Source organism: Dyadobacter sp. CY323 (assembly GCF_021390245.1).
Lineage (GTDB): Bacteria > Bacteroidota > Bacteroidia > Cytophagales > Spirosomataceae > Dyadobacter.
This window is the reverse complement of the sequence record NZ_JAJUXH010000002.1, coordinates 288,358-519,043: the sequence shown is the minus strand read 5'-3', so window position 1 is coordinate 519,043 and position 230,686 is coordinate 288,358. Positions and strand designations below refer to the sequence as shown.

The 230,686-nt window shown below is 44.7% G+C and carries 208 protein-coding genes and 1 pseudogene (2 of these 209 running past the window's edge); 120 read left to right on the top strand and 89 right to left on the bottom strand.

Annotated features, from left to right (window positions below):
- From LZG72_RS05570 to LZG72_RS05550, 5 genes are all read left to right on the top strand, one after another.
- Nucleotides 1-2, top strand: a 2-nt sliver of a protein-coding gene (locus tag LZG72_RS05570) for an RNA polymerase sigma factor (RefSeq protein ID WP_233868899.1). It extends 589 nt beyond the left edge of the window; only 2 of the gene's 591 nt are visible here; its start codon lies off the left edge, out of view; its stop codon straddles the left edge of the window (only 2 of its three bases are visible, at nt 1-2).
- 92 nt (nt 3-94) lie between these two features.
- A complete protein-coding gene (locus LZG72_RS05565) occupies nt 95-1,195 on the top strand; it encodes a FecR family protein (RefSeq protein WP_233868597.1) in 1,101 nt (366 codons plus the stop codon).
- Between the two features lie 195 nt (nt 1,196-1,390).
- Nucleotides 1,391-4,963, top strand: a complete 3,573-nt coding sequence (locus LZG72_RS05560) for a TonB-dependent receptor (protein ID WP_233868594.1) — start codon at nt 1,391-1,393, stop codon at nt 4,961-4,963.
- A 25-nt stretch (nt 4,964-4,988) separates the two neighbouring features.
- On the top strand, nt 4,989-6,767 hold the full coding sequence (locus LZG72_RS05555; RefSeq protein ID WP_233868591.1) for a RagB/SusD family nutrient uptake outer membrane protein: 1,779 nt from the start codon (nt 4,989-4,991) through the stop codon (nt 6,765-6,767).
- Nucleotides 6,768-6,838: 71 nt separating this feature from the next.
- Nucleotides 6,839-8,371: a VCBS repeat-containing protein gene (locus LZG72_RS05550; protein ID WP_233868589.1), complete on the top strand. Its 1,533-nt coding sequence runs from the start codon at nt 6,839-6,841 to the stop codon at nt 8,369-8,371.
- A 144-nt stretch (nt 8,372-8,515) separates the two neighbouring features.
- Here the strand turns inward: LZG72_RS05550 and LZG72_RS05545 are convergent, their stop codons facing one another.
- Nucleotides 8,516-9,565 (bottom strand): SGNH/GDSL hydrolase family protein, encoded by a 1,050-nt coding sequence (locus tag LZG72_RS05545; protein WP_233868587.1) that lies wholly within the window; start codon nt 9,563-9,565, stop codon nt 8,516-8,518.
- A gap of 145 nt (nt 9,566-9,710) precedes the next feature.
- Between LZG72_RS05545 and LZG72_RS05540 the strand changes: the two genes are divergently transcribed.
- Complete coding sequence (locus tag LZG72_RS05540) at nt 9,711-10,850, top strand: amidohydrolase family protein (protein ID WP_233868586.1); 1,140 nt, start codon at nt 9,711-9,713, stop codon at nt 10,848-10,850.
- Between the two features lie 28 nt (nt 10,851-10,878).
- Here the strand turns inward: LZG72_RS05540 and LZG72_RS05535 are convergent, their stop codons facing one another.
- Complete coding sequence (locus tag LZG72_RS05535) at nt 10,879-11,397, bottom strand: hypothetical protein (protein ID WP_233868584.1); 519 nt, start codon at nt 11,395-11,397, stop codon at nt 10,879-10,881.
- A gap of 138 nt (nt 11,398-11,535) precedes the next feature.
- On the opposite strand from LZG72_RS05535, the gene LZG72_RS05530 reads away from it, so the two are divergent.
- Entirely contained in the window at nt 11,536-11,733 is a 198-nt protein-coding gene (locus tag LZG72_RS05530) for a hypothetical protein (protein ID WP_233868582.1), read from the top strand.
- Here the strand turns inward: LZG72_RS05530 and LZG72_RS05525 are convergent, their stop codons facing one another.
- From LZG72_RS05525 to LZG72_RS05495, 7 genes are all read right to left on the bottom strand, one after another.
- Nucleotides 11,734-12,681 carry a D-2-hydroxyacid dehydrogenase gene (locus LZG72_RS05525; protein WP_233868580.1) on the bottom strand — a complete coding sequence of 316 codons (948 nt, stop codon included), beginning with the start codon at nt 12,679-12,681 and terminating at the stop codon, nt 11,734-11,736.
- 16 nt (nt 12,682-12,697) lie between these two features.
- Entirely contained in the window at nt 12,698-13,852 is a 1,155-nt protein-coding gene (locus LZG72_RS05520) for an ATP-binding protein (RefSeq protein WP_233868578.1), read from the bottom strand.
- Between the two features lie 190 nt (nt 13,853-14,042).
- Nucleotides 14,043-16,424 carry a M1 family metallopeptidase gene (locus LZG72_RS05515; RefSeq protein WP_233868576.1) on the bottom strand — a complete coding sequence of 794 codons (2,382 nt, stop codon included), beginning with the start codon at nt 16,422-16,424 and terminating at the stop codon, nt 14,043-14,045.
- Nucleotides 16,425-16,456: 32 nt separating this feature from the next.
- Nucleotides 16,457-17,086, bottom strand: coding sequence for a HupE/UreJ family protein (locus LZG72_RS05510; protein WP_233868574.1), 630 nt, complete (start codon nt 17,084-17,086; stop codon nt 16,457-16,459).
- A gap of 165 nt (nt 17,087-17,251) precedes the next feature.
- Nucleotides 17,252-18,610, bottom strand: a complete 1,359-nt coding sequence (locus tag LZG72_RS05505; protein WP_233868571.1) for a T9SS C-terminal target domain-containing protein — start codon at nt 18,608-18,610, stop codon at nt 17,252-17,254.
- Between the two features lie 72 nt (nt 18,611-18,682).
- Entirely contained in the window at nt 18,683-21,499 is a 2,817-nt protein-coding gene (locus LZG72_RS05500) for a TonB-dependent receptor (protein ID WP_233868569.1), read from the bottom strand.
- Between the two features lie 138 nt (nt 21,500-21,637).
- Nucleotides 21,638-23,128: a M14 family zinc carboxypeptidase gene (locus tag LZG72_RS05495; RefSeq protein ID WP_233868567.1), complete on the bottom strand. Its 1,491-nt coding sequence runs from the start codon at nt 23,126-23,128 to the stop codon at nt 21,638-21,640.
- 283 nt (nt 23,129-23,411) lie between these two features.
- Here LZG72_RS05495 and hisH point away from each other — a divergent pair, with 283 nt between their 5' ends.
- The 13 genes from hisH (at nt 23,412) to LZG72_RS05430 (ending at nt 35,197) form a co-directional block, all read left to right on the top strand.
- Nucleotides 23,412-23,999, top strand: a complete 588-nt coding sequence (gene hisH, locus LZG72_RS05490; protein ID WP_233868564.1) for an imidazole glycerol phosphate synthase subunit HisH — start codon at nt 23,412-23,414, stop codon at nt 23,997-23,999.
- A gap of 19 nt (nt 24,000-24,018) precedes the next feature.
- A complete protein-coding gene (hisA, locus tag LZG72_RS05485) occupies nt 24,019-24,741 on the top strand; it encodes a 1-(5-phosphoribosyl)-5-[(5-phosphoribosylamino)methylideneamino]imidazole-4-carboxamide isomerase (protein ID WP_233868562.1) in 723 nt (240 codons plus the stop codon).
- 5 nt (nt 24,742-24,746) lie between these two features.
- Entirely contained in the window at nt 24,747-25,520 is a 774-nt protein-coding gene (hisF, locus tag LZG72_RS05480; RefSeq protein ID WP_233868559.1) for an imidazole glycerol phosphate synthase subunit HisF, read from the top strand.
- Between the two features lie 13 nt (nt 25,521-25,533).
- Nucleotides 25,534-26,163 carry a bifunctional phosphoribosyl-AMP cyclohydrolase/phosphoribosyl-ATP diphosphatase HisIE gene (gene hisIE / locus LZG72_RS05475; RefSeq protein WP_233868557.1) on the top strand — a complete coding sequence of 210 codons (630 nt, stop codon included), beginning with the start codon at nt 25,534-25,536 and terminating at the stop codon, nt 26,161-26,163.
- A 12-nt stretch (nt 26,164-26,175) separates the two neighbouring features.
- The gene (locus tag LZG72_RS05470) at nt 26,176-26,511 is read left to right on the top strand and encodes a phage holin family protein (RefSeq protein ID WP_233868554.1); all 336 of its coding nucleotides are present in this window, start codon (nt 26,176-26,178) and stop codon (nt 26,509-26,511) included.
- Between the two features lie 61 nt (nt 26,512-26,572).
- Nucleotides 26,573-26,911, top strand: coding sequence for a phage holin family protein (locus LZG72_RS05465; RefSeq protein WP_233868551.1), 339 nt, complete (start codon nt 26,573-26,575; stop codon nt 26,909-26,911).
- 98 nt (nt 26,912-27,009) lie between these two features.
- On the top strand, nt 27,010-27,432 hold the full coding sequence (locus tag LZG72_RS05460) for a hypothetical protein (protein ID WP_233868548.1): 423 nt from the start codon (nt 27,010-27,012) through the stop codon (nt 27,430-27,432).
- Nucleotides 27,429-28,202, top strand: a complete 774-nt coding sequence (locus LZG72_RS05455) for a geranylgeranylglyceryl/heptaprenylglyceryl phosphate synthase (RefSeq protein ID WP_233868545.1) — start codon at nt 27,429-27,431, stop codon at nt 28,200-28,202. Before LZG72_RS05460 ends, LZG72_RS05455 begins: the two co-directional genes overlap by 4 nt.
- Nucleotides 28,203-28,270: 68 nt before the next feature.
- Complete coding sequence (locus tag LZG72_RS05450) at nt 28,271-28,531, top strand: hypothetical protein (RefSeq protein ID WP_233868542.1); 261 nt, start codon at nt 28,271-28,273, stop codon at nt 28,529-28,531.
- 68 nt (nt 28,532-28,599) lie between these two features.
- The gene (locus LZG72_RS05445) at nt 28,600-29,214 is read left to right on the top strand and encodes a hypothetical protein (protein WP_233868539.1); all 615 of its coding nucleotides are present in this window, start codon (nt 28,600-28,602) and stop codon (nt 29,212-29,214) included.
- Between the two features lie 82 nt (nt 29,215-29,296).
- Entirely contained in the window at nt 29,297-32,581 is a 3,285-nt protein-coding gene (gene porU / locus LZG72_RS05440) for a type IX secretion system sortase PorU (RefSeq protein ID WP_233868535.1), read from the top strand.
- A gap of 104 nt (nt 32,582-32,685) precedes the next feature.
- The gene (gene porV / locus LZG72_RS05435) at nt 32,686-33,837 is read left to right on the top strand and encodes a type IX secretion system outer membrane channel protein PorV (RefSeq protein WP_233868532.1); all 1,152 of its coding nucleotides are present in this window, start codon (nt 32,686-32,688) and stop codon (nt 33,835-33,837) included.
- A gap of 79 nt (nt 33,838-33,916) precedes the next feature.
- A complete protein-coding gene (locus LZG72_RS05430) occupies nt 33,917-35,197 on the top strand; it encodes a pitrilysin family protein (RefSeq protein ID WP_233868529.1) in 1,281 nt (426 codons plus the stop codon).
- Between the two features lies 1 nt (nt 35,198).
- Here LZG72_RS05430 and LZG72_RS05425 read toward each other — a convergent pair whose 3' ends face one another.
- Nucleotides 35,199-36,524 (bottom strand): deoxyribodipyrimidine photo-lyase, encoded by a 1,326-nt coding sequence (locus LZG72_RS05425; RefSeq protein ID WP_233868526.1) that lies wholly within the window; start codon nt 36,522-36,524, stop codon nt 35,199-35,201.
- Nucleotides 36,525-36,633: 109 nt separating this feature from the next.
- Between LZG72_RS05425 and LZG72_RS05420 the strand changes: the two genes are divergently transcribed.
- Nucleotides 36,634-37,488 (top strand): DUF1080 domain-containing protein, encoded by an 855-nt coding sequence (locus LZG72_RS05420; protein ID WP_233868523.1) that lies wholly within the window; start codon nt 36,634-36,636, stop codon nt 37,486-37,488.
- Between the two features lie 65 nt (nt 37,489-37,553).
- On the opposite strand, the gene murA is transcribed toward LZG72_RS05420, so the two are convergent.
- From murA to LZG72_RS05400, 4 genes are read right to left on the bottom strand one after another with little or no spacing between them, the layout of a single operon-like run.
- Nucleotides 37,554-38,861, bottom strand: coding sequence for a UDP-N-acetylglucosamine 1-carboxyvinyltransferase (gene murA, locus LZG72_RS05415; protein ID WP_233868520.1), 1,308 nt, complete (start codon nt 38,859-38,861; stop codon nt 37,554-37,556).
- Nucleotides 38,862-38,901: 40 nt separating this feature from the next.
- A complete protein-coding gene (locus tag LZG72_RS05410; RefSeq protein ID WP_233868517.1) occupies nt 38,902-39,633 on the bottom strand; it encodes a DUF4290 domain-containing protein in 732 nt (243 codons plus the stop codon).
- A gap of 57 nt (nt 39,634-39,690) precedes the next feature.
- A complete protein-coding gene (locus tag LZG72_RS05405) occupies nt 39,691-42,651 on the bottom strand; it encodes a C25 family cysteine peptidase (RefSeq protein ID WP_233868514.1) in 2,961 nt (986 codons plus the stop codon).
- A 31-nt stretch (nt 42,652-42,682) separates the two neighbouring features.
- Nucleotides 42,683-43,192, bottom strand: coding sequence for a dihydrofolate reductase (locus LZG72_RS05400; RefSeq protein ID WP_233868511.1), 510 nt, complete (start codon nt 43,190-43,192; stop codon nt 42,683-42,685).
- 236 nt (nt 43,193-43,428) lie between these two features.
- Between LZG72_RS05400 and LZG72_RS05395 the strand changes: the two genes are divergently transcribed.
- The 9 genes from LZG72_RS05395 (at nt 43,429) to LZG72_RS05355 (ending at nt 52,037) form a co-directional block, all read left to right on the top strand.
- Entirely contained in the window at nt 43,429-43,803 is a 375-nt protein-coding gene (locus tag LZG72_RS05395; RefSeq protein ID WP_233868508.1) for a PadR family transcriptional regulator, read from the top strand.
- A 28-nt stretch (nt 43,804-43,831) separates the two neighbouring features.
- Nucleotides 43,832-46,366 (top strand): PspC domain-containing protein, encoded by a 2,535-nt coding sequence (locus tag LZG72_RS05390; RefSeq protein ID WP_233868505.1) that lies wholly within the window; start codon nt 43,832-43,834, stop codon nt 46,364-46,366.
- A gap of 65 nt (nt 46,367-46,431) precedes the next feature.
- Nucleotides 46,432-47,130 (top strand): GIN domain-containing protein, encoded by a 699-nt coding sequence (locus LZG72_RS05385; RefSeq protein ID WP_233868502.1) that lies wholly within the window; start codon nt 46,432-46,434, stop codon nt 47,128-47,130.
- Nucleotides 47,131-47,297: 167 nt separating this feature from the next.
- On the top strand, nt 47,298-48,140 hold the full coding sequence (locus LZG72_RS05380; protein WP_233868499.1) for an outer membrane beta-barrel protein: 843 nt from the start codon (nt 47,298-47,300) through the stop codon (nt 48,138-48,140).
- A gap of 17 nt (nt 48,141-48,157) precedes the next feature.
- Nucleotides 48,158-48,676 carry an acyl-CoA thioesterase gene (locus tag LZG72_RS05375; RefSeq protein WP_233868496.1) on the top strand — a complete coding sequence of 173 codons (519 nt, stop codon included), beginning with the start codon at nt 48,158-48,160 and terminating at the stop codon, nt 48,674-48,676.
- A gap of 53 nt (nt 48,677-48,729) precedes the next feature.
- On the top strand, nt 48,730-49,098 hold the full coding sequence (locus LZG72_RS05370; RefSeq protein WP_233868493.1) for a Rid family detoxifying hydrolase: 369 nt from the start codon (nt 48,730-48,732) through the stop codon (nt 49,096-49,098).
- A gap of 191 nt (nt 49,099-49,289) precedes the next feature.
- Nucleotides 49,290-50,840: a glutamate--tRNA ligase gene (gene gltX / locus LZG72_RS05365; RefSeq protein WP_233868490.1), complete on the top strand. Its 1,551-nt coding sequence runs from the start codon at nt 49,290-49,292 to the stop codon at nt 50,838-50,840.
- A gap of 100 nt (nt 50,841-50,940) precedes the next feature.
- Nucleotides 50,941-51,207: a hypothetical protein gene (locus LZG72_RS05360; RefSeq protein ID WP_233868897.1), complete on the top strand. Its 267-nt coding sequence runs from the start codon at nt 50,941-50,943 to the stop codon at nt 51,205-51,207.
- A gap of 50 nt (nt 51,208-51,257) precedes the next feature.
- Complete coding sequence (locus LZG72_RS05355; protein WP_233868488.1) at nt 51,258-52,037, top strand: TIGR00266 family protein; 780 nt, start codon at nt 51,258-51,260, stop codon at nt 52,035-52,037.
- Nucleotides 52,038-52,175: 138 nt separating this feature from the next.
- Here LZG72_RS05355 and LZG72_RS05350 read toward each other — a convergent pair whose 3' ends face one another.
- The 5 genes from LZG72_RS05350 to LZG72_RS05330 form a co-directional block, all read right to left on the bottom strand.
- Nucleotides 52,176-53,189 (bottom strand): two-component regulator propeller domain-containing protein, encoded by a 1,014-nt coding sequence (locus tag LZG72_RS05350; protein WP_233868486.1) that lies wholly within the window; start codon nt 53,187-53,189, stop codon nt 52,176-52,178.
- Between the two features lie 93 nt (nt 53,190-53,282).
- Complete coding sequence (locus tag LZG72_RS05345) at nt 53,283-55,286, bottom strand: sialate O-acetylesterase (RefSeq protein WP_233868483.1); 2,004 nt, start codon at nt 55,284-55,286, stop codon at nt 53,283-53,285.
- A gap of 149 nt (nt 55,287-55,435) precedes the next feature.
- Complete coding sequence (locus LZG72_RS05340) at nt 55,436-57,016, bottom strand: RagB/SusD family nutrient uptake outer membrane protein (RefSeq protein ID WP_233868481.1); 1,581 nt, start codon at nt 57,014-57,016, stop codon at nt 55,436-55,438.
- Between the two features lie 38 nt (nt 57,017-57,054).
- The gene (locus LZG72_RS05335) at nt 57,055-60,294 is read right to left on the bottom strand and encodes a TonB-dependent receptor (protein ID WP_233868478.1); all 3,240 of its coding nucleotides are present in this window, start codon (nt 60,292-60,294) and stop codon (nt 57,055-57,057) included.
- A 541-nt stretch (nt 60,295-60,835) separates the two neighbouring features.
- The gene (locus tag LZG72_RS05330) at nt 60,836-61,927 is read right to left on the bottom strand and encodes a Gfo/Idh/MocA family protein (protein ID WP_233868475.1); all 1,092 of its coding nucleotides are present in this window, start codon (nt 61,925-61,927) and stop codon (nt 60,836-60,838) included.
- 362 nt (nt 61,928-62,289) lie between these two features.
- Between LZG72_RS05330 and LZG72_RS05325 the strand changes: the two genes are divergently transcribed.
- From LZG72_RS05325 to LZG72_RS05290, 8 genes are all read left to right on the top strand, one after another.
- A complete protein-coding gene (locus LZG72_RS05325) occupies nt 62,290-64,176 on the top strand; it encodes a DUF3857 domain-containing protein (RefSeq protein ID WP_233868473.1) in 1,887 nt (628 codons plus the stop codon).
- A gap of 10 nt (nt 64,177-64,186) precedes the next feature.
- A complete protein-coding gene (locus tag LZG72_RS05320) occupies nt 64,187-66,115 on the top strand; it encodes a DUF3857 domain-containing transglutaminase family protein (RefSeq protein WP_233868451.1) in 1,929 nt (642 codons plus the stop codon).
- Nucleotides 66,116-66,236: 121 nt separating this feature from the next.
- Nucleotides 66,237-67,172 carry a dihydrodipicolinate synthase family protein gene (locus LZG72_RS05315; RefSeq protein ID WP_233868449.1) on the top strand — a complete coding sequence of 312 codons (936 nt, stop codon included), beginning with the start codon at nt 66,237-66,239 and terminating at the stop codon, nt 67,170-67,172.
- A gap of 193 nt (nt 67,173-67,365) precedes the next feature.
- Complete coding sequence (locus LZG72_RS05310) at nt 67,366-68,847, top strand: aldehyde dehydrogenase (NADP(+)) (RefSeq protein ID WP_233868446.1); 1,482 nt, start codon at nt 67,366-67,368, stop codon at nt 68,845-68,847.
- A gap of 130 nt (nt 68,848-68,977) precedes the next feature.
- The gene (locus tag LZG72_RS05305) at nt 68,978-69,979 is read left to right on the top strand and encodes a 4-hydroxyproline epimerase (RefSeq protein WP_233868443.1); all 1,002 of its coding nucleotides are present in this window, start codon (nt 68,978-68,980) and stop codon (nt 69,977-69,979) included.
- A 131-nt stretch (nt 69,980-70,110) separates the two neighbouring features.
- Nucleotides 70,111-71,373, top strand: coding sequence for an FAD-binding oxidoreductase (locus LZG72_RS05300; protein WP_233868439.1), 1,263 nt, complete (start codon nt 70,111-70,113; stop codon nt 71,371-71,373).
- 202 nt (nt 71,374-71,575) lie between these two features.
- Entirely contained in the window at nt 71,576-73,018 is a 1,443-nt protein-coding gene (locus LZG72_RS05295; protein ID WP_233868437.1) for an APC family permease, read from the top strand.
- Nucleotides 73,019-73,038: 20 nt separating this feature from the next.
- Entirely contained in the window at nt 73,039-74,592 is a 1,554-nt protein-coding gene (locus LZG72_RS05290) for a M20/M25/M40 family metallo-hydrolase (protein ID WP_233868435.1), read from the top strand.
- Nucleotides 74,593-74,608: 16 nt separating this feature from the next.
- Here the strand turns inward: LZG72_RS05290 and LZG72_RS05285 are convergent, their stop codons facing one another.
- From LZG72_RS05285 to LZG72_RS05265, 5 genes are all read right to left on the bottom strand, one after another.
- Complete coding sequence (locus LZG72_RS05285; RefSeq protein WP_233868433.1) at nt 74,609-74,926, bottom strand: nucleotidyltransferase family protein; 318 nt, start codon at nt 74,924-74,926, stop codon at nt 74,609-74,611.
- Nucleotides 74,919-75,317 carry a nucleotidyltransferase substrate binding protein gene (locus tag LZG72_RS05280; protein ID WP_233868431.1) on the bottom strand — a complete coding sequence of 133 codons (399 nt, stop codon included), beginning with the start codon at nt 75,315-75,317 and terminating at the stop codon, nt 74,919-74,921. Before LZG72_RS05280 ends, LZG72_RS05285 begins: the two co-directional genes overlap by 8 nt.
- Nucleotides 75,318-75,469: 152 nt before the next feature.
- Nucleotides 75,470-76,852 (bottom strand): aminopeptidase P family protein, encoded by a 1,383-nt coding sequence (locus tag LZG72_RS05275; protein ID WP_233868429.1) that lies wholly within the window; start codon nt 76,850-76,852, stop codon nt 75,470-75,472.
- 101 nt (nt 76,853-76,953) lie between these two features.
- Entirely contained in the window at nt 76,954-77,112 is a 159-nt protein-coding gene (locus LZG72_RS05270; RefSeq protein ID WP_233868427.1) for a hypothetical protein, read from the bottom strand.
- Nucleotides 77,113-77,123: 11 nt separating this feature from the next.
- A complete protein-coding gene (locus LZG72_RS05265; RefSeq protein ID WP_233868425.1) occupies nt 77,124-77,567 on the bottom strand; it encodes a DUF6934 family protein in 444 nt (147 codons plus the stop codon).
- A 336-nt stretch (nt 77,568-77,903) separates the two neighbouring features.
- Here LZG72_RS05265 and LZG72_RS05260 point away from each other — a divergent pair, with 336 nt between their 5' ends.
- Nucleotides 77,904-78,146, top strand: coding sequence for a hypothetical protein (locus tag LZG72_RS05260; RefSeq protein WP_233868422.1), 243 nt, complete (start codon nt 77,904-77,906; stop codon nt 78,144-78,146).
- A 73-nt stretch (nt 78,147-78,219) separates the two neighbouring features.
- On the opposite strand, the gene LZG72_RS05255 is transcribed toward LZG72_RS05260, so the two are convergent.
- From LZG72_RS05255 to LZG72_RS05235, 5 genes are all read right to left on the bottom strand, one after another.
- Entirely contained in the window at nt 78,220-79,002 is a 783-nt protein-coding gene (locus LZG72_RS05255; RefSeq protein ID WP_233868419.1) for a DUF1828 domain-containing protein, read from the bottom strand.
- A complete protein-coding gene (locus tag LZG72_RS05250) occupies nt 78,999-79,499 on the bottom strand; it encodes a DUF6978 family protein (RefSeq protein ID WP_233868416.1) in 501 nt (166 codons plus the stop codon). The genes LZG72_RS05255 and LZG72_RS05250 overlap by 4 nt, the downstream gene beginning before the upstream one ends.
- Before the next feature lie 108 nt (nt 79,500-79,607).
- Nucleotides 79,608-81,179 carry a glycoside hydrolase gene (locus LZG72_RS05245; protein ID WP_233868413.1) on the bottom strand — a complete coding sequence of 524 codons (1,572 nt, stop codon included), beginning with the start codon at nt 81,177-81,179 and terminating at the stop codon, nt 79,608-79,610.
- A 14-nt stretch (nt 81,180-81,193) separates the two neighbouring features.
- On the bottom strand, nt 81,194-82,420 hold the full coding sequence (locus LZG72_RS05240) for a divalent metal cation transporter (protein WP_310590545.1): 1,227 nt from the start codon (nt 82,418-82,420) through the stop codon (nt 81,194-81,196).
- Between the two features lie 17 nt (nt 82,421-82,437).
- Complete coding sequence (locus tag LZG72_RS05235; RefSeq protein WP_233868410.1) at nt 82,438-86,193, bottom strand: hydantoinase B/oxoprolinase family protein; 3,756 nt, start codon at nt 86,191-86,193, stop codon at nt 82,438-82,440.
- 176 nt (nt 86,194-86,369) lie between these two features.
- On the opposite strand from LZG72_RS05235, the gene LZG72_RS05230 reads away from it, so the two are divergent.
- Together LZG72_RS05230 and LZG72_RS29405 are read left to right on the top strand one after the other, a co-directional pair.
- Nucleotides 86,370-86,594, top strand: coding sequence for a hypothetical protein (locus LZG72_RS05230; protein ID WP_233868407.1), 225 nt, complete (start codon nt 86,370-86,372; stop codon nt 86,592-86,594).
- Complete coding sequence (locus LZG72_RS29405; protein ID WP_409017659.1) at nt 86,576-86,878, top strand: type II toxin-antitoxin system RelE/ParE family toxin; 303 nt, start codon at nt 86,576-86,578, stop codon at nt 86,876-86,878. The genes LZG72_RS05230 and LZG72_RS29405 overlap by 19 nt, the downstream gene beginning before the upstream one ends.
- A gap of 3 nt (nt 86,879-86,881) precedes the next feature.
- Here LZG72_RS29405 and LZG72_RS05225 read toward each other — a convergent pair whose 3' ends face one another.
- From LZG72_RS05225 to LZG72_RS05215, 3 genes are all read right to left on the bottom strand, one after another.
- Nucleotides 86,882-87,757, bottom strand: coding sequence for an AraC family transcriptional regulator (locus tag LZG72_RS05225; RefSeq protein ID WP_233868405.1), 876 nt, complete (start codon nt 87,755-87,757; stop codon nt 86,882-86,884).
- 67 nt (nt 87,758-87,824) lie between these two features.
- A complete protein-coding gene (locus tag LZG72_RS05220) occupies nt 87,825-91,577 on the bottom strand; it encodes a PVC-type heme-binding CxxCH protein (RefSeq protein ID WP_233868404.1) in 3,753 nt (1,250 codons plus the stop codon).
- Between the two features lie 140 nt (nt 91,578-91,717).
- On the bottom strand, nt 91,718-92,842 hold the full coding sequence (locus LZG72_RS05215) for a Gfo/Idh/MocA family protein (RefSeq protein WP_233868403.1): 1,125 nt from the start codon (nt 92,840-92,842) through the stop codon (nt 91,718-91,720).
- Nucleotides 92,843-93,065: 223 nt separating this feature from the next.
- Between LZG72_RS05215 and LZG72_RS05210 the strand changes: the two genes are divergently transcribed.
- Together LZG72_RS05210 and LZG72_RS05205 are read left to right on the top strand one after the other, a co-directional pair.
- Nucleotides 93,066-93,617, top strand: a complete 552-nt coding sequence (locus LZG72_RS05210) for a GNAT family N-acetyltransferase (RefSeq protein ID WP_233868402.1) — start codon at nt 93,066-93,068, stop codon at nt 93,615-93,617.
- A gap of 136 nt (nt 93,618-93,753) precedes the next feature.
- Nucleotides 93,754-95,184: a glycoside hydrolase family 125 protein gene (locus LZG72_RS05205; protein WP_233868401.1), complete on the top strand. Its 1,431-nt coding sequence runs from the start codon at nt 93,754-93,756 to the stop codon at nt 95,182-95,184.
- Between the two features lie 93 nt (nt 95,185-95,277).
- Here LZG72_RS05205 and LZG72_RS05200 read toward each other — a convergent pair whose 3' ends face one another.
- From LZG72_RS05200 to LZG72_RS05170, 7 genes are all read right to left on the bottom strand, one after another.
- On the bottom strand, nt 95,278-95,541 hold the full coding sequence (locus LZG72_RS05200) for a hypothetical protein (RefSeq protein ID WP_233868400.1): 264 nt from the start codon (nt 95,539-95,541) through the stop codon (nt 95,278-95,280).
- 125 nt (nt 95,542-95,666) lie between these two features.
- Nucleotides 95,667-95,879: a hypothetical protein gene (locus tag LZG72_RS05195; RefSeq protein ID WP_233868399.1), complete on the bottom strand. Its 213-nt coding sequence runs from the start codon at nt 95,877-95,879 to the stop codon at nt 95,667-95,669.
- A 63-nt stretch (nt 95,880-95,942) separates the two neighbouring features.
- Nucleotides 95,943-96,158, bottom strand: coding sequence for a hypothetical protein (locus LZG72_RS05190; protein ID WP_233868398.1), 216 nt, complete (start codon nt 96,156-96,158; stop codon nt 95,943-95,945).
- Nucleotides 96,155-96,367, bottom strand: a complete 213-nt coding sequence (locus LZG72_RS05185) for a hypothetical protein (RefSeq protein WP_233868396.1) — start codon at nt 96,365-96,367, stop codon at nt 96,155-96,157. Before LZG72_RS05185 ends, LZG72_RS05190 begins: the two co-directional genes overlap by 4 nt.
- Nucleotides 96,345-96,602 (bottom strand): hypothetical protein, encoded by a 258-nt coding sequence (locus LZG72_RS05180; protein WP_233868394.1) that lies wholly within the window; start codon nt 96,600-96,602, stop codon nt 96,345-96,347. Before LZG72_RS05180 ends, LZG72_RS05185 begins: the two co-directional genes overlap by 23 nt.
- Nucleotides 96,603-96,825: 223 nt before the next feature.
- The gene (locus tag LZG72_RS05175; RefSeq protein ID WP_233868892.1) at nt 96,826-97,650 is read right to left on the bottom strand and encodes a sugar phosphate isomerase/epimerase; all 825 of its coding nucleotides are present in this window, start codon (nt 97,648-97,650) and stop codon (nt 96,826-96,828) included.
- 163 nt (nt 97,651-97,813) lie between these two features.
- Nucleotides 97,814-98,245 (bottom strand): META domain-containing protein, encoded by a 432-nt coding sequence (locus tag LZG72_RS05170; protein ID WP_233868391.1) that lies wholly within the window; start codon nt 98,243-98,245, stop codon nt 97,814-97,816.
- Between the two features lie 260 nt (nt 98,246-98,505).
- Between LZG72_RS05170 and LZG72_RS05165 the strand changes: the two genes are divergently transcribed.
- Nucleotides 98,506-99,366: an AraC family transcriptional regulator gene (locus LZG72_RS05165; protein ID WP_233868890.1), complete on the top strand. Its 861-nt coding sequence runs from the start codon at nt 98,506-98,508 to the stop codon at nt 99,364-99,366.
- A gap of 90 nt (nt 99,367-99,456) precedes the next feature.
- Here LZG72_RS05165 and LZG72_RS05160 read toward each other — a convergent pair whose 3' ends face one another.
- From LZG72_RS05160 to LZG72_RS05100, 13 genes are all read right to left on the bottom strand, one after another.
- A complete protein-coding gene (locus LZG72_RS05160; protein ID WP_233868388.1) occupies nt 99,457-100,899 on the bottom strand; it encodes a Gfo/Idh/MocA family protein in 1,443 nt (480 codons plus the stop codon).
- A gap of 36 nt (nt 100,900-100,935) precedes the next feature.
- Nucleotides 100,936-101,745, bottom strand: a complete 810-nt coding sequence (locus tag LZG72_RS05155; RefSeq protein WP_233868385.1) for a ThuA domain-containing protein — start codon at nt 101,743-101,745, stop codon at nt 100,936-100,938.
- A gap of 63 nt (nt 101,746-101,808) precedes the next feature.
- Nucleotides 101,809-102,645, bottom strand: coding sequence for a Bro-N domain-containing protein (locus LZG72_RS05150; protein ID WP_233868382.1), 837 nt, complete (start codon nt 102,643-102,645; stop codon nt 101,809-101,811).
- A 50-nt stretch (nt 102,646-102,695) separates the two neighbouring features.
- Nucleotides 102,696-103,490 (bottom strand): SDR family NAD(P)-dependent oxidoreductase, encoded by a 795-nt coding sequence (locus LZG72_RS05145; RefSeq protein ID WP_233868380.1) that lies wholly within the window; start codon nt 103,488-103,490, stop codon nt 102,696-102,698.
- 24 nt (nt 103,491-103,514) lie between these two features.
- Complete coding sequence (gene uxuA / locus LZG72_RS05140) at nt 103,515-104,732, bottom strand: mannonate dehydratase (RefSeq protein WP_233868378.1); 1,218 nt, start codon at nt 104,730-104,732, stop codon at nt 103,515-103,517.
- Nucleotides 104,733-104,848: 116 nt separating this feature from the next.
- Nucleotides 104,849-105,109, bottom strand: coding sequence for a Txe/YoeB family addiction module toxin (locus LZG72_RS05135; protein WP_233868376.1), 261 nt, complete (start codon nt 105,107-105,109; stop codon nt 104,849-104,851).
- Nucleotides 105,100-105,306 (bottom strand): DUF2683 family protein, encoded by a 207-nt coding sequence (locus tag LZG72_RS05130; protein ID WP_233868374.1) that lies wholly within the window; start codon nt 105,304-105,306, stop codon nt 105,100-105,102. Before LZG72_RS05130 ends, LZG72_RS05135 begins: the two co-directional genes overlap by 10 nt.
- Before the next feature lie 85 nt (nt 105,307-105,391).
- The gene (locus LZG72_RS05125; RefSeq protein WP_233868372.1) at nt 105,392-106,702 is read right to left on the bottom strand and encodes a DUF3748 domain-containing protein; all 1,311 of its coding nucleotides are present in this window, start codon (nt 106,700-106,702) and stop codon (nt 105,392-105,394) included.
- Between the two features lie 50 nt (nt 106,703-106,752).
- Entirely contained in the window at nt 106,753-108,978 is a 2,226-nt protein-coding gene (locus LZG72_RS05120) for a hypothetical protein (RefSeq protein WP_233868370.1), read from the bottom strand.
- 12 nt (nt 108,979-108,990) lie between these two features.
- Nucleotides 108,991-110,178: an exo-alpha-sialidase gene (locus LZG72_RS05115; RefSeq protein ID WP_233868367.1), complete on the bottom strand. Its 1,188-nt coding sequence runs from the start codon at nt 110,176-110,178 to the stop codon at nt 108,991-108,993.
- Between the two features lies 1 nt (nt 110,179).
- On the bottom strand, nt 110,180-111,241 hold the full coding sequence (locus LZG72_RS05110; RefSeq protein ID WP_233868364.1) for a polysaccharide deacetylase family protein: 1,062 nt from the start codon (nt 111,239-111,241) through the stop codon (nt 110,180-110,182).
- A gap of 24 nt (nt 111,242-111,265) precedes the next feature.
- Nucleotides 111,266-113,521: a two-component regulator propeller domain-containing protein gene (locus tag LZG72_RS05105; protein WP_233868361.1), complete on the bottom strand. Its 2,256-nt coding sequence runs from the start codon at nt 113,519-113,521 to the stop codon at nt 111,266-111,268.
- Nucleotides 113,518-115,443, bottom strand: coding sequence for a PfkB family carbohydrate kinase (locus LZG72_RS05100; RefSeq protein WP_233868358.1), 1,926 nt, complete (start codon nt 115,441-115,443; stop codon nt 113,518-113,520). Before LZG72_RS05100 ends, LZG72_RS05105 begins: the two co-directional genes overlap by 4 nt.
- 412 nt (nt 115,444-115,855) lie before the next feature.
- Between LZG72_RS05100 and LZG72_RS05095 the strand changes: the two genes are divergently transcribed.
- The gene (locus LZG72_RS05095) at nt 115,856-116,395 is read left to right on the top strand and encodes an RNA polymerase sigma factor (protein WP_233868355.1); all 540 of its coding nucleotides are present in this window, start codon (nt 115,856-115,858) and stop codon (nt 116,393-116,395) included.
- An 83-nt stretch (nt 116,396-116,478) separates the two neighbouring features.
- Here LZG72_RS05095 and LZG72_RS05090 read toward each other — a convergent pair whose 3' ends face one another.
- Together LZG72_RS05090 and lgt are read right to left on the bottom strand one after the other, a co-directional pair.
- A complete protein-coding gene (locus tag LZG72_RS05090) occupies nt 116,479-117,096 on the bottom strand; it encodes a hypothetical protein (RefSeq protein WP_233868352.1) in 618 nt (205 codons plus the stop codon).
- A 90-nt stretch (nt 117,097-117,186) separates the two neighbouring features.
- Complete coding sequence (gene lgt / locus LZG72_RS05085) at nt 117,187-118,017, bottom strand: prolipoprotein diacylglyceryl transferase (protein ID WP_233868349.1); 831 nt, start codon at nt 118,015-118,017, stop codon at nt 117,187-117,189.
- A 48-nt stretch (nt 118,018-118,065) separates the two neighbouring features.
- Between lgt and yidD the strand changes: the two genes are divergently transcribed.
- Entirely contained in the window at nt 118,066-118,275 is a 210-nt protein-coding gene (gene yidD / locus LZG72_RS05080) for a membrane protein insertion efficiency factor YidD (RefSeq protein ID WP_233868346.1), read from the top strand.
- Between the two features lies 1 nt (nt 118,276).
- Here the strand turns inward: yidD and LZG72_RS05075 are convergent, their stop codons facing one another.
- The gene (locus LZG72_RS05075; RefSeq protein WP_233868343.1) at nt 118,277-119,230 is read right to left on the bottom strand and encodes a MoxR family ATPase; all 954 of its coding nucleotides are present in this window, start codon (nt 119,228-119,230) and stop codon (nt 118,277-118,279) included.
- Between the two features lie 168 nt (nt 119,231-119,398).
- The gene (gene prmC, locus LZG72_RS05070) at nt 119,399-120,259 is read right to left on the bottom strand and encodes a peptide chain release factor N(5)-glutamine methyltransferase (RefSeq protein ID WP_233868341.1); all 861 of its coding nucleotides are present in this window, start codon (nt 120,257-120,259) and stop codon (nt 119,399-119,401) included.
- A 91-nt stretch (nt 120,260-120,350) separates the two neighbouring features.
- On the opposite strand from prmC, the gene ribD reads away from it, so the two are divergent.
- Nucleotides 120,351-121,418, top strand: coding sequence for a bifunctional diaminohydroxyphosphoribosylaminopyrimidine deaminase/5-amino-6-(5-phosphoribosylamino)uracil reductase RibD (gene ribD / locus LZG72_RS05065; RefSeq protein ID WP_233868338.1), 1,068 nt, complete (start codon nt 120,351-120,353; stop codon nt 121,416-121,418).
- On the opposite strand, the gene LZG72_RS05060 is transcribed toward ribD, so the two are convergent.
- Nucleotides 121,415-122,188: a shikimate dehydrogenase gene (locus LZG72_RS05060; RefSeq protein ID WP_233868887.1), complete on the bottom strand. Its 774-nt coding sequence runs from the start codon at nt 122,186-122,188 to the stop codon at nt 121,415-121,417. The two genes, ribD and LZG72_RS05060, sit on opposite strands and share 4 nt — an antisense overlap.
- Nucleotides 122,189-122,544: 356 nt before the next feature.
- Here LZG72_RS05060 and LZG72_RS05055 point away from each other — a divergent pair, with 356 nt between their 5' ends.
- Nucleotides 122,545-127,839, top strand: a complete 5,295-nt coding sequence (locus tag LZG72_RS05055; RefSeq protein WP_233868335.1) for a S8 family serine peptidase — start codon at nt 122,545-122,547, stop codon at nt 127,837-127,839.
- Between the two features lie 20 nt (nt 127,840-127,859).
- Here the strand turns inward: LZG72_RS05055 and LZG72_RS05050 are convergent, their stop codons facing one another.
- From LZG72_RS05050 to LZG72_RS05035, 4 genes are read right to left on the bottom strand one after another with little or no spacing between them, the layout of a single operon-like run.
- Nucleotides 127,860-128,675, bottom strand: a complete 816-nt coding sequence (locus LZG72_RS05050; RefSeq protein WP_233868332.1) for an HpcH/HpaI aldolase/citrate lyase family protein — start codon at nt 128,673-128,675, stop codon at nt 127,860-127,862.
- A 17-nt stretch (nt 128,676-128,692) separates the two neighbouring features.
- Nucleotides 128,693-129,961, bottom strand: a complete 1,269-nt coding sequence (locus tag LZG72_RS05045; protein ID WP_233868329.1) for a hypothetical protein — start codon at nt 129,959-129,961, stop codon at nt 128,693-128,695.
- Between the two features lie 15 nt (nt 129,962-129,976).
- On the bottom strand, nt 129,977-131,116 hold the full coding sequence (locus LZG72_RS05040) for a glycoside hydrolase family 20 zincin-like fold domain-containing protein (protein ID WP_233868326.1): 1,140 nt from the start codon (nt 131,114-131,116) through the stop codon (nt 129,977-129,979).
- Nucleotides 131,117-131,130: 14 nt separating this feature from the next.
- Complete coding sequence (locus LZG72_RS05035) at nt 131,131-132,237, bottom strand: heparan-alpha-glucosaminide N-acetyltransferase domain-containing protein (protein ID WP_310590544.1); 1,107 nt, start codon at nt 132,235-132,237, stop codon at nt 131,131-131,133.
- Nucleotides 132,238-132,434: 197 nt separating this feature from the next.
- Here LZG72_RS05035 and LZG72_RS05030 point away from each other — a divergent pair, with 197 nt between their 5' ends.
- The 4 genes from LZG72_RS05030 to LZG72_RS05015 all read left to right on the top strand — a co-directional run bounded on the left by LZG72_RS05030 (nt 132,435) and on the right by LZG72_RS05015 (nt 138,451).
- The gene (locus LZG72_RS05030; RefSeq protein WP_233868323.1) at nt 132,435-135,038 is read left to right on the top strand and encodes a family 20 glycosylhydrolase; all 2,604 of its coding nucleotides are present in this window, start codon (nt 132,435-132,437) and stop codon (nt 135,036-135,038) included.
- A gap of 33 nt (nt 135,039-135,071) precedes the next feature.
- A complete protein-coding gene (locus tag LZG72_RS05025) occupies nt 135,072-135,902 on the top strand; it encodes an ROK family protein (protein WP_233868320.1) in 831 nt (276 codons plus the stop codon).
- Between the two features lie 49 nt (nt 135,903-135,951).
- Nucleotides 135,952-137,202 (top strand): MFS transporter, encoded by a 1,251-nt coding sequence (locus LZG72_RS05020; RefSeq protein ID WP_233868317.1) that lies wholly within the window; start codon nt 135,952-135,954, stop codon nt 137,200-137,202.
- Between the two features lie 88 nt (nt 137,203-137,290).
- Nucleotides 137,291-138,451 (top strand): DNA-binding transcriptional regulator, encoded by a 1,161-nt coding sequence (locus tag LZG72_RS05015; RefSeq protein ID WP_233868314.1) that lies wholly within the window; start codon nt 137,291-137,293, stop codon nt 138,449-138,451.
- On the opposite strand, the gene LZG72_RS05010 is transcribed toward LZG72_RS05015, so the two are convergent.
- The 8 genes from LZG72_RS05010 to LZG72_RS04975 all read right to left on the bottom strand — a co-directional run bounded on the left by LZG72_RS05010 (nt 138,452) and on the right by LZG72_RS04975 (nt 148,547).
- Entirely contained in the window at nt 138,452-140,494 is a 2,043-nt protein-coding gene (locus LZG72_RS05010) for a M13 family metallopeptidase (protein WP_233868311.1), read from the bottom strand.
- Nucleotides 140,495-140,533: 39 nt separating this feature from the next.
- Nucleotides 140,534-142,024, bottom strand: a complete 1,491-nt coding sequence (locus tag LZG72_RS05005; RefSeq protein ID WP_233868308.1) for a peptide MFS transporter — start codon at nt 142,022-142,024, stop codon at nt 140,534-140,536.
- 153 nt (nt 142,025-142,177) lie between these two features.
- Nucleotides 142,178-143,086 carry a hypothetical protein gene (locus LZG72_RS05000; RefSeq protein ID WP_233868305.1) on the bottom strand — a complete coding sequence of 303 codons (909 nt, stop codon included), beginning with the start codon at nt 143,084-143,086 and terminating at the stop codon, nt 142,178-142,180.
- A 175-nt stretch (nt 143,087-143,261) separates the two neighbouring features.
- On the bottom strand, nt 143,262-144,053 hold the full coding sequence (locus LZG72_RS04995) for a YgcG family protein (RefSeq protein WP_233868302.1): 792 nt from the start codon (nt 144,051-144,053) through the stop codon (nt 143,262-143,264).
- A gap of 5 nt (nt 144,054-144,058) precedes the next feature.
- The gene (locus LZG72_RS04990) at nt 144,059-144,502 is read right to left on the bottom strand and encodes a TPM domain-containing protein (protein WP_233868299.1); all 444 of its coding nucleotides are present in this window, start codon (nt 144,500-144,502) and stop codon (nt 144,059-144,061) included.
- Between the two features lie 73 nt (nt 144,503-144,575).
- Nucleotides 144,576-145,157 carry a LemA family protein gene (locus LZG72_RS04985; RefSeq protein ID WP_233868296.1) on the bottom strand — a complete coding sequence of 194 codons (582 nt, stop codon included), beginning with the start codon at nt 145,155-145,157 and terminating at the stop codon, nt 144,576-144,578.
- Between the two features lie 142 nt (nt 145,158-145,299).
- Nucleotides 145,300-146,481 carry a deoxyribodipyrimidine photo-lyase gene (locus LZG72_RS04980; RefSeq protein WP_233868293.1) on the bottom strand — a complete coding sequence of 394 codons (1,182 nt, stop codon included), beginning with the start codon at nt 146,479-146,481 and terminating at the stop codon, nt 145,300-145,302.
- 122 nt (nt 146,482-146,603) lie between these two features.
- A complete protein-coding gene (locus tag LZG72_RS04975) occupies nt 146,604-148,547 on the bottom strand; it encodes an OmpA family protein (protein WP_233868883.1) in 1,944 nt (647 codons plus the stop codon).
- Nucleotides 148,548-149,002: 455 nt separating this feature from the next.
- On the opposite strand from LZG72_RS04975, the gene rpsL reads away from it, so the two are divergent.
- The 34 genes from rpsL to carA all read left to right on the top strand — a co-directional run bounded on the left by rpsL (nt 149,003) and on the right by carA (nt 169,437).
- Nucleotides 149,003-149,416: a 30S ribosomal protein S12 gene (gene rpsL / locus LZG72_RS04970; RefSeq protein ID WP_026631225.1), complete on the top strand. Its 414-nt coding sequence runs from the start codon at nt 149,003-149,005 to the stop codon at nt 149,414-149,416.
- 117 nt (nt 149,417-149,533) lie between these two features.
- Nucleotides 149,534-150,001, top strand: coding sequence for a 30S ribosomal protein S7 (gene rpsG, locus LZG72_RS04965; RefSeq protein ID WP_131961012.1), 468 nt, complete (start codon nt 149,534-149,536; stop codon nt 149,999-150,001).
- 226 nt (nt 150,002-150,227) lie between these two features.
- Complete coding sequence (fusA, locus tag LZG72_RS04960) at nt 150,228-152,348, top strand: elongation factor G (RefSeq protein ID WP_233868290.1); 2,121 nt, start codon at nt 150,228-150,230, stop codon at nt 152,346-152,348.
- 139 nt (nt 152,349-152,487) lie between these two features.
- Entirely contained in the window at nt 152,488-152,793 is a 306-nt protein-coding gene (gene rpsJ / locus LZG72_RS04955; RefSeq protein WP_026631228.1) for a 30S ribosomal protein S10, read from the top strand.
- 280 nt (nt 152,794-153,073) lie between these two features.
- Nucleotides 153,074-153,694 (top strand): 50S ribosomal protein L3, encoded by a 621-nt coding sequence (gene rplC / locus LZG72_RS04950; RefSeq protein WP_233854311.1) that lies wholly within the window; start codon nt 153,074-153,076, stop codon nt 153,692-153,694.
- 4 nt (nt 153,695-153,698) lie between these two features.
- The gene (gene rplD, locus LZG72_RS04945; RefSeq protein WP_233868287.1) at nt 153,699-154,328 is read left to right on the top strand and encodes a 50S ribosomal protein L4; all 630 of its coding nucleotides are present in this window, start codon (nt 153,699-153,701) and stop codon (nt 154,326-154,328) included.
- Between the two features lie 2 nt (nt 154,329-154,330).
- Nucleotides 154,331-154,618 (top strand): 50S ribosomal protein L23, encoded by a 288-nt coding sequence (gene rplW, locus LZG72_RS04940; protein WP_233868284.1) that lies wholly within the window; start codon nt 154,331-154,333, stop codon nt 154,616-154,618.
- Nucleotides 154,619-154,658: 40 nt separating this feature from the next.
- Nucleotides 154,659-155,483 carry a 50S ribosomal protein L2 gene (rplB, locus tag LZG72_RS04935; protein ID WP_233868281.1) on the top strand — a complete coding sequence of 275 codons (825 nt, stop codon included), beginning with the start codon at nt 154,659-154,661 and terminating at the stop codon, nt 155,481-155,483.
- Nucleotides 155,484-155,491: 8 nt separating this feature from the next.
- Nucleotides 155,492-155,770: a 30S ribosomal protein S19 gene (rpsS, locus tag LZG72_RS04930; RefSeq protein ID WP_026631233.1), complete on the top strand. Its 279-nt coding sequence runs from the start codon at nt 155,492-155,494 to the stop codon at nt 155,768-155,770.
- A gap of 51 nt (nt 155,771-155,821) precedes the next feature.
- On the top strand, nt 155,822-156,211 hold the full coding sequence (gene rplV / locus LZG72_RS04925) for a 50S ribosomal protein L22 (protein ID WP_233868278.1): 390 nt from the start codon (nt 155,822-155,824) through the stop codon (nt 156,209-156,211).
- Nucleotides 156,212-156,229: 18 nt separating this feature from the next.
- Nucleotides 156,230-157,063 (top strand): 30S ribosomal protein S3, encoded by an 834-nt coding sequence (gene rpsC / locus LZG72_RS04920; protein ID WP_233868275.1) that lies wholly within the window; start codon nt 156,230-156,232, stop codon nt 157,061-157,063.
- A gap of 43 nt (nt 157,064-157,106) precedes the next feature.
- The gene (gene rplP, locus LZG72_RS04915) at nt 157,107-157,532 is read left to right on the top strand and encodes a 50S ribosomal protein L16 (RefSeq protein WP_138480884.1); all 426 of its coding nucleotides are present in this window, start codon (nt 157,107-157,109) and stop codon (nt 157,530-157,532) included.
- A 42-nt stretch (nt 157,533-157,574) separates the two neighbouring features.
- Nucleotides 157,575-157,769: a 50S ribosomal protein L29 gene (gene rpmC / locus LZG72_RS04910; RefSeq protein ID WP_233868272.1), complete on the top strand. Its 195-nt coding sequence runs from the start codon at nt 157,575-157,577 to the stop codon at nt 157,767-157,769.
- A gap of 14 nt (nt 157,770-157,783) precedes the next feature.
- A complete protein-coding gene (gene rpsQ, locus LZG72_RS04905; RefSeq protein WP_233868269.1) occupies nt 157,784-158,047 on the top strand; it encodes a 30S ribosomal protein S17 in 264 nt (87 codons plus the stop codon).
- Nucleotides 158,048-158,049: 2 nt separating this feature from the next.
- Nucleotides 158,050-158,418 carry a 50S ribosomal protein L14 gene (gene rplN / locus LZG72_RS04900; RefSeq protein WP_138365934.1) on the top strand — a complete coding sequence of 123 codons (369 nt, stop codon included), beginning with the start codon at nt 158,050-158,052 and terminating at the stop codon, nt 158,416-158,418.
- Between the two features lie 46 nt (nt 158,419-158,464).
- On the top strand, nt 158,465-158,806 hold the full coding sequence (rplX, locus tag LZG72_RS04895) for a 50S ribosomal protein L24 (protein WP_233868267.1): 342 nt from the start codon (nt 158,465-158,467) through the stop codon (nt 158,804-158,806).
- Nucleotides 158,807-158,863: 57 nt separating this feature from the next.
- A complete protein-coding gene (gene rplE / locus LZG72_RS04890) occupies nt 158,864-159,418 on the top strand; it encodes a 50S ribosomal protein L5 (RefSeq protein WP_233868265.1) in 555 nt (184 codons plus the stop codon).
- A 28-nt stretch (nt 159,419-159,446) separates the two neighbouring features.
- Nucleotides 159,447-159,716 (top strand): 30S ribosomal protein S14, encoded by a 270-nt coding sequence (gene rpsN, locus LZG72_RS04885; RefSeq protein WP_233868263.1) that lies wholly within the window; start codon nt 159,447-159,449, stop codon nt 159,714-159,716.
- 76 nt (nt 159,717-159,792) lie between these two features.
- On the top strand, nt 159,793-160,191 hold the full coding sequence (gene rpsH / locus LZG72_RS04880; RefSeq protein ID WP_138480894.1) for a 30S ribosomal protein S8: 399 nt from the start codon (nt 159,793-159,795) through the stop codon (nt 160,189-160,191).
- Between the two features lie 21 nt (nt 160,192-160,212).
- On the top strand, nt 160,213-160,770 hold the full coding sequence (gene rplF, locus LZG72_RS04875; RefSeq protein ID WP_233868260.1) for a 50S ribosomal protein L6: 558 nt from the start codon (nt 160,213-160,215) through the stop codon (nt 160,768-160,770).
- Between the two features lie 50 nt (nt 160,771-160,820).
- Nucleotides 160,821-161,174: a 50S ribosomal protein L18 gene (gene rplR, locus LZG72_RS04870; RefSeq protein WP_233868257.1), complete on the top strand. Its 354-nt coding sequence runs from the start codon at nt 160,821-160,823 to the stop codon at nt 161,172-161,174.
- Nucleotides 161,175-161,188: 14 nt separating this feature from the next.
- Nucleotides 161,189-161,704 (top strand): 30S ribosomal protein S5, encoded by a 516-nt coding sequence (gene rpsE / locus LZG72_RS04865; RefSeq protein WP_233868254.1) that lies wholly within the window; start codon nt 161,189-161,191, stop codon nt 161,702-161,704.
- Nucleotides 161,705-161,736: 32 nt separating this feature from the next.
- Nucleotides 161,737-161,916: a 50S ribosomal protein L30 gene (rpmD, locus tag LZG72_RS04860; protein WP_233868250.1), complete on the top strand. Its 180-nt coding sequence runs from the start codon at nt 161,737-161,739 to the stop codon at nt 161,914-161,916.
- A 13-nt stretch (nt 161,917-161,929) separates the two neighbouring features.
- Nucleotides 161,930-162,376: a 50S ribosomal protein L15 gene (gene rplO / locus LZG72_RS04855; RefSeq protein ID WP_233868246.1), complete on the top strand. Its 447-nt coding sequence runs from the start codon at nt 161,930-161,932 to the stop codon at nt 162,374-162,376.
- 46 nt (nt 162,377-162,422) lie between these two features.
- Nucleotides 162,423-163,736: a preprotein translocase subunit SecY gene (gene secY, locus LZG72_RS04850; RefSeq protein WP_233868243.1), complete on the top strand. Its 1,314-nt coding sequence runs from the start codon at nt 162,423-162,425 to the stop codon at nt 163,734-163,736.
- A 6-nt stretch (nt 163,737-163,742) separates the two neighbouring features.
- Nucleotides 163,743-164,540, top strand: coding sequence for a type I methionyl aminopeptidase (gene map, locus LZG72_RS04845; RefSeq protein WP_233868240.1), 798 nt, complete (start codon nt 163,743-163,745; stop codon nt 164,538-164,540).
- 13 nt (nt 164,541-164,553) lie between these two features.
- A complete protein-coding gene (gene infA / locus LZG72_RS04840; protein ID WP_015813810.1) occupies nt 164,554-164,772 on the top strand; it encodes a translation initiation factor IF-1 in 219 nt (72 codons plus the stop codon).
- A gap of 39 nt (nt 164,773-164,811) precedes the next feature.
- Nucleotides 164,812-164,928: a type B 50S ribosomal protein L36 gene (gene ykgO, locus LZG72_RS04835; RefSeq protein WP_015813811.1), complete on the top strand. Its 117-nt coding sequence runs from the start codon at nt 164,812-164,814 to the stop codon at nt 164,926-164,928.
- A gap of 5 nt (nt 164,929-164,933) precedes the next feature.
- A complete protein-coding gene (gene rpsM / locus LZG72_RS04830) occupies nt 164,934-165,311 on the top strand; it encodes a 30S ribosomal protein S13 (RefSeq protein WP_233868237.1) in 378 nt (125 codons plus the stop codon).
- A 42-nt stretch (nt 165,312-165,353) separates the two neighbouring features.
- On the top strand, nt 165,354-165,749 hold the full coding sequence (gene rpsK / locus LZG72_RS04825) for a 30S ribosomal protein S11 (protein ID WP_031528731.1): 396 nt from the start codon (nt 165,354-165,356) through the stop codon (nt 165,747-165,749).
- A gap of 78 nt (nt 165,750-165,827) precedes the next feature.
- Nucleotides 165,828-166,433 (top strand): 30S ribosomal protein S4, encoded by a 606-nt coding sequence (gene rpsD, locus LZG72_RS04820; RefSeq protein WP_233868235.1) that lies wholly within the window; start codon nt 165,828-165,830, stop codon nt 166,431-166,433.
- A 131-nt stretch (nt 166,434-166,564) separates the two neighbouring features.
- A complete protein-coding gene (locus LZG72_RS04815) occupies nt 166,565-167,554 on the top strand; it encodes a DNA-directed RNA polymerase subunit alpha (protein WP_233868232.1) in 990 nt (329 codons plus the stop codon).
- 68 nt (nt 167,555-167,622) lie between these two features.
- A complete protein-coding gene (rplQ, locus tag LZG72_RS04810; protein WP_233868229.1) occupies nt 167,623-168,186 on the top strand; it encodes a 50S ribosomal protein L17 in 564 nt (187 codons plus the stop codon).
- A gap of 147 nt (nt 168,187-168,333) precedes the next feature.
- Nucleotides 168,334-169,437 (top strand): glutamine-hydrolyzing carbamoyl-phosphate synthase small subunit, encoded by a 1,104-nt coding sequence (gene carA / locus LZG72_RS04805; protein ID WP_233868226.1) that lies wholly within the window; start codon nt 168,334-168,336, stop codon nt 169,435-169,437.
- A gap of 74 nt (nt 169,438-169,511) precedes the next feature.
- On the opposite strand, the pseudogene LZG72_RS04795 reads toward carA, so the two are convergent.
- Nucleotides 169,512-171,005 (bottom strand): annotated as a pseudogene (locus LZG72_RS04795) (IS1182 family transposase).
- 381 nt (nt 171,006-171,386) lie between these two features.
- Between LZG72_RS04795 and eno the strand changes: the two are divergent.
- From eno to LZG72_RS04770, 5 genes are all read left to right on the top strand, one after another.
- Nucleotides 171,387-172,658 carry a phosphopyruvate hydratase gene (gene eno, locus LZG72_RS04790; protein ID WP_233868217.1) on the top strand — a complete coding sequence of 424 codons (1,272 nt, stop codon included), beginning with the start codon at nt 171,387-171,389 and terminating at the stop codon, nt 172,656-172,658.
- Nucleotides 172,659-172,713: 55 nt separating this feature from the next.
- Nucleotides 172,714-173,046, top strand: a complete 333-nt coding sequence (locus LZG72_RS04785; RefSeq protein ID WP_233868214.1) for a septum formation initiator family protein — start codon at nt 172,714-172,716, stop codon at nt 173,044-173,046.
- A 45-nt stretch (nt 173,047-173,091) separates the two neighbouring features.
- Nucleotides 173,092-174,624: a 2,3-bisphosphoglycerate-independent phosphoglycerate mutase gene (gpmI, locus tag LZG72_RS04780; RefSeq protein ID WP_233868211.1), complete on the top strand. Its 1,533-nt coding sequence runs from the start codon at nt 173,092-173,094 to the stop codon at nt 174,622-174,624.
- Nucleotides 174,625-174,720: 96 nt separating this feature from the next.
- Nucleotides 174,721-175,332, top strand: coding sequence for a hypothetical protein (locus LZG72_RS04775; RefSeq protein WP_233868208.1), 612 nt, complete (start codon nt 174,721-174,723; stop codon nt 175,330-175,332).
- A 327-nt stretch (nt 175,333-175,659) separates the two neighbouring features.
- Nucleotides 175,660-176,610, top strand: a complete 951-nt coding sequence (locus tag LZG72_RS04770) for a hypothetical protein (RefSeq protein WP_233868205.1) — start codon at nt 175,660-175,662, stop codon at nt 176,608-176,610.
- A gap of 80 nt (nt 176,611-176,690) precedes the next feature.
- Here the strand turns inward: LZG72_RS04770 and LZG72_RS04765 are convergent, their stop codons facing one another.
- The 4 genes from LZG72_RS04765 to LZG72_RS04750 form a co-directional block, all read right to left on the bottom strand.
- Nucleotides 176,691-177,584: a polyphosphate kinase 2 family protein gene (locus LZG72_RS04765; RefSeq protein WP_233868202.1), complete on the bottom strand. Its 894-nt coding sequence runs from the start codon at nt 177,582-177,584 to the stop codon at nt 176,691-176,693.
- Nucleotides 177,585-177,602: 18 nt separating this feature from the next.
- The gene (gene rdgB, locus LZG72_RS04760; protein WP_233868199.1) at nt 177,603-178,184 is read right to left on the bottom strand and encodes an RdgB/HAM1 family non-canonical purine NTP pyrophosphatase; all 582 of its coding nucleotides are present in this window, start codon (nt 178,182-178,184) and stop codon (nt 177,603-177,605) included.
- An 87-nt stretch (nt 178,185-178,271) separates the two neighbouring features.
- Nucleotides 178,272-179,177, bottom strand: coding sequence for an FKBP-type peptidyl-prolyl cis-trans isomerase (locus LZG72_RS04755; protein ID WP_233868196.1), 906 nt, complete (start codon nt 179,175-179,177; stop codon nt 178,272-178,274).
- 53 nt (nt 179,178-179,230) lie between these two features.
- Nucleotides 179,231-180,265: a bifunctional oligoribonuclease/PAP phosphatase NrnA gene (locus tag LZG72_RS04750; RefSeq protein ID WP_233868193.1), complete on the bottom strand. Its 1,035-nt coding sequence runs from the start codon at nt 180,263-180,265 to the stop codon at nt 179,231-179,233.
- Between the two features lie 201 nt (nt 180,266-180,466).
- On the opposite strand from LZG72_RS04750, the gene LZG72_RS04745 reads away from it, so the two are divergent.
- Entirely contained in the window at nt 180,467-180,886 is a 420-nt protein-coding gene (locus LZG72_RS04745; protein ID WP_233868190.1) for a nucleoside-diphosphate kinase, read from the top strand.
- Nucleotides 180,887-180,959: 73 nt separating this feature from the next.
- On the opposite strand, the gene LZG72_RS04740 is transcribed toward LZG72_RS04745, so the two are convergent.
- On the bottom strand, nt 180,960-181,466 hold the full coding sequence (locus LZG72_RS04740) for a fasciclin domain-containing protein (protein ID WP_233868187.1): 507 nt from the start codon (nt 181,464-181,466) through the stop codon (nt 180,960-180,962).
- A 95-nt stretch (nt 181,467-181,561) separates the two neighbouring features.
- Here LZG72_RS04740 and LZG72_RS04735 point away from each other — a divergent pair, with 95 nt between their 5' ends.
- From LZG72_RS04735 to LZG72_RS04695, 9 genes are all read left to right on the top strand, one after another.
- Entirely contained in the window at nt 181,562-182,191 is a 630-nt protein-coding gene (locus tag LZG72_RS04735; protein ID WP_233868184.1) for a DUF1080 domain-containing protein, read from the top strand.
- Between the two features lie 200 nt (nt 182,192-182,391).
- Entirely contained in the window at nt 182,392-183,048 is a 657-nt protein-coding gene (locus tag LZG72_RS04730; RefSeq protein WP_233868181.1) for a hypothetical protein, read from the top strand.
- 20 nt (nt 183,049-183,068) lie between these two features.
- Nucleotides 183,069-184,517, top strand: coding sequence for a histidine kinase (locus LZG72_RS04725; RefSeq protein WP_233868177.1), 1,449 nt, complete (start codon nt 183,069-183,071; stop codon nt 184,515-184,517).
- On the top strand, nt 184,501-185,283 hold the full coding sequence (locus LZG72_RS04720) for a LytTR family DNA-binding domain-containing protein (protein WP_233868175.1): 783 nt from the start codon (nt 184,501-184,503) through the stop codon (nt 185,281-185,283). The genes LZG72_RS04725 and LZG72_RS04720 overlap by 17 nt, the downstream gene beginning before the upstream one ends.
- Nucleotides 185,284-185,581: 298 nt before the next feature.
- On the top strand, nt 185,582-186,334 hold the full coding sequence (locus LZG72_RS04715; RefSeq protein WP_233868172.1) for an isoprenyl transferase: 753 nt from the start codon (nt 185,582-185,584) through the stop codon (nt 186,332-186,334).
- 6 nt (nt 186,335-186,340) lie between these two features.
- On the top strand, nt 186,341-188,944 hold the full coding sequence (bamA, locus tag LZG72_RS04710) for an outer membrane protein assembly factor BamA (RefSeq protein ID WP_233868169.1): 2,604 nt from the start codon (nt 186,341-186,343) through the stop codon (nt 188,942-188,944).
- 52 nt (nt 188,945-188,996) lie between these two features.
- Nucleotides 188,997-189,611 carry an OmpH family outer membrane protein gene (locus tag LZG72_RS04705; protein ID WP_233868166.1) on the top strand — a complete coding sequence of 205 codons (615 nt, stop codon included), beginning with the start codon at nt 188,997-188,999 and terminating at the stop codon, nt 189,609-189,611.
- Between the two features lie 11 nt (nt 189,612-189,622).
- A complete protein-coding gene (locus LZG72_RS04700) occupies nt 189,623-190,252 on the top strand; it encodes an OmpH family outer membrane protein (RefSeq protein ID WP_233868163.1) in 630 nt (209 codons plus the stop codon).
- Nucleotides 190,253-190,526: 274 nt separating this feature from the next.
- The gene (locus tag LZG72_RS04695) at nt 190,527-192,125 is read left to right on the top strand and encodes a hypothetical protein (RefSeq protein WP_233868161.1); all 1,599 of its coding nucleotides are present in this window, start codon (nt 190,527-190,529) and stop codon (nt 192,123-192,125) included.
- On the opposite strand, the gene LZG72_RS04690 is transcribed toward LZG72_RS04695, so the two are convergent.
- Nucleotides 192,122-192,874, bottom strand: a complete 753-nt coding sequence (locus LZG72_RS04690; RefSeq protein WP_233868159.1) for a lipoprotein signal peptidase — start codon at nt 192,872-192,874, stop codon at nt 192,122-192,124. The two genes, LZG72_RS04695 and LZG72_RS04690, sit on opposite strands and share 4 nt — an antisense overlap.
- A gap of 51 nt (nt 192,875-192,925) precedes the next feature.
- On the bottom strand, nt 192,926-194,128 hold the full coding sequence (locus tag LZG72_RS04685; RefSeq protein ID WP_233868157.1) for a proline dehydrogenase family protein: 1,203 nt from the start codon (nt 194,126-194,128) through the stop codon (nt 192,926-192,928).
- Between the two features lie 182 nt (nt 194,129-194,310).
- On the opposite strand from LZG72_RS04685, the gene LZG72_RS04680 reads away from it, so the two are divergent.
- The 3 genes from LZG72_RS04680 to LZG72_RS04670 all read left to right on the top strand — a co-directional run bounded on the left by LZG72_RS04680 (nt 194,311) and on the right by LZG72_RS04670 (nt 199,087).
- On the top strand, nt 194,311-195,405 hold the full coding sequence (locus LZG72_RS04680) for a chorismate mutase (protein WP_233868155.1): 1,095 nt from the start codon (nt 194,311-194,313) through the stop codon (nt 195,403-195,405).
- A 224-nt stretch (nt 195,406-195,629) separates the two neighbouring features.
- Complete coding sequence (locus tag LZG72_RS04675) at nt 195,630-197,987, top strand: hypothetical protein (protein ID WP_233868153.1); 2,358 nt, start codon at nt 195,630-195,632, stop codon at nt 197,985-197,987.
- A 20-nt stretch (nt 197,988-198,007) separates the two neighbouring features.
- Nucleotides 198,008-199,087, top strand: a complete 1,080-nt coding sequence (locus LZG72_RS04670) for a T9SS type A sorting domain-containing protein (protein ID WP_233868151.1) — start codon at nt 198,008-198,010, stop codon at nt 199,085-199,087.
- 61 nt (nt 199,088-199,148) lie between these two features.
- Here the strand turns inward: LZG72_RS04670 and LZG72_RS04665 are convergent, their stop codons facing one another.
- Nucleotides 199,149-199,790 carry a GDSL-type esterase/lipase family protein gene (locus LZG72_RS04665; RefSeq protein ID WP_233868149.1) on the bottom strand — a complete coding sequence of 214 codons (642 nt, stop codon included), beginning with the start codon at nt 199,788-199,790 and terminating at the stop codon, nt 199,149-199,151.
- A gap of 12 nt (nt 199,791-199,802) precedes the next feature.
- Nucleotides 199,803-200,390, bottom strand: a complete 588-nt coding sequence (locus LZG72_RS04660; RefSeq protein ID WP_233868146.1) for a thymidine kinase — start codon at nt 200,388-200,390, stop codon at nt 199,803-199,805.
- A gap of 101 nt (nt 200,391-200,491) precedes the next feature.
- On the opposite strand from LZG72_RS04660, the gene LZG72_RS04655 reads away from it, so the two are divergent.
- The gene (locus LZG72_RS04655; RefSeq protein WP_233868142.1) at nt 200,492-201,610 is read left to right on the top strand and encodes a hypothetical protein; all 1,119 of its coding nucleotides are present in this window, start codon (nt 200,492-200,494) and stop codon (nt 201,608-201,610) included.
- 59 nt (nt 201,611-201,669) lie between these two features.
- Here the strand turns inward: LZG72_RS04655 and LZG72_RS04650 are convergent, their stop codons facing one another.
- Both LZG72_RS04650 and LZG72_RS04645 read right to left on the bottom strand, forming a co-directional pair.
- Nucleotides 201,670-202,518 (bottom strand): hydroxymethylglutaryl-CoA lyase, encoded by an 849-nt coding sequence (locus tag LZG72_RS04650; protein WP_233868139.1) that lies wholly within the window; start codon nt 202,516-202,518, stop codon nt 201,670-201,672.
- Nucleotides 202,519-202,642: 124 nt separating this feature from the next.
- A complete protein-coding gene (locus tag LZG72_RS04645) occupies nt 202,643-203,704 on the bottom strand; it encodes an NAD-dependent epimerase/dehydratase family protein (RefSeq protein ID WP_233868135.1) in 1,062 nt (353 codons plus the stop codon).
- Between the two features lie 245 nt (nt 203,705-203,949).
- Between LZG72_RS04645 and LZG72_RS04640 the strand changes: the two genes are divergently transcribed.
- Genes LZG72_RS04640 through LZG72_RS04620 form a run of 5 tightly spaced genes read left to right on the top strand, consistent with a single transcriptional unit; the run spans nt 203,950 to nt 212,205 of the window.
- On the top strand, nt 203,950-204,678 hold the full coding sequence (locus LZG72_RS04640) for a hypothetical protein (protein WP_233868132.1): 729 nt from the start codon (nt 203,950-203,952) through the stop codon (nt 204,676-204,678).
- A complete protein-coding gene (locus LZG72_RS04635) occupies nt 204,675-207,446 on the top strand; it encodes a TonB-dependent receptor (RefSeq protein WP_233868130.1) in 2,772 nt (923 codons plus the stop codon). Before LZG72_RS04640 ends, LZG72_RS04635 begins: the two co-directional genes overlap by 4 nt.
- Before the next feature lie 15 nt (nt 207,447-207,461).
- On the top strand, nt 207,462-208,589 hold the full coding sequence (locus LZG72_RS04630) for a DUF4249 domain-containing protein (RefSeq protein WP_233868127.1): 1,128 nt from the start codon (nt 207,462-207,464) through the stop codon (nt 208,587-208,589).
- 24 nt (nt 208,590-208,613) lie between these two features.
- Nucleotides 208,614-209,741, top strand: coding sequence for a DUF4249 domain-containing protein (locus LZG72_RS04625; protein WP_233868124.1), 1,128 nt, complete (start codon nt 208,614-208,616; stop codon nt 209,739-209,741).
- A gap of 52 nt (nt 209,742-209,793) precedes the next feature.
- A complete protein-coding gene (locus LZG72_RS04620) occupies nt 209,794-212,205 on the top strand; it encodes a hypothetical protein (RefSeq protein ID WP_233868121.1) in 2,412 nt (803 codons plus the stop codon).
- A gap of 19 nt (nt 212,206-212,224) precedes the next feature.
- On the opposite strand, the gene LZG72_RS04615 is transcribed toward LZG72_RS04620, so the two are convergent.
- On the bottom strand, nt 212,225-212,686 hold the full coding sequence (locus tag LZG72_RS04615) for an Lrp/AsnC family transcriptional regulator (protein ID WP_233868118.1): 462 nt from the start codon (nt 212,684-212,686) through the stop codon (nt 212,225-212,227).
- 170 nt (nt 212,687-212,856) lie between these two features.
- Between LZG72_RS04615 and LZG72_RS04610 the strand changes: the two genes are divergently transcribed.
- Entirely contained in the window at nt 212,857-213,807 is a 951-nt protein-coding gene (locus LZG72_RS04610; protein ID WP_233868114.1) for an NAD-dependent epimerase/dehydratase family protein, read from the top strand.
- A 53-nt stretch (nt 213,808-213,860) separates the two neighbouring features.
- Nucleotides 213,861-215,048: a glycine C-acetyltransferase gene (gene kbl / locus LZG72_RS04605; RefSeq protein WP_233868111.1), complete on the top strand. Its 1,188-nt coding sequence runs from the start codon at nt 213,861-213,863 to the stop codon at nt 215,046-215,048.
- Between the two features lie 76 nt (nt 215,049-215,124).
- Here kbl and LZG72_RS04600 read toward each other — a convergent pair whose 3' ends face one another.
- Nucleotides 215,125-215,925: a transglutaminase family protein gene (locus LZG72_RS04600; protein ID WP_233868109.1), complete on the bottom strand. Its 801-nt coding sequence runs from the start codon at nt 215,923-215,925 to the stop codon at nt 215,125-215,127.
- A 183-nt stretch (nt 215,926-216,108) separates the two neighbouring features.
- Here LZG72_RS04600 and LZG72_RS04595 point away from each other — a divergent pair, with 183 nt between their 5' ends.
- From LZG72_RS04595 to LZG72_RS04575, 5 genes are all read left to right on the top strand, one after another.
- Nucleotides 216,109-216,642 (top strand): YceI family protein, encoded by a 534-nt coding sequence (locus LZG72_RS04595; RefSeq protein ID WP_233868107.1) that lies wholly within the window; start codon nt 216,109-216,111, stop codon nt 216,640-216,642.
- A 133-nt stretch (nt 216,643-216,775) separates the two neighbouring features.
- On the top strand, nt 216,776-218,128 hold the full coding sequence (locus LZG72_RS04590) for a neutral/alkaline non-lysosomal ceramidase N-terminal domain-containing protein (RefSeq protein ID WP_233868105.1): 1,353 nt from the start codon (nt 216,776-216,778) through the stop codon (nt 218,126-218,128).
- Between the two features lie 12 nt (nt 218,129-218,140).
- On the top strand, nt 218,141-219,226 hold the full coding sequence (locus LZG72_RS04585) for a Gfo/Idh/MocA family protein (RefSeq protein ID WP_233868103.1): 1,086 nt from the start codon (nt 218,141-218,143) through the stop codon (nt 219,224-219,226).
- 15 nt (nt 219,227-219,241) lie between these two features.
- Nucleotides 219,242-219,814, top strand: coding sequence for an acyl-CoA thioesterase (locus LZG72_RS04580; protein WP_233868101.1), 573 nt, complete (start codon nt 219,242-219,244; stop codon nt 219,812-219,814).
- A 63-nt stretch (nt 219,815-219,877) separates the two neighbouring features.
- Nucleotides 219,878-220,018, top strand: coding sequence for a hypothetical protein (locus tag LZG72_RS04575; protein WP_233868099.1), 141 nt, complete (start codon nt 219,878-219,880; stop codon nt 220,016-220,018).
- Nucleotides 220,019-220,183: 165 nt separating this feature from the next.
- Here the strand turns inward: LZG72_RS04575 and LZG72_RS04570 are convergent, their stop codons facing one another.
- Nucleotides 220,184-221,740, bottom strand: a complete 1,557-nt coding sequence (locus LZG72_RS04570; RefSeq protein WP_233868096.1) for a helicase HerA-like domain-containing protein — start codon at nt 221,738-221,740, stop codon at nt 220,184-220,186.
- A gap of 218 nt (nt 221,741-221,958) precedes the next feature.
- Between LZG72_RS04570 and LZG72_RS04565 the strand changes: the two genes are divergently transcribed.
- From LZG72_RS04565 to LZG72_RS04555, 3 genes are all read left to right on the top strand, one after another.
- Nucleotides 221,959-222,975 carry an alpha-E domain-containing protein gene (locus LZG72_RS04565; RefSeq protein ID WP_233868093.1) on the top strand — a complete coding sequence of 339 codons (1,017 nt, stop codon included), beginning with the start codon at nt 221,959-221,961 and terminating at the stop codon, nt 222,973-222,975.
- Between the two features lie 241 nt (nt 222,976-223,216).
- Nucleotides 223,217-224,620, top strand: a complete 1,404-nt coding sequence (gene glmM / locus LZG72_RS04560; RefSeq protein WP_233868091.1) for a phosphoglucosamine mutase — start codon at nt 223,217-223,219, stop codon at nt 224,618-224,620.
- A 9-nt stretch (nt 224,621-224,629) separates the two neighbouring features.
- A complete protein-coding gene (locus LZG72_RS04555) occupies nt 224,630-225,778 on the top strand; it encodes a cysteine desulfurase family protein (protein WP_233868088.1) in 1,149 nt (382 codons plus the stop codon).
- A gap of 19 nt (nt 225,779-225,797) precedes the next feature.
- Here LZG72_RS04555 and hemH read toward each other — a convergent pair whose 3' ends face one another.
- From hemH to LZG72_RS04530, 5 genes are all read right to left on the bottom strand, one after another.
- Complete coding sequence (hemH, locus tag LZG72_RS04550) at nt 225,798-226,877, bottom strand: ferrochelatase (protein WP_233868085.1); 1,080 nt, start codon at nt 226,875-226,877, stop codon at nt 225,798-225,800.
- A 17-nt stretch (nt 226,878-226,894) separates the two neighbouring features.
- On the bottom strand, nt 226,895-227,842 hold the full coding sequence (locus LZG72_RS04545) for an N-acetylornithine carbamoyltransferase (protein ID WP_233868083.1): 948 nt from the start codon (nt 227,840-227,842) through the stop codon (nt 226,895-226,897).
- Nucleotides 227,843-227,913: 71 nt separating this feature from the next.
- Complete coding sequence (locus tag LZG72_RS04540; RefSeq protein ID WP_233868081.1) at nt 227,914-229,050, bottom strand: aspartate aminotransferase family protein; 1,137 nt, start codon at nt 229,048-229,050, stop codon at nt 227,914-227,916.
- A gap of 34 nt (nt 229,051-229,084) precedes the next feature.
- Entirely contained in the window at nt 229,085-230,068 is a 984-nt protein-coding gene (gene argC, locus LZG72_RS04535) for an N-acetyl-gamma-glutamyl-phosphate reductase (protein ID WP_233868079.1), read from the bottom strand.
- A gap of 4 nt (nt 230,069-230,072) precedes the next feature.
- On the bottom strand, nt 230,073-230,686 hold the 3' portion of the coding sequence (locus tag LZG72_RS04530; RefSeq protein ID WP_233868077.1) for an argininosuccinate synthase. It continues 586 nt past the right edge of the window; 614 of the gene's 1,200 nt are visible here — the last part of the coding sequence; its start codon lies beyond the right edge, outside the window; its stop codon occupies nt 230,073-230,075.

Below are 230,686 nucleotides of genomic sequence, written 5' to 3'. Positions count from 1 at the left end.
AAAATTCTTTTCATGAAGTGAGTTAAAACAGAAAGAATCCTGCTCTTTCTTATGTAACCTATGTATAACTTTTACATAGAATTATACCATTCGTATGAGTTACGATAACTACGACACTGCTGATTTCCTGGAAGACCCAAAATTCCGAGCCTGGGTTTATGACAATTCACCTGAGGTAGAGACCTTCTGGTTGAAATTTCTCATTGATTATCCTGAGAAATCAGACATGATCAATAGCGCGCGGTCTGTCTTGCTCGTACTATTTAAACATGAGGAACAAGGATTTCCCGAGGAGTACCAGGTTGATACCATGTGGGAAAACATCGTTCATGCAAAAGAACGGAGACCATTTCTGTTCAAATCCGTCTGGCTGCGCCTGTCGGTGCTCACTACCTCAGCGGCTATATTTATTCTGGTAGCTACCTGGCTGCTCAAAGCACCTGCGCCTAATACTGCGGCAACCTATCGTGCGTTGGTCCAGTCGGATAAACGGGAAATGGCTGAAAAGGAAAACCGGACTGAAATGCCCATTCGGGTCACACTTCCGGATGGCAGCCGGATTACTCTCAAGCCCCGAAGCAGCGTGAGTTACCCAAAAGAGTTCGATGCGCGAAAGGAACGGGAAGTTTATCTGTCCGGAGAAGCCTTTTTTGATGTTAAGAGAAATCCTGACCGTCCTTTTTTTGTTTACGCCAATGAATTGGTCACCAGGGTATTAGGAACGAGTTTTTCTGTGAAAGCATATGACGATTCGCACCAGCTTGAAGTAGAAGTGAAAACCGGGAAAGTATCTGTCTTCACCAGGAAATCTCATTCAAAAGAGTCGGAAGATTGCAGTTCTGAGGCCGAGCAGACGATTTTGACACCCAACCAGAAGGTGCTGTACTCGAGAAGCGAAGAGCGGATGAAAAAGATGCTTGTTGACTTCCCCGAGGTGATTGCATCCTCCGATCCGGCGGTAATTCCGATCCCGCACTTCCAGGATGCGCCGGTTTCGAAAATATTTGCAAATCTAGAAGCAGCTTATGGCATTGATATTGTATATGACGAAAACCTGATGGGAAATTGTCTGTTAACCGCTTCATTTTCAGACGAGTCGCTTTACGATAAGATTGACCTGATATGTAAAGGTGTGGAGGCGGAGTTTAAAGTAATGGACAGCAAAATATTGATATCCGGGAGAGGTTGTCATTAGAATTTACCAAATATAACCTAATCAATTATTCATCTAAACCACCATGTATGCGCTGATAGATTACTGAAAAAAGGCTGATGATGTTTGCACCATCACCAGCCTGTACACTTTTCCTCTCTGACGAATTTTATCCGCTCCCACGGATTGAGGAACTGTTTTGTCCCATTTCTCATGTTAACAAAACTTTGTAAAGTTATGCAAAAATTGTATTGTAGCTATGCTCATTGGCAGACCATTATGAGATTTAGTTGTACCCAATTCTTACTGGCAGCAGTGTTGTCAAGCCTCGCGATGGCCCGCGTGAGTGAGGCCCAGGAGGTCTTGAATAACCGCGTAACAGTAAAATCGCAAAATCAGAATGTCCGCAAGATTTTGTCCACTATTGAAAGTCAGGTTAAAGTCAAATTCCTTTACAGCTCCAGCCTGATCAAATCCGAGAGAAAGATAACTGTCGACATCCGCCAGGAAAAACTGGGTGAAGCACTTAAAACGATACTGACTCCTTTAAATGTAGGTTTTGAAGTTTCGGGTGATCAGATTGTCCTCAAACGGATTAAAGAAGAAACGGGCGCATTGACACCGGCTACTTTCCGCGAAACAGGATTTGTGGACAGAACGGTCAGCGGCGTGGTAACCGATAATTCGGGCTCGCCTCTTCCGGGGGTATCTGTGATTGTAAAAGGAACCCAGCGGGGCACGAATACGGACGCAGAAGGAAATTATAAAATAGACGGTCCCGATGGACCATTCACACTTACATTCAGCTTTGTCGGCTACGGTCCAAAGGATGTAGAAATATCAAATACACAAACAGCTGTAAACGTAAGTCTTTCGCAGGATGAAAAATTACTGAGCGAAGTAGTCGTGGTAGGTTATGGAACGGCGAAAAGAAAAGACCTGACAGGTGCGGTATCGGTGGTGAAAGTGGGCGAGCTTACCGAGCAGCCCAATGCCAACCTGAGCAACCAGCTGCAGGGACGCGCCTCGGGTGTGACGGTACTTACTTCGGGCCAGCCGGGCCAGGCTCCGCAGGTGCGGATCCGCGGTATTAACTCATTTGGGAACAATGCGCCGCTTTTTGTAGTGGATGGCGTACCCACACAGGATATCAACAACCTGAACCCGAATGACGTTGCTACCATGCAGGTTTTGAAAGACGCAGGTTCCGCATCGATTTACGGTTCACGTGCTTCCAATGGTGTTGTAATTATCACTACCAAACGCGGAAACGGCAAAGTGAGAGTGAATTACGATATGTATTACGGTGTTCAAACTGTTCCAAAAGGAAATGTTTACGACATTTTGTCTCCGCAGGGAATGGCTGATCTTAAATGGGAAGCGCTCAAAAATTCCGGTGTGGCGCTCAATGATCCCCAGTATGGTTCAGGCGACAGGCCGATATTGCCGGACTACATCGTCCCGACCGGGGCAAAGGAAGGTCAGGTGGATTTGAATAGCTATTACGTGAACCCGAACTATACGAGCCAGGGAGATCTTGATTCATTTACCAGGATCGTAAAAGCAAACAAGCAAGGTACGGACTGGTTTCATGAGGTATTTAAAAACGCTCCAATCCAAAGCCACAACGTTTCTGTGAGCGGTGGCGGAACGCAGGGTAACTATATGTTTTCCTTCAACTACTTCAATCAGCAGGGAAATTTGCTTAATACTTATTTGAAACGGTATACCATCCGGGCAAACAGCCAGTATAATGTAAGCAAAAACCTGCGGATCGGTGAGAACATCGCATTGTCACTGGTTGACAACCCAAGATCCGGGATCCTGGAAGAAGGCGGCGGTATTGGTATGGCGTACCGGATGCAGCCTATTATTCCGGTATACGACGTACAAGGAAATTACGCAGGTTCATTCGGAAGCGGTTTGGGGAATGCTAAAAACCCGGTAGCGATCCGCGAACGTTCCCGAAACAACAGAGGAATGGGAAATGGAATACTGGGTAACATGTATGCGGAGTTTGATTTCCTTAAAAACTTTACGTTGAGATCCAGTTTCGGAGGGGCCATTTATTCGTCATCCAGCAATTCATTCGGTTATCCGGAATGGGAAAATTCCGAAAACACGACAACCAATTCATATTCGGAATCGGCAAACAGCGGATATAACTGGACGTGGACCAATACACTTTCGTACGAACGTAATTTCAACGATGTCCATAATGTGAAAGTGTTGCTGGGAACTGAGGCATACAGTGCAGCCGGCCGCGAAGTAGGTGGTTCGACGCAAGGTTACTTCTCATTTGACCCAAATTTCACAAACCTTTCTACCGGCTCCGGAACACCGACCAACTTCAGCAGCCGATATGCAGAAAGCCTTTTCTCCTACATCGGACGGATTGATTACAGCCTGAAAGACCGTTACCTGCTGAGCTTAACCGTGCGTCGCGACGGCTCATCCAAATTTGTTTCCCAGTATGGGGTGTTCCCGGCAGTGAGTGCAGGCTGGCGCATTTCCGAAGAAGCGTTCATGAAAGAACTAACCTGGCTTACCGATCTGAAAATCCGCGGGGGATATGGAATTATGGGTAACCAGTTCAACATCGACAATGCCAACGCATTCACGACTTACGGACAAAACAGAAGCTTCTCCTTTTACGACATCAAGGGTACAGGAAACAGCACGGTACTTGGTTTTCAACGGACCCGCGTAGGTAACCCTGACGCAAAATGGGAAGGTAATATCAACTCCAACATTGGTATTGATGCCCAGTTGTTTAACGGCGCGATCGACTTCACGATTGACTATTATCAGAAAAACATCGACGACCTCTTGTTCTCACCTGAACTTGCCGGTGTAGTCGGACAAGGAACGGCACCCGCGGTGAACATTGGTCAAATGAAGAACAAGGGTATTGACATGTCGATTTATGCAGAGAAAAATGTGACGAAAGATCTGAAACTGAATGCGACACTGACATTGACCACTTACAACAATAAGATCGTCAAAATCACCGATGGTGTTGATTATTTCGATCAGGAAGGACGTCGTTTCAATGGAAGTACGATCGTGAGAAACGGAGTAGGGCATTCAATCGGCCAATTCTTTGGATATAAAATCGATGGTTTTTGGAATTCGCAGCAGGAAATCGATGCAGCTGACGCATCGATCAGAGAGAAAACAGGAAATGCGGATGCCGTATATCAAAGCGAAACCAAGGTTGGACGTTTCCGTTATGCAGACGTTAACGGAGATGGTATCATCACTGCCGACGACCGCACGTACCTGGGTAACCCAAGTCCAAAAATGAGTTATGGTCTGAATATCGGGGCTACTTATAAAAACTTCGATTTTGGAATATTCTTCTATGGTGTTCAGGGCAACCAGATCTGGAACAACCTGAAATGGTGGCACGACTTCTACACGAATTTCCAGGGCGCAAAAAGCAATACCGCTCTTTACGATTCGTGGCGTCCGGATCACATGAATGCAACTGCTCCGATCCAGGAAAACACAGGTTCGTTCAGTACCACCAATGTTCCAAACTCTTACTATGTAGAAAACGGAGATTACCTCAGAGCTAAGAACGCGCAGCTGGGTTACACACTTCCAAAGGACCTGCTGTCGAAGTTCAAAATTGAGAAAGTGCGCGTGTATGTTCAGTCTGCCAACCTGTTTACCATCACCAAATATTCCGGACCGGATCCGGAGGTTGGACAAAGCCAGGTGGCCGGTTCTACTGCTTTCGGGCTTGACGAAGGTGTTTATCCAAACACCCGCCAGTTCCTGATCGGTTTAAATCTGACATTCTAATTACTGCATTCTAAAACAGAAAAAGATGAAAGTATTACGTTTTTCTAAAATAGCGATCATTGCCGCCTTCGGGCTGATATCGTACGCTTGCCAGGACGATTTTCTGGATAAACCTGCTCTGGGATCATTGAGCGATGCGCAGCTCAGTACAAAAGCGGGGGTACAAAACCTGCTCGTAGGAGCTTATGCGGCGTTGGATGGTAACGGTGTGGGTGCTGCGAGTGCCTGGGATGCCGCTGCCGACAACTGGATCTACGGAAGTATAGCAGGCGGAGATGCAAAGAAAGGCAGCGATGGTGCTGATCAGCCGGGTATCAATTCCATTATGATATACAGTGCAGGCCCAAGCAATGGATTTTTTAACAGCAAATGGCGGGCCGTGTATGAAGGTGTAAACCGGGCAAACACAGTCCTGAAATTTGTTCCGCTTGTTACTGAGAACATTACAGATGCGGAGAAACTGGCGTTTCAGGCAGAAGCCCGTTTTCTTCGCGGACATTACTATTTTGAGCTGAAAAAAATGTTCAACATGGTGCCCTGGATCGACGAAACAACGGAGAATCCGGCCTCGGTAGCAAACGATACGGATATCTGGCCGAACATTGAGGCTGATTTCAAGTTTGCAATGGACAATCTGCCCGCAACGCAGAGTGAGGTAGGCCGTGCCAACAAATGGGCTGCGGCAGCATATCTTGGTAAAACCTATTTGTATGAGAAAAAATACAATGAGGCAAAAACGGTTTTTGACCAGGTAATTACGCAGGGTGTAACCAGCAACGGACTGAAATACGGATTAATGCCCAAGTTTCAGGACAATTTTGATGCAGCCAAGAAAAACCAGGCGGAGTCCGTATTCGCGGTGCAAATGGCGGCCAACGACGGTACCAACAACATTGATAATGCGAATACCGGCGGAATGTTGAACTTTCCTTACAATTCACCGTTCCGTTGCTGCGGGTTTTTCCAGCCTAGTATTGACCTCGCCAACTCATTTCAGACGGATGCAAGTGGTCTTCCATTGATAGATACTTACAACTCGAAGATCCTGAAAAATGACATGGGTGTTCAATCGGAAGGGGCTTATACCCCGGATGCGACCACGCCGCTGGATCCACGTATCGACTGGACAGTAGGCCGACGTGGCATTCCTTTCCTTGACTGGGGAAATCACCCTGGAAGAGCCTGGATCCGCGATCAGAGCTACGCGGGACCTTATTCTCCAAAGAAAAACATGTACTACCAGGCTACGCAGGATATCTATTCGGACCAGCATTCCTGGGCACCCGGAACGGCGATCAACATACAGATCATTCGTTTTGCGGATCTTCTGTTGATGGCAGCGGAGGTGGAAGCTCAGCTCAACAACCTGGCCAAAGCGCAGGAATATACAAACCTGGTTCGCGCACGTGCGGCCAAGCCTGAAAGCTTTGTGTACCAGTATGCGGACAACACACGTCCAATGGCAGGTTACAAAACCACTCCGGCAGCTAACTACAAAGTTGCGGTATATCCGGCCGGGGCTTTTGCTGCAAAAGGCAAAGATGGTGCATTGAAGGCCATTTATTTCGAGCGGAAACTGGAACTTGCCATGGAAGGTCACCGCTTTTTCGACCTGGTGCGCTGGGGCATTGCGGACCAAACTCTGAATTCTTATGTAGCCTTTGAAAGCGCGGTGACACCGGATGTGAGCGGCGGACGTTTCCTGAAGGGTACCAACGAATACTTCCCGATCCCACAGCGTCAGATTGACCTGAGTACCAGAAATGGCGTTTCTACATTGAAACAAAATCCTGGTTATCAATAAAAAGCGATTTTTTGAGTAAAAGAGGCAGTTTCAGGACTGCCTCTTTTGTGTTTTAAAGCAACAGCATTTTTATGCAAAAGTACCGCTCCTCTCTACCGTTTGCCGCTTTTCTGGTCATCGTTATTTGTGTAAGCCTGTTTTCATGTGCAAAAAAGCAAGATCGGGCCGAGAGGCTGGCTGAGAAATTTGAGCGCCGGGATAAGCTCTCGAAGCAGTATTGCGGCACTTGTCACCTGCCGGTGGACCCGGGCCTACTGGATAAAGAAACCTGGCGAAACCGCGTGCTTCCGGCAATGGCCCGGCAGCTTGGTCTTGAAGTATGGCAAGGCAAAACCTATTATCAGAATGAAAGGTCCGCCATATCCCATGCCGACTGGACGGAAATTGTGGCCTACTACGATTCGCTTGCGCCAAATCAGCTCCCGGAGCCTGCAAAGACGATATCTCCTGCAAACGACTGGTTTACATTTTCTCTGCAAAAGCCGGTTGACAATTCCTCTGAATTTGCTACAACCACTTTTGTGGGCGCTGAGAATGCGGGTGGCTTCATTTATTCCGGTGATGCCGAACGATCGGGCTTATCACAATGGAACCGCGGTTTAAACAGCTTTGTCCGGACACAATTGCCTTCGCCGGCAATCCATATGCTTTTTAATAATGATAAAAATCCGATGGTTACCTGCATTGGAGAAATGAAAGCCGTGGATGCAGCACTGGGTAATGTAATTCAGCTTGGAAAAGGAGGAAATCCTGCGATGCCGATCGGACCGAATTTCAACAGGCCCATTCATACCAGCCAGGGAGATTTGAATAAAGACAATCTCACCGATTTTGTGGTTTCAGCATTCGGGCATAACCGGGGAGGGCTTTATATATTGATGCAGAAAAAAGACGGCAAGTTCAGCAGCATGCCAATTCGCGAAGTAGCGGGAGCAACTCAAAGCATTATCGAAGATTTGAACCTGGACGGCTGGCCGGATATTGTGGCCTTGTTCGCACATGGTGACGAGGGTATCTGGGTTTTTCTGAACGATCAGAAAGGCGGGTTCGCCGCCAGGAATGTTCTGCGTTTCCCGCCTGTGTACGGATCGAGCAGTTTTCAGTTACAGGATATGAATGGGGACGGAAGAAAAGACATTATCTATACAGCAGGCGACAACAGCGACTATTCCCGCATTTTAAAACCGTATCACGGTCTTTACATTTTCACCGCAGAAAGTGACCTGCATTTCAGGCAAACGTATTTTTATCCGATCAATGGCTGTACCAGAGCAATGGCGGCGGATTTTGACCAGGATGGCGATTTGGATATTGCCACCATCGCATTTTTTGCAGACCTTAAAAATAAGCCTTTTGAAAAATTTCTGCTTTTTGAACAAACGGAAACAAACAGTCCGCCAAAACTTGTTCCTCATGCCATTCCCGTCCAAAACCTGGGAAGGTGGATTTGCATGGATGTAAGTGATTACGACGGCGACGGTGACGAAGATATCCTGCTCGGAAACTATTCAAAAGGTTTCCTAAATCAAGAAAATATTAAACCGGACTGGAATGAAAAGCTTCCTTTTATTGTGTTGGAAAACGGTGAGATGTGTAAAAAGTAAGATGTGAGATGTGAGATGTGTAAAAAGTAAAATGTGAGATGTGAGATGTGTAAAAAGTAAAATGTGAGATGGTCTTTTTACCTCTCACATTTTACTTTTCACATTTTACATTTTACTTTTTACCTCTCACATCTCACAAAAAAACTAATACCTCAACGCCTTAATCTTCGCCGCAACCCGGTTCGCGATGATCTGATATCCTTTGTCATTGATGTGGATTTTATCGGTCTGATCATCTGGCCGCATTCCGGTTGGGAAGTTGCCTTTTTCGAGGTCTTTCAAATCCTGGGACGTAGGGGTGTAGTTGATCGCGGCCATTTCTTCCTCCGTCGGGGGCGTCATCGGAACGAATGAATCACCATACTTGGATGCGAGCTTATTATTGATCCGGGTAACCTGATCGTAATTTTCGGTCCCTTTATTTTCCGGAACTGCAAGTAATACCCCCAGTACCAAATACCTTGCAGGCTCCGAAATGTAGGCAATGGAGCTGTCCAAAGCAGATATAATGTCGTCTTCCGCGGTGACGCGACCGATGTTGTTACGTCCGTACCAAAGGATTTGCGTTGCGCTTTTCAGGCGGGCAGAATCTTCCAGTATAAATTCTGAATCTGCCGGGATGGCCGCAGCGCTGGTCGATTCGGGCGTAATGGTGTAATTTTCTCCGCCATCTCCATTCACTTTTCTTGTAATCGTACATTTTACGCCGGCCAGTGTGCCAGTCCTGCTATACGTGTTGTTGTTAATAGGTGTGGATAAAAACTCATTGCTTAATTTGGTCACACGCAGTGGTTTTGTCCCATCGAATTTGTCTCCCTCGACGGATAGTTTTAGTGGCGTGCCCCCCTGCCTGATCGCGATGGATAATGCGATCTGACCTACGATCCCATCATTGACTACCGGCCGCCCCGCTAATGCAGTTCCGACCATTTGTCCATACGGTGTGCTACCACCGGCGCCGATGGTAAGGCTATCGCCAAAAAATGCCAGTGTCTGATCCCTTTTGGGGCCTGCGGCCTGTGGTTCTTCTCCCGGCTGGTTCTTTTTGGGAAGTATGTCATTCAAAATTCCCTCGCAGGAAGTAAGAAAACCGGTCGCAATCAGGGCCGCCCCAGATTGGCGAAAAAATCGACGACGACTGAAAAAATAGTCCGGGCCACCGGCCTCAGATTTAGTGTGATGATTTTGATTCATTCTGTTAGAAGAAACGTGAGTTGATAATGGTCGTACTGATATTTATTTTTTCAGTATTACTAAACAATAATCATTCCAACATTTCAACCGGGGTTCGCGGGATAATGCAAAAAAGAGTTACATTTAGTATTCATCCTGCTCCCATATGAAGACTCTATCAAATCAGCTTGCTTTCACAATCGTACTTCTGGCATTTCTGAATGGCTGCAATCAGGAAAAGAAGAATGATACCGGTCAGGAACAAACGGCCCCTGTTTCGGATACTGCAAAGTATACCATGGAGGATTTTGGGTCGGTAGCGAAAATCAATACGCACATTCATTTTAAGACTTTTGATACGACATTCATTGTCCAGGCGAGGAAGGATAACTTTAAGCTGGTGACGGTCAATGTCAATTCAAGCTATTCTCCGTCCATTGAAGAGCAGCAGGAGCTTGCAGTGAACCTGGTGAAGTTGTATCCCAAAGACCTTGCATATGCAACAACAATATCGGTGGAGGATTTTGATGAGCCGGAATGGGAGCAGAAAACAATAGCCTACCTCAAAAAATCATTCGAAAACGGTGCAATCGCGGTTAAGATCTGGAAGAACGTCGGGATGGAGTTGAAGGACAAGAATGGAAAGTATGTGATGATCGACGACCCGAAATTTGATTCCGTGCTGGATTTTATGGAACAAAACAACGTCACATTCCTGGGGCATATCGGGGAGCCGAAAAATGCGTGGTTACCTGTTGATAAAATGACCGTTTCCGGGGATAAAAGTTACTTTTCGGAACATCCGCAATACCACATGTACCTGCACCCCGACTATCCAACGCATGAGCAAATCATAGCTGCGAGGGACCATATGCTGGAAAAACATCCAAAACTCCGATTTGTGGGCGCACATTTGGGAAGTCTGGAATGGGACACGGACGAGCTGGCAAAACGATTGGAAAAATATCCGAATATGGCTGTGGATATGGCCGAGCGCATTTCGCATTTTCAATATCAGGCAGTTACAGACTGGCAAAAAGTCTATGATTTTTTTATCAAATATCAGGACAGGCTGATTTATGCTACCGATGAAACGGTGAGTGAAAAAACGCCGGTCGACGGGATTGGTCAGCGGGCGCATGAGAACTGGCTCGAACACTGGCAGTATTTTACTTCTTCCGGAAAAATGAAGGTCCCGGACGTGGAAAAGGAATTCAATGGACTTGGTTTGCCCCGGACTGTGGTTGATAAAATTTACAGGGAGAATGCCAGGAAATGGTTTGCCGGGCTGGCTACATTAGAGTAAAAGATAATGGTAATGCGGCCAGAAAGGGTTACCGGTTAAGAAAGTACTCTCTGAATCCTGCCATTTCAGCAATTTCTGTTTTAATATATTTCGAGAAAATTTTGTCCCCTACCTGGTCCCGCAATGCGGAAATACCTACATCGATCAGTCTTAATCCTGTTTCCGTAAGCAGAATATTATCGTAATAAAGCCCCCCGATTCCGGACGGACGTCTCAAATCGCGGTGCACAAAACCTGCCTGATGAAGCTGGTTTAATTCGTCTTCAAACACATCAAACCACAACTCGCGCGTCCCGACTTCGTAAGCACGAAAATCAATGGGTTTCAATCGCTCCATGACCAGCATTTCGGCCTGCATATCTTCCTGGAAATCGAGTCTTATGAACTTAACAACCAGTCCATTCACTGCATTGGCAAACTTCATTTTCTCTGCTTCCGAGCCGATGTCCGAGCGGGTGTCTTCGAGAAACAATTTTGCTGCCTCCGTGGTTGAGATCGCAATTACTGCATTGTTTGTGCCAACCGATAGACGATTTGAATATTTCATTTACACAAGTTATTGAAAGAACCCAAGAATGTATGCAATCACGCTTTTAGTCCGGTTAAAGTCAAATCAAGGGGTTTGGAAGGTGATTGTCCAGAGCCGGGGCACAGAAATTGAAGTTGCCATATAAACTTCATCAGAATGGCGAAAGCAAAAAAGCACGGCAGAAAAAAGAACAAGTTAGGCGTAAAAAATTCGCTGGTAAATAATATCAACGCCCGCAAAAAGAAAGGTACTTCGCGACCAAAAAGTAAGAAGACCGTGAGTAAAAAGTCTTATTCCAAAATGAAGAAGAATTGGGGCAGGAAAAAGAAAACGGGGAAGAAAAAGAAGTCTTAGCTACGAGACTACATTCGTCGGTTTTCCTTTTTGGAAACTGTCCAGATTATCGGCAACCATTTGCAATAATCGTTTCCTCGCCTCAAATGTGGCCCAGGCAACGTGTGGCGTAATCACACAATTGGGTACGGAAAGTAACGGATTATCCGGTTTTGGCGGTTCGGTCGACAATACATCCAGCCCGGCACCGGCGATCACACCTTTTCGTAAAGCTTCGGCAAGATCCGTTTCCTGAATCAACGGGCCGCGGCCGGTATTGAGCACAATGGCATTAGGTTTCATTTTTGCCAGACTCTCCTTGTTGATAATTTCCTTTGTTTCGTCTGTTAATGGGCAATGCAGACTGATTACGTCACTTTTTTCAAAGATTTCCTCCAAAGTCACCATTTCAACTCCCTCTGTTTCAGTCGGATGTTTTCGATAGACGATTACATGCATTCCGAAGGCTGCGGCAATTTTGGCAACTTGTGATCCAATGTCCCCGAATCCGATCAGTCCCATCGTTTTTCCGGCCAGCTCTGTTAATGGCGTTTTCCAATAGCAGAAGTCGGGAGATGCAACCCATTCTCCGTTAAATACACTTTGGCTATGCGTTTCGGCCCGGTTCATGATCGCGAGAAGCAATGCGAAAGTCTGCTGGGCGACCGAAGCCGGGCCATATGCTTTAACATTAGTAACGGTAATATTGTGTTTACGGGCGGCTGCGATGTCAATATTGTTGAAACCTGTCGCCATTACACCAATGTACTTTACTTTCGGGAGCTGATCCAGGGTAACTTCTGACAATACTACTTTGTTGACGAGCAGAACATCGGCATTTGCGGCCCGTTCCACGATTTCTTCCGGCGCTGACCGGTCGTATACTTTAACATCTCCCAGGGTCAGAATAGGAGCCCAGTCCAGGTCTCCGGGGTTTAAGGTATAGCCGTCTAGGATTGTGATTTTCATTTTTTTGACTTTTGAATTAGATGTCGCGCCAGGTAATGACGGAATATTTACTCCTTTCCTGATTTTCAGTTCCGCCGTAAATGAGCGTTTTAGTGCCCGTTTTATTTTGAGCAATATCATTAAAAAAATCCAGCCCTTTGAAATGTTCAGTCCGGATAGTTTGAGTAGATTTTATTTCAAATATGTCGAAAACGTTGCCATTTTGAGTCAGTAGGTCTATTTCATGACCATTTGAATCCCGCCAGAAAGAGTAGTCGCGATGAAGATAGTTATGTTCACTTTTTTTATACAATTCAGAAATAATCAGATTTTCGAAAATGTTTCCCTTCAATGGACTATGGATAAATATGTCGGTATCTCGGATACCTAGGATGTTACATAGTAATCCGGTGTCGTAAAAATAGAGTTTTGGAGTTTTGACAATGCGTTTATTGAAGTTTTGATAAAAAGGTTGAAGCTGGAAAATGATGTAGCTGCTTTCAAGAATCGACAGCCAGGCTTTTGCAGTCGGCTGGGAGATTCCGCATTCGTTTGCCAGGGAGTTCAGGTTTAGCAACTGACCAACCCTTGCGGCGCACAGACCTAAAAATATTCGAAACTGTCGAGTATCCCGAATGTTCATAAGTTCGGTAACGTCGCGTTCTACATAGGTTTGAACGTAGTTGGTGTAAAACACTGTCGGATCAATGTCTCTGTCATAGATCGCAGGGTAAAATCCATTGATACAAGCTTTCGCATAGTCATCGGAAAGCAGTTTCGCGGATTTCATTTCCTCAAAATCCAGGGGAAGCAACTTAAACAATGCAACCCTGCCAGCCAGACTCTGAGTAATGTTATTTAGAAGCTGAAAGTTTTGAGATCCTGAAAGAATGAATTGCCCCATTTTTTTAGACTTGTCGACAATGGTCTGTATATAGGAAAATAAGGTAGGGGCTTGCTGGGCTTCATCTAGGATGATACGATCATTGTATTTTCTCAAAAATCCTACCGGGTCATCAATAGCGAATGCGCGATTGTCGGGGTCTTCGAGAGAAATGTATTCGTAATTTTTAAATATGTTTTGTAACAGAGTTGTTTTGCCTGACTGTCTTGGACCTGTCACGGCAATGACAGGATATTTGCTTGCCTGAGCTTGGATAGCATTTTCAAGATGTCTTTTTATGAAGCTCATAATCTTTAAGTTAGCCTGCAAATATACGCAAACTTTGAAATTACATAACTTTTACTTTGAAATTACATAGCTTAAATTTTGAAATTACATAATCTCCACTTTGAAATTACATAGCTTCAACTTTGAAATTGCATAAAAAATCCTTTCCGAAAAGCATTCGGAAAGGATCTCAAACTAAATAACGTGTACTCTAGTTTTTAGGATCAGTGCTGATCTTCCCGGCTCCCTCACCTTGCATTTGCATTGGATTTGGTACTTTTTTCAACTGTTGTTGTTTGAATATCTGAAAACGTGTCGGCTGGGCAACTCTCGGGAATGAATTGTTTTCGGTATCAATGTCAGCGATCTGCTGGTACGGATCGAGTGTCCATTGAACTACTTTCTTTTTGGTAGTGATCACCTTATTAATCTGGGCATCATTGAAACGCCAGATCTCAGCAGGAAAAACCGCCACCGAATCGGTACCGTCTTCAAAACCCATTTTCACGATCACCGGCATTGGGACACCTCCTTTGTTTTTGATTGAAACAGTGTAAAAATTGGTGTTATCCTGAATCAATTGACGTTCGTTTTCCGAAAGCGACGCGAGGTATTGCTCGTATTTCTGCTTGTCGGCCTCGGTTACTTTAAATGGATCGTAGCGGTTGTAGAAATCAGCCATGGTCGAATCCTGGGCAACGACCGTTTCGCCTTTTGTTTTGGCATCCTGGATTTTACTCATGGTATTCGATTTCGCCGCCGCTGCTTTACGCGCGATTTCTTTTTCAATCTGCGGGTTTTGGGTATCAATGCTAAACCAGTCTACACTCACAAGATCCTGGTCCACAGGCTCAGTACCATAAAACCAGCCTTTCCAGAACCAGTCGAGATCTACGCCGGAAGCATCTTCCATAGTACGGAAAAAGTCGGCTGGCGTGGGGCTTTTGAAACGCCAGCGGGTGGCATATTCTTTAAATGCATGATCGAAAAGTTCGCGGCCCATAACGGTTTCGCGCAGGATATTCAATGCAGTGGCAGGTTTTCCATACGCATTTGGTCCTAAACCAATTACATTCTCGGCGGAAGCCATAATGGGGGATAGAACAGACTTGTCGGAAGACATGTATTCGGTAATCTGATTCGGCTCACCGCGGCGGGTCGGGAAGTTGTAATCCCATTCTTTTTCAGCAAGATATTGGCAGAAGGTGTTCAATCCTTCATCCATCCAGGCCCATTGACGCTCGTCTGAATTTACGATCATCGGGAAAAAGTTGTGACCAACTTCGTGAATGATCACCCCGATCATGCCATATTTCACAGCTTCGCTATATGTACCATCTTCCTCCGGGCGACCGCCATTGAAGCTGATCATCGGATATTCCATTCCCCCGCCAGCCACTGAATGGCAGGAAATTGCAACCGGGTAAGGATACTCAAAGGTGCGGTCTCCGTAGGATTTCAATGTGTGTGCCACGGCGCGTGTCGAGTATTGTTCCCAAAGCGGGTTTCCTTCTTTTGGGTAAATGGACATGCACCAGATTTTGCGGCCACTTTTGTAAACGTCGGTTTGCATCGCATCCCAGATGAATTTCCGGCTGCTGGCAAATGCGAAGTCGCGCACATTGTCCGCTTTATAGATCCAGGTTTTCTTGCCCGGGTTTTTGTTCTCGCGTTTTTCTGCCTTTTCAGCTTCTGCCTGGGTAACGATCAAAACGGGTGTTTTGGACGTTTCTGCTTTTTTCAGACGTTGTTTCTGGGTTGCGGTCAAAACCTGGGCGTAGTTCTGGCATTCACCGCTGGCAGCCACCACATGGTCGGCAGGTACGGTGATCGCCACTTTATAATTTCCGAAGATCAATGCGAATTCACCTTGTCCCAGGAATTGCTTGTGGTTCCAGCCATTGACATCGTCATACGGTGCGAGGCGGGGAAACCAGTGTGCGATAAAATAATTGGCATTCCCGTCTTTTGGAAAAAATTCATAACCGCTGCGACCGTAATATTCCGTAATGTAATAACTCCATTCAACGCCGAAAACAACGTTCGTGCCTGGTTTCAGGGTTGTCGGCAGGTCGATGCGCATCATGGTGCCGTTGATCGTGTATGGCAATGCTTTTCCGGCTTTGTCTTTTACGGCTGAAATCTGGTAACCATATTCTGTTTTCGGGTCGAGGCTGGCACCCCGGCCGGTATTCAATGCAGCCAGCTGTGCGACGCTCATGCCTTTTTCATTTACACTCCCCGTTTTCGACATCGCGCCGATACCGTCCTTTTTAAACAGGTTCTGGTCTAGCTGCATCCAGATGTATTTAAGATCGTCGGGGGAATTGTTAAAAAAAGTAATGGTTTCGGAACCGATAATGCGGCGGTTTTCGTCGTCCAACTCCGCTTTAATGTCATAATCCGCACGTTGTTGCCAGTACTCACGTCCCGGCGCACCTGATGCGGCGCGGGTTGAATTTGGAGTAGGAAGTACTGTGCCGAGTTGTTCAAAACGGTCGTTTGCTTTGTAATTAGGTGATGGGGCTAATTGCTGGGCAATGGATGCCACGGAAACCAGCAATAGCAGTAACGGGAGCAGCGCTTTTTTCATATTAGTTAGTTATTGATGTATTAATTCTGGGGTTATTCGACGGAGGCAGGCGAACCTGTCAGTGTTTTGAAGAGATCGTTGTTAAGTATCAGTGAGAAGGCCATTCCTACGATGATGCCGGAAACGATATGGATCCAGCTCATTCTTTGTACTCTCAAAATTTCGATCAGGACGAAAGCGATGGACAAAATGACAAAGACAATGATCAGCTGTCCGAGTTCCAATCCGATATTAAAGCCTAGTAATGGATTTATAATGGTAGCTTCTTTTCCTAAAAGTGCCCGCAGGTAATTGGAAAAGCCCAAACCATGGATCAAACCGAAAAACAGCGCCATCGGGTACCGGACTGCGTAAGTTTGTTCTTTCTGTGAAAAAGAGCTTTTAGGTATTTTGTAAAAAAAATTGAGACAAGCTGTAATAACGATGGTAACCGGGATCAGGAATTCGATCCAGTCGGGTTTGATATTGACAAAGCCGAGGGTAGACAGAGCCAGCGTGATCGAATGTCCGATGGTGAATGCAGTCACCAGGATAATCACTTTTTTCCAATCAATTAAGGTATATACTGTACAAAGCGCCATGATAAAGAGAATATGGTCATAGCCATTGGAATCCGTAATATGATTAAAACCTAATTGTAGGTAAGCCTGAAACTCGGACATTAACTTTGATTTGAAAATAAAAAATCCTGACAAAAATAATTGTCAAGACAAAAAACCTGAACCCGAAGTTATTCTATTCGGAGGAGTAAAACAATACAAAAGAAAAAAGACCGGAAGCATGTGCTCCCGGCCTTTCGAAATTCTGACACCAATTATATAAGACTATTATTTCTTGATTTCGTAGTTGGCATTCTGTGGATCCCAGTTAGCCCATTTGTCGGTCCAGTCGGTTGCTCCGAATGCGCCAACCACTGTATTTGCTTCAAATCCTGCTGGCAATGTTGCGCCGCCGGTCAACAATGACGAACCGGCTTGTGGAAGAAGACCTGGTTTTGCAGTGATGGAGTTGTAACCAGTAGCCAGTTTCAGATCAGCCACGGCAGCAACTGTATTTTTGCTTGCAGCAGGGATGAAAAGTGCTTGTGTGATGCCTTCAAATACGCCTTGTGCAGGTGTACCGGTGATCGCAACTGCATTTCCGTCCATTTTAAGTCTGCCGGCCGCGAAGTTTGCAATGGTAAGATCGTTTTCGATCCTTACGCCTGAACGTGGCCATGCACCTGTAATCAAAGTATTGTAAACCGAGATCGCTGAATTTCTTCTGATACGCAATGCAGAGTTGAATTTCGCATTCACTGTTCCTTGTGGCGCTACATCTGCCATGGCAATGGTAACATTAGCAAATTTAGCAGATGTCTGAGGCGTAGCCGCCGTACCCGTTCCATCATTGTCAGACTCAAAACCATTTGAATCACCAGCTAAGTCAGCTACTGCCGGGTCGCGCAAAATGAAACCGTATTGTACATTTCCTGAGAAACCATTGTCGGTATCGAAATCGTCGTCCAGACCACGGTATGCGATCAAGTGTTTTGCATTTACTGCTCCACCAAACCATTCGAACGAATCGTCACCGGAGTACGAAACCTGAACATAATCAATCTCAGTTCCTGAGCCAACGCCACCGAATGTAAGACCGTTGATTTCTTTATCAGTTTCGTAGGCAATACCAGCGAACTCGATACGAACATATTTAAGTTGTCCTGAGTTATCCGCTGCTTCGGTTCCACCAAATGTTGATTGATTTTCTCCCTCAATAACTGCATTAGGCTTGTTTACAGGAGCCTTTCCAAGCAGGATCAAACCACCCCAGTCACCTGCTTTACGTTGGCCGGCAGCCTTGCTTGATGTAAATATGATGGGCTTATCAGCAGTTCCGACAGCTATGATCTTTGCACCTGGCTTAATGATCAGTGAGCCTTTCAGGGTTCCATCTCCTTTAATGATCGTTCCCGGCTCGATCGTCAATGTAGCGCCTGCCTCAACGTATACAAATCCTGAAAGTAGATATTGGTTGGAAGCTGTCCAGGTCGTGTTTGTGGTAATTTTGCCTGTAATGGTTTTCATTTCACCTACCGGCGTTACGATTATATCGTCATCATCGTCATCATCATTTGTACAAGAAATAGATCCGAACATTGTAAGGCCCAACATCAGCAAGCTCAAAAGTTTACCTGTGTTTTTCATAAAATTCAATTGTTTGTTTTTCTGTTTTAAAGTTCTTGGTGATAAAAGAGCCGGTTTACGACTTGTTGTTTTTTAAAATTTGTAAGTCACGCCAATCGTTGAGTAGCTGCCGCGTCTGTAGCTTTGATAGGATTCATCCACACTGCTGATCTTCTGATCAAGATTGCTGTCCTGGATCAGGCGGAAACGCTGGTTTAGCAGATCCTGGACACCCACTTTGATTTCAATGTGTTCTCCCAAAGCCTTCACAATGTTGAGGTCAATGACATTTCTTGCCATTTCGTATACTGTAGGCTGTACTTCGTTGTCACCCACCAGGAAGATCCTGCGACCAACCACATTGTAGAGTGCATTCACCTGCCAGCCACGGTTTAAGTCATTGTAATAAAGTCCTGCATTGATCAGGTAAGGTGATTGTCCCTGTAACTGACGGTCGTTTTCCTGCCCTGCAAAACCCGTTAACACATTACTGTGGATCACCGATGCGTTCAGCATCACGCTCAGGTTATCCATGAATGGGGATACAGTCAGATTTTTAAGTGATTTGCGCAGTTCAATTTCCCCGCCGGCAGTGTAAGCAGACTTTGCATTATCCACATAGAATGACACGCCTGAGCCAGCATAGCGGATACGTGTTTCGATCGGATTGGTGAAGTGTTTGTAAAATGCTGCAACCGAGATCATTTCGCCTTCTTTTGGATAGAATTCGTAACGCAGGTCTACGTTCTGGATCGAAGGCGTTTTCAGGTTCGGATTACCAACACGCGATACATCGAAGTTAAAGTCATAGTAAGTAAATGGCGCCAGCTCGCGGAACTCAGGACGGTTCACGGAGACAGAGTAGGCTAGTCTTACCAGCGATTTTTCGGTGAAATTGTAAGCAAAGTTTGCGGAAGGCAGGAAGCGAAAGATCGGGTTGTTTATGCGGATACGGTCGCCGTTTCCGCGCTGTCTGCTTTGCAGTTTCTGAATGTTGTTCTCAACTCGCAGACCTACCGAAGCATTGAATTTTTTGCTGAACGGAATGTAAGCGCCCAGATATCCGGCCATTAGGGTGTTTTGAGCATTATACTTGTCGTCCGTGTTGGTTCTTTCGGCATAATAAAGCTTGTCACCGGCAATGTTTTGCGAATCAAAAAGCTGTGCCGGGGCTTGATCAAGCAATTCTTGAGAAGCGTTGCCCGAATTGCTCAGATTAAACCATCGTGCTTTGAATGCCCGGTCTTTCATTTCACCATAGGCACCGGCACGAAGCTTGATCTGCATGCTTTCATCGTCTTCGTAGCCGTTGCGTTCAATACGATGTTCGATATCCGCACGGAAGGAGCTTGTATATTCAGTTAATTCAGAGTAAAATCTCGCACCCCTCGTCAAGCTGGCGTTGCTTCCCGGAACCAATTCTACTTTAAACGGACCAGTGCTGCCTATTGCGCGGCTGGTAATGAAGCGGCGGTAATCCGGTTCATTACGAATGGTGGTTCCCAATGCGCCCAGCCATTTCACGGTTGTATGTGCGCCCAGTTCGTGTGTTCCGCCGAGCTGACCTGAGTAAATGCTTTTGGATTCGTAGCGGAATGCGTAGTTCTGTACTTCGGTATCATTATCCGTATTGAATCCCTGGCGGAAGTTGGTTTCCTTGTTTGAAAGCTGGTTGAACAGGTTTCTGAATTCAATTTTATGATTTGGATTGATGATGAAAGCCCAGTTGGACATTACGCCGAGGCGGACATTGTTTTGGTATAATTCATCCTGGTACGAGCTCTGAATGTCAGATTTCTGTTTCTCTGTACTAAAGCTCAGGTAACGGAATTGTGTCGTTGGTAAAAACTGGTGTGTAGCGGAGTAGTTGATGTTATTGAATGTCGTCAACTTCATATTTCCCAACTCAAACTTATGGTTGTAACCCAATGAAGCGCGAAGGTCCGGTGTTACCGATTTTGATTTGAGATCATAAAACTCGGGAAGGTTGCGGAATGCGTTCAATGTTGCGTCCGATGGCGAATTTTCTAACTGAAGTCTTCTGGTCGAGGGGAACCCGGAAGGTAACGCTCTGTCTGCTGATCCGAAACCCGTCCAATCCAGGGAAGAACCTGCGTAATCACGGACGTTCTTGAATGTAGTGTTTCCGCGATAGCCGCCCGTCAGGTTGAATGTAAATCCGTTTTCGTCCGGGATTGTTTTAGTATAAATTTTGATGATACCACCTGCAAATTCACCCGGAAGTTCAGGTGCGCCGGATTTGTAGATCATCATGCGGTCAATGGCCGTACTTGGGATCAGATCAAAGGAAAAAGATTTAACATCCACTTCGGTAGAAGGCGTGATCGCGTCATTCAGCATGACCGTGTTGTAGCGCTCGTTCAACCCGCGGATGATTACGAAACGATCGTCCTGAATGGAAACACCCGGCACGCGGCGAACAACCTGTGAAGCATCGCGATCTTGTGATTTCTGGATTTGCTGTGCAGAAATACCGACTGCGATTTGCTCAGCTTGTTTGATTTCGGTAATAACGGAAACGTCGGTGAAGGATTGACGTTGCCCTACGATCTTCACTTCTTCCAGGTTTGCAACATCTTCCTCAATGGTCGTATTGATGAGAATAGCCTGGTTTGGGTAAACTTCGATCGCAATTTCTTTCGACTTGTAAGAAACGTAGCTTACGATAACCGTTTGTTTTCCGGTTGGGACATTCTGAATGTCGAAATTTCCTTCCACATCCGTTGCTGTTCCTACTGGCGGAGTGGAGCCTTTTAAAACGACGCTGGCTCCGATAACTGCTTCTTTGGTTTTGTAATCGACAATATTTCCCTTAATGGAGCCTGTTTGGGCGTAAACCAGCGAAGTGCTGAGCAGGAAAAATAGAAAGGAGGTAATTTTTAAGTTCATCTTCTGTGTCAGAATTATTTTCGACACAAAAGTAGACCGGCAACATTACCTCAATGTTAACGCTATATTATGGCTCGGTTATTTCGGGAGACCAAAATCCGCAACGGAGTTTTTAATAAAATATTTAAAATCAATAACTTATTCGACGATCCCCTGGCCTTTTTCGGCGCTGAATTTATCCAGATCATGTACAAAGCCATTGATCACCGCATATTTGACCTTACCCTCTTTTTTGAGAATAAATGTGGCTGTATTGCCCAGGCCAGGCGTTCCCGACGGAGCGGCTTGTCCGCTGCGGAGTATATGTAATGGAGTTGTGGTAAAATAAAGACCGAGTGCCCGCGTGTTGGAATCCGATGCAAGTCGCACGTAGGTATATCCTTGTTTCAGCAGGTCTAATGCATTCAGTTTGCTTACTTCGGTTACATTTTTATAAGTGGTTGGATACACTTTGCCTTTTTCAACGGTCAGGCCGGTTGCGTCTATTTCCTGGCTTCCATACTGTGGGTGCAGATCGCCGAAGTCTTCGATTTTACTATAATAAAAAAACTTGGTTGCATTAGAGTAACTTACTTCATTCCTGTTGATGCCAAAATCGACGGTGAATGACTTTCCGGCTTGCTTTACAGTGGCATTCCGGACAACCAGATCATAAACCCACCTGCCATTTTCCGGGATATCGTAATATTTTTCCCGGTTTTCTTTGGTGAGTGAATTGTCCGAAATCGTGCCTAGTGCCGATAGAATGGCCATAAAGTTGAGTTTCCGGATGTACTGCTTTTCCGGGTCACCCACATATCCTCCCGACTCGATCAAAACAAGAGTCGTACCCCATTTCTGGACATTATCCCCAAATCCGCGGGGTTCGTGGTCGTCGGCGTATCGTGCTACCTGGCCGGGAATGTAATTCTGCAAAACCTTATTCATTCCCACGATCAGCTGCATGGAACGTTCACGGACTTTATTCACCGAAAGTTCGTAATCGTAGGAAGTCGCGAGAAAAGAAATGGTCGCTACTTTGGGGCTACGCCCTGCTGAATAACGTGGACTCTGGTCGTGCAGGTTAAATCCGTAATCGGGTTTTAGTTTATCCACAAGTCCTTTTAATATAACTCCCTCGGGTGTTTGTCTCGCTGCTGCATCACGGTTCATGTCAATACCTTGCACCGTTCTGCGCTGGTAACGTTCGGCGCCGTCGGGGTTGAGCATCGGAACGAAGTATAAGGTCGTGTTGGCAAGAAGTTCTTTGCGGAAGCTGTCGAAACCGTCATTTTTACCTTCTAAAAAATTGAAGATATCGAAACTGGCCATCGTGGCCGTCGGCTCGTCGCCATGCATTTGCGTCCACAAAAGCACCTTTTTTTTGCCGGTACCAACTTTCAGCATCTGGATCGTGCGGCCTTCAAAGGACTCACCCACCTTTTCGATCTGGTATAATGCATTACCCTGTCTTTTGGCGATCAGCGGCAGAATATCTTTTTGTTTAAATCGTCGCTGGGTGAGGGAAGTCTCGCGGTAAGTCGGGTGAGCATCAAAAAGCCGGCGGGCAAGATCGTCGGATTGCGCCAGGGATTGAACAGTTGTCAAGGTAAGCAGCAAAAGAAATAGTTCTGAAAATAATAGTGTCATGGGTGGTCTAACGCCATTTTATGACGCAATGTAACAAATATTTTTCTAAGCAAATTTTAATGTAAAATTTGCCCGGCGCGCTCGGAGATTAGCATTATTTACTTACATTTGTGCCATGTTAAGAGCTGAAACATATCATCATTTTCATCACTGCCATTTGGCTCTCGGACGTCTCGGATGATGTGTTTTTGCAAGTAGTGTTGTAATAAGGTTGAATACATAGTATCCCAGAAGCCCGATTTTCAAAATCGGGCTTTTTTATTGTCTTTTTATAGCATATTGAATGAAAACTGTAATTGTTAAATACAACGCAGGTAATGTGCAGTCGGTCATGTACGCCATGGACCGCATTGGTGCCAGCTATCTTTATACCGACGACGAGGCGGAAATCCGGTCCGCCGACAAGGTTATTTTCCCAGGCGTAGGGGAGGCGAGCACTACCATGAATTATCTTCGCAAGGTGGGGCTGGACAAAGTGATCCCGTCGTTAAAACAACCGGTTTTTGGTACTTGTATAGGTATGCAGCTGATGTGCCGCTTTTCGGAGGAGAATAATACGACCTGCATGGGCATTTTCGACGTGGATGTAAAGCGTTTTCCGGCGACTCCTGAAATGAAAGTGCCTCATATGGGCTGGAACAATATATTTGATTACAAATCAGCACTTACCGCGGAAGTTGCCGATAGCGCATATATGTATTTCGTACACAGTTATGCGGCCCCGGTTTGCGAATACACGGTCGCAACCTGCGATTATGTGTTACCTTTCAGTGCCATGCTTCAGAAAGACAACTTTTACGCGGCTCAATTTCACTGCGAGATCAGCGGCGACTCAGGTCAGAAGATTATCGAGAATTTTTTAAAAATCTGAATTACGAATTGCATTACAAATGATTCAAATTATACCTGCTATTGATCTGATCGAGGGGAAATGCGTAAGGCTTACCCAAGGAGATTATGGCCAAAAAACGATCTATAATGAAAATCCGCTGGAAGTGGCGATGCAATTTGAAGATGCGGGACTGAAACGTCTGCATTTGGTGGATCTCGACGGAGCCAAGGCTAAAAAGGTCGTCAACTGGAAAGTCCTGGAACGCATCGCTGCAAAAACGAAACTTCACATTGATTTCGGCGGCGGCGTGCAGTCGGATGATGATCTGAAAATTGTATTTGAATCGGGCGCAAAGCAGGTAACCGGCGGAAGCATCGCCGTAAAACAGCCTGAGGTTTTTCAAAACTGGCTGGAAGTATACGGAGGTGAGAAAATAATCCTCGGTGCCGACGCGAAGAAAGAAAAAGTGGCGGTAAGTGGCTGGGAGGAAGGGACACAGATCTGGGTGTATGATTTTGTGGAGGAATATGTCGCAAAAGGCGTGAAGTTTACCATCAGTACGGATGTGGCAAAAGACGGTTTGTTACAGGGACCTTCTTTTGATCTATATAAAAATCTCCAGGATAAATGTCCCGACCTGAACATCATTGCCAGCGGCGGGATCAGTGGTTTGGAAGATGTAGAAAAGCTGGCCGAAATGAACATTTACGGCGTGATCATCGGGAAGGCTATCTATGAAAACCGGATCAGCCTCGCCGATTTACAGCGTTTTTCAGTTTAAAAACTATGTTAACAAAAAGAATAATCCCTTGTCTTGATGTAAAAGACGGCCGGACTGTAAAAGGTGTAAACTTCGTAAACCTCCGTGATGCCGGTGATGCGGTCGAACTGGGCGCATTATATGCGGAACAAGGAGCCGACGAGCTGGTTTATCTGGATATCACGGCTACGATTGACGGGCGATCAACGTTTATCGATCTGGTAAGAAGGGTAGCACAGACGATCAACATCCCTTTTACCGTGGGCGGGGGCATTTCATCCATTGCGGATGTTTCCGCGTTGCTACATGCCGGTGCTGACAAGGTTTCCATTAACTCAGCGGCTGTACGGAACCCCGATTTGATTAATGAGCTTTCTCTCGAGTTTGGAAGTCAATGCATCGTGGTCGCCATTGATACGCGTTATATTGAAACGGAGGATGGAAATGAGCATATTGTACATACGCACGGTGGCCGAAAGCCAACCGAAATACGTTCGATTCCCTGGGCGAAAGAAGTAGAAGATCGCGGTGCAGGCGAGATACTGCTCACATCGATGGATACGGACGGTACAAAAAATGGTTTCGCATTAGAACTGACGGCGACGATTTCAGGGAATGCAAATATCCCGGTAATCGCTTCGGGCGGAGCCGGAAATATGGATCATTTTTATGACGTCTTTACAACGGGAAAGGCAGATGCGGGACTTGCAGCCAGTATTTTCCATTTCCGGGAAATCGGTATACCTGATTTGAAAGAATATCTGAATGGCAAAAATCTGCCAATGAGAATGACTAAGTAAAACAACAGAACGCATGAGCGAAACCTTTTCAACGATTCATTTTGATAAGTCGGCAGACGGGCTGATTCCCGCTGTCATTCAAGACATTCACACGGATAAAGTGCTAATGCTGGGTTACATGAACCCGGAAGCATTGGAAAAAACGAAGATGGAAGGTACCGTTACTTTTTTCAGCCGGAGCAAACAGCGTCTCTGGACAAAAGGTGAAACCTCGGGTAACTTTCTCTTTGTGAATGAAATTATCGCCGATTGCGATGGAGATACGTTACTGATTAAAGCCACCCCGGCAGGTCCTACATGCCACACCGGCTCTGATACCTGTTTTGGGGAAAAAAATAGTCAGGATGAGCGGATGGGGGAGGCGTTTTTTCTCAATTACCTTCAGAAGAAAGTGATCCGGGAAAGAAAATTGAACCCAAGCGAAGAGTCTTACACAAGCAGCCTTTTTCAGAAAGGGATCAACAAAATTGCGCAGAAGGTTGGCGAGGAAGCGGTGGAGGTGGTGATCGAGGCCAAGGATAATGATACCGAGCTTTTCAAGAATGAAGTGTCTGATTTGCTGTTTCACCTTTTGGTACTTCTGGAGCAGAAAAACATTGACTTAGATGAGGTAATTGACGTACTTCGTAGCCGTCACCAATAACGATTGTAAGGTATGAAATTACTCCTACGACTTGTAATCAGTACTTTGGCGGTACTGCTAGCAGCGAATTTAATTCCGGGTGTTGTAGTTTCCAGCATCGGAACGGCCGTCATAGTGGCAATCGTACTGGGTATCCTGAACACGTTTCTGAAGCCGGTACTTCAGATTTTGGCACTTCCCATTACCATTCTCACCCTCGGGTTGTTCTATTTCGTAGTGAATGTTTTTATTATTTACATCGCTACTTTTTTGGTAAACGGGTTTGCAATCGACAATTTCATTTCCGCTTTGCTATTTGGTCTGGTCGTTTCTGTCGTTTCGTCTATTCTTGGTATGTTTTTGGATTAGTGTATTGAAAGCCTGTGAACCAGGCGGTAATAAGATGCACATGATTTGACAAATACCGCTTATGCTAAGTCAATTAGAGGAAATTAAGGAAACACTTTTTAAGTATTTCGAGACCCGCATCGATCTGTTTAAAATTGAGACGAGAGACAAGATCGAGCGTGCAGTGGTAATGGCGGTTTATGCCGCTCTGGTGCTCTGCATTGCACTTACCATACTGATCCTGATTGTTATTTTAATAGGTACTTTCCTAAATAAATGGCTTGATAGCGATTATCTGGGATACCTCATCTTGCTGGGAGTTTTTGTTTTAAAACTGGCAGCCTGGATCATCTGGAGAGAAAATCTGATCAGGTTTATTCGAGGGTTGATCGTTCGCTTTTTAAAGGAGAAAGAGGAATAATGCATTTGATAGTTTAAATTGGGGGATTAATTTACCCTGAATTACTATTTTTGGATCTCTTTCCGAAATTTCACAGACCACTATTAAACAGGGATGAAATGAGTTCTTCGATAGATTCTTCAGTAAAGGTCACTAAGCCTTTTTCTTCCGATACGGATAAAGAGAAGCAAGAATTGTTGCAGGATGCTGATCTTTACAAGGAAAGGCTTGAAGGACAGTGGACTAACCTCAAGAGCGATGCAACAGAGTATGGCAAGAAGGCACTTGTCATTGGCGGGGTCGTAGTTACTACGTTTGTGGTAATGAATGCGATTCTTCCAAAAACAAAAAAAGACAAGGAACGAGAGAAAGAAAAGCAGCGGCTGGACGAACTTGTACTTGTTAAAAAAAGCCGGATCACCAATAAGAAAACACAGGCGACGGTTATGCAGGCTGTGCAGGGTTTGGCTTGGACATTTGCAATTGGTTGGGCGCGCCAAAAGCTGAAGCATTTAATTGAAGACGAACGAAAAACTGAATGAAAGCAGCGAATCAAAAAATCGCAAACCTCCTTTCCACAAGACGAGAAGAAAAAAGGAAATCGTTTGCCGTTCTCTTAGATCCTGATAAAGTAAACTTTTCTACCTTTCCGAAATTCCTTGAATATGCGGTTGCGCATGGCGTTGACTTCTTTTTCGTGGGAGGAAGCCTCATAACCAATTACGCGATAGATAAACTGATCGCCGCCATTCACGAACATACAACCATACCTGCTATCCTTTTTCCGGGTAGCAGCCTTCATATTGATCCTTCCGCAGACGCAATTCTGTTACTTTCTCTTATTTCCGGACGTAATGCGGAGTTGCTTATCGGGCAGCATGTAATTGCCGCACCTTTACTGAAAAGAAGCGGAATTGAAGTGTTGCCGACCGGTTATCTGCTAATAGAAAGCGGCAGACTTACTACGGTTTCCTATATCAGCAATACAATACCATTACCTCGCGATAAACCTGGCATCGTAGCTTGTACCGCGCTCGCCGGGGAATATTTAGGATTAAAAAACATTTTTCTCGATGCAGGCAGCGGAGCTCAGTTTCCGGTTACTGCGGAGACGATCGCGGCAGTACGTGACACGGTGGATGTTCCGATTATCGTCGGCGGCGGCATCGATTCGTATGAAAAGGCCGACAACGCTCTGAATGCGGGTGCTGATGTAATTGTGGTCGGTAATGGAATAGAACAAAATCCGGATCTCCTTCCGGAGGTAGCAGCCTGCGTAAAAGCTTACAATCGTAAGCTGGAAAGCGTGTAGGAATAAATGGGTGAAATAATTGCATATAACAGAGGGTCGAGAAAATTTTCTAAGGAATTTTTAAGTTCTTGGAAAAATACAAACTCAAAATTAGGATTATTGAAACTAATCCTGTTACCTTTGCATCGAACCTTAATTACACCCAAGAAATGAAAAAAATCTTTGCTTTAGCGTTTGTTGCCGGGATGGTAACTTTCGCTGCTTGTACTAGCAAACCAGCTGACGAATCTGCTGACACAACTGCTGTAACTGTTGAAACTCCTCTAGTTGATACTACTGCTGTTGACACTGCTGCTTCTGACACTGCTGCTGCTGATTCAATCAAGTAATCAGACGTACGAGTCGAAAATCTTGAAAAGCCCTATGAAAATAGGGCTTTTCTTTTTTTATTTAAAGGATGAAAAATGGATCCTTTGGCTTGCATGTTCCGTCACGTGCAATTGCTTATTGCGAAGAATTATATCAACTACATAAATTCGATTTCTTCCTGTCACGGCCACGCCGCACCCGACTTGGAGATTTCACCGTCAGGCCAGGTTTCATCCCCAGAATAACGGTCAACGTCAATCTCAATCCATATAATTTCCTGATCACGTATCTGCATGAGGTTGCTCACTGCGTGGTACATTACAAATACAAAGGAAGGTCCAGAAGGCAGATTGCGCCACATGGAGCCGAATGGAAACATGAATTTCGGGTTCTTTTGTTACCCGTCATGAATGAAAGTATTTTTCCGGAAGACGTTCTTGTCCCACTGCTTCGTTATTCACAAAACCCTGCGGCATCTACCGGCGGAGATCAGATTCTTTTTAATGCGCTCAGAAAGTATGACGATCAACATGCGGATACAGGAAGAATAGCCCTTTTTCAATTGAATGAAGGTTCCAGCTTCGTTTTTCAGAACAGAACATTTACCCGGGGAACGCTGAGAAGGACCCGGGTGCTTTGTACGGACAAAGCTTCACAGCGTCTTTATACAATCCCGGCCCATGCATTGGTTGAAGCGTGTTGATGTGTTTATGATATTAAAACATGCAGCGTTCTGTTGCATAGGGATTTTAATTCACTTTTCGGTAGAGGCTCAAAAATCCGTTTTGGCGACAGGTGATTGGTACAAGCTGACCATCACCCAGACGGGTGTTCACAAAATTGGTCCTGCCCAGCTACGGAAGATAGGCATGGATCCCTCAAAAATTACCCCTAAGAAAATCCGCATTTTCGGAAATGGCGGTGCAATGTTGCCGCAATCAAATGCTTCCGGTTATCGAAATGCCTTAACGGAAAACGCCATTTGGGTGGCGGGCGAAGAAGACGGAAAGTTTGACAATAACGACGCCATTTTTTTTTATGCCGAAGGTCCGCACGTAATCGTGTATGACTCAGTTAAAGCGGAGTTGCAGCATAAGGTCAATTGCTACTCCGACACGAGCTACTATTTTCTCACCGTTGGGCCAGATGACGGACTGCGTGTCAAAAATATGGGTCTCGTTTCGGCCGGATCCGCAAAAGTGGTCACTCAGTTTGATGATTACTGGTATCACGAAGCGGAATCGACCAACTTACTGAAATCCGGTCGTGAATGGTGGGGCGAATATCTCGGAGGATCAGCGCCCCTAACCATGTCAATTGACCTTCCTGGTGTTATTCCTGATTCCGAAATTAAGGTAAGAACGTCCGCGATAGGTTCGGCGCAGATTCCAACCAGCTTTACCTGGGCATTGAACGGCCAGGCTGTCGGCGAGGGGCGGATCGGAACCGTAACCAGCGGCACGTATGATGTGCGGGCCTTACATTCCGAGGCAACATATCTGACAACTGCTCCTGCGGCTTCTCCTCCATCATTCTCTTTGACAGTAACTTATAATAAGAATGGCCAGGGTTCTGCTCAGGCCTATCTCGACTATGTAGGAATGCAGGTCCGGCGGGAGTTGCGGACTTATGAAAAGCAGCAGGTTTATCATTTTTTGCCACAAAACCGTGATACCATCACGTATCAGTTTCAGAGCTTTGCCAATGGCGGATATCTATGGAACGTTACAAATGGAGCGTTACCAGCACTGGTAAACGGGCAGAATGCGGCTGGATCATTTTCTTTTAGCGCGAAAGGAGCAAAGACATTAAGTAAGTATATCGTTTTTAAACCGGAACAGGCATTTGATCTGTCTGGCTGGCAACGCATTGGTAATCAGGATCTGACGTCACAAGAAACCCCGGATCTGATCATCGTGACAGCACCTGTCTGGGAGGCGCAGGCTCAACGACTTGCGGCATTCCGGAGAGGTAGCGATGGGCTGGATGTACTGGTCGTAACTACCAGTCAGGTATATAACGAATTCGCCTCCGGAAGACCGGATCTTACCGCGATACGCGATTTGAGCAGGTTTTTCTATAATAAAGAACCAGGTAAACTTAAATATCTGTTGCTCTTTGGAGACGCTACCTATGATCATCGAAACCGTTATAAAAACCAGACACAGTTCCAGCGGACAAATTGGGTACCAGTTTATGAAAGCCGCGAATCGCTGAGTCCGGTTTACACCTATTCGTCGGATGATTACTTTGGGTTTATGGCCGCTAATGAAGGTGAATGGGTGGAATCAACTTTGGGCGATCACACTCTGGACATCGGTGTCGGCCGGTTGCCGGTCAAAACGGTTTCAGAGGCTAAAATAATGGTGGACAAGCTAATTCGCTACGAGTCGTCGCGGGCTGCGGGGAACTGGAAAAATGCAGTAAAATTTGTAGCAGATGATGGTGACGGAAATATTCACCAAAGCCATGCGGATCAGCTTGCCAGGCTCATAGAGGGGAAATTTATGTCTTCCCGGATGTTCATTGATGAATTTTCCCAGATCAAAACAGCCACCGGGGAGAAAGCTCCGGCGGTAAACACCGAGATCCGGAAAAGTATCAGTAACGGTACATTAATCCTGAATTACACGGGACACGGCGGAACCAGCGGATGGGCGCAAGAACAGGTTCTGGATTTGAATGATATGCAAAATGCGCGCGGAATTGACAATCTGCCACTTCTTTTTACGGCAACCTGCGACTTCGGCCGTTATGATGATCAGGGGACCGTATCGGGTGCGGAACTCATGGTATTAAGTCCCAGAGGCGCGGCAATCGGTGCCATTAGTACCACGCGCCCGGTTTATTCCAGTACTAATTTTACACTTAGCAAAGCTTTTTACGAATCACTGATCGTTCCGGTTAATGGCAGGCGAATGGGAGATTTGGTAAAAGAAACAAAAAATAAGGCGTTGGTGGGAAGTCTTAACCGCAACTTTACACTTTTGGGAGATCCGTCCATGAGATTGGGCCGGGCACAACAAAGCGTCCGGTGGAGCCAAAAGCCTGATACATTGCGGGCTATGCAAAAGGTTACGTTGAAAGGAGAAATTTATGACGAGACGACCGGTATGACAGACAGTCTTTTCGAAGGAAATGCCAGAGTTGCTATCTACGACAAGCGGACAGATTTTCAAACGTTGGGAAGTGAAGGTGAGAAAGAAAGGTACGCGGAATTCCGGAGCAAATTGTTTGATGGGAATGTTTCCGTAACGGCTGGAGAGTTTACCTGCGAATTCATGATGCCGAAAGCAATGGATGAGGCATTTGGGTTGGGCAGGGCAAATGTATATGCAATAGAGTCAGACAGTTTAATTGATGCCTCTGCGCAGCTTGATGTGATCGTTGGCGGAAAAGGAAATCCAGCAGCGGACAATACACCTCCCAAGATAACCGCCTACCTAAACGATGAATCATTTAAAGATGGAGATGTAGTTGGTCCGTCACCTTTGCTGATTGCCCGATTGAGTGATGAAAATGGCATAAATATTTCCAGGAATGGAAGTGACCATAATATCACCCTGACTTTAAACGACACAATGTCGATCGTGCTGAACGATTATTACATTGCCAGCACGAACGATTACAGATCAGGTGTCGTGCAATTTCCATTTGATAATCTGCCAACCGGTAAATATGTGGCTCGGCTAAAAGTGTGGGATACTTATACTAACTTTTCCGAAATTGCGTTCGGATTTCTAGTGGAAGCCGAAAGTAAGATCAGGCTTAATGCACTAAACGTTTATCCAAACCCTTTTGAAAAGGATCTCACGATTGACCTGGATCATAGCAGAGGGAATGAAGATGTAGAAATTGTTTTTGACATCTTCTTGGGCAACGGGCAACGTTTGGGGAATTTCCGCTGGCTACATTACAACAGTGAACCATCCATTCAGGAAACTGTAAGTATTGAACAACTGGCAAATGGCGTAGCGACACAAACTTTGCTCCCATACCGGCTCACAATCCGGTCGCTAAAAGACAATAGTAGTGACCAAAGATCGGGGAAGCTGGTGCGCTCCCATTAATGTAATAAAACTTAGCATTTTTTTAGTATTAACTATCTTTCATCGTATTTTTGACCCTTTAAAGAAGCTGATTCAAAGCACTTCCTATCGCAAATCCAATTTCTATGAGACTTTTTTTTGGTACATTATCCTCACTATTTATTCTATCTTCTGGGGTTCTTTTCGCTCAGCAGGACACACTAAGAATCCCCGCATCACCACTGTCATTTTTAACATTTGCACCTGACGCCAGAAGCGCTGCAATGGGAGAAGCCGGAGTAGCATTAAGCCCCGACGCAAACTCTACTTACTGGAATGCAGCCAAATTACCTTACAATACCAAGGATTTTGGGATCTCCGCATCCTACACGCCGTGGCTGAGAAATCTGGTTGACGACATGTGGTTGGGATACCTTACCGGCTACAAAAAACTAGGTGACAAACAGGCGGTGGCGTTTTCGGTTAATTACTTTAATAATGGTGAACTGGATTTGCGTGATGCCGTCGGAACTCAAATGGGTTATTTTAATTCAAGAGAACTTGCATTGAGCGGAACATATTCGAGGCAGCTGGCGAAGAATTTCTCGATGGGTCTTACCCTGAAATACATTTCCTCGAACTTAGCGGGGACGTCGGTCATTAATGGTGTTTCCATTGCCCCTGCGCGTACAGCTGCTGGTGACATCAGCGCATTCTACCGTAACGTGACGAAAAACGATGAGACCGGAGGCGAGTTTATCTGGTCTTTGGGAGCAGTACTTTCAAATCTGGGGGGAAAGATCAATTACGGTGCAGGTACCAATACTGAAAACTTTATTCCTACGAACCTTAAAGTTGGCGCCGGGTTATCATTTACGGGTGATGGCAGAAACCGCTTCAATTTTATTGTTGACGTGAATAAGCTGATGGTTCCAACACCAGATGGTACAGCCTATAACCAGAGACCATTGTTAAATGGTGTATTCGGATCATTCTCTGACGCGCCGGATGGTTTTAGCGAAGAAATCCAGGAAGTTGCGGTTGCGGCCGGAGTAGAGTACTGGTATAACAGTATTTTCGCATTAAGAGCCGGGTATTTTGGAGAAAGTAAAAACAAAGGTGACCGCAGGTTCTTCACTGCTGGCGCCGGAGCAAAATTCATGGATAAATATTCGGTTGATTTTGCTTACATGTTCCCAACCACGCAGGGAAGCCCGCTGGCACAAACGCTCCGCATTACACTTTCTCTCGGTTTGAACAAAGCCGAAAAGCTGGATGTGAGCGATACTGAAAACTAAGAACTAGCTGAAATTAATTTTTTTCGAAACGAATGGCGTTATTGTAACGTCATTCGTTTTTTTATACTCATCATTGCCCATGTCACTGGATCGTACCATTGCCCCTGATTTTAAGATTATCAATACGGTTAGTTTACCAGAACCTCAAACTTATTCGCTCGATAACGGCATTGCATTGCACGTCATCAATATTGGAGAGCAGCCAGTGATCCGGTTGGAATGTATTTTTGAAGCAGGAAATTGGTACGAAAGCCATATTGGAGCATCATACTTTGCAATCAAAATGTTGCCGGAAGGTACTTCCAGTCTTACTTCGCAGGAAATCAGCGAGGCTTTCGACAGGCTTGGCGCATTCACAGAAATGACCCACACATCGGATCGTATAGGAATCGTCGTTTACTGCCTTTCCCGTTTTTTACCGGATGTTTTGCCATTAGTCAGTGAATTGATTCAGGAAGCAACTTTTCCAGAGAAGGAACTCGAAGAATTGAGGAATATAACACTTCAGAATCTTAAGGTAAATAAGGAAAAGACCGCGTATCTGGCGACTACGGCATTTAGAGCAAAGCTTTTTGGTACAGATCATCCATACGGGCAGAGTCAGGAAGAAACAAACCTGGTGAATTTATCCGAAGATGCGATTCTTGAACATTATAACAAGTTCATTAAGAACGCGAAATTCACCGTGGTACTTGCAGGTCAGGTGGAAGAAGCCGATGTGAAAACGGTGAATGAGACGCTCGGAAAAAGCAAAATAAGTTCTGGCGGCGTTAACATCGGGTTCAAATCCTCCACCTCGTATGAGCAGGTAGAGACGGTGGTAGAGCGTCCGGATAGTGTGCAGTCCTCCATTCGAATGGGCCGGATTCTATTTAATCGTCAGCATCCGGATTATTTCAAAATGCTTGTTACCAATGAAATCCTGGGCGGATATTTCGGGTCACGGCTAATGAAAAATATCCGGGAGGAAAAGGGCCTCACTTACGGGATTTCCTCCCATTTGGTCACATTAAAAAATGCGGGATATTTCATGATTGGAACCGATGTGAAAAAGGAATTTACACAGCAGACCATCGATGAAATCAAAAAAGAAATCCATCGCCTGCAAACTGAAATGGTAGGCGAAGAAGAATTGACAACCGTTAAGAATTTCATGGCCGGAGAATTCGCAGGCTCGCTCAACACCGCGTTCGAGGTGGCGGATCGCCAAAAAGTTCTTCTGCTCGATGGGTTGCCGGCAGATTTTTACTCCGGTTACATCGAGCGCATTCATGCTACAACGCAAGCAGATGTAATGGAAATGGCAAATACCTATTTAAATCCCGAAGTGATGCTTACCGTGATCGCTGGTGGGAAATAGGCTATTTCCCTTTGTCTAATGCTTCTTTATAAGCTTTGAGGCAACGTTCCCGGGCCATTTTGTGATCGACCATGGGTTCCGGATATTCATTTGTCCCATATTCGGGTACCCATTTCCGGATGTATTCTTTTTTCGGGTCAAATCTTTCTGCTTGCGCGGTGGGATTGAAAATGCGGAAGTAAGGTGCGGCGTCGGTACCCGAACCAGCCGCCCATTGCCAGCCGCCATTATTGGCTGCTAAATCGTAATCCAGAAGTTTTTTTGCAAAATAAGCTTCTCCCATACGCCAGTCGATCAGTAAATGTTTAGATAAAAAGCTTGCGGTAACCATTCTCACCCGGTTATGCATGAAGCCGATGGCATTCAACTGGCGCATTCCCGCGTCTACCATGGGATAACCCGTTTTTCCATCACACCATTTCCTGAAATCTTCTTCATCGTATCTCCATTTGATGTGGTCATACGCAGGGCGAAATGCATGGCCTTTGCCAACATGCGGAAAGTTTGCGAGAATCTGCTGATAGAAGTCCCGCCAGATCAATTCGTTGAGAAACGTATCGCTATTTTCCCTGGCTTTCCGGGCAAGTTCGCGAATGCTCACTGTCCCAAACCGAAGATGAATGCCAATCCGGCTGGTGGCTTCTTCGGCGGGGAAATCACGCTTCTTCGAATAGTCTTTTAATAATTCAGCTGGCACGTCTTCGGAAGGAAATTGGTAGTCAGAAGTTTCAAACCCCATTTCTTTCAAGGTAGGGATTGTTCCACCTTCCCATGTAAGAAAGTTCCCGAAATACTTTTCAGTTGGGTATGAGGAGAGATAAAACGTGTCGCATTTTTCTTTCCAGGCGCGGCTGTATGGAGTGAAAACGGTAAATGGCGTTTTCTGCAAAGAGAGAATTTCCTTCTTTTCGAAGATTACCTGGTCTTTGCAGGTTTTGAACGCAGTTTTCTTTTCTTTGACAATTTTATAAACTTCCTGATCCCGTTCCGTCGCATATACTTCATAATCAGTATTGGTATAAACTTCCGCCAGATCATATTCATCACTTAACTTCTTCCAAATTTCTAACGGAGTACCATATCGGACTAAAATATCCGCACCTATTGCCTTTAACTCTTTCCGAATGGACTCAATGGCGTTGTAGATGAAGGTGATCCTGTCGTCCTGCTTATTTTCAAGATCATCCAGTATATTTTTGTCAAAAATAAAAAGGGGGACAACGGGGTAGCCGGAACGCAACGCATAGTATAGTCCGGCATTATCATGAAGTCGGAGATCTCTCCGAAACCAGAAAACGGCAATCTTTTCTTTTGTACTTATACTCATAAACAGCGTATCAAATTTGCCCCGACTTTTGGAATAGGTACGAAGTAAGTCGTTATTTGGATGTTAAAATAATCCGGCCAAAATTTACAATTCAAAATAACCTTTATTCATGAAAGTACAGATCGCAACCATCCTTTGCCTGATATCCATGGCGGTGATGGGACAAAAAAAGGCGGATAAGCAAGAATGGAAGCAGCTTTTTAATGGAAAGAACCTGGATGGCTGGGACGTGAAGATCCGGGGCTACGAACTCAACGACAACTATAAAAATACCTTCCGTGTAGAAGACGGAAAAATGGTTGTCCGCTACGATGGTTATGATGATTTTAAACAGAAATATGGCCATATTTTTTACAAAGGCGACTATTCCTATTACCGGATCTCGGTTGAATACCGTTTTGTAGGCGAGCAAGCTCCCAAAGGTGAAGGATGGGCATGGCGTAACAGTGGCATTATGGTGCACGGACAGCCTGCTGCAACAATGGGAAAAGATCAGGATTTTCCTGCCTCCATTGAAGTACAGCTGCTTGGTGGAAATGATAAAGTGCGCACCACCTGCAACCTCTGTACGCCCGGAACAAATGTGGTGATCGATGGCAAACTGGTTACCCAGCATTGCATTACTTCAAAATCAAAAACTTATAATGGCGATCAGTGGGTAAAAGCGGAGGTACTGGTATTGGGCGATTCGCTCATTCAGCATTTTGCGAATGGAGAAATGGTGCTGGAATACAACAAGCCGCAGTTAGGCGGGGGTAATGTGAGCGGGCACGATCCGTCTATCATGATTGCCGGAAAACTCTTGGATCACGGTTCCATTTCACTTCAAAGTGAGAGTCATCCGGTAGAATTCAGGAAAGTAGAAATTCTGGACTTAAAAGGCTGCATGGACCCAAAAGCAACCAATTATAAATCCTATTATGTGAAGGCGGATAATGGTAAATGTACGTTTGGGAAGAAGTGATAAGCTTTTAGCTGTTAGCGATTAGTTTTTTAGCTAATGGCTAACGGCTAAAAGCTAACAGCTGTTCACAACCTAACAATCTCAGCTCCAATCGCATTCAAGCGAGTATCGATATTCTGATAACCTCTGTCGATCTGCTCGATATTATCAATGATACTTACTCCTTTGGCGGACATTGCTGCGATCAGCAATGCAACTCCCGCACGGATATCCGGCGAGGTCATGCGTATTCCGCGAAGCTGTGTTTCGCGGTTATGTCCTATCACGGTGGCTCTGTGGGGGTCGCAAAGTATAATTTGAGCGCCCATTTCAATGAGTTTATCCACAAAGAATAAACGACTCTCGAACATCTTTTGGTGGATCAAAACCGTTCCTTGTGCTTGTGTCGCCGTTACCAAAATAATACTCAGCAAGTCAGGCGTAAAGCCTGGCCAGGGAGCGTCGGCTACGGAAAGTGTAGAGCCGTCGAGGTAATTTTCAATGCGGTAATGTTCCTGCGATGGGATAAAAATATCGTCTCCACGGAATTCCATTTGAATGCCCAGACGTTGAAAAACGTCCGGTATAATGCCTAACTGGGGAATCTGGCAATCCTTAATGGTAATTTCAGACTTGGTCATGGCAGCGAGCCCGATAAAACTTCCGATCTCAATCATATCCGGAAGCATGGTGTGGTCGGTCCCATGTAGTTCAGTAACACCTTCTACAACAAGCAGGTTGGAGGCGATTCCTGAAATCTTAGCGCCCATGCGGTTCAGCATCTTGCAAAGTTGCTGCAAATAAGGTTCGCACGCGGCATTGTAGATAGTCGTAGTTCCTTCCGCCATTACCGCGGCCATCAGTACATTGGCTGTTCCGGTTACTGATGCTTCATCCAAAAGCATATAAGTGCCTTTGAGGTTTGCGGCGTCTACTCTGTAAAATCCGCCGTCTTCGCCATCATAACTGAATGTGGCACCGAGTTTTTCAAAGCCCAAAAAATGCGTATCCAACCTTCTGCGACCTATTTTGTCGCCGCCTGGCCTGGGGATCCTGCCTTTGCGGAAACGTGCGAGCATTGGGCCAAGCAGCATTACCGAGCCACGTAAAGCTGCGGCCTTTTGACGAAATGAATCTGATTCCAGGTAATCCAGATTAATGTCATTTGCCTCGAACCGTATCGAAGTTTCACTTAACCTTGTGCGGCGTACGCCCAGATCACCCAAAAGATTGATGAGCTGATTGACGTCGCGGATATTCGGGATATTATTTATTGTGACCGGATCTTTGGTCAAGAGTACCGCACATATAATTTGCAGCGCCTCGTTTTTTGCGCCTTGGGGTACAATTTCACCCTTGAGACGTTTGTCCCCGGTAATTTTAAATGAAGCCATAGATGGTTTGGGCAATTGACTGGACTAGTTGCCCCGGGTGCTATATTCCCCCGGGTTTCTTACGGTTGTTGCGATTGTTACCGTTGTTATTGCGACCTGAAAACTTGTTGTTTGGCCGGTTCCGACTGGGATTTCCCTGATTGTTGTTTCCTTGCCTTTCAGTATTGTGGCTGGATTGTGCCTTAAATCCTCCGCCTGCATGATTTCCACGATTACGTTCCTGACCGCCGCTGTTATTGTTGCGATCTTTCGGCGCCGCGTCTACCGGGCCGTTTTGACGTATGTAATCGATTTCTTCTTCCAATGCACCTTTGCTTAATTGCGCCAATTGGCCCAGCAAAACACTGTCTTCGGGATTGTCTTTGTTCCAGGCATTGAAAAAGGAACGCATCAAACGAAAAATGTAAGAAACAAAAGCAAGCCTGTCTTCTTTATTTTCAGTTTGAATAGCCTTTTCCAGAAGCAGGTCAATGTTCTTTCCGTAGTGACGGTACATCAGGTTCGACTGGTTGTAACCCACTTTCAAAGGTTTTTTCCCCAAAGCTTCCGGGGATGGAGGTGGAAATGGGCTGTCAACATCCAGGTGAAAACCGGAAATGATGTACAGATCGTCCCACAATTTGTTTGTGTAGTCCTGATTGTCCCTCATGTTCGGATGTATTTGCCGCATGAGTTCAACCAGAATGTGTGCGTAGAGGTTACGTTTTGTCCTGTCCTCCATCTTTACGATGTGTTCAGCGAGCTTTTGTACGTTGCTTCCGTATTCTTTCAAGGGATTGAATCATTTATATTACAAACAAAAGTAAGAAGTTTTAACGAAAGAAAAGCTCTAATCCACCCAGATCAGTCGTCCTTCAAAGGTCTTTTCGGACTCGTCGGAAACGCTTATATCTTTTCCTGAAATCGTCAGACGATAAACATAAACCCCTGTCGGCAATTCACCAGGATGCCAGAACCATTCATTGATCCCAATACGTGGCTTAAATGTGTTTGTATGCACGGCCGTTCCTGATACATTAAAAATTTTGAGCTGTACTTCACACGTTTCGGAGGTGTCTTCAAGTTCGAACTTAATCTTGAACCATTTCGAAGACGGATTCGGTGAAATTCCCACTTTAAATATTTGCTTCTCACCTGAAACACGGAAATTGATCTGATATACGGGTGCTACATTCCGGTTGGAATCACTGGCCTGAACCGTAAGTCGGTACGTTCCGGGCATAAAAGGTTTCGGAACATCAACATCCATGGTTATGTGACCTGATGAAGTTTTTTTCCAAACCGCCCGATTTAAGTAAATCCTTTTTTCAGGACATCCATTGCATTTTTGTTTTACCCAAATCAAAAGGGCGGTGGTGTCACTTAATGAGATATTGAAATCCCTGAGCTCAATTGAAATCGTTGGTTTTGGTTGAATAAACTCATTATCTGCCAGTTGCCTTCCGTTTAATCGAACGGAAATGGTTAATGGAAGGTCATTGGGCTTTTCAGGGGCACTGTCATTCGGTGTAAGTTTTCCGGGGAAGATCCGGATTGCGGGATCGCCATGCAGGTTCATTTGCCGCACGGTAATGCGATCGTAAATGGTTGGATTTCGGCTCAGATTCCGTTTGATTGCTTCCTGCTGGATCAGTCCGAAAGGTTGATGCGTAAAATTGCTGTCACTCAATACTTCATAGAAAATATCCGTGTATCGGTTCAATGCGAGCGAATTTCCGTTGAAAGTGTGAGCGAGAAAAAGTACTGCGCCATTGTTAGGTGAAAATATCCAGTCGCTGCTCAGGGTGTTGGTTGAATGAAAAATGCTTCCTGATGCGCAGCCATTTACAATTACCGCCGGGTACCTGGGATGATTTCGATACCGGTTCGCGGGATTACTCGCATAACCCATATCAATATCGGTCACATCCAGACTGGAATGCCCAAATAAGGTGATGAGCGACACGCCTTTATTCAGTTCATTGTGAATAGGAACCTGCTCAACCGGGTCGTCGGATATCTTGGAAATTGTTTTAACCAATGCCGGAAAAGACAAATCAATCAGTTTTTTTTCGAATGCATGCACATATCCTTTAAATGCGGCCAGCTCGTCGCGTGACCTGCCGCCACTCAGATGCAGTACGTTTTTTCTCCACGGTGCAGAAGCCGGTTCTGCCTCCACAGCCTGCACTTTATGCAAATAGTCCAGCACATTTTCAGACGTTAATGCATTGATTCGACCAACGGAAACAATCGGGTAAGAGTCACCTGATTCACCCGGCGTCATCGCTAATGCGATATCGGATCCCGGCCAGCCCGCATTAGGGATCATATCGGTAAGGCTGGGTTGGGGTAGTTTCCGTGCTTTTTGCGGATCAATGGATCTTCCGATAAGCAATGCCATTTTCAGTTTCCCTTCTTTTTGGAGGAATGAAATGATATTTCTGATCGCGGACGGACCCGGATCTCCGTAATTGAATTGATCATACACCTCCGTAATATCTTCGACCAGCACATTATAATTCCCACCCGTTTCGGAGTGTCGGTAATTTGCATATTCGGTCACAGGATCTCGTCCGGCAACCGGAATGTGCATAAGTGGGTGGGAAATGATGAGGTAATCGGTTTGCAGGTTTTCAAAGGTCCCAAGTTTTGTTACCTGCATTTTGCCGATTTTCAGCTTTTGATTTACCCCAATCACTTTTGAGGAATTGCCAATTAAGATCTCTGAATTTTCCTGAGCTAATTTCCGAACATTAAATGGATCGGAGCAATCGTAAAAACGAACGTCTTTACCCGCCGAAATCGACCAGCGAGCATTCTGTGAAGAATCGAAATAATAGCGTTTTTGACCAATGCCGGTTTCAAAACTGGATTTCTGAGGATAGCGAAGCCTGGCAAACGAAACGGAAATGTGACCACCTTTGTCAACCGGAAGTAGTGTCAGGTTTACTTTTCCATCGGGGTTCAGATCTGTTTTTTGTAAAAGTGCATGTACTCTCGACGTTTCGTAATCGGAAAAATCAACCGTAGCAATTTTCCTTTTCAGGTTCGCTTTATCTCCGTTCCAAACTTCATAGATATGCTTTCCCGAAGTCCAGCCAGTGAGAACGAGCTCTATTTCGGCCTTTGTAAACTGTTCTGACATTGCATTAACGGTATTAAATACCATTTCAAAGCTTTGATTTTCGGGGATTTCGGGGCCAGTCCAGCCCTCACCCGCATCATAATCCGTGAGGACGGAACCCGTGTCGAAGTTGCTGCCGGCCGGATAGAATTTTCCAGGCAGGTAATGCGAATTGAAAAGCTGGATGTTTTCCTCGAAATGATATTCAATGCGGTTTTTGGTATCTTGAAAATGGTGCTCAAAAACTCTTTTGGCAGGTAATCCATCCACCCGCCAACTTAGAAAATACGCAGCTGTATCTGAATAGAGGCTATAATGCGAATGAGGCATAGACTTCGGTGACACATACAAAAGTGAATCCGCAGCTCCGTCATTCTTTTCGCCATAAAACTGAATATTCCCATTCTCCCCAAGTTTGCCCGATTTATCCAATGTTACTTCAATCGCCAGCTCGCTGCCCCGGCGGAATAATTGAATGGAAGACGCGAGAATGCTGTCAGCAGGAAAACCCGCATTTATCAGTTCTCCAACCGTGACCTGGTATAACCCAGTCTCACTTATCGGTATTTTGAAATAAGTCTGATGGGGATTGATCCATTCATTCCCAAACTGCTTTTGAGCGGAAACGTGGTTAAAGACCAGAATGAAGTAACAAGTGATCGTGTGTATAAATGCGTGTTTCATCGTTGTAAATGGTGCACAAATTCAGCTCCGCCTAGCCAGTTCCCTTCCTTACATACAAGTTCATCGAAAACGAGTATATATGTTCAGGATCGGTTCCGTGAAATTCGGAACTAACGAGCTCCCAGTCATTTTGATCTATAACCGGAAAAAAAGCATCACCTTCTACTTGTGCGTGGACAATGGTTAAAAAAAGTTTTTGTACAAGGGGCAGCATCTGATCAAAAATTGACGCGCCCCCTAATACAAATACTTCCGTTTCGTCAGAAAGTAACGCAAGAGCAGCAGGAATATCTTTTGCGTATTCCGTTAATGGATCATTTTGTGCGGGTGGTTTGGATGTGACAATTACATTTCGATAGGAAGAATGTAATGCGTCGGGCGCCTCGAAACTCTTTCTTCCCATTATAAATGGTTTTCCTGCAGTCACTTTTTTGAAATGTTTCCATTCGTCGGGAAGGTGCCAGGGAAGGTGGTCACCCGATCCGATTACCCGGTTTTCGCTCGTTGCGGCGATGATATAAAGCTGTGTTTGTGATCGCAAAATGACTTGCTGTTAGTTGGTTTGTCAATCAAAATTTCAATTTATCGGTCATTAAAAAAGGCCATCCGGTTATTCCGCCGGTCAACCATAAAATTAACCATTCTTCATAACCGACGAATCTTTTTAACATGGTACCTTGCATCGCAAAGTACCTGTGTATACCTTTGTTATGTTAGAAGGTCAAATCCTATCTATTAGCCATGAACTTATTCATTTAAATTAACACATGAAACCACATGAATATTGAAAATGCCCAAGTGCAGATGCGGAAGGGAATTTTGGAATTCTGCATTCTGCACATCATTTCGAGGGGCGAAGTATATGCTTCAGATATGTTGGATGAACTAACGTCCGCTCGCATTATGGTGGTTGAGGGAACATTGTACCCGCTTCTTACCAGGTTAAAAAACTCGGGCTGGCTGGATTACAAATGGGTGGAGTCGTCTTCCGGACCTCCGAGGAAATATTATGTTTTGACGGATGAGGGGAAAATATTTCTGGATGCAATGCAGGCCACATGGTTTGAGCTGGCGGAATCTGTACAAACTGTGATACAACGTACAGAGGATTTGAGCAAAACGGCAGCAAGCAATCTTCCTGACCCCAACTGATCATTTAGAGACATTCGATATTTCAATCATGAAAAAGACAATCAGCATTAATATAGGTGGTATCATCTTTCACATTGAGGAAGACGGGTACGAGAAATTGAAAGGCTACCTTAATTCGATACAAAAATACTTTTCATCCTTTGCGGACAGTAAAGAAATCGTATCCGACATTGAAGGTAGGATTGCGGAACGATTTATAAATAAGCAAAAAGCTGAAAGCAAGCAGGTTATATCGCTTTCAGATGTAGATGAGCTCATTTTGGCAATGGGTACCGTTGCAGATTTTGAGGCGATCGAACAAGCTGAGGATATATTGGCGGATCCATTGACGTCGGCATCTCCGCACACTTCTGCATCAAAAGAAGAGCCTTCATTCTCTTCATCTTACATTCCACCCGTTACCGAGCCTGTAACACCGGCAACGCCAAGAAAGCTTTACCGCGACTTACGAAGAAAATTACTCGGTGGTGTTGCGGCTGGTTTAGCGCATTACTTTACCGTGGACCCGATTTGGGTAAGACTTGCGTTCCTTTTTGCAGTGGTAGGCTTGCCTGCTGGTTCGGGAATGATGGGTTTGAATATGGAAGATGAATTCGGGCCGCTTTCCGGTTTCATGGTATTGGTTTACATCGCCATGTGGGTTGCATTTCCGGGTTCGACTGTCCTCGAAGAAGATACTAAAATCAAGAAGTTCTATCGCAATCCCGATCGTAAAGTTGTAGGTGGGGTCGCCGCAGGGGTATCATCCTATTTTGGGGTTGATTTGGGCGTTGTGCGTTTCCTTTGGGTGCTTTCCATTTTGCTTTTCGGTACCGGCATTCTCATTTACATTGTTTTGTGGGTAATCGCGCCGTCGGCGAATACATTGACTGAAAAAATGGAAATGCAGGGAGAGCCAATTACGCTTTCCAATATCGAATCGAATATCAAGCAAAGTTTGAACCTGGATGAAAAAACCGGCGAGGAGCATGTGCTTACCAAGGTGTTGCTTTTCCCTTTCCGCGCCATTGCATTGATCATTACAGCTGTGGGGAAGTTATTGAAAGGCCTCGGACCTATTCTTAGGATACTGATCGGGGCATTTCTGATTGCGATGTCCGCCATTTCATTGATTGCATTGGTAATCGCAGGTGGCGTAGCTACCGGGCTGACTAATGCATCGCAATTTGACAACCTGCCCGCGCCATTTTTGATATTGCAGGAATTACCCGGCATCCTCATATTTTCGGGTATACTCGTTGCCGCAGTTCCTCTTGCCACGTTCCTTTTGCTCGGGCTCACATTGCTTTCCAATAAAAGGATCGTAGGTGGCACGGTCTGGCTGACCATGCTCGGATTGTGGATAGTGGGCATCATCGGAAGTACGATCGGGGGCGTTTCCTATCAAAGGAATTTCGCAAAACGCGGCGAAGTGGAGCAAACCGAGTTTTATAAAGTTCCGGCAGGAACGTTAACCCTGGATTTTGAACGTACCTACGACGATGAGAATGTAGATATCGATCTTCGAATCGCAGGTTATAACGCATCAGACAGCATTAAGCTTGAAAAAACACTTTTTGCAAGAGGCCGCAGCCGCGAAGATGCGGAAAGGAATGCCGCCATGTTACAGTATGATCTGACGTTAAAGGATTCAACCTTATCTTTCACAGAAGGCCCGATTTTGGCTGGCAAAGGTCCATTTCGTGATCAGCGGATCGATCTGGTTTTAAACATTCCTTATAACAAGCCGTTTATCATGACCCGAGACTTTTACTTCTCTCTGAGTCACTGGGATGGAAGCTATCCGAACATGAACAAATATCACCTTGATAACAATGAAGTTCAGTGGAACAGCTTGTCCTGGGTAATCCGTCGCGATTCCGGCCTGGTTTGTACGAACATACCTGCAAGGTTCTTAGCGAGCGAAAATGAGGATGAGAACAATGATAATGCGGAATATTCATTTGATATTGACGATGACAGCGATCTTAATTTAGGTCAGAAAGGGAGTTACAGCAAACAATTCACAGCGACCGATTTCAGAAAAATTGAAATTGGAGGAGCCTATTCGATCGTAGTTCGCCAGGGAAATGAATACAACGTGACTGCGGATTCGGATGATGAGAATGCAATTGACGACATTAAAGTGTATGTGGAAGAAGGGACTTTGAAAGTTAAAAGGTCCAGTGAGTTCAATCTATTTGAAAATAAGAGAGTTGGACTTGTCATTACCATGCCTACCATTGAGGGGATTTCTTTGTCAGGTGCCAATAAAACACTTGTAAGTGGTTTCGGGGCTTTGCCAAAGTTAAATGTAGACATTACCGGCGCTTCGAAATCGGAGATCAATGTAAATACCGAGCAACTGACGGTGGGTATATCCGGAGCATCGAAAGCGACATTAAAAGGCTCGGCCAAATCCGCGAACATTGATGTACATGGTGCCTGTAAATTGCAGGCAACCGAAATGAACATTGAGAAAGCAGACGTAGAAGCTTCGGGAGCATCCAAGATCGAATTGGGAAGAATCCCGAACCTGGACCGTCACGCAAGCGGAATAAGTAAAATTAATGTGCAGGAATAAATAAGTGACGTGCAACTTTCGTAAATTTTACGTCATCTTTGAGGCAAGACCAAATCAAGAATATCATGAAAAAAAAATTTATTTTTAGTGCCATTACGATCATTCTGGCGGCTTTTTCTTTCAATATTAACGCGCAGGATACAAGGAATTTCTCCGCATCGGGTTTCAACAAATTGTCAATGGGCAGCGCTTTTAAAATAGACGTGAAACAAGGCAGCGGTTACAGCGTGACCACCTCCGGCCGCGAAGAAGACCTGAAAGATATCGAAGCATCCGTAAAAGGCGGCACTTTACATCTCGGCTACAAAAGCAATGGCTGGAATAAAAACCGCAAAATGGTAACTGTCAACATTACAATGCCATCGCTGGAAGCCGTAGATTTTTCGGGAGCGAGCAAAGCTACCGTCGCGAATTTTCCTGCAACCAAAAACCTGGATGTGGAAGTATCCGGAGCATCTTCCGTAATGATTTCCAGCAATGCGCCTAAAATCACATTTGACTTATCCGGAGCGTCTTCACTCACACTTGTGGGCAGGGGCGATGTTTTAACCGGTGAAGTGAGCGGAGCATCGTCATTCAAAGGAAAAGAATTTTCTGCAAAAGTGGCCAACATCGATGCTTCCGGGGCAAGCAGCGCGGCGGTCGTCGCGAGCGCAACTGTCAATGCGGAAGCCAGTGGTGCCAGCAGCATTCGCTACTCAGGTGGCGCCAAAGATATTCATTCAAGTACCTCAGGTGCGAGTTCTGTGAAGAGAGCAGATTGAGGTTCAGCCGATTTTGTAGCATTAAAAACCGTCTCAGATCTTCCGAGGCGGTTTTTTTATGTTGATGTTGTTAATAGGGCAGTACCATCGGAATATGCAGACAATTTGGGATAAATCAGTTTCTTTTACAACTTGCGACATTCAACGGACTAAGGTGGAGGGAAGTTATGAAATGGAAATTTACAGTGCTGATCGTGTTGGTGCTCGGGCTATCCGAAAACAGTTTTGGGCAGGGGAAATCCAAATTTGGTAACAGATACATCAATCCTTTTGGCGTCGTAAGTGTTACCGCCGGCCTGGGAGTAGCCTATTATATGGGAGATCTGGCCGACGGCGTGAATATGAAACATCTGGGTCTCGGTCCATCCATTTCACTTGGCGGACTTTACAGGCTGACGGAACATGTGAGCGCCCGGGGAGAACTCCGGTTTTACCAGGTTTCTGCTGACCAGAGATACTCGAAGAATTTTCAAAACAATCTTTCATTCAAGACATTCAATCCAGATCTTAACCTGGGCATTCAGGCCGATTTGTTCTCATTTAATCGCCAGGCACCCATTAATCCCTACCTATTTGGGGGCATCGGTTTTACATTACTTAATCCAAAAGCGAAAATGGACGATCAATGGTACAGCCTGGCCCCGTTGACAACCGAAGGCATTAAGTACAGCCGGTTGCCACTTGTATTAACCGGGGGAATCGGTGTTTCATTCAAAACAACAAATCGATTGAGCCTCGGTGTTGAGCTGTGTAACAATTTTGTCAATTCCGACTACCTGGATGATGTCAGTACGGTTTATCCCAATCCGGACCAGTTGCCCGGCGATCTGGCAAGGAGACTTTCCGATCGTTCCCCTGAAATCGGAGAACAACCCCGCCAGCCCGGATGGAACCGGGGAAGCGCGCAAAGCAAAGACAGCTATCTGTTTTTACAGGCAAGAGTTACTTACCACATCGGAAACCGAACGCAGGCTCTGGAAAGAAAAAAGACACGCTGCCCTAAATTTTGAGATCTCAAACCACAAATATGTTAAAACCAAAGCAGCCACATCAATCCGAAGTGACCATGACCGAAATGGTGCTTCCCAACGATACCAATACTCTCAACAATCTAATGGGCGGGAGGCTTTTGCATTGGATGGATATTTGTGCAGCCATTTCTGCTCAAAAGCATTCAAACCGCATTGTAGTCACGGCTTCCGTAGATAATGTCTCCTTCACAGAACCTATCCGCCTGGGCAATATTGTAACAATGCGCGCGAAGGTGACCCGGGCATTTAACTCGTCGATGGAGGTTTTTCTCGAAGTATGGGCGGAAGATATACCTGCCGGGCAGCGCGTGAGTACGAATCGCGCATTTTATACATTCGTAGCCGTCGATCAAAACGGTCGGCCCATTGAAGTTCCTGCTTTGCAACCCGAGACGGATGAGGAGAAGGAACTGCATTTGAGCGCACTCCGACGCCGCCAGTTGCGGCTCGTACTGGCTGGCCGCATGAGTCCTGCCGATGCAACGGAGTTAAAAGCGCTTTTTCAGGTAGCATAAGTCATTGTGCATACCATTATTTGGTAATTTTACCGCCTCAATCCTTTATTACTATGCCAAAAGAAATTATATTTTCAGATAAAGCGCCTGCCGCAATCGGGCCTTACAGTCAGGCTGTTAAAATAAATGGAACCGTTTATGTCTCGGGACAAATTGCAGCCGAAGCTTCCAAGTCGGGAGACATAAAAGCCGAAACCGGGCTCGTTATGCAAAACATCGGACATATTCTCGGAGCCGCAAAGCTAGGTTTTACTAATGTCGTAAAAGCCAGTATTTTCCTGAAAGACATGAATGATTTCGCTGCGGTGAATGAAGTTTACGGAAGTTTTTTTCCAAAAGATCCTCCCGCCCGTGAAACCGTTCAGGTTGCAAGGTTGCCAAAAGATGTGAATGTGGAGATATCGGTTATTGCGGTGGAGTGATGCTTTAATTATGGTCATTGATGGTCATTTATAGTCAAGAGTAGTCATTTGCTGTTCGAGATGGTTCGGATTTGTTTGATGGGATGAATTGAAACGATAAAACAACTTTTGACAAAAAATGACTATTAATGACAACAAATGACCACCAATGACTAAAACATGACAAATTCAATATTCAAGTACCCATAATAATGTCCAAAACACCCGTTCGAGTAAGATTTGCCCCCAGTCCCACCGGCCCGCTGCATGCTGGCGGTGTACGTACTGCTTTGTATAACTATCTGTTTGCACGTCAGCAGGGAGGCCAGATGTTACTTCGCATTGAAGATACAGATCAAAATCGCTTCGTTCCCGGAGCGGAAGCGTACATTCTTGAAGCACTGGAATGGCTGGGAATTGAAATCGACGAAGGCCCGCAACAAGGCGGCCCGCACGCACCCTACCGCCAGTCGGACCGGAAAGAAATGTACCGCGGGTATGCCGAAAAGCTGATTGAAGACGGCAAGGCTTACTATGCATTTGACACGACCGAGCAGCTGGACGAAATGCGCAAGCGAATGGAAGCTGCCAAAGTTGCGGCTGTGCAGTATAATGCCATTACACGCATGGAAATGACAAATTCGCTGACTTTATCAAAAGAAGAAACAAAGGCGCGGCTCGAAAGTGGCGAACCTTACGTGATCCGGATGAAGATTATGCCGAAAGAAGAGGTCCGTTTCAATGACCTGATCCGTGGCTGGGTGGTGGTGCATTCTTCCCAGATCGACGACAAGGTCCTTTTGAAATCCGATGGAATGCCGACTTACCATTTGGCCAATATCGTGGATGATCATTTGATGGGAATTACCCATGTGATCCGCGGAGAAGAATGGCTTCCATCGGCTCCATTGCACGTTTTGCTTTATCGTTACCTGGGCTGGGAAAGTACCATGCCGCAGTTTGCGCATTTACCTTTACTACTTAAGCCAGACGGAAACGGTAAGTTGTCAAAACGCGATGCGGACCTCGGCGGGTTTCCGATTTTCCCATTGGAATGGACGGATCCTGTTTCAGGAGACAAAGCCAGAGGATTCCGTGAAGAAGGTTATCTGCCTGCTGCAACGGCCAATTTCCTTGCATTATTAGGTTGGAACTCAGGTACTGAGCAGGAGTTGTTTACTATGGATGAACTGATCAGTAATTTCAGTTTGGAGCGCGTTCATAAGGCGGGTGCAAGGTTCGATATTCAAAAAGCAAACTGGTTCAATCAGCAATATTTGAAACAACTTGATGATGCGGCTGTTATTGCGGAATTGAAACCATTTTATGCTGAAAAAGGCATTGACGTGACGGACGAGCAGCTTTCGCAGATTGTCCATTTGCTGAAAGACCGTGTTCATTTTACTAAGGAAATTATCAGTGAATCGCTCTTTTTGTTTAGCGCACCTGAAAATTATGATCCGGAGGTTGCATTGAAAAAGTGGAATGAAGAAGCGGTCAATGCGGTTTCGCATTTAAAAGATGCATTCGCGGCTTTTTCAGGTGATTTCAATGCACATGATGTGAAGGAATTGATCTCCGCAACCATGGAATCGCACGGCATTAAAATGAGTAAGATCATGCAGGCACTGAGGCTGGCAGTAACCGGCGCCGGCGCCGGGCCCGATCTGATGATCATCATGGAAATTCTCGGAAAAGACAAAGTAATACAGAGGCTTGAAAATGCATTAAACCGCTTGTCAGCGCAAATCCGACTGGCATAATTGTATTATCACCGCGTGATCAATTTGTTTTGAGAAAAGAGAGATCATTTACATATTTTCGTAAACATTGAAAAAAGCGGCTCGGGTCGCTATCAATAAAATGGCTAAAAAGAAACCAACCGACGCTTCAAAACCTGCTCCTGAGAAACCGCGTGTCCACAAAGACCTGGACGGTTTCGATATTCAGATCAACTCATTCGGTGAGATCACCACCAGCTTTGATATGGACCGTATCAATGAGTTTTTGAATAAAAATGTGGATGACAAAAAGCTTCGCGACCGGGAGGATATTCCGGGAAGGAAGACGAAGAAATCCAAAAAGAAAACATCCGAAGAAGAAGAGGAGGAGGAGGGAGAAGAGGAGTAGCCGGAATGAATGAAATTTCATAAAACAAATCCATTTAACCTTTACGAAAAATGATCTCACACGAAATTGATTACAAGATTATTGGAGACGATATCCAGGTCGTCGAGATTGAGCTTGATCCGAATGAAACTGTAATCGCAGAAGCCGGCGCCATGTTGTTTATGGAGGATGGCATTCAGTTTGAAACCAAAATGGGCGACGGTTCCGAGGCGAACCAAAGCATTATGGGCAAGATCTTCCAGGCCGGAACCCGTCTGATCACGGGAGAATCGCTGTTTATGACCCATTTTACAAACCGCGGAGTGGGAAAGAAAAAAGTGGCTTTTGCAGCACCTTATCCGGGAACCGTAATGCCTATTGACCTTTCTAAAATTTATGGAAATGAGCTGATCGTGCAGAAAGATGGTTTTTTGTGCGCGGCCATGGGCACAAGCATGAAGATCCACTTTAACCAGCGTTTCGGATCGGGATTATTTGGGGGCGAAGGTTTTATCCTGCAAAAAATAAAAGGCGACGGAATGGCGTTCGTTCATGCCGGAGGTGTGGTAATGGAAAAGCAGCTGAACAATGATACTTTGCGCGTGGATACAGGTTGCGTCGTAGCATTCGAGCAATCGCTGAGCTTTGACATTCAACGTTCAGGAGGCTTGAAATCGATGGTGTTCGGAGGCGAAGGAATGTTCCTCGCTACGTTGCGCGGAACCGGCCGCTGCTGGGTTCAGTCGATGCCGATCTCCAAACTAATCCAACGGTTAGCTGTCGGCGGACCAAATTCCAGAAAAGAAAGCGGTTCCGTCATCGGCGGACTGGGCCGGATGTTTGAAGATTAAAAATAGTCAACATGAACAACTTGTCATGTTGAGATAACATTGTCATGTTGAGCGCAGTCGAAACAAGGTGCAGCATGCCGCATTTCGACTGCGCTCAATGTGACAAAATGCTAAATGTGACAATTAAAAGTTCAATGTTTATTTCAAAATGTAAAGCCCTTCGCCTGTTCCCAGCCAGATTTCACCATTGGGGTTTTCTGCGAATACAAAAATTCCGCTTGTACCTAACTTAGGGAATGTCCAATCTTTGCCATTAAAAATCCCGCATTCTTTATCAACTCCGGAAAACGACGCCCAGAGATTACCGTTTTTATCTGAAAAGATGCAATGCGTGCTGTATATGAGCGTGTTGTCGTCGGGTAGGTTCACAATCTGTGCCTTACTCCCATTGAACTTAAAGATCTGTGGCCTTCCGGGTGCTATTGTGCTGGATAGGCCATAACTGATCGATGCAAGTAATTCATTGTCTTTGTTCACAACAATATTGCTGAAATAGTAAGGAGTAAAACCGAGCTCCTTCGAGCCGACAACCGAAATGGTGTTATCCGGGCCGATCCTGGCTAGCGAGACATCTGCAACGCCGTCGTTCATCGCCACCCAAACGTAATTGGACTTGTCGACAACGATACTTTCCACCATATTTCCCGGCAGTTTTGAATTTGCCACATTGAAGGTTTTAAATGTGGACCCATCATATTTTACCAATCCGCCTGATCGATAACTGCTGCAAGAGAACCAGATGTTTTCGTTCGCATCGATTGCAATGGAACGAACAGCGTTTTTGGGGAAGCCAAATTGCTTGGCCTCATATCTTGAGAATTTTGTTCCATCATATTTGAGTAGATCATCGCTGCCGATCCAGACATTATCAGCCTTATCGACCTCAATATCCCGAATAGCTGCGCCTGTAATGACAGAATTGGAAGAATCGAAGATTTTAGCAGTTTTACCATCGTATTTGATCAATCCCTGTTCAAGTGTTCCCAGCCAGGCATTGCCTTTTTTATCAAAAGCAATGCTTGTTATGAAATAGTCCCTTAATATGATATTGGAAAGCTCACGGCCTTCCGGTATGACTTCCGCTGAATCATTTTTTTTACAGGAAACCAGCACGAGCGTGAAGAGCCAGAGGAGTAGTACTTTTTTTATCATGTTAAAGACAGAGTTTAGAGTGGCAGTGTATTACAGACACGGTTAGTTTCCAGCCCGTTGTAATATTTTTGTAAAATTTTGAATGTAATAGAATTATTTGAAAAGTACCCTTTGCGTACTGGCTCCCGTCTCCGTAACGATTTTTAAAATGTAAATACCAGATGGCAAATAGTGCACCGGTCGCACGGTGATCAGTCCAATCGCTTCGCGATCAGAAACATAGATAGGATGCTCATTTCCTCTCATATCAAAAAGCATACATTGGATTGCATTACCGGTTTCCGCCTTTAGATAAAACTGTTGATTAATCACCGGGTTCGGAAACACGAGCAGGTCCTGCGGGGCCCCATTCAAAAAAATCGTTACAATGGTCGAATAGCTCGTGTTACCATTTAAATGCTCCATTTGTAGCCGGTAAAAAATGGTTCCTTCCCCGGGGTTAAGATCCTTGTAACCATTTACCCGTGAAACTATTCCGACGCCTTCAAAACTCTTCAGATCAGTATGGTTGATTCCGTCGGTTGTCTTTTGAAGCGTCATTTTTTTCAATTCCGGATCAGCAGAAAGCAACCACGACACATATATGTTTTGATCTTCGATCCTGGCTGCTATGGTATTGACATGTTCCATGTTTTTGTAGTTGCCATTTACATAAAATTCGCCCGATACACTTCCGGGAAGTACCGGGTTAGCAGCGGTGAGACGGATCCTGTAATCGCCATTTGGAATGTTAAGGGGTATGGTAATGGACAGAGGGCTATGCGTTCCCGAACCCGCGTTTGCTACAAAGTCGCCTGACTTATCAAGCAGTTCTGCATGCATTGTAACGGTGCCGGGGATCTTACCTGTGATCTCAAAGGGAAGTGAAAATGACGCGCCCGGGTAAAGTCTGGCCGGCGTAACACCTGTGTGAATGAAATATTCCGGCTGAATGGGGGAAATTTTGTTTACAACAGAATCGGCCAGGCTCCGGCTCCATGCGCTGGCGGCCAATGTCAATCCCTGCATTCCTCCGGTCACATTTTCAAAATGCCCCGATACCGGTCGCGGAATTTGAATGGTGTCGAGATCCGGTCCTTTAAATGTATTAAAATTCTGAATGGCCAAAAGCCGGTTTTGCGCATTGATTACAGGCAAATAAGGGTCTTTAAGCGTATTGCTGGCTGAATTCCTGGCAATGACCCAGGGGATGTTATAACCCGAATCTCTCCGGCTATTCTCGATCAGGGTGCGAATGTGGTTGAAATAATCTTCCTCTTTAAAACTGAGCTGCGCATCATTTTCGCCATGCGACCAAAGTACCGCGCGACTTCCCGTCCAGGAAGTGAGGTAGCGCATGGTATTTACGATGTTGCTGTAAGGTTGCCGGTTTGGCCAGAATTTTCCGACATACAGGTTGTAGGCGTCTTTGCCGGTAGCAGCATCCCGGTAATTCTCGGAGTTGGCCGCCGCCCAGGCTGCATTGAAAAACAAAACAGGCGCATTCCACCGTTTTGAAAGCATATCGCCGAGCTCGCCCCAGTACCAGGAAGTTTCACCATTTGGGAAAATGTAATTGTCTTTCTGAAGAATTGTGAATCTGGGTGCAGGCATCGGAGCGTCCGGCGCGACTGTGATATTTTCGTTGTTCAGGGTTTTATTAATTGCATTAAAAGAAACGACATTCCTCGAAGCGTCTTTGGATCCCAATCCGGGCAAGCCCATTGCATTGGAATTGCCGGTAACTATGAATACCTCGCCCACACCCACACGCGGTACTACAACCGAATCTGTAATACCTTCGTCCGAATATCCAATCAGTTTTAATTGGTACCAACCTGTTTCCGCCCGCATGGCGGTACTAAGAAATCCTTGCAGAACCTGATCCTGATCAAATGACCATTGTTTTGGTGAATGACTATTTCCTTCGATGGGAGTAAGGAAAGCGGTGACGCGGGCATAGGGAAAGTATGCATATCCGGTAACCGGAATGATGGCAGTACCAACCAGATTACGTTGCATGACCTGGTTGTTAACCGGTGATGTTATGTTCAACTGGGCATAAAGGCCGGCGGGGCCGGTGATCAGAAAGAACAGAATTTGCAACCATTTCACCATGTTCACGATTTCTTTGTCAGAATCTCTTTAACGATTGAATTTAAACGAAAATTGATTCGAATAGGGAAGAGCAGCAACTTAAAACAAAAAGAGAGCCGGCCCGACGCTTGATTTGCGCCCGGGCCGGCTCTCTCCATTAATTCAAATGCTTAATAACCAGGGTTCTGATTTTTTAGGCCTGGGTTGTTAAGCAGTTCCTGTACACCTATCGGGAATAGCAAATGCTTCTCCTGCAAGGTTGCACCTGTACTGATGTTCAGGTTAACGTGACCTACGAAGTTGTCAAACCCTTTGGTTTTTTCGTTGAACACCTTACGCAGGCGAACCATGTCGAACCAGGTGATACCTTCATAAGCGAATTCATACCAGCGTTCTCTCCATACAGCCTCACGGAAGGTCGCCGCAGAGAAAGTTCCCAGTGCAGGTGTCGTAAGTTTGGCGCGGTCACGAATCTTTTTGTAAGCGTCATAAGCTTCCTGATTGGGGCCACCAACTTCATTCTGCGCTTCCGCATAGATCAGCAGTACTTCCGCATAACGGATCAGGTTCACATTCAGGTTGTTGAGCTTGGTAGGGGTGTTGCCAGGCCCGCCCAATGCAGCGATGTTGAAGTATTTGAAGACATAAGGAGCATCTAAGCTGAATTCTGCTCCGGTACCATTGATATAATACGAGGTGTAGAACCAGCCCTCCTGGTTTTTCGTACGCAAATCTCCCTGCTCATAGGAATTGTAAAACGAAAGCGTCGGAACAGTACTACCCGTTCCACCAGCACCTGCATAAGTTACAGCCTTGAAGTTTGGAAAGTAATCGTTCAAAGGAAAGCCGCCAACACCTGTCGCAGCAGCATTATACTGAATCTGGAATAAATGCTCAACTCTATTTTTAAGGTTTTCCTGATGCAATTCCTTATAAGTAGGGAAAAGATTTACGACAGCTGGATTCGCTTTCGCATAGGTAATGACTTCAAGAGATTTATCGGCAGCAAGCTTGTAATAGGCGGCGCCTTTACTCAGCGGAAATCCTGCCATCGTCAGATATACTTTTGAAAGCAGTGCCTTCACCGCCATTTGGCTCGCGCGACCGGTCACATCCGTCAGCGGCAGTCCAGCTGCTTCTGCTTTTTGCAAATCCTCCACGATCAATTGGTATACCTGTTCCTGAGGAGCCCGCGTTGCGTAGAAGTCCTCGGATGTAGCAGTTTGAGGCTTGGTCACCAGGGGAACGTCTCCCCAAAGTCTTACCAAATTAAAGTAACCCCAGGCGCGCAGAAAGGCGGCTTCTCCAAGGAGTTTTGTTCTCTGAGCCTCGGTTGCCGGTGCCTTGTATTCAATGGTCGGGATCTTATCCAGGGCCAGGTTTGCATTCGCTATCAGACGGTAGAGACCATTCCACCAGTTAACGATATGTCCAGTGTTGCCGTCGTAAGTCAACGAATAAAGGTTGTTCAAATCCGAATTCTGTCCCGTTTGTGTCGACGCGGTTCCTGTTACCGCTTCCAGCATCTGCCAGTTAGCGGAGAAGATACCTGCGCCGTCACCGTAAAAACGCAACCCTTGATACGTGGCTGCAATAGCCGCCTCTGCGTGGTCGGGAATGGTGTAAAAACTCTCAGGTGTAAGGTTCACTGGATCTTGTTCGTCCAGAAAGTCGGAGCAACTCGTTGGGCCAAGCACAATAGCACCGCAAAGCATAGCCTTTACTAAATTTTTCAAATGATATAACTTCATAGTAAATGTCTGTTTATGTAACGATGTCAACCTGTTCATTAAAACGCGATCTGCAGACCAGCCAGGTAAGTGGTTGGTTTAGGATAGCCATGCCAGATCATACCTTGTGAAAATACGTTGTCTCCGTCTCCACCGCGAAGGGGTGTCATTTCCGGATCCCCATGAGGATACTTGGTTAGCAAAAAGAAGTTCTGTGCTGAAACATATAGTCTCAGTTTGCTTAGCTTGATTTTGTTCACCATTTCTGATGGGAAATTGTATCCCAGCAACAGGTTTCTGCCACGAATGAACGAACCGTCGAAAATCCAGTGCGTATCCACGTTGGTTACATAACCTGCTTTAGTATCACGCAGCGCTGCAATAGGTGTATTCTGGTTCGAAGGAGTCCACGCGTTTAACACGGTCGTGTAGCTGTTGGCAAGTGAAACACGGTCCTCACTTGCGTGCAGGTTCATGTCCATTACGTCATTTCCATAAGTGAACTGCAGGTCAAGGGTAAGGTCAAAATTGCCGTAACGTACTGTGTTGGCAAGTGTTCCCCAGCCTTTCGGGCTGCCATTTCCGATGATGCTGCGATCTTTATCGGTAATTGCGCCATCGTTGTTAACGTCTTTGTATTTGATATCACCAGGCAACATTTTAAATGCACCGCGATAGGTTGTGAACTTGGCAGCTTGGTCTCTTTCAGATTCACTCCATGTTCCCAGGCGCGTAAGTCCCCAGAAAGCCCCGGCGGGTTGTCCGATACGGATCACGCTGGTTGGGTTGGTAATACCTGGTCCACCTACATTGAAGATGTCCGAAGGTGTTGCAAGGGACAATACTTTACTTTGGTTGAAGGAAATGTTGAAGGTGGTGTTCCAGCTGAAATTTCCTCTTTCGATGTTGGTTGTGTTCAGGGCTAGCTCCACACCCTTGTTCTCCATCGACCCAATGTTTTTACGGATTACAGCATAACCGCTGGAACGTGGAACCGGTGCATCCAGAAGCATATCCGTGGTTTTTCTGTAATAATAATCCGCTTCAACCGAAATCCTGCCTTTCAGGAAGCTGATCTCGAGACCAGCATCAGTCTGTGCTGTTTTTTCCCATCTCAAGTCCGGGTTAGCAAGCCTGTTGATACCTGTTCCACCAACCCTCGTATCGCCGTAAACGGTCGCGTAGCCAGAGCTCAAAAGTGAGAGCGATGAGTAGGATGGGATTTCAGAGTTACCTGTCAAACCGTAACTCGTCCTGATTTTCAGGTTGGAAATGAATGAGTTGGCTTTCAGGAATTCTTCGTCAGAAACTTTCCAGGCAAGTGCCGCAGAAGGGAAGAATGCAAACTTGTGGTTATCTCCGAATTTAGACGATCCATCAGCACGTCCCGTTACAGTGAAAAGATATTTATCCATCAGTGTATAGTTCACACGACCAAAATAAGAGTTGAACGCGAAACGTGATGCGCCTGAACCGACTCCCGGAAGCGTGGCACCTGCGCCAAGGTTATTGAAAGTGAAGTAATCCGTTGAGAAGTTACGGACGCTTGCACTGCTTGACGTGATATTCGTTTCCTGCCATGAAATACCCAATAATGCGTTAATGGCATGGATCCCTCCGAAGGTTTTGTTGTAAGTCAGGTAGTTTTCAAACGACCAGAACGTCTCTTTACGGTTGTCCTTGCTGGCCGTGCCGCCTTCCCCAATCCGGAGTGTTCTTGTTTCCGACTGGTTTACTTCCTGCTGCACAACATTGATACCAAGCACTGAACGCATTTCAAGACCGGGGGCGAGGGTAATGTTAGAATACAAACTTCCAAGTGTAGTCTGAGTATTCAGGTTGAATTTGCGACCCATTAAACGGTGAACGGAACTGAAAGCACCTTCAGCACCAGGATAATCCCGGTTATTGGCGTAAGTACCATCCGGGTATTTTACAGGAAGGAACGGAAAATCTTCCACCATCTGGCGCGGTACGGCATCACTGATATCGACAAGGTTTTCTGCCTGGTTGTTGTAGCTTAATGTAGCACCGATTCTAAGCCATTTTTTCACCTGATCATCAATGCTGAAACGGGTTGCATAGCGTTTCAGGTAAGAAGTTTTTAATAACCCCTGATCATCGCGGTAATTGAGCGAGAGCGCGTAGGTTGTTTTGTTGTTTCCGCCGCTTATCCCGAGCTGGTGATTTTGTGAAAGCTTGTTCTGAGTGGCTTCCCTGAACCAATCCGTATCGTAGTTCGGTGTATATTTCTTTGTACCGTCAGGATTGGTTGATACCGTAAAGATATCCGGGTGTGCCGCCTGCAACGCTGCACGGCGTACCTGAGGATTGTGAGAGGCATAGCTCCCGGCAGCCCATCCGGTCGGGTCATAAATAGCCATGTTTGCATAGGAAAGGTCCTCTACGTCCAGATATTGCTGCGCATTGAGCACCTTGGCTCTTTTCGGGCCGGCAGTAGGAACGCTCAGATCCACATTGTACGTGATCACACCTTCTCCTGCTTTTCCTTTTTTGGTTGTAACAAGGATTACACCGTTGGCACCTCTGGCACCATAGATTGCTGTCGAAGACGCGTCCTTCAACACTTCCACGGATACGATATCGTTCGGGTTAATGTAATCGATCGCCTGGCTTTGCTGGTTTTGGTTTCCTTGCGGAAGCATTACACCATCCACCACATACAACGGGTTGTTTGATGCGTTGATCGAGCTGAAACCACGGATACGAACGTTACCGCGTCCGCCCGGGCGGCCAGAGTTTACGTTTACCTGCACCCCGGAGACTTTACCCTGAAGAGCCTGGTTTAAGGAAGGAGCTGGCCGCTCTCTTAGCTGGTCTTCCTTGACGGAACCAACAGATCCTGTTAAATCTGATTTCTTGGCTGTACCGTATCCGATTACGACTACTTCACTAAGTGCTTTCGAATCGGAAGATAGCGCCAGGTCCAAAACTGTGCGGTTTCCCACCTCAACCTCCTGACCCAGGTAACCCACAAAACTGAAAACCAATGTGGCGCCATTTTCGGGCACCGAAAGCGTATAATTACCGGTTCCGTCCGTGGTGGTACCTACGCTGGTACCTTTTACAACTACGTTTACACCCGGCAATCCTTCGTTATTATCCTTGTCTGTAACTTTTCCTTTCACTGTTTTATCTACCCGCAGGACGGTAGCCTCAGAGTCAATCTTATTACTCGCAACTGCCGCATAAGAGTAGGTTAGCACGGGCAGGAGTAAAAGGGAATTTCGGATGCCCCGCATGCGAAGCAACCATTGATTGGTATCGGTATTTTTCATTTAAGGTCGGTTAGTAGTAAAATTTTTCTCATGCATAGTAAACTTTTTGAAAATTCGATTGAGTCATCTTCTTGTCATATGATGTAGTTTAAGGTTTGAAATAAAGTAAAATAATGATATTTAATATTTATTTAATTACATTGATTTTGACCCACACTGAGGCCTGACTTAGGTTGGCATTAAGATGTTTTTTCAGTTGGTTACTTTAACAAGCTGTGAGCTGTGTTACTTTTTTTTAGGGATATGAAAGCTTTTCGGATCCGTAATTAACACGATAATTGGTATAAGAATATACGAGTGTCAGAGAAGTTGTTTTTATAAAGCCTTAAAAAGGCCTTGCAATATTATAATTTTTAACAATAATCCGCCTAAAAATAGCTCCAAAAAAATATAATTATCTGTGCAAACGTTTGCATTCATTTTGCTTAACATTTGCTTAATCTCCTTTAAACTGCCTGACCATCAGCAGTCTGGCATAAAAAAGCCCCTGGCGATCGTTCGCTAGGGGCTTTACTACAAACCAATGGGGTTTAAAAACAGCTTACGCCAGGTCGACAGTCCGTCCGGTGCGGACAGATTCATCGCAGGCAAATGCAATGGAAAGGCTCATGACAGCATCCTGCAAATGATCGGTAAGGTCTACGTTTTCCTTGATCGCATTGAGGAAATAACGTTGCTCGCGGTTGCACAATTCCTGGTGGTCAGGCTCGTCTTCAAGATTGATCCAGGTATCCTCATGTACGAATTCATCCTTGTCATTCAGCTCTGCATGATGTATACGAATTGACTCAGTCTTGGTATGAGCCTCGACGGATGACGACTTTCCGCTACCACCCGCATCTTTTGCCACGATGGAAGCAGAACCTTTCGGCCCGATCACATCTTTTACAAAAAATGCAGTTTCACTGATCATCGGTCCCCAGCCAGCTTCATACCAGCCTACCGAACCATCCTCGAACCAAATCTGCAATTGACCATAATTGTAGTTTCCTGCGGGAATGTCTTCCGTCATTCTCGCTCCGATCGCATTCACGCGAAGTGGTTTTGAACGCGTCATCTGACACATTACGTCAATGTAATGCACGCCGCAATCCACGATCGGGCTGAGGCTTTTCATGAGGTTGCGATGCACGCCCCACATATATCCGTGGCTCTGCTGGTTCAGGTTCATGCGCATAACGAGTGGTTTGCCCAGATTTTGAGCTTCTGCGACGAAACGCTCCCAGGACGGATGAACGCGCAGAATGTAGCCGACAACCACTTTTTTACCCGCTTTCACTGCGGCTTCCACCACACGTTTTGCACCGTCTACGGTATCGGCCAGTGGTTTTTCTATGAATACATGTGCGCCACTTTCCAATGCTTTTACAGCAAATTCTTCATGGGTATCCGGATAGGTAGAGATACAAACGGCATCAGGCTTGGTTTCGGCCAGCGCAACGTCGTAATCGCTGAAAAGGCTGTAGCCGCCTCCCAGTTTTTCATTCAAAACTTCTTTGCTTTTTCCGGTAGAAACGATTCCGCAGATCTCAAAACCGTCCAGAAGCTGATACGCGAATGCGTGTGATGCGCCCATGTTGCCGCAGCCGACCACCAATACCCGAATCGGGCTCTCATTTTCAAAAGATGACATAGTACTTGTTAATGTTAAAGATTCCAGGTTAGCAGGAATAGATGATTACGGAACAAATAAAAATCTTGCTTTGTGTCAAAAATAGGGATTTTAATCTGTTTTGGCAGATATCCGTTTCTGAGTGAAAAAAAATATTCGAAGGTTGATAAAAACTTTTTGAAAATAGGAATATCGGTGCGATAATGCATGACTTCTTACCCCTCACCTATTTTTGTTGTATGTTTTCATTTTTTCCTCATCGCGGGCGACTGCGTATTGTGCTTGGGCAAGCTCTTGCCTTTATTTTCCTTTTTTCATTAAAAATCACAGCTCAGGACGATTTCAAACCCAAACTCGGAACAATAGACCGACCGTCTCTTGACATGACTGCTTACGTTGGTGACAGTACGGCCGACGCAGTTTATCTCTACGATTCCGGGGATGTGTCATTTTTGTATGATGATTTAAAAGGCTTCGTTATGAAGAGCAAAATGTGGGTCAGGATCAAAATCCTAAAAGAGTCTGCACTGGACAGGGCCTCGGTGGGGCTGACGTACTACTACGGCAATAATTTTAAGGAGCAGGAATGGATTGAAGATTTGAAAGGGTATACGTATAACCTGGAAAACGGACAGATCGTTACGACGGAACTTGACAAAAAATCGATCAAAAGAGAAAAATCGTCTGAGTACTCCTACACGACAAAATTCAATTTGCCGAATGTTAAAAAGGGAGCGGTGATCGAGTATTCCTATACGTTGGTCTCGCCTATGTCCGTACGTCCCAAACCGGATACTTGGCATTTCCAGGGTTCGGTTCCCTTCAAATGGAGCGAATACAAAATCACAATTCCCTATTTTCTCGACTATAAAATGACCATGGGAGGTTACCTGTCCCTGCACCACAATAAACACGAGCCGGTAAATGTCGATGTTGGACATAGTAGATACAATGGGCAGGGAATGTCTTACCGGTTTGTGGTTAAAGATTCCCCCGCATTTGTAAACGAACCTTATATGACCACGGAAAAGGATTATTTGTCCAAACTCAACTTTGAGCTGGCGAGCATCACATTCCCGGGGGAGATGAGCAAGAATTTTTCGCAGACCTGGGACGATGTAGAGAAGACTTTGGAGGAAGCGTCATGGTTTGGAGGCGAGCTCCGGAAGAGTGCTTTTCTGAAAGATAAAAAGGAAGAAATCAGCAAAGGGTCTTACGATCCGCTGGAAAGAATGAATAGGGCCTACGGTTTTATCCAAAAATACATGAAGTGGGATGGCTACACGGGACTCAGGTCAGGTGACGGCGGGAAAAAGGCATTTGATAATAAAAAGGGAAATGCCTGCGACATCAACCTGATGCTGACGAGCCTGCTTCGGGAGCTCGGCCTTGAAGCGAATCCGGTGTTGATAAGTACCCGTGCACATGGGCATGTCTATCAGGAAATTCCGATGATTGAAAGTTTCAATTACATTGTCAGCCACGTGAAGATCGGAGAGCAAGAGTACCTCCTTGATGCCACACAACCCTATGCGAAACCAGGTTTACTGCCTGAGCATGCATTGAATGGCGTTGGCAGGCTGATCCCTAAAAAAGGAGCTGGTCGGTTTATTATAATCTCACCGCTGGATTTACAAAGCAAATTGGAGATGATCAGTGCGAAAATCGTCCCGGAGGATGGGATTATCAAAGGGAATTACGCCATTTCATACGGAGGATATGAGGCCTTGCGCTGGCGGGACAAATACAGCACCGAGCCGGAAAATGTGTTTCAGGATGATCTCAAGAAGCTCGTTCCTGAATGGCAGCTTCAGAACATCGCGGTAAAGAACAAATCCGATGATCTCAAGGGTACCGTAAGTGTAAGCTGCGATTTTGAAGTAGAAGATGAAAATGCCTCTCCGGGTGTATTTTATTTCAATCCGATGCTGGCCGGCAGGTGGGCAAGCAACCCATTGAAAGCAAAAGAAAGAATTTATCCACTGGACCTGACGACCGGTATCTCAAATTCTTATATCGGGAATTTTACGTTGCCGGAAGGGTATATGCTGGACGAAATGCCGAAAACTGAAATACTGATGTTGCCGGACAAGGCTGGAAAATTTAGCTATCAGGTGCGGCAGGTCGGGAGTGTAATCCAGGTTAACAGCAGTGTTCAGGTAAATAAAGTCCGTTTCCTGCCAGACGAATACGACTATCTGAAAGAATTCTTTGAGCGGGTTGTTCAGAAGCATTCACAGCCTTTGGTCATCAAAAAACAATCTAACTGACCCTCTCTCCATGCGCAACTTATCAGGAATCGTACTCGTATTCCTTCTTGTCTCTGCGAAGGTTTGGGGGCAACCGGATTTTAATGTAAATAAAATAAGCCCTTCACTTTTGGAAAAAGCAAATGCAGTTGTTCGGCTGGACGAAACTAGCTGGGAAATTCTTTCCAAAAGTGAAGGTCGTTTCAAGAGCCGTTCTGTGGTTACTATACTCGATGAAAAAGGGGAAGAGGAGCATGGCGGCCTACAGGTCGGCTATGATAAGTTTACCAAAATTGTCGATATAAGCGGCAACCTGTACGACGCCCAGGGCAAGGTTGTGAAGAAGCTGAAAAACGCTGAAATAGAGGATTACGGATATGGGACTTCCGGCGATAACATTTCGGACGCGAGGGTAAAGCTCGCAAGCTTCGGAAAAAAGAGCTATGCATACCCCTATACCGTTGAATACATTTACGAGACGAGGGAAAAGAACATGATGTTTTATCCAAAGTGGCTTCCGGTGATCAGCTCCAATTCGGCAGTTGAAAAGGCAGTGTACAGGATCAAATCTCCTGCGGGATTCAAATTCAGGTATAAAGAATACAACGGGATACCAGGTGTGGTGAAGTCAACGGATACTGATGGCTCCGATATTTATCAGTGGAAAATCGAGAATCACAAAGTACCTGAAAAGGTAGACTTTTTTCCATTACCCATTCTCGATCGCACGCCTATGGTGATGGTAGCGCCAGCGGAATTCGAGATCCAGGAATACCAGGGTAATTTCAATAGCTGGGAAGATTTGAGCAAATTCTATTACACATTGAATGCCGGACGGGATGTATTGCCCCCGACAACAATTTCCGAGATTAAAACCGTCGTTAAAGGCGCGGACACGGATCGTGCTAAAATCGATGCGATTTATAAATGGATGCAGGCACGTTCACGCTATGTGAGCATTCAGCTGGGGATTGGAGGCTGGCAGACAATCGACGCACTGACCGTTGCAGGTAAAGGTTATGGCGATTGCAAGGCACTCACCAATTTCACATTAGCAGCATTGCGATCGGCAGGAATTACGTGTTATGCAGCGTTAATCAGGGCTGGCGAGGAGGAAAAAATCAAGACGGATTTTCCCAGTAGCCAGTTCAACCACGTGATTGCCTGTGCAATAGTAGCCAAAGATACGGTCTGGCTGGAATGCACAAGCCAAACTTCCACCCCCAATTTTATGGGGACTTTTACAGGTGGGCGCGTCGCGTTGCTGGTAATGCCCAATGGCGGAAAACTGGTTCAGACGCCTGATTACAAAACACAACATAATATGCGCGTCAGCAAAGGAAATGTAAATCTGGATGAAAGTGGCGACGGCACAATCGATGTGCAGGTCCGTTATGCAGGTTTGCAACAAGAATCGAGGCGGAGTGTGATGTATAACACAAACAAGGAAGAACAAAAGAAATGGCTGACGAACCATATCAATTTGCCGAGCCTCGACCTGCAGCGATTCGAACTTCTGGAAGAGAAAGGCCTGGAGCCGGGGATCACCGAAAGCCTTACCATGAACGTCCGGAATTGTGCTACTAAAACAGGTACTCGGCTGTTTGTAAAGCCAACCCTTTTAAGCCGCCCATTCGAACTTCCCGCGATGTCGGAGCGTACCGCGGACTTTTACCTGCCCGTTTCCGAGTACAATTTTACGGATTTGGACACGATGTCTTATCAGATCCCGCCCAATTACAAACTCGAAACAACGCTCCCTGCGTTTCAGTTAAATTCGACATTTGGCAGCTATGAATTGAAGACCAGTCTGGATAATAATCGGTTGATTTGTTCAAGACGAGTAATTATTAACGGCGGACGTTACGAGTCGAAGGACTTTGCGGTCTGGGTGGACTTCTTGAAAAAGATCAGAAAAGCAGACCGTGCGCAAATCGTATTTGTTGAAAATAAACAGTAATGCCATTATAACTCCATGTTAAAATCGGTAAAGTATTGATCAAAACGGGAGAATGTATGCCGGGATCATTGTTTTACCTTTGATTACAAAGTCTAGATCGATTTTAAAACGGATAATGAATATGAACAAAGAATCCTGGTATGGCATTTTTCCTGCGCTGGTAACTCCATTTAAAGCAGATGACACAATTGATTTTGAACTGTTTCGTAAAAATCTCCAGGCTCAGGTTGAAGCAGGCATTACCGGGGCGATCGTAGCAGGTTCGCTTGGCGAAGCTAGTACGCTAACCCGCGCCGAAAAGGTGGAATTGGTGAAATATGCCAGGAAAACACTTCCTGAAAATATGCCTGTTGTTTTGTGTATCGCAGAACAATCTACGGATGAGGCGGTTAGCATTGCCAAAGAAGCAGAAGGTATCGGTGCGAATGGGTTGATGGTTTTGCCGCCCATGCGTTACAAAGCCGACGATTATGAGACGGTGGTTTATTTCAAAACCATTGCAGAAAATACTGCACTACCCCTGATGATCTACAACAATCCGGTGGACTATAAGATTGAAGTCACTCTGGAAATGTTCGAAGAACTGGCCAAAGTGCCCAACATTCATGCGATCAAGGAATCCACACGCGATGTAAGTAATGTAACCCGACTTTTCAATCGTTTCGGGGATCGTTTCCGGATTTTCTGCGGGGTTGATACGCTGATCATGGAAGAGGTTATGCTGGGTGCGGATGGTGTTGTGGGAGGTTTGGTAGATGCTTTTCCAAAAGAGACCGTTGCCATTTTTAATCTGGTTAAAGCCGGAATGTATAAAGAAGCTTTGGCGATCTATCGCTGGTACCTGCCGTTGCTCGAACTGGATATTCATCCGAAACTGGTTCAAAATATCAAACTCGCTGCCGCCAAAATGGGCATCGGGTCGGAGTATGTGCGCGCGCCGCGCCTGGTACTGGAAGGTGCGGAAAGAGAACGCGTTTTGACCATTATTGACAAAGCGATCGAAACGCAGCCAGCATTACCGGACTATTTGAATTTGACAGCCGGTTCATTGGCGTAGAATTGTTGATCCGGTGTTGCCGGGTCATTGTCTACAGGAGCAAAATGATGGTTTGATAGACCGGAATAACATTTCGGAGTGAAAAAACGACCTTAGAGAGGTCTCCTGTTTCTAGGGAAAGACAGATTAATGTAAATTCGGACTCCGTAGGAGTCACCTGGTGCGTAATTTCAAGCATCGTTAACATGAAAATATGAGCATTTTTCAGGAGAATTTAGAAAGTACATTGCAAAAAGCCCAGGAGGCTTTTGTTACTATAAATACCTTTTCAATCGCGAAACGCGTTGCATTCATGCGGGCGGTTGCGGATGAAATTGAAGCATTAGGCCCCGAACTGATCGACACTGCACGCAGGGAATCAAATCTTCCGGAAGCAAGACTTACCGGCGAAAAAGGCAGGACCATTTTTCAATGGAGAAGCTATGCGGAAGCGGTGGAAAAAGGATATTCGCTCGATGCGAGCATTGATACTGCCAATCCTACACGCACGCCGCCTAAGCCGGACATTCGCAAAACGAATGTTGCATTAGGCCCGGCTGCAGTTTTTGGCGCAAGTAACTTTCCTTTTGCATTTTCAACGGCTGGCGGAGATACGGCCAGCGCCATTGCTGCCGGTTGTCCGGTGATCGTGAAAGCACACCCTGGACATCCCGAAACTTCTCAGTTAATGGCCGATGCAATCACTCGCGGGGTTGAAAAAAGTGGTTTTCCGAAAGGTACTTTTTCGCACATTTTTTGCGAGACAAATGAAGAGGCCCAGGCGCTCGTCAGTCATCCTGTTATAAAAGCAGTAGGCTTCACAGGTTCAAACCGGGGCGGACTTGCTTTGGTTGAAATTGCCAGCAAACGCCACGAGCCGATACCTGTTTTCGCTGAAATGGGCAGCATTAACCCTGTTTTTCTTTTGCCGGAAAAATTAAATGCGGCCGCGTCTGAGCTGGCAAAACAGTACGCCGGGTCGCTGACTCTCGGCGTTGGTCAGTTTTGTACAAACCCGGGGTTGGTGATCAGCGAGGAGGGAGCTGCGCTGGATCAGTTTATCGATACTCTTGAAGAGGAAATTGTGAAAGCATTACCCGCCCCAATGTTAAATTCGGGCATTGCGAAAGGATATAAGTTAAGTCGTGAGAAAGTGGTTGGTCAGGCTGGTGTGAATGTACTGGCTACGGCAGCTACACAAGCGGAGGATGGGTTCGGGGATGCTACGGTTGCGACGGTTTCAGCAGTTGATTTCTTGATTAATGATACTCTTCAGGCAGAAGTTTTCGGGCCGTTTGCATTGATCATCAAATGCAGAAATGCGGATGAGGTTTTGCAGGCAGCTTCGAAAGTACACGGACAACTCACCGCGACGCTCCTGGCGACAACCGGTGATATTGCTCAGTGTCAGGAGCTTGTTGCGGTTATTCAAAATAAATGCGGAAGAATCATTTTCAATAATTTTCCTACCGGTGTCGAGGTATGCAAATCCATGCACCACGGCGGGCCGTTTCCTTCGTCAAGTAATAGTCAGTACACCTCCGTCGGCGCCGACGCGATCAAACGCTTCACCCGCCCATTAAGCTTCCAAAACTGGCCCGACGAATTTTTACCTGAGGAACTGAAGAATGCGAACCCGCTGGGGATTTGGAGGAATGTGGATAATGAATTGAGTAAAGAAGCTGTTAGCGTTTAGCTACTAGCTACCTCCGGGAGACCGCCAGACTTGCCAAGTCTTCAAGACTTGGCAAGTCTAATCTAAAAACGATAGCCAAGGTTAAAAAAGGCTAAAAGCTAACCGCTAAAAGCTCACAGCTAAAAAAACAATGCGTAAAACTTTTTTTTGCATCGATGCGCATACTTGCGGCAATCCGGTCCGTGTGGTAGCGGGGGGCGGGCCATTGCTGAATGGGAATAGTATGATGGAGCGCAGGCTTCATTTTTTAAAGGAGTTCGACTGGATCCGTAAAGGCCTGATGTTCGAACCACGCGGCCACGACATGATGAGCGGGAGCATTCTGTATCCGCCAGTCGACCCTGCTAATGATATTGGCGTGCTGTATATCGAAACCAGTGGCTGTCTGCCGATGTGCGGACACGGTACCATCGGTACTGTGACCATTGCGATCCAGGAAGGATTGGTTACCCCGAAAATTCCCGGAAAACTTCGTCTTGAAACACCCGCGGGATTGGTTTTGGTTGAATATAAGCAAGTTGGAAAAAGGGTAAAATCCGTCAAGCTGGTAAATATCAAATCTTTTTTAGCTGCTGAAAACCTGACCGTCGAATGCCCGGACCTGGGCACATTGACTGTGGACGTTGCTTACGGAGGTAACTTTTACGCGATCGTTGATCCGCAGGAAAATTTCAAGGGACTGGAACATTACACCGCCGATCATCTTATTAGCTGGAGTCGCATTTGCCGGAAACGGATGAATGAACAATATACATTCATCCATCCTGAAAACGAGCATATCAATGGTCTGAGCCACTTTTTGTGGGCAGGTGCCGTTTTAGATCCCACCTCAACGGCGCGTAATGCAGTTTTCTACGGAGAAAAGGCGATCGACCGATCACCTTGCGGCACAGGAACTTCTGCTCGCATGGCACAATGGCACGCGAAAGGAAAATTGAAAAAAGGCGACCAGTTCATTCACGAAAGCATTATCGGCTCCAAATTCACCGGAACGGTTGAAGACGAAGTCACAATCGGCGACAAACCCGCCATTATCCCGGGAATCGAAGGTTGGGCGGTAGTAACAGGCTATAATAACATTTTTATCGACGACGAGGAAGATCCGTATGCGTATGGGTTTCAGGTGTGGTAGAAGCTGTTGGCTATTAGCTGTTAGCGTTTAGCCAAATTTTCTTAATACTACTGGTTTCCAGGGAGTAATACGAATTTTTAAAATATAAGAAATAAAGAGCTATAGCTAAAGGCTAACCGCTAAAAGCCAAAATGAACACTACAAAACACAGCCACGCTCTCATCATCGGCGGTGGAATTATCGGACTCGCTTCTGCTTACTACCTGCTTAAAAGTGGCTGGAAAGTGACGCTTTTGGATAAAGGGGATTTGTCCGATAATTGCTCGCAGGGTAATGCGGGGATGATCGTGCCCAGCCATTTCATTCCTCTGGCAGCTCCCGGAATGGTTTCAAAAGGAATCAAATGGATGTTTAACAGCCGCAGTCCATTTTACGTGAAGCCATCTCTCGATTTCTCCCTCATTTCGTGGGGGTTGAAATTTATGAAAAGTGCGACACCGGCTAATGTGGAACGTGCAGCGCCTCATTTGCGTGATTATCATTTGTTGAGTAAACAGCTTTATGAAGATCTTTCCAAAGAAGAAGGTTTCGATTTTGGCCTGGAAGAGAAAGGCATTTTAATGCTTTATAAAACCGAAAAAGCAGGCGAGGAGGAGATACATGTTGGAAAGGACGCGCAAAAACTCGGTTTGGATGTTGAAATGCTTTCGAAAGAGCAGGTTCAGGCGATCGAGCCAAACATTAAGCTGGATGTAGCGGGCGCCGTGCATTATCATTGCGACGCGCATCTTTATCCGACAGCTCTTTTTAACCAGCTTTTAAAATACATTAAACAAAAAGGCGCCGTAGTAATCACCAATGCAGAAGTAACCGGCTATGAGATCAGCCATTCCGAAATCAAATCAGTCGAAACCTCGATAGGGAAAATAGAGGGAGACCTGGTCGTTATGACAGGAGGCTCGTGGTTGCCGCAACTTGCGAAGCTGGCTGGACTCACGATTCCGGTTATGCCGGGAAAAGGATATTCATTTATGGAACCCAATTCAGCCCATCCGATTGTGCATCCGGCATTGCTGATAGAAGCTCGCGTAGCCGTGACGCCTATGAATGGGCAGGTCCGTTTTGGCGGAACAATGGAACTGGCGGCGGTGAATGATAAGATCAATATGAACCGGGTCGAGGGAATTGTGAATGCAATCCCGCAATATTATCCGGAGCTGAATGTGGCGGTTCCGGCCAAAGATCGCATCTGGTATGGTTTCAGGCCTTGTTCTCCGGATGGGCTGCCGTATTTGGGTTATAGTAAAAAACTAAAAAACCTGATCATCGCCGGCGGGCATGGAATGATGGGTATCAGTCTCGGGCCAGCGACAGGAAAGGTGGTAGCTGAGCTGGCGAACCGGACTTCGACAGCATTAGACATTAAGCTTTACGATCCGGAGCGGTATAGTTAATGTTGGTGATAACACCAACATTTCGCCTATGTTGGTGTTATCACCAACATAGGCGATCATAATACGCCCATTGAAATGGTCAGAGCGAAGCTCATTAACCAGTCTTTAAAGGCCGATTTCAAAACCCGGTGGAAGTTTTATTGTTTCAAATAATATTGTAGCTTTCATTTTTAAACAAACAAACCGACAACCTAACCCTTTTATGTCATTAGAAAGTACTGTGAATACAGCTGAGGAAAAAACATCATTCAAACCTTCGCTGGGACTAATGGACGCCACCATGCTGGTTGCCGGCAGCATGATCGGTTCAGGGATTTTCATTGTGAGCGCAGATATTACCCGAAATACGGGAAGCGTTGGCTGGCTCATGTTCGTGTGGCTGATCACCGGTTTCATGACGCTGACTGCCGCATTGAGTTATGGTGAATTAAGTGCGATGTTCCCAAAGGCGGGCGGACAATATGTATATCTCAAAGAAGCCTACAATCCATTGATCAGCTTTCTGTACGGGTGGAGCTTTTTTACAGTCATTCAAACGGCAACAATTGCGGCAGTAGCCGTCGCATTTGCGAAATTTACAGCTTACCTGTTGCCGATGTTTAGCGAGGATCTGGTCGCGATCAACCTGGGTTTTCTCAAAATATCGCCGGCCCAGCTGCTTTCGCTGGTACTCATCATACTTTTGACGTTTATCAATACACGTGGCGTAAATAGTGGCAAAATCATCCAGACGACATTTACCATGACCAAGTTGCTCAGTCTTCTTGGTCTTATTGTTTTTGGACTATTGTTCATGAAACCGGAAATCTGGGCTGCTAACTGGGATTCCGCAACGATGTGGGACCTGCATAAGCTGGGCATCGACGGCAACATCGAGTCTTATACAACCATTGCCGCGTTCGGTGCGATTGCTGCGTCGATGGTAGGATCTATTTTTAGCAGTGATTCCTGGAATAATGTAACTTTCATTGCGGGAGAAATTAAAAATCCGCAGCGAAATATCGGGTTAAGTCTGGCACTGGGGACGATCATTGTTACGGTCATTTATTTGTTGACCAATGTGATGTATACCGGCGTCTTGTCTCTGCAAGAAATTGCATCGTCCGATAAAGACCGGGTGGCGGTGACCGCATCGCAGGTGATTTTCGGAAATTCCGGGACGATCATTATCGCCGTTATGATCATGATTTCGACATTTGGCTGTAATAATGGACTGATTATGTCCGGAGCGCGGGTATATTATTCCATGGCGAAAGACGGTTTGTTTTTCAAAAAGGTAGGTATTTTAAATAAAAACTCGGTACCAGAGTTTGGACTTTGGATTCAATGCGTGATCGCCTGTTTATGGAGTTTGAGTGGAAAATATGGAAACCTTCTGGATATGATATCCTTTGTGGTAGTGGTGTTCTACATGCTTACGATTGTCGGAATATTTATATTAAGAAAGAAAATGCCGGATGCGCCTCGTCCGTACAAAGCGTTTGGTTACCCATTCCTGCCCATCATTTACATCATTATGGGTGTTGCCTTTTGTGTTCTATTAATTATATATAAACCTGAATACACCTGGCCGGGGCTGATAATCGTGCTTTTAGGAATTCCGGTTTATTATATGATCGCCAAAAAAGATATTGTTACAAGTTGATGACGCTATTTGATACTCCTATGAAATCAACCATTTACACCTTACTTCTGCTTTGTCCCGGCTTCACGTTTGCGCAGCAGATTGATACTGTGGCGATTGCCAAAATCCGGAAAGAGGGATTGGACAATTCGAAAGTCAAAGAAATCGCACATCATCTCACGGACATTTCAGGTCCGAGGCTGACCAATTCTCCCGGATTTCAGAGAGCGGCGGAATGGTCGGTTGGGGAGCTCAAAAAGTGGGGATTGAAAGATGCCAGGATAGAAGATTGGGGTGAATTTGGAAAAGGATGGCAGGTCGAAAAAAGCTACATCGCGATGAAAAAGCCTTATTACATGCCTTTGCTGGGCATTCCGAAGGCCTGGACTTCGGGAACTTCGGGGCCGATCACGGGCGAAGTAGCCATCGTGGAAATCCAGAATGAAGAAGATCTGAAAAAATATGCAGATGGAAAATTAACCGGGAAAATCGTTTTAACAAAAAGTTATGCAGACACCACGCCGAATTTCAAGGCGGATGCAACACGTTATACCACCGAGGATCTGGATAAAATGACCAATTCGGCGCCATTCGGTCAGTCGAGTTTTACGGCAGAGCAAATGGAGCGGATCCGTGCCCAGCGATCATTCAGGTCACGTGTCGACAGTACTCTAAAAGCACAGAAAGTGGCGCTGGAATTGTCTGGGCGTACCGGAAAACATGGTACGTTTTTCACGAGTAACGGTGCATCTTACAAAGGCGATGCGCCATTGGCAGGCCCTGCTTTTGAAATAGCCCCCGAACACGCGGGCCTTATTTCACGACTGATCGAAAGCGGCATTCCCGTAACATTGGAAGCAGAGTTAGCGACTACCTTTTATGATAAAAAACTCACAGCAGGCAATGTAATCGCCGAAATTCCGGGAACGGATCCGAAGTTGAAAGATGAAATTGTGATGTTAGGCGGACACCTGGATTCTTGGCACAGTGCTACCGGCGCTACGGATAATGCAGCGGGTTGCACGGTGATGCTCGAAGCCATACGAATTCTGCAGAGCGCGGGCCTAAAACCCCGAAGAACGATCCGGATTGCACTTTGGTCCGGCGAGGAGCAAGGGCTTCATGGATCATTTAATTATGTAAAAAAGACTTTTGCCGATCGTGAAACCATGAAATTGTTGCCTGCGCATGAAAAATTGTCGGCTTACTACAACATAGATAATGGGACCGGACGGATTCGCGGGATTTATTTGCAGGGAAACGAAGGTCCACGCCCAATTTTCGAAAAATGGCTGAGTGCGTTTTCTGATATCATCGACCATCCAACCGTCACTTCCAGAAATACGGGCGGCACAGACCATCAGAGCTTCGATATGGTCGGTTTGCCCGGTTTCCAGTTTATCCAGGATGGTATCGAGTACGGCACGCGCACGCACCATACCAATATGGATACTTACGAGCGATTGGTAATGGATGATTTGAAACAAATGGCGACGGTTGTAGCTGCATTTGTATATAATACAGCTCAAATGGACCAAAAAATCCCGAGAAAGGAACTGCCAAAAGCGCGCCCGATCGTGAGAGTGGGGCAGTAGGGATTAGAAAAATAACTCACTGATCGTCTCCGAAAATAGGGATGCCGACCCGATTGATATGATCCAGAAGGTCGGCATTATTAATTGTATCGATGTTATGAACATCGAATTTGTAAGGAAGCATGAGGTCATCATTGAGAACTCCGCCAACTTGATTGGTCACATCTGTACCATCGATTTTTAACGCAAGGTCGATGTCGCTCCCTGGTTTATAGTTGCCTTTTGCCCGGCTGCCAAAAAGAGTCGCTTTTTTGATTTGCGGAAAGCTTTTTAAAGCATCATGGATTGTTGTCATGTCGCTTTCCCTCAAACCAATTACCGCAGCATCAACCATTCGGCATTTGTTTTTTTAAATGGACGTAAACCTGTTTGATCGCACTGAAATAGCTTTGCTGAATGATCTTCACCGCTCGCTCCGCAACTTCCTCGTTATATGTATGTGACAATTCATTGCGTTTTTCCAGCATTTCTATCCAGGTATGCCCATCTTCTATGATTTGAGCTGCGAAAGCTTCTTTGATGGCTTCTCTCGGAAACCGAGCTTCTACTCCCTGTTCGTACAAATAATCCTTGATTGTTTTCCATCCAAGTTCGAATGTAAATTCAAAGGCTTGGACCAATCCGCCGATTTCTATTGGATTGTATTCATCCTTATTTACAGCAGTTTGTAAAAACAAAAAGGCTTTTTCGAAATTTTGAAACCTTTGTTGCCAGCGAATATCCATATATAATTTCTATTATGAACTCATGCAAGCTAATGCTGTGCATTTACTTCTGCAACTTATGCCTATATCCTAAATAATTATCTAACTGCTTGCTGCTCTCCCATTCCTGTCTTCGAAATGATGGATTTTCACAAAAACAAGATGGATCATTTTCATCGCATTGCCTCCACTTCGGCCACTTCTTTCGGCAAATGCTTGCCAAGGATGCGGTTTCCATCTTCGGTAATTACAATATCATCTTCAATACGGATACCCGTAAAATCGCGAAGCATTTCCAGTTTGTTGTAATTCACAAATTGCGAAAGTTTGTTCTCTGCTTTCCAGCGATCGATCAAGGTTGGGATCAGGTATAATCCTGGTTCTATTGTTACTACAAAACCTGGCTCTAATGCGCGACCCAATCTTAGCGATTTCCAGCCGAACGTGGTGCCTTTTTTCAAATCATCGGTATAACCCACATACTGCTCGCCCAGGTTTTCCATGTCGTGCACGTCCATTCCCATCATGTGACCGAGGCCGCATTGGAAGAATAACGTATGCACGTCGTTTGCAACTGCTTCGGCAGGATCGCCTGTTACGACGCCTAACGATTTTAGACCTTCCAGCAATTTAATTGCCGCGAGTGTATGGACATCTTTATATAAAATACCAGGTTTACAAGCCTCGATGGCCGATTTCTGTGCATTGAGCACGATCTCGTACATTTCTCTTTGCAATGTCGAGAATTTTTTGCCGGTTGGAATGGTACGAGTCAGGTCGCCGCAGTAGCGCATGGCTGTTTCGGCACCGGCGTCGCAGAGGCTCATTTGTCCGTCTCGCATGGCGAGGTCTCGTGCGTGGGTGTGCAGGATTTCTCCATTCACCGTCATGATCACCGGATAGGAAATGTCCCCACCCTGACTGATCGCAATGCTTTGCAGTTTCCCTGCCAGACCTTTTTCAGTCATTCCCGGCCGGGTAATGCGCATGAATTCCAAATGCATATCCACGGAGGTATTCACGGCTTTTTCGATCTCCGCGACTTCTTCCTCCGATTTGTAAGAACGCATGGAAACGATTGCTTTGATCAAGCCTACCGACGCTTTCTGCTCCGCTTCTGCCGGAGCTATTTGCAGCCATTCTTGCAATTGTAAATAATGCTCACCCCGGTAAGGTGGCAGGTAATGTATGGTTTGTTTTTTTGACAAAATATCTTTGAGATAACCATCAATCGCCGATAACGGCTGCACTTTCGTAACGCCAACTTTCGCAGCTTTGTCAACCAATGCTTCTTTCGGGCCCGTCCAGACAATATCATCGATCGTCAGCTCATTCCCAAAAATAATTTCCTGGTCGTTATCAATGTCAATAACGGCGTGAATCGAGGCGACGTCCAAACCAAAATAATACAGAAAAGTACTATCCTGGCGGAATGGATAAACATTATCGCGGTAGTTCATCCCCGATTCCTCGTTACCGAGCAGGAGGATGAGGCCGCTGCCGATTTTTCGTTTTAAGAGTTGTCTTCGCTGTATGTAGGTTTCTTTTGAAAACATGTCTGATTGTCTTTCGTTAAAGTGCTCAAATTAAGAGCTAAAAAATGACCCGCAAACATTCAATGCTTGCGGGCGGGATTATGTCTATAATGTATGGAAGGCTAGTCGAACTTTGGAAGGTTGCCTTTTCTTAATATAGCGTTTGCGCGATCAAGCTTTTCCTTGAAAAGAGGCTGATCCGCATACTTATCTATAAGAGTAGGATCCACTCTGAAACCCTTTGGAAGACTTTTGATTTTATTGATCTCTTTCGCTTTCATAGTAAACAAATTTACAATTTTCTTCTAACTAAAAATGCCTCGTAAGGAATACCTAGTGCAAATGGCTCCCAGTCTTCTTTGAAATAACCTTTGATTGTAAAATCCTTTTCAATCGCCTCCAAATTGTTGCTTATGCCCATTCTATAAAGTCTGGTTCGGACATTTGTACTTCCAGTGGCAAACACGATAGCCTCAGGATACTGGTCAGTAAATATGTAAAGGGTTGAGGCGACTGTCTGCAAAATCTTCTTCGCATCTCCATTGTTTGTCGCAATCAAATCGTCGATTGAGCGGGTGATGGGATCCAAGTCGCCAAAGCCCAAGTTGTAAAATCCCGGTAGTTCGGTCTCCACATAACGGATTATTTTCAGAACAGCGCCTTTTGGGCCTATACTTCTGAATTCAAATGTGCGGAAGTCTGGTGTAATGACTACTTCGTAAACGTTATCAAGCATTATAGATTGTATGATAGTGTGTGAGTAAAAGTTGAGGTAAAGCTAATAAATTTCACTTCACATTGGCAGTAGTGTTAACCCCTCAATTTCGGAATGTTTCAATTTCTTCTTTTGCATTCTTCTTCAAAGCCAGTAAGTTTACGGCGTCCAAATTCTGAGTAAGGTAGTGCGTGTCGTCAATCATTGTCGGCGCAGTTATGCCTATAAATTGCTACCAACACCGATAAACGGTGTCGTAACTACCGTAATGGTTTGAAAACCATTGCCTTACTCAGGTTGGACAACGGAAAGTGCGGCACCGTTCTTTGCTGCGCAAAACGTCCAATAAGAGAAAAAATGCAAACAGTACAAAACCCAATCGACCGCCAATCCGCTGCGGAAGCACTCGTTGCCAAATACGTCAATCGCGACGTCAACCTCATTGAAGTTGAGCGAATGTACCATGACATGGTTCTGCGCTATTTCCGCCCGGCTGACGGATGGAACCCGAGTTATGAACACCGGTTAGAGGTACTTTACACTGCCGAGATTATTAATGGGATACTGAGGGATCTTTGGGAGTTTGGGAAGCAGGAGTAGGGAATGTAGTCGTCGCTGGTTTTGAACTGGCGACGACTGTTCACAGAACATTAAACTGAGAAACGTTATCAAACTAAGCGACTAACTTAAAAATATTATCATTCTTATGCCTATCACTCCAAATAATAAAATCAGCATGCTTTGACCTGAGGGCTTCGAGAAATTCGGCTTTTACTGGTTTATCTTCGTCATTGATGAATGCAATCGCAGTCACATTCTTCTTACTTACCTTTTCTCTGATTGGCTTTATGTCGTCCCAGCTGAAAAGGAAGCTACTCAAAGTCTGCTTATTAATTGTGTTGAAGGATTTAATGACTATTTCACTGTTTTTACCAGCTATTTGGAAATCAAACATGAACTCCAATCCAGTAGAACCCTTGGAGATGAAATCAGGAGTGTAAATGATATTTTGTTCATCCAGATATATCCTCACATCATCTTTGAAAATAGAGGCGACGTTTGGTTTAGAAAGAACGTACAAATCATTCAACTCCATAATAGCAGATAGAAAGTTATGTTTCTTTTGCGCAAAATTCTGTTCAGTAGTTTCAGTAACTAGCTCATCATTATTTAATTGAATCCCATAGTTGAGCAAAATTCTTTCTGCGATATTCCTTCTTTCGCCAACTCTGTTAATAGAGGCTCCTACCAGTTCAAGATTGTGAAATGTATCCCCATTGTCTGATAGCAATATTTTTTTACCTTTTTTCTGGGCATACATTTCAATAGTGTCATTGAAAAGACCAATGAAAGGCGTCTGAATCGAAACCCATTCTGTTCGTTCATCAGGAATTACAACGGTTTTGCTTTTTAGCCAACCGTAATAATCATTTATAAGTGTGTTTGCCCAGGTCATAATAGTAAAGAATTTTGAATGCTAATTGGAGTTATGATATTGATTTCTTGTGAGAAAGCATGAATTGCAGCCGCAAAATTAGCGCCATCGTTAATTTCAAGAACAGGAAAGTGATATGCAGTTAACGGAATTGCCCACGCCAAATCCTTAAATCCTTCCACATAAACATGGATATGAGGCTCACTGACAAAGAAATAACCGACAAAAGGCTTAATCAATTCCGGAACAAGCTCTGTGATAGTTTCTGGATTCTTGTGACCACCTCTGTAATCCACTCTCATTAGCCCTTCTCTCAAATTATTCTCCTGGTGATGCAATGATATTTTGAATGCTATTTTCTTGTTAGATGTGATTTCAAATAAAAATTCAAATTCAGGCTCATCCGGATTAGTCAAAATGAAACGACTTTTCTCTTCTTGGAGATTGATGGTTGCAGCTCCACCTTCTATATTTTTTGGTAAGCCTAATAGCCTCTTCGCTAATTCATTTGAAAACATAATGGATCTCAATAAATAGATTAATAATCACTATTTCTAAATGTTGAGATGTAGTATTACGCAAGCCTTGAACAGCTCGCCGGCAATTTAGCAAGATAAATGTTATTGTCAGTTTTTCTCCAAAACAACCGTCATCAACCCTCTCCCCGGCACTTTCACACCATCCCTCCAATCTTTCCCCTTCCCAAACTTCATATTCACATCCTTCTCCCCAGTCGTAACATAGCTCTGAAAGTCATTCCTCACCTTAAAGCCAGTCAAATTCAGCTGCAAAACCCGCTCTTCCGAAGTGTAATTAATCGCCACGAGTACAAGTTGCTTTTCATTTGAATAGGCAGTTACCATCACATCCTGCGCGATTTGGACTGGGCTTAATTTGTCATTTCTAGCGATGTTGAGCCGGTGCATTCCCGGTCGGATAAATCGGCTGTAATGCCCTAGTGCCCAGAGATTTTTGGTGGCGGTTACGGTTCCATCTGTGTATTCTTTGTTGGCTGGGTTGAGGGCTATGACGTAGTAGCGGGTGTCGAAATCGGGGCTGCCGGGTTCCCAGCTGTTCCAGAGCTGCCATGCAGTGGCGTTGCCGTAGACGAGGTCGTCGTGGATGACTTTGGAGAGGAAAAGCGCACAGTCGATTGCGGGGATTTTGCCGGATTTACCTTCGCGGTAGCCGTCGGCGAGCATGGAGTATTCGGTTTGCCAGAAGTCTGCGCTGTATTTTCGGGTGGTATCTGCTACGTGTTTCCGGATCGCGATGCGGGCGCTGTCGCCTTTGTCGGTGAAGTAGCTGTGGCCGCCGATGAGGTTCGGGACGTGTTTGAGATTGCGGAGTTGTAATGGGCTGCCTTTTTGAAAGAGATGCTGCGTTTGTCTGGCCGCGCCGCCGGTTTTTCCGTACAAATAATCCAGCTGCCCGGCCTCGGTGATCAGGATTTTGGAGGTTGATCCGGTTTTCGTCAACGTGCTGTCCAATGCGCGCACGACTTTGGCGATATCCTCATTGCGCCACGGGCTTCCTTCCTGCGACCCTTTTTCATAAGGATGCGACCAGTCCCATTGCGGCTCATTGACAGGACTTATGTAGTTGAAATGCAGACCTTCTTTGTCAAAATGTTGCAGAACTGTCGCCAGGAATTGCGCATAATCTCCATATCTCTCTGGTTTCAAATTCGCCTGATAATCCTTCTCTGTTTTATAACCCAACCCATTTTTATTAAACTGAACCGGGGGCGTGTTGGAAAATGCTATCAGATTTTCAACGCCGTATTCTTTTGCTTTTTTGGTAAACCAGAGATAGCCGGATTGTTTTGTCCAATCGTAAGTCCCGTCGGGTTTCAGAAAGCATTCTACGCGTCTGCGGAAATCGACGATGCCGCTGCTATCGCCCTGCTCGGCAGTTCCTCCGCCGATGTTGAAACGCCAGGCGGATAAGCCGATGCCTTTTGGGTTTCCATTTGAATCTAATTCCTTGCTGAAAAGCCATTCTGCCAATTGCTCGCGGTTGGCAGTCGGCCAGTTCTTGCCAATACCTTCGGAAAACCAGGCTCCCGCTGCGCCAAAATTGTCAATTCGTTGCGCACGATCGTTTGCATTGATTTTGATGATCAATTCCTTCGACTTTTGAGCGAAAGCCAGATTTGCAATCGTGAAAACTATACAGAAAAGTAAAACACTTCGCATATCAAAAATTGAGTTTAAAACAATCCAGCGCCCATTATCGCCAGAATGATTACCACTGCCCAGCCTGCAATTTGCAATGCCAATGGATGTTTATAAGTACCAACCAGCATCGATTTACGGCTCGCCACCAATAAAATAGCCAACGCAACCGGCAAAACGAACCCATTTAATGTGCCAACAAATACGAGTACTTTCACTGGTCTGCCTACTAAAAGGAAAATGAGTGTAGAAACGGCGATAAAAGCAATGGTAATATAGGTGTGGTGTTTTTCGAGAAGCGGATGAAATGAACGTAAAAACGAAACGGACGTATATGCAGCACCGACCACGGAAGTAATGGCCGCGCTCCAAATCATTAGTCCGAATAATTGTTTTCCAAAAGTCCCGGCGGCATTTTCGAAAACGGATGCGGTAGGGTTGTCGGGATTGATGCTTACACCTGCCATCACGATTCCCAGAGTTGCCAAAAACAAAAGATAGCGGATCACAGCTGTGACCAAAATCCCAGTAGAAGCACTCCGATTGACTTTTGCCAAATTACTTTCTCCTTCAATCCCTGCATCCAAAAGCCTATGAGCCCCGGCAAATGAAATATATCCTCCCACTGTTCCGCCGACTAAAGTCAGGGCGGCAATTGAATTGAATTGCTGCGGGATGAAGGTGTGTTGGAGAGCCGCGCCTAATGGCGGGCTGGTTGTGATGGCGATGTACACTATTAATATGATCATGACGAAGCCCAGGATCTTGGCGAAACTGTCCATGGCTTTGCCAGCTTCTTTGAATGAGAAAATGGCGATCGCGATCGCTGCGCTCGTAACTGCTCCAACTTCTACGGAGACGCCCGTCATGGCTTCGATACCCAAACCGGCACCTGCTACGTTGCCGATGTTGAATGCGAGTCCGCCGAGTACAATCAGAAATGCGAGTAGGTAACCTAATCCGGGGAATAATGCATTGGCGAGATCCTGAGCATGTCTTCCGGAAACCGTGATGATTTGCCAGATGTTGAATTGGACGGCAAGATCAATGATAACTGACAGCAAAATGACGAAGCCGAAACTGGTTGTCAGTTGCTGGGTAAAAACGGTTGTCTGCGTCAGAAAGCCTGGTCCGACGGCGGAGGTAGCCATTAAAAATGCAGCTCCGAGGAGTGTTTTGGAGGTTTTGTTTGACATATATCTTTGCCACGAATGCACGAATGAAGCACTAATGCATTCGCGGCCGCCGCTGCGGTGTCGCATTCGTGCATCCGTGGCATTTAATTTGAAATACCATACCCCCCGCCGCCGGGAGTTTCAATGATCAGAATATCATCTTGCTGCACTTCCAAACTGCATATCCCGGCCAATGCCGTAACATGATCATTCGAAACCAGCATTTGTTCGCCGCATTCACCATCTTCACCGCCATTCAATCCATAAGGTGATTCTTTCCGATGCTGCCCAAGCAATGTAACTTGCAAAGGTTCAAGGAATTGAATCTTTCGAATGATCCCATCACCGCCGTTAAATTTACCTTGCCCACCCGAGTTTTTGCGAATGCCAAATTCCAGTAAACGCACCGGATACTTGCGTTCCAGCTGCTCAGGATCGGTGATCCGCGTGTTTGTCATGTGTTGATGTACCGCAGATCGGCCATTGAAACCATTACCTGCCCCCGTTCCGCCGCCAATAGTTTCGTAATAACCAAACTGCTTATTTCCGAACAGAAAATTATTCATCGTCCCCTGGCTGCATGCAGCGAGTCCGAAGGCTTTGAGCAACGTATCTACCAGACGCTGACTTACTTCTGTATTTCCGCCCACCACTGCCGGACATTCTAATGGATCGTCTGGAAAGTCAGGATGCAGGAAACTGTTTTCGGGAAGCAGGATTTCCACATTTTTCATCAAACCATCATTCAATGGAATTTCCTTATTTACCAGTAATCGCAAAACATATAATATAGCACTATAAAGAATTGAAATATTGGCATTCAGGTTATTAGGATGAACAGGTGAAGTTCCGGCAAAATCGAAAACCTGTTTTTGCGGAGTGATCGAAATTTTAACCTGAATTTTATGACCATCATCCAGAAATTCAGTAGCCTGAAACGTTTGATTGTGCAAAGGTATTAATGCATTTTGAAGCTGGATCACAGCACTTTGTTTCAACAAACCCATATACTTCCTGACCTCCGGAAGCCCATAGAGCCTTACTAATGTCAAAAGCTGCTGACTTCCTTTCCTCAATGCCGACAATGCCGCGATGATATCGGCTTCATTGGAAACAAATGATCGGGTGGGATAGGTACCATCGCAAAACAATTTCCGCATTGTATCCCATTGAAATTCACCAGATTTAACCAAATATTGAGGCACGATGACGACGCCTTCTTCGGCCAGACAAGTTGCATCGGGCGGCATGGAGCCGGGTGTTTTTCCTCCAACTTCTGCATGGTGCGCGCGATTGATTACGTAACCTACGCATTCATTCTCGGTAGTGAAAACACCCGCTAACAAAGTGATGTCGGGTAAATGCGAACCGCCGTATTTGGGGTGATTGGTAATGATTACGTCGCCTGGGCCAATCTCGATAGCGGCTCTCACAAGCCTGCCGCAAATTCCCATGCTTCCCAAATGCACCGGAATATGCTGCGCATTCACGAGCAACTCACCTTCCGCGTCGAGCAAAGCGCAGGAAAAATCTAATCGTTCTTTTACATTGACTGAAAATGCAGTCCGCTGCAACTGGACGCCCATTTCCTCCGCAATGGATTTGAAACGATTTGTGAAAAGCTGCAGCGCTACTTGCTCGCTATGCTGTTCGCTAGTCGGTTTTTGATTGCCGATTTTAAAAACAATAGCATCTTTGTTATCCTGAATTACAAGTTTCCAGTCTGTTGGAATGAAAGAAGTGGAGGTGTCATTCAGAAGTATCGCCGGACCATTGATCTGATGGCCGGGCGTCAATGAATCCCATTCAAATACTTCCGCATTATTACTCGAATTTTCAGCTAAAAGTGACTTGATTTTTCGAGCCGACGGGGCATTTTCGCCATCAGTTTTCACAGTTTCGAATTTAAGATCGGCGCCTTTTTCCTGGATTTTTAACTTAATGCTTTCCAACTCGACGGATAGGTTCGCTGGGTAGTAACCAAATTGTGCGCGATATGCATTTTCGAAGTCAGGCAGCGTCTCAGTTCTATGATATGGAACTTCAATGGCATTTTCCTGACCCGAAAAGCGGAGGTAGCAGTTGAAAAATGCAAGTTCGTAACTGTTGATATTTTGTTCTCTGAGCAATTTTTCAGCTTTTTCTGTTAGCTCATTTTTCCAGTTTTCAATATGATCTTGTGCCTCAATCCATGGAATCAAGGTTTGTTTGGAAATAATGATACTTACCAACGCTTCCCCAATGCCCGCCGCACTGAGCAAGCCCGCATCGTAAGGAATAATTACCGAGCTTATATTCAATAAATCCGCTAGCTGGCAACTGTGCAGGCCGCCTGCGCCTCCAAATGCGATTAATGCGAAATCAGCCGGATTAATGCCTTTTTCAACCGAAATCTTACGAATGGCGTCGGCCATTTTTTCATTCGCTATCCTTTCCAGACCTGTCAGCAATTCCGCTGAGGTCAGCAGATTTCCGGTTTTTTCAGAGATTATATCTTGTAATTCTTTGAGCCTGGTAACAGCCGCATTTGCATTCACAGGTATCCCGAATTTAGAAGAATCCAGTTTTCCCAGAAGCAAATTTACATCGGTTATAGTCAATGGGCCGCCTCCGCCATAGCACGCCGGGCCGGGAGAAGCGCCCGCGCTTTCGGGGCCAACCTGCAACGAAAATCCGTCAAACCAGCAAACCGATCCACCACCCGCAGCGACGGTTTCAATGGCCAGCGTTGGATTATGGAATTCGATACCGTCTATTTCAGTAATGTATTTCAGTTCCGGTTCACCATCGATCAATGCAGTATCTGTGCTCGTGCCGCCCATATCGAAGGTAATGGCTTTTTGAAATCCCAATCTTTTAGCGACGTTAGCAGCGGCGATCATGCCACCTGCCGGACCGCTCAACAGGCTGTCTTTCGCGCGAAAACCGTCCAGATCTGCCAGACTTCCCGTGCTGGTCATCACTTTCAAACTTCCTTCCGGCAGACTGTTTTTGATATTGGATAAATAAGTATCCAGAATTGGATCGAGATAAGCATTCACAACCGCCGTTTGTGTCCGTCGCAGATAATGTGAAAATGGAAAAAGCTCCGAAGATGCCGAAATGTACTTTACACCCGATTCCCGAAGTGTCTCGGCAATTTCAATCTCGTGCGCATTGTTTTTGTACGAATGCAATAGAGATATGGCAACTGACTCATAATCAGTAGCTAATTCTTCATCCGGAGAGCTCAGTCGGTGCAGGATATTTCCCTCAGCGTCAAGTCTTTCATCCATTTCCAGGACTTCCGTGTAAAGCAATTTAGGCTCGGGAATATTCAACTGAAACAGTGACGGGCGCTGCTGATTTCCAATGTATAGGAGGTCTTTAAAACCTTTTGTGACGAGTAAAAGCGTTTTCGCACCTTTTCTTTCGAGCAATGCATTCGTACCCTTCGTAGTTCCGAGCCGCATTTCAATGGACGGTAATGGTTGGTTTAAAGGCGTATTGGTAAGCAACCGAGCGGCAAGTATCGGAGCTTCTTCGCCGGTTGTTATTTCAAAATCCGCATTGTCATTGATAGGAATGTCGCTGCTTAATGTCAGCGTTTTGTCGGAATGGTTAAACGCTACAATTGTGCTGGTGGATTGACTTTCGAGTAATCTGAAATGGTAACTAACTAAAAGCGAATCGTCAAAAGTCCATTTAGACTCAAATTCAAAGGTATTCGGCGCCAGCTGCCGGAGAATCCTTCCCCTCAAACAGCTCGAACTCAAAACTTTAATCCTGGTTTTATTCCCATGTGGATCAATCGCTAGGCAATCGGTAAATGTCCCGCCGGTATCGATCCAGATTTGCCAGTGTTTTGGGTGATTTTGCAAAGTTGTGAGAGAAATATTTATGCTTTACAAGTTAAGTGCAAATTGATCGAAACAAGTAAGAAAAGGCTATTTTATCAGTGATTTAGATGAACTTCGTCGAACGAGATAACCAGTTCCTTTTTGTCATTCACGAATGAAGAATGTATATTTAGAAACGAGATATGAAAAATTAGGATATGGAAGTGAAGGAAAGGATTGTTCGCAAAATCAACCAAATTCAGGATGAAGCTATTCTATCAGAATTGGAGATGATCATTTCCAACCTTCAAGATAATCTGTACCCATTGAGCGCCAAAATGATTGAGTCCATAGAAAAATCGGAGGATGATATCAGGAAAGGCAATGTAATTCCTCACGAACAAGTAATGCATGAAATGTCAGAATGGATAAACGGACGATAGTTTGGACCACCAGGGCCTCAAATGAAATACGTTCCATTCTTGAATTTTACACAGAAAGAAATCAAAGCACGGTTTATTCCCGGTGGCTTCTCAATGAAGTTAACTATCGGATTAAGCTCATCGTGCTGTTTCCTCGAATCGGTCGTCAGACAGAACAAAAAGGAGCATATTTATTCCCATTTCATCATTATGGGATCATATATCGATTTACTCGTAAACAACTTTTTATTTTGTCGATCTGGGATTTTAGGCAAAATCCAAATGATCGAATCGATTCAAAATGAAAGTCACCCCAACCTTTCAATAAACCCTTTCTGGTATTCCCTAGGCGACATGCCTGTCGTTTTCTTAAAAACCCGGTTAAAATTCGTCACATTATCAAACCCGGTTTGGTAGCTAACCTCTGAAAAGCCATTGAACTGATCTGAAAGGATAATCTTGCAGGCTTCATTGATTCTTACTTCGTTCAGAAATGCGACAAAGGTTTTGTCGGTGTGTTTTTTGAAATAACGACAGAAAGCCTGCGGCGTTAGGCTTGCAATCCCGGAGATGTCTGCCAGAGAAATGTGCTGTTTATAGTGACTCATAAGGTATTGGAAAATGCGGTCCATCCGGATACCTTCTACTTCAGAAATCCTGTGCTCGCTGTTGTTAGTAGCCAAAGGTTTCAGATCCCGTGTCGAAAAATGGTGTAGTAATGAGATAAACGATGCGACCCGTAGACTATCTCTGTGCTGCATAATTTCGGTGATCGTTTGTTTGATCATTTTATGATCCGGTTCGAAGATCTGAAAACCGTTATGCAGTCCACCTACAAACTTCCTGATCCCGGTCATTTCCGGCAGGCTGAGAATGTTTTGAGATAAATAAATGGGGTCGAAGAAAATGGAAACGGAATGGATCTGCCTCGGTTCTTCCTGATTGAAATAAGACTCGTCGCTTTTGAAAATGTGGGATTGGTTTGGCCCGATGATATACACATCCCCGGCCTCAAAACGCTGCATATAGTTCCCTGCAATGAGAATCCCCGAACCGTCCACGACCCATTCGATCTGTACCTCACGATGACGGTGAAGGTGATTGTAGTAATGCGGAAGAATGTTATCCTGCACCACAATCGTACTTTCTTTCGGGACCGGAATGGTGAATTGGACGACTTTCATTTACCCGTTTTAGATAAAAAGACCTGGTAAGTCTGCAAGACTTGCCAGGTCTCGTCGATTCAATTTCTTATTTACTTAAAACAGCCTGCTCCTTTACAACCGTCATCACACCTTTCATTAATCTCCAATGGCCCGGGAAAGTACATACGAACGGATAGTCACCAACTACATCAGGTACTACAAATTTCAAACGGAAAGTTTGTCCGGGATTAACCAGTGGCGTTGCGGCTAATACTTGAGGGATATTCGGAACGTAATTCCTTTCAGCCCCATCTTTGGCTGTGATCATTTTATCCGCAGCTGCACCAATGATTTCCAATGACTTAGGTTTTCCAATCACCACATTATGCTGCATCGCATCCGGATTTTCAAACACCAGCTCAACGGTTTTCCCGGCCATTACTTTGAACTCCGTCACGCTGAACTTCATTTCCTCCCGAATTGCCTTGATCTGAACTACTTGAACATTCGGATCAGCCACGACATTCTCTTTGATCCCGTAAGATTCCAGGAATGGAGTCAGCTTGCTGCTTAGGTCATCCGTAACCTGACCTTTCAATGAAGCCAGGAATTTGGTGTTTTCAGCACTTGGAGACTCTTTCCGTTTCGGGTTCCAGGCACCAAGCACTCCTTTCATTATCGCATTACGACCTTGCGGATCAAGCGTTTGAGCCGTTTTGATCAGGCCGACAACCTCGTCACCCGTTGCATAAGAGGTATATCCACGCGTGGCACGTTCCAATGCGAAGTCCGAGAGGCGATCGAGGCGCTTCACCTCGAATGTTTTGCTTAATGTATTGTTCTTGGTCTCGTCTTTTTCAGGGACAACATTGTCTACATCTACGGTGGCAGTTACCGTTACTTTTCCAGCCTCATCGGATGTAAAACCAAATCCAGCACGCCACGGGCCATTATTTCCCTCGGTAAGCTTAATAGTTTCGCCGGGAGCAATGCCGTTGGTAAGCTGGCGGCTCACGTAATTGGTATTCAATGATCTGCTTCTGATTCCTACATTCACGACCGGAACAAGTTCTTTCGGAACTGCAACGCTTCCCTGGTTCGTTATTTCAACCACTACTCTGGCATATTCACGAACATAAGGTGTCGCAGGTTCAATTTTAATTCCCGTGATCGCGAGTTCTGCCGAGCCTTGGATCGGCGCAGTCTGACCAACGTGCGAATCGTGGTTCATCGCTGAGTGGTCTGGTTTCGACGTTTCGGCTTTTTGCGCGGTAGCAACCGAAGAAGCTTTTCCTGCGCGCTGGGCCAGGTATTTGGTACGTAATGCACCATCATGCGAATTCAGAATTGCAGCAAAAGCATCGGGCATCCACCGATCGTCGGCTTCTTTGTAAGTGTCCATTAATGTTAAAACCGCAGTTTCAATTTCCGCAGTCAATGGAATTTCGGAAAACGCGAGTAAAGAATTCAGTACTACCAAAGGTTCTTTGTCATGCAATGCATCCGCCGAAAGCAAGGTTTGCGCAGTAGCCGGCGTGCGGGGCAGAACCTGGACAGCCGTTTTGCGGACGTCGTCAGCAGGATGTTTCAAAGCTTCGGTAACAGCAGCTATAACCTGTGGATCGGACGTTGCATTCAGTCCGTGTAAAGTCCATAGTGCGTGTATAGCGGCAGTATTCAGTCCGATTTCATCAACCGATTTATCTTTAACCAAAGCAATGAGCTGAGGTACAACATCTTTATTTCCACGTTCCACAAGCAATCGTTGAGCATGTCTGCGCCAAAGCATATTGGTGTTTTTCAAGGTTGCAACCAGTTCCGCGGGACGATCTTTGCTTAATGTGATCGGCGTGTATTTTGGAGCGTTTTTCCAGGCAATGCGATACAAACGGCCGTGGGTAAAATCGCGCAAATCAGTTTCATATGCATTCCCTTTCCCGTTTTCCGATCCTTTTGGAGTTGGATTGTGCTGAATGATGAAGCTATACCAATCCGCCACCCAAACTGCCCCATCCGGGCCAACTTCTGCAAAAACCGGAGAAACCCATTCGTCGGCACCCGCCAACAAATTGAAACCCAATGCATCTTCGAAGTCAGTACCTTTTTGAACCATCACATTCTGATGCAGAACGTGGCCGGTTGGCTCGGAAACAAATGCGACTTTGTTCCAGTATTTTTTAGGATAAGCGCGGGCCGTATAAAAATTATGTCCCGCCGCAGCTGTAAAACCGCCAAATACGTCCACCTGACGAACTTTCGGCGTGATCGGCTGCATGTCTTTATGCGTATCCGTACTGCGGCTTCCGTTATCGACTTTGCTTTTCCCAAAATACCGGTTTGGAATGGCAGAATACCAGCCGTGCGAGTTATTTGCAGTCGATCCGAAAAGGTCACCAGACTCATTAAAGCCCAAACCCCAGGTATTATTAGAAGTTTTGGCAACCACTTCCATATCGGTACCATCCGGTTTGAAACGGAAAAGTGCCTGACCAAAATCCAGCGAATCGCTTTTACCAACTCTTCCTTTAAAACCTGAGTAACCCACTGAACCGTAGATCCAGTTATCAAAACCATAATGGAGATTGGAAGGTCCGGCGTGTGTATCACCCGTGCCAAACCCTGAGAAGAGAACTTTCTTCACGTCCGCCTTATCATCCCCATTGGTATCCTGTAAAAACAACATATGCGGTGCCTGCGACACGATGATCCCTCCATTTGCAAATACAAGACCGGTTGGAATGCTCAGGTCGTCGGAAAATTTGATGAATTTATCGGCTTTACCGTCTTTATTGGTATCCTCACAAATCAGAATGTAATCGCTGCCGCCCGTGTCTTTTCTTTCGTTGGGATAATCTTTTGTGATTAATACAAATAACCTTCCGCGCTCGTCCCAGGTCATTGCGATCGGGTGCATGACGTCAGGTTCGTGTGCGAAAACATCGAGAGTAAAATCCACCGGGATCTGAATGTGTTTGATAGATTCTTCCGGAGAAAGTGGCAATTGTTGCATTTGCGGGCCGGGACGTTGCTCGTAGTTCGGAAGTTTGGCTTCGCGGTATTCAAATGGCTTGGGAGCCAATGCAGCAAGAGAGGCTTTCGCGTCATCATTTACTGCCCAAAGTATTCCTTTTTCTAATAAATCCTGAAAACCTTGAACCGCCCAGGTACGTTCGTCATGACCATAAGCTGTGTAAAAAACACGTCCTTTTCCATGCGTTCTCACCCATGTATAAGGTTCTTTCTGAACGCCAGGTTTGTCTTTTTCCTGGTCTTTCTGGATGGTACGCTCCGTCAAAACGATGTTATCCGGCTGCAATAAAGTGTGCAGATACGTTTCGTCGATGGTCTTAAATGGCTTTACACCGGCGATGGCAGGATGGTCGGGTTTTGTCCAGACAGGCTGAATGGTGTCAAACGTATGTCGCCAGAACTGTCCACCCATCAATTTCACCACGTCGGGATTATTGCGGAAACAATATGACGCGCAATGCACGGGAATAAAACCCTTTCCGCTCGCCACGTAATCCAGCAAGGCTTTTGCTTGCGGCTGCGCGATCGAATCCCAGTTTGCATACAACATCAATGCGTCGTACTTGTTGAGGGTTTCGGCATTGAGGTCGTTCAGATCGTCGGTATAAGTAAAATTGAAACCTTTCGGACCTAATGCGGCCATTAATTGCGGCAGTCGCTCGGCAGGTTTGTGATGCCCGTTATCCCCCATAAAGAGAATTTCCAGACGGCGCCCTTTCGTTGCTTCCTTCGCAGAAGTACTTTTCAAAGCAGCGTTTTGTGACGATTGCTGAGAAGCACATCCGAGCAGGACAATACTAAGGATAAAGGATAACGCTTTGGTTTTCATTGAGTTGGTTGTCTTTTGTTGTTGCTTTGTTGTCTGGGGCATTCTGCTTGTTTCCCTTCGACTGCGCTCAGGGTGACAAAAGAAGTTGTCACCCTGAGCGCAGTCGAAGGGCGCTACCCGCTCGGCGCTACGCTGTTTTATCAAACATTCTTAAAATCCGGCAACTGAATTATCGCCCCGCCCTGCAACGCCGATTCATGCGCTAATATCCCTACGCTTGTCCAATTCGCGGATTGCCATGCGTTCGGGAATGGATCGCGGTCTTCGATCAATGCGGTAATAAATTCGTGCGCTAAATGCGGATGAGAACCTCCGTGGCCGCCGCCTTGTACGAACGATAAATGCGCATTGTCATCCAGGTTATAAACGCCGTGACCTGTAAATCCGCGGATTTCTTCCGGCAAATAATGGGCATAATCCGGTGTCTTTACTTTTTCAGGAATTTCGTGCTCTGGTTTTTTGGCAGTATGGATCACCGGATCTTCACCTTCGATCAACGGCCATTCGAACGACTTTTTGCTTCCGTAAACTTCAAAACTCTCGCGATACTGACGCGCTACATCAAACAATGAACGGTAAACATAAGCCGACAAGTCGCTGTCTTTGAACTTAATATGCGCCGATTCAACTGCAAATGGCGAGTTATGGATTTTGGCAAGATCTTCGCTGATCGTGCCCGAGCCAAAGCAGGAAACGTACTCAGCTTCAAGCTTTAATAAACCGGCAACCGGTCCAACGCAATGGGTGGCATAATGCATTGGCGGCAAACCGGGCCAGTAATCGGGCCAGCCCTCCATATCCTGCTGGTGGCTTGCTTTCAAAAACTGCACTTTCCCCAACTCACCTTTTTCATATAACTCTTTCACAAACAGAAATTCCCGCGCATACACCACGGTTTCCATCATCATATATTTCTTGCCCGATTCTTTGGTCGCTTTCACAATCTCGATGCAATCTTCCACGCTCGTCGCCATGGGTACCGTACAAGCCACGTGTTTTCCGGCGCGCAATGCTTTCAATGTCTGCTCTGCGTGGTTCGGGATCGGGGAATTGATGTGTACCGCGTCGACATTAGGATCATTTAAAAGGTCGTCATAACTTGTGTAGCGCACTTCAATGCCATATTGATCACCAATTTCATTCAGTTTTGATTCGGTACGCTGACAAATGGCGTACATATTCGCATTGGGATGTTGCTGGTAAATGGGAATAAATTCAGCTCCGAAGCCTAGACCTACAATCGCAACATTAATTTTTTGAGACATATTTAAAACGTTAATTATTTATTGGTCAATGGTTTATTGGAATGCGGTGAATGTCTTTTGAAGTTTAAGTTAAAAGAGATCACCCGCCATTTCTTACAAGGATTGAGAATACAATTTTAAAATAAAATAATGCTAAAAACTTTACGTCTTTTGATTACTACTGAACGTATTTTGACCATTATTTCATCTAAATAAAATATTTCAAGCAAAAATTGCTACAATAATGATCAGGCCAGCTACTCCCGAAGACGCTAATGCGGTCGCGCCGCTACTTATACTTGCATTGGGCCACATTGCGGGCATCTTCGCGCAATCCGAAAATCATGAAGATGCGATCCCATTTGTAAAATCGTTTTTCGAAGCTCCGGATAACCAATATAGTTATGCCAATACGCTGGTTTTCGAAGATGAAACGGGCGTGATCGGATCTGCCACGAGCTATGACGGAGCCCTTTTGCACAAGCTCAGACAGCCGGTACTGGATAAATTGAGAGAAGTAATGCCGGATTTTAACCCGGACGACGAAACCGATGCCGGTGAATATTACCTCGATTGTGTTTGTGTTGATCCGAATCAGCAGGAAAAAGGAATTGGGAAAAAACTGATCCTTGCATTTTGTGAAAGAGCCGCCGACCTCGGTTTTTCACGTGCCGGGCTAATCGTCGATAAAGTGAATCCGGAAGCCAAAAAACTATATGAGAAACTGGGTTTTGAGGTTGGTGGCGAAAAGGATTTTATGGGACATCGCTATTTTCACATGATTCGGCAGGTTTAGTTTTACGGGTTCAATATTCGATTCGGTAATTCAGATTATGTAGTTTGTGAAGGTCAACCTAGTTAAAAGGAAGTGTGGGAATTTGCATAAATTGCTTCTTTAAAAATTTTAAGAACTCACATTTCACTCAGATAATATGTTTCAGCGGAGAACCTTTCTAAAAACCGGTGCATTGGCAGTGGCCGGGGCCGTTACTTCCAAGTGGAGTTTTGCCAAAAGCTCAAATGCCGATTTTCCGGTAGTCCGTATTCCGGCGGACAAACGCAGTTTCACAAGTCCGGCGGTCGAAGCGACGATCGTTCGGATGAAAAAAGTAATCAAAGATCCGGAACTGGCGTGGCTTTTCGAGAATTGTTTTCCAAATACGATTGATACCACCGTCCATTACAAAATGACCGACGGAAAGCCGGATACTTTTGTGATCACGGGCGATATCGACGCGATGTGGCTTCGCGACAGTACCGCGCAAGTTTGGCCGTATCTGCCTCTTTTAAAAGAAGATAACAAGCTGAAAGACATGGTGGCCGGCCTCATCAACCGGCAAACGAAATGCATTCTCATCGACCCATATGCGAATGCATTTTACGACCGTCCGAAGGAAAGTGAATGGACGAAAGATGCAACCGATATGAAACCCATGCTGCACGAGCGCAAGTGGGAGCTGGATTCGCTTTGCTACACGATCCGTCTGGCTTATAACTATTGGAAAATCACCGGCGATACTAAACCTTTCGATGCCGATTGGGTGAAAGCAATGGGGCTGGTTTTGAAAACGTGTAAAGAACAACAAAGGAAGGAAAATGCAGGTCCATATAAGTTTGGCAGGGTTACTTCCTGGTCTACCGATACCGTTCCCGGAAATGGGTATGGAAATCCAATTAAGCCAAATGGGTTGATCGCCAGTACATTCCGCCCTTCGGATGATGCGGCGGTGTATCCGTTTTTCATTCCTTCCAATTTTTTCGCGGTCGTTTCATTTAAAGAAGTGGCTGAGATTTTGGATAAAACCGGCCAGGATTCCAAGTTGGCTGGGGAGTTCAAAGCCTTGTCTGCCGAGGTGGATGCTGCATTGAAGAAATTTGCGATTTACAATCATCCGCAGTTTGGCAAAATATATGCTTTTGAAGTGGATGGTTTCGGCAACCATTTATTAATGGACGATGCCGGGATTCCAGGGCTGATCAGTATGCCGTATCTGGGTGCTATGTCGGTGAAAGATCCGATCTACATCAATACTCGGAAATTCGTTTTAAGTGACTCAAATCCCTACTTCTTTAAAGGAAAAGCAGGCGAAGGTTTGGGTAGTCCGCATACTTTGATCAACCAGATCTGGCCAATGGGCATCATCGCACGAGCAATCACTTCGACCGACGACATGGAAATTGAGGCTCAGCTGAAATTGTTAAAAACGACGCATAACCACACCGGCTTCATGCATGAATCTTTTGATAAGGATGACGACGCCAAGTTTACGCGGAAGTGGTTCGCGTGGGTAAATACGTTATTCGGGGAGTTGATTTTGAAGCTGGAAAAAGAGCGGCCGCATTTGTTGGCGAAAGTTTACTAGATATGCATGCCGTTATGCACGTTGCTGGTGTTGTCACCAGCAAATGCCGTTGCCGGTGTTGTCACCGGCAACATGCATCTGGCCTCTATATTATCACGGGCAGCTCCCTTTCCGCGCCAACTTCGCTATAAAAGTCGCCGTCCGAAGATTATTCACAATATGAACCCGCATTTCCGGTGTTACCCGAGCAAGATTCTCCATAAATAGAAAATCCTCCACCAGCATATGAAGCGATTCAATCATTTCACTTGCACTATCGCGTCGGAAAAATTCCTGCACGATTTGCAGTTGATTGGGTAGTGCGTGTTCAGCATCGTTAACTTCATCTTCTAATTTTGATTCTTGCTGTTTGTTCATAGTTTTGTAAAAGTTTAATTGTAATTGATTGAACTCAACCCGGATGTAATGTTTTCAGACCGTACTCCGGGTTTTTTCTTTTTGCCAAACTGTGGAACTTTTCCAAATAATGGCACGAAATTTTTTTATTTTAACTTGAATGTAATTAGTGTCTTTTCATCTAGCTCGCCAAAATCGGATAATATATTTTTCATACGCTTTCGGGATATTCCTTTGTTATAAGTGTAATCCCGCCAGCCATTTATGTATTTGCCCACCTTAACGTCTGCCGGTAAAGCTGGGTAAATATTTTTAAGCCACCACTCAAATGCTTCTTCAAGGGAAGAGAACTTCTTCATATGACAAATATATGATTCTGTGGATAATTTCCAAAATATTATTTTTTTGCTTTTAAATATTATTCAAGCTGGCTTATAGCAAACCTCAGTTCTCACTTTTACTTCGCCAAATTCTTCAAGTATTTCCTTCATTCTTTTCTCTGAAATGCTTCCATTGTGCGTATAATCCCGCCAGGCATAAGTTAATCTTCCTTTTTTCTGGTCTGCCGGGAGTTGTTTATATGTGTTATCTAAAAACCATTTGAAGGCTTCGTCAATTGATGAGAATCTGATAATCACTTCGGTATGTATTTAATTAATGTCTGGATCTCGATTTCTCCATATTCTGAGAGTATTTCTTTCATTCGTGTATGTGATATTCCTCTATTGTAAGTGAAATCTCTCCACGCGTATGTAAGTTTTCCTTTTTTGATCTCAGCAGGTAGTGATGGATAAATGTTAGTGAGCCACCATTCAAAGGCCTGCTCAATCGAACTGAAATTTTTCATTCAAGCGCTTTTCGTACATTTTGAGTTCTATAATTCCTTCCAAAGTGGTCGGGGCCGTTATTGGATAATGTTTTAGATCATACGCTTGTAAAGCGAGTGCGATAGCGAGAATTTCTGCGGATTCTTCTGTAGTTACATTTGCTGAGCCTTTCTTCATTAACACGTCTACTTCGGCAAGCAGGATATTGTACATCTTTTTGTTCGTCACTCGGTATTTATTCTTTGATGCGGCCATATTGTTGAAAAATGTTCGATTCCTTAAAAATCAGAAATAAGAAATTCAGTTTCTGGATTGGTTTATTTGCCGGTCAGGAAAAGTTTAAGGATTGACATAACTGTTTTAAATTCAGTTAATTATTAAAAAACCGAAAAAACATGGAGTTGAAATTCCATATTTTTTCGGTTTTGCCGAGTTTGACGCCAATGTTGGTGTTCTCACCAACATCTACCAATCCTCCCTAAATATTCCCTTTAATAAACGCCAACCCATCCCGCATTAATTGCTCCTCGGAATCAAACATCTTCCGCCAGATATTAGCGACCGGTAATTTCGGGCTGAATGCTTCAATACTCAGCCAGCCGTCGTATTTAATGTCTTTTATGGATTTGAAGACACCTTCCCAATCTACATTTCCTTTGCCGGGCGTTGAACGGTCGTTTTCGGAAAGTTGAATGAACGAGATCCGGTCGCCGGCTTTGCGGATGGTGTCACCAATGTTTTTCTCTTCAATATTGGCATGAAATGTGTCGAACATGATCGTGCAGTTGGGATGATTGATATCGTCCACGAAACGGATCAGTTCATCGCCGCAACTGGTGAGGTAAAGTTCAAAACGGTTCAGGTATTCGAGCCCTAATGTGATGTCGAGAGATTCCGCGTAATCTGCGACTTCGCGGATACCTTCCACGCCCCATTGCCACTCTTCTTCGGTGGCCGGTTTGCCGGTAAAAACGCCTAATGCGGAGTGAAATGGGCCCATTAACTTCGTTGCGCCCAAAACCAGTGTGCAGTCGAGTACACTTTTGAGGTGGTTTACAGTATGCCTTCTCATTGCTGGGTCCGGGCTGATCAGATGCTGCTCGGGGCCGCAGATCGTGTCTGTTTCGCAAGCCAGACCAAGGTCATCCAGCTTTTTACGGAAGCTAAACCAATGTTCCGGATTTGGATTAAATATGGGTACTTCCACGCCGTCAAACCCGATTTCTTTGATCAGTTCGAGGGTAGGAAAAAGGCTTTCATCGATTTGATTCCCCCAAAGGAGAAGATTCATGCTGTATTTCATCAGATTGCGGCCATTCAGGCGAGTTACTATGTTTTGCAAGTTTAGTGCAAAAAGATACCTATTATTTTACACGATTTGACGGGTATTGGTTTTAAATTGATATTCATAAAAAATGGCAGCTCCCGGGAAGGAAACTGCCATTAATATAAAATCCATATCAGTTTTACTGTGCTCTCGCGAAAATGAGCTGGTTGTTGTTTTCGTAATAGAGTATCAGCGTGTTTTGTTTGAGATCGTAAAGGTTAACATTTGGCAGTGCATTCACGAAGGTATTGCCCCAAGCAGTTTCGGCCCGCTCCGTGCCGCCGCCGCCAAGTTGTATCGTATTCTGCTGAGCCGTTTCGTAAAAACCTGTGAGATAATTTGTTGATGAAGTGCCTTCTAGCTCGCCTTTATCTTTGAAAAACAAGCTGATATCCATTTGACCTTTGGCGGGACTAGGCTTTGTAAGTTTCTGTCCGTCCTGCACGATGCTTTCGAGCTGCCATTTACCAGTAAGCTCCATGTTACTGTTGATTGTGGTCGTTTTTCCACATCCGGTCAGGAGCGCGAAAACGAGCATATAAAGTGTCAGAAGTGCAAAATTTTTGTTCATGATGGTGATTGTCAGAATAACGAATTGAGGACGTGGTACTGGCAAAAAGGGTTGTAACGAAAACCTTTTCAGCGCAGACGTTTTGTAAAAAAGTATGCCACTGTTTACCGGTTGGGTTTGTAAATAATACAACGATGAAAACGTCACAATCTTTCACCGTTCACTAATTGAATATTATTGGCATAGTACTTTAAAATAACCGTATTTTGATGTTATTTTTGGCAAATCAGAAAGATGTTGGTGAAAATACAGACAGTTCTATGAAGGCCCCCATTCATAAAAATATCGAAAGCCAGGTACGTACCGTCACGGTGCAAGAGCTCAAAGCTCCTCATTTTGATCCCAACTGGCATTTCCACCCGCATTATCAATTGTTTACGGTTTTGGAAGGAACCGGCAAACGTCTGATCGGGGATTCCATCCAAACTTTTGGTCCAGGCGATACCGTTTTTCTTGGACCCGATGTACCCCATTTATGGCGCAGCGATTCAGCGTATTTTGATCAGGGATCCACACTTTTGACGCATGGCGTTGTACTGTATTTCCAGGAAGATTTTCTGGGAAAAGATTTTCTGGACAGGCCAGAAATGCTGGCATTAAAGCAGCTTCTTCTTGAATCAAAAAGAGGAATTGAATATAAAGGCGCTCAACGCGAACACATTCGAAACGAGCTCATGTCGCTGACCCACACCGAAGGTTTCAAAAGCATTTTGCAGTTACTGACTCTCCTCGATAAACTCGCGCACGAACCAGGCGGAACGCCGATTTCCAGTTATGGATATGTAAATACGTACAAAGTTTCGGAGACGGAACGAATGCAAAAAGTGCATAATTACGTTTTGCAGCATTTTTACCAGGAAATCAGGCTGGGCGACGTGGCGTCACTGGCGGGCATGACCGAGGCGGCATTTTGTCGCTATTTTAAGGCACGGGCAAACAAGACTTTCATTGATTTTGTAAATGAAATCCGCATCGGCCACGCCTGCAAGTTGCTTTTAGAAGATAAATGGACGATTGCGCAGATTGCGTATGATAGTGGATTTGATTCTTTGTCAAACTTTAATAGAAACTTCAAAAAATACATTGGCCACACGCCGAGGGAGTATAAAGGGAATTATTAGGAAGATAATACGCCCTAGACTTGGCAAGTCTTATAGACTTACCAAGTCTACTCCTAATCATCTCACATTTTACTTCTCACATTTCACTCCTTACCCCTTCACGTAATTCGTCCCGAACGGCGCTCTCTGCGCACGTGATAGCGTCGCGCTGGCTTCTTTGTTACCAATGAAATCTTCTTTTTTAGGATCCCATTTCAATTTCTGTCCGGGTAGTTTCATGGCCGTGTGAGCGAGCAGACAAGCTGTGCACGAACGCTGCGCGATTTCGGCATGACTGATCGTTTGTTTTCCGCTTTGAATGCTTTCGATCCAGTTTTGGTGTTGTTCCGGACTTTCATAAAGATGTATTTCATTCGCGCCGATCACAGATCCCAGAATTTTCGGGTCGCTGGCATAAAACGCTTTGTTCTCTTTGGCCGCCGCCGCGGCACCTGGATCAGAAGCAGTTACACCTACATTGCCGCGGGAAACGAAAATCCAGCCTTCGGTTCCTTCAAATTTGATCCCATTTGGGTTTGTTCCCCCGATTTCCATTTCCACGCCATTCGCGTATTTGGAATTCACAAGAAAGTCTCCGTGAACATCCCAAAGTCCTGAACCTTTCGCAGGGAATTTGGCTGTGCCTTCAATTTCAATCGGTCCGGTAAGTTCGGTATCCATGCCCCAATGCGCAATATCGATGTGGTGGGAGCCCCAGCCGGTTATCATACCAGCGCCGAATTGCTCCAGACGCAGCCATCCCGGACGTTCGTTCAGTGGGTCTGTTTGAGAATGTACCCGATCTAATGTATAGTAAATTTCCGGAGTCGAACCCAGCCACATGTTGTAATTTAAATTGGGAGGTACCGGCATCTGAGCCGTATTTCCCCCAGCCGGATCGCCTGGTAGACCAACATATACCTTTTTCAATTTCCCAATGCGACCATTCCTTACCAGTTCACAAGTCCTTTTAAATTGCGGCCACGGGTTCATCGAACGCTGCTGACTTCCCAGCTGAAAAATCACCTTCTTCCTTTTGATCGTATCCGCCATCATCCGACCTTCTTTAATGGTCAGCGAAGTTGGTTTTTGCATGTAAATATGCTTGCCGGCAATCGCAGCTTCCATGGCAGGCTGTGCATGCCAATGGTCTGGCGTACTGATGATTACCGCGTCAATGTCTTTTCTGGCTAAAATTTCGTGATAATCATCGTATGTCTTAACGTCCAGATACTTTTCCTTTCCAGTCCGCTCCGCGTATTTTTTCTCGATCCAAACCTTTCCGTTTGCCAGCCGGTTTTTATCAAGATCTGCAACCGCGATCACGTGAGCCGCCTCATTCTTAATTACTTCGGGTAAATCGTGCGATGAACCGATCCGGCCGAAACCAATTTGTCCGATATTGATCTTGTTACTGGGGGCATTTTTGCCAAAAACACTGGACGGAACAATGGTTGGGAACATAGATGCTGCAATAATGCCTGCAGTTCCGGTCGCAGCCGTTTTTATGAATGATCTTCTGTCCTGATTGACTTCCTGGTGATTGTCTTTCATTGTATTCAAAGTTAGAATGGACGACTAATGAACGTGTTATTTAACGCGAACTTCATCCTGCGGACTAGTCGCATAGGCTTTGCTGTAATTCCGGGGCTTTTGCGGACCAATTGCAAATTCGATGGCCCCAAGAAGATGTTTTCTTAATTCTACCGTGTCATAATCTTCCTTTTGATGCCCGAGTGAAGAGTAAAACGCCCGGCCGCCATCGTACTCATGCCACCAAACGGACGGAAAGACAGTGCCAAATGTGTCGAGTGCTTTTCCAGCGGGTTTTTGGATGGTAGTATGATCATTTACAGCCAGTACCGTCAGATTTACAGCCATTTCTTTGACAAAGTAAAATTCATCTTTTTCACGTTTCCAGGTCTGAGGTAAATGCGCCAGTGAAGGGTTTTTCGGATCAAGGATTTTTACTGAAAAACTTTGTCCCGGCTCATGCCAGAAGAATGTCCCGCCAAGCATATTTTTAAACCATTTCCATTTCCGCTCGGTCCCAGACGCTGAATGCAGTCCAACAAAATTTCCTCCTGCCTGCATATACCGCATTAATGCAACCCGCTGCGCATCCGTATCAAACACGTCATTGTTGGTATTTGAAAAAAACAGGACATCATATTGTTTCAAATTGTCATCCGTAAATTTCGAAGCATCACTGGTCGAATCTACCACAAAACCATTTTGCTTCCCAATCGCCTGAATCGCCTCGACAGACTTGGCAATATTATCGTGCACATATCCTTTACCGTTCCGGGTATACACAAGCACTTTTACCTTGTTCCATTTGACTTTTTGGGCGAAGATTGGATTAAAATTAACTAGTGTGATGAATAAAATTAGAAACATCGGTCTTGCTATTAATCGAATAACTGTACTCATTCTTGTTGGATTTAAGTGTTCTATTTTGGTTTATTGAAGCATATCATCTGGTTCAGAACCTTCTGATAGTTCTTTGGCATTTGAACGGCTGACAATACTCTTACCTGTTTTTGACTCAATTTCTTTCCGGGTATTTCCAGCAATTTCGCCTCCTGCTTTTGCTATTGCCTTGTTTTCTTCAAAAGTTTCCGGTTGTTTTTCTTTTGATATTTCCGTCGTTGTCGCTTCTGCGAGCATATTGAGTACGAGTTCAAGATTACTCATATGATCTCGTAAATTCTCTTTTTTTAAGTTTTTGTACTGCTTGTATTCTTTAACCGTTTTTTCACTCCAAGCCTGCGTAATAATGTCAGTCAGTGTAGCAAATTCCTTCCCGGCTTTTACTCCACGATTGTCCCATTCGTCTGTCAGCTCTTTCCTGACCTCGATGCTTTTGAGGCGCTGATTAATCCATTCTTTGCTGTACCCTTTTTGAAGATAAGCTTCCATCGCCCGGTCAATGGACAATTCAGGATTTTCTGATTCTTCAATTCTTTCGCTTCCAACTTTGGCTAGCCACAGCTTAAATGGTTCCGCTTTTGGAGAAGGGATTGACTGGATTAGTCGCAGCATTTGCTCTGTATCTGCCACGTCTGTCACTCTCTTTTTGCCATCGGCTGCTTCCATTTTCAAACCGTTACAATTTGTAACGGTTTCATTTCCTTCCGCTGAAAGACGTTTTTTTAAGACTCTCCAGTAAACCTGCGGATTTGTACTTTCAGTTAGTGCGGCTACAATGTCAACGATCGAAAACAGCCATTTTTCATTTTCCTCATCCCAGTGACTTCTGATTTTTTGTTGTTCAAAAAGCTTGATTCCTTTTTCCATTTCGGTGTATAGTGTTTAGTTAAAATACATTTGAGACTACTTATCTCCACTTAAAACCCAATCGAGTTTCCACCATCAACCGGCAACGAAACGCCGGTAATGAACTTCGCGGCTTCGGAGGCCAGGAAAACGGCTGCCCAGCCTATATCATCGGGTTTTCCCCAAATTCCCATGGGGGTACGGTCCATGGCTTTATCCCTGCGCGATGGATCGCCGTTCATGGCGGTGAGCATCATGGGGGTTTCTATAAAACCGGGAGCGACCGCATTTATCCTTACGTTAAATGGAGAAAATTCTGTCGCGAGTGCTTTCACCATTCCGCCGACTGCTGATTTGGATGCCGTGTAAGCTACTACGCGATCAATTCCGTAAAGCGCCGCCATTGACGTGATCATGATAATGGAACCCCGTTTCCGGTCGATCATTCTTTTTCCGCATTCCCGGGTAATGGAAAAAACGGCGTGAAGGTTTGTCTGGATGATTTTGTCAAAATCCTCATCAGTGACTTCTACGGCATGTTTTTTCATATTGATTCCCGCATTATTAATCAAAATATCGATCTCGCCTATCTCGGATTCGATGTCTTTTATGAGCGCAGGTAACGATTTCAGGTCCGTAATGTCATTCACAAAATAATGCGCTTTTTCACCCAATAAAGCCACTGCTTCCTGCAAAACCGGTTCCCGACGTCCGGTAATGACAACACTTGCCCCTGCCTTCACCATGCATTGGGCAATGTTGAGTCCGATCCCGCTTCCTCCGCCGGTAATGAGCGCCAGTTTGCCGGTTAGTGAAAATACATTCCGTGTGTCTTGGTTAGAAATACCTTCTTGCAATTCTGACATTTAAATCAATGGTTAGATCGTGTATTATAATTCCGATAAGGAACGGGAAATACTCATTTCCAATCCTCTCAATTCCGCTAATGCTTTCAATCTGCCGATCGCAGAATAGCCGGGATAGGTTCTTTTTTGCAAATCGTCCAGCATTTGAAATCCGTGATCCGGTCGCATGGGGAGTGATTGATCCGCGTAATTCTCATGTTTTCTCCGTTGTTCTTCCAGCACAAATGCTTTCACAACTTCATACATATCCACATCGCCGTCGAGATGCGGGGCTTCGTGAAAATTATTTGTGTGATTACCCTCAGAATCAATTTCTCTTTTTGTCGTTCTCAAATGCACGAAGTGAATGCGGTCGCCCAATCGACGCACCATTCCAGGAAGGTCATTATCCGCCCGGACTCCCAGAGAACCGGTGCAAAAGGTAATCCCATTTGCCCGAACATCACAAGCTTCCAGCAATTGTTTCAGGTCCGATTCGGTACTCACCACCCGTGGCAATCCGAGCAGGGATTTTGGAGGATCATCGGGATGAATGCAAAGGTTAATGCCTAATTCCTGTGCAACCGGCGCAATTTGACGAATGAAATAATACAGGTTCTCGCGCAGCTCTTTATCACCGATTTCGGAGTAATTGTTGAGAAGATTTTGAAAATTAGTAAGTTCAAAAGCCTCCTCCGAGCCGGGCAAACCAAGAAGTACTGTGTTAGTAAGTACCCCGATTTCTTCCGGCGACATCCCATTTAATTTCTTCAGAGCAGATTCCTGAATACCCTCGTCATAATCATTGACAGCCCCTGGCCTTTGGAGAATGTACAGATCAAAAATGGCGAAATCCTCCCATACAAACCGCAACGTTTTCTGCCCCTCGGAAAGCGTATAATCCAAGGCGGTGCGCGACCAGTCGAGTACCGGCATGAAGTTGTAGCAAACCGTTTTTATGCCGCATTTGGCAAGATTTTGAAGCGAGATTTTGTAGTTTTCAGTGTAAATGTCCCGCGAAGGAAGGCCCTTTTTAATGTCCTCATGAACCGGAAGACTTTCTACGACTAGCCAATCCAGCTTTGTAAATTGTTCATTTTCAGCTTCAATGAGTTGTTTTCTCTCCTCGATCGCCTCAATCGTCCATATCTCCCCAACCGGAATCTGGTGAAGTGCGCTGACAATGCCGCTGCATCCGGCCTGACGAATATCCATTAAAGAAACGGGATCATTCGGCCCGAACCAACGCATGGTTTGTATCATTGATTCGATTGATTGATTTACAAATTATAGAGTAAACAGAAGACGCAATCAATCGTAATTTTCCCTTACAGTAGGAAAGGAATCCAATAGAGGTTTAAGCAAATCACTAAAACCAATTAGTTGTAGTGGCCTTTGAGAGAGTATATGATGATTTTTTGAGAGGAAATCGTGTAGATAATTCTGTGTTCGCGGTCAATTCTTCTCGACCATTTCCCGCTAAGGTTTTCTTTAAGTGGTTCCGGTTTTCCGATTCCGTCAAATGGTGTAACCTCAATATTTGCAAGTAATTGCTTAATTCTTTTGAGGATTTTGTTGTTCCCTGTCTTCTTCCAATATTTTAAATCTTCGAGTGCATCAGTAGTGAGCTCTATTTCCATATATCATCCAAATCGACTTTAACCGTACGTCCGGCCTTCACGTCTTCATCGCCACGCTTTATTTTTGCGACAAATTCTGGATTATAAATGCTTTCAGAACGATCTTCTGTTTTGAAGGGAAGATCAAGTGCTTTAAAAAATGCTTTTAACGCTCTTTTTTCGTACTGATTTTTAGGTTGCACAATGAATGTTTCCATAGTATTGAAGTTGAAATGCAATCAAAAATAGAAATTTACCTTGTCACATGCAATCAAGAAACCCATTAGCGAAGCACTGTTCAGCTCAAATTTCTACTTTCAAAATAAAAATCTGCTGCGTCGCGAGATCGCTTTCGTGAGATTTAACCAAACGATTGAAAGCAAGCCTTTCTCCATCCGGCGACCAAACCAAATTAGACGGAGCTGCGTCAGTTGGGCTGGTCAATATTCGCAATCTATTAGAAAACGGGTTTTCTGACACTTCACACAACACTATACTTCCCTCAAAAATATAGCTCAAATGCTTTCCGCCGGGATGCCACCTTACATTACCAGTCAAATCTGAATCGTACTCCGTGATTTGTCGCGGTTTTCCGCCATTTGGTGAAATGGTGAATAGCTGAGAAACGCCTTTTTCATCTTTGGCAAGAAATGCGAGTGAAGTACCATCGGGCGAAGATCTCACAATGCCAGAACAGCCGGGGTGCTCGGTGTTTGCTGTGAAAGTCAACCGTTTTTGAAAAGCTCCTTTGGGTGGCATTGGAAAATCATCGTCGGTTCCTTCCAGCGGCCCGAGTGGCCCGGGCTGGGTAATATCATCTGGAATGTCAACGATGAAAACCTCGGGCACGTCTTTGCCGTTTTTACCTTTTACAGTTCCAAGAAATGCCCGTGCGATTTGCCTTGTTCCTTTTTCTGCGATATAGCCATTCGTTCCTACCCAACTATCACTTGCAGCGTGACTAATTTCGTCGCTGCCAGGAGCTGGATTTGGCACTACTCTCACCACCAGTGCACTAAGCCATTCCCCGCTGACATTTTCAGTATTTTTATCAACAATAACAGGCCGCATTTTTTTTGAAACCCCAATGGTACGCAAGTTTTTCTTTTCGCCGGTTGAATCTTCCAATGCCTTTAATATTGCATCGTTGTAAGTAAAACCGATCCAATTTCCATCGCCGCTCCATTCATGACGATGTGTTCCGCCGCGTAATGCGCCGGGAGTAAATGGAGGATTCAAATCTCGGGCGTCCATATAAATCGGCTTGTTAGGCTGGGAATCATCGATGATCACACCCGTTCGCCGCCATTGCTGGTAGGGATTTTCTTTTGAGCTATTTGAAAGTCCGTGAATAAAAACAACTTTGTTTTCTTTCGGACTATAACTCACCGCGCCTGCTCCCGGGCCCCATACTCCATTGTTTTTTATCTTAAATAAAACCTCCTTTTTACCACTTTCAACATTTACCCTTTCAATCCGGGAAGACTCTGCAATTCCTCCGTCATCCGTTCTCGTATCGTAAACCAGCCATTTCCCGTCTGGTGAAAAATTATCGTTATTGTCCAGATCGTGATGGTAGCTGAGATCGTTCGTTAGCTGTTTTTCTTCGGTCATGTACTGTGATCGACAGGCTGTTAAAAGAGTGAGTAGTAGTAAAAAACGGTTCACTTGACGGGTGCGCTGATCACGCCGAGGTATCTTCCCATCCAGTAAGGCAGCAGCCAGATATCCCCCGCACTGTGCTCCGAAGTTCCATTTCCGCCATTTCGATCCAACGAAAACATATTGCCATTATGGCGTTGCACGGGACGTTCGTCAGGGGGAAGTACCTCTTTTGTAGCTTGTTTGCGAAAGTTGGGTTCGAGCAGTTCAATGTCTTTCCGATGGCTGTTTTTAATCACCCAATCCACCAAATCCAGCGGATGCTCCTGTAAATACCAGACCGCCTCTTCCAGATCGAATTCTTTCGTGCCGGTCAATGCCGTGAAAATATTCCACGCACCTTCTTTTTCCGGCCGTTCAGCTCGCCAGTGATCCAGGATCTGGGCTTTGTATTTTGCTTTCAAAGTATCATTAAATGCATATCGGTAAAGGCCCCAATATCCCAGAAAGTACATTTCGTCATCGGAATGATTCCAGCCGTCGGACATATGCTTTGCGTGCTCATCTGCATTTTCCGGCGCTTTCCCGATTTCTTTCATCGTGCGCATCATGTTTTCGAGGTAGCCGTATTTGGTCATCAGCTCGAATGCTTTTGCCTTGTATTTTTCCTTTTTGGTAAAATGATAGGCCGTCTGCAGCATAGCCACAATATTCGACGAGTTCAGTTTTCGGTCACCGACATTCGTTGGAAATGAATTCACATACGCAGGGTTCCATTTGCCCCACATGGTAGGTTTACCGTCGTAGTCGATCAGGTACATGTCATTTTTAACAATATGTGACATCACCGTATCGATGAGCATAATGGCTTTGTTTTTCATAACCGGATCACTAACCAGCTCAGCCATCGCTCCAAATGCGAAAATGTGGCCGATCACTTCGTCGCTGCTCGTGGTCGATTTCCAGTCCCATTCCTTTTCGGGAGAATGCTGCCAGCGTTCATGATCGTGCAACTCTTTTATATGTCCCGATCGCTCGAAAGATCTCGCCGGAAATCCTGCAACCGGGTTCACCGTGTAAAGTCGTTCCATCGCATCCAGTGATTCGCGGCAGTTTTGAAGTGCCTCCGGATCTTTCGTAATCGCATATCTGAAAATTTCTCCACCCAAATACATCGACGTCCACAATCCATCATTATCCGAATCCTCCATATAGCCCGTCGCCAGATTTCCGTGGTCCATTCTTACCAAAGCTGCATTAAATCCATTGCGGATATGTCTTTTCCTGACCTGATCCTCGAAAAGCATTGCCTTATCTTCAAGTGTCATGCTTTTGAACACGATTTGACTTAAACCTCTGTTAGTCAATATTAATGCTGAATTTTTGGGTCCGGCTGTGATGTCGATAACCTTGTTTCCTGGCAGCCAGCGCTCCCCGAAATAGTAATCGTATTTACCATCACCCCGCAATGCAAATGCACCCTGGTCCGATCCGAACCAAATTTTACCATGGATTTCCTTCACCGAAGTAATGTTGGTCACCGGCAGTTTTTTCTGAATGGTGCCGGCTTTGCCCGACTGAATGTCAAATGACAAATATCCGTCTGTGGTACCAATGACGATCCTCGATCCTTTTTCAGCCACATCAAAACATGTGAAATTCTGGCCGTCCAGTTTTTTGGTCAATTTTTTATCTTTTACCGAAAAACTATAAACCGATTTTTTCCCAAGAATCCAGAATTGATCGGCATTACTCTGAAATGTAAGTCCCAAAATATCATCCCCGTCGAGCTTCCCAGTCCACAGACTTTCTGATTTTTTGATGAGTTGCAGCGACTTACCGTCCGAAACAAGAAAAGTAAAATCCTTTCCACCTGCAAATAGTTGAGCATTCGGAAGATTATGTTTTGAAAATAAAGTACCAGCCCAGGCATTGCTCATCACCACCGAATCCGTGAGACAGGTCAATTGATTCTCGTAGGAGGTGAGCGCGGTAATTTTTTTGTATTTCAAAAAACGGTATGAATTGTCAGCTGCGATGGTACCGGGATATAGAAACTGACCGTCGTGAACCTGGTGCAAACCTTCCTTCGTCAATATTTGTATTTTCCCATTCCGGTCCGCGGCTACATGGGTTACCTTTACCTGGATCGTGTCCGAATAAAATTTGATACTGTAATCCTGTAAATAAGGCTTGTCTTTGTACACGGACTGCCCAAATGCCATTGTAGTGCAAAGCATAACAGTCAGTAATGTCAATAAAAGGAGTGATTTTCTTGTCTTTTGCATTAAAATTAGGGTTTAAGATTTTGGCACTTTTGTGGGATCGACGACCACATATTTAATCGATTTTTTCCCTTTTTCGGGATGATGTGAGTAGGTCATATGGAGCATTCCGTCCGTAGTCTGGATCAGTGACGGATAAGAATATCCGCCTTTTTTCGACAAATCGTTTTCCAGAAACAGTTTCCATTTCCACGTTTTGCCTTCGTCGTCTGATATTCGCAAACTGAGCTGATATCTCCCATTATCAATATCATTTCCAAGAAATGCCCACCTTCCGTCTTTCAGAGCGAGCAACTCCACACTTGCAGTGTTTGGAATATCTGTCTTTTGAGTTGCTTTCCAGCTTTCCCCGTTGTCGGAAGATTCGCTCACGTGTACCCTTGTAGGTTCATCGCCACTATCACGCATGAAAGCAACCAAATCGCCATTCTTCTTCCTGATGATTGCAGGTTGAATAGGTCCCCGACCAACAATCGGCAAACCTGGCCGCCAGGTTGCACCATGATCGTCTGATATCGCTGTAATAGAGAAATTAAAACCATCTGAATAAAGCGGCAGCACAATTCTGCCCTTTTCCAGTAAAAGCGGTTTGATCCGTGTCATCCAGCCAATGCTGCGTTTCGGCACATCCTTGCTCGCTTCAATGACCATATCGTCATATTTCGGAGCATACCCAGCCCAGCCGGCACTATATTCCGGGAGGTCTTTGAATTTCTTTTCGACTTCCTCTGCAAAACTTTTATCCGGTTTCAGCAGAATGTTATCCTGCCAGTTCCAAACCGGCGCGCCGCTTTTAGTATAATCAACCGATGTTTTAAAACGCAAAATAGATTGTTCCCAAAGATTCGCCTGAACCGCAATCCAAACCAGAAACAACTTCCCCCCGGCATTCAAAAACAACACCGGGTTGCAATCCGGAATATGCGGAGTATCCGCCATTAAAAACGGCTCACTCCATTTCGATTCACCCTTTTTTAACCTTGCTCCCATAATCAGCACATCGTCTTCCGTGCGCTCGCCGCTGCCTTGAAACCACGCTGTCAGAAAGTCTCCATTAGGTAGACTGACAATGCTGCTCCCATGCACATGTTTTTCCTGGTGTGGGAATATGAATAGTTCTTGTTTGACAGCCGCATTTTGAGCTAATGTGAATACCTGAAAAATTAAATTTCCGGCTATCGTCAATACCAGCTTTTTTATCATTTCAATTCACTTTTTTTCTCCGTTCCAATAGTTCTTTCCAGGTAGTCAGGATGATGCCTTCGGTTTGGATGAATTTCTTTAAATCCGGGTCAAGTACCGAGAGCATATCGGCATAACGTGACCCGCCCGATGCGCTGATGTGTTTGAATTCGTCCGTAATATCACTGCTGTGGACGATGAGCATCGCCACACCCGGCTGCATGTTGGTCAGCGTTTCCTTGAATTTCTGCGCTTTATATTTTCCCCATTTTTCAGGGGTAATGTCCGTTCCTTCTGGTTTCCAGTCGCCGCTGATCGTGTGCAGGTCATCTAAAACCGGCAGACCTGCGGCCCAGATCTTCTGTCCGACTGCGCCGGATTCCTTTGTAATGGCTGGCTCCGGAAGCTCCATTCCTTCTTTCCATTTACCCTCGGCTTTCAGTTTTTTGATCAATGGATTATTGAGCGACTCCTTCAAAAGCTTGTTATTACCTCCTGGAAACATGACCGGAATGCCAAATTCGACACCTACTTTAATGTACCGTTCGAGGTAAGGCATGTGCGCGAACAAGGTGCCCATGTGCGAATCCATGTGCGTCGGTTTTAACCCGAGTTTCAATGCACGGTCGAGTTGCGCGCGGATCTCTTTTTCCACCTCATCGGCGCTGGCGTGTTTGATTACCTGCTCCACGGTGTGCCACATACAGCTCTCGTGATCCACCAGGCCGGGAGAATTGGGAATGCCACTCAGCGGCGGCCAGCGGTAATCCTGCCATTCCGACGTCAATGTGAGGTGAAGTCCCGCGTCCATTTTCGGGTTTGCGATCGCATATTTGGTAAAACTGGCAGCCCACGGACAAGGCATCATAATGCTACAGGAAGTTGCAATGCCATCATGAATGGATTTTTTGGCCCCCTCATTGGAAGAATACGACATACCTGCATCGTCCACATGGAAGATTACCACTTTGGAACCTTTCGGCCAGCCCAGTTTTTCGGCATACGTTTCGCCGCTTTGCGCAAGTGTTTCATTCATGACTAGCAATAAAATGTTGATTGCAAAAGTTAGCAGTAATCGCTTCATAATTCTTGGTTTGATGAGTACTTATTATTTGGAAATCATGCCGAGGTATCTCCCCATCCAGTAGGGCAGCAGCCAGAAAACGGGTTCGCGTTCCACCTGCGGATTGCCGCCAGCCAGTGTCCACGGATTTTTATCCCAGCGCACCGTCATGCGTAGGCTTGCGGGTTGTAATGCATTCACCTGCTCATCTTCCAAAACCGGCGTGCGTACCACCTGAATGTCTTCCCGTTTCCGGTGATCAATCGGCCAGTCAACCAGATCGAGAGGTGTATCAATCAGAAAATCGACCGAATTCCGGAGCTCGGATTTTTTATTCAAGCAATAATTATAAATGAAATTAATGAGCGGATTATGGTCGTCTTTGCGGTGGGTAAACCATTCTTCCAAATGCGTTCTGTAGAATTTCAACCGTTCCGGATCTTTTTCACAGTTGATCAGAATAGGGTAGAGGTAGGCCTGCAAAACCACATCGAAATAGATCAGCCAGGCGGGATTTTGGCTGGTAACTTCTTTCATGTTTTCGAGGTAATGCTCTTTTTCAATCAGGCGCAGGTATTCTTTCTGGTACTTTTCATTACCGGTTATAAAATGCGCGAGCTTCACAAATGCGAGCATTTCCATGGAGTTCTGGTTGCGGTCGGGCAGCCATTCGGGATCGCGGTTTAACTTGTCCGGCGACCAAACCGACCAGCGTGTATGCGTACCGTCTACGTCCACCAGGTTCAGGTCATTTTTCATCAGGTGATCCACAATCTTAGCGACGTGTGCGGCAATGACTTTCTTCTCTGCTTCGTCGGCTACCAGACTATAATAGAAGTAGTATCCGAACATATGCCCACACATTTCATCGCTGCTGGTATCGCCTTTCCAAAGCCATTTGCCATCTTTGGACTTGTGCCAGCGAACCTCCACGGGCTTGAAACGAGGTTCTTTCACGAGTTCATCTGCCTTTTCACGCTCGGTAAACACCCGGTTCCCATCGTGCATGTGCGTCCAGTCGGCGGGAATGATGGTTCTTGCAAAAAAACCGTCGGTACCCGTTACTTCCTGTAATAATTTCAAAAAACCAAATGCCTTTTTTGCATTCTCGCGGGCAATGGGATCTTTGGTTGCGGCGTATCTGAAACTTTCCATCGCCAGATAATTTCCCGTGTATTCACCGTCGTTATCGTCGTCCTCCGGCTCCCACGACGTTGTATCGCCAGGCGTTTTCAAATGCGCCTGACCCGCGATCCAGGGTGCGCGAATGTGACGTTTCATTAATATATCAAAGAAAAAGTCATTCTTCTGCGCGAGTGACATTTTCCGTTTCCTGATCGCGCTCACACCCTGCGGCGTCGCGATCCAGGCAGTTCCTTCGTGATCAAATGCAATGCTGTTGACCTGATCATCCATCAGCCAGCGTCGCGAAAAAAGCAGCGAATGCGTACCGTCGGGTTGAAACCGCACAATTCCCGCCTGCGTGCCCACCCACATGGAACTATCCGGTGCCTGCCGAACCGCGGTAACATAAGTTGATGGTATCCCCTCAATCGGTCTCAATTCTTTCTCCTTTTTCCCTGAATTCTGAATGGTAACACCGCCAAGTCCGCCAATCCACAGGTTTCCTGTCTGATCCAATGCCAGACCTTTTGCATACGCGCTGATCAATGCGTCTGTTTTGTACTGATGCGTTGTTTCTTTTTCAGTCCAGTGGTACAATCCAACATCCGTAGCAATCCATAGCCCACGGTTTTTATCAGAAATTACATCGCGGACGGATTTGGCAATCGTGGTGTTTTGTTTAATAAAACCTTTACCTGAATCAATCCAGAAACCGTTTGGGCCAAGTATATATATGCCTTTAGTAGTTGCACAAATGGCGGAAACGGGACTTTTCGGGCCGGAGACTTTCTCCGGAATGTCATTCGTAACCTTGTAGAGGCCATTCCAGGTGCCCAGCCAGATGTTACCTTTCGGATCTTCCGCGACTGCGAATGCAGGTCCATCGTTTTCACCGGCAATGACTTTTATCCAATTTCTTGAATCCTTCGTTTTCTTAAAAATACCCGCAGCAGTCGCGATCCAAATGTTCGAATTTCTGTCAGCCAGAATCTTTCTTACTTCATTCTCACCTGCATTTGTGCCTACTACATAAGCATCGTGGTATTCCTGCAAGAATGGTTTATCCTGATAAAATGCATTTTCAGTATCGACATTCTTATCAGTCTTGCATGAGAAAGCGAGGAGGGTGAGAAGTAAAATGTGGAATGTGCCGGACTTTACGTGCCGCGGTTTCATGCGTTGGCGTAGTTTACACTTTCCTGGAATAGCAGGCTTATCAGTTTTTTGTGTTGTGAAAAATCAGGGATCAGGAGTTGCGCGCCCGCTTTTACCAACCGGGGGCGTTTCGACGGATTATGCCCGAAACGCTGAACTTCGTTGCTGGTAATGCCCACCGAAATGCCGCCTGCCCGTCTTCCCTCGCGTATTTCGTCCGGGCCATCCCCAAAAACGGCGAGTTCTTTACCCTGCAAATTGTTATCCCTAATGATCTTTTCGATGATCATCTTTTTTGAAAACTTGGTATAATCCTTCAATGCCCCATAAATGCCACCGTCGAACAGATGGGCATATCCCAGCATTTCAGCCTCATTTTTCACATCATCCACATCGGTGCCGCTGGCCAGGTACATGGTAACGCCCCGATCTTTCATCTCATGCAAAAAGGCCACTGCGCCTTTCAATGTGTAATCTTCCTGGCTAAGTTCGCCGTTTGCAAGCCGCTCCATTCGCTTGTTCACCATCTCCATTAAGCCATCATTGTACAGTTCTTTGTATTGGAATTTGTCCAGGATCTGTTCCTCAGGGACGTATCCGAACTCGCGAACCAGATTAACCAATCCTTCCATTTGATAGATCGTCTGAATGCCCGTGGTTTTGTGAATAAACTGTTTCACCTCGGCCAGGATCTTATGAAAATTACCCGGGTCGATCGTCTCGTATTGTTCGCCCAAAATCGCCTTCATCATCACCGGCTCCATAATTTCTTCCCAGCCTTGCCGCAGCGAACTGATCGTTCCGTCATGGTCGAAAACGGCATAACGTATATGTCCCAGCTTTTCCAGTACTTCCGGTGCGCAAAGTTCGAAATCAGTTTCGGGGACAAACACGGCACTCCGCTCATTATCGGCCAGGTCCGCATTGTAAATAAAGTCGGGTTCTTTGCTGATCTGGAGGATTTCTTCGGGGTTTGCAGTACCTGTTGTAAAGAGTTTCTGTACCGTCACCGCAGCCGCGAAATTCGCAAACCGGGCCGAGTCCTCAGGCCCGATACCCGCCGCCAGGCAAAGTGTAATGGCGCTGATCGCGGTATCGCCGGCGCCGACTGTATCCAGTTTGCTCTTTAATTGCAGGCCAAGGATTTCGTGATTTCCGGTTTGGTCAAAAACAACAATTCCTCTTTCCCCGCAGGTCACGAAAACGGGTTTGTTATATTTTTCAAAAATCTGCTGACCATATTTTTCGACCTCCGAAACCGAAATGCTATCGTCCGGACTCACCTTCAAACCGGTCAGAGAGGCAATTTCTCTGTCATTTGCTTTTAAAAAGGTATTTTCAAAGCGATCATTAAAATGGCGCGAATCGAGCATGACGATTTTGTCACTATACTTTGCAAAAAGCCTGTTCGACTCATCTATAAAAAACTCATTATTAATGCTTCCGGTTACCTGCTGGTTGAAAATCAGGGCATCGCATTCTTTTAATGCATTTTCCAGTGCTGCCAGCAGTTTTTGGTCCGTTTCAATGCTTCTTTCATTATATACACCAAAGTCCACCCGCGGCTGCTCCTTTCCCTCGACCAATCTTTTGAGGTAATTATAAGTACTGAAATTCTCGTTTTGGATGAATAATGAAGAAGTATCCGCACCAAGCTGCTGCAGCTGGGTTGTTAATTCTCTCCCCTGCATATCATTTCCGATGGCGCCGATTACTTTAATGCCTGCCGGTTTCAGTGCGGAAAGATTTGCGACTACATTGCCCGCACCGCCGGGTGAATGGTAATGCCCCGCAACAGTTTCGGTCCAGAGTCCGGTTTCAATGGAAATTTCGGAGCCACGGTTGTCCATGATCCAATACGAATCCAGGCAAAAATCGCCATATACAGCGATGTTTACGGTAGTGATTTTTTCTAGAATTTGAATGATGCGGCTTTGATCCATGAGACCGGATTAGAAATCGTGGTTGCTGACTGATATTAACTGGACTATAATACTCGGAAGAAGTTGAGGCAGACTATCGCCCTGAAAATGTTTGTTGGTTACGGTTGAAAGTGACGCCTAACCAAAGACTTTACGTCAGGCGAAATACTGAAAATGAAGTAGATGTCAACGGTCGATCAAGTGAATGTTAAATCGGTTGGGTTTGCGCAAAATGAAGATAATTTTACGCAAGTTGCGATTTCAAATCAAAAAGGAAGATGTAGCTTTATCAACCTTTTTACAACGTCACTCGATAGAAAACACCGCGGATTAATTTTTCAGCAAAATTTTCAGTTGCTACTTCCCGGTTTTGTACAATTAAATTTTTAGTAGCGATTCCAAACCCTTTTTGTATAAGTAAACCTCTACCACCGTGATCTACCCTGATGAAAATACCCTGAGAAGAGTTACGCAAGGCGATGAATCGGCCTTCGCGGAACTGTATAATTATTATAAAAATCCTGCTTTGAGATTTACTGTTTCTTTGCTGAAAGACGAGGAAGAAGCGGAGAATATGGTGCAGGATGTATTCATCAAAATTTGGGTAAAACGGGCGCAGATCAAGCCTGATCACAATTTCAACTCCTACCTGTTCACATGCCTTCGGAATATGGCATTTGATTACTTCAAAAAAGTGGAGAAAAGTGAGCAGCTGCGCAAACTTTATATGGAAAACATCCGGGTAGCGGCCGAAGATGAAAAGGAGGAAAATGAGAGAAGATTGAGCCTGGTGCAAACTGCGGTGGACTCGTTATCCATCAAAAGGAAGTTGATATTGAAATTGAATATTGAAGAAGGAAAATCATATCAGGAGATAGCTGAATTTCTTCGAATTTCGAAGAATACAGTTAAAAATCAGTTGGTTAAAGCAAAACAGATCCTCCGTGAAAAGGTAGATTTCGCTACGGTCTGATCCGCATTTAAATCAGAATACTTCCTTAAAACAAAAAACCAGAAGCCCGCAAGTTTCTGGTTTTTGTTTGAATGCATTAGCAGCTATTTCAGTGCTGCGAGTTCAGACAGATCGATTTCTTTGAGAATACCCTTGATCTGATCAATAGAGACATTATTTCCTTCAATATTAACGAGGTAGCGATCACCTACGAGGACATTGATCTCGCCGGATTTACTCTCATTGTTGTATTTTTCAAAAGCTTTGTAACCGTCGATCTTAGTCGTTTTTTCGTAGCCAGTAGTCGTTTCTTTGTCAATATCCGCCATAGACCACGCCGCCAGCGCCATGGTTGACACGCCTGCAATACCGCCAGTATCTATGATTTCGACGTCAATGGATTCGTCACTATTGCCCCGATACTTACCTTCGGCAGTAGAAACGGTAAATCCCATTGCCCCGGATTTTTCGCCCGTTGATTCAGTCCGTTTTAGCCCGCTCAATTCTTCCGGCAATATCTCCTTCAACTTTCGAAAATCCACGGGATCGACAGCTTCACGGTTACCCATTTCTTTGGCTTTGTCCGCAAATGCCTGCAACGCGTCAGCCGGACTTTTTTCGCTGGCTTCTTCTTCAGTTTCTGTTTCTTCCTGTTTATTTCCGCAGCCACTCAGCACCAGAGAAGCGGCAAGAAAGAATGTAAAAATCAATGACGTTTTCATCTTACGGTTCTTGGTAAATGGTTCAAATGAAACTTTATCAGATTAAAACAAAGAACTGAAAGATAACTACTTAATGGTGGAGACGGTTTATCAGGCAGGCCGTTGCAAAGGTGAATTCCGCGATTTGATAATGAAGTAAATACCAAGCAGCACAACCGGTATACTCAGGAATTGCCCCATATTTAAAGCGTAATTAGCTTCAAATGCCTCCTGGTTTTCCTTCAGGAACTCATAAAGGAAGCGTAATGTAAATACCCAGACGAAGAATACTCCGACCATCAGTCCGCGAGGCGTCGCTGCTTTGTATCTGTTCCAGATCCAGAATAAAACAAACGTCAGGATGAAGCAGGAAATGGATTCGTAGAGCTGTGCCGGGTGCCTCGGGATCTGTCGGAATTCAGTATTTTGCATAAAGATAAAGCCCCAGGGCACATCGGTGGGTTTTCCAACAATCTCAGAATTCATTAAATTTCCAAAGCGAATGAATGCGCCGGCTAACGCAATCACAATCACCATGCGGTCGGCTACCCAGAAGAATGTCTGACCAGAGGATTTGCGGGAACGGGAATAAAGCCAGAGACCAAGGATAATGCCCACAACGGCGCCATGACTTGCCAGACCGGCGTAGGGTGGAAGTATCACTTCCATTGGGTTGCGAAAAAGGACCTCTGGTTCGTAAAAGAGAAAATGGCCGACCCTGGCACCGATTACCGTTGATAAAACCATGTACAAAGTCAAGGAATCGATATCTTCAAGGCTTTTTCCTTCCTTCTTGAAAATATAGATCATAATTTGCTGACCAACCAGAAAGCCGGCGGCGAACAAAAGTCCATACCAGCGAACCGGGAGAGGGCCAAAACCAAGAAATTCAGGAATTGTAAAGATTTCGGGACTGGCGTCCCAGAGGATATACGAAATCATGCATTGGATGTTAATTGTCAAATATACTACTTTGAGACAAGACGCGAAATGAAATTTTTACTCATCGGACTTGTGCGGATTTACCAGGGAGTATTGTCGCCTTACCTGCCAAATTCCTGTCGTTACACCCCTACCTGTTCACAGTATATGGTGGAGGCGGTGCAAAAATACGGGGCTGTAAAAGGGGGCTGGATGGGGCTGAAACGCTTGTCTCGCTGCCATCCATGGGGTGGGCACGGTCATGATCCGGTACCCTGAATTAACCGATCGCTACCTTTCGGAGAATGGAATCAATGATCGTCATCGTACGCACTCCGTCGGCTTCGGCTTCGTAGTTCAGAAGGATCCGGTGGTTCATAATGTCCGGCGCGAGTTCCTTGATATCTTCCGGCAAAACGTAATCCCTGCCTTCCAGATAAGCCAGCGCTTTCGCGGCGCGATTCAGGTAAATGGTCGCACGCGGCGATACCCCAAACTGAATGTAACGGGCTTCCTCACGCAGGCCATAGTCGAGAGGCCGGCGGGTAGCAAAAACGAGTTCAATAATGTAGCGTTCGAGCGTGTCGGAGATATTGACTTTGTTCACATTATCCCGGATCGCGAAAATATCTTCTTTATTTAAAATCGGCCTGATCTTGTATTCGTAATTGATGTCGGACATCCGGCGCATTACTTCCAGTTCTTTCGCTTTGTCAAGGTAATCGACGTAGACTTTCATCATAAACCGATCGATCTGGGCTTCCGGTAATGGATACGTACCTTCCTGCTCCACAGGGTTTTGAGTAGCCAGAACTACAAAGGGCCGGTCGAGCAAATAAGTTTCGTCGCCAATGGTAACCTGCTTTTCCTGCATCGCTTCCAGCAATGCCGACTGCACTTTGGCTGGCGAGCGGTTCACTTCATCCGCCAGGATCAGATTCGAGAAAATCGGCCCTTTTTTTACCTCATAATCACCGATTTTCGGTTTATAGATCATCGTACCGATCAAATCGGCGGGCAATAGGTCGGGAGTAAATTGGATGCGTTTAAATTCGAGGTGGAGTACTTTGGCCATTACATTGATTGTCAAAGTCTTGGCAAGTCCAGGCACACCTTCCAGCAAAATATGACCACCGGTAAAGAGTCCGATCAGCAGCCGGTTCAGCAGCTTGTCCTGCCCCACCACTACTTTCCCCATCTCATCCAGTACTTCCTTTATTTTTTCTATATACATTGATTTCGTTGATGTAAATGTGGGTTTTCTTCCGGGATTCTCCTATTTCCCCCGACCCCTAAAGGGGAGACATTCATTTATTTTCTCCCCATTAGGGGTCGGGGGAGAAGAAATCGAGGGGCCGGGGAAGCCGAAACCGAGGCCTGGGGAACCAGGGGGCTGGGATTATCACTCCCAAACTGCTCTCACAAACCGATCCTTCCCGTGAATGTCCCGCAGGATTTCCACATTCGTATATTTTCGTTCTTCAAAAACCGTTTTTGTTTCCGCCCCGAAATGCTCGTTGATCTCCACGTAGCATTTTCCTTCGTGTTTCAGGTGGTGTATCCCGAAATCGGCGATTGCTTTGTAGAATAGCAACGGATCATTGTCTTCTACAAAAAGAGCTTCGTGTGGTTCAAAACGCAATACATTCGGCCGCATATGCTCTGCCTCCGAATAGGTAACGTAAGGTGGATTACTTACAAGGCAATCAAACTGAATGACGTTACCAGGCAATGGAAATGTTACATTAAGCATATCCTGTTTGGCAAAAGTTACATCGGCGATCAGCTGGCGGGCGTTTTCTCTGGCTACTTCCAGCGCCTCATCCGAAACGTCCCACGCATGTACGGATACATGTGGCAGGAAACGTGCCAAAACGATTGCGATGCAGCCGCTACCAGTCCCGATATCCAGGATAGAAATGTTTTTTTCCGGCTCGGCATAATCGCGTGTTACCATTCTCACCAGTTCTTCAGTCTCCGGGCGGGGGATTAAAACCGATGAAGAAACCCGGAATTCGAGTCCGCAAAATTCCGTGGAGCCGATGATGTGCTGCACGGGTTCGTTATCGTTCAATCGTTGAATGATGTTATCCCAGTCCGGCTGTGCGGTATTTTCAGGGATCGGGCGATCCACCAGCACGTCGATATTTCGAATTCTCATATAATGCTCAAGCAGCATAAATGCGATCGCCTGGGCCTCTTTTTCGGGATATACTTGAATCTTTTTAGTAATGTATAAATAAAGCTGGCGTGCCGAAGTCATTTTCAATGATTTTGATTCCAATGTCGGAAAGTTAGCAAATAATGCCAACTCGCGAAAGCTGACTTTAAAAGGAGGTTTGTATTTTTACCGCATGGAGACAGACATGCAATGGATGACACGGGCACTGCAGCTCGCAGCTTACGGCCGCGGCAATGTAAGCCCTAATCCGATGGTGGGCTGTGTGATCGTGAGTGACGGAATGATGATCGGCGAAGGCTGGCACCGTGCCTATGGCGGGCCGCACGCCGAGGTCTGGGCTGTTAAAGATGCGGAGGAGCGGGGAAATGCGCATTTGTTATCCAATGCTACGGCGTATGTTACGCTGGAACCATGTTCTCACTACGGAAAAACACCACCCTGCGCCGATCTCCTGATAAAAAAACGTCTTAGAAAAGTAGTGATTTGCAATACGGATCCAAACCCGCTGGTTTCGGGAACGGGAATGAAACGCATGGCCGAGGCGGGAATCGAGGTGCAAACGGGGCTGCTTGCGGAGGAAGGTCTGGAGTTGAACAAAAGGTTTTTTACCGCTATGAAAAAGCAAAGACCTTATGTGATCCTGAAATGGGCTGAAACCGCCGATGGATTTCTTGGCCATGCGCAGGGACCGCCGGTACGGATCAGCGATCCGTTATCCAATGTGCGGGTACATCGGTGGCGGACGGAAGAAGACGCCATTTTAGTGGGATACAAAACAGCATTAATGGACAATCCGCGATTAAATGTGCGGCATTGGTCAGGAAAAAATCCAGTAAGAGTGGTTCTCGACAGGCATTTGAAGCTACCGAAAACGCTCAATCTGTTCGACGGGACGCAGCCACTCGTAGTTGTGAATTTCAGGGAGCAAACAGCTATGACCTCGGAGCCGGAACGTTATGGAAACCCGGGATCCATTGCTTATATGAAAGTAGAGCCGCGGATGAATGAGATCGAGCAGCTGCTGACAGGTTTGCACCAGCGAAAAATACAATCGGTATTCGTGGAAGGTGGCGCTGCGGTCATTAATGCATTTTTAGACTCCGGTTTGTGGGACGAAATCCGGAGATGCCAGAACATTCAGAAAATCGGAAATGGAGTAGCTGCGCCGCGACCAAAAGGTACATTGACCGGCTCGGAAAAGGTGCAGAACGATCTCTGGACTTTTTACTCAAAAGACTAAACGCTCCATAAATTTTCCTCCGTAGTCCAGATTTCCCAGGCTTTCTCGGCTTGTAACTGCAACATTTTCAATCCATTCTGAGTTACAGCTCCTTTTGCAGTCCCGTTTTTCAGAAAAAGAGTTTCGGCCGGGTTATACACCAGATCGTAGAGGAAATGCTTTTTTGTGATCAGATCATAGGGAAGTGCCGGGCACTCCTCAACATTGGGAAATGTACCCAGCGGCGTTGTGTTAATGATCAGAAGATGCTCATTCATTACTTCTTGCGACAATTCCTCGTAAAGAATGGAATCGTCGCTTTTCTGGCGGGAAACGAGCGCATAGTCCACGTGCAGATCCTGCAAAGCAACTAGTACTGCTTTTGCCGCACCGCCATTTCCTAAAACCAGGGCCTTGAAATTCGTACAAACTTCTCCGCGGCGGTCGAGCCATTCTACAAGTGACTGACGAAACCCGTAATAATCGGTATTAAATCCTTTCGTGCTGCCATCCGCATAAATTTTGATCGTGTTCACAGCACCGATTCGTTCAGCCGAGGCATCATCGAGGTCATCCAGATATGCGATTACGTCTTTTTTATATGGAATGGTCACATTCAAGCCTTTGAGATCGGTTTTTCTTTTTAAAAGCGCAGGCAATTCTTCCAGCGATTTCATCTCAAAAAGCTCGTAACTACTTTCCTTTATTTTCTCTCTGACAAACTTATCTGTGAAATATCGCTTGGAAAATGAGTGTGTAAGAGGGTAACCGATTAATCCGTATAAATCCATAATTGCTTGCCGGGTTGCGCGACTTTTAAAATGCGAAGTTAATCCAGTACCCAGGTAAATACAAAAGAGTCGCTTCCCGATCGTCGGAGAAGATGCTGAAAGTAGGCCCATGTTAATGGTCGCAGAGGTTCAAGATCAGTTAGTTTCGTATATATTCTAAACTAGTTGTAGTTAGGATTCCTTCTAGGTTAAACTAAACATGAATTAATTTGTAATTAATATAGAAATAAGATAGAATTACCTTATTTATCAGTTGTGTAACATTTATGAAATGCGTAAACCTCTCCTCGTTAGTTTTTCTATTTCTTCTTATCACTTCACTTGCCCGCGCACAGTCAGGGAGGGATTACAAAGTCATGCTTCGAAGTGGGGCATTTACGCCGGAAAAGAATATTTCTGCTCAGTTAAAAGGTACTAATCTCCGGACTTCGGATTCAGCGAAAAAGTCATTTGTAATCATTCAGTTTGAAGAAATTCCCGGTGCGGATGAACGCCGGCAACTGAAAGAAGAAGGGATCGACTTGCTTGAATACATTCCCAACTTCGCCTACACAGCTACTATTACCGGAAATGGATCGGGCAATGCATTAGCCCGTACGAAAGGACGGTCGGTGATCGAACTTTCACCGGAACAAAAAATGCAACCGGGACTTGCCAATGGAAAAATCCCGGCACACGCAATTAAAGTCGGCGGTAATGTGGATGTCTGGATCAGTTATCCCAGGAGTTTTAAGTACAGTGAAATCAGCGAAAATCTGAAAGAAAAGGCTTTTGATCTCATCTCTGACCAATATAAGGATTATCAGATCCTGGCGGTGCGCGTTCCAATTTCCAGGTTGAATGAGCTGGCAGGCCAGCCATTCATTCAGTATGTGCAGGCGGTACCTCAGGAAGACAAGCCGTTTAACAACAGGACTTTCGTAAATGGGCGGGCAAATGTGCTGGCTTCATCTCTGCCGATCGGGCGGAATCTGACAGGCGAAGGAGTGGTAGTTGGGGTTGGCGACGAAGCTAATCCGGTGCAGCACATCGACTTCAATAATCGTGTCATCAATCGTTCGGCACTTGACATCGGCACGCATGGTATTCACGTCATGGGAACATTGGGCGGAGCTGGTATCGTGAACGAACGTTTTGCCGGGTATGCCCCGAAAACAACGATGGTGGTGCAGAATTTTTCAAATATCCTTGCTTATTCGCCTCAATATGTAAAGGATTTTGGAATGGTGATTACCAACAATTCATATGGCGGGGATGTGAATACGTGCGAAACATTTGGTGTGTATGACCTGTATTCCTACATTCTCGATCAGCACGCATTTCAAATGCCTTATCTGCAGCATGTTTTCGCAGCCGGGAATAGCGGAACGATTGCTTGTAGTCCCTACCCCGCAGGTTTTGGGAATATCCTCAGCGGGTTTCAAACTGCCAAAAATGTCATAAGTGTCGGTTACACAACCGACCCGGGAGTGATCGTAAACGGTTCGAGCAAAGGGCCGGTACGTGACGGACGCATTAAACCTGAAATCACAGCTTTTGGATCTCTGGTCATGTCTTCGATTCCGGTCAACTTGTATGGCAACGGATCCGGTACGAGCATGTCGACACCGGCAGTATCCGGCGGACTTGCGTTGTTGTACCAGCGTTACCGCCAGTTACACGGTGGTAATCCCAAAAACGGACTGATGAAAGCACTCATCAGCAACGGCGCGGAGGATAAAGGAAACGAGGGTCCGGATTATAAATATGGATTTGGATGGCTAAACCTGCTCCGGCCATTGCAAATGTTGGAAAGTCAGCATTATGTCAATGATTCACTGGTTCATGATGAAACAAAATCCACATCTATTTCCGTACCATCCGGCACCGCACAACTAAAAGTAATGCTGTATTGGAACGATCCTGCGGCACCGGTTTTGTCTTCTCAAAATCTCGTCCATGATCTCGACCTGAGTGTAAAAAAAGGGAATAAAACGACTTTGCCCAGCTTACTCGATCCAACGCCCTCGAAAGTCAACAACGTGGCCGGAACAGGGGCCGATCATGTGAACAACATGGAGCAGGTCATTATCAATAATCCGACGGAAGGTGACTATACCATTTTGGTAAAAGGCACCTCAGTGGCTCAAAATCCGGTTCAGGAGTATTTTGTAGTCTACGATGTCATTCCAAATGTCATTACACTTACCTATCCCATCGGCAATGAGAAGCTTCGCGATGGCGATGGTTTCTCGGTTAGCTGGGACGCTTATGGTAACGTTACCAGTACGTTTACCGTGCAGTATAGTCTCAATGACGGCGGTTCCTGGACGACGATCGGAAGTAACCTCGCCGCGAATCTGAGGCAGTTTGCATGGACTATCCCAGCAGGCACGGTTTCAGACAAAGCAAAAGTGAAGGTGATCCAAAACAGTACCGGGGCGGAAAGTGTGAGTGCCGCATTTACGATCGTCGGGATCCCAACCATTACATTGTCGGCATTGCAATGCGAAAGCTACATTTCGGTGGATTGGTCTGCTGCGGTCGGTGCGACGGACTATGAAGTAATGGTTTTGAAAGGTAGTGAAATGGTCTCCGTGGGGACTACTACCTCCACGAATTTCGTTCTCAGCGGACTGTCGAAAGATTCGACGTATTTTGTCTCGGTTCGCGCCAGAATAAACGGAAATCCGGGCCGGCGGGCGGTGGCCATTTCACGGAAACCCGACTCCGGTACATGCCAGGGATCTATTTCAAATTATGACTTCAAGATTGAATCCATCCTTACCCCAACGGGCTCGGGGCGGAAGCATACTTCTTCGGAGCTCGGCAATGCGGTTTTTGTCAAAATAAGAATTAAAAACCTGGATGATGTCGATCTCAATGAGCCGATCGATGTCGGCTATGAACTTGATGGGGTAAGCATTCCGATTGAAACGATCACGCCTTTTATCGAAAAAGGAAAAACCTATGACCACACGTTTTCAGTCGGGGCGAACCTGTCCAATGTGGGTTCCTACACTTTCAAAATATACATTCACAACAGTAAAGACCAGGTAACTTCCAACGATACGCTGGTAAAAACATTCAGGCAGCTGCCTAATGATGCACTTGCGTTGCCGTTTCTGGATGACATGGAAAATCTGCCGGTACAGACAGTCGTGACCAGTCAAACGGGTCTTATCGGAGACGGACGTTACGACTTTTCAGCTTCTTCCGATGCAGGCAGAATCCGCACCTTTGTGAATTCAGGAATTGCTTCTTCAGGTCAAAAAGCGTTGACGCTCGACGTTAACCGGTATTTTTCAGCAGGTAATACCAATTACCTGGAAGGTACCTTCAACCTCGGCGCATTTGATATGGAAGACGCAGATATCCGGTTGAATTTTTTGTATAAAAATCATGGGCAAAAAACAAATGCAAACAACAAGGTCTGGATCCGCGGAAAAGATACCGATCCATGGATAGAAGCCTATGACCTGTTTGCAAATCAAAGCTTGTCCCAGGATGGATACAAAGCCACGCGAGGTATTGAACTAAGTAATTTGCTTTCGGCAAACGGGAAAAACTTTTCGTCGAGCTTTCAGATCCGTTTGGGACAATGGGGGAAAATGATCACGGCCGATTATGCGAATGGCGCCGGTTATTCTTTCGACGATATCGAGATTTATGCGGTTATCGATGACATTCAAATGATTGGAATTGTTTCGCCCGCCGCAGAAAGTTGCGGGCTTGGGAATGAAGAGCCAATCACGATCAAAATCCGTAACAGTTCCGCCAGCGCGATCAGCAATGTGCCGGTGGTTTATCAGCTGGGTAACGGAGAGGTTTTCCAGGACATCATTCCAAGCATTGCCAAACGGACTACCATAGACTTTACATTTTCAAAAAAAGCAAATCTTTCGGCATTTGGCGAGCAGAAAATCAAGGTTTGGGCTGCGTTGAATTCGGATGGATATCATGATAACGATTCCGTGAGCGTATCCCATTTCAATGCGCCGTTGATCAGCAGTTTTCCCTACATTGAAAATTTTGAAAACGGGGACGGATTTTGGTTTGCCAAAGGTCTCAAAAGCTCCTGGCAGCATGGTACACCTGTTTCCGCCGTGATCAAGACAGCTGCCAGCGGGACGAAAATCTGGAAAACGAACCTTGCCGGGGGACATAACAACCGTGAAGAATCCTATTTATACTCACCTTGTCTGGCTGTTTCCGGGCTGGCTGCACCGACGCTCAGCTTTTCGGTGGCGCTCGATTTTGAGACTTGTGATCCGACACCCTGCGACATCGCCTATCTCGAATATTCCGGGAATGGAGGTCCATGGAAAAGACTTGGTACCGTGGGCCAGGGGACAAACTGGTATAATAAGACTTATTCGGGAAATGGCGCGTGGAGTGTGGTTGATAATACCCGCTGGCATGTGGCAACTGTACCATTACCAACCGGCTTTTCGAATCTGAAGATCCGCTTTGCGATGGTTTCGGATGGCAGTACCCAGCGGGAGGGGATTGCCGTGGACGACATCCATGTATACGACAAGGCGAACAACATTTACGACGGCGAGAGCATGGCTTCGCCTGTTTCCCAGACGGTTTCTGCGGGCACAAACTGGGTTCATTTTTTGCAAAACGGACAGCTGCTTGCCTCCATTAACCCTAACAACCAGAATCTGGGAAATACGGGCGTGCAAGCTTTCATTAATGCAGCGCCGGTCAGAAATGCGAATAATCAGTATTATCTGAATCGCAGCTTTACCATTCATCCGCAAACAAGCAGCCTCACTGATTCGGCGACTGTACGTTTCTACATTCTGGATTCAGAAACTGAGGCACTTGTGAATGCAACCGGCTGCGGTTCCTGCGGAAAGCCTGTAAATGCCTATGATCTCGGGATATCGAAATTCCGTCACCCGCAGAAAGTGGGAGAAGATGGCTCACTCGGCAACAATTCAGCAGGTACCTGGTCGTTCCATTCGCCGGAAGGCATTGCAAAGGTGCCATACGATAAAGGGTACTACCTGGAAATGAAGCTGAAAAGCTTCTCTGAATTCTGGTTTTCAAAGGGTTTTGTCGGTACCACCAATTCGTTGCCGGTAAACCTGATCAGTTTTGATGCCAAAAAGAAACCGACAGACGGTTCAGATAACAATGTTATTCTCGAATGGACGACCTCATCGGAAGAGAACTTCGACCATTTCGACCTGGAAGTGGCGATCGGGAATGAGGCTTACAGGCTAGATCAATTTGTAAAATTTGCCCGTGTATCCGGTTATGGCGGTTTAAAAACCAATAGCCAATATACTTTCATAGATACGGATCCTGCCAAATCGGGCGTCCGCTACTACCGTTTAAGAATGGTAGATCGGGATAGTACATTTGCATTTTCGAGGGTCAGGCCGGTTGTGTTCGATGAAATGGCGGAATGGACAGTTTATCCAAATCCATCAAAAGGACTGTTTTTCGTGAATTATCAGGCAGATGCAGGAAAGGAAGTATCTGTCAACATTTACGATCTGAATGGCCGGTTATTCCGAAAAGCAAGCTCGGTTGCGACGGGTTTTTTACAAAAAAGCAAGGTGGATATTACCGGAAACGAGTTCACCGGAGGTATCTACGTTCTTGAAATTGATAATGGAAAAGAAAAGCGCGCATTTCAGGTTTTAAAAGATTAGGAAAACAGAAAATACACGTTTCAGACGATCAGCGACGATTTGCCCTGTTGTAAATCGTCGCCAGCCTCTTTTCGGATCTTGTTCAGATCGGCATTTAATTTTTGCAGGAAAAGCGCGATATCAAAACTGTGCACCACGATATTGACGCCTTCTTTCATCCATTTGATCTGTCGCTCGGCTTCCATTGAAAAGTGGATACCGATCGACAGACCTTTGGAGCGGGTGGTTCTGATGATGTGAGTGACTGCTTTTTCAAATTCAGGATGATCGTATTGCTCGGGTAATCCCATACTCACCGACAAATCGTGCGGGCCGATAAAAACAGCGTCCAGGCCCGGAACAGATAGTAATTGATCGAGATCCTCCAATGCGGGTACGCTCTCGATATTGGCAATGCAGACATTTCCGGCATTATATCCTTCCACATATTTCTTGAAATCCGCCGGCATATCCGTTTTTCCGGTCAGATAGTCGTTGAGCAACTTTCCTTTTAGTGGACGGAATTTGGTCGCACCTACCAGTTCAAGGATCTGCTCGGGCGTTTCCAGGTACGGCGCGACGATTCCGGCTGCTCCGCCATCGATCGCCTGACAAGCCATAAATGGGTCGGGGCTGGGAATGCGCACAATCGGCACAATGCCCAGACTACGGAATTGCTGACATAAAACCGCAAGTTCAGGTCTGCCCAGCGGGATGTGCTCGGTGTCTATAAATACAAAATCAAGTCCTGACTTTTTGATCGCAGCCGGCCACATCGGACCCGTGGAGGTAATGCAGGTACCATATACATTCCGGCCGTTTTTAAGTTTATCGATTAAATCCAGAGGTGCGTTCATAATAGTTTTAGATCGGATTATTGCTTCATCAGCCAGATTTCGGTTACCTGCGAACCCCGCTCACCTTCTCCGCAGTTCCAGATAAATGTGATGTTCCCGTCTGCATGAGCTTGTTTCGGGATATTAAATTCAAACGTCGGCTGGTCGCCGGTCTGGATAAAATCGTGGATTACCGAGCCATCGTCGGTCGTCATTTTCATTCGTGACCGAAACCTGCCCGTGTAAGAAATCCTGATCCGGTAAGTGGCTTTTGGGTCGAGCTCGTCATAATGTATTTTCAATGGCTGATCGTAAAGCGTTTTAGCCTGCTTCATCCACACTTTCGGCGTAACCTGACCTTTGAACCCCGTGGCCTGGATTTCGTCCACCCATTCCTCGCCGACCAAACCTACTCCAAAACCAATGCGTGGCGATTGTAAACTGCCAGGATCTTCCTGCCACGAAAGCCCGGGAATAACGCGGTACCAACTTTCAGGATCGCCAAAATGATCGTAAAACCCACCCGGGCCGGGATCTGTCCGGTGTAGCATCTGGTCGATTTGTTTCAGTTTCTCGGTCTCATTATCCAGCTTATCAATGCTTTGCAGCTGGTCGAGCAGCCAGGGGGAGTCGTTGAGCGGCATGTTGATCAAATCCATAAAGTTGCCGCGGCCTGACATCGCTCCGTGCTTTTTCATGGTCAGCTGCGCACCAATGCTTTTGTATAATGAATCGGCGAGGTTTTGGCATTTGGTTTGATAGTCGGGGAAGATCGGTTCTTTCCAGCCCTTTTCTAGTTCCTGCCGGGCTTTTGAAATCGCATTTAAAGAGCCGGATTTGGCAGCTCCACCTAAAATCTCCCGCGCCTTTCGTTCCAATGCAGTTTCGTAGATGAGCCGCTGCCGGGTGTATGCGTCGAAGTAGGCACGGATCAGTCCCATTTGGAATCTTGGATTTTGCAGGATTTTCAGTGGGGCAACTTTCTCCATCGTCTGCCATTGTCTTAAGGTGACATCAACCCCGTCGTTGCTGATTAGCTCGCCTTTCCAGTTCTTTTCCAATGATACCAAACCCTGCGCGATGGATTCTGTATAGTCCGGGCCGAGGAAAAGTCTTGAATATTCTCTCAGTGTTTGCATGACCGGCATTTCCGGGTCCCAATCCTGGTCACTCCATACGAATTTGTTGACATCATCATTGGTACCTTCCGAGTAGCTCACACTTCCGATCCCATACTCGTCGAGCGCATTGTGAATGGCTTTTTCGTCAAATGGGCGTGGGTTAATGCTTTCCCGGCCGAGCGTCACCGCAAATGCAAGGTCTCAGTGCGGAACGGGGTACTGGGAACTGTAATTATGGGTAATGTCGGGATAATGCCGGATCGGGATGGAAGGTTTCAGCAACTCGCGGATTTTGGGCACAGGAATTTTTACCCACGGACCAAAAACGACGCCGCCAAACCAGGGATATTCTTTATTTGCATGACTAAAGAAACTATCAAACCAATGTTGAGTGGGCCTGAAAACCTGAGGCGAAACCCAGATTTTAGCATTTGGATGATACTTATGTAAAACTTCGGCTTCTTTGGCGAGCCACGCAAACAGTACGTCGGGTTCCAGTTCTCCCGGATCGCCAGCCGGAACAAAAACCGCATTTAACTTGGGCAGACTGGCAAAAACCAATTCTCGTTCCCGCAATTCCTTCTGAATGGAATCGGCGTGAATGTAATCTTTCCCCATGTTCGGATACCACATCGAAACGTCCAGTCCGTACGATTTGCAGATCCGCGATTGTTCGACGATCATCTGCGCGGCGGGGATTTTCATGTGTCGGCTGGTAGAATCGTCGTCCGTCCGCGGGGGAAGTATTTCAATGGTATTCGCGCCGAATAATGCGAGTTCGCGGATGTACTGGTCAAACTGCGCAACCGTAAATGCATCATACGCATTGGTTTTGGGACGATATCCAAGCTGATGCCCGCGCACCGGATATTTAGGGCTGGTGGAAATGGCGAGATCTTCGGGGATCTTAATGCTGCCGGTTTTCATTTCGAGATTTCGCAGCAGGCGCCCAACGCCGTAGAAGATGCCGCGTGCATCTTTTCCATTAATTATAATCGTATTGCTTTTCTTGATAAACAAGACTTGCAAGCCTTCGGCCTCGACTTTCGGAAGCTGAGACAATGCAGCCCGGTAGTTTTCGGGCAGTTTTGAAATGTCTTTTTCCGTGGAAATGATAATGGTTTGTCCGGCTTTCGGGAGACGTTTCAGGATCGGGATTTTAATGCCGGTCCGTTTGTCTATTTCTGATTGCAGTATTTCAACACTTCTCAGCAACACATTTTTGTCCGTCGTTGCGAGGTAAATGCCGGGTTTTGAGAAATCAATGGATTGGGCGCAAACGGGGTTTGCCTGCATGACCCAAATGCATAACAACAGGCCGAGCTGCTTTGCTGAAATCATGAAATAGTTATGAATTAAAGCTTGATAAAAATCTTCTTTTTGTAAAGCATGTATGCAGGTATAAAGTTGATGCACACAAAAAATACTGCATATAGCATACTGGCCAGCCGGGGATCGAAGCCAGCTCCCCATAATACATTCACGGTGATCTGATTAGGAGTCTGACCATTGATTTCGAACTGATAAAAAAACAGGGCGAAAATGTCGGCGAGCACATACACGGTAATGGCATTTGCTCCGAAGATAATCCCGGGTGCAGTTCCTCTTTTTCTGCCTTTTATATCCATGATAAAATACAACGTGCCGAAAAGCATGGAAGCAAATCCGGAAGTGACGAGTACAAATGAGCTCGTCCACAAGTTTTCATTGACCGGAAACGCCAGTCCCCAGAAATATCCCGCCGCAGCTGAAAACAAGCCGGTGGACATCAGGTAATTGCTTTTTTCAATTGGCGTCAATGATCTCAACATTAATCTCCCGGCCAGCATTCCTGTGATGCCGGTGACAATGGAAGGAAATGTGCTCAAAATACCTTCGGGATCCCAGGTACCCTGCCACATTTTTCCGGGCAGATATTGCTGATCCACCCAGGCGGCGAGGTTCTGTCCGGGCTCTAACATAACTTTTCCCAGTCCGGGAGTTGGGATCAAAACCAGTGCTAACCAATAACAAACCAGGATAGAGATTCCCAGAATGGCCTGTTGTTTCCAGGTGGAGTTGAGGTATAAGATCGCGCAAACCAGAAATACGATCGCAATGCGGTGGAGCGTACCGGTGTACCGGAGGTCTGAAAAATTGAAATGCGGTATCAAGTTGAGGAACATCCCGACCGCGAATATCTTCAAAGAACGGATGATGATTTTTTTGTAAAGATCTCCTTTGGGCCCGCCATCGGACAGTCTTTTTGAGTACGCGATCGCAATGGAAACGCCGACGATATACAGGAAGGTGGGGGCGATGAGGTCGGTAAATGTGAGTCCGTTCCATTTGGTGTGGCGAAGGGTAGGGAACACGAACTCCTCGTTACCAGGAAAATTAACCATGATCATAGCCGCAATTGTGAAGCCGCGCAGGGCATCCAGAGAAAGCAACCTCGAAAATTTGCCCGATTGATTTTCCACCAGTAAGTTGTTTAAGGCTTAAATACGGGTGAAAGATTTGGAAAGGCTACTGACTTTTGAATTAATTAAATTCTTCCGATGGTTATTCGCCGCGACTAGTATATTTTGCCGACTTATCAGTATTACTAACGCGCTCCGGCCGGATCTTGAAGCATTCGCCGGGGGCATTCAAAACACTTTTGTCTTCTTATACTTATATGAAAAGATCGGTTCATTTTCAGCTCTGCGTTCTCTGTTTAATATTCTTGTTCAGTTGCGGCAAATCCGGGGAAATCTCCAAAGAACAAGCTGAGAAGATCGGCATTTCGTGGAAGCTGGTAAGTAACTTCATCGAGCCGGACGGAAGTTTTGAAGCAAAATTTACAATTAAAAATGGAAGCAATTTTGCATTGGATGGCACGAACTGGAAGCTGTTTTTCAACATGTCGCCGCGACCGATCCAATCAAATAAAACACCGCAACCTGCCGTAGTCGAGCATATAAACGGGGACTGGTACCAGATGGTCGCTGCAAAAGATTTCAAACTTGCAGCCGGGGATTCGGTAACGATCACCTATACAGGTACAGAAGGGATTATTAAAGAAACGGATGCGCCGATGGGGCTGTATTTTGTGTTTTATGATCAGGATGGGAAGGAAAAGGATATTGTTCAGGTAGCGGATTTTACGGTTGAACCTTTTACTACAAAAGAACAGATACTTCGAGGAAAGAGGGACTTGAAGGTGATACCGACACCTGAAACGCGTTATAAAGAAAACCTAGCATTCACCACATTGGGAGCGGATCAGCTGCTGAAGATCATTCCAAGCCCGGTAAAAATGTCTTCGCTATCCGGCACATTTACATTAACCGGAAAAACCAGTGTATTCTATCAGGAAGGTCTTGAAACGGAGGCAAAACTCTTGATCGAAAAACTGAGGGCCATTACCGGCGCGGATTTGCCGATACAAAAAGGATTACCGCAAGCAACATCTCCCGACGCACCTGCGATCGTACTCAAAACCGGAACGGTGCATGTGAATGGAACTGCAAAAGAGGCATACAAGCTCGGTATCGACCAAAAAGGGGTTGTGATCACCGGAAGCGATGCGGCGGGTGTGTTTTATGGCGTTCAAAGTTTGCTGCAACTGGTACCGACTGAGTCTTATATTAAGAAAGCAGATTCTGTAATTCTGGGTTATGTGCAGGTGGAAGACGCGCCGCGGTTCCACTTCCGCAGCATGCATTTGGATGTGGGCCGGAATTTTCAGACCAAAGAATCAATCAAAAGGGTACTTGACCTGCTGGCTTCTTACAAGATCAATCACTTCCTTTTTTATACCTCAGAGGACGAAGGCTGGCGGGTTGAAATTGATGGATTGCCTGAGCTGACGGAAGTAGGCGGACAACGCCAGCATACTTCGGGAATGAATGCGCCTGCATTACATCCCAGCTACGGCTCCGGCCCGAAAGCATATGATAAAGGCAAACACGGAAGTGGTTATTATAAAAAAGCAGACTTCATCGAAATCCTGAAATACGCGAACGAGCGGCATATTAAGGTGATTCCGGAGGTGAATTTCCCCGGCCACGCACTGGCGGCGATCAAGGCGATGGAAGCCAGGTATGAGCGTTTGATGAAAGAAGGCAAAGAAAAAGAGGCAAATGAATACCGTTTGATCGACCCGGAGGACAAATCGGTTTATTTGTCTGCTCAGGCTTATAAAAACAATGTCGTTTGCGTAGGAAGAGAGTCGGTATATCATTTTTATGAAAAAGTGGTTGACGAATTTGCCAAAATGTATAAAGAGGCTGGCTTGACGATGGATACCTTTCACACCGGCGGAGATGAAGTAGCCGACGGAGTCTGGACCAAGTCGCCGATGATCGATAAGCTTTTGAAAGATCATCCTGAGCTGGATGGCCCAAAAAGTCTGCAGACTTACTTCTTACGCGAGCTTCTGCCAAGACTTGAAAAAAGAAACCTGAAAGTACACGGCTGGGAAGAGGTAGCACTGACCAAAACACCTGCCGGGGCGTATTTATCTAATCCCGAATTCGTTGGACGACCCGTTTTTCCATACATCTGGAACAATGTATATGACGTCGATCTGGGCAACCGGATGGCCAACGACGGTTACCAGGTTATTCTTTGCAATGTGACGAATTTCTACTTTGATATGTCTTATGACAACGATCCGAAAGAGCCGGGTTTGTACTGGGCAGGATTTGTAGATACCCGTGATATGTGGACGTTCTCGCCTTTTAATATGTTCAAAACGACCGAAGAAACGGCAATGGGCAAACCGATGAAGGAGGAGTTTGTCGGCAAACAATTGTTGAAACCGGAAGCCAGAAAGAATGTGTACGGGGTGGAAGCACAGCTTTGGAGTGAGACGATCAAAGGCCGGGACATGATGGAATATTCCATTCTGCCAAAGCTGCTCGGGTTTGCGGAAAGTGCCTGGTCGGAACGTAAATGGGAAAATGTGGCGGATGACGCAAGCCGGAAAAAGATGATCGGGGAAGGCTGGAACCTCTTCGCCAATTCCATTGCCCGAAATCAGTTACCAAAGTTGAAATTTTTGAATGGCGGCTACAACTACCGTTTGCCATTGCCGGGAGCTGTTGTGGAAAACGGTATGCTGAAAGCTAATGTCGGTTTACCGGGTCTTACCATTCGCTACACCGTAGACGGTTCCGAGCCGACCGCATCGTCACCTATATACAATGTGCCGGTAAACGTCGCAGGTGTAATCAAGCTCAAAAGCTTCGACCTGGCCGGAAGTTCGAGCCGCACCAGCGTGATTACTACCAAATAAAGAACCGGACAATACTCAACGTCAATAAGCGAAATGAACATAGGTGTAGACATCGGCGGCACGAATATGCGCGCCGGGATTGAATCGGGTGGGTTTATAACCTGGCAGAATAAAACGCTTCTTGAAAACAAAGACTCATTATCCTCGACGCTGGATCAGCTTATCGAGCTGATCCGGCCATTTACCAAGCATCCGGTGAAAGGGATCGGAATCGGGGTTCCGTCGGTGGTGGATGTAAACAAAGGGATTGTTTATAATGTAATGAATATTCCTTCGTGGGAGGAAGTTGCGCTGAAAGACATCGTTGAGAGTGAGTTCAATTTGCCGGTGTCGATCAATAATGACGTCAATTGTTTCATTTTGGGAGAACATCGGTTTGGTCTGGCAAAAAAATACCGTTCGGTGATCGGTATGGCCATCGGGACAGGATTAGGATCAGGCATTATCATCAACAACCATCTGCATGCTGGAAATAACTGCGGGGCGGGGGAGATAGGGATGCTGCCTTACAAGGATTCGATCCTGGAAAATTATGTTTGTAACCGCTTTTTTGAGGATTCACTGGGTATCAATGCGTATGACGCACATCTCGCCGCATTAAATGGAAATGCTAAGGCAATAGAAGTGTGGGGAGAGTTCGGCGCTCACCTCGGCGCGGTGATCAAGGCGATCTTATATACGTATGATCCGGAAGCGATCGTGCTGGGAGGTTCCATTGCAAAAGCCAATCGTTTTTTCCAGGAAAGTATGTTGAAAAGCCTTAAAGATTTTGCGTATCCCGAATCGGTTAAACGACTGACTTTGCTACTTTCTGAAAACGAGAATATCGCTTTGCTGGGTGCTGCGGCATTATTGGACGTTTGAGAACCAGTGAATAAAGATTAAATTAGGTTCCGAATCTAACCCAACCCTCATGCAGAGAAATATATTTATTGTCATTCTGATCCTTCTCATATTCTTCGTTATTTCCTTTCTGACCAACATCCTTGGTCCCATTATCCCCGACATCGTTAAAAGTTTCGATCTGAGCATCGGGCTGGCCGGCTTCCTTCCATTTGCTTTTTTTGTTGCGTATGGCGTCATGTCCATTCCTGCGGGTTTAATGGTGGAGCAATATGGAGAGAAGAAAATGCTAATCCTGGCGTTTATACTGGCCTTTGCGGGAGCCTTAATATTCGCATTGATTCCCAGTTTTTCCATTGCATTATCTTCGCTTTTTCTCATTGGCATCGGCATGGCGATGTTGCAGGTCGTGATCAATCCATTACTGAGGGTGGCGGGGGGCGAGGAGAAATTTGCATTCTTCTCGGTGCTGGCGCAGCTGTTTTTCGGCGCAGCATCCTTTCTAAGTCCTTTACTTTACAGTTACCTCGTAGCAAATGTACATTCCAGAAAATCAGGGTTTTTGATAGGGATATTAGATGGATTGGTACCTGAAAACCTTGAATGGATTTCATTGTATTGGGTTTTTGCAATCATCGCCTTGGCAATGGTCGTGGTTACTTCAGCGGTGAAATTTCCGAAAGTGGAACTGCTGGAAGAGGAGCGGATCGATGTCGGTAAGTCATTTAAGGAACTGGCCGCTAACCGGTACGTCTGGCTGTTTTTCCTCGGTATTTTTGCTTACGTGGGTACTGAACAGGGAATCGCCAACTGGATCTCTCAGTTTTTACAAACCTATCACAATGTTGACCCGGCGACAACCGGAGCATCCGTAATCTCCTATTTCTGGGGATTACTGACGATAGGCTGCTTTTTAGGTCTGATATTATTAAAACTTCTTGATAGCCGGAAAGTGTTGGTTTTCTTCACGGCAGGTGCAGTCATATCATTGCTTGCTGCCTTGTTTGGCTCCAAAGACATTGCATTGCAAGCATTTCCTATCACTGGTTTTTTTGCGTCGGTCATGTATTCAGTCATTTTTTCACTGGCATTAAATTCTGTTCCGCGTCATCATGGCACATTCTCAGGCATTCTCTGCGCGGGCATTGCGGGAGGAGCGGTCGTGCCATTAATCGTAGGCGGATTGGGCGAACTCTTTGGATTGCAGCTAGCTATGTTGTTTCTTTTGCTGCCGCTGGGTTATATTCTCAGCATTGGAATCTGGGCAAAGCCATTGATCACTAATGAGAGGATCACCAGCTTGAAAGATATTTTTGATTGAGCTATTAGCGATTAGCGATTAGCCGTTAGCTTTTTTGGCTAACTACTAAAACCAACAGCTAAAAGCTAGCAGCTAACAGCTAAAACCCATGCACAAAATCATTCTCCTTCTTGACTTTGCCGAAGAATATAGTAAGAGCCTGATGAAAGGGATTAATGCGTATTCCAGGGAGTTCGGGCCGTGGATTTTCTGCCGGATGCCGCTTTTCCACCGGGAGACGATTGGTATCGACGGGATTTTGAAATGGGCCCTGGAGTGGGGGGCGGACGGTATAGTCGGTCAGCTTTACAACAAGGAAATTGATAAAATACTGAAAGCGGAAATTCCGGTGATCGCGCAGGATTTTAAGGAGCGTTTTACAGAAATACCAAACATTACCGGCGCATACCAGGAAGCCGGAGAGCTTGGCGCCGATTATTTTTTGAAAAAAGGCTTTACCAATTTTGCGTTTTACGGGTTTAATGACATTGTATGGTCGCGGGAACGGGCGGAAGGTTATGAGGAAAGACTAAAAGCAAAGGGCCATAAAGTGCATTACTTCGAGCACAAAAAGGCCAGATCCACGGAACTGTGGTATTATAAGCCAAGTTCATTGAGCCGCTGGCTGAAATCACTCCCCAAACCGATCGCATTGATGACCTGCGACGATAACCAGGGTCAGCACATTACCGAAGCCTGCCGCGCCGTGGGAATCCGGATCCCGGAAGAAGTTGCGGTATTAGGAGTCGATAACGATGAAATGATCTGCGATTTGTCCGATCCGCCGCTTTCCAGTATTGCATTGGATGTAGAAAAGGGAGGCTATGATGCGGCCAGGCTGCTGGATCATATGATCAGAAACGGAACGAAGGATTATTATGACATTATCGTAAAACCGTCACAAGTGATCACCCGGCATTCCACGGACATTTATGCCACGAACGATGATCACATTGCTTCATCATTGAAATACATTCATCAGAATATCGAGAAAAACTTGCACGTCGATGAAGTTGTAAAGCAAGTTCCATTGTCGCGCAGGGCATTAGAAAAGCGGTTTTTAGAAATAACGGGTTATCCTATCTACAAATACATTTTCAACCTGCGCATTGAAAAGTTCACCCAAAAGCTGCTTGATACGGATATGTCGGTTTTCGAAATCGCATTGGATATGGGGCTGAACGACAGCAAAAATATAGCCCGCCAATTCAGGCAGGCTAAGGGTTGTAGTCCAAGTGTTTACCGCAATAAATATCTGGCAGGCAAGTAATTACCAGATCACCACGCGGGCGGAATCGGGCAATGCAAGTTTGCTTCCTGTGCCGCAGCTCCAAGCCGTCTGAAACTCTTTCAAATGCGGCAGTGGTCCATTGACACGGTTTTTGGCAGGTGAATGCGGATCAGTCTGGATTTGATTTTGTAACGCCTGGTTGGTAATATTCTGGTGCCATACCTGCGCCCAGCCGAGGAAGAACCGTTGTTTCCAGTTGAACCCATCAATCAATGCAGGTTCCGGTTTGCCTTCCAGCGATTTTTGCAATGCATAATAGGCCAACGTCAGGCCACCGAGATCCGCAACGTTTTCCCCGATCGTCAATGCACCGTTTATTTTAAAGCCTGGCAATGCCTCGATTGCATTAAAATACTCGATATACTTCTTGGTCAGCTTGTCAAAATTCGCGCGATCAGCTGCTGTCCACCAGTTTTTAAGATTTCCCTCATCATCAAACTGTGAACCCTGGTCATCGAAACCATGCGTAAATTCATGACCGATCACCGCAATGATGCCGCCATAATTAATGGCATCGTCGGCGTCGCGGTTGTAAAATGGAGGTTGTAAAATACCTGCCGGAAATACCACCTCATTGTTCAAAGGATTATAATAGGCATTTACCGTTTGCGGCGTCATCAGCCATTCTTTTTTATCGACTTCTTTTCCGATTTTATCAATGCCTTCTTTATGCTCAAAAAGAGAAGCGGCGACCACATTCTCAAAAAGCTTATCAGGTGCGATTTCGATCGATGAATAGTCTTTCCATTTGTCAGGATAGCCTATTTTGTAAGTAAATGCTTTTAGTTTTTTGTGCGCTTTTGCTTTTGTCGAATCACCCATCCAGGTCAGTTTATCAATTCTTTCACCATAAACCGTCCGCACATTTTCGATCATTTCAGACACTTTTTTCTTGTCTTCCTCTGGGAAATATTTCTTTGTAAACAGCTTACCCAAAGGCATTCCGAGAAGTCCGTCGGTGGACCGGATCGCTCTCTCAAGTCTCGGTTTCTGCTGCTTGGTTCCCCGCATAACGGTACTGAAGAAATAGAAATCTTCACGGTCGAAGTTCTTAGGCAAGAATCCTGCGAACCGGCTAAGAAGTTTCCATTTGGTATACAGTTTCAGGGTAGCAATCGGCGTTGCTTTCAGTAATGTATTCAGATTTTGCAGGTATTGTTTGTTTTGAACAATGATTGTATCAGTCTTAATATCCTGCTTATCTGCAAATGTTTTGAGGTCAAAATCAGGCGTCAGTTTTTCAAAATCCTTGAAAGCCATTTTGTTATAAGTCTTCACAGGATCTCTCAATTCTACATTTGTAAGCTGTAGTTTGGCGAGTTTTGTTTCAAAATCCAGAATGGTTTGTCCGGGTTTCGGCTCGGGAAATGCAGCCATTGCGGCCATTTTATCCACATGCTTTACAAATTCCGACCTCACTTTCACAGTACTGGAATCGGTGCGTTCGTAGTAACTTTTTTCACCCAGGCTAAGTCCGCTCTGGCCCTGATATAGCGCATTGACCTTACTGTTCCGTAAATCGCCTTCCACTCCAAAGCCGATAACGGAGGATACACCGATTTTCTGCATTTCTCCCGCCAGGGCCGACAGATCCTTTAATGAAGAAACGCCGTTTATTTTATCTATGTAAGGTTTTAATGGGGTTAATGCCCGCTTTTCAATGGTGGCAGTATCCAGAAAGGACTGATAATAATCGGCGATTTGTTGTTCTTCGCTTCCTTTTTTACGGTCTTTCAGGCTGGTAATTTCTTCGATAATGCCTTTGAGCCTCACTTCCTTATTTTCTTTATCCAGAATGCCTCCAGCGCCCCAGCGGCTTTCAGTACCTGGTATCGGATTCTTCTTTTTCCAACCGCCGTTGGCGTAGGTATCAAAGTCATCACAGGCTTTTGCCGTGGAGTCGAGTGAGCTGACGTCGAACCCGGGCACTTTTTCAGACGCAGATTCTTCTTTTTCTTTTTTACAGCTTGCCGTAATCATCGAAATAAGCAGTAATGCAACGCCTAGTGTGGCTCTTTTCATGATGTTAATGGTTGTTTTTGAAGTATTGAAATAGATAATCTAACTGATCCCGCCCATCCAGCCTTTAATAGGCTTCCAGAAAATAAGCAGTACAAAGCCGAATGCGGTCGTAATCAGAGCTACCTGATTGAACAATGCGGGCATTTGCATGATATTTCCTTCATCAAAACCGCCTGCAAATATTCCGGCGATCAGATTTCCGAGGGAGGCGCCCACAAACCATATCCCCATGAGCTGGCTGACGTACCGTTTCGGGGCTAGTTTTGTATAAGAGCTTAATCCAACGGGACTTACGCATAGTTCTCCGATGGTATGGAGAAAATAAGTGAATGTCAGAAATAATGGCGATGCCAGCTCACCTTTGATCGCGATATTGGAAGCAGCGACCATCACGAAGAAACTGAGGCCTAGTAGGATCAACCCGGCAGCAAATTTGACCGGGATCGACGGGTTCATATTTCGTGAAGAGAGATAGATCCAGAGACTTGCGAGTACCGGGGCGAAAAGGAGAACAAATGTTGGCTGGAAATTTTGAAACCAGCTGGAAGGTACTTCCCAGCCGCCGATCATTCGTTGGGTATGTCGTTCTGCGAAAATTTGTAATGAAGTACCGGCCTGTTCATAACCCGCCCAGAAAAGCGAGATTGCCAGAAAGAGGATAATGAGTACCAGTACCCGATATTGTTCCACGCGGGTAAGCCCGCCGGCGACTAATATGTAAAGGAAATAGGATGCGGAAATAGTCACAATGATGACACCTGCACCCTTTGCGAGGCCCTGTGCGGTTGTCATATCGATGGTGCCGGAGTACTGCAAAATGATCAGGAATAGGATCAGCAGAGCTACAAGTCCGTAACCAAGTTTTGAATTACTGCTAGATTGGGCAATAGTTTCGGGTGTTGAGATTTTAGCCGGCGGCACGTCGCCCATTCCTCTTAAATGCCGGGCACTGCCGATTTTGAATACGATCAGTCCAAGTAACATGCCGATTGCCGCAGCCCCGAAACCCATATGCCAGCTGACACGTTCGCCGAGATAGCCCACAATGGCGATCCCAAGGAAGGAGCCCAGGTTGATACCCATATAAAAAATGGAGAATGCAGCATCTCGCCTCGCACCGCCTTCGGGATAAAGTTCTCCGACGATCGAGCTGATATTGGGTTTCAATAAACCTGTTCCCACAGCAACTGTGGTAAGTCCTAAAAAGAAAATGGCCGTTCCCGCCGGAAAGGCCAATATGATATGTCCGCACATTATAATGATCCCGCCATACCAGATCGCTTTTTTCTGGCCGAGAATATTGTCGGCGAGCCAGCCGCCAGGCAGCGTCAGCAGGTAGACAGATGCGGTGTAAATCCCATAAATCGCCGCTCCTTCAGCAGCTGTCATACCTATTCCGCCCCGAACTTTATCTAATAAAAAAAGCAGCAGTATTGCCCGCATCCCATAGTAACTGAACCGCTCCCACATTTCGGCAAAAAACAAGACATACAGGCCGGTAGGATGTTTCTGTGATATTTGTGCAGACATAGAAGAGAAGTGTTTTATTTGGTTATTCAGCGAAATTGTCAATGATTTTACTGACAAGATAGGAATTATGAATAAATATCTATAATCCCAAAATAAAAGCGGCAGCAGGATTGAACACCCTGCTGCCGCGTAAAAAACTGAAACTTAATGTAATTACTTTACAGAAAATGTTCCTTCGCCAACGGAAAAACCTTCGGAATAAAGTTCAATGGTGTATGTACCTTTTGTAAAAGCAGCATCACGGTCATATAGAATGCTTACGTCCTGGTTGTTGTTGGTATAGGCAACATCTTTACTAATGGTGTAACCCTGCTCCTGGCCATTATATTCGAAGGTTCCGGAACCTGTTTTGGTATCAGAAATAGTGGCGCCACTTGGATCGATAATCCGGAGGTAAATGGTCTTATTATCGGCCATCGTCAGCGGGTTTTTTTCAAGAATAAAATCAACACGCACTTTATCAACCCGTTTTGACTTTACATTCTCACCCTCTCTGACTTTACCTTTTGACGAAACGGCATATACTTTTACGTTTCGGGCCCGTAATGCGGCAGCCATCGTTACCTTGGATTCCAGTTCCGTATTCTTAGCAACTGCGCCACTTAATGAATCGCTGATTGCTTGTTTGGTCGTTTGCAGTTCGGTTTTTTCCTGGGCCAGTGTTTCGTTCTGACTGATCAGCTGCTGATTTTCTTCTCTTAACTGTGCGATTTCAACATCTTTCTTGGTCAGGAAGTCTTCATACTCCTTCACCTTTTTGCTCATGTTTGCATTGCCTTTACGAAGTGCGATCCGGTCGCTTTCCAGTGAGGCTTTGGCTTTTTGCAGTTCTTCGATGTCTCCCCCCAAACCCTGAACTTCGGCAATTCTCGCGTCAAGTTGTTTTGAAATAGAATCCAGCTTGATCTCCGCACTTGCGAGTTCGTTCACCCGGGATTGAAGATCCGTGTCCTGCTTTGCAGTAAGTGTGCGTTCATTGTAGTACAGATAGCCGAAAACGGCAGCTATGATTGTCATCAGAATTAAACCAACTAAAAGTCCGGTGTTGTTTTTCCTTTCCATTTGAATTGTTTAGGTTAAATGATAAAATTCAATGGATATGTTCAAAAACTATGCCACTACTATACGTAGTAGGTGGGGTAGTAAGCCAAAAAAGCGATCAGGCTGCAAGTGATATCGTGCAGCCTGATCGCTTTTAAAACTATAAGTTCGTGGAAATTTGAAATCTAAATTCTGATCAATAATCGCCTCCTGCGCCGCCTCCGCCGAAACTTCCGCCGCCAAAGCCCCCAAATCCACCGCCGCTGCCACCTCCAAATCCTCCGCCCCAGTTACCTGATGAACTTCCCCCTCCAGAATGGGTGGTGTATGGGAAGAATATCGGGCCTCCGAAGTTTCCTAATCCTCCGCCACCACGGTTCCCTCTGTTGCGATTGCGGAAAATGATAATCATAATAATGATGAAAACTACCACAAATCCGATGAATGGAGAGGACGAGCCGTCGCGGCCTTTATCTGTTTTCGGATCTTTTGGATCTGCTTTGTACTCGCCGGTTGCATATTTAAAGATTGTATCGACACCGTCGTTCAATCCCTGATAAAACTGTCCTTCCTTGAAACGTGGTGTGATTACTTGTGAAATGATCCTTTTTGCAATGGCATCGGGAATAACGCCTTCCATTCCATACCCGGTGCTGATAAAGATCTTCCGATCGGTCGGAGCCCATAAAAGTACGATCCCGTTGTCTTTATCTTTCTGGCCAACACCCCATTCGCGCCCTATTTTAAATGCATAATCAGCAATTGGGTAATCACCGGTTGTCGGAACGATTACAATGACGATTTGCGAAGAGGTGGAGTCATTGTAAGCAACCAGTTTTTGTTCCAGTTGTGCCTTTTCGCCTTCGTTTAGTTGTTTCGCAAAATCGTTAACAAGGCGGGGTGGATTGGGTTTCGGCGGGATATCCTGTGCCCACACACGAAATAGTGAAAGAGCCAGCAAAACCGAGAAAATCAGGAATCTCTTCATAGCATTCATTGTCCGAACGAAATGTCATCCGGAAGTTCGTTGATGTCGTTGGAGCTGTAAGGGAAGTGTGTTTTGAGTTGAATTCCGGCTTCTTCAATTCCTTTGCTTAAACCTTCGGTAAATTGTCCCTTTGAGAAATATTGGCGAAGAAGATCTTTTGTACTGTTCCAGAAATCAGCCGGCACTTTTTCATCGATTCCTTTGTCTCCCAGTACCGCAAATTTGTGGTCCTCGTGAGCCAGGTAAAAGAGCACACCGTTTCGTTGCGCCGTTTCGTGCAGATGCAGAAAAAGGAAAACTTCTTTTGCCCTTTCCATTACATCTTTGACAGGACACGTTTTTTCGATGTGGACTTTAACTTCTCCCGATGTCTGCTTTTCGGCTTCCTGAATAGCAAGAATGATTTTCTGCTGTTGCTCTTCTGTAAAAAAAAGTGGTTCACTTGCCATTGCTTGCTGGATTATGAGACAGGAAGAGTCAAAAAAATGGTTTCCCGATGTGAGCGGGAAACCATTGGAGAGACTAGAATTGTACGGATGGGGCTTTTTCAGAACCAGCCGCTGCTGTGAAATAGCCTTTCTGAGAAAAGCCGAAAACACCAGCGAAAAGATTGGTAGGGAAGGTGCGTACCTCCTGGTTGTAGTCTTTAACTACGGTATTAAAGTCGTTTCTTGCTACACCTATCCGGTTTTCGGTGCCTTCTAATTGCGCCTGAAGTTCAAGGAAGTTCTGGTTTGCTTTTAGATTCGGATATGCTTCAACAGTTACCAAAAGTCTGGAAAGAGAGCTACTTACCTGATCCTGAGCTGCCTGGAATTTAGCGATATTTTCAGGAGTGAGCTGATCGGCATTAATGGTAGTTTGAGTTGCCTTGCTACGCGCCTCGATGACGGCGGTTAGCGTACTTTTTTCGAAATCAGCGGCACCTTTTACTGTACTTACAAGGTTCGGGATCAAATCAGCCCGACGCTGATACTGGCTTTCTACCTTTGCCCACGATTCTTTTACGACTTCATCTTTACCTACCAGGCCATTATATTTACCGCAGCCAACGAATCCCAGAATGAGAACTACGACGATAACTGCAATCAGTCCTTTTGACATTTTATATTCAGTTTAGAGTTAATGAATGTGGTTCAAAGTTGTCCAAAGCTAGCAAAATCTTCAGGAAAAACTACATAACCGGCGAATGGCAGATGTTATCTCCAAAATGGCCTGGATGAGGGGTTTTAAGACAAAAACATTCCTAGTCATGACCAACACCGGCGATGTTATTCCATTTGCCCCAATTTACGGACACTTCATAATCCAGTAAACAGCTTTCGAAAAACATCGCTCCCCATGTCCAGTTGGTCCGAAGGTTATTGACAAGATAATCGGCTGCGAATTGACGTTCCCTCGCAGTTATGAAACCATTTGCTTTTAGCATTTTCATGCACTTATTTAATTCAATATCCGTGGTTTCTCCATGAGCCCATGAGTCAAAGACGGTTTGGTCTTTTGCCCATTGTGTCGAAAAATCATGTTTTACGCCACTTAATTTAAATATCCGTGGACCGTACCGAAGCAAGATCCATTGGAAATAATCCCTTTTTAAAAGGTCATCAATTAAGTTTTGAAACTCGCCATTCCGACTTTTTAAAGCTTCGTGATAAATGAATCTGGCCGACAGACATCCAAGTGAAAGCCAATCTGACAAACGCGAATCCGTTAATGGTTCTGATTCAGAATATGCATTATTTAACTGCCCCAAATAATCAGTAAGTGCCGAAAGTGCGGCTGATTCACCGCCCGCAGGATGTAAATTCGTTTGATCGGACTTAGAGATTTCGATCGGGTCAATTCCCAGTGCGGGAAGTGACGGTATTGCGCCTGCTTCATATTCTGACGGTAGGGTAATCTTTAAAGGCTCGGCAGATACCTCCTTCACAGTCAAATTTTTTCTAATCTGCGGATCGAAATCATTATAAGATGCGGGAAGTTTGGATATTGGAAAAGGCAAATCCATTGCATGAACCAATGTGTCCATCCAGAAAAGCTTGATGTCAACGTTGAAAATTTTCAGGTTTTTGCTCAGCGACGATTCGATCCTGGTTTCCTCCGGCCCGATTTCTTTGCTGGTGTAGACGTATTGTGCACTGTAATCTTCTGCGATCTGTGCGACAATCTTCTCTGGTTCTCCAATGCGGATCAGCAGCTCTCCGCCTTTTTGCCGCAACCGGTTTCTCAGTTCAGCGACGGACTCGATCAAAAATTTAGCCCTTAATGCACCGGTTCTTCTGAATTTTAATTTCGTATTTTCAAATTGCCTGGGATCGAAAACATATACCGGGACAATCTCCTCGGACGAGTTGACTGCCGCTAACAATGCGTCATTGTCGTTTAGACGTAAATCATTTCGAAACCAGTAAATAATGCGTTGAGCCATTAATTGAAATCGTTGTAAATGTATTGTTGGAAAAAAATGCAATAATACGAAATCGGGGCAGGGAAGCATAAAAAAAGCCGGTTCACAACTTGTCGTGAACCGGCTTTCAGAAGGTAACTGACTTAATAACTTAGGATCGTAAATTCTGTCCGGCGATTTCGCTGATGCTCTTCCTCTGTTTTTGCATTCGGGATAATGAGCTCTCTCTCTCCATAACCTTTCGCGACCATCCTGTCGGCATCTATTCCTTTTGTATTCAGGTAATTAACCGCTGACTCGGCCCTGTTTTGAGACAAAGTCATGTTATACGCATCTGTTGCGCGTGCATCCGTGTGCGAACTCAATTCAATCTTCATTGTTGGATTATCTTTCAAGATCTGTACCAGTTTATCAAGCTCAATCGCAGCATCAGACCGGATATTGTATTTGTTCAAATCGTAATAAATGTTTTCAAGAACGAAAGTCTTATTCAGTTCAAGTCTGTCGAGTTTGATCGTTACATTAAACGTTGTATCCGTCAACTCTTTCGCCAGGAAAATAGGTGGTATCGAGCGACCATTCATGGAAAACGGCTCTCTTTTGCTGATGTACCCTTTCCTTTGAACCAAAAGACTGTATGATTTTCCTTCTTCAACCGGTTGTTTACCGAATTTTCCTTCTGAGTTTGTTGATAGCTCGCTTATCTGAGTATCCGAGGTATCAGGCAAGATATGAACTACGGCCGAATCGATAGGAATCCCGTTTTGTCCAGTGGCGATCACATTTCCTGCCAGAAAGTACCTTACTACTTTCGGTTTGCCATTGATGTAATTCGGATTATTTGGATTGAGCGGATCATTTGGGTCGCTGTTTCTGGCAATCGACGTAGTATCCGGGTCTTCGGGAGCCGCGAAATAATAAATGTCGTCGTCCCCCTTACCCCCTTCCCGGTTGGAGGAAAAGAAACCTTTTTTCAAATTTTGATAAAACACGAGACCAAAATCGTCCTGGGGACTATTGAATGGAAGCCCCATATTTTCAATGGAAATAACGCCCTGACTTCTTGTAGCGGAAAAAAGATCCAGTTTGCCGAGACCAGGATGACCATCCGATGCAAAGTAAAGTTTACCACCTTCCGCTACATACGGAAACATCTCATCCCCGGCTGTATTAATATCCCGTCCCATGTTGACAGGTTTGCTGAATCGTCCAGAAGCGTCCATGTTGGTGCGATAAATGTCAATTCCACCTGCACCCCCTGGCCGGTTCGAGGCAAAGTAAAGTGTTTTCCCATCTCTGGAAAAAGCAGGAGAACCATCCCAGGCCAATGAATCATTAATTGGCAGAATAGCAGGCGCAGTCCATTGTCCATTAATATTTCTGCTCATATATAGATCAACATCCGCAGTACCTTTCTTCTTGCCAGTGTTTCCCCGGGCAAAAACAAGCGTCTTCCCATCCGGGGAAAACGCAGGAGAACCTTCGTTTGCATCAGCATCGAAGATCTCCTGGCTAAACAATACCGGGTTTCCTTGCGTATTTCCGGCATCCTCTGCAATAGCCACTTTATATAGGCCTAGCATTGCCTGTCCATTGTTTTTGTAAACTTTTTCTTTTTTTGATGAAGAGAAGATCAGTTCATTTCCTAAAATCGCGGGTGAGAACTCAGAATTGGCGGTGTTTAAAGGGACATCCTTAATAGATACCTCCATTTTCTCAGTTTTTAAACGATCGGCAATCCTCAGGATCTCAACCTCCCTTAAAGCGCGTTCCTGCAAATTCTGGTTGGAGCTGGTATCTTTTGCAAACGCGGCAAATTGCGCTGATGCTTCTTCATACTGGCCATTCGTTTTCAAAGCATATGCATATTGGAATTTTGCATCCGGATTAGCCAGGCCGCCATCCAATGCATTTTTATAGTAGGGAATGGCTTCTTTGAAACGGTTCGAGAGGCGATAAGACTCCGCGATCAGATAATTAGTCTGAACCGGCTCGTAATTTTCCTCAGCAGCCTTCTGAAATCCTTTTATAGCAAGATCGTATTCGCCGTTGGCAAATTTCTTTTGTCCATCTTTAAATGCCTGCATCGCCGAATTGCAGCTGGATAGATATAATATGATCGTAGAAAGACAGATCGCCAGGGTACAATAACTCCTCAGAAGTTTCATAATGTAAAATGTAAAATCAAACGTTTCGACGCGCACATTGGGTTTGGAAAAACAATACTAATAAACAACGTTCGGAAATAAAATTCTGGATATTGTGGGCTCAGATTTTTCTTAGATCTGTTTTCAGGATAATAATGACTTTAAAGTACCAATATTTAGGCCAAAACAACATGGGATACGCATAATGGTGATTATTGTTTGTAACGCCAAAACTGAGGATCACATTAAACATCAAATGGTTGTTCCCGGAAAAATGATGCAGTAACATTTTGGAAATCAATGGAAGTCTTTTACTTTTGCAGTCCGATTTTTCGGGAAAACTGTTTACATAACAATAGACTGGTTTGCTAACCAGATCAAAATCAATTTGTTAAATGCCAACTATTTCACAATTAGTCCGTAAAGGTAGAGAGACCATTACATGGAAATCAAAGTCTCCGGCTTTGGATTCCTGCCCCCAGCGGAGGGGTGTGTGCACCAGGGTGTACACAACTACGCCAAAGAAACCGAACTCAGCCCTTCGTAAAGTTGCGCGTGTTCGTCTTTCCAACAACAAAGAGGTGAATGCCTACATTCCAGGTGAAGGCCACAACCTACAGGAGCACTCGATCGTATTGATTCGTGGTGGTCGTGTAAAAGATCTTCCAGGTGTTCGTTACCACATTATTCGTGGTGCATTGGATACTGCAGGTGTGAACGGACGTAAGCAACGTCGTTCGAAATATGGTGCTAAGCGTCCAAAACCAGGACAAGTTGCGGCTGCACCGACAAAAGGTAAGAAAAAATAAAAAGTAACTCTCTCTGCTTTTATTAAGTAATTAAAAATCTGATAAAAGGGAAGTAATCCTGGGAAGCCAGGGTGAATAAGTTGCAAAACGAAACCTCGTGTAAAACATTAAGCTAAAATGAGAAAGTCGAAACCAAAGAAAAGATATATCCTTCCTGATCCTAAGTTCAGGGATGTTCAGGTTACAAAATTTGTAAATAACCTGATGTACGAAGGAAAGAAAAGCATTGCATTTACTATCTTCTATGACGCATTGGAATTGGTTGAGAAAAAAACCAGCGAAAGTGGTCTTGAAACATGGAAAAAGGCTTTGAATAATGTAACTCCTTCTGTGGAAGTTAAGAGCCGCCGCGTTGGTGGAGCTACTTTCCAGGTTCCGACGGAAGTTCGTCCGGAGCGTAAGCAGTCATTAGGTATGAAATGGTTGATCAACTATTCCCGCAAACGTGGTGAAAAGACAATGGTTGACCGCTTGGCGGGAGAAATCATCGCTGCTGCAAAAGGTGAAGGAGCTGCAGTTAAGAAGAAAGATGACACGCACCGTATGGCAGATGCCAACAAGGCGTTCTCACACTTTAGATTCTAGAATCTAAAGAGATCTTTATAGATCGGAAGTTCGGGTTCCCGAGCTTCCGATTTTTATTTTAGATTTTACCAAAATTTAACGTGTTCAGAATTGTTTTTATAATCACCAATTTGTACTTTTGCGCTCTGAATTTTTGGAAGTAGTGCATTTGTATGGGCCTTCTGTGATTCAAATTGCTTCAGAGTGAATTGCACATTGAATATAAAATAACACATCACCATCAGTCATGGCACGTGATCTAAGATTAACAAGAAACATTGGTATTGCTGCGCACATTGATGCCGGTAAGACAACCACAACGGAGCGTATCCTTTACTACGCAGGGGTAAGCCACAAAATTGGAGAAGTGCATGATGGTGCTGCTACAATGGACTGGATGGAGCAGGAGCAGGAGCGTGGTATTACCATTACATCCGCTGCAACAACGGTTGATTGGAATTATCGTGGTGAGAAATATCATATCAACATTATTGATACACCGGGACACGTTGACTTTACAGTTGAAGTAAACCGTTCTCTTCGTGTATTGGATGGTCTTGTATTCCTTTTTAGTGCAGTTGATGGTGTTGAGCCTCAGTCTGAAACGAACTGGCGTCTGGCTAACAACTATAATGTAGCTCGTATCGGTTTCGTAAATAAAATGGACCGTTCTGGTGCAGACTTCTTGAAAGTTTGTACGCAGGTGAAAGAAATGCTTGGAAGCTACGCTGTTCCTCTTCAATTGCCCATCGGTGCTGAAGATACATTTAGAGGTGTAGTTGACTTGGTTAACTTCCGTGGTATCGAATGGAATGAAGAAGACAAAGGAATGACTTTTAGAGAAGTTCCTATTCCTGATGATATGCTTGAAGAAGCAACTGAGTGGAGAGAGAAATTACTTGAAGCTGTTGCCGAATTCGACGACACTTTGATGGAAAAATATTTTGAAGATCCAGCTTCTATTTCAGAAGACGAAATTCTTGCGGCTTTGCGTGCAGCAACGATCAGCATGAAAATCGTTCCTATGGTTTGCGGCTCTTCTTTCAAAAATAAAGGTGTTCAAACGATGCTTGATTACGTGATGGCTATTTTGCCTTCACCACAAGATCGTGAAAGCATAATCGGAACTGATCCTCGTACAGGAAATGAAATTTCTCGTCAACCAACGGACTCAGATCCTTTCTGCGCATTGGCATTTAAAATTGCAACGGACCCTTATGTAGGACGTCTTTGCTTTATCCGTTCTTACTCAGGATATCTTGATTCAGGCTCTTACGTTTTGAACAACCGTTCAGGAAATAAAGAACGTATTTCTCGTATTTTCCAAATGCACGCTAACAAGCAAAATCAAATTGATCGTCTTGAAGCAGGTGACATTGGAGCTGTTGTAGGATTTAAAGATATCAAAACGGGAGATACATTATCTGATGAAAAGAATCCAATTATTCTTGAATCAATGGTGTTCCCTGAGCCGGTAATTGGTTATGCAATTGAGCCTAAGAAAGCGGCTGACAGCGATAACTTTTCTAAGGCAATTACAAAATTGATCGAAGAAGACCCTACGTTGCAGGTTGAAAGTAACGAAGAAACTGGTCAAACGATCATTAAAGGAATGGGTGAGCTTCACCTTGAAATTATCATCGACCGTATGCGTCGTGAATTCAAAGTAGAAGTAAATCAAGGAGCTCCTCAGGTTGCTTACAAAGAGATTCTTACGAAGAACTATGAGCACCGCGAAGTTTACAAGAAACAAACAGGTGGTCGTGGTAAATTTGCCGATATCGTATTTGAAATCGGACCACGTGATGATAACGAAGAAGGAAAAGAACCAAAAACAGGTTTGCAATTTGTAAATCAGATTGTTGGTGGTACTATTCCTCGTGAGTTTATCGCTCCGATCCAGAAAGGTTTCGAAGCGTCCATGTCAAATGGTGCGCTTGCAGGATATCCTTTGGATTCTATGAAAGTGCGTATTTTCCACGGATCTTTCCACGATGTCGATTCAGACGCACTATCATTTGAACTTGCAGCGAAAATCGGTTTCAAAGAAGCTGCGCGTCATGCAGGTTCGAAATTGATGGAGCCAATTATGCACGTTGAAGTGCTTACGCCTGACGAGTACACAGGACCAATCACTGGTGACCTAAACCGTCGTCGTGGTGTGATGAGAGGAATGGATTCGCGTAATGGTGCGCAGGTTATCAAATGTGATGTTCCTTTGTCTGAATTGTTCGGATACGTAACTGATCTTCGTACAATGTCATCGGGTCGCGCAACTGCTTCTTTGACATTCGCTTACTACGAGATTGTTCCTAATAACATTGCGGAAACTGTAATTGAAAAAGCAAAAGGTTTAGTTAAAGCATAAATGAAATGATCCGCTATCTGTAAAATAGATAACGGATCATTTTTATATAGAAGCTTGCGAAGTAAATGGTTCTTTCGCTGGTGGATTGTCGAAACTTGTTTCGTTCAAATGTTCTCAGAACCGGAAATAATAAAGCAAAATGAATCAAAAAATCCGAATCAAACTTCGCTCTTTCGACCACAATCTGGTTGATAAGTCAGCTGAGAAAATTGTTAAAGCTGTAAAGGCAACTGGTGCAATCGTTAGCGGTCCAATTCCTTTGCCAACTAAAACTGAGAAATTCACTGTTCTTCGTTCTCCACACGTTAACAAGAAGTCACGTGAACAATTCCAGCTTTGTACTTACAAACGTTTGGTAGATATTTTCTCTACAAGTGCAAAAACGGTTGATGCGCTGATGAAGCTTGAATTGCCAAGCGGTGTTGATGTAGAGATTAAAGTTTAGTGAAAGCGGCTTATTAGATTAGGCCATTTACATAAAATTGGATGAAGGTCCTTTTAAGGAAACCACATCTGAGCTCGTGAAAGTGATTGAACGTATGCATATTTCAGTGCAGTTTAATTGTGATCAGATTTAGAGGTCAGATGGTTCAAATCATCTGACCTTTTTTGCTGATTATCAGTGAGAAATATTAAATAACTGTTTGGATACTGGAATTTGATTTCCTACCTTTGCAGTCCGTTTTAAAGAATAAGGGTTTTACCTGCTAATTTAATTTCAAAACATGTCTGGTTTAATTGGTAAGAAAATCGGAATGACTAGTTTGTACAATGCTGACGGGCAGGCTCTGGCATGTACTGTGATTCAAGCTGGTCCTTGTGTTGTTACACAAGTTAGGTCCGAAGAAAAGGATGGCTATAAAGCTATCCAATTAGGTTTTGGTGAAAAGAAGGAAAAGAGCTCTTCCCAGCCTATGATTGGTCACTTCAAAAAAGCCAACACAACTCCTAAGCAAAAGGTTGTTGAGTTTAAGGAATTTGAAGTGGAGCATGAACTTGGAACTTCATTATCTGTTACGGATATCTTTGAAGAAGGCGAGTTTGTTGACGTTGTTGGTTCTGCCAAAGGCCGCGGTTTTCAAGGTGTTGTAAAGCGCCATGGTTTCGCAGGGGTAGGTGGCCAGACTCACGGTCAGCACAACAGAGCGCGTCACCCAGGTTCGATTGGTGCTTGTTCATTCCCATCACGTGTATTTAAAGGCATTCGTATGGGTGGACGCATGGGTAACAATCGTGTAAAAATTCAGAATTTACGTATTCTGAAAGTGATCCCTGAGCAGAACCTTTTGGTTGTTAGTGGCTCAGTACCTGGTTCAAAGAATTCATTTCTAATCATTGAGAAGTAGCACGATGGAACTGTCCGTATTAAATATACAAGGAGAAGATACCGGCAAGAAGGTAAGTGTGTCTGAAGAAATTTTTGGCATCGAACCTAACACGCACGCGATCTATCTCGATGTGAAGTTGTACTTGGCTAACCAACGTCAGGGAACGCACAAATCAAAAGAACGTGCAGAGATTAATCACTCTACTCGTAAAATCAAACGTCAAAAAGGAACCGGTGGAGCCCGTGCTGGTAGCATTAAATCTCCGGTGTTCATAGGTGGTGGTCGTATTTTTGGACCACGGCCACGTGACTACGGTTTTAAAATCAATAAAAAGGTTAAAGTTTTAGCTCGTAGGTCTGCTTTTTCTGCAAAGGCTCAATCTGATGCGATTTCTATTTTAGAAGCTTTCACATTTGATGCCCCAAGGACTAAGTCTTACTTGAATGTGTTGAATTCACTTTCATTAGTGAATACAAAGACGTTGCTTATATTGTCAGCAGTTGACAGTAATGTGTACCTATCAAGTCGTAATATCCCAAAAGCGAAAGTAACAACGGTTGATTCTATCAATACGTACGATCTGATGTATGCTGACCGTCTTTTGATAAGTGAATCTGCGCTATCTATTTTGGAAACCCAATTGAACAAATAACAATGAGTGTACTGAAACGTCCGATAATTACTGAAAAGGTAACGGCTCAGGGTGGTCAAGGTAAATATGCTTTCGAAGTTTCTCTTGTTGCAAACAAGGTTGAAATAAAAAAAGCTATTGAAAAACTGTTCGGGGTTACCGTAGAAAGCGTTCACACAATGCGTAGCATTGGAAAAAGCAAGTCCCGGACTTCGGGGGGGAAATTTGTAAGTGGAAAAACGTCAACTATCAAGAAAGCTATTATAACAGTAGCGGAAGGTGAAATCATCGATATTTACGGTGAAGCATAGAATAGTTGATTGATTCAAATCTTTGACGAGTTAATAGCAAATGGCAGTTAAAAAATTAAAACCGACAAGTGCTGGTCAGCGTTTTCGCTCTGCTCCTACTTTTGAGGAGATCACTACTGCGAAGCCTGAGAAAAGTCTACTGGAACCCATCAAGAGAACAGGTGGTCGTAATAGCCAGGGGCACATGACCATGCGATATATTGGTGGTGGGCATAAAAGAAAATATCGGATTATTGATTTCAAAAGAAATCGTTTCGATGCGCCAGCCACAGTACTTTCAATTGAATATGATCCAAATCGTTCAGCGCGTATAGCTCTTGTACAGTTTGAGGATAACGAAAAGAGGTACATCATTGCTCCAAATGGACTGAAGGTAGGACAAGTTATTGTTTCAGGAAATTCGGTTGCCCCAGAAGTGGGAAATGCGCTTCCGCTGAGTGCAATGCCGATTGGTACAATCGTTCACAACGTTGAGTTGACTCCTGGAAAGGGTGGTCAATTTGCTAGGAGTGCAGGAGCATATGCCCAGCTGGTAGCCAGGGAAACCAAATATGCAGTTTTGAAGATGCCCTCTGGTGAGATGCGAATGATTCTTTCAACTTGTATCGCTACGGTTGGGACAGTGTCTAATGCAAGTCATATGAATGTAGCCTTAGGAAAGGCAGGTCGCAGAAGATGGTTAGGCCGTCGTCCACGTGTTCGTGGTGTTGCAATGAACCCGGTTGATCACCCTATGGGTGGTGGTGAAGGCCGTTCGTCAGGCGGTCAGCCTCGTTCGAGAAACGGACAGTTTGCGAAAGGTTTAAAAACACGTGACCGCAACAAGCATTCTGAGAAATTGATTATAAGCCGTCGTAAAAAATAATAGTAAAAATGGCACGCTCATTAAAAAAAGGACCATATATCGATTTTCGTCTTGAGAATAAGGTGACTGTAATGAACAGCGCTTCTCGTAAGTCAGTGATCAAAACTTGGTCTCGACGCTCAATGATATCTCCCGATTTCATCGGACATACATTCGCGGTACATAATGGTAATAAGTTTATTCCTGTATATGTAACTGAGAATATGGTAGGTCACAAGCTGGGAGAGTTTTCTCCTACTCGTAACTTCCGTGGGCACACTGCGAAAAAGGATAAAGGTAGAAAATAATTAGTCGACGATAGCTAGTCTGTAATAGGGCGAGCCTATATCTGAAAGAACATGGAAGCAAGAGCTATATTAAAAGATGTGCCTACCTCTCCTCGGAAGATGAGATTAGTAGCCGACATGATTCGCGGACAAAAGGTCAGCAAAGCGTTGGCACTTTTGAAATTTCAACCGAGAGCATCTTCACCGATTTTGCATAAAGTTTTACTTTCTGCGGTTGCTAATTGGCAGCAATTGAATGAAGACGCAAAATTGGAAGACGCTGATCTTATTGTCAAAACCGTATTTATAGACGGTGGGCGCATGTTGAAGCGTTTACGCCCTGCTCCGCAGGGAAGAGCACATAGAATTCGTAAACGATCTAATCATATTACAATTGTGATTGACGATGCATCGGTTTCTACGTTGGGTGCAGATAAGGAATCAGTAATCACCGAATCATAAGTAAACGATCTATATCGAATGGGACAAAAGGTTAATCCTATAGGTCTGAGACTAGGAATTGTTAGAGGTTGGGAGTCAAGTTGGTATGGAGGAAAGGACTTTTCTGACAAGTTAGTGGAGGACGAGAAAATCCGTAATTACATTAAGGCTCGTATCCCGAAAGGATCGATATCTAAAGTGGTTATCGAACGTACTTTAAAACGCATTACATTAACTATTCATACCGCTCGCCCGGGAATCGTTATTGGTAAAGGTGGTAGCGAAGTTGATAAGATTAAAGAAGAGTTAAAGAAAATTACAGGAAAGGATGTTCAAATTAACATCTACGAAATTAAACGTCCTGAAATTGATGCTAAACTAGTAGGTGAGGCAATCGCTCAGCAATTGCAAGCTCGTATTTCTTACCGGAGAGCTATGAAGCAGTCAATCGCTTCGGCTATGCGGGTAGGAACCCAGGGGATTAAAATTCGTTTGGCGGGGCGTCTTGGTGGTGCTGAAATGGCTCGTACTGAAGAGTATAAGGAAGGGCGAATTCCTCTGCATACATTAAGAGCAGATATCGATTATGCTATTTCAGAAGCTCAGACAATTTACGGAAAGATTGGTATTAAGGTATGGATCTTTAAAGGGGAGTTGTATGGGAAGCGTGATTTGACGCCCAGCGCGGCAACTGCTGCTTCTGACAGAGCTGATAGAAGTGCTTCTTCCGGAAACGACCGGGGTGGAAATGACAGAGGCGGACGAGGAGATCGCAGAGGCGGTAGAGGGAACGATGGAGCTCCACGTAGCGAAGGTGCTGGTGGTGGAAGCGAAGCGGATCGTCGCAAAAGAAATAAGAATAAGAAGAAGTAATCAGACATTTCCGGTGATGATGCCGGTTCAATAGATTAGAATCATGTTACAGCCGAAAAGAACAAAATTTCGCAAGCAGCAAAAGGGAAAAGGTTCATATAACGGTTTGGCTACTCGTGGACATGAAATCGCTTTTGGGTCGTTTGCCATTAAGGCGCTCGAACCAGGTTGGTTGACGGCACGCCAAATTGAAGCAGCTCGTATCTCTGTAACACGTGCTATGAAGCGCGAGGGCCAGGTTTGGATCCGTGTTTTTCCGGACAAGCCTATTACCAAGAAACCTGCAGAGGTTCGTATGGGTAAAGGTAAAGGTGCCCCTGAGTATTGGGTTGCTCCCGTAAAGCCTGGAACGATCATATTTGAAGCAACAGGTGTTGCACTGGATACCGCCAATGAAGCATTGCGTTTGGCTGCACAGAAGTTGCCAATTAAAACCAAGTTCGTGGTGCGTCGGGATTACCAGGAATAGGGCTAACCCCGAATGTATTAAGAACACTAATTATTTAAAGCAATGACTAGTAAAGAAATAAAGAATCTTTCGCAAGATCAGCTTAAAGAGCAGATCGCCCAAGAGAGAGAGCGCTTACTCCGGTTGAAATTTGCTCATGCTATTTCTCCGATTGAAAACCCTTTGCGTATTCGCGCCTCACGTAAGGAAATTGCAAGACTCTTAACCGAGCTGTCGGCTAAATCTATCCAACAGTAAATCAGTTTAGAACTATGGAGGCAACAGAAAGAAATTTACGCAAAGAAAGAGTTGGTAAAGTGGTGAGCAACAAAATGGAGAAATCCTGTGTGATCACCGTTGAACGGAAGGTGAAGCATGCCAAGTACGGTAAGTTTATGACTAAAACTACCAAGCTTATGGTACATGACGAGATAAATCAGGTTGGTATTGGAGATACAATCCGAGTATCTGAAACTCGCCCGCTGAGCAAAAATAAGCGTTGGAGACTAGTAGAAATCCTTGAAAGAGCGAAGTAATCATGGTACAGCAAGAATCAAGACTGTCAGTAGCAGATAACAGTGGTGCAAAAGAAGTACTTGTAATCCGTGTTTTAGGCGGAACCGGGAAACGTTATGCATCAGTTGGCGATAAGATCGTAGTGACGGTGAAGGCGGCTCTGTCTTCGAGCAATATGAAAAAGGGAACGGTTTCAAAAGCCGTGGTTGTACGGACTAAAAAGGAAGTACGGCGTAAAGATGGTACCTATATCAGGTTTGAAGATAATGCGGCAGTTTTATTAAATAACAATGACGAACCACGGGGTACTCGTATTTTCGGACCTGTTGCAAGGGAACTGCGTGAAAAGCAGTTTATGAAGATTGTATCTTTGGCTCCGGAAGTGTTATAAGAAATTCAAGCTTAAGTATTTCTTTAAACTGTAATTAAGAATACCAATGGAAGTTAAACATAAGAAGGCGCCATCTAAGTTGCATTTGCGCAAAGGCGATATGGTAAAAGTTATTTCTGGTAACGCAAAGGGTGAGTCGGGAGTAATTAAAAAAGTGCTTGTTGAGAAATTAAGAGCAACAGTAGAAGGCGTAAACATGATCACGAAGCATGTTAAACCAAATGCTCAAAACCCACAAGGTAGCATCGAAAAACTCGAAGGAGCAATTCATATAAGCAACCTTATGGTTGTTGACCCTAAGACGGGTGAAGCAACCAGGACAGGGCGTAAAGCTAATGATAAAGGTAAGTTACAGCGTTTTTCTAAAAAGACAGGAGAGTTCTTATAATCTATCGGTTAATATAGACTAATAAGTGGGTCGGTAATCCACATAATCATAGAAAAAATGGCACAGCCAAGATTAAAGCAAAAGTATCTGAGCGAAGTTGTTTCGCAGTTAAAAGGAAAGTTTCAATACAAGTCTAGCATGCAGGTTCCTCGGTTAACAAAGATTGTTATCAATAAAGGAATCGGTGCTGCGGTTTCAGATAAGAAATTGGTTGATACCGGTGTTGAAGAATTAGGGTTGATCACTGGTCAAAAAGCAATCGCAACGATTTCTAAGAAAGCGGTTTCTAATTTCAAGTTACGTGAGAATATGCCGATCGGCGCAAAAGTAACATTACGTGGTGATAAGATGTATGAATTCTTGGATCGGCTTACTTCTATTGCCATGCCTCGTGTAAGGGATTTCAAGGGAATTAGCGATAAGGGCTTTGACGGGCGTGGGAATTATACTTTTGGTGTAAAGGAGCAGATCATATTTCCAGAAATTAGTATTGAGAAGGTGAACAAGATTACTGGGATGGATATTACGTTTGTAACTTCTACCAATTCGGATGAAGAAAGTTATGAACTGCTAAAAGCTTTGGGGATGCCTTTCACCAACGCGAATAAATAAGGACATTACTTAAGATTATTTACCAACAATGGCAAAAGAATCAGTTAAAGCAAGAGAGAGAAAAAGGCAAGAATTGGTGACTAAATATGCTGAAAAGCGTAAGAAGTTGAAAGCTGCCGAAGACTGGGTTGGTTTAGACAAATTACCACGCAATTCTTCTCCTGTTCGTCTTCATAATAGGTGTAAGATCACGGGGAGACCCCGCGGGTATATGCGGAAATTCGGAATTTCGAGAGTTCTTTTCCGAGATATGGCTTCTGATGGAAAGATTCCAGGAGTTACAAAATCAAGTTGGTAGGAATACTTTCAATTCTGATTTCAATTACTTAACTTTGCACTCCCATTTGAAAGGGGTGTTTAAACTAGGCACAAAAATGTTAACGGATCCCATAGCAGACTATCTGACGAGACTCAGAAACGCCATCAAGGCGAAGCACAGGGTTGTTGAGATACCTGCATCCAACATAAAAAAAGAAATTACAAAAGTACTTTTTGATAAAGGGTATATTCAAAGTTATAAATTTGATGAAATAGGCCCACAAGGAACTATTAAAATCGCTTTGAAATATAATCCTGTGACAAAGCAATCTGCAATTGTCAAATTGGAGAGGGTTAGTAAGCCTGGACTGCGGAAATATTCAGGTTCATCAACATTACCACGAGTTTTAGGCGGTTTAGGAACAGTAATTATTTCTACTTCTAAGGGAGTAATGACTGATAAAGAAGCTAAAACACTTAATGTTGGTGGTGAGGTGTTATGTTTCGTGTATTAATATTTTAAAGTTATTCAGGAAATGTCACGAATAGGAAATAAAATTATCGTTTTGCCAGCAGATGTTTCTGTTTCGATTGCAGAGGATAATGTTGTCTCGGTCAAAGGGCCAAAAGGAACTCTCTATCAAGCTGTTGATACAGATATTATTGTAGAGGTTGAAGGCAGTGAATTGAAGGTTAAGAGGCCTACTGAGCAGAAACGTCATAAGGCACTGCATGGTTTGTACCGGTCTCTCATAAACAATATGGTTATAGGAGTTGGAACAGGATATAAAAAGGAGTTGGAGATTATTGGAGTAGGTTATAAAGCGAGCGCAGCTAATAATGTGCTTGAATTACAGCTAGGCTATTCGCACAATATTTTCATGGCCATTCCAGAAGAGATTAAGTTAACAACAACTTCTGAGAAAGGTCAAAATCCTAAAGTTATTTTGGAAGGTATTGATAAGGAATTAATAGGTTCTGTTGCTGCGAAGATTAAATCGCTACGTCAAGTGGAACCATATAAAGGTAAAGGTATACGGTTCGTCGGCGAGGTAGTTCGTCGTAAGGCAGGTAAATCTGCTTCTAAGAAGTAATCCTCAACCACGTTGTATAAGATTATTAATAAAGTTAGATAAGATTTAAAATGGCTAACGCAAAAGCAGACAGAAGACAACGCCTTAAACTTCATATTCGTAAGCGGGTGAAGGGTAGTACCGAGCGTCCAAGACTATCAGTTTTTCGTTCGAATACAAGTATTTACGCACAAATTATAGATGATATTAGTGGTGTAACATTAGCCAGTGCATCATCTGTGGATTTAGGTGGAAGAAAGGAAAATTCGAATGTGGAAGCAGCTCTTCAAGTTGGAAAGAAGATTGCTGAAAAGGCGCAGGAAGCGGGTATCCAAGCGGTGGTTTTTGATCGGAATGGATATTTATATCATGGTAAAGTAAAAGCATTGGCCGAAGGAGCTCGTGAGGGTGGCCTGAAATTCTAAGTATATCAAAGACTATGTCTACAAATACAAGACCTTCAAAGGTCAATGAATCAGACTTGAAAGAGCGCGTTGTTGCAATCAATCGGGTAGCGAAAGTTGTAAAAGGTGGTCGCCGTTTTAGTTTCTCTGCTATTGTTGTTGTCGGTGACGGAAATGGGGTGGTTGGGTATGGCCTAGGAAAAGCCAATGAGGTTACTGACGCAATTGCAAAAGGCATTGATGATGCAAAAAAGAACCTTATTCAGATTCCAATGCTGAAACATACGGTTCCTCATCAAATGGAGGGCAAGTTTAGTGGTGGATTCGTTTTGATTAAACCAGCTGCTCCTGGAACGGGTGTACTTGCTGGGGGGCCAATGCGTGCCGTTTTAGAAAGTGCTGGAATTAGGGACGTATTAGCGAAGTCTAAAGGATCTTCCAATCCTCACAACGTAATTAAGGCTACTATTGATGCTCTTTTGAAGATGAGAGCTCCACATCAGGTTGCCTTTCAGCGGGGAGTTAAACTCGAAAAAGTTTTCAATGGGTAAGCCTGTCGGCTTATTTTTATCCGAAAGTAATCATGTCAAAAGTACGTATTACACAAGTTAAGAGCACAATTGATCGTCCAGAAAGACAAAAGCTTACTATTAAAGCGCTGGGTCTGGGTAAGATTAACAGGTCAGTTGAAAAGGAAAATAGTGACGCTATTGCGGGCATGATCCGCAAGGTGAGTCATTTGGTTAGAATCGAAGAAATTTAATAGATACAATAGTATGAATCTTAGTTCATTAAAACCAGCTGCTGGCTCTGTTAAAGTGGGAAAGCGGGTTGGACGAGGTCAGGGCTCTGGAAGGGGAGGAACATCTGCTCGTGGTCACAAAGGTGCTCAATCACGTTCTGGATATAGTCGTAAACCAGGTTTTGAAGGAGGGCAGATGCCACTTCAAAGAAGGTTGCCAAAATTCGGCTTTAACAATATTAACAGAGTTGAGTATAAAGCACTTAACCTTGATGACATTCAGTCTCTTTCAGAAAAGATTGGTGAGAAGGTTATAACATTACAGATGATAAGCGAACACGGTTTGTGCGCAAAAAATGACCTTGTGAAGATTCTTAACCGAGGTGATATTTCAGTTGCTATCGAAATTCATGCTCATGGATTTTCAGCGGCTGCGGCTGAATCGATTGAAAAGGTCGGTGGTAAAGCGGTTAAGTTATAAATTTACTAGTCACCAATTGCTCGACTGGTTAATGTAAGCCCACATAATGAAACGATTCTTAGAGACGATAAAACACATATTTGCAATTGAGGAGTTGAGAACACGTATTCTCAACACTCTTTTGTTTATAACAATATTCCGTTTGGGGTCTTACGTGGCTTTGCCGGGTGTTGAACCCGATCAAATGAATGTGTCTTCCCAAGGTCTATTAGGACTGCTGGATACCTTTTTGGGAGGAGCTTTTAGTAAGGCTTCAATTTTTGCATTGGGGATAATGCCTTACATCTCAGCTTCGATTGCGATTCAGCTTCTGACAATGGCTCTGCCTTACTTTCAGAAAATGCAAAAAGAGGGAGAATCAGGTCGTAAAAAATTAAACCAGATTACGAGGGTTCTTACAATAGTTGTCACATTAGTCCAGGGTACAGCATATTTAAACACGACTGTACCAGATGAAGCCTTGTTAGTTACCAGAAGTTTATTCTCCATTTCGTCTGTTTTTGTTCTTACGGCTGGAACTATGTTTTGTATGTGGTTGGGTGAGAGAATAACAGACAAGGGAATCGGAAATGGAATTTCAATGCTTATAATGATTGGTATTGTTTCAAGATTTCCTGGTGCTATTTATAAGGAGTTTGTTTCAAGAGGTAGTGGAGGAATTTTGTTGTTCGTCCTAGAGATTGTTGCTCTGTATTTTGTTATAATGGGGGCAGTAATGTTAACGCAGGCAGTCAGAAGAATTCCTATCCAGTATGCAAAGCAAGTAGTAGGTACTAGGGTGATGGGTGGGCAACGTCAGTATTTGCCTTTAAAGTTGAATGCTGCTGGCGTAATGCCAATCATTTTCGCTCAGGCTTTGATGTTTATTCCGTCACTTGGTGCATCTTATTTTGCAGAGAAAAGCGATTTTGCGAGTAATGTAGCGACGATATTTGCGAATTATACTACCTGGCAATATAACTTGTTGTTCGCGGTGCTTATCATTGTCTTCACCTTTTTCTATACCGCCATTTCAGTAAATCCACAACAGATTGCTGATGATATGAAAAGAGGAGGTGGCTTTATTCCGGGAGTTAAGCCGGGTCAGCAAACGTCAGAATATATTAGTTCTGTATTAGATAGAATCACTTTTCCAGGTTCTCTGATGCTTGCTGTTGTTGCCACTCTACCAGCGTTTGCGAGTTTACTAGGTGTATCAACGGATTTTGCCCACTTTTTTGGTGGAACGTCTTTGTTGATTATGGTTGGCGTTGTTCTTGACACGTTGCAACAAGTTGAGAGCTATCTGCTTATGAGAAGGTATGAAGGGTTGATGAAATCTGGTCGTGTTAAAGGAAGAACAGAGAGCGTTGCTATCTGATTAAAGATGATATACCTCAAGACAGAAGAGGAAATAAGCCTCATTAAAGACAGTGCACAGGTTCTCGGCAAAGCTCATGGAGAAGTAGCTACTTGGGTTAAACCTGGTATTACGACTAAAAAGCTTGACATTGTTGCAGAAGAATATATAAGAGATTTTGGTGGAATACCGTCTTTTAAGGGGTTTAATAAGTTTCCCGCGTCACTTTGTATATCAGTTAATGAGGTAGTTGTACATGGCATTCCAGGGGGATATGTATTGAAAGATGGTGATATTGTCTCAATTGATTGTGGGGTTAAGTTAAATGGATTTCATAGTGATAGTGCCTATACTTATCCTGTAGGAGAAGTCTCTGCTGAGGTAATGGATTTGCTTTCTGCTACTAAAAAGTCTCTTTACAAGGGTATAGACCAGGCAATTGATGGCCAAAGGATTGGTGATATTGGGCATTCAATTCAAAGTTTTGTAGAGGAGAGAGGTTATACTGTAGTGAGGGAGTTGGTTGGACATGGTGTCGGGAAAGATTTGCATGAAGGGCCAGAAGTTCCGAATTATGGTAAAAGAGGTAAGGGAATTAGGTTGCGTGAAGGAATGGTTTTGGCAATTGAGCCAATGATAAATTTGGGTTCTAAGTCTGTAATGCAGGAGAGAGATGGTTGGACCATCAGAACCAGTGACAGAAAATATTCTGCTCATTTTGAGCATACGGTTGTGGTGAGAAAAGGTAGACCGGAAATTCTGACAACATTCGATTATATAGAGAAAGTGACGGCCAACACCAGCCTTATGGTTGAAGTAAAGTAATTAAACGCTACGAATGGCAAAACAAGCATCAATCGAACAAGACGGAGTAATTCTCGAAGCTTTGTCAAACGCAATGTTTCGGGTTGTATTAGAGAATAAGCACGAAGTGATTGCTCATATTTCAGGGAAGATGAGGATGCACTATATAAAGATATTACCGGGCGACCGTGTAAAGTTAGAAATGTCTCCTTATGACTTATCTAAGGCTAGAATTACCTATAGATACAAGTAAGGAGTTGATCACCTTTTATTAAATCATACGAACAATCAGATGAAGGTCAAAGCATCCGTTAAAAAGCGCAGTGAGGACTGCAAAGTTATACGCCGTAAGGGGAAGGTATATGTAATTAATAAGAAGAACCCACGGTATAAACAAAGACAAGGTTAATCATTATGGCACGTATTTCAGGAGTAGATATTCCAGATCGCAAAAGAGGCGAGATCTCATTAACGTACATTTTCGGAATAGGACGTAGTTCTGCAAAAAAGATTCTGGATAAGGCTGGTGTGGATCTAGATAAAAAGGTGCTTGATTGGACAGACGAAGAGTCGGGAGCAATCCGTGCTGTTATTTCTGGTGAATACAAAGTGGAAGGGGCTCTTAAATCTGAGGTTCAGTTAAGCATTAAGCGCTTAATGGACATCGCTTGTTACAGGGGTCTTAGACATCGTAAAGGATTGCCATTGCGTGGTCAAAGAACTAAGAATAACTCTCGTACTCGTAAGGGTAAACGCAAGACAATCGCGAACAAGAAAAAGGCTACTAAATAAACCATGAGCAGTGGATTGTCTCCACAACTTATTCCATAAGCAATGGCACAGAATAAAAGAAAAGATAAAGCAAAAAAGAGAGTTGTAGTTGTTGAATCTGTTGGTCAGGTACACATCAAGGCATCCTTCAATAATATTATTATTTCAATTACCAATAGCAACGGCCAGGTTATTTCCTGGGGATCTGCTGGTAAGATGGGATTCCGTGGATCTAAAAAAAATACTCCTTACGCTGCACAGACCGCAGCACAGAGCGCTGCACAAGTAGCCTTTGATCTTGGAATGCGTAAGGCTGAGGTTTTCGTGAAGGGTCCCGGCTCTGGTCGTGAATCAGCTATTCGTACAATCCAAAATGCGGGAATTGAGGTAACTACCATTCGTGATATTACTCCGCTTCCACATAATGGATGTCGTCCTCCAAAGCGCCGCAGAGTTTAGTAAAAATATCCATTCGTAATTTGGACACTGGGGTTACTGAATGGTTTTCAATAAATTAAGTACATAAAAAAGTTTTTAATGGCACGTTATACAGGTCCCAAATCAAAGATTGCAAGACGTTATGGAGAGCCCATTATGGGTCCAAGCAAAGCGCTGGCAAAAAAGAATTACCCTCCCGGAATGCACGGAAAGGGGCGCCGTTCCAAAAAATCGGAATACGCTTTACAATTAATGGAAAAGCAAAAGGTTAAATTCATTTACGGTATTCTTGAGAGACAGTTCAGAAATCTATTTGAAAAAGCTTCAGTTAAGGATGGTATTACAGGTGAAAACCTTTTAAAGTATTGCGAAGCACGTTTAGATAACACAGTCTACCGTCTAGGTATAGCTCCTACAAGACGTGCTGCACGTCAGCTTGTAGGTCATAAACATATTCTTGTAGATGGTGAAATCGTAAATATTCCATCTTACTCGTTGCGTCCAGGACAGGTTGTGACGGTTCGGGAAAAATCAAAATCCCTCGAGGCTGTTACAGATAGCTTGGCAGGTCATAGCTCGAAAACTTTTAATTGGCTGGAATGGGATGGTCAGCAACTCTCAGGAAAGTTTGTTACATTCCCGGAACGTGAGCAAATCCCGGAAAACATCAACGAGCAACTTATCGTTGAGTTGTATTCTAAATAATCTTCATTTAAATGATACTCCCCGTTTTTTTTCGGGGGAGTATTTTTTTCGCCGGCAACGGCATTTTGCGATCGCAAAGGTAACGGTAGCGTGATCAACTATCATTTACTACTATAAAAGGAGCAAAGACTATGTCAATATTAGCTTTCCAAATGCCTGATAAGGTCGTCATGGAAAAAGCAGATGACTTTCACGGGTTGTTTGAGTTTAAGCCTTTAGAGAAAGGGTACGGCGTAACGATTGGTAACGCGTTACGTAGAATACTTCTTTCATCTTTGGAAGGTTATGCCATCACGAGCGTGAAATTTCCAGGTGTACTCCATGAGTTTTCTTCTATCGAAGGTATTGTTGAGGATGTAACGGAAATCATCCTGAACCTGAAAATGGTTCGTTTTAAAAAAGTTTCGGATCTGAATGAGAGTAGAATCGTTGTTAACCTGAAAAATGTGTCAGCAATCACAGCTGGTGATATTGGAAAGTTTACCAATGCTTTTGAAGTGTTGAATCCAGACCAAATCATTTGCCATATTGATGATCAAAAGGAGTTCGAAATGGAACTTCTTCTTGACAAGGGTAGAGGATATGTTCCTGCGGACGAGCCTCGTGCCAATGAATTGCCATTTGGCTATATCGCAGTGGATTCAATTTACACACCTATTAAGAATGTTAAGTACAGTGTAGAAAATACACGTGTTGAGCAACGGACGGATTATGAGCGTCTTTTAATTGACATTCAGACAGATGGTTCGATTCATCCGGAGGATGCTCTAAAAGGTGCAGCTAATATTTTGATTCAACACTTCATGTTATTCTCTGACCAAACGATGACGTTTGAGAAGCAAAAAGCAGAAGAGGATAATCAGGTTGATGAAGAGATGTTGCGAATGAGAAAACTTTTAAAGACTTCATTGTCTGAGCTTGATCTTTCTGTTCGTGCATATAACTGCTTAAAATCAGCTGATGTTAAATCCCTTGGGGATTTGGTAAGACTTGAAATTTCGGATATGATGAAGTTCCGTAATTTCGGTAAAAAGTCTCTTACTGAGTTGGAACAGCTGGTGGCTGACAAGCAACTCACATTTGGAATGGATGTGGCGAAATATCGCCTTGACGAGGATTAATTATTCCATCATAAGTATGTATTCTGTAGCGCGTAAAACGCAGCTCGAAGCAACTAAACAACAAAAAAATGAGACACGGTAAGAAAGATAATCATTTAGGAAGAACAGCATCGCACCGGAAAGCAATGCTTTCTAACATGGCTTCCTCCTTGATTATTCACAAAAGAATTGAAACAACATTAGCAAAAGCCAAAGAACTTCGTAAATACGTTGAGCCTTTGTTAACACGGGCAAAAGAGGATTCAACCCATAATAGAAGAATCGTTTTCTCTTATTTGAACGATAAAGAATCTACAAAGGAGCTTTTTGGAGCGGTTTCAGATAAGATTGCAGACCGTCCAGGGGGTTACACCCGCATTATTAAACTGGGTAACCGACTTGGTGATGCAGCTGAGACAGCTTTAATCGAACTAGTTGATTTCAACGATGCTCTTCTTTTGGCTAATGCAGACAAACCAGCTAAGACACGTCGTAGCAGAAGGGGTGGAAGTAAGAAGGCTGATGGAACTGCTGACGTTCAGACAGTATCTTCAACAAAAAAAGAAGATCATCCCATAGTCGCAGAATCAGAAGAGATTTCGGAGGAAGTGAAGGATACAGATGAATCAAAAGGCGATACTGAAAAGGAATAGTTTTGGAAATTCATTAAGAATATTGAAAAAGGGTTAAGCGATTTCGTTTGACCCTTTTTTATGGTTAAAAATCTGTATTTTTGCAGCAAATTTGAATAAACATACTGAGTCCGTGCATTGACAGCATGGCGATCACATTAAACAGATATGAATCAAAAAAACGAAGCTCTGTTATTACTCGAGGACGGTACGGCTTACAAGGGTCTAGCTTTGGGCATGCGCGGTACAACCGGGGGCGAAATTTGCTTTAACACCGGGATGACGGGATATCAGGAGATTTACACGGATCCATCTTACTACGGGCAGGTCATTGTGAATACCAATTCGCATATTGGCAATTATGGAGTGCAGTTAGAGGATGAAGAGGAGTCTGCATCTGTGAAGATTAGAGGAATGGTTTGCAATAACTTCTCCCAGATTTACTCGCGTTATACGGCTGACTTTTCGTTACAAGAATATTTTGAAAGGGCGAAAATTGTTGGAATCAGCAATGTTGATACAAGACATTTGGTACGTCATGTAAGGGAAATAGGGGTAATGAACGCCATAATTTCTTCCGAAATTCTGGATGAGAAGCGTTTAATGGAGGAGTTATTAAAAATACCTTCCATGGACGGTTTGGAATTATCTTCGCAGGTAACAACTACTGAGCCTTACTTTGTTGGTGAAGAGGCATCCAGCAAGTGGAGAATAGCTGTAATGGACTATGGGATTAAAAAAAGTATCTTAAAAAACCTGACATCCCGTGGATGTTATTGTAAAGTATTCCCAGCTAAGACACCTTTTGAGGAGGTTATGGAATGGCAGCCAGACGGTTTCTTTATATCAAATGGCCCAGGGGATCCTTCCGCGATGTTATATGCTGTTGAAAGCGTTAACCAGATGATAAAGAGTAGTAAGCCGCTGTTTGGGATATGTCTCGGACACCAGTTACTGGCACTTTCAAGTGGCATAAATACTTACAAAATGCACCACGGTCATCGTGGCCTGAATCATCCAGTAAAAAACCTCATTACAGGATTTTGTGAGATCACTTCACAAAACCATGGTTTTGCTGTCAATCCGGCGGAAATCGAGAGTCACCCGGATATTGAGATTACTCACGTTAATTTGAATGACAAGACGATTGAAGGAATTCGCAGAAAGGATTATCCTGCATTTTCCGTACAATACCACCCGGAAGCATCCCCAGGTCCGCATGATTCACGATATCTGTTTGACCAATTTATAAATTTGCTCAGTGCAAACTAATCAAAAAAGCCTCAGCGTTTGTGGCCGTTGCACAACGTTAAAATAATGGCTGAATAATTCATTTTATTAAATGGTTATTCAGCCATTTGTTTTTCAGGGTGTTCAAATAAGTTGACCATCATTGGGCTTAATGCCAACTCAAAAGCAGGTAAAAGCCTATTGATTGCTGTTTTAACCTCTTGCAGTGTTTTTGAGATCCTTTTTCTTGTCCTGATTGATATGCCGTTCACAAGTTTTTTCAGGTTATAGGCTACTGCTGCCATGATCATGCATTTGTTTGCCAGCTTAATGCCTTTAGTATTTACCTGCCTCATACCCACGAAATTTATCAGTGTACCTAGTACCGGCTCTACTGTACCTTGCCTTATCTTTTTAGCCTATTTACCGCTTTCGGTCTGCAGTCGCTGGTGGATCTGCGTATAAAGATCTTTTGCAATAGAGTCCTTCAATTTTTTTATACCTGCCGGACTTGCACATGCGTCCTTAAAAGGGCATCCCCGACAGTCTTTAACACCTGTGCTGTAAATCTTATGCGTATTTGTATTTACTTTCTTGAGATGGCGATAGGTGAGATGCTTCCCTTGGGGACAGGTATAGCGGTCGTTTTTCCGGTCATATATAAATCCTTCACGGCTGTCCCTTGTCCTGCTACCTGACTTATTGGGTATGTAGCCTTCAATGTTATTGTCTGTCAGGGCCTGCAGAGCTGCCTCGCTGCTGTAGCCTGCATCGGCAAAGACCTCGGCGACCTCCAATCCGTTTTCCTTCAGGTTATCAATTACTTTGGCCAGCACCTGTGGCAGGCATTGGCCGTCCCCTTTGTCTGCATGAAAAGCCTGGATGTGGGTAACCACATGATTGTGGGTGTCTACACTTACCTGTGCTGAATAGTTCAGCCGGGTAATTTTTCCAGGTTTTACCGATATACGTGCATCGGGATCCGAAGGGCTATAGCGGCGCTCATTGAGCGTTTTATCCGATTTTGCATTCTTCCTTGGCTTTACATCGGCGTTAGTAGGCGTCCCATCCTGTTGATCATTCCTATTGGCATCCAGCTCTGTGCCATAGGTCCCAGCATCATCGATGACTTCTCGCTCAACAACACTGGACATGGCCGCGTTGGCCTTCACAAATGCACTGTCAATCGCCTGCCTTTTCCCTGAAATGAGCCCCTTTTCTATGCACATTTTTAACACTAGCTTAAATATGGCTGTAAATTCCTGCTCGCCAAAAAGCTGTCTGGTACGGCTTAGGGTAGAATGCCATGGAAGCTCCTCATCAAGGTCATATCCCAAAAAATAAAGGATATCCATGCGCATACGGGAAGTGGCAATGATGCGCCTGTCGCTGTTCAGGTTCTCCAGATAGCCGACAAGCATCAGTTTCATAAAAACTACCGGATCGACACTTTTCTGGCCTTCCCTTCCGTAATATTTGGAAGTTGAATCATATAAGAACCTAAGATCCAGCACGCTTTTGAGCTGCCTGTAGAAATTGTCCTGGGGAACATAGTCCGATAGTTGGAACCGGATAAAAAGCTTCTCCTGATAGTCTTTCTTGCCTTGCATACCTGAAGATACAAATTAATAATCTGTATATCAACTCTTTAAAACAAAAAAAGACACAGCAGACCAAATTGTCTGCTGTGTCCTCGACTCAATACGTGTCAGTTGTGCAACGGCCACGTTAGTTGAGGCTTTTTTGTGCAGTGTCTGTGAGCTAAGTGTCATCTTATTTTAGTGACTACATATATATCGCGGAGAACCTTTAAAGTTGGAGTAAAGAATGAGTATGACAGGCCTCATAATCCCGAACATTATGGCGAGATCTAATGCCTTCCAGGATTGCGTAATTTTAAGTAAAGCAACGTTTAGGTTTATGGATGACGATTTTTTTTGTGTTATTTTGTAGCGTTAACATATTCAAATTAAATCAAACCGAAGCTGCAAATGAGTACGATTCAGTCAGTACATGCAAGACAAATTCTGGATTCAAGAGGAAACCCAACGATAGAAGTTGATATACGTACCGAAAATGGATATTTGGGGCGGGCTGCTGTTCCTTCTGGAGCTTCAACGGGAAAACATGAAGCTGTAGAGCTTCGCGATGACGATAAAAGTATTTACGTTGGAAAGGGGGTTTTGAAAGCGGTTGAAAATGTAAATGATATCATTTTTCCCGAATTGATCGGCTGCTCTATCTTTGAACAAAACCTGATCGATAAGATCATGCTGGAATTGGATGGAACCCCTAACAAAGCAAAACTAGGCGCAAATGCGATTCTTGGTGTTTCTCTAGCTGCTGCAAAAGCTGCGGCGCAGGAAGCAAATCTTCCGTTGTACCGTTATGTCGGCGGAACGAATGCAAACACGCTGCCGGTACCGATGATGAACATTCTAAATGGTGGAAGCCATGCGGACAATTCGATCGATTTTCAGGAATTCATGATCATGCCGGCCAAGGCGGACACATTCTCACAAGCATTGCGTATGGGAGTAGAAGTTTTCCATACTTTGAAGACGGTTCTTAAAAGTAAGGGATATTCGACGAACGTAGGTGATGAAGGTGGTTTTGCACCGAATATCAAATCAAATGAAGAGGCGATTGAGGTGGTTCTGCAGGCAATCGAAAAAGCCGGTTATAAACCCGGGGAAGAAATTTTCATTGCAATGGATGCTGCTGTTTCTGAGTTCTATGAGGATGGTCTGTACCACTTCAAGAAGTCCGATGGCCGTAAACTTACATCACCTGAGATGGCAGATTATTGGACACAGTGGGTCGCTAAATATCCGATCATTTCTATCGAGGATGGAATGGACGAAGATGACTGGGCTGGCTGGAAAACTTTAACCGATTCGGTTGGCAAGAAATGCCAATTAGTGGGAGATGATCTTTTTGTAACGAATGTAACTCGCCTGCAACAAGGAATTGAATCACAAATTGCGAATGCAGTTTTAGTAAAGGTAAATCAGATCGGTTCTTTAACTGAAACGATTGATACAGTCAATCTTGCGAAACGCAACAGCTATAAGAGCATTATGTCACACCGCTCGGGTGAGACCGAAGATTCGACTATTGCAGATCTTGCAGTAGCATTGAACACAGGTCAGATCAAGACTGGATCGGCTTCACGCTCTGATCGTATGGCGAAATACAATCAGCTACTTCGGATCGAAGAAGAACTTGGAGAGAGCGCCTATTTTCCTGGCTTGAAATTCTAAATACCTGAGGAACCGGAGCTTTAAGCTCCGGTTCTCATTTATAGACTAAGCTAAAATGAAAAACCACTCATTCTGGTCGATGCGCACATTGCGGAATTTTTATGTTGCCTCGTTCGTAGCCTGGTTGGTCTGGATTGTTGTTCTTGATAATAACAATCTTAGAATTGTGTTTTCCAACAGGATGAAAATGAAAGAGCTGGAAAATGAAAAGGCAATTCTGCTGGAAAAAATCAGCGGTGTGAAAAAGGAACGGAAAGAGGTTTTTGGAAATCCGAAGATGCTTGAAAAGTGGGCGCGCGAAAAGTATCTGATGCGTCGGCCAAATGAAGAAGTTTATGTGATTGTAGATGAGAACAATCAAACAGCCGAAAGCAAGAAGGATGAGTAAATTCAATTTCTCAAACTTATCACTCCAAATTAAAATTTCTTCAAATTGAACAAGAAAGTAATTCTTATAATCATGGACGGCTGGGGAATCGCTAAAAATGGCGAAGAAAGCCGGTCGGCGGTACTGGCCGCAAAGACGCCTTTTTACGACAGCATCTTAGAACAATACCCACACAGCAGGCTTGAAGCAAGTGGTCTGGCAGTTGGACTTCCTGATGGTCAAATGGGCAATTCAGAAGTGGGGCACACTAATCTTGGTGCAGGTAGAGTAGTGTATCAGGATCTGGTGAAAATCAATTTGGCTGTGTCGGAAGGTACTTTGGCGCAAGAGCCTGTACTTATCAATGCTTTAGATTACGCGAAAACATCTAGAAAGAAAGTCCATTTCATCGGATTAGTTTCGGATGGCGGAGTTCATTCTCACATCACTCACCTTGAAGGTTTATGTAAAATTGCTTCCGAAAAAGGCTTGAACAACGTTTTCGTGCATGCGTTTACTGATGGGCGAGACACCGATCCTAAAAGTGGTTTGGGGTTTCTAAGCGAGCTTTCAAACGCAATGGAACAATCTACTGGTAAGTTAGCGAGTATAACCGGGCGATATTATGCGATGGACCGTGATAAGCGTTGGGAGCGCGTTAAACTGGCGTATGATGCTATGGTTCATGGTGAAGGTAAACACGTTCCTGCTGGTGATATGCTAAAAGCAGTCCAGACTTCATACGAAGAGGGCATTACGGACGAATTTATACTGCCCATTATCGCTACAAACGAAGATGGATCGCCTCTGGCCTTAATTGAAGACGGCGACGTAGTTCTTTGTTTTAATTTCAGGACAGACAGAGGCAGGGAAATTACCGAGGTACTCACTCAACAGGATTTCCACGAGCAGAATATGCACAAACTGAACCTGAAATATATCACCATGACGAACTATGATGATACATTTAAAGATGTGGATGTCATTTTCGATAAAGATAACCTGAATAACACACTTGGTGAAGTTTTAGAGGGTGCAGGTAAAAAACAGATAAGAATTGCGGAAACTGAAAAATATCCACACGTAACATTCTTTTTCTCGGGTGGTAGAGAAAAACCATTTGAAGGGGAAAGCCGTTTATTATGTCCTTCGCCGAAAGTTGCCACGTATGATTTACAGCCCGAAATGTCGGCATTTGGCATAAGGGATTCAATCGTCCCGGAATTGGAAAAAGAAGAAGTAGATTTCGTCTGTCTGAATTTTGCCAATCCTGATATGGTCGGACATACCGGCGTTTTCGAAGCGGCGGTTAAAGCGTGTGAAACAGTGGACCAATGCGTGCAGGCAGTTGTTACGACAGGCCTGGAACACGGTTATTCTTCAATCATCATTGCTGATCATGGAAACTCAGATTATATGACGAATGATGACGGGTCTCCAAATACCGCACATTCTCTGAATTTGGTGCCGTGCATTCTGGTTGATAATGATTATCAAACTCCGATTAAAGATGGGAAACTGGCGGATATTGCACCAACCATCTTGCAATTGATGGGAATTCCTCAGCCGGCCGAGATGACTGGGCTAAGCATATTGTAAACTTAACCGTTTCAAAAGCTGTTAAGTGGCAGAGAGTCCGGGACTCTCTGCCTTTTTAATTATCGGGCAGCAATAAACTTACAATTTCAAATTAAAATGCTTCACAGCTATAAGCCAGGAATACCTTCAACGATCTTGAAATATATCGGCAAATGCGCAACAATAGGCTGTTTTTTTCTACTGCTCTCTTGTGAGGCGGACCGTACCGAAGATGACAAAGACAAAGTGTATTTCGACTTGAAAGGATTTATTGAGAATCAAATAGTTTATTTAAGCGAAAAGAGGCCGAAAGTATCTAAGACAACCATGCTTGACGGTAAAAGCGAAGAGGTCAGATCCAGTGAAATTGACTGGAAAAAAGAACTGGAGTTATTTAGTCAGGCCGATATTAATAAACCTGCTTATCGTCAGAGTTACAGTGTGTCACGGAAGGATTCCCTTCATTTTGAGTATACATTAAAGCCACAAATGGATTTACCCGTTCAGTATCTGAGGATCTCCGTAGATTCAGTCACTAGCCAACCTATTCACATTCAGGCTCTTTTAAAATCACATAACAAGATCTATACATCTGAAAAAGAGATTGAGCTTTTCTGCAGTTCAAAAGATAATGTTTGGGAACTCTCAACATACAGGGTTAAAGGATATCAAAAGTTAGTTTTAATGGACAAGAGATCTTTCGCGATATTCTCAAAAATAGGATTATAGCGTGTTTAGAGGCACATTTACTTTGTACTCTTACACCATAAATTGGGTAAACATTACCCAATTTCCAACTTGTAAAGTTACTTCAACGACTGGTAAGTAATAATTTCCCATCTAGATATTTTCAGCAAAAAAGAGCCTAAACAACATTATTTAGGCTCTTTTTCTTGCATTATTTCGAGGTAATTCAAAAATCTGGAAAGGCTCATTTCGATGTAAATAACCTTTCGGCACAAGTTTGGTTGAACCAGACGCGATACCATGTAGACCCGGATTAAACTTTAACCTGTCAACATGAAAACTAAATCACACAATTAAATCTCTAATTCAATGCAACAAGAACAAAAGAATAAGCAAAGCATAGCCTGGGCAATGGTTGTTGTCCTTGGGCTAGCGACGGCCATGTTTGGCTACCTGTTCACGACTCAAAAACAAGAGCTTACTCAACAGGAATCAATGGTGGTTGAAAAAGCTAGGGAGCTGGCAGTAACTAAAACGAAGTTGGATTCAATATCCACAGTTCTTGATTCAAAAATCGCAGAAGTTGAAAGATTGGGAGGAGACGTTTCAGAGCTCACCAAAATGAAAGAGCAGTTGGAAAAAGACAAACTTGCTTTCAGCAGAAGTCGTAAGGTCGAAACCAACAAATACCTGGGAAAAATCAAAGAATATGAGAAGTTCCTGGTTGAAAAAGATGAAATGATCGCTCAACTTAAATTAGAAAACGAGCAACTGGTAGCATCAAACGATTCGCTTAGTACACATGTTGGTTCATTAACCAGCGAACGTGAGAGACTGGTTCAACGCCAAACTGAATTGACGGACTCTGTTGTTACGTTTACAGCTGCTAACAAAGAATTGAGCGACAAGGTGAGTAAGGCTGCTGCGCTAAAAGCTCAAAACCTTAAAATCCTGACTGTTAATTCAAGAGGTAAAGTAAAAGATAGAGAAGAATATAAATCGAAGAAAGTTGATAAACTGAAATTTGTATTCAACCTGCCTGAAAACGAGTTGACCGCACAGGATTCTAAAGACATTTATGTAAGAATTTTGGATCCCCAAGGAGCGGTAGTTGCCGACGATGCAACTGGATCCGGCGAGTTCGAAGTGGACGGTGCTCCATCGAAATTCACGGCCCGCGAAAGCATAGCATATCAGAACAACAACCAGAAAGTAGAGTTTTTGTATGATAATGCTTCTCAATTCCGTCCTGGAAAATATAACGTTGAGTTATATGCGGAAGGTTACAAAATTGGTGGCGGTAATTTCACCATTAAATAAAGAATAACTTCACACCATGCATGACTATAAGGCGGCTGATCAGATCAGCCGCTTTTTTTGTTTGAAAATGTCGTCAGGGATTACTTTTCGAGAGTTTGGTTATTAATAATATCAATAAAATCCCGTAGCTCTGCCGTTCTTTCCTCCCCAACCTCCGGGTATTTCATGTCCATCGTTTTTAATTCTTCGGCAATAATACGCCCCACTGTGAGCCGGAGATTTTTCTTGTCGTCGGCCGGGATTACGTACCATGGAGATTTTTTTGTAGCGGTCGCATTAATACAATCTTCATAAGCCTGCATATATTCGTCCCATTTATCCCGGACTTTCACATCGTTTTCTTCAAACTTCCAATTTTTTGCAGGATCTTCAATTCGTTCTATCAGTCTTGAAGCCTGTTCTTCTTTTGACACATTGAGAAAGAATTTGATAACCCGGATTCCATTTCGATACAGGTACTTTTCGAGATTACGTATGTCGGAATACCGGTGTTTCCAAACTTTCTCAAGATCATCAGTCAACTCCACCGGCAGTCGCTGAGACTGGGTAAGTATTGCAGGTTCCACTTTTACTACTAACACTTCTTCGTAATAGCTACGGTTAAAAATGGTAATCGTGCCGCGTTGAGGCAAGACCTGATTAGTCCTCCACAGAAAGTCATGACTTAATTCAGTTTCTGTCGGCCTTTTAAAGGAATGGATTTTAATGCCGATCGGATTAACTCCTGCTAAAACATTTTTGATGGTACCATCCTTACCGGCGGCATCCATAGCTTGGAAAATAACCAGCAGGCCATACCGGTTGTGTGCATACATTTTGCTTTGCAATTCATCCAGATCCTTTGCAGACTGTTCCTGCATTGCTTCGTACTCTTCCTTTCCATCATAAATGTCGGGGAAACGAGTTTTTGCTTTCTTAATGTCAAATTTTTCGGAGCCGTCTACCCGAAATTTATTCGTATTAAAGTCTGCCATGATGCGTGTAATTTAGGGTTAAATGCTTGTATTTTTCAAAAAATGCACCAATTTGGCGAATGCCCTGGCCCGATGGCTGAGAGCGGATTTATCCTCCAACGTCATCTCGGCAAATGTTTGCTCAAATCCCTCAGGCACGAAAACGGGATCGTATCCGAAACCATTATTTCCCCGCTGATCGAATATGATCCTGCCTTCAACGCTTCCCTCAAATTGCTGATAAACGCCATTTATTACCAGCGTAATGACTGTCAGGAAATGGGCATAATGGTTTTCATGAGAAGAGAGGTTCTTGATTAGCAGATTGATATTATCCTGAGAATTACGTTGTTCCCCCGCATATCTGGCCGATTTCACACCCGGCTCTCCATTTAATGCACCCACAATCAAACCCGTATCGTCAGCAAAGCAATCAATCCCATAATGATCATGAACGTAGCGGGCTTTCTCTCGCGAGTTTTCCGAAATAGTGTCAAACGGCTCAGGAATATCGGTGTCGCAGCCGATATCCTGCAGAGTAACTAATTCGAACTGGTCGCCCAGCAATGCCTGTATTTCTTTTAATTTATGCTTATTATTCGTTGCAAAACAAAGTTTCATACTCATTCAAACGGTTTAATCTTGCGCATTTTACATAAAAAAACGGCCACTCGCGAGAATGGCCGTTTACAAATGTTGGATATTGGATTATCTGGTCGGAGGCGCAACCGGAGGTCCTGCTGGTTGAGGTTGTCCTTTCGAAAAGTCAAGCAGCTCCATTTCAAACTGTAGAACAGAGTTTCCAGGTATCGGTCCGTATGCCTCAGGGCCGTAAGCCAGCCCGGAAGGAATAATTAACAGACCTTTTTCGCCTTTTTTCATCAACATAATACCTTCTTCCCAACCTGGAATAACCATTCCTGCGCCGACCTGCAGATCCAATGGTTTCCCTTGATTTTTTGAACTGTCGAATTCCTTCCCGTCCAGGAACTTGCCGGTATAATGTACTTTCACATTGTCGCCGGAAACCGGACTTGGACCCGAACCTTCAACCTGCGGTACATAATATAAACCGGATGCAGTTTTGCGGGCTTTTGCTTTCAGATTGTTTTTGGCAAGAAAGTCTTCGATCGTTTTATTATCAATCCCTTTTTGTTTTCCACTTGCCTCAGATTGTTGTTTCTGAAATTCTTCCGAAGTAAGTACACTGAGCACTTTTACAGTGAAACTCAATTCAGAACCTTTTTTAATCATTGGAGGCATTGGTTGTCCGATTTTTGCAAACAAAGTATCCGCATTGATCAAAAATTTCGCGCTGTCACCCGCAGCCAGCAATGTGAGACCTTCCTCAAAACTACCTTTGTATTGTGGCGCCTGTAAGACCATTTTCACAGGGTTTCCTTCTTTATATGTGTCTCTGAGCGTCGAATCCGTGCCATTTTTCAAAACCAAATGGAAAGACATGATATCACCCAGCTTTGATTTTCTTGCATCTTCTTTATGCTCAAACATCTGGTATTTGAGACCGCTGTCGGTAACCTGCGTTTTGTATTGATTGCAAGCGACTGTGAAAATAGTTATGCCCATCGCATAACCGATTGTTTTAAGATTCATTGGATTGTGTTAATTAGAAAATATTTGGGTGAATTTTGCTGTACAAATTAAGTTTAGTCAACGCTCAAAAGAGCCTGTTGGTATTGTGGAAGTACACTTAAAAAATAGGCAACCGTTTCATTTACTGATTGTTCTGATCTTCCACCGGATGCATTTTTGTGCCCGCCGCCATTGAAATGGGAACTTGCAAGGTCACGTACTGAGAACGATCCGACCGACCGGAAAGAAATTTTCACCTCGCCTTTACGTTCAATAAACATGGCGGACATCACCACATTTTCGACCTGCAAACCATAGTTTACGATTCCTTCCGTCTCGCCTGTGCTCGAATTGAATTTTTGAAGTTCCGCCTCGGTAAGAACCATATATGAAGTACGGAATTCCGGAAGGACAGTTAATTTCTGAGAAAGTACATACCCGAGAAATTGCAGGCGTGAAAGCGGCGCATTATCATAAATAAGTCTGTGTACACGACTGCTATCAAAGCCCGTAAGCATCAAATCGGCCACGGCCAGGTGCACATCGGGGGTGACGTTAGCATGTCTGAATGAGCCGGTATCCGTCATAATGCCGGCATAAAGAGATTCGGCCAGTGGAATATCAAAAATCTCACGCGTAGGTAAGTCACCTTCGATTTCCTTGATCAACGCATACACCAGTTGTGCGGTTGCGGCAGCATTTGTATCCCAGATCATCCATTTTGCAAAGTGCTCAGGTTCCAGGTGATGATCAATCATTAATTTAATGGCCGCAGCCTCCTGAACAACTTTTCCAAGATCCTTTAACCTGGACAAAGCCGAAAAATCAAGGCAGCAGATCAGATCAGCCAGTTCGATTTTTTTCTTGCATTTTCCCTGATCGCTGGATCTTTCGTACACTAATACGTGATCGATCCCGTCGAGCCAGCGAAGATTGGCGGTATAGTCTGTCGGGCTGATTACGGTAACATCATGTCCCTTTTTTATTAAATAACTTGCCCACCCAAGTGACGATCCGAGCGCATCGGCGTCCGGGTCACGGTGCATCGTAATGATGATTTTTTTTGGAGTGGATAGAAAAGAGCTTAACTCTTTAACGGTTTGATTCACAGTTATTTAATTCAAAAAGGGGAATTCGCTTGTCGCTTTGAGCCCACAAAATTAATAAAACAGTTGGGATTTGCTTAATCCTGAGCACTAAAGGCTTACCGGTGCGAGTTGTTTTTGTATGGATTAGTGAAGTGAGGAAGGACTGAGGTTATAAAATGAAAAATAGTAGTTTTGCACCAAAAATTAAATTTAGCCAATTGTATGCCAACGAATAGAACATTCACAATGATTAAACCGGATGCCGTATCGGACGGAAATTCGGGTTCCATTATTAAAATGATCGAGGAAGCAGGATTTCGGATCGTAGCTCTTAAAAAGACGAAGCTCACACCGGAAAGGGCAGGAGAATTTTACGCTGTACACAAGGAACGTCCATTCTACAACGACCTTTGCCAATATATGTCTTCCGGCGCGATTGTTCCGATGATTTTGGAAAAAGAAAATGCAGTAACTGACTTCCGTACATTAATCGGTGCTACAAATCCCGCAAATGCGGACGAAGGAACGATTCGCAAGCTATTTGCAAAATCCATTGAAGCAAATGCAATTCATGGTTCTGACTCGGACGAGAATGCAGAAATTGAAGGAAATTTCTTTTTCGCACACATCGAGCAATTCTGAATTAGTGTTAACCAAAGAACGCCCGATAGCAACATGCTATCGGGCGTTCTTTGGTATAAAATGATTTCTGTTTCTACCTGACTAAAACACTGTCTATGACGTGGATAACGCCATTTGCCGCATTAACATCCTCGATCACAATCTCCGACTTATTAATGGCGATCACACTATCTATTTTGGTAATATTAAGTTTTTTCTTATTCAGAGCATCAAACGATCCCACCACCAAATCATCGTAATCCTTACGGTTCTTCAAAATGTGGTTTTGAAGAAAGAAACGTGCAGAATCCTTCGGTAAATTCGTGATTACGCTCGAACTGAAAATGTTCGCTTTTTCAAATGCGTCATTGTCCGGTGCGAATAAGGTATAGTTTTCTGTACGCATTGCATCGCTCATTCCCGCATAAAGCATAATGTCGCGGAGCATGCTGAAGTCGTTATTTTTAAGGATGATGTCCGTAATGGTAACAGGCTTCACCTTGTCTTCCTCGTTTTCCTTACAGGATGTCAATGCGAGTGAAAATAGGCCTGTAATTAAAAAAAATAGGGCACCAAGCCTCAAAAAACGGTTTTTTTTCATAGCTTTCCAGACGATTAGTTTTTGTAAAACTAACGGAAAATGTATTTTGAAAACATTCTTAATCTGATTTTTTTAATCCTAACCCCAAACTCCTTATGTTAAAGACCAAGCATTTAGCCATTTTTTGTGCTGCCATTTTATTCCTCAACTCTGCTTTTCTGGTGTTGAATGAATCCGATTTTGTGAAGAAGCCTAAAAAATTGTTCAACGGAAAGGATCTGACCGGCTGGAAAATAAATGGAACTGAAAAATGGTATGTGGAAAACGGCGAGCTGATCTGTGAAAGCGGCCCGGACAAAAAATACGGCTATCTTACCACCGACAAGTTTTACAAGAACTTCGATCTGAGCCTGCAATTCAAACAAGAAGCAAACGGAAACAGCGGTGTGTTTTTCCGATCTACAGTGGATGGTACCAAAGTTTCAGGCTGGCAAGTTGAGGTTGCTCCGCCAAATCACGACACTGGCGGTATTTACGAGTCATATGGACGTAACTGGCTCGTTCAGATTCCAGACGAAAAGGAAGGATTTCTTAAAATGGGAGAATGGAATACATTGCGTATTCGTGCAGTCGGTGATAAAACACAGACGTGGCTGAATGGTAATCTGATGGTTGATTTGGACGATGCGAAAATTGGCGCGGGTGTTGGAGGGATTGCTCTTCAAATCCATGACGGCGGCGGAATTAAGGTACGCTGGAAAAATATCATGATCGAGGAGCTCTAAGCCTTTCATCTTCATTCCTTCTGCGGCTTGATTCATCCGGTCGAAACCAGTAGTTCGTCGGAAAACACTTAGTACAGGGCTTCATGGCAAATAGATTTGTGTCAGCAAATGCACAAATCTGTTAGCCATGAGGCCTTTTATCTTAAAGGGATCAAGAGAAATATTTATGCAAATGCTGATAACGTTTAAACCAAAATCCTATGAAAAATCTATTAGCAACAGCATTGTTATTGGTCCTGACGGTATGTATAGTTCAGGCGCAGAATGAAAAATATATGCAGGCAATGCAAGATGGTATCCAGGCACTGAAAGGCATAGACCGGACGAAACCGGATGTGAAAACTTTACAGGATGTTTCGAACCGGTTTGAACGAATAGCATCAGCCGAACCGAAGGAATGGCTGCCTAAATATTATACAGCCTACTGTAACGTAATCCTGGGATTTGTGGGCAGCAGTCTCGACGAGAAAGATCAGTATCTGAGCAAAGCAAATGCCTTATTGAAAGAGGCTGAGGCGATTGTGGGTAAACCGAACGATGAGTTATTGATACTGAAAGCATATCAGTCTCAAATTCACCTCGCAGCAGATCCAATGAACAGATGGCAAACGGATGGTGAAACTTTTAAAGAAAACCTGGATGCGGCAAGAGCAGTGAATGCTGAAAACCCAAGAATATATTATCTCGAAGGTTCGAGCTTGTTTTTCACCCCGGAAGAATATGGCGGTGGTAAAAAGGTAGCGAAACCGGTATTGGAAAAGGCAAAACAGAAATTCTCCGCTTTCAAAATGGATTCGCCCATTCATCCGGATTGGGGTTTAATGGAGACGGACTGGATGTTGTCTCAAACTAATTAATACGTAACGTCTCCGAAGTAATGGCGGTAAAAGGAACTAATCCAATGCGCATGAAGGCTTCCTCGCTGGATGGAAGGGATTTTAGCAATATGGATCTTGAAGATTCGGATTTTAGTTTTTCGAGTTTGAAAGACATGAATTTTGACGGAGCCAATCTGCGCAATGCCAAGCTTCGTTTTTCATCCCTGGACCGCACGTCTTTCCGAAATGCCGACCTTACCAATGCTGACCTGAGTTTCAGCAGTCTTTCCGATGTGGATCTTACCGGTGCGAAAGTCGAGGGGGCCAATTTTAGTTTTACTTCTCAGGAGCGGTCGTTTAGCTGGCAGGATTTCAGCCTGATCGGGATGATTCAGACCCAGGGCTGGCTGGGGACATTTGTGGCGGTTATCCTGGGAGCTGTAATCCTGTATGGGATCAATGCGATCATGTATTTTACCGCTGAAATATCTTTTACAGAAGAACCGATCCGGATCAAGCTTTACCAGTATCTTATTCTGAACAATGTACTTGGCGGAGTTTGTACGATCCTATTGACGCAGGGCCTCACAACCTGGCTGGACGTGTTTATGAAGCGGCTGGCTTGGAAGCATATCATTTTGTCCATTGTGATTTTTCTGATGAATAATGCCCTGGGCGTTGCGATCTACTTTTTGTTTGGTACCAGCATTGTCTCGGACTACCAGAATCGGTACCCGGGTGAAACTGCGCAGAGCGCGCCATGGTACTGGTATATGTGGGGGCCGGTGATCATCGCAAACGTTTTTTACTACCTGAGCAGAGAAGGAAGGCAAATTTCGCGGAAAATTTCAGATCAGGAATATCAGTTGCTCAATCTTGAGAAACTAAAAACGAGGGCTGAACTGGATGCATTGCAGGCCAGGATTAATCCCCACTTTTTATACAATTCGCTGAATAGCATTGCCAGCCTGGTTCACGAAGATCCGGAGAAAGCAGAAGAAATGACCTTACTGCTTTCCAAATTATTCAGATATACAACCAGTCGTAAAACAGGCGATTATTTCGATACCATCGACAACGAATTAGAAATGGTGGAAACCTATCTGCAGGTTGAGAAAGTGAGGTTTGGCGATCGCCTGAAGTTTACTGTAGAAGTAACCGACAGTGAGCTGAGAGATTTACAGGTGCCGAAATTCATTCTGCAACCTATTGTTGAAAATGCGATCAAGCATGGGATTTCGCGGATGGCTGAGCAGGGTAATATTGTGGTCAAAATATATGAAGATGGCGGCTGGCTGCACCTTTGTGTGCATGATAACGGTCCCGCATTCCCGGAAGCAATGGGAGCCGGATATGGGATCCGTAGTATTCAGGACAAGATGAAGTTATTGTATGGCGACGAAGCCAGGCTCGAACTTCACAATCAACCGAATAAATCTGTTAATATAGCAATCCAGCGATCAGCGATCACACAACAACAGCAATCCAAATATGCAGTTCCCTCTTAAAACAATTTTAATCGACGATGAACCTCTGGCTTTGAGCCGTCTGAAACGGTTGCTTGAAAAACATTCCGGGGTATTTGCAATCGTTGGCGAAGCTAGGAATGGGGCGGAAGGATTGGTAGAGATCGACCGGCATAGCCCCGATGTTATATTCCTGGACATCGAAATGCCGCTTTTAAATGGTTTTGAAATGCTATCCAAGCTGACCAAGATGCCATTAGTCATTTTTTCAACGGCATACGATCAATATGCTATCCGGGCATTTGAGGAAAATTCGGTAGACTATTTGTTAAAACCGGTTGAGAATGATCGTTTGGCTAAAACGATCGAAAAGATCAAAAACATTGCAAATGCCGGCTCTAGTAATGCAGGTAGTGTAAATCCCTACTCTGAAAATTTGCTGAAACTGCTGGAAGACATGAAACCTAAGAAAGAGATCTTCTCGCTTTCAGTCAAATCGGGTGATCGCATTCTTTTAATACCATTGACAGAAATTACGCATTTCGAGGCAGAGGAAAAATACGTTTTCCTGAATACCCTCGATGGCCAGAAATACCTGCTGAACTACACGCTGACTTCATTGGAAGAAAAGCTGCCCAACCATTACCTCCGCATCAGCCGGGCGGGTATTGTCAATTCACATCACATCAAGGAGATTCAGAAGCATTTCAATGGTAAGTACGTGATCGCCATGCGAGATCGAAAGGCCTCCCAGGTCACCAGTGGAAGCACATACGCAGATGCAATACGCCATCTTCTTGATAACTAAATAGGTTACACCCGCCAATATTGATTTTGAAGAGGGCATACTTATTCCTAAATTGCGCCCCTATAAAAAAATCCTGAGCTATTTTTACAGGTTAAACTCTTGTTAATCAGTATGATTTTTTGTTAACAGACGGAATTATTTTAATAAATTTTTCCTGATTCCGACACAAAATCACACAGTCTCACGTACTGTTGATCAACAAAGTGATTCCCGGTAAAGCCTGAGTCTGTTTAAATATGCAGGGTCTTTGAGTAAGTGTATCTATTTTGTTAAAAAAGGTTAAAGGGAGTCACGAGTAATGAAGGAGCTCATTGATACGGGCAATCTGCCAAAGCACATAGCCGTTATCATGGACGGTAACGGAAGGTGGGCTCAAAACCAGGGAGCGGCGCGGGTATTCGGCCATCGTAATGCGATAAAAGCCGTGAGAGAGGTGACCGAAGGTTGCGCTGAACTTGGGGTTTCATATTTGACACTCTATGCATTTTCAACTGAAAACTGGGCACGCCCCGAGTTCGAAGTGAGAGCACTGATGGAACTTTTGGTCCAATCGATCCGGAACGAATTGCCCACGATGCAAAAGAACAATGTCAGACTTGATACCATCGGAGATACGGAAAGTTTACCCGGAAGTTGTCAGCGTCAGCTTGCTGAGGCAATCGAAGCAACCCGCCAAAACACAGGCCTCAACCTGATCCTGGCTTTGGGATATAGCGGCAAATGGGACATTACCCAGGCTGCAAAGAAGATTGCGGAGGATGTTAGAAAAGGCGTTTTGCTCCCGGAGAACATTAATGAAGAAATGATTTCCATAAATCTTGCTACAAAGCAGCGTCCCGAGGTGGATTTAATGCTGCGAACAGGAGGTGACCATAGGATCAGCAACTTTCTTTTATGGCAACTGGCTTACTCAGAGTTATATTTTTACGAAGATCTTTTTTGGCCCGATTTCCGCAGGGAACATTTGTATGAAGCCATTCTTTCATATCAGAACAGGGAGAGGCGCTTTGGAAAGACAGGTGAACAAATTAAAGCGAATAGTGCTAAGTAGAACAATATGAACCTTTTGAAAAATTTGAATACAATATTAGCACACCTGAAAAGTCTTCCCGCGTTGTTATTGATTTGCTGCTGTTTGTCAGCAAATGCACAACGAATCGGTTTAGGGGCGAACGGCAAGCCAGCCGCGCCCGCATCCAACCTGGGCATTGATCCGGCCAATCCAAAAGAATATACCATTGCCGAAGTAACTGTTTCAGGTACACAATTCCTGGATCCTAATTCCATGGTATCCATTTCAGGTTTGAAGCCTGGGGACAAAATTCGCATTCCCGGTCCGGCTATTACCTCTTCCATTAAAAAAATGATGGATTTCGGGACACTGGATGATGTTGAAATCCTTGCTACCAAGATTCAGGAAGAAAAGGTTTGGCTTAATATCCACATTAAGGAAAGACCTCGCCTCTATAAAGTGTCGTTTTCGGGAATCCGGAAGGGTGAAAGAGAGACATTGAACGACAAGGTGAAGTTGATTAAAGGGCGGGTTATTACACCGACCATTATCAAAAACACCCAACTTGTTATCAAGAAGTATTATATGGATAAAGGCTTTTACTATACCAAAGTAAAAGTGCTTCAAATCCCGGATTCAACGAGAGGTCAGGCTACACTGAACTTTACAATTACAAAAGGGAAAAAAGTTAAAATTGAGAAGATTGATATTCAGGGAAACACTGCGATCAGTGATAAAACATTGAGACGCAAAATGAAAGGCACCAAACAAAAAAGAATTGGTCGTCTCTTCAATCCTTCCAAATACATTCCTAAAAAATACGATGAGGATAAAGAAAAACTAATTGCGTACTACCGCAAAAACGGATATCGCGATGCAACGATTGAATTCGATACAATTAAAAATGGTGAAGAAACCATTAGTATCGACATGAAGATCGAGGAAGGTACTAAATACTACTATCGGAACATTACCTGGTCCGGAAACTATTTATACCCATCCACTTATCTGAGCGACCGGTTGGGTGTGAAAAAGGGAGATGTTTACAATCCGGAAGAACTGGACAAGAAGATCAATGGGATTCCTGGTAACGATGTGAGTTCCATTTACATGGACGACGGTTACCTCTATTTCCGCATTGAACCAACGGAAAAGTCGGTAGATGGAGATTCTATTGATGTGGAGCTGAGGATGTTTGAAGGCAAGCAAGCAACGATTAATCGTATCCTTTTGAATGGTAATACAAAAACCAGCGATCGGGTTGTATTGAGAGAGCTTTTCACATTACCGGGGCAGAAATTCAGTAAAACTGAAATCATCAATACCCAGCGTCAGCTTTCGCAAATGGGCTATTTTGATCCTGAAAAAATTCAGATCAACCCGATCCCGAACCAGTCTGACGGAACGGTGGATATAGAATATACCGTAGAGGAAAAACCTTCTGATCAGATCGAGCTCTCAGGTGGTTGGGGTGGTTATATCGGCTTTGTGGGAACACTAGGCTTGGTGTTTAATAACTTTTCTCTCAAAAACATTCCAAATCGCGAAACCTGGCGTCCGTTGCCATCGGGAGACGGTCAAAAGCTTTCCTTGCGTTTCCAGGCCAATGGAAAGCAATATCAGACTTACTCACTATCATTCAGTGAGCCCTGGCTGGGAGGTAAAAAGCCTATCAATTTCGGGGTGTCATTGCAGCGTACCGTTTATCGGATGACAGATTTTAGTTCGATCTACGGGCTGAATGGTGCAGGCGGCAATTCACGCCAGATCGATTACCGCGGAGGGTACTTCAACAATGGGATCACATTCTCGCTTGGGCGTCGTCTGAAAGAACCGGATAGAAACCTGGTGATGACCCATTCATTATCTTATCAGCGCTATCGTCTGGACAGTCTGGACATTTTCCGGATCGGTTACAGCACCGGAAGCTCGAATAACATTTCTTTTAATACGACGATTTCAAGAAATACGCTTAGTGACTTCCAATTTCCGAGAAGCGGAAGTAACATTTCGTTGAGCGGAACTTTCACTCCTCCGTACTCAGTACTAAGAAAGAAGGACTTCACTGACAAAACCGACACGTATCGTTGGGTTGAATATCATAAATGGATGTTCGATGCGAGTTATTATGCAACGATCACCGGCAAGCTGGTATTAAGTACAAGAGCCCACATGGGATTCCTGGGAGCGTATGGTGACAAAGTAGGATATAGTCCTTTCGGTCGTTTCATCGTCGGAGGTTCCGGTTTGGCAGGTCAGGGTTCATTCTCGCTGGCTGACCAGGATATCATCGGTCTTCGCGGATACGTGGATCAGAAGGTAGGGCCATTGGCACAAAATGGGTACCCTGCATCGGGAGGTGGTATCGTTTATAATAAATATGTCATGGAACTTCGTTACCCGGTTTCTTTGAACCCACAGGCTACAATATTTATCCTGGGTTTTGCTGAGGGAGGTAATAACTGGGGGTCCTACAAAGAGTTTAATCCTTTTGACCTGAAACGGTCCGCCGGGGTTGGTGCCAGGATATTTATGCCAGCATTTGGTCTTCTGGGGATCGACTGGGGATACGGATTTGACAAAATACAAGGAGATCCGAAGAGAAGCGGAGCACAATTTCATTTCACGATCGGGCAGCAAATCAGATAATATTTCAGCCTGAGGTTCGTTAAAGATGTTTGCAAATTATTAGCTGCTTGGCATGAAGAAGATTTTTATTTTGCTAGTTTTGTCAATTCTATACAGTTCAGAGGTATCCGCGCAGAAGATAGGATATGTGGATATGGAATTCATTACCAGTAAAATGCCCGAATATCTGGCTGCACAAACTGAGATGAAAAAATTCTCAGAAAAGTGGGCTAAGGAAATTCAGGATAAGTTCGCTGAGGTGGATCGAATGCAAAGAGCCTATATGGCAGAAGAAATCTTGCTGACAGACGACCTGAAAAGAAAACGGCAGAACGAGATCAAGGAGAAGGAACTGGAAGCCGGCGAGTATAATAGCAAGATCTTTGGAATGGAAGGGCTTCTTTTCCAGAAAAAAAAGGAGTTGATGAAACCGGCCATGGAAAAAGTCCAGAGGGCTATAAATAAAGTGTGCAGTCAACGTCGGTTGGACTTTATGTTCGACAAATCCAGTGATATAGGAATGCTTTATACTAATCCAAAGCACGACTATTCCGACTATGTGATGGAGGATTTGGGTATTGATCCAAAACCGAATAAAGCATCTATCGCATCAAAACCAGAACAACCGGCACAACTTCCGGTTGAAAGCTCACCCAAACAAAAAAGTACAACCAGTAAACTTAAATAAGTAAAAAAGCAATGAAACAAAAATTGATGGCTTTATTGGTCCTGACGACCATTATCACCACCCCTCTGTTGGCCCAAACTACCCCTGCAAGCGGACTTACCAAGATAGGTTATACCAATGTGGATTATGTAATAAGTAAGTTGCCTGAAAGCAAGGTAATGCAAAACCAGCTTGAAGTTACCAAAGCTCAATTAGACAAGGCATTGGGAGAAACTTACAAAGAAGCTCAGGAAAAGTATGAGGCTTATCAGAAAAACGGGGCTAACATGACAGATGTGATCCGTGCTGACAAAGAAAAGGAATTGCAAAACCTGCAGACTCGTATCCAGGAAATGCAAACCAATGCACAGACTTCTTTGCAAACCAAGCAACAACAATTACTTGAGCCGATCCTGACAAAAGTGAATAATGCAATTCAGGAAGTGGGTAAGGAAAGTGGTTTTCTTTATATTCTGAATATGGACGCTGGTGCCGGCACTACGCCGATCATCTTGTTCGCGGCATCGGAAGAGAACAATGCGACTCCATTGATCTTCAAAAAACTGGGTGTAGATCCTGATAAAGTAGAAGCAGCTGCTCCGGCAGCAACACCTGCCAAACCAGCTACTACCCCGGCGACAACGACGCCAAAGAAAAAATAATAAGATTGTTATTGAACTTTAAAAACCGGAGAGCAGTCTTTAAAATGGCTGCTCTCCGGTTTTTATATTTGTGATTTAATAGATTCACTTGGTTTATTTACATATGGATTTAATGAGATATATTAAAAAAATGCAAACGCGTAATTATTAAAATCACTCGATTACTCTCAAACCATTTTTATAAGTATTCACAGGGCATTTCTATACAGGATTTGCTAGTTTTGCGTTAAGATCAAGCATCCCTAACCATAGAATTAATTATATTTCCGACGTTATGATTCTAAAAAATATTCATAAAATACTGATACTTGTAGCTACAGCTTTCTTTGTCGGGCAGGTGCATGGGCAGGACAATATGAAAGCTACCTCGGCGGGTGCACTCCAGATTGTTTTTCCTAGTGAAACAGAATGGAATATACTTCAGGAAGGCAAAGAGATTAATTTTCATTTGCAAACGAGAGGTGGTAAAAGTGACTCTGTGAGATATAGTATTGCGAATGGATTTGTGAAAGAGATGAAGTTCGATTCCCTCGGTCACTTTATCTGGACGCCGGGATACGATATTGCTGATCGGATAAATACTACAAAAAACTTCCCTGTTGTATTTGAGGTGCAGAATACTGCCGGAGAAACTGTTTCGCGGGAAGTGGTTTTTAAAGTAAACCACGTGAACCGCTCACCTCAAATTGACGAGCTGCAACCTTTTTATGTCCAATACAAGACTCAGAACGTATATAAGATTGACATGGGATCGGTGCGTGACCAGGATGGTGACCCCATAGTGTTTGTGCCCATCCTGGAAGAAATGCCAGAGGGAATGAAACTGACTGCAGCGGGTGAGATCACCTGGGAACCATCTATTGTTCAATTTAATATATTGAAAAAAGGTCCTCGTTACATGGAGTTCTATGTGGAAGATCAGCCCTCAAAGGCAAGGACAAAGGGTAGGCTCAAACTTGATGTTACCCAAATGGATCTTGCACCCGATTTTACCATCATTCCCCAGAACACCGTCATCAGAAGTGCAGAGAACAATCGGATTAATCTGCGATTTACATTATCAGACCCGAATGGCGAAGATGATATCACCACGTTCAACTTTATTTCTGAGAATAATCGCGTGCCCCATTCGGCTTTAATAAAAAATACTCCGACAAGCTATGAATTTATTTGGGAGCCAGGCTTTGAATTTGTCAAAGATCCTTTTGATACTCTGGCTTTTAACATAACATTTTACGTCCTCGATAAAGCGCAAAATAAAAAAGAGCGGACGGTAAAGATGGTAATAAAGAACACAGTGGATGAAAGCCTGCGGGATAACTACGTTTATAACTTATATCGCGGTGCATTGGTAAATGCATGGGGGTTGCTAGAACAGATGACCGAGAGGGAGGGACAACTTAAGAAATCATATACAAGGGCAAAAAAAGGAAAAAGAAGCCGTTCACTTTTGAATGCATCTTTGGGTGCTACCACAGGCCTCGCCCCGACTTTCACACAGGACAAACCAGTGGCGCGAGGGTATATCACCACGATAGGAGGAACAACTGTTGCAACAGTGGGTACGCTTGAAGCTACAGAGGTAATCGGGAAGTCGGTAAATGGCTTGCTGGACCGTTTCAATTACGTAATGCAGAAGAAGAATGAGCTGCAGAACAAAGGAGACGTATTTGCAAGAGAATATGCCCAGAAATCAGCACGAAGGCAGTCAGATTTTATCCGCAAACTAGATGAATTCAAAGCACTCATGAATTTGAGTGGTTTGGTCGCATTGGAACTGGATGCCAACTGGGAGAACAAAAAAGAGGCTACTGATAATGCAATTAAGAAAGCATTCAAAGATTTTGTACCGCTAACAAAAGACGAAAACTAGTTTTCGTCTTTTGTTCTCTCATTATTAAGATCGATGGTGGTTGGCGATGGCGCCGGGATTTGTGACTGGTTTTCGGCATCTTCCCTCACATTATCTTTTACTACATCTTCCTGCGTGACAGCTACTTCATCGGTGTCTTCTTCGAGATCTTCCTTATCATGATGACCGGTAGAATGAAAACTTCCCTGGAAAATCAGAATACTACACACACCAATGAATATACAGGAATCTGCGATGTTGAAGATTGGGGTGGAGTAATATTGCCCGCCCCATACCGGTACCCAGTCGGGAATGAAACCTTCCCAGAAGTCCACAAAAATCATGTCGATTACCTGACCATGAAACCATGGGGTAGGTGATCCGTAAGGTGCATTGTCTAAGAATACCCCGTAAAACGTACTGTCGATTACATTGCCGACTGCTCCCGCCAGGATCATAGCCAATGCCCAGAGAAGGCCTTTTGAGGCGCCGGACCTGGCCAAATGAATCAGATATCCACCGATTGCGACCATTGCCACCAGCCGGAATAATGTAAGGAACAATTTGCCGTATTCGTGGCCTAGCTGCATACCAAATGCCATACCGGGATTCAAAACATAATGCAGTTTCAACCAGTCACCGATGAGCGCAATCTGGCCGGAAAAACCAGGCTCCATGTACTTATGAACCAAAAGTTTGGAGGCCTGATCTACAACAATAAGCAGTAAACTAAAAAGCAAATAAGGCGTTGGATTTCTGGTTTGGTTCATTCCGTTTTGTAAACTGTGGACGATTTTAAAACTGCGAAAGTAATAAGTTACTTATAAAGAACCGATTCCCCTTCTTTTCAATTCACTTTTAACTAATAAATACTCCCGGCTGCTTTGACCGGCAATGGACGTATTTTCTTCTGCACGACGGATTAAATATGGAAGAACGGCGTCAATGGGACCATAGGGAACATATTTTGCTACATTGTAGCCTGCTTTGGCAAGATTATACGAAATATTGTCGCTCATTCCAAGTAGCTGGGCAAACCAAATGCGCGGGTCGTTATTTTCGAGAGCAAGCTTTTTCATTTTCGCGGCACAGTATTGTGAGCTGTACTCATTGTGAGTTCCCAGGCAAATGGAAACGTTTTCAATATGTTCGAGACAAAAATCAATTGCTACATTATAATCCGTATCTGTGGCTTCTTTTGATGCATGAATCGGATTGAAATACTCATTCTCGCGGGCACGGAGTCTTTCCTTTTCCATATAGGCGCCGCGCACCAGTTTTCCTCCCAAAAAATAGCCTTTTTGACGTGCGATAAGGTAGGCACTTTTTAGCGCGTCGAGCGTTTCGTGTCGATAAAGTTGATATGTATTATACACGATGGGCTGCTCCTTATTGAATTTATGCATCATCTCATAGGTGAGCTCATCAATAATACCCTGAATCCAGCTCTCCTCGGCGTCGACAAAAATTCGAACATTTTTGTCGTGTGCATGGCTGCATAGCCGCTCCACGCGCTTTTTTAACCGCAAGTAAGCGGCTTCTTCTTCACCGGAAAGCGAATCCTTACGTTGTATTTTCTCCAATAAATCGGCCGACGCTACTCCGGTCACCTTAAATACCGAAAAAGGAATGCTTTTCGAACCCGCAGCTTTGTCGATTGTTCTCAGAATTTCTGCCGCAGTTGCGTCGAAACTGGTTTCCTCATCCTCTCCTTCCACAGAGTAATCCAGAATGGTACCAATACGGGAGTTTGCCAGCATCTCAATGGTGGCATCGCAGTCGTTAATTGTCTCACCACCACAGAATTGTTCAAAAATGGTGGCACGGATGAGATTTTTTATCGGTAAGTTTAGCTTTAATGCAAGCTTTATAAAAAAAGTGCCTAAATTTACCACCCGTGCCTGATTCATAAGGCTGAATAACCAGTACGTTTTGCGCAGTTTGGCGTCGGATTTGGAAGCGAAAGCTACAGAAGTATCTTCAAAAAATACAGGTATTTGGTCTTTTGGTGAAGGATATGCCATTTTATAATACGTTTTTCCTAAGAGAGTGATTAACAGTATATATTAAATCACCGGAAGAATGTAGACTCATAAAGGAGTTATTCAACTTTAAGGCATCAAATGTACGGCAATCCCAGAAATACGCATAACACCGGATCAAAATATTACAATTATCTATTTTTCTTAAGGACAAGTTTTTGAATATGAATGCTTCTTTAGATATCCTTCCACTTAGCAGTTGGATCAATACCGAAGGCAAACCTTTGGTAATCGCCGGACCTTGCAGCGCAGAGACCGAGGAACAAATGTTAGAAACCGCAAACCAGATCAAGGAAGAAGGATTTGCGCACGTGATCCGTGCAGGAATTTGGAAACCAAGGACTCGTCCGGGAAGCTTTGAAGGAATGGGCGAAGCTGCTCTCCCCTGGTTGCAGGAAGTGAAAAAACAGACTGGAATGCCGGTTGCGGTTGAAGTAGCGAATCCTCAGCACATCGAACTTGCATTAAAGTATGGTGTTGATATTCTTTGGGTAGGTGCGCGCACCACAGTTAACCCATTTAACGTTCAGGAACTTGCTGACGCTCTCAAAGGTATAGATGTACCTGTTTTGGTTAAGAACCCAGTTAATCCTGATCTGCAGTTGTGGATTGGCGCCCTGGAACGCTTAAACCAGGCTGGGGTTAAGAAACTGGGTGCAATTCACAGAGGTTTTTCAAATGCTCAGGAAACAAAATTCCGCAATTCGCCCATGTGGAATATCGCAATCGAATTAAAGACACTATTTCCTGAATTGCCTGTAATCGGTGATCCGAGCCACATGGCTGGAAAACGTGCTTACTTATATGAGCTTTCACAACGTGCGCTGGATCTTCATTACGATGGTCTGATCATCGAATCGCACCGTGATCCAGATAAAGCCTGGTCAGATGCTTCACAACAATTGACCCCTGCTGCACTTGGGCAGATGTTGCATGATCTGCATGTTCGTAAAGAGTCTTATGGAAGCGATTACACAACACAACTGGAGATCATTCGTGGTAAAATTGATCACCTGGATCGTGAAATGCTCGAAACATTGGCACAACGTATGGCTTTGGTTGAAAAACTGGCTGAATACAAACGTGATAACAACGTTGCAGCTTACCAGGTTGACCGTTTCCGTGAAGTCTTGGAAACACGCGCCGGTTGGGGAAAAAGCATGAATCTATACCCGAATCTGGTTGACGAACTTTTCAAGCTGGTTCACATGGAATCTATCCGTAAACAAACTGAGGTGATGAACCAGGTTAGCGCTTAACATCGGACAATTGATATAGAAAACGGCTGCTTCTCACGAGGCAGCCGTTTTTTTAGTGCCCGGTACCAAATGCTTCGATTTGCAATTCCTTTTCCGATAACCGTAAAAAAATCCACATCTGCCGAAGATTAATGCTTTTGGTTAGTGTGTTGAATTACAAGTAATCTTGTCGACGAGGTAAAATACAAACACACGATCCTCTCCTGATTTAAATCGACAAAATTATGAACAGAAAGTTTTTCACATCGCTTATCATGCAGATGCTTTGTTTATGTGCATTTGTAAATGCTCAAAGCATTCCAACAACAAATGCTAGCCAGACTTGCGAAGATTGCTTGCCACCTGGTTGGACGCTTATTCGTGGCCAAACACAAGTTTCTTCGAAGGATTATATGGGCGGGCTCATTCCATGGGATCCAGCCATCGCAGCGTCGCCGACGACTGTGGGATTCCCAACTTCAAACTTTTTAAGTTTTTTTGATGGCAACTTTCAAGATTTCCGAGCTGCCGAAGCTTACACGACCATTTCAGGTCTTGTGCCTGGAACAATGTATAAATTTACCTATCATATAATCGGCCCCAAGACGGCTCTAACTGAGCAAGGAAGCCGTGCGATTCATATAACTTTAACTGGAGGAGCGCAAGAGGCGCAAGTCACTGAATTTAACTCCGCAGTAGGTTATGACAGGGCTCCCTTTAATGTCTGGTGCTTAAAGACGTTAAGTTTTATTGCTTCGGGAACAACAGCAACGCTAAGTATAGAAGGAGCAGCAGGCACGACCAGTTTTGTCGGTATTTCTATTGCTGCGGATGCTATTCGGCCATGCAATGCAGAGCAAAAACTATTTTCTTTGGATAAAACTATGCTATCTAATGTGTTTCCATCCACCACTGTTGATCTCAACGATTCTGAAAACAATTTCGTACCAGCAAGCTTATCCAAAGTTTGGTATGATAATCCGATTCATTCCGGAAATAAAATAGTAGATCCTGTTCATGTTGGCACTCCGGGATACTATTATGCTTTTTTATACGATAATATAAATAATTGCTACAATACAGACCTGGCATTGGATTCCGTGAAGGTTGAAATATGCAATGCCAAAGCTGGTCAGGTTGCTCTTAACAATACCAATATTAGTAACGTCTCTGTTTGTACTTCAGTTAACCTTAACAGTCTTTTCGAAGGCACCATTCCAGAGGCAGCATCCTTAGTTTGGTTTAATAACTCCACGCATTATTCAAGCAAAGTATCCAATCCTGAAAAAATTAGCAAGTCAGGAACCTACTTTGCCTTTTTCTGGGACGAAGCTAATAACTGTTACAATACAGATAACTCCACTTCCTCGGTCACTGTGACCATCACTAAAACCGAAGTCCCACTACTGACGGATTCGAAATCGATGAACTGTCCTGAGAACACGATCAATTTGAATAAAACATTAGACGGACTCCCGCCGACCAATACATCACTCCGCTGGTTTAACAATGCGGCACATGCCGGAGAGAAAATAGAAACTCCTGCAACGGTTAAAGATGGTACATACTATGCGTTCTTCTACGATTCAGGTAATGAATGTTACAATACCGAAAACTCAATCTCGAAAGTTACCGTAGCTGCACCAGCATTGGTAACCCTAAGTCAGCGTACCATTGAAACAGTTTGTCCAGTGACGACTGTCAATTTGAATGCCTTTGTGACCGGACAGACTCCAACCGACGGAGCCTTAAAATGGTTTACAGACCCGAACCACAACGCGGCAAACGAAGTTCAAGATCCTACTAACGCGTCTGCTGGTGAGTATTACGCTTTTTACTCTTTCTCAAATTGCTATAATATCGATTTGTCCACATCCAAAGTGACGGTAACTTCTCCTAACTGCGCCAGCATATCACAATTGAATATCAGGATTGCATTGGAAGGTGCATTGTCTCAAAGCGGAACGACAATGCGTAACGATTTGCAAAAACATTTTCATGGAGTGGCATTACTGCCAATTATAGATCCGTATGGTAGCGGCGCTCAGTATGGGGATATTGGAAATGTAAATGGATTAAATGGGCAAGTTGTCGATTGGGTGCGAGTGGAAATCAGGAAAGCGGGCGATATCGCTGCCATACTAGAGACTAAAAGTTTCCTTCTGAAAACAGACGGTTCGCTGGTACAAGTTGATGGTTCGGTTCCAAAATTTAACTCACAGTCCGAGCCTATTCATATTGTCGTCAAACATCGCAATCACCTTGCGGTCATGAGTAATCCAATCATGCTGCCAGGTGGTGGAGCCGCCGATTATGATTTTACCAGTTCTTTATCACAGGCTCTCCGCATCGACCCGTCCGTGGATCCGCCTCAAATGGTAATAAAAAACGGAGTTCACTGCCTGTGGGCCGGGGACGTTAATCAGGATTTGATCCTGGATGTACTTGATATACCAAAACTGAACTCTCATGTGAAAAATGCGCTAAATGGCGTATTAGACAATGCAGATTTGAATTTGGACGGAAAAGTTGATAATTCCGATGCGGAACTGTTTAACAAGAATTTCAAGCAGGACATCAATTTCACACTCTATCACAACTAATCATTCCAATCGAAACTATTATGAATGTGGATATATTTTTAAGAAAGATTATCACTGTAGTTGTATTGCTACTGATAACGGATTGCAGCTTTGGACAGGTAATGATCGAATTTCGCAAAAGCGAGTTGAGTAACGATGGGCTGGAGTACAGTTTTGAACTTTGGGCGCTGCGTGGCGCAGGCTATAATGTTATTGATCCTACAACAAGTAATTGGCAGGGTCTGAACATAAGATCGGAAATGCAGTTGCCGCCTGGAGTTTCTATTCTATCATCAGATATGGTACTGAATGATGGTTTCCTGGCTGATGGAGGTATCTCATCCATGTTTTTCGCCCCGCCGGCAAATGCAAATGTCAAGCGGTTTAGTATTAACCTCACACGAACCGGTCAGAACGAGATCCCGGCAGGTGGTGCCAGGCTAGCCATCGTGAACCTGGCATTCGACGGTGTCGTTCAGCATTCTAACATGGTAACCGTTGTACCTTTTGATAACACAACCTCGGGAGCTAACTGGGTAAATGAGGTGGAAGGCATTAGAAGAGTAATCCTGGGTCCGATTAATCAGGCTCTGCCCGTCACTCTCGTTTCATTTGAAATTACAAAAGAAGCGGGAACGGCTAAAATTAAATGGGTTACTACGGAAGAGACCAACAGCGAAAGGTTCGATGTCCAGCGCAGCAAAAACGGTAAAACGTGGTCAACTTTTCAAACAGTAGCAGCTTCCGGAGATAGTGAGGCAGAGCTTACCTATGAAGCGACTGATAACGATCCGTGCAATGGTGAGAATCTTTATCGCCTGCACATGATTGATAAGGATGGTACAAGTACTTTCAGTGGCCTTAGAAGTTTGTTTTTCGGATCCAAGTCAACGTTGATTTATCCGAATCCGGTGGCAGACTATCTGATTGTCGGAGTCGACGACCCGGAAAAAATAGCTGTTATCGACATTGTAAACTCAGATGGGATCAATGTTTACCGTTCCGCCTCCAAAATTGAGCCAAGGATTGACTTGCGCAGATTGGGCAACGGGCATTACATTGTTAAGATCAAATTGATGAACGGCGAGGAAACAACTCAGAGGATAGTGGTTTTTAAATAACATTAAATATCTGCAGGCAAAAAGACCCGGGTAATATCGGGTTTTTTTGTTAATCAGGCTTTCAAATTCCTTTTTCCTTCAAAACCCTCTCAATCTCCGCCGTCCAGATCTCATACGCCTTTTCATTCAAATGTGTTTTATCAACCGCGAACTCAGCTTTTAGACCAGTTGTATCAGAAATAAAGGGATTAAGATCAATGTAAGTAATGTCATGATTATCGCAAAATCGGACGAGAAAATGGTTTAGCTCATCTACCTCCTTTTTACTGACAGGATCATTTTGTTCATAAATCGTGAGAGTGACAACCGGTTCAATGTGATTTTGCAGCAGTTTTTCAAGAATCGCCTGGTAGTTAGCCTGCAACTTTTCCTGCGAAACACCTACTGTAATGTCATTGATCCCACCTTTTACAAAGCAGATTTTAGGATGCAGATCAATAACGTGAGTCTGGACTAATTGTAAAAAATGATAGGTAGACATGCCGGGAAGCGCATTATTCATGACGTCGGTTCGTCCCAGCAACTCCACCCACTTACCTTGCGCAGTAATGGAGTTGCCATACATGACAATGACTGGGTTACCTTTTAGGGATACGAATCTCTGCGCTATTTTGTCGCGATAAACGTAAGCGAAAGTGATCCCGGCAGCAATCAAAAGAGTGTTTAGAGTAATAGATATAGTCAGCAGCCTCCTGATTTTCATAGGTATAGAGGACTAAGCATTATCCCCGAGATTGAAACAGCGGCGGCATCGCGCTTCATACAGATCCGTTTCGCCTAGAAGGACCCTTTCATTGGACGGAGAAAGGCGATAAGAATGCGAAGCAACCTCGCCGCAGACCATGCAAATTGCATGAACTTTGGTTACATATTCAGCAATCGCCATCAGTTGAGGCATGCAACCAAATGGCTTACCAAGGAAATCCATATCCAGCCCGGCAACAATCACCCGTTTCCCAGAATCGGCGAGGCTGGTACATGCTTCTACGATACCTTCATCAAAAAACTGCGCTTCATCAAGTCCGACTACCTCGCAATTCTCAGCCAGACCTGTTATTTCAAATGCAGAAATCACCGGTGTGGAGCGTATCGAATTATCATTATGTGAAACAATGTTCTCATCATGATAGCGTTTATCCAGAGCAGGTTTAAAAATCTGGATCTTTTGCCGGGCTATTTTGGCCCGGTTCAGCCGGCGGATCAGCTCTTCGGTTTTTCCGGAAAACATGGATCCGCAGATGACTTCAATCCAGCCGGTTCGCGGGTACTGATTTTCTCTTTTATGTGATGGTTCAACGAACATGTTTACGGCAGGATTGGCCCGGTTAACGGTCAATTTTTTTATATTTACAAATCAAACCTTTTTTTTTCAAACACGATCGTTATCAAAAGCTCTTATTCGCTATGCCGGAGAATTTGAATTCAATTGCACTCAACCAATATGCTCTCAGGTTCACTACAACTGTTCTAAATGACGCATATCAGGCACAAAATACTATAAATGGAGCAGGTTTACTCAAACTGACTCCGGTAAGACAGGTCAATCTCGGCATACTCAACCGTTTGTTTGAAGAATGGAAAAGCAACGCCGAAACGTTCAGAAGTCCCTATTTTGATTTTTCTAACGAGGATGTAAAAAAGGCGCTGGAAGATTTCTTGAATACAGCCTCCCAGCACATTGCCGTAAAACGCGCGGATCTGGAACCTCTGCTTCTGGATTCTGTAAAGGATGCATTAAAGTTGCTGCTGAGCCCCGCATCTTATTATGAAGATAAGATCAGAGCTACCCCTGACGCGGAATTTACGCATGAAAAAGCCGAACAACTGGTCAAATACACGCACATTCACCGGGGAATTGCCGAGGCGATGTTGGGTCGTTTGACGGACAGTGGTTCAAGTTCGGTTTACCAAACGCAGGCGGTCAGTTGGATATACGAATTGAAAGACAATGCCGATCTTGTAGATAATATTGACGAGCATTTGGTTCATTTCTCGGATGTTTTTCCGGTCAATTTGAGTGAATTGAGGATCGTCGAAAGCGGCAGGCCTGGGCAGGTTTCAGTCAAAAATGAATCCAGATCATTCTTCGATTCTGCGTTTACCGAGTTGGAGCCTTCGGTATCCACTAAACCGTCTGCCCCGAGAGCCGAACCTGCATCGGCCATTTTAGGTGATATCGTAGCCAAAACGAGCGCATCAGAAAGGGATTCTTTGAACAACCGGTTTAAAGTTGAGCTGCCTAAACCTGCCGAAGACAAATCTTACGGAAGTATGCAGGTTAAAGTGGAGAGCATTTCCGGATCAATTCCACTGGGCCAGCGGTTTATGTTCGTCAATCAACTTTTTAATAAAAACAGTGAGCATTTCGACAAAGCGATTTATGAGCTGGATACAGTAAAAAGCTTCGAAGAGGCGGAAAACCTGATCTGGCACAGATATGCCTCGAAATATGCCTGGGATGTGAATGGAGAAGCAGTGACTGCATTGCTCGCAATTGTAAAGCGCAAGTTTGCGGCTCACTGAGAAAAAATATCTTTAAATAGGAAGCTCCGGAGGAATTCAGTTTCTTCGGAGCTTTTTGTTTAGGTATTTATTAAATCCATAAACATGGAACGCGCGATAGCAAATGATTCCTTGTCTATGGTCAAACACTCATTTCTTTCAATTCCAAATTCAATCAACCGCTCGGTTGCCATATTGCCTACCAGTTCATCCTGAGCCATTGGGCAACCTCCATATCCTAAAATTGCACCATCGAACCGCCTACAACCTGCCTGGTACGCAGCTTCGATCTTCGGTTTCCAGTTTAAAGGATTTGAATGGAAATGCGCGCCGAACTCCAGATGAGGATGACGAGGAATAATCGTCGTGAAAAGCGATGTTATGTCCTCTGAATTTGCTACCCCGATGGTATCCGACAATGAAACGATCCGGACTCCCAAGCCTGAAAGCTTTTCCACCCATTCCACTACAATTTCTGAATTCCAGGGATCTCCATATGGATTGCCAAAACCCATTGAAATATAGATCACCAATTCTTTTTCGGATTTCAGGCATAACTCGCTAATGCGTTTGACACGATCGAGCGATTCTCTGATTGTTGCATTTGTATTGCGAAGCTGGAAGGTTTCTGAAATCGAAAACGGATAACCGAGAAACCGGATTTGGTCAAAGCTGCAAGCTTCCGCAGCACCGCGTTCGTTGGCGACGATGGCCAGCAAACTGGTAGTAGATCCTGAAAAATCCAGTTTGCCGAGAATTTGGCTGGTGTCGCTTACCTGAGGCATCGCTTTTGGTGAGACAAAGCTCCCAAAATCGATGGTGTCAAATCCAACCTTCAAAAGTTGGTTCAGGTAAGCGGCTTTTTTGTCAGTGGGGATAAAAGAATGAAATCCCTGCCAGGCATCACGTGGGCATTCTATTATTTTCATGTAGTAATGATAGAATGACTGAATGTTAGAATTGGGAGAACAGAGGAATGGGAAGAAAGGGACGACGGGAAAGGCAGATTGATAATCCCTTTCCTCCATCCTCCCTTTTCTCCCCTTCAAAAACTTATTTCAAAATTGGGGCGAGATCTTCTTCGTTTTCGGCCAGCCAGGCGGTGATTTCTTCGACGATCTGCCGAATGCCAATTTGCGGTTTCCAACCCGTCAACGCAGTCACTTTTGTATTATCCGTTACATAAAGCCGGATATCAGCGGTACGGTTTTCCGGAACGACTTTGATCGGAATAGTTTTGCCGGTTACTTCCTGACAAACTTTGGTAAGCTCCTGCAAAGACGCACTGCTTTCCAAACCGCCACCTGCATTCAGGATTTCACCATTTACAGCATCCAGATTATGCAACTGCCAGTCGATGAGCCTGTAAAGATCTGCCACGTGCAGCATATCGCGGATCTGTTTGCCGGTCCCGCCGTAGCCAAAGTACCCAAGTTGCTGGTCAAAGTAATGCTTTGCAATCCATAGCACCATTACTCCCTGATCTACCTTGCCCATTTGCCAGGGTCCGGTAATTACGCCACAGCGATTGATAACCGTTTTCAGATTATAAAACTCATTATATTCCTGAATGATCAATTCAGAAGCAAGCTTCGTAGTACCGTAAAGTGAGCGCGCGCCATTTAATGGGAAGTCTTCGGCAATACCTTTCGAGGAAACACCGGGAACCGGCTGCTCGTCTGATAATGCAAAACGGGTTTCTTCCTCCACAAAATTCAGGGTCTCAATCGTTTTAATCGGGTAAACCCGGCTTGTAGACAGAAAAATGAATGCGGCTTTGTGTTTTAATGCGTAATTGAGGCAGTTGACGGTCCCAACCAGGTTTGTATTAATCAAATAATCGGGAGTGCCATCAAGTCCGGCAAGTACGGACGGCTCAGCAGACGCTTCTATAACCGTATCGACGGCTGGAATGGAGTCAAAATCTTCTTTATTGCGGATGTCACCGTGCACAAATTCGACACCGTGCTTTTTTAACCTGCTAAGGTTTAATTCCGAACCTCTGCGCTTCAAATTATCCAGTGCAAAAACCTGATAATCCGGATAATTAATTTTTAATGAAATGGCCAAAGAAGACCCTACAAAACCAGCACCTCCGGTAATTAAAATTTTCATAAATGGAATAATGGATGATCAATGATGTGTGACGTATACAAATTCAAAGTTAGGATATTACCCGGGAAGAGGTATTAAGAAACTGATATTTATGATTAATTATGTATTGCATTAATCGTATGTGCACCGGCAAAATAAATATTTTCGGTTTGAAGTATGTAACTCATGTTCACATCTTTAAATACATAAGTTATATTGCAACAATAATAAGGAGTGTTGTCGTATTAAAAGAAAACTTCGTCTGCATGCGCATTTTTACTACGGTCTTAGTTCTTCTGATTTGCCTTTCCCAAAGCTCGATCTGTCAGGTTGCGAACGTGCAGACTTCCTCCGCGAAAACACCTGCCTATCCGATTTCTTTATACAAATCGGCCACTTCAATGTCCCAGAATCTGTATAATGGCCGGCAATATTATGTGTATGATGCGAGGCAGGAAGAGCACCAGTTTTTTAACCAGCGAAAGTGGCACAACGGAGTTGTGATGTACGATGGACAGCGTTTCGACAGCATCGCGATGTTATATGATATTTTCCACGACGAATTAGTGATCAAGCATTTTAATGGCGATCACATTTTGCTCCAAAGTGAAAAGGTCGATTACTTCCTGCTGGATCAGCATCATTTCGGGCATTTCGAGTCTGGAAAAAGTATAAATGAGCAAATGCGCACTGGATTTTATGACGTTATCTACAATGGTAAGTCAAAAACTCTGGTCAGACGATCGAAACAGCGGCAGGAGAAGATTGTCGATAAACGCGTAATTGCTCTTTTCCCGCAAAAAGACTTCTATTATATCTTTAAGGACGGCCGTTATCACAGTGTCCGCTCCAAAAAGTCAACTTTCGCTTTATTTCCCGAAGACAAAAAGGAATTGCGCAGAGTGCTGCGGGATGAAAAGATCAGATACCGCAAAAACAGAGAGTTAGCCATTGTCAAAATTGTCGAAGCATACGACAAACAAGCACAACCATGAAGATACTTCTACCCCTGATCCTTTCCATTTGCTGTCTTTTTATTTCCAATGTTGCCTTATCTCAAAACAACGTGGAAAAAAAAATCACCATGCGTCTCGATTCTGCGAGGTTTGGGGAGTTTGTCAAACAAGTCGAATCTCAGACCGGCTATTACCTCTACTACGATACCGCCAAGTTCGACAGCCTGACGCTCGATCTCAATGTGAAAGATCTCACGATTCGTGAGGTATTGGACCAGGTTTTTCGCGGGTCCGAATTCGAATATGCGATCGATGCGCAAAAACGGATCTACATTACACAAGGCCAGCGCATTATTACCCAGCTTACTCCGGGGCTTTTTGAGCCGAACCGGGCAAGTGATAACGACACATTAGCCTATACCGGGCCGGAGAGCGATGCAAAAGAGAAATTGCTTTCGACGGCTGAGAGTAAAGTACACGACATTGGGATCAGGAAACACAGGATCACCCCGGGAAACTCCACGGTTACAGGTTACATACGAAATGCAGTTACTGGTGAGCCGGTAATCGGCGCCGCTATTTTTATTAATTCACCGTCAATCGGGGTGACAACCGACGCATTAGGTTTTTATTCACTTACTATACCCAGGGGAAAGCAGCTTCTCAGGATCAAAAGCACGGGCATGCGGGAAACGCAGCGCCAGATTATTCTTTATTCGGATGGCAAGCTCGATGTGGAAATGCGGGAAAGTGTGATCGCATTAAAGGAAGTTTCGGTGAAAGCCGGGCAGGACAAAAACGTGGTCGGTACACAAATGGGAACGGTTAAGCTGACGATCAAAAACCTGAAACAGGTTCCTACCGTTTTTGGGGAAACCGATTTGCTTCGTACCGTTCTTACGCTGCCGGGGATAAAATCAGTAGGAGAGAACAGTACCGGTCTGAACGTTCGGGGAGGTTCCACCGACCAGAACCTGATCCAGTATAATGATGCGGTGATCTACAATCCTTCGCACCTTTTCGGGTTTTTCTCTGCATTCAACCCGGATGTGTTAAAAGACGTTGAGCTCTACAAAAGCACCATTCCAGCAAAGTTCGGGGGCAGGCTGTCATCCGTACTGGACATCAACAGCCGGGATGGGAACAAGAAGAAGTTCGTGGCATCGGGAGGTATCGGGCTGGTAACAGGCAGGTTAACATTGGAAGGTCCGATCGTGAAAGACAAAACTTCCTTTCTTCTCGGAGGCCGCTCCACGTACTCCAATTGGGTAATCAAAGCGCTGGACAATGAAAATTACAACAAAAGCTCGGCGTCATTCTACGACATTAACCTGAATATCAGCCATGAAATCAACGAGAAGAACAGCTTGTTTTTAACAGGATATGTGAGCGATGACCGGTTTAGATTATTTGGGGATACCTTATACACTTACCAAAATCAGCTTGGTTCTTTGAAATGGAAGCATACATTCAACTCCAAATTATATGGGGTACTCACCGCTTCTCACAGCAAATACCAATATGCCATGGGCGCTGCGGGACTCCCACTGAACTCATTTGATCTGAAATTTGACATTAACCAATCCAATTTCAAGGCGGATTTGAGTTACCAGCTAAACGCGCGACATACGCTGGATTTCGGTTTCAGCAGCATTTATTATAAACTTCACCCAGGCTCATTCCAACCCAAAACAGCTGAATCGCTGATCCGTCCCGACGAGCTTCCAGCTGAGCAGGCGATGGAAAGTGCGCTTTACATTGAAGATAAATTTGAAGTAAGTCCGCGCCTTTCCATTTCTGCCGGTATCCGTTATTCCTTTTTTCAATATCTCGGACCAAAGGAAGTGAACACGTATGTTCCAGGCCTTCCCATTGAATACATTTATCAGGAAGGAGTAAAGAATTACAAAGCCGGTGAAAAGATCAAATCTTATGGCGGGCCGGAATACCGGGCATCCGTTCGGTACAGTGTGTTTGATAACCTTTCGCTGAAAGTGAGCTACAATACCTTGCGGCAGTATATCCATTTGCTGACCAATACGATGACGATCTCTCCGACCGACATCTGGAAGTTGAGTGATCCGTACATTAAACCACAAATCGGTGATCAGTTCTCACTTGGTTTGTACCGCAATTTCAGGGGGAATAAAGTGGAAGTTTCGCTGGAAGGGTATTACAAGAACATACAGAATTTCCTCGATTACAAAGGCGGCGATTCACTCATCATGAACCACAACATTGAAGCTGCGGTGCTGAATACCAAAGCAAAAGCGTATGGCGTGGAATTCATGATCAAGAAAATGACCGGAAAATTAAATGGCTGGCTGGGTTACACCTATTCCAGAACGTTGCTTCGAGCCATAGATCGCGACTCGCCCGATGCGCCGAATAATGGTAATTTCTATCCAAGTAATTACGACAAACCACACGATTTCACGGTGATTTCCAACTACCGCTTCTCGCACCGGTTTAGTTTATCTTTCAATTTTACATACAGTACCGGCCGCCCGTACACACCTCCGATCGGGAAGTATATGATCGACGGCGCTCAAAGAGTGTATTATGCCGATCGGAACCAGTTCCGTATTCCGGATTATTACCGTACGGATCTCGCGATGAATATAGAGGGGAACCATAAGATCAAGAAGCTGGCGCATAGTTCCTGGACATTGGCGGTGTACAACTTACTTGGAAGAAAAAATCCCACTTCGGTTTACTTCCAAACGGTGGCAGGCAGGGTGAATGGGTATCAGCTTTCGATTTTTGGTCAGCCTATCCCGACCATTACGTACAATTTCAGATTTTAATTACAGCCATTAAGAATGAGATACAGCCTTATAAAGCTCAGTTTTTTTGCATTGCTGGTTTTTCTGTACAGCTGCATTGAACCGTTTTCGCCGCCTGAGGTCAATTCGGATCAAAATTACCTTGTTGTTGATGGGTTTCTGAATGTAGGAAATGACACAACCCGGATCGCGCTCAGGAGAACGCAGAATGTAAACGATGTTGCCACTCCTAATGTCGAGTCTGGTGCCGCATTGACTGTTGAAAGCGAGTCGGGAGAGCGCTTTGCTTTTCAGGAATTAGCGAGAGGACAGTATATTTTGCCTCCGCAGCAATATAACCGCGGGGATAAGTACCGGCTGCGCATTAAAACGAATGCTGGAAAAGAATACCTGTCAGAATACGTCGTGGTTAGCTCAACCCCGCCGATTGACAGTGTAACGGCCCGTTACGACAGTTTTCTGGATGCGATGGTTTTTTATGTGAACACGCATGATCCCGCGAACAAGACCCAGTTTTACCGGTGGAAATTTGAAGAAACCTGGGAGTACCGTTCAGCCTTTTATTCTTCTCTGGAAGTCATTGACAAGAAAATAGTGATGAGAGAAAAAGATATTAATCTTTGCTGGGGAAAAGGCTTGTCAGGAGGTATTCTGCTGGGAAGCACGGTAAAGCTGACTAGTGACATTATTAAAGACTTGCCCATTTACAGGGTGCCGGTCTCGACCAACAAACTTTTTATCAAGTACAGCATTCTTGTTAAACAATACGGTTTGTCGAGAGAAGCTTTTGAATACTGGACTGATCTTGCAAAGACCACACAGGGAACGGGCAGCTTATTTGATCCGCAGCCTTCGCAGGTAACCGGAAACATACGGAGTACCAGTGATTCGGAAGACCTTGTTTTTGGGTTTTTCAGTGCTGTTACCGAAGAAACGCAGAGGCTGACCATCACGCCGCGACTTGGAACTTATCCGCAATGCATGGCACCGGACACGTTTGATGTTGTATGCAATCCGATGAGTCCCAGGCAATGTGCCTTGGAAACTACATCGCTGCTCATTTCCTACGGAGGTTTGAGATCTGAGTTTATTACAGGCTCTCCGTCAAGTTGTACGGATTGCAGAACGCAAGGTGGAACCACGGTAAGACCCGATTTTTGGTAGTCATTACGATGCATTGAAAAGCCGATGAGAATCAGAAACTACACTTTACTGACCGTCACACTTGCCATGCTGGCTGTGATATACAGTTGTGTAGAGCCATTTTCGCCACCGGAAGTAAATTCTGACGAAAATTATCTGGTAGTCGACGGGTTTTTGAATGTAGGAAATGATACAAGCAGAATTGAACTCAGAAGAACCCAGAATGTGAACCAGAACACGAATCCTGTATCTGAAAATGGGGCGAAGGTGACGGTTGAGGTCGAGAATGGCGAGCGTTATGATTTTACAGAAACCGGGGACGGACTTTATATCCTGCCGCCCCGCTCATTCAGTACATCAAATAAATACCGGTTACGGATCAATACAGGAGATGGAGAAGAATATCTTTCTGATTATGTGGCGGTTAGTTTAACGCCGGCCATTGATAGTGTGACTTATAAATACAATCCGGTACAGGATGCAGTAACTTTTTACGTAAATACGCATGACGAGCAGGGTAAGACCCAGTTTTATCGCTGGAAGTTTGATGAAACCTGGGAGTACGTGATGGCTTATTATTCGGCCATTTTAATCAGGAACGATAGTATTGTGGTGCGGCCTGAAAACATCAACCGATGCTGGAACAAAAGAAATTCCGGCAGTATTTTGCTGGGCAGCACGGTCAAGCTGAGTAGTGATATTATAAAGGATCTTCCCCTGGCGCTTGTTCCGGTGAATACCAACAAGCTTCATATCAAATACAGCATCCGGGTGAAGCAGTATGGATTATCACGGGATGCATTCGAATATTGGACAAGTCTCTCGAAAACCACTCAGGGCACGGGAAGTCTTTTTGATCCCCAACCCTCACAGGTAACCGGCAATATTCTCAATACAAAAAATAGCAAAACGTTGGTATTCGGATATTTCAGCGCCTCGACCGAAACGTCGAAAAGGCTGACGATCGAACCGAGGCTTGGCACTTTTCCACGCTGTATTGCTCCCGATACACTTCCAATCAGCTGCAAGCAAGGCGAGGAATGTGCATATACGACGTCTTCCATGTTATTAATGTACTGGGGGTTGCGTTCAGATTCCGTATTGGTTGGGCCGGCATCCTGCACCGATTGCAGGCTGGAAGGTGGTACCACGGAACGACCATCGTATTGGTAATGAAGGCATTAAAAAAACAGTAATGAGTCATTTCATTATTAAAGAAATAAGAATGAAAGCAAAAATCTCCATTTGTTGTCTGCTCATGACTTTTTCCTTCACGCTGTTTGCGCAGGAAGATGCCATGGTTACTTCCATAAAACAGCGTTTCGGACTTTACGCCGAACGCGCCATTCAGGAAAAACTGTATGTACATGTGGACCGGCCTTTCTATCTGGTTGGAGAAACCATCTGGTTTAAGGCCTATAATTTAAATGGAGCCTCGCATAAGTTTCTGGATATTAGCAAGGTAGCCTACCTGGAAGTGCTGGATATTGAGAATAATGCAGTAGTTCAGACCAAATTTTCGATGTTGGATGGAAAGGGAAACGGCTCCGTGCTGATCCCCTCGACGATCGTTAGCGGAAAGTATAAAATACGCTGCTATACCAACTGGATGAAGAACTTCAATGCAGATCAATATTTCGAAACGCCTGTTTCCATTGTAAATCCATTTATCCGTTTTGAACCGGACCGGACGGTAAAAGGGGATGTTCGTCATGACGTCCAATTCTTTCCGGAAGGAGGTCATTTAGTCAAAAACTTAGAAAGCAAAGTGGCTTTCAGGGCTATTTCCGCGGATGGTACCGGAATTAAGTTTAATGGAGCGCTGGTGAATCAGCAGAACGATACGGTGCAGAAATTTACGCCGGCGATAAACGGGATCGGATATTTCACATTCACTCCCAAAGAAGGCGAGTCTTACAAAGCATTCGTGACGGATGCAAATGGAAAACGATTTGAATATCCATTGCCGGCTGTGGAGGAACTAGGCTATGTGATGCAGGTAAAAGATTCAACAGAAAATCTTGTTAAAGTAACTGTCAGTGCAAAAGTCGCCGGGGAAGAACCTGTGCAGGTTTACATGCTCGCGCACACCAGGCAGAACAATCCACAGGTTGAGAAGAAATTCCTGTTGAAAAACAAAGCCGTTTTTCTGATAGACAAAAGCGAGCTGGGAGAAGGCATTTCGCATATCACCATATTTAATGAAAAGGTCAAACCGGTAAGTGAACGTCTGTATTTCAAACGTCCGGGTAAGCAACTCGCGATTGAAGCGAAGGTTGCGAAAACCTTCATTACACGTGAAAAAGTGGCAATGGACCTGACCGCAGCAGTTGCATCGGCAGTTTCCAATGGTGCCGGGGATCTTACAAATCTGTCGGTGGCGATCTATTTGAATGATTCGATCAAGTCCCCTTCTCAGCAGGATATTTCCAGCTATTTGTGGCTGACGTCGGACTTAAAAGGTACGATTGAATCGCCGGAATATTATTTCAAAAATGTATCAAAGGAAACGGACCAGCAACTGGATAATCTGATGTTGACGCATGGATGGCGCAGGTTGAAGTGGGAGAATGTTTTATCGAGCCAGATCCCCAAATTTGAAAACCTTCCTGAATACGATGGACATTTCATAACCGGCAGGATACTCAACAAAGCGGACAGTACGGCGGCAAAAGGAAGAGACGCCTATCTGGCGGCGCTCGACGTTCCCGCGCGGTTATATGTGGCTCAAAGCGATCAGAAAGGAAAAATTACATTTGAATTGCGGCAGTTTACCGGCCCGAAAGAAATTACGATCCAGACCAACCTGAGGCAGGATTCCACCTATCGTTTTGAAATAAACAGTCCATTTTCAAAACAATTTTCAACAACCGGTCTATCGCCTTTTTATTTTGATAAAACCCTGGAAAACCAATTGCTGACCCGGGCGATCAATATGCAGACGGGCAATGCATTTCTTCCGAGGATTTATACAGAGAAGAAAGCAACGCTGACCGATTCTCTTGCATTCTTCGGGACACCGGATGAGAAGTATTTTCTGGATGATTTCACTCGTTTCCCCACAATGGAAGAGGTTTTAAGAGAATATGTAAAAGGCATATTGGTCAGAAAAAGACAGAAACAATTCCATTTCAGGATGATCGACAAACTTTTGCCTAATACGTTTTACACCACCGATCCGCTGATCCTGCTCGACGGAATACCCATTTTCGACGCCGATAAAATCATTGAATTCGATCCATTAAAAATTAAGAAGATCGAAACGCTGAGCTCACGCTATTTCCTCGGTCCGATGACATTTACCGGCATTGTAAGTTTCTCCACGTACCGCAATGATCTTGCCGGTTTTGAGCTTGATCCCAAAGTGATGGTAATGCCATATGAAGGTGTGCAGGCGCAACGCGAATTTTACGCACCGAAATACGACAATGGAAATGCAAACAGCCGCATTCCCGATTTCCGTAATCTGCTGCATTGGGCACCCAATGTAGTGACGGATAAAAACGGCAAAGCGACCGTTGAATTTTATACTTCCGACCAGACCGGCCAGTACGAAGTCGTGATCCAGGGAGTTACTCCGACCGGGGTTACCGGCAGCAAGTCGGTTACTTTTGAGGTTGGGAAACGTAATTTCTGATTTTTCGAATCAGGTAATTTTAAATGTAGAATTCCGACGTGTGTTTGATCTCTTTTAACACAAAAGTGCTGTTCAAAACACCGATATTATCTATTTTGGACAGCTTGTATTTTACAAAATCATGGTAATCGTCGAGGCTGGCGACATTGATCTTTAAGAGAAAATCCACTTGTCCAGCCATGTGGTAGCATTCCTGTACCTCCTCCAGATTCTGGATTTCCTGCTCAAATTTCTCGATAAAAGCTTCATTATGGTAGCGCATTGACACCTGGCAGATCGTCGTTACCTGTCGGTTAATGAGCTTTTTGTCCAGTATCGCTACGTACTGTTTGATATACCCCAGACTTTCCAGTCTCCTGATCCTTTCATACACCGGAGAAACTGTCAGGTTCAGCATGGTAGCGATTTCCTTCGTTGTTTTTTTAGCATCTTTCTGCAGAATGCGCAGGATCTTGGTATCAATTTTGTCCAACTGTTCCATGGTGGAAGAATAATTTACTGAAGGCCTGGTTTATCTTTCAGCTAAAAAGTAAAAAAATCTCCATGTGAGCAATAGTCCGGGAACATTTCCTGCAAGAAAGCTGAAATCTTGAAAATAGTTTCCGAAAATGGGAAATTGCAAGTGATTAATGCTTTAACAAAATGATCGCTATGAAGTCAGAATGCATTTTAGTAATCGGGGCAAACGGGCAGATCGGCTCCGTTCTGGTTGAGTATCTGAAAGAAATTTACGGCGTACAAAATGTCGTGGCATCGGATTTAAGAATGCCTGATTTTCCACACGGTATTTTTGAAAAGCTTGATGCTACTGACGCAAATGCCCTGGCGTCCATTGTTAGGAAATACAAGGTAACGCAGATCTATCACCTCGCTGCAATCCTCTCGGCAAAAGGCGAGCAGGAGCCTTTGAAAACATGGCAGATCAATATGCAAACCTATTTTAATGTGCTGGAAGTGGCGCGTGAAAATGGGGTATCCAAAATATTCTACCCAAGTTCCATTGCGGTATTTGGCGAAAACGTGGACGAAAAAGCCGAGCAATTCTCTTATCTCGATCCGGCTACGGTTTATGGAATCAGCAAAGCTGCGGGAGAAAACTGGTCGAATTACTATTTCAAAAGATATGGCCTGGACATCAGGTCTTTGAGGTATCCCGGAATCATCGGCTATCAATCCATGCCGGGTGGCGGTACCACCGACTATGCTGTCGATATCTATCACAAAGCGGTTAAAGGCGAGGATTTTGAATGCTTTTTAGCGGAAAATACCAGGCTTCCAATGATCTATATCAGTGATGCCATGGACGCGACAGTAAGGTTAATGGAAGCTCCGGCGGAGAAAATTTCGGTTCGAACGAGCTACAATCTGGCAGGAATGAGTTTTTCACCAAAAGAAGTCGCTGCAAGCATTCTAAAGATAATCCCGGATTTCAAGATCACTTACAAGCCGGATTTTCGTCAGCAGATCGCAGAATCCTGGCCAGGTGAAATAGACGATTCAAAAGCAAGAAAAGACTGGGGCTGGCGACCAACTTATTCGCTCGATAAAATGACCGAAGAGATGATCAGCGAGTTGCGGAAGAAGTATCAATTGGTAAACTAATTTTGAATGACTGAAAAAGACATTCAATCATTCTCTCATTCAATCATTGACATATGTACACCAACATAAAAAACGAACTTCAGGAAGAACTGGACGCCATTAAATCGGCCGGTTTGTATAAAAAAGAACGTGTAATTACTACTCCGCAAGCTGCGAGCATTGCGACTACGGATGGCAAGCAGGTTCTTAATTTTTGCGCAAACAATTACCTCGGTCTTTCTTCTCACCCGGAAGTCATTAAAGCAGGGATTGAAGCCATTAATACCCATGGTTTTGGAATGTCCTCGGTCCGTTTCATTTGCGGCACGCAGGATATTCATAAAGAACTTGAAAAGAAAACAGCTGAGTTTCTCGGTCAGGAAGATTGCATTCTTTACGCGGCTGCATTCGATGCAAACGGGGGCGTTTTTGAACCATTACTTAATGAACAGGATGCGATTATTTCCGACGAACTGAATCACGCTTCCCTGATCGACGGGATTCGTTTATGCAAAGCGAAACGTTTTCGTTACAAGCATAACGATATGGCGGATCTGGAAAAGCAGCTGGGAGACGCAAAAGGCAGCCGGAGAATTCTTGTCGTGACCGACGGAGTATTTTCAATGGACGGAACGATCGCGAGGTTGGATAAAATCTGTGATCTGGCAGAACAATGTAATGCGATGGTCATGATCGATGAATGTCATGCGAGCGGATTTTTGGGAAAAACCGGACGAGGTACACACGAGTTCCGCGACGTAATGGGACGCATTGATATCATTACCGGAACGTATGGAAAAGCACTCGGCGGCGCATCTGGTGGTTTTACGGCTGCAAAAAAAGAAATCGTTGAAATCCTGCGTCAGCGTTCCCGGCCGTATCTTTTCTCGAATACACTTGCACCGTCCATTGTCGGCGCGTCTATAAAAGTTCTTGACTTACTGTCATCGTCAACCGAGCTACGGGACAAGCTGGAAAGAAACACAGCATATTTCCGGAAAGCAATGACTGATGCTGGATTTGATATCATGCCCGGCGAGCATCCGATTGTACCTATCATGCTTTATGAAGCAAAACTGGCACAAGAATTCGCCGCCAAATTACTTGATGAGGGTATCTACGTTATCGGATTCTTCTACCCGGTCGTACCTCAGGGAAAAGCCAGGATCCGCGTACAAATCTCCGCAGGCCACGAGCAGGAACACCTGGAAAAAGCAGTAGCAGCTTTCACAAAAATCGGAAAAGAGCTGGGAGTAATCTAAAGCACTTTACTTGCTCATACAAAGACCGATTCTCACCTGCGCGTAGCTTCAAACTACGCGCACCTCATCTCACATCTCACACCTCCGGTTCCAACAAAACCGCCTCCACATGCAATGACTGTAAAGTCGCATTTCCATATTGCGTTACCATAGCTACATCGGCGGCGTCACGACCATGCGCGATTTCAATCCGGTAACCTTCCGTTTTTTCCTGTACCGCATCGAAAGTGTACCATTCATTTCCAATGTACACTTCAAACCAGGCATGCAAGTCCATTACTTTCAGCTTGTCGAGGTACCCGACGGTCATGCGGGTAGGAATGCAAAGATTTCTGCATAAAGCAACTGCCAGATGCGTAAAGTCGCGGCAAACGCCGATCCTGTTTCGTGCAACGTCTAAGGCAGTGGTACTCGCGTGAGTTACGCCATACTGATAGCGGATGTTGTTGTGGATCCAGGTGCGGATCGCCTCAACCTGGTCATACCCGGGAACGAGATGCCCGGCGATTTCCATGGCGAGCATATTGATCTCATATAAGTCGGACTGGCAATAACGGCTGGGCAGGATGTAATGCATCACATCGTCGGGCAGGTCTCCCACCAGCATATACGAAGGCCTTGGATTAGGGATGGGCCTGGTCGCCTTTACCTGCGCCTGAACTTCCGTCGTAATGGTAACCCTCCCAACGGGCAAAATGGTACGCTGACATGGATTTCCGTATAAATCGATGTATTCTGAAAAAGGGACAGATGGCTCGATATTAAATCCCTCCTGAATGATGGATTGGCCTTCCTGGCGGCGTGGCCGCAACATGGTAGTTACGGTGGTGGGAGCATACACGTCATACGTGAATACCGCTCTTCCCTTCATTTTCATGTAAAGTCGATTTATGTGATTGGCAAATGTAAAGACATAATGTTACTTAAAAATTACATGCCATACATGTTATCGTTATAACCCCATACGTTCTGAATTAAATCATTTTTTTAGACGTTAGGTGGGCAGGAATAGGAATTTTTAGGCCTAAAAAAGAATCTTTGAATTTAAAATTATTGACCTATGGCAGTTACAAAATGGATCGTAGACCCGGCACATTCTGAAGTTCAGTTTAAGATTAAACACCTGGTTATTTCTACCATTACTGGTTCCTTCAACAATTTCGAAGGCGGCGCCACTTCTGATTTAAATAACTTTGAAAATGCGGAAATTCACTTCTCCCTGGACGTGAGCAGTATCGATACCAATGTCGAAATGCGCGATGCCCATTTGAGGTCGGCGGATTTCTTTGATGCAGAGCAATTCCCTCATATCACTTTCCAATCCAACTATTTTCACAAGGTTAAAGGCGATCTATACAAGCTTTCGGGCTTGCTGACCCTGAAAGGGATTACGAACCCAATCGAGCTGGATGCGGAATATGGCGGCAGTGAGCGCGACGCGGACGGAAATGTGCGGATCGCGTTTGAAGTAGAAGGAAGGCTCAGCCGGCAGGAATACGGCTTAAATTACATGCAATTGACCGATTCGGGCGGACTTGTTATTGGCGAGGATGTGAAATTGATCGCAAATATTCAGTTGGTAAAAGAGAATTGAGGTAAGTTTTTGTGATAAGAATTTCAATACCCGGTAAAATTCGCGTGCGAGTAGCCGGGTTTTTTGATAAATGAGGATATTGCAGGAATGTTATTCTTTTGCTTTCAGTAATTAACCCGCAATATCAGTCTCCATGAGGTTCCTGAAAATCCTGTTATCCATTCTTGGTTCCATTATCCTGCTTCTTATTCTGGTTATCGCCACCATGATCACCACGATGGACGAGACGCCATACAAGGATATGCCGTATTACAGCCAATGGAAACAGAATGTGAATGCGGTTAAGCTGGATACCTCCGGTGGATCGGGAGAATTGAGGGCTGGCTGGGCCAAGGTGAATATTACACCATCATCCCCGACACCGACGGCGGGATATGGAAACCGGCGCGGGAAATTGTACACCTCTGTGCATGATTCGGTTTATGTGCGGGCCATGGTGATCGATAATGGTTCGACGCAAGCAGCTATCGTGGCGGCTGATCTGCTCATTGTTCCGCCAACTGTTATCAAGGCACTGCAATCCAAACTAACAAGTAAGGAAATCCCATTCGATCAGGTGTTTTTCGGCGCTACACATAGTCATAACAGTGTAGGTGGCTGGGGTACAGGTGTTTCTTCACTGTTTTTTTCCGGTAAGTACGACCAGGCAACGGTCGACCGGCTCGCCGATGCCATTTTTCAGGCCATTGTTCAGGCTAAAGCCAGGCTCGAACCCGTATCGCTGACCTACATGGAGTCCATTGATTCCGTCGATATTCGCAATCGGTTGGTGGGTGAAGAAGGTAAGGTAGATCCTGAAATCCGGTCCGCTGCATTTGTAACTAAAAGTGGCCAGAAAGCTATTTTGAGCTCATTTGCTGCGCATTCAACCGTTCTTAATTCTAAAAATATCGTACTGTCCCGCGATTATCCGGGAATGCTGGTGGATTCGCTTGAAAAGGGCAGATACGATTTTGCCATGTATATGGCGGGCGCGGTAGGGAGCATGGGGCCGATTGAAAAAGGTACCGATGATTTTGATGAAGTAAAAAACCAGGCACTTGGTGTTCAGAATGCATTATTGTCTTCGTCGACTGTAAAGGAAGATTCGAAAAAAGCGGTTTTGAAGGCGGTCACATTACCACTGCCGCTGCGCGATCCGTCGCCCCGACTTACGATGAACATCGTTTTGAGATCCTGGGCATTTAAAAAAGCATTTGGCGAGTATCCGGTTTTTGTGAAAGCGTTGAGGTTGGGTAACATTTTAATGGTGGGTATGCCGTGCGACTTTTCGGGTGAGCTGGTCGCTGAACTCGATGCGTATGCCAAAACCAAAGGCCTGAACCTGATGGTGACCAGTTTCAATGGAGGTTACATTGGCTACATTACCCACGACAAATATTTTGACCGGGATTTATATGAAACCAAAACAATGAGCTGGTACGGCCCGTACAATGGCGCCTATCTGCAGGAAGTCATTAAAGACCTTATTGATAAGTTAAACTAAACTACCTAAACGATGAAAGCGTTATTACTCGTGATTTTTGGTGTTTTGAGTGTTCAGGCATTTGCCCAAAAGCCGGTGCGTGTTGCGGTTGCCGGCCTGACTCACGGGCACGTCGGCTGGGTTTTCAACCGGTCCGACAAAAAGGATATTGAGCTGGTGGCGATTTATGAAACCAATCCCGAATTGGTAAACCGGTTTGCTGAAAAATATAAACTGGATAAAAAGATATTCTATTCGGACCTCAACAAAATGCTCGATGAGGCTAAACCCGAGGCAGTTTCAGCTTTCGGGGCGATTAGCGAGCACATTACCATTGTAAAAGCGTGCGCACCCCGCAAGATCCACGTGATGGTGGAGAAGCCACTGGCAACCACATTTGCCGATGCACAGGAAATTCAGGCACTTGCAGAGAAAAATGGCATTCAGGTGTTGACGAACTTCGAGACTTCGTGGTACGCCAGCAATCAATATGTGAACAAGTTGGTTGAAGACGGCAAACTGGGTGAAATCCGGAAGGTAATGGTCAACGACGGGCACCAGGGGCCGAAAGAGATCGGTGTCAGCAAGGAATTCCTGGAAATTCTCACCGATCCCAAGAAAAACGGTGCTGGCGCATTGATCGATTTCGGATGTTACGGGGCTAATTTAATGACCTGGCTTTTGAAAGGAGAGAGACCGCTTTCAGTGACTGCAGTAACGCACCAGAACAAACCTGACATTTATAAAAATGTTGATGATGAAGCCTCGATCATTTTGCAATATCCACAAGCGCAATGCATTATCCAGAGTTCTTGGAACTGGTCTTTTGCGAGAAAGGATATGGAAGTTTTCGGAAACAAAGGATATGCAGTTGCCGTGAATGCGACGACTGTCCGACAACGATTCCAGGAAAAGTCCCCCGAGGAAACCATTAAGCTCGACCCCAGGCCGGCGCCGCACACCGATCCATTTTCGGTTTTGGCAGATGTGGTTCAAGGTCGGTTGAAGCTTGAAAAAAATGATCTTTACGGTTTAGCCGTCAATGTAATAGCCGTTGAAATTCTGGATGCAGCACGTGAATCGGCGAAATCCGGGAAAACGATATTTTTGAAAAAGTAATAAAAATATTCAATTATGAATCTGGAACCGCGCTCTGTTCGTTTTTCCCAAACCACTCTGACGGAGCTGATGATTCCTTCTTATGCCAACTTCGGAGGTAAAATCCACGGCGGAATACTGCTTTCACTCATCGATAAAGTCGCGTACGCATGTGCGGCGCGGCACGCAGGTACCTATTGTGTGACCGTTTCGGTGGATGGGGTCGATTTTCTGGCGCCAGTTGAAGTAGGAGATCTGGTTTCTTTGCATGCATCGGTCAACTACGTCGGCCGGACTTCGCTGGTAATCGGCATTCGTGTGATTGCAGAGAATGTAAAAAATGGCAGTCAGCGGCATACCAACACTTCTTACGTAACCATGGTAGCGAAAGGCGAAGACGACAAACCAACCCTGGTGCCGGAACTGCTGCTTGAAAATGAAGAAGACGCGCGCCGTTTCCTGGAAGCAATCAAGCGCCGCGAGTTAAAGGAAAACTACCAAGACGCGTTTGATAATGCAAAAACCAGGCTGGATGTAAAGGACAGTTTAGAAAAACTGTCCCAGCAGCGATGTGTGATTGGTTGGGATGGTCCTAAGAACCAGAAATAGTATCAGACTGTTAATTCTGTATTTTGGCTTAAAGAAAAAGAGCTACTTAAATTCCAAATGAATATGGAAGCACTTACTAATCTTCAACCAGAGCTTTTGAAGGTGTATTCTCGCCCGGTTTCAGAAGATGATCTACTTGCGATCCGCCGGTTTCTGGCGAGTTACTTTGCGGAGAAATCTATGAACCTTGCCGATGCTGTTTGAGATAAACAAGGCTGGACAGAAAAAGATAGCGATTTGTTGATGACTGAACAGCCACTTTAACCCATTAAAGAAAATATCGTTTCCAAAGGTCAACATAGTCGATTTGAAAACCTTTGAAAACGATATTCTGCGTATAAAAGGAAACTGAATTTCCTCTCGACTGCATTAAAACCCAAATAACCCACCGCCTTTTTTCCGGGTAGTGGTTCTGGATTTGCCGAAAAGCATTCCGAATACTCCTCGGACCACTTCCCGACCGATTTGTTTGGCGAGAGGTGAGTTCAATGCATCGGCGATGACGCTCTTTTCTTCCTTTTGTTTCTTCGCAACAACGACTTCTTCCTGCGCCTCGGCTTCTACCCGGGCCTGTTGCTCCATTCGTTTGGTCAGCATTTCATACGCACTTTCCGGGTCGACGGGGTCTTTATATTTAAGATACAGATCCGATTGCTGAACATGATTATCATAATCAGCCTGCACCATTGGGCCCATAATGGAGGTTGGAGGAAGCAAATGTGTGGCTGCTACCTCGGTAGGAATTCCCTTTTCATTTAAAACAGTAATTAATGCCTGACCAATCCCTAATGTGGTAAGTACCCGGTCGATGGAGTAAAAGTCTGACTTGGGATAGGTTTTAACAGTTTGCTTCAAAGCATCTGCATCTTGCGGTGTAAATGCTCTCAAAACGTGCTGAATGCGGTTTCCAAGCTGGGAAAGCACAGAAACGGGGACGTCCTGAGACATTTGGGTACAAAAGAAAATCCCGATTCCCTTGGAGCGAATCAATCTAACAACCTGCTCGATCTGATCGAGAAATGCCCGTGGCGCATCTTTGAAAAGTAAATGTGCCTCGTCGAGGAAAAATACCAGCTTCGGCTTGTCAAGATCGCCCGCCTCGGGCAGTTTTTGATACAGCTCGGCCAAAAGGCTCAGCATAAAAGTCGAAAACAATGCCGGTTTATCCTGAACATCGGAAATGTTAAGCAAACTGATCACACCCTGGCCATCGACACGGTTGATCAGGTCGGCAATATCAAATGATTTCTCACCGAAGATACTTCCGACACCCTGCTGTTCCAGAGCTACGATTTTACGCAAAATGGTGCCGGCTGTCGAAGTGGAAATGCTTCCGTAATCCGCTTTGATTTCAGCTGCCCCGGGACCCTCGGAGAGGTAGTTCAAAACCTTTTTCAAGTCATTAAGATCCACCATCGGCAGGTCTTTATCATCGGCATATTTAAAAAGGATTGCCAAAACTCCTGACTGTGTATCATTTAACTCAAATATTTTTGAAAGCAATATCGGCCCGAATTCGAGGATCGTTGCACGCATCTGAGCACCCTTTTTTCCACTGAGCGAGTAAAGTTCAACCGGATAACCTTTTGCCTCGAATGCAGTCCCCAGAATCTGGGAACGTTCTTCCAATGCAGCATTTGTTTTCCCCGGCTGAGCAATGCCCGATAAATCACCTTTGATATCAGACATAAAAACCGGCACTCCCGCGGCAGACAATTGCTCTGCGAGCACCTGCAATGTCCGGGTCTTACCTGATCCGGTAGCCCCGGCCACCAGCCCATGGCGGTTCATCATTCTTAATGGCAGGCTAACCCTGGCTTCACTGATTATTTCGCCCTCAAGTATTGCGGAGCCCAGATGGATAACCGGCTTGTCTGTCCGGTAAGATTTCTGGATCGCTGCAACAAATTCCTCTTTTTTTGACACAGTAGGTGCGGTTATAGGTTAGAAAATGATAATTTACAAAATTTAAACGTTTCGGGAATATTCCAAAAAGGCGGAAGTGTTTTTAGTGGAATAATACTCTTTCACGATATTATATTACTTTTCGCATACCCTTGTATTTGCAAAATTTAATTAGGTATTTTGGTGTATTCGCTTAACAAATATTCTGATTATTCATTTAGAGACAATTATTACCGTTTATGCTTAGCCGAGTTGCCAATTCAATTTACTGGATGAACCGTTATATGGAGCGGGTCGAAAATTACGCCCGTTTCGTTGGAGTTAACTTTAATCTGGCGTTGGATTTGCCGCCTGATGTGGACGAGCAGTGGGAACCTCTCCTGATCGCGACCGCCGATCATTATTTGTTTTATAAATATTATGAAAAGCCGACTAAAGAGGATGTGATCCACTTTATGACGTTTGATAAACGAAATCCGAACTCGATCATAAGCTGTCTTTACGAGGCGAGAGAAAATGCCCGGACGATCCGTGAAACGATCTCCAAGGAAATGTGGGAAAGTATAAACACTTTTTATCTCTCCATTCGCGGCGCATCCCCGGACAATTTCCGTAATATGGACCATATGCAGTCTTATTTCACGGATATCCGTAAAAACTGTCAGCTTTTTCATGGCGTAGTCGATTCTTCCATTACCCGCAACGAAGCGTGGCATTTCGGGAGATTGGGGCGACATATTGAGCGTGCGGATAAATGTTCCAGGTTTTTGGACGTGAAGTATTTTACCCTTTTGCAAGATGCGGGAACGTCCGGTTCGACCCTAGATTTAATGCTCTGGACTGCGGTGTTGAAATCGGTTAGTGCCTATAATATGTACAGGCAGACGCACCGGGCGCTGACACCGATGAATATTGTAGCTTTTTTAATTCTAGACAAACTTTTCCCGAGATCAATCGCCTATTGTGTGCGGCAGGCCGAACTCTCGCTTTATGCGGTAGCCGGGTCGATACCCGAACGGGGAAATACAAATCCTGCGGAGCGGGCGCTGAGTAAAATCCGCAGTGAGCTGGAATTCACAGACGTGGAAGACGTCTTCAAGCTGGGACTTCACCAATATCTTGATACTTTTCAAACAAAGAACAATGAGGTGGATTCGGCCATCTTCGACATGTACTTCGGCCTAGAAACCGGGCAGTCTCAAAGCCAGTCAATGGGGCAAAGTTCGGGGCAAATCAAGGGACAATGGATGAACTGAACAGTGCCGGCATCTGGCTCGCTAAGCAATTATCCTCAAATTCGATTTTCCACGCATAAGTAATTCGGTTCAGAAATTGCCTATCGAACGGATGAGCCCGGTTTTTAGTAAAACAGGAGAATTTTCAAAGGTCTGATTACCTGGCACCGTAAACTCGGTCCCGTTTTAGTTTGTTGAAAAATGTAAAGTAGCAGGTGGAATTTTCGTATTTTTGCAACCGAACAAAAGGGAATTCTAAATCGTGACTTTAATTAAATCTATCTCAGGAATCAGAGGTATTGTGGGTGGAAAATCGGGTGAGGCGCTGACTCCAATCGATGTTGCTAAATTTGCTGCTGCATACGGGACATGGCTGAGGCGTACAAATCCGCAAAATTTAAAAGTTGTAATCGGTCGTGATGCCCGTCTCTCGGGTGAAATGGTAAGTCGCCTTGTTGCAGGAACTCTTCAGGCTGTTGGTCTTCATGTTTTAGACCTGGGCCTCTCAACCACGCCAACCGTTGAGATAGCTGTTACCGCCGAAAATGCGGCGGGCGGAATTATACTTACTGCTAGCCATAATCCCATTCAATGGAATGCGTTGAAGCTTTTGAACCACCGTGGAGAGTTCATCTCCGAGTCGGATGGTGAGGAAGTTCTCAGAATTGCTGATCAGGAAGACTTCGTTTTTGTAGATGTCAAAAAAATAGGAAGCTATAAATCAGACGATACATACCTGCAAAAACACATCGATCAGGTATTGGCTTTGCCACTTGTGGATGTGGAAGCGATTTCGAATGCGAATTTCAGGATTGTAGTTGATGCAGTGAATTCTACGGGTGGTATTGCCATTCCAATGCTCCTGGAAGCATTAGGCGTAGCCCCGAAAAACATCAAAAAATTGCATTGCGAGCCGACAGGTAATTTCGCTCACAATCCGGAACCCCTTCCGGAACACCTTCGTGATATCAGCAAGGAATTAGAGAACGGTGCATTTAACCTCGGAATCGTTGTCGATCCGGATGTGGACCGTCTTGCATTGATGTGTGAAGATGGAACTCCGTTTGGTGAAGAGTATACGCTTGTTGCGGTGTCGGACTATGTGCTTAAAAACACGCCCGGAAATACCGTATCGAACCTGTCTTCTACAGCTGCATTAAGAGATGTAACTCTGAAAGCCGGCGGTAAATATTTTGCATCCGCGGTTGGAGAGGTGAATGTTGTCAATATGATGAAGGAAAATAATGCGGTGATCGGTGGAGAGGGGAATGGGGGCGTTATTTATCCTGAAAGTCATTACGGACGGGATGCGCTGGTTGGCGTTGCGTTGTTTTTGACGCATCTGGCCAAATTTGGCAAAACTGCATCCGTGCTGAGAAGGTCGTACCCAAACTACTATATTTCAAAAAATAAGATTGAGCTCACCCCGGACATTGATGTCGATAATATTTTGAGCCGCATTCAAACACGCTATGCGAAACAGCCGCATAATACGATTGACGGCGTTCGGATCGAGTTTGATCGCGAGTGGGTGCATTTAAGGAAATCAAATACCGAACCGATTATCCGGATCTATTCAGAATCAGAGACACAGACTACCGCTATAAATCTGGCTAACAAAATCATTTCCGATATCAAGGAAATCCTTTCAGAGCCAAAGAAATAAAGTTAAGATATGAAAGTTTATTTGGACAACGCGGCTACCACGAAACTGGATCCGGAAGTTCTCGAGGTCATGTTGCCACTTATGACCGAGCAGTTTGGAAATCCTTCTTCTATACATTCTTATGGTCGGGCTGTCCGCTCTGCCCTGGAAAGAGCCAGAAAAAGTATCGCAGGTATTCTGAATGCGGCACCGGCGGAAATATTTTTTACGTCGGGTGGTACTGAGGCTGATAATACGGCCATTTGTTCAAGCATTGAAACACTTGGCCTTAAACATGCGATTACTTCCAGAATTGAGCACCACGCGGTTTTACATACTCTCGAGCATTTACAGAAAATAGGCCGTATCCAGCTGAGCTATGTAAATCTGAACGAAAAAGGAGAAATTGATTTAGAGCATCTCGAATTATTGTTATCAACCAACTCCAGATCGTTGGTTTCCCTCATGCACGGGAATAATGAGATCGGAAATCTGCTGGACCTTTCGGCTGCGGGTGATATTTGTGAGAAATACCAGGCCGTTTTCCATAGTGATACCGTGCAGACAATGGGTCATTATAAACATGATTTGCAGCAACTTAAGACCGATTTTATCGTAGGCGCAGCTCATAAATTCAATGGCCCGAAAGGTGTAGGATTTTTATATGTTCGTCCGGGAATTAAAATAGCGCCATTTGTGCATGGAGGTGCTCAGGAACGTAATATGCGCGGCGGTACTGAAAATATTTATGGAATTGTAGGGCTGGCCAAAGCGTTGGAAATTGCTTACCGGGATATGAATGACCATCAGTCACATATCATGGGATTGAAAGCGCGGATGATTGAAAAGCTGAAAAATAATATTGATGGCATTACATTCAATGGAAATTCCGGAGATCTGGATAAAAGTCTCTACACGGTTTTGAACGTAAGTTTGCCTCCGTCGGACATCAGCGATATGCTGCTTTTCAATCTGGATATTGCAGGAATTGCGGTTTCGGGTGGTAGTGCCTGTTCGAGTGGTACGGATATTGGTTCTCACGTTCTTAATGAGCTGCAAATCCCGGCCGACCGTGCGAATGTTCGTTTTTCGTTTGGGAAATATAATACCGAGGAAGAAATTGACTACGCAGTGAATACGCTTTCGGAACTATATAAAAAAGAAGGTATAATTCTTTGAAACCAGTCGGGTGCCCAGGCTAGGCGCCCCAGACTGGATTTTTAGTAATATCGACTAGCGCATCAATCCAGATATCACTGTCGTTCAGGCTTTCCACAAGCTGCCAGTGTTCTCCGCCTTCCTTTTCGAAGATTTCCTTATACTCTTCTCCGACTTCGATAGTTGTTTCGAGACAATCGGCTACAAATGCGGGAGAAAAGGCCAATGCACTTTTGACTCCTTTTTTGGTGAGCTCGGGAATAACTTCGTCCGTATATGGCTTGATCCAGGGATTTTTGCCCAGCCGCGATTGAAAGCAAGTCGTGTATTTTCCTTCCGGAATTTCCATTGCTTTCACTAACAGACGCGTCGTTTCAAAGCATTGAGCACGGTAACAATGCTGGTTTCTGTGATCGAGCTGGTCGCAGCAGCTCCCAAACTGGCAGAAAGTGCCGGTTACATCACCTTTGGTAATTTGCCGCTCGGGTAAGCCGTGATAGCTGAACACAAAATGATCGTATTCACGCTCGGCCATGTATTTTTTACCAAGGTTGGCAAAGCCTTCAATGAATTTCGGATGGTCCAGGAACCGGTTAACGAACCTGATTTCCGGTAAAACCTCCCAGTCTTTCACAACCTGCATTACTTCTTTGTAAACAGAACCGGTCGAAGCGGAAGCATATTGGGGAAAAAAAGGAATGACTATAATATCGGAAAGGGTCAGCTTTCTTAATTCAGTTAAGGCAGTTTCGATGCTGGGGCTCTGATAACGCATAGCCAGCTCCACCACATAATCTTCTCCCAATGCATTTTGCAGCTTGTCTTTTACGGAGTAACCGTATATTTTTAATGGAGATCCGTCCGGCCGCCACAGTTGTTTATAAATCTTTGCTGATTTAGGTGCACGGAACGGAGCTATTATCAGATTAATCAGCAGCCAGCGGTTTAGGAAAGGGATGTCTATAACCCTTTCGTCCATGAGAAACTGCCGCAGGTATTTTCGCACATCAGGAACAGATGGACTGTCAGGCGTTCCGAGGTTAACAATCAGAACACCTGTTTTGCCAATTTTCTTTTTAGTTATTGATGAGTGGGGTTGAGTCAAAAGTACGCTGCTCATGTAATGTGTTGAGTTTATTAAAGAGAAAGCAAAACTTCGCGCAAGGCTGCCTGAGCAGACCATTCACGGTTAGCGGCTTGCTCAATGACCAGAGATCTGGGGCCGTCCAATACCTCATCTGCTACTTTCATATTCCGGCGCAATGGGAGGCAATGCATAAATTTCCCGTTGTCGGTCAGTGCCATTTTAGCTTCTGTAATCATCCACGAAGGATCACTCGTCAATACTTGTCCATAATGCTGATATGATGACCAATTTTTTCCGTAAACAAAGTCAGCACCTTCCAGAGCCTTGTTCTGATCGTATATGACCTGTCCTTTTCCTACAAATCCAGGATTCAGATCGTAGCCTTCCGGATGAGTTATTACAAGCTCTACGTCCATGGGGTTCATCCATTCACAAAAAGAATTAGCCACAGCCTGTGGCAATGCTTTGAAATGGGGAAGCCAGGTCAAAACTACTTTTGGACGTTGTTTAACTTTAAATTCTTCAATGGTAATACAGTCCGCCAGTGATTGCAATGGATGTCTAGTTGCGGATTCGAGATTAATGATCGGTACCTCCGCATATTTTTGAAACTGCTTGAAAACAATCTCTTCATAATCTTTATCGCGATCTTGCAGACCTGCAAACGACCGGATCCCGATGATGTCACAATAGCTTCCGATCACCGCTGCGGCTTCTTTCACGTGCTCTGCCTTATCGCCATTCATGATTACACCTTCCTCCATTTCAAGTCCCCAGCCATCCTGCCCCACGTTCATGGTGATCACATTCAGTCCAAGATTTTGCGCCGCTTTTTGTGTGCTGATCCGGGTCCTCAAACTCGAATTGAAAAACAGCAGTCCGATGGTTTTGTTTTTACCCAAAGTATGATCAGCAAATGGGTCGCGTTTGGCTGAGATCCCGCTGGTGATTAGCTGGTTCAGGTCGGTTACGTCTTTAATGGAAAGGAAATGGTTCATTCAGTCAGGTGTTCCGGTATTTTGAATTCCGGGGCAGTTAAACAGGCATCCGCCTGATGTGATTTGCAATTTTACAACGATGTGACAGATACTTCTTTTCTAAGTGCTTCTAGGAACATGTCAGCTTCTTTTTTACCTAGCGCTAATGACGGCAACAGGCGTATTGTGCTGGTCCCGGCAACTCCGGTAAACATTTTATGCTCAAAAAGCAGTTTGTTTCTCAAATCTTTCACGGGAAAATCAAACTCGATCCCGATCATTAATCCTCTTCCCCGCAATTCTTTATAACCTCCGATTTCTTTAATACCATCCATAAGATAGTCGCCGATTTCAGCCGCATTCCCGATCAGGTTTTCATTTTTCATGATATCCAGAACCGCAACGCCAGCCGCACAGGCCAGATGGTTTCCACCAAATGTAGTTCCAAGCAGTCCGTAGCTGGCTTTAAACTTTGGTGAGATCAAAATCCCGCCAATTGGAAAGCCATTGCCCATGCCTTTTGCCATGGATATAATGTCCGGGTCAATGCCGCTGAACTGGTGGGAAAAGAATTTTCCGGTCCGACCATAACCGCATTGTACGCTGTCAAGAATTAAAATCGCGCCCGTCTCGTCACATTTACGTCTTAATGTTTGTAAAAATTCGTCAGAACAAACCTGAATTCCACCCACGCCCTGGATTCCCTCGACAATTACCGCGCATACTTCATCGGTAATGCCATTCTCTGCAGAGTCGACATCGTTGAACGGAAGGAAGGTAACATGTTTATTGTAATTTACAGGGGCAACTATCGACAGATTATCGGTTGCGGCAACGGCACCCGCCGTACGGCCGTGGAATGACTTGGTAAATGAAATCACTTTCGTCCGGCCATTGTGGAAGGAGGCTAGTTTCAAAGCATTCTCATTCGCTTCGGCCCCCGAATTGCAGAGGAAAAGGCGGTAATCGGGATAGCCGGATAATTCTCCCAGCTTTTCAGCCAATTCTTCCTGCAAAGAAATTTTTACAGAATTTGAATAAAAACTGATCGCGTTCAGCTGGCGGGTAAGCATATCGACGTAATATGGGTGGCAATGACCTACCGAAATAACCGCATGCCCGCCATACAAGTCCAGGTATTCGGTTCCATGCTGGTCCCACAAATAACTACCGCGGGCCTTTACAGGCTCGATGTCATAAAGTGGATATACATCAAATAAATGTGACATTTCTTAAAATTTATATTCTCCTGAATATTTTAAATCAAAAAGCCGGTGCTTTAAATCTCAATCCGGCATCTTCCGGCAACCCAAAAATCAAATTCATATTCTGAACTGCCTGTCCCGACGCTCCTTTGGTGAGGTTGTCGATGATGCTGGTAATCAACAGCTGACCATCGTGCACTTCGAGGTGAATGAAGCATTTATTGGTATTAACAACTTGTTTAAGATCAATAGGTGCTTCGCTTACATGCGTGAATGGGTCATCTGTGTAAAAGTTTCTATAAAGACTTTTAGCCTCTTCCAGCGAACCCTCATAGCGGGTATACACATTCGCCATGATCCCGCGCGTATAATCGCCGCGATAGGGGACAAAATTCACGGCTTTGTTAAAACCAGCCTGCAATTTGGCAAGGCTCATTTTGATTTCGGTCAAATGCTGATGCGTAAATGCTTTGTAAATGGAAACATTGTTGTTACGCCACGAGAAATGGGTAGTGGCACTCAGCGATTGGCCTGCACCAGTGCTGCCGGTAACTGCACTCACATGAACTTCATCTTTTAATAAACCTGCATTTGCAAGTGGTAAAATGGCGAGTTCGATGCTGGTAGCGAAACATCCCGGATTAGCAATTTTGGACGCAGACTTAATTTTATCTTTTTGAAGTTCTGGCAAACCGTAGGTAAACCCATGCGATTCGTCCCGGAAATCTGTGCTCAAATCGATAATCTTTGTTGAAGATGGCACAGAAAACTCATTCAGGAACTTTTGGGACTCTCCATGTCCGGAACACAAAAAGATGACATTCGGATCATGTCCGTCGAGCAGTCCCTGAATATCTTCTCCCGAAAAAGTCAAATCCGTTTCACCAAGTAAATCGGTATGCGTGATATGGACAGGTTTACTCGCCTGGCTTTTACTGTGTGCAAAAGCAATTTCTGCATTCGGATGGTTGATCAGGATTCGTATCAATTCTCCGCCGGTATACCCAGCCGCACCAATAATACCTACTTTGATTTTTTGCATCACATTAACTGTTGGACTCAGTAACTTTCTGATAAATCATCACCTGATTGGAAGCCACTTTCGAGAATCCACGCACATCATCACCTGTCCAGGCATTGTTCATTTCGCCATAACTGCCAAATTTCGATGACATTAAGTCAAATGGAGACTCGATACCTTCCACATGGAAACGGTACGGTGCAAGATAAACATGTACTTTCCCGGTAACATGCGACTGTGTGTCCGTAAGGAACGTTTCGATGTTACGCATAACAGGTTCCACAAACTGGCCTTTATGCAAAAGGCTGCCGTACCAGTTAGAAAGTTGTTCTTTCCAATACAACTGCTGCTCGCTCAACACATGTTTTTCCAAGGTATGGTGCGCCTTGATGATGATCAATGGAGCCGCAGCCTCAAAGCCGACCCGACCTTTTATGCCTATAATGGTATCACCCACGTGAATGTCGCGCCCGATTCCGAAAGGTTGCGCAATCGCCGCCAGTTTCTGGATCGCTTCCACTGAGTTATCGAAACTTTCGCCTGCAACGCCTTTAAGTTCACCTTTTACGAATTCAAGCGTAATGCTTTCCGGTTCCGTTTTAGAAATCTGGGTCGGCCAGGCAGATTCGGGAAGGTATT

Excerpts from the sequence above, each read along its gene's own strand:
- LZG72_RS04975 (WP_233868883.1), bottom strand. The coding sequence starts at position 148,547 with ATGCAGGCATTTAAAGATGGACAAAAGAAATTTGCCAACGGCGAATAC.
- rplF (WP_233868260.1), top strand. The coding sequence starts at position 160,213 with ATGTCACGAATAGGAAATAAAATTATCGTTTTGCCAGCAGATGTTTCT.
- LZG72_RS05030 (WP_233868323.1), top strand. The coding sequence starts at position 132,435 with ATGAAAAGATCGGTTCATTTTCAGCTCTGCGTTCTCTGTTTAATATTC.
- LZG72_RS05540 (WP_233868586.1), top strand. The coding sequence starts at position 9,711 with ATGAAGACTCTATCAAATCAGCTTGCTTTCACAATCGTACTTCTGGCA.
- hisA (WP_233868562.1), top strand. The coding sequence starts at position 24,019 with ATGATTCAAATTATACCTGCTATTGATCTGATCGAGGGGAAATGCGTA.
- hisH (WP_233868564.1), top strand. The coding sequence starts at position 23,412 with ATGAAAACTGTAATTGTTAAATACAACGCAGGTAATGTGCAGTCGGTC.
- LZG72_RS05545 (WP_233868587.1), bottom strand. The coding sequence starts at position 9,565 with ATGAATCAAAATCATCACACTAAATCTGAGGCCGGTGGCCCGGACTAT.
- LZG72_RS04665 (WP_233868149.1), bottom strand. The coding sequence starts at position 199,790 with ATGAAAATCAGGAGGCTGCTGACTATATCTATTACTCTAAACACTCTT.
- LZG72_RS05460 (WP_233868548.1), top strand. The coding sequence starts at position 27,010 with ATGAGTTCTTCGATAGATTCTTCAGTAAAGGTCACTAAGCCTTTTTCT.
- LZG72_RS05110 (WP_233868364.1), bottom strand. The coding sequence starts at position 111,241 with ATGAAGCGATTACTGCTAACTTTTGCAATCAACATTTTATTGCTAGTC.
- LZG72_RS05515 (WP_233868576.1), bottom strand. The coding sequence starts at position 16,424 with ATGAAAAAAGCGCTGCTCCCGTTACTGCTATTGCTGGTTTCCGTGGCA.
- LZG72_RS04565 (WP_233868093.1), top strand. The coding sequence starts at position 221,959 with ATGCTTAGCCGAGTTGCCAATTCAATTTACTGGATGAACCGTTATATG.
- LZG72_RS04730 (WP_233868181.1), top strand. The coding sequence starts at position 182,392 with ATGAAAAATCTATTAGCAACAGCATTGTTATTGGTCCTGACGGTATGT.
- LZG72_RS05090 (WP_233868352.1), bottom strand. The coding sequence starts at position 117,096 with ATGAAAACGTCATTGATTTTTACATTCTTTCTTGCCGCTTCTCTGGTG.
- LZG72_RS05155 (WP_233868385.1), bottom strand. The coding sequence starts at position 101,745 with ATGTTTCTAATTTTATTCATCACACTAGTTAATTTTAATCCAATCTTC.
- map (WP_233868240.1), top strand. The coding sequence starts at position 163,743 with ATGATATACCTCAAGACAGAAGAGGAAATAAGCCTCATTAAAGACAGT.
- LZG72_RS04755 (WP_233868196.1), bottom strand. The coding sequence starts at position 179,177 with ATGAATCTTAAAACAATCGGTTATGCGATGGGCATAACTATTTTCACA.
- LZG72_RS05130 (WP_233868374.1), bottom strand. The coding sequence starts at position 105,306 with ATGGAAACATTCATTGTGCAACCTAAAAATCAGTACGAAAAAAGAGCG.
- bamA (WP_233868169.1), top strand. The coding sequence starts at position 186,341 with ATGAACCTTTTGAAAAATTTGAATACAATATTAGCACACCTGAAAAGT.
- LZG72_RS05535 (WP_233868584.1), bottom strand. The coding sequence starts at position 11,397 with ATGAAATATTCAAATCGTCTATCGGTTGGCACAAACAATGCAGTAATT.
- LZG72_RS05170 (WP_233868391.1), bottom strand. The coding sequence starts at position 98,245 with ATGAACAAAAATTTTGCACTTCTGACACTTTATATGCTCGTTTTCGCG.
- hisF (WP_233868559.1), top strand. The coding sequence starts at position 24,747 with ATGTTAACAAAAAGAATAATCCCTTGTCTTGATGTAAAAGACGGCCGG.
- LZG72_RS05305 (WP_233868443.1), top strand. The coding sequence starts at position 68,978 with ATGCGTAAAACTTTTTTTTGCATCGATGCGCATACTTGCGGCAATCCG.
- LZG72_RS04995 (WP_233868302.1), bottom strand. The coding sequence starts at position 144,053 with ATGAAGAGATTCCTGATTTTCTCGGTTTTGCTGGCTCTTTCACTATTT.
- LZG72_RS05205 (WP_233868401.1), top strand. The coding sequence starts at position 93,754 with ATGTTTCAGCGGAGAACCTTTCTAAAAACCGGTGCATTGGCAGTGGCC.
- rplC (WP_233854311.1), top strand. The coding sequence starts at position 153,074 with ATGTCTGGTTTAATTGGTAAGAAAATCGGAATGACTAGTTTGTACAAT.
- prmC (WP_233868341.1), bottom strand. The coding sequence starts at position 120,259 with ATGACTTCGGCACGCCAGCTTTATTTATACATTACTAAAAAGATTCAA.
- rpsH (WP_138480894.1), top strand. The coding sequence starts at position 159,793 with ATGTTAACGGATCCCATAGCAGACTATCTGACGAGACTCAGAAACGCC.
- LZG72_RS05245 (WP_233868413.1), bottom strand. The coding sequence starts at position 81,179 with ATGCGAAGTGTTTTACTTTTCTGTATAGTTTTCACGATTGCAAATCTG.
- LZG72_RS05225 (WP_233868405.1), bottom strand. The coding sequence starts at position 87,757 with ATGAAAGTCGTCCAATTCACCATTCCGGTCCCGAAAGAAAGTACGATT.
- LZG72_RS05275 (WP_233868429.1), bottom strand. The coding sequence starts at position 76,852 with ATGTTTTCAAAAGAAACCTACATACAGCGAAGACAACTCTTAAAACGA.
- LZG72_RS04785 (WP_233868214.1), top strand. The coding sequence starts at position 172,714 with ATGAAAAACCACTCATTCTGGTCGATGCGCACATTGCGGAATTTTTAT.
- LZG72_RS05240 (WP_310590545.1), bottom strand. The coding sequence starts at position 82,420 with ATGCGACACCGCAGCGGCGGCCGCGAATGCATTAGTGCTTCATTCGTG.
- LZG72_RS05290 (WP_233868435.1), top strand. The coding sequence starts at position 73,039 with ATGAAATCAACCATTTACACCTTACTTCTGCTTTGTCCCGGCTTCACG.
- LZG72_RS05075 (WP_233868343.1), bottom strand. The coding sequence starts at position 119,230 with ATGTATATAGAAAAAATAAAGGAAGTACTGGATGAGATGGGGAAAGTA.
- LZG72_RS04745 (WP_233868190.1), top strand. The coding sequence starts at position 180,467 with ATGCCAACGAATAGAACATTCACAATGATTAAACCGGATGCCGTATCG.
- rplB (WP_233868281.1), top strand. The coding sequence starts at position 154,659 with ATGGCAGTTAAAAAATTAAAACCGACAAGTGCTGGTCAGCGTTTTCGC.
- LZG72_RS05470 (WP_233868554.1), top strand. The coding sequence starts at position 26,176 with ATGAAATTACTCCTACGACTTGTAATCAGTACTTTGGCGGTACTGCTA.
- LZG72_RS05445 (WP_233868539.1), top strand. The coding sequence starts at position 28,600 with ATGAAAAATGGATCCTTTGGCTTGCATGTTCCGTCACGTGCAATTGCT.
- LZG72_RS05060 (WP_233868887.1), bottom strand. The coding sequence starts at position 122,188 with ATGGATTTATACGGATTAATCGGTTACCCTCTTACACACTCATTTTCC.
- LZG72_RS04725 (WP_233868177.1), top strand. The coding sequence starts at position 183,069 with ATGGCGGTAAAAGGAACTAATCCAATGCGCATGAAGGCTTCCTCGCTG.
- gltX (WP_233868490.1), top strand. The coding sequence starts at position 49,290 with ATGTCCAAAACACCCGTTCGAGTAAGATTTGCCCCCAGTCCCACCGGC.
- LZG72_RS05530 (WP_233868582.1), top strand. The coding sequence starts at position 11,536 with ATGGCGAAAGCAAAAAAGCACGGCAGAAAAAAGAACAAGTTAGGCGTA.
- LZG72_RS05230 (WP_233868407.1), top strand. The coding sequence starts at position 86,370 with ATGGAAGTGAAGGAAAGGATTGTTCGCAAAATCAACCAAATTCAGGAT.
- LZG72_RS05280 (WP_233868431.1), bottom strand. The coding sequence starts at position 75,317 with ATGGATATTCGCTGGCAACAAAGGTTTCAAAATTTCGAAAAAGCCTTT.
- LZG72_RS05100 (WP_233868358.1), bottom strand. The coding sequence starts at position 115,443 with ATGGATCAAAGCCGCATCATTCAAATTCTAGAAAAAATCACTACCGTA.
- LZG72_RS04540 (WP_233868081.1), bottom strand. The coding sequence starts at position 229,050 with ATGTCACATTTATTTGATGTATATCCACTTTATGACATCGAGCCTGTA.
- LZG72_RS04990 (WP_233868299.1), bottom strand. The coding sequence starts at position 144,502 with ATGGCAAGTGAACCACTTTTTTTTACAGAAGAGCAACAGCAGAAAATC.
- LZG72_RS04740 (WP_233868187.1), bottom strand. The coding sequence starts at position 181,466 with ATGAAAAAAAACCGTTTTTTGAGGCTTGGTGCCCTATTTTTTTTAATT.
- murA (WP_233868520.1), bottom strand. The coding sequence starts at position 38,861 with ATGGCTTCATTTAAAATTACCGGGGACAAACGTCTCAAGGGTGAAATT.
- LZG72_RS05360 (WP_233868897.1), top strand. The coding sequence starts at position 50,941 with ATGGCTAAAAAGAAACCAACCGACGCTTCAAAACCTGCTCCTGAGAAA.
- LZG72_RS05210 (WP_233868402.1), top strand. The coding sequence starts at position 93,066 with ATGATCAGGCCAGCTACTCCCGAAGACGCTAATGCGGTCGCGCCGCTA.
- porV (WP_233868532.1), top strand. The coding sequence starts at position 32,686 with ATGAGACTTTTTTTTGGTACATTATCCTCACTATTTATTCTATCTTCT.
- LZG72_RS04700 (WP_233868163.1), top strand. The coding sequence starts at position 189,623 with ATGAAACAAAAATTGATGGCTTTATTGGTCCTGACGACCATTATCACC.
- LZG72_RS04670 (WP_233868151.1), top strand. The coding sequence starts at position 198,008 with ATGAATGTGGATATATTTTTAAGAAAGATTATCACTGTAGTTGTATTG.
- rplX (WP_233868267.1), top strand. The coding sequence starts at position 158,465 with ATGGAAGTTAAACATAAGAAGGCGCCATCTAAGTTGCATTTGCGCAAA.
- rplP (WP_138480884.1), top strand. The coding sequence starts at position 157,107 with ATGTTACAGCCGAAAAGAACAAAATTTCGCAAGCAGCAAAAGGGAAAA.
- LZG72_RS05255 (WP_233868419.1), bottom strand. The coding sequence starts at position 79,002 with ATGACCTGGGCAAACACACTTATAAATGATTATTACGGTTGGCTAAAA.
- LZG72_RS05525 (WP_233868580.1), bottom strand. The coding sequence starts at position 12,681 with ATGAAAATCACAATCCTAGACGGCTATACCTTAAACCCCGGAGACCTG.
- LZG72_RS05495 (WP_233868567.1), bottom strand. The coding sequence starts at position 23,128 with ATGACACTATTATTTTCAGAACTATTTCTTTTGCTGCTTACCTTGACA.
- LZG72_RS04640 (WP_233868132.1), top strand. The coding sequence starts at position 203,950 with ATGCGCATTTTTACTACGGTCTTAGTTCTTCTGATTTGCCTTTCCCAA.
- LZG72_RS05310 (WP_233868446.1), top strand. The coding sequence starts at position 67,366 with ATGAGCATTTTTCAGGAGAATTTAGAAAGTACATTGCAAAAAGCCCAG.
- LZG72_RS04980 (WP_233868293.1), bottom strand. The coding sequence starts at position 146,481 with ATGGCTCAACGCATTATTTACTGGTTTCGAAATGATTTACGTCTAAAC.
- LZG72_RS04985 (WP_233868296.1), bottom strand. The coding sequence starts at position 145,157 with ATGTCAAAAGGACTGATTGCAGTTATCGTCGTAGTTCTCATTCTGGGA.
- LZG72_RS04590 (WP_233868105.1), top strand. The coding sequence starts at position 216,776 with ATGAGGTTCCTGAAAATCCTGTTATCCATTCTTGGTTCCATTATCCTG.
- rplO (WP_233868246.1), top strand. The coding sequence starts at position 161,930 with ATGAATCTTAGTTCATTAAAACCAGCTGCTGGCTCTGTTAAAGTGGGA.
- LZG72_RS05395 (WP_233868508.1), top strand. The coding sequence starts at position 43,429 with ATGAATATTGAAAATGCCCAAGTGCAGATGCGGAAGGGAATTTTGGAA.
- LZG72_RS04610 (WP_233868114.1), top strand. The coding sequence starts at position 212,857 with ATGAAGTCAGAATGCATTTTAGTAATCGGGGCAAACGGGCAGATCGGC.
- LZG72_RS05145 (WP_233868380.1), bottom strand. The coding sequence starts at position 103,490 with ATGTCAGAATTGCAAGAAGGTATTTCTAACCAAGACACACGGAATGTA.
- LZG72_RS05150 (WP_233868382.1), bottom strand. The coding sequence starts at position 102,645 with ATGGAAAAAGGAATCAAGCTTTTTGAACAACAAAAAATCAGAAGTCAC.
- LZG72_RS05055 (WP_233868335.1), top strand. The coding sequence starts at position 122,545 with ATGCTTCGAAGTGGGGCATTTACGCCGGAAAAGAATATTTCTGCTCAG.
- fusA (WP_233868290.1), top strand. The coding sequence starts at position 150,228 with ATGGCACGTGATCTAAGATTAACAAGAAACATTGGTATTGCTGCGCAC.
- LZG72_RS04620 (WP_233868121.1), top strand. The coding sequence starts at position 209,794 with ATGAAAGCAAAAATCTCCATTTGTTGTCTGCTCATGACTTTTTCCTTC.
- LZG72_RS04705 (WP_233868166.1), top strand. The coding sequence starts at position 188,997 with ATGAAGAAGATTTTTATTTTGCTAGTTTTGTCAATTCTATACAGTTCA.
- LZG72_RS05015 (WP_233868314.1), top strand. The coding sequence starts at position 137,291 with ATGCACAAAATCATTCTCCTTCTTGACTTTGCCGAAGAATATAGTAAG.
- LZG72_RS04615 (WP_233868118.1), bottom strand. The coding sequence starts at position 212,686 with ATGGAACAGTTGGACAAAATTGATACCAAGATCCTGCGCATTCTGCAG.
- LZG72_RS05200 (WP_233868400.1), bottom strand. The coding sequence starts at position 95,541 with ATGAACAAACAGCAAGAATCAAAATTAGAAGATGAAGTTAACGATGCT.
- rpsE (WP_233868254.1), top strand. The coding sequence starts at position 161,189 with ATGTCTACAAATACAAGACCTTCAAAGGTCAATGAATCAGACTTGAAA.
- LZG72_RS05560 (WP_233868594.1), top strand. The coding sequence starts at position 1,391 with ATGCAAAAATTGTATTGTAGCTATGCTCATTGGCAGACCATTATGAGA.
- yidD (WP_233868346.1), top strand. The coding sequence starts at position 118,066 with ATGAAATTTTTACTCATCGGACTTGTGCGGATTTACCAGGGAGTATTG.
- LZG72_RS05185 (WP_233868396.1), bottom strand. The coding sequence starts at position 96,367 with ATGAAAAATTTCAGTTCGATTGAGCAGGCCTTTGAATGGTGGCTCACT.
- LZG72_RS04685 (WP_233868157.1), bottom strand. The coding sequence starts at position 194,128 with ATGGCATATCCTTCACCAAAAGACCAAATACCTGTATTTTTTGAAGAT.
- LZG72_RS05385 (WP_233868502.1), top strand. The coding sequence starts at position 46,432 with ATGAAAAAAAAATTTATTTTTAGTGCCATTACGATCATTCTGGCGGCT.
- LZG72_RS04735 (WP_233868184.1), top strand. The coding sequence starts at position 181,562 with ATGTTAAAGACCAAGCATTTAGCCATTTTTTGTGCTGCCATTTTATTC.
- LZG72_RS05020 (WP_233868317.1), top strand. The coding sequence starts at position 135,952 with ATGCAGAGAAATATATTTATTGTCATTCTGATCCTTCTCATATTCTTC.
- lgt (WP_233868349.1), bottom strand. The coding sequence starts at position 118,017 with ATGATTTCGTATATCCTCTGGGACGCCAGTCCCGAAATCTTTACAATT.
- rpsC (WP_233868275.1), top strand. The coding sequence starts at position 156,230 with ATGGGACAAAAGGTTAATCCTATAGGTCTGAGACTAGGAATTGTTAGA.
- LZG72_RS05330 (WP_233868475.1), bottom strand. The coding sequence starts at position 61,927 with ATGTCATCTTTTGAAAATGAGAGCCCGATTCGGGTATTGGTGGTCGGC.
- infA (WP_015813810.1), top strand. The coding sequence starts at position 164,554 with ATGGCAAAACAAGCATCAATCGAACAAGACGGAGTAATTCTCGAAGCT.
- rpsD (WP_233868235.1), top strand. The coding sequence starts at position 165,828 with ATGGCACGTTATACAGGTCCCAAATCAAAGATTGCAAGACGTTATGGA.
- LZG72_RS04675 (WP_233868153.1), top strand. The coding sequence starts at position 195,630 with ATGAACAGAAAGTTTTTCACATCGCTTATCATGCAGATGCTTTGTTTA.
- LZG72_RS05430 (WP_233868529.1), top strand. The coding sequence starts at position 33,917 with ATGTCACTGGATCGTACCATTGCCCCTGATTTTAAGATTATCAATACG.
- LZG72_RS05260 (WP_233868422.1), top strand. The coding sequence starts at position 77,904 with ATGCAAACAGTACAAAACCCAATCGACCGCCAATCCGCTGCGGAAGCA.
- rpsL (WP_026631225.1), top strand. The coding sequence starts at position 149,003 with ATGCCAACTATTTCACAATTAGTCCGTAAAGGTAGAGAGACCATTACA.
- LZG72_RS04815 (WP_233868232.1), top strand. The coding sequence starts at position 166,565 with ATGTCAATATTAGCTTTCCAAATGCCTGATAAGGTCGTCATGGAAAAA.
- LZG72_RS05520 (WP_233868578.1), bottom strand. The coding sequence starts at position 13,852 with ATGAGCTTCATAAAAAGACATCTTGAAAATGCTATCCAAGCTCAGGCA.
- LZG72_RS05555 (WP_233868591.1), top strand. The coding sequence starts at position 4,989 with ATGAAAGTATTACGTTTTTCTAAAATAGCGATCATTGCCGCCTTCGGG.
- uxuA (WP_233868378.1), bottom strand. The coding sequence starts at position 104,732 with ATGATACAAACCATGCGTTGGTTCGGGCCGAATGATCCCGTTTCTTTA.
- LZG72_RS04625 (WP_233868124.1), top strand. The coding sequence starts at position 208,614 with ATGAGAATCAGAAACTACACTTTACTGACCGTCACACTTGCCATGCTG.
- LZG72_RS29405 (WP_409017659.1), top strand. The coding sequence starts at position 86,576 with ATGGATAAACGGACGATAGTTTGGACCACCAGGGCCTCAAATGAAATA.
- LZG72_RS05300 (WP_233868439.1), top strand. The coding sequence starts at position 70,111 with ATGAACACTACAAAACACAGCCACGCTCTCATCATCGGCGGTGGAATT.
- carA (WP_233868226.1), top strand. The coding sequence starts at position 168,334 with ATGAATCAAAAAAACGAAGCTCTGTTATTACTCGAGGACGGTACGGCT.
- LZG72_RS05180 (WP_233868394.1), bottom strand. The coding sequence starts at position 96,602 with ATGGCCGCATCAAAGAATAAATACCGAGTGACGAACAAAAAGATGTAC.
- LZG72_RS05315 (WP_233868449.1), top strand. The coding sequence starts at position 66,237 with ATGAACAAAGAATCCTGGTATGGCATTTTTCCTGCGCTGGTAACTCCA.
- ykgO (WP_015813811.1), top strand. The coding sequence starts at position 164,812 with ATGAAGGTCAAAGCATCCGTTAAAAAGCGCAGTGAGGACTGCAAAGTT.
- LZG72_RS04585 (WP_233868103.1), top strand. The coding sequence starts at position 218,141 with ATGAAAGCGTTATTACTCGTGATTTTTGGTGTTTTGAGTGTTCAGGCA.
- rplE (WP_233868265.1), top strand. The coding sequence starts at position 158,864 with ATGGCACAGCCAAGATTAAAGCAAAAGTATCTGAGCGAAGTTGTTTCG.
- LZG72_RS04545 (WP_233868083.1), bottom strand. The coding sequence starts at position 227,842 with ATGAACCATTTCCTTTCCATTAAAGACGTAACCGACCTGAACCAGCTA.
- LZG72_RS05025 (WP_233868320.1), top strand. The coding sequence starts at position 135,072 with ATGAACATAGGTGTAGACATCGGCGGCACGAATATGCGCGCCGGGATT.
- LZG72_RS04655 (WP_233868142.1), top strand. The coding sequence starts at position 200,492 with ATGCCGGAGAATTTGAATTCAATTGCACTCAACCAATATGCTCTCAGG.
- LZG72_RS04600 (WP_233868109.1), bottom strand. The coding sequence starts at position 215,925 with ATGAAAATGAAGGGAAGAGCGGTATTCACGTATGACGTGTATGCTCCC.
- LZG72_RS04690 (WP_233868159.1), bottom strand. The coding sequence starts at position 192,874 with ATGAACCAAACCAGAAATCCAACGCCTTATTTGCTTTTTAGTTTACTG.
- LZG72_RS04575 (WP_233868099.1), top strand. The coding sequence starts at position 219,878 with ATGGAAGCACTTACTAATCTTCAACCAGAGCTTTTGAAGGTGTATTCT.
- LZG72_RS04695 (WP_233868161.1), top strand. The coding sequence starts at position 190,527 with ATGATTCTAAAAAATATTCATAAAATACTGATACTTGTAGCTACAGCT.
- LZG72_RS05120 (WP_233868370.1), bottom strand. The coding sequence starts at position 108,978 with ATGCAAAAGACAAGAAAATCACTCCTTTTATTGACATTACTGACTGTT.
- LZG72_RS05010 (WP_233868311.1), bottom strand. The coding sequence starts at position 140,494 with ATGAAAAGAGCCACACTAGGCGTTGCATTACTGCTTATTTCGATGATT.
- LZG72_RS05500 (WP_233868569.1), bottom strand. The coding sequence starts at position 21,499 with ATGAACTTAAAAATTACCTCCTTTCTATTTTTCCTGCTCAGCACTTCG.
- LZG72_RS05405 (WP_233868514.1), bottom strand. The coding sequence starts at position 42,651 with ATGAAACACGCATTTATACACACGATCACTTGTTACTTCATTCTGGTC.
- LZG72_RS04680 (WP_233868155.1), top strand. The coding sequence starts at position 194,311 with ATGAATGCTTCTTTAGATATCCTTCCACTTAGCAGTTGGATCAATACC.
- LZG72_RS05425 (WP_233868526.1), bottom strand. The coding sequence starts at position 36,524 with ATGAGTATAAGTACAAAAGAAAAGATTGCCGTTTTCTGGTTTCGGAGA.
- LZG72_RS05295 (WP_233868437.1), top strand. The coding sequence starts at position 71,576 with ATGTCATTAGAAAGTACTGTGAATACAGCTGAGGAAAAAACATCATTC.
- LZG72_RS05285 (WP_233868433.1), bottom strand. The coding sequence starts at position 74,926 with ATGGTTGATGCTGCGGTAATTGGTTTGAGGGAAAGCGACATGACAACA.
- LZG72_RS04775 (WP_233868208.1), top strand. The coding sequence starts at position 174,721 with ATGCTTCACAGCTATAAGCCAGGAATACCTTCAACGATCTTGAAATAT.
- rplN (WP_138365934.1), top strand. The coding sequence starts at position 158,050 with ATGGTACAGCAAGAATCAAGACTGTCAGTAGCAGATAACAGTGGTGCA.
- LZG72_RS04635 (WP_233868130.1), top strand. The coding sequence starts at position 204,675 with ATGAAGATACTTCTACCCCTGATCCTTTCCATTTGCTGTCTTTTTATT.
- LZG72_RS05370 (WP_233868493.1), top strand. The coding sequence starts at position 48,730 with ATGCCAAAAGAAATTATATTTTCAGATAAAGCGCCTGCCGCAATCGGG.
- rpsG (WP_131961012.1), top strand. The coding sequence starts at position 149,534 with ATGAGAAAGTCGAAACCAAAGAAAAGATATATCCTTCCTGATCCTAAG.
- rpsN (WP_233868263.1), top strand. The coding sequence starts at position 159,447 with ATGGCAAAAGAATCAGTTAAAGCAAGAGAGAGAAAAAGGCAAGAATTG.
- LZG72_RS05355 (WP_233868488.1), top strand. The coding sequence starts at position 51,258 with ATGATCTCACACGAAATTGATTACAAGATTATTGGAGACGATATCCAG.
- LZG72_RS04595 (WP_233868107.1), top strand. The coding sequence starts at position 216,109 with ATGGCAGTTACAAAATGGATCGTAGACCCGGCACATTCTGAAGTTCAG.
- LZG72_RS05195 (WP_233868399.1), bottom strand. The coding sequence starts at position 95,879 with ATGAAGAAGTTCTCTTCCCTTGAAGAAGCATTTGAGTGGTGGCTTAAA.
- LZG72_RS05565 (WP_233868597.1), top strand. The coding sequence starts at position 95 with ATGAGTTACGATAACTACGACACTGCTGATTTCCTGGAAGACCCAAAA.
- LZG72_RS05005 (WP_233868308.1), bottom strand. The coding sequence starts at position 142,024 with ATGTCTGCACAAATATCACAGAAACATCCTACCGGCCTGTATGTCTTG.
- LZG72_RS05135 (WP_233868376.1), bottom strand. The coding sequence starts at position 105,109 with ATGGAAATAGAGCTCACTACTGATGCACTCGAAGATTTAAAATATTGG.
- rpsM (WP_233868237.1), top strand. The coding sequence starts at position 164,934 with ATGGCACGTATTTCAGGAGTAGATATTCCAGATCGCAAAAGAGGCGAG.
- LZG72_RS05510 (WP_233868574.1), bottom strand. The coding sequence starts at position 17,086 with ATGTCCGAGTTTCAGGCTTACCTACAATTAGGTTTTAATCATATTACG.
- LZG72_RS05125 (WP_233868372.1), bottom strand. The coding sequence starts at position 106,702 with ATGACCGAAGAAAAACAGCTAACGAACGATCTCAGCTACCATCACGAT.
- LZG72_RS05270 (WP_233868427.1), bottom strand. The coding sequence starts at position 77,112 with ATGAAAGCGAAAGAGATCAATAAAATCAAAAGTCTTCCAAAGGGTTTC.
- LZG72_RS04580 (WP_233868101.1), top strand. The coding sequence starts at position 219,242 with ATGAATCTGGAACCGCGCTCTGTTCGTTTTTCCCAAACCACTCTGACG.
- rpsJ (WP_026631228.1), top strand. The coding sequence starts at position 152,488 with ATGAATCAAAAAATCCGAATCAAACTTCGCTCTTTCGACCACAATCTG.
- LZG72_RS04720 (WP_233868175.1), top strand. The coding sequence starts at position 184,501 with ATGCAGTTCCCTCTTAAAACAATTTTAATCGACGATGAACCTCTGGCT.
- LZG72_RS05115 (WP_233868367.1), bottom strand. The coding sequence starts at position 110,178 with ATGATAAAAAAGCTGGTATTGACGATAGCCGGAAATTTAATTTTTCAG.
- LZG72_RS05050 (WP_233868332.1), bottom strand. The coding sequence starts at position 128,675 with ATGAACGCACCTCTGGATTTAATCGATAAACTTAAAAACGGCCGGAAT.
- LZG72_RS05505 (WP_233868571.1), bottom strand. The coding sequence starts at position 18,610 with ATGAAAAACACAGGTAAACTTTTGAGCTTGCTGATGTTGGGCCTTACA.
- rplW (WP_233868284.1), top strand. The coding sequence starts at position 154,331 with ATGAGTGTACTGAAACGTCCGATAATTACTGAAAAGGTAACGGCTCAG.
- LZG72_RS05160 (WP_233868388.1), bottom strand. The coding sequence starts at position 100,899 with ATGAAAGACAATCACCAGGAAGTCAATCAGGACAGAAGATCATTCATA.
- rpmD (WP_233868250.1), top strand. The coding sequence starts at position 161,737 with ATGTCAAAAGTACGTATTACACAAGTTAAGAGCACAATTGATCGTCCA.
- LZG72_RS05380 (WP_233868499.1), top strand. The coding sequence starts at position 47,298 with ATGAAATGGAAATTTACAGTGCTGATCGTGTTGGTGCTCGGGCTATCC.
- LZG72_RS05325 (WP_233868473.1), top strand. The coding sequence starts at position 62,290 with ATGACTGCTTACGTTGGTGACAGTACGGCCGACGCAGTTTATCTCTAC.
- LZG72_RS05320 (WP_233868451.1), top strand. The coding sequence starts at position 64,187 with ATGCGCAACTTATCAGGAATCGTACTCGTATTCCTTCTTGTCTCTGCG.
- LZG72_RS05390 (WP_233868505.1), top strand. The coding sequence starts at position 43,832 with ATGAAAAAGACAATCAGCATTAATATAGGTGGTATCATCTTTCACATT.
- LZG72_RS04660 (WP_233868146.1), bottom strand. The coding sequence starts at position 200,390 with ATGTTCGTTGAACCATCACATAAAAGAGAAAATCAGTACCCGCGAACC.
- rpmC (WP_233868272.1), top strand. The coding sequence starts at position 157,575 with ATGACTAGTAAAGAAATAAAGAATCTTTCGCAAGATCAGCTTAAAGAG.
- secY (WP_233868243.1), top strand. The coding sequence starts at position 162,423 with ATGAAACGATTCTTAGAGACGATAAAACACATATTTGCAATTGAGGAG.
- rpsS (WP_026631233.1), top strand. The coding sequence starts at position 155,492 with ATGGCACGCTCATTAAAAAAAGGACCATATATCGATTTTCGTCTTGAG.
- hisIE (WP_233868557.1), top strand. The coding sequence starts at position 25,534 with ATGAGCGAAACCTTTTCAACGATTCATTTTGATAAGTCGGCAGACGGG.
- rplV (WP_233868278.1), top strand. The coding sequence starts at position 155,822 with ATGGAAGCAAGAGCTATATTAAAAGATGTGCCTACCTCTCCTCGGAAG.
- LZG72_RS04630 (WP_233868127.1), top strand. The coding sequence starts at position 207,462 with ATGAGATACAGCCTTATAAAGCTCAGTTTTTTTGCATTGCTGGTTTTT.
- LZG72_RS05000 (WP_233868305.1), bottom strand. The coding sequence starts at position 143,086 with ATGGAAAGGAAAAACAACACCGGACTTTTAGTTGGTTTAATTCTGATG.
- LZG72_RS04765 (WP_233868202.1), bottom strand. The coding sequence starts at position 177,584 with ATGGCAGACTTTAATACGAATAAATTTCGGGTAGACGGCTCCGAAAAA.
- LZG72_RS04650 (WP_233868139.1), bottom strand. The coding sequence starts at position 202,518 with ATGAAAATAATAGAATGCCCACGTGATGCCTGGCAGGGATTTCATTCT.
- LZG72_RS05420 (WP_233868523.1), top strand. The coding sequence starts at position 36,634 with ATGAAAGTACAGATCGCAACCATCCTTTGCCTGATATCCATGGCGGTG.
- LZG72_RS05175 (WP_233868892.1), bottom strand. The coding sequence starts at position 97,650 with ATGAAATACAGCATGAATCTTCTCCTTTGGGGGAATCAAATCGATGAA.
- LZG72_RS05265 (WP_233868425.1), bottom strand. The coding sequence starts at position 77,567 with ATGCTTGATAACGTTTACGAAGTAGTCATTACACCAGACTTCCGCACA.
- LZG72_RS05250 (WP_233868416.1), bottom strand. The coding sequence starts at position 79,499 with ATGTTTTCAAATGAATTAGCGAAGAGGCTATTAGGCTTACCAAAAAAT.
- LZG72_RS05040 (WP_233868326.1), bottom strand. The coding sequence starts at position 131,116 with ATGATTTCAGCAAAGCAGCTCGGCCTGTTGTTATGCATTTGGGTCATG.
- LZG72_RS05375 (WP_233868496.1), top strand. The coding sequence starts at position 48,158 with ATGTTAAAACCAAAGCAGCCACATCAATCCGAAGTGACCATGACCGAA.
- LZG72_RS04645 (WP_233868135.1), bottom strand. The coding sequence starts at position 203,704 with ATGAAAATTTTAATTACCGGAGGTGCTGGTTTTGTAGGGTCTTCTTTG.
- argC (WP_233868079.1), bottom strand. The coding sequence starts at position 230,068 with ATGCAAAAAATCAAAGTAGGTATTATTGGTGCGGCTGGGTATACCGGC.
- ribD (WP_233868338.1), top strand. The coding sequence starts at position 120,351 with ATGGAGACAGACATGCAATGGATGACACGGGCACTGCAGCTCGCAGCT.
- LZG72_RS05340 (WP_233868481.1), bottom strand. The coding sequence starts at position 57,016 with ATGAAGTTATATCATTTGAAAAATTTAGTAAAGGCTATGCTTTGCGGT.
- rplQ (WP_233868229.1), top strand. The coding sequence starts at position 167,623 with ATGAGACACGGTAAGAAAGATAATCATTTAGGAAGAACAGCATCGCAC.
- kbl (WP_233868111.1), top strand. The coding sequence starts at position 213,861 with ATGTACACCAACATAAAAAACGAACTTCAGGAAGAACTGGACGCCATT.
- LZG72_RS04715 (WP_233868172.1), top strand. The coding sequence starts at position 185,582 with ATGAAGGAGCTCATTGATACGGGCAATCTGCCAAAGCACATAGCCGTT.
- LZG72_RS04770 (WP_233868205.1), top strand. The coding sequence starts at position 175,660 with ATGCAACAAGAACAAAAGAATAAGCAAAGCATAGCCTGGGCAATGGTT.
- rpsK (WP_031528731.1), top strand. The coding sequence starts at position 165,354 with ATGGCACAGAATAAAAGAAAAGATAAAGCAAAAAAGAGAGTTGTAGTT.
- rplD (WP_233868287.1), top strand. The coding sequence starts at position 153,699 with ATGGAACTGTCCGTATTAAATATACAAGGAGAAGATACCGGCAAGAAG.
- LZG72_RS05550 (WP_233868589.1), top strand. The coding sequence starts at position 6,839 with ATGCAAAAGTACCGCTCCTCTCTACCGTTTGCCGCTTTTCTGGTCATC.
- LZG72_RS05220 (WP_233868404.1), bottom strand. The coding sequence starts at position 91,577 with ATGAAAACCAAAGCGTTATCCTTTATCCTTAGTATTGTCCTGCTCGGA.
- rdgB (WP_233868199.1), bottom strand. The coding sequence starts at position 178,184 with ATGAAACTTTGTTTTGCAACGAATAATAAGCATAAATTAAAAGAAATA.
- LZG72_RS04555 (WP_233868088.1), top strand. The coding sequence starts at position 224,630 with ATGAAAGTTTATTTGGACAACGCGGCTACCACGAAACTGGATCCGGAA.
- LZG72_RS05215 (WP_233868403.1), bottom strand. The coding sequence starts at position 92,842 with ATGTCTCAAAAAATTAATGTTGCGATTGTAGGTCTAGGCTTCGGAGCT.
- eno (WP_233868217.1), top strand. The coding sequence starts at position 171,387 with ATGAGTACGATTCAGTCAGTACATGCAAGACAAATTCTGGATTCAAGA.
- LZG72_RS05335 (WP_233868478.1), bottom strand. The coding sequence starts at position 60,294 with ATGAAAAATACCGATACCAATCAATGGTTGCTTCGCATGCGGGGCATC.
- hemH (WP_233868085.1), bottom strand. The coding sequence starts at position 226,877 with ATGAGCAGCGTACTTTTGACTCAACCCCACTCATCAATAACTAAAAAG.
- LZG72_RS05345 (WP_233868483.1), bottom strand. The coding sequence starts at position 55,286 with ATGGTGAAATGGTTGCAAATTCTGTTCTTTCTGATCACCGGCCCCGCC.
- rplR (WP_233868257.1), top strand. The coding sequence starts at position 160,821 with ATGGCTAACGCAAAAGCAGACAGAAGACAACGCCTTAAACTTCATATT.
- LZG72_RS05455 (WP_233868545.1), top strand. The coding sequence starts at position 27,429 with ATGAAAGCAGCGAATCAAAAAATCGCAAACCTCCTTTCCACAAGACGA.
- rpsQ (WP_233868269.1), top strand. The coding sequence starts at position 157,784 with ATGGAGGCAACAGAAAGAAATTTACGCAAAGAAAGAGTTGGTAAAGTG.
- LZG72_RS05165 (WP_233868890.1), top strand. The coding sequence starts at position 98,506 with ATGAAGGCCCCCATTCATAAAAATATCGAAAGCCAGGTACGTACCGTC.
- LZG72_RS05350 (WP_233868486.1), bottom strand. The coding sequence starts at position 53,189 with ATGATAAAAAAAGTACTACTCCTCTGGCTCTTCACGCTCGTGCTGGTT.
- LZG72_RS05105 (WP_233868361.1), bottom strand. The coding sequence starts at position 113,521 with ATGAAACCGCGGCACGTAAAGTCCGGCACATTCCACATTTTACTTCTC.
- LZG72_RS05465 (WP_233868551.1), top strand. The coding sequence starts at position 26,573 with ATGCTAAGTCAATTAGAGGAAATTAAGGAAACACTTTTTAAGTATTTC.